The following is a 226709-nucleotide window of genomic DNA, read 5'->3' on the forward strand; positions in this document are numbered from 1 at the left end:
GACTCTATCAGATCTTTTCTCGATCCGATTTCCTCGGTGCTTTCCAGGTTCCCGCTTTCGCGTTTCCCTTTCCGGCGCCTCCGACTTTATCAGATCTTCCGGGCCGGTCAGACCGGCCGTTCATTTCCGATTTCATCGGGAGGAGTGCTTCGTCGAAATCGCCGTTTCATCGACGTTTCTTCGAAGCGGATAGGTTCTCAAGGTTACCGACCGGATGACGTCCAGTCCAGGCAACTGTTCGAATCTACCTCCCCGCGCGCTCCGTGTCAACGGCTCTTGCGGGGCGAAGAGGAGACTAGCAGCTCACAGGACGTGGATGCACATCACGCGGCCGTCGGCGCGGTCGCGCTGCGCTCGTCCGCCCCAACGTCGCCGGTCTCGCCCGCGCGGGCCGCACGTCCGCCGAGGACGTAGACGTAGGTGAGAAAGACCAGTTCAGCGACGATTCCGATGGTGATGCGGGCCCATGTCGGCAGGCCCGACGGGGTGACGAAGCCTTCGATGGCGCCGGCGACGAAGAGGACCAGTGCAAGGCCGATCGCCATGCCGATGGCGGCTCGTCCCTCCTCGGCGAGGGCCGTGCGGCGGGTGCGGGGGCCCGGGTCGATGAGGGTCCAGCCGAGGCGGAGACCGGTTCCGGCCGCGACGAAGACCGCGGTGAGTTCCAGCAAGCCGTGCGGGAGGACGAGGCCGAGGAAGGTGTCGAGGCGGCCGGCCGCGGACATCAGGCCGAAGCCGATGCCGAGGTTGAGCATGTTGAGGAGCAGGATCCAGATGACCGGGAGGCCGAGGAAGACGCCCATGACCAGGCATACGGCGGCGGCCTGGGCGTTGTTCGTCCAGACCTGGGCGGCGAAGGAGGCCGCGGGGTGGCTGGAGTAGTAGGACTCGTACTCGCCGCCGGGGCGGGTCAGCTCGCGCAGCTCGGTGGGGGCGGCGATGGAGGCCTGGACCTCGGGGTGCGTGCCGATCCACCAGCCGAGGAGGGCCGCGATCAGCGTGGAGAGCAGAGCGGTGGGCACCCACCAGTGCCGTGATCGGTAGACGGCGGCGGGGAATCCGTAGGTGAGGAAGCGGGTGACGTCGCGCCAGGAGGCTCGGCGGGTTCCCGTCACCGCTCCACGCGCGCGTGCCACCAGCTGGCTGAGCCGCCCGGTCAGCTGGGGATCGGGGGCGCTCGACTGGATGAGGGAGAGGTGGGTGGCGGTGCGCTGGTAGAGCGAGACGAGCTCGTCGACCTCGGGGCCGGTGAGGCGACGCTGGCGTTGCAGCAGGGCGTCCAGGCGGTCCCACTCCGCGCGGTGGGCGGAGACGAAGACGTCGAGGTCCATCGGTGTGCCTGCTCCCTCGGCTGTTTCGTCGGGGACTCGTCGTGGATCAGCTTGTCGTACTGCGGCGCGATGTGCCCTCAGCTTGGCAGACTGGCCGTTCCGGGGGCAGGTCAGGGAAGGACAGCGGGGCGTGAGTGAGCTGGTGACGGGTGAGGCGGTGGCGCTGGAGCTGCGCCCTGCGAGGCTGCCCAGCAGGGCGCTGGCCGTGCTGCTCGATCTGGTCGTGGCCGTGCTGGCCTATTTCGGCGTGTCGATCGTGCTGATCCTGGCCACCGCTTCGCTGGACGTGGCCGCCCGGACGGCGTTGTCGGTCGCGGCGTTCGTGCTGGTGCTGGTGGGCGGGCCGATAGCGGTGGAGACGCTGAGCCACGGGCGGTCGCTCGGGAAGCTGGCTTGCGGGCTGCGGGTGGTGCGGGACGACGGCGGGCCGATCCGGTTCCGGCACGCGCTGGTACGCGGGGCGATCGGGGTCGTCGAGATTCTGATGACGTTCGGAGTCGTCGCCTGTATCGCCTCGCTGGTCTCGGAGCGGGGGCGGCGGCTGGGGGACGTGTTCGCGGGGACCCTCGTCGTGCGGGAGCGGGTGCCCGAGGCGCGGACGGCGTTCGTGCCGCCGCCTCCGCCGTGGCTGTCGGGGCGGTTCTCGGGCCTTGATCTGTCCGCGGTTCCGGACGGGCTGTGGCTGGCCGTGCGCCAGTACCTGACGCGGATGCAGCAGCTCGATCCGCAGGTGGGCTGGGCGATGGCGGAACGTCTCGCCACCGACGTCGCGGCGCGGACGGGTGCTCCGGTGCCACACGGGGTTCCTCCGGCCGCCTATCTGGCGGCCGTGGTGCAGGAGCGCCAGGCCCGGGAGGTCCGGCGGGTGTACGCCAACGGCGCGACGGCCGCCGGCGGCACCGTTCAGTCGGCGGGAGCGGGCTCCGACTCCAGCTCAAGCTCCGGTTCCGGCTTCGGCTCCGGATCCGGCTTCGACTCCGGCCCGGTGACTGGGGCGTACGCCCCGCCGACCGGCGCCGGCCCTTCCTCATCCGCGGTGGGCGAGCCGCCTGCCACCGGGTTCGTTCCCCCGGCCTGAAGGCCCACCGCCTGGCCGGAGCCTCACTCGAACACGGACGGCGGGGTTTCCAGGTCCTCCAGCTCGATGCCGGGTGCCGCGAGGACCACGTCGCCGGTGATGTGCACGGTGTGCTGCTCGCCCGTGTCCAGGGCTGTGACCTGGTATTCGTCCACGGTCAGGGGGGCGTTGTCAGTGGCGTGTGTTTCTCTGTTCACCAGGGCCCAGGACTGGTCGACGGTGAGCGGGGCGAGGACCGGGTCCGTGAAGGCGACGAGGCGTACGCGGGTGGCGGTTCCGGAGGGGGTGAGGCGGAGCAGACGGGCGGTGGCGACGAGGAACGCGGGGGATGTGCCGGTGAAGGCGTGAGCGGGGACGTTGCCTTCCGTGGCGTGAGCGCCGGTGGGGTCCGTGCGGACCCAGGTGACGCCGTCGAGGGCGGCGCCGCGCACCTGCCAGCCGCCGGCGTGGAGTTCGAGGCGGATGGGGCGGCCGAGGTCGTCGAGGGCCAGGTCGACGGAGCCCAGGTGGTCGCCGGACGGGGTCGTCAGCTGGGAGACGTAGCGCCAGCCGGAGGGGCCGGGGGCGCAGTGGAAGTGCTCTTGTGCGAGGGGGGTGTGATCGTGCGGATCGTGGAGCGAATAGCGGCCGCGGGGCATGGGGGTCCTGGGGTTGACGGGCTGGTCGGGTCACCTCGTTGAGTCGCCCGGGTTTCCGGTTGTCGAGTCGCCCGGGTTTCCGGCCGACGGACGCCGGTCGGATGGCGGACGCCGGTCCGGCCGAGTCGGCCGCCGACCGGTCCGGCCAAAGGGGCAGGCCCCCGACACGGGGGTGCGGGGGCCTGCCTCGGAGGACCTGCCGCCGGGACGGCGCGCCGGTGCACGGGCGCGCTTCCCGGCGGGCGGGGCCGCGACTCAGTAGCGGTAGTGGTCCGGCTTGAACGGGCCCTCGACCTTCACGCCGATGTACTCGGCCTGCTCGGGGCGGAGCGTGGTCAGCTTCACGCCGAGCGCGTCCAGGTGGAGGCGGGCGACCTTCTCGTCGAGGTGCTTGGGCAGCACGTAGACGTCGGTCGGGTACTCGTCGGGCTTGGTGAACAGCTCGATCTGGGCCAGCGTCTGGTCCGCGAAGGAGTTGGACATCACGAACGACGGGTGACCGGTGGCGTTGCCCAGGTTCAGCAGGCGGCCCTCGGACAGGACGATGATGACCTTGCCGTCGGGGAACGTCCAGGTGTGGACCTGCGGCTTGACCTCGTCCTTGACGATGCCGGGGACCTTGGCGAGGCCGGCCATGTCGATCTCGTTGTCGAAGTGGCCGATGTTGCCGACGATCGCCTGGTGCTTCATCTTGGCCATGTCCGAGGCCATGATGATGTCCTTGTTGCCGGTCGTGGTGACGAAGATGTCGGCCTTGTCGATGACCTCGTCGAGGGTCGTGACCTGGTAGCCGTCCATCGCGGCCTGGAGGGCGCAGATCGGGTCGATCTCGGTGACGATCACTCGGGCGCCCTGTCCGCGCAGGGACTCGGCGCAGCCCTTGCCCACGTCGCCGTAGCCGCAGACGACCGCGGTCTTGCCGCCGATCAGGGTGTCGGTGGCGCGGTTGATGCCGTCGATCAGGGAGTGGCGGCAGCCGTACTTGTTGTCGAACTTCGACTTGGTGACGGCGTCGTTGACGTTGATCGCCGGGAACAGGAGGGTGCCTTCGCGCTGCATCTCGTACAGGCGGTGGACACCGGTGGTGGTCTCCTCGGTGACGCCGCGGATCTCGGACGCCAGCTGGGTCCACTTCTGCGGGCTCTCGGCGACCGTGCGGGTGAGGAGCTCGAGGATGACGCGGTGCTCCTCGGACTCGGCGGTGTCGGGCGAGGGGACCTTGCCGTCCTTCTCGTACTCGACGCCCTTGTGGACGAGGAGGGTGGCGTCGCCACCGTCGTCCAGGATCATGTTCGGGCCGCCGGTGGGGGTGTTCGGCCAGGTCAGCGCCTGCTCCGTGCACCACCAGTACTCCTCCAGGGTCTCGCCCTTCCAGGCGAAGACCGGGATGCCCTGGGGGTTGTCGGGCGTGCCGTTCGGGCCCACGGCGATGGCGGCGGCCGCGTGGTCCTGGGTGGAGAAGATGTTGCAGGAGGCCCAGCGGACCTGTGCGCCCAGGGCGGCCAGCGTCTCGATGAGGACCGCGGTCTGCACGGTCATGTGCAGGGAGCCGGTGATGCGGGCGCCCTTGAGGGGCTGTGCCTCGGCGTATTCCTTGCGGATCGCCATCAGGCCCGGCATCTCGTGTTCGGCGAGGGTGATCTCCTTGCGGCCGAATTCGGCGAGGGAGAGGTCGGCGACCTTGAAGTCCTGTCGGTTGTCGACAGTCGTCATTACGAGCTGCTCCTCGGAGGTTGGGTCGAGGTGGGTACGGCTGATCTGCGCGGCGGCGGACACCGGGGTGCCCGAAGAGGACACAGGCATGCCCGCGTACGCGCAGCGCAGTCCGTCGGAGGCCCTCTCTCCCTCGGTCGGTCCGCGATGGGACCGCCCGACCGCCATCAGCAGCGACGTCTGGCTCCGTCCCAAGCTACACCGGTCGGCCCGCCGGTCCCCAGCCCACGGGCGAACACATCGCGCCGATCACATGGCGTCGCGGTGGTGTCTTCGCCCTCGCCGGTGGGGTCCGGGAGCGGCTGCCGGGTGCGGCCGACGACGGGGCGGCCGCTAGCCTCTGCGGCCGCGGATGTTCCTTGTGGGGAGGGAGTGGCGGGGTGGACGAGATACGCCGGGTCACGGTGGTGGCCTGGGTTGTGGGGATGCTGGGGGTGGCGTTGATGGTCACGGCCCTGGTGTCCCTGCGGGACGGGTACAAGCTGGTCACGGTGCAGGGCGAGAGCATGCGGCCCACGTACGGCGTCGGTGATCCCGTCGTCGTGGAGCGTGTCGGCGCGGACGAGGTGCGGCGGGGTGATGTGGTGCTCTACGGAGTGCCGGATCGCTACGGGGACGACTACGTCCTGCAGCGGGTGATCGGTATGGGCGGTGACCGGGTGGTGTGCTGCGTCGGGGCGACGGGGACGGCGAAGGAGCGGATCCTGCGCGACGGCGCGCCGCTGGTGGAGCCGTACGTCGACGGTGGTGTCGCGGACGGGCTGGGCCGTCCGTACGACGTGCGTGTGCCGGAGGGCCGGCTGTTCCTGCTCGGGGACCACCGGCTGAACTCGCGGGATTCGCGCGCGTTCCCCGACGACCAGGGCGGCACGGTCCCGGCGGAGGCGGTCGTCGGCCGGGTGACCGGGTCCTATACCGGGCCCGTGCTGCTGGCCCTGCTTCTGCTGTTCGGGCTGGTGCTGCTGGCCGGGGCGGTCCTGCTCGCGATCCGGGCCCGGAGCGTGCGGCGGCGGCCGGCGGAGTTGGTGCAGTTCTGGCCGGATCACTTCAGATGACCGGACAGGAAGGCCTGCGCACGTGAAGGGCCCCGTCGCTCCTGTCGAGCGGCGGGGCCCTTCGGCCGTTCCGGATCAGTGGCCGTCGGCCTGCGGCGTCGGGCCGCCCGGGGTGGCCTCCGGGTCGGGGCCCTTGGCGGCCTCGGCCTCGCTGTAGATGTCCGGCTCGAGGTAGATGACGCGGGCGGTCGGGACGGCCTCGCGGATGCGGGCCTCGGCGGCGTCGATGGCGGCGGCGATCTCGCCGGCCGTGTCGTCGTGCCGGACGGCGATCTTGGCGGCGACGAGCAGTTCCTCGGGGCCGAGGTGGAGCGTGCGCATGTGGATGATGCGGGTGACGGTCTCGCCGTCGACGGTCGCGGCCTCGATCTTCTGGACCTCTTCGAGGCCCGCGGACTCGCCGAGGAGCAGCGACTTGGTCTCGGCGGCCAGGACCAGCGCGATCAGGATGAGCAGCACGCCGATGCAGAGGGTGCCGATGCCGTCCCACACGCCGTCACCGGTGAGCAGGGCGAGGCCCACGCCGCCGAGCGCGAGGATCAGGCCGACGAGGGCGCCGAGGTCCTCCAGGAGGACGACCGGCAGCTCCGGCGCCTTGGCGTGGCGGACGAACTCCTTCCAGGACTTGCGGCCGCGCAGGACGTTGGACTCCTTGATGGCCGTGCGGAAGGAGAACGCCTCGGCGATGATCGCGAAGACCAGGACGCCGACCGGCCAGTACCAGTGCTCGATCTCGTGCGGGTGCTTGATCTTCTCGTAGCCCTCGTAGATGGCGAACATGCCACCGACCGAGAACAGGACGATCGAGACGAGGAAGGCGTAGATGTAGCGCTCGCGGCCGTAGCCGAACGGGTGCTGCGGGGTGGCCTTGCGCTGGGCCTTCTTGCCGCCGAGGAGCAGCAGGCCCTGGTTGCCGGAGTCGGCGAGGGAGTGCACGGACTCGGCGAGCATCGAGGACGAGCCGCTGAAGAGGAACGCCACAAACTTGGATGCCGCGATCGCGAGGTTGGCGGCGAGTGCCGCCACGATCGCCTTGGTGCCGCCTGACGCGCTCATGTGTTCGCGTTGTCCCTTCTTACGTACGCCACTGCTGCTGCCGGGCTTTGCCCGCCCTTGACGGTGGGCCATTGTTGCAGTCCCCGCGCGGGCGGCGTCGATGGGCGTCCTTACGCAGGCTTTACGAAGTTGTCAGGCGATGACCGTGGCCCTGAAAAGCGTTCCGGAGCCGGACACTTCGGCCTTTTCACCCGCCGGGACGAAGACGGACTGGCCGGGGCGCAGTTCGTGCTCGCCCGTCCGTACCGCGCCGGCCGTGCAGAGCAGGATCTGCGGGGTGCCGCGGGTGAGGTCGTGGTCGGCGCCGCCCTCGGGGAGGACGTACCGGGAGAGCCGGAACTCGTCGATGGGGGTCTCGTACACCTCCTCCCCGTCGGGGGTCGCCTCCGGGCGCAGCACGCCCGGGTCGCTCGCCTCGAAGCGGACGATCCGCAGGAGTTCGGGGACGTCCACGTGCTTGGGGGTCAGGCCGCAGCGCAGGACGTTGTCGGAGTTGGCCATGATCTCGACGCCGAGGCCCTTGAGGTAGGCGTGCGGGATGCCGGCGCCGAGGAACAGGGCCTCGCCGGGCTGGAGCCGGACGTGGTTCAGCAGCATCGCGGCGATGACGCCCGGGTCGCCGGGGTAGTGGTGGGCGATGTCGGCGTAGGGCGCGTAGGCGCCGCCGAGGCGGGTGCAGGCGGCGGTGGCCTCGACGACCGTGTGGGCCATCTCCTCGCGGTCCGCGGAGAGGACGGCGGTCAGGACCTCGCGCAGCGCCGCGTCCTCGGGGTGGGCGTGCAGCAGGTCGACGTACGGCTTGAGGGAGGCGACGCCCAGCCCGTCGAGGAGGCCGGCGGTCTGTACGGGGTCGCGGAAGCCGCACAGGCCGTCGAACTCGGTGAGCGCGCAGATCAGTTCGGGCTTGTGGTTGGCGTCCTTGTAGTTGCGGTGCGGCGCGTCCACCGGCACGCCGCGGCGCTCCTCGTCCTCGTAGCCCTCCTTCGCCTGGGCGAGGTCGGGGTGCACCTGGAGGGAGAGGGGGGCGCCGGCGGCGAGGATCTTGAGGAGGAACGGCAGCCGCGGGCCGAACCTGGCGACGGCGGCAGCGCCCAGCTCCTGCTCCGGGTCGGCGTCCAGGACCTCGGCCAGGGTGCCACGCGGGGTGCGCGACGGGGCTCCCGGGTGGGCGCCCATCCACATCTCCGCCTGGGGTTCGCCGGTCGGCTCGACCCCGAGCAACCGCGGGATCGCGGTGGTGGAGCCCCAGGCGTAGGGGCGGATGGTGTTGTCCAGGCGGTCCATGGGGCTCTGCGTTCCTTCTGCCGGTTTCTCGGTGCTTGCGACGCGTGCGCCGCGGCCCGGCGGGCCTACGGCGGTCAGGGCGTCCTGGGCAAGATCAGGCCCTCGATGCGAGCGCCAGGTAAACGGCGGCGAAATCCGTGATGGCGATCAGTTCGGCCAGGGTCTCCAGTTCGCCTCCGGCCTCCGGTTCCAGTTCGCTGATCGGCGTGTCGTGGCTGAGGGCCAGGTCGCGGGCCGCGGGGGCCGCGGTGAGGCCGCCGATGGGGCGGTCGCGGAGCAGCACCACGCGCGCGTGCAGGGCGGGCGGCTCCTCCACGCGGTCGCGGAAGAAGTCGTCCGGGTCGGCGCTGGCGGCGAGCGGGCCCGCGAGGAGGGCGCTGTGCGCGGCGAGCGCCTCGGGCAGTTCGGCGACCAGGGCGGGCCGGCCGGACAGCTCGGCGAGGCCGGCGGCGAAGCGGCGGCCCGCGGGGCCGGCGGAGGTGCCCTCGGTCCAGATCACCGGGAGGGCGTCGGCCACCTCGGCGGCGAGGGTCTTGGCGGGGTTGCTGTAGGTGGCGATGGCCGGGCCGCAGCGTTCGGCGATCTGGTCGAGGCGGTCGGCGACCTTCTCCAGCGCGTCGCCGGGGGCGCCAAGCAGTCCGACGCGGTCCAGCAGCGCGAGGAGGGGTGTGAGCAGCGCCCACAGCACTCCGGGGGCGGATCCGGCGAGGGGTTCGTCCTGCTCGTACGGGGCGGTGGCCAGCGGTACGAAGAGGCCGTGGGCGCCGGCGACGGCCTCGGCGATCGGGGTGCGGGGCGGGGCGACGGCGACGACCGTGCAGCCGCGGCGGTAGGCCTGCTCGGCGAGCAGGGAGAGGCCGGGTTCGGTGCCGTCGGGGGTGGCGATGAGCAGGAGGTCGACGGAGCCGGCCCAGCCGGGGAGTTCCCAGCGCAGGGCTCCGGCGGCGGGGGCGACCCCGGTGGGCGCCAGGCGGATGACCGGGCTGCCGGGGCCGGCGAGGGTGCCGAGGAGGTCGGCGGCGTGGGTGGGGGCGGCGCCGGGGCCGGCGATCAGGACCGCGCGGGGGCGGCCGTCCGGCTTGAGGTCGCCGATGCCGGCCTCGGCGGCGTGCCGGGCCGCGGTGCGGACGCGGGCGCCGGCCTCGGCGGCGCCGCGCAGCAGGCCGCGCCGGTCGGCCTCGGCCAGGGCCTCGGGGTTGTCGAGCAGCGATTCGTCCAGCATGGGCGGCAGCCTCCGAAGCCGGGTCGTCTGGTCGTCTGTGCGGGTCGCCTGTGTGCGGTGCTCCGCGGCGCGGGGCGCCGGGGTTCGCGTTACGCCGGGCGGCGGGCCTCGTCGACGAGGAGGACGGGGATGCCGTCGCGGACGGGGTACGCCAGGCCGCAGTCCTGGCCGGTGCAGATCAGCTCGGCGTCCTGCTCCTTGAGCGGGGCGTGGCAGGCCGGGCAGGCGAGGATCTCCAGGAGGCCGGCTTCGAGCGGCATGGGGGTTCCCTTCGGGGCGCGGATGTGTGTGGGTGGGGCCGTGTGGCTGGTACGGCGCCGTGTGCGGTCGTGCCTGGTCAGCGTACCGCCGTGGGGGGTGGTGTGCCGGGGTTGGGCGGATGCCGGGGAGGCGCGGGGGCGGGCGGGCGCCGAGGGGGGTTCGCCCCTGGCGCCCTGGCCGCTCGGCCGGGTACCCGCTCCCGCGTCGGCCGCTCCTGCCGGGGTGTCAGCCGCGGATGATCTCGAGGACCTCGTCGCGGACCTTGGCCATCGTCGCCTCGTCGCGGGCCTCGGCGTTGAGGCGCAGGAGGGGCTCGGTGTTGGAGGGGCGGACGTTGAACCACCAGTCGGCGGCGGTGACGGTGAGTCCGTCCAGCTCGTCGAGGGTGACGCCCTCCTGGGACTCGTACGCCGCCTTGATCGCGGCGAGGCGGGCGGCCTGGTCGTCGACGGTGGAGTTGATCTCGCCGGAGCCGGCGTAGCGGTCGTACTCGGCGACGAGGGCGGACAGGGTGCCTTCCTGGCCGCCGAGGGCCGCCAGGACGTGCAGGGCGGCGAGCATGCCCGTGTCGGCGTTCCAGAAGTCGCGGAAGTAGTAGTGCGCGGAGTGCTCGCCGCCGAAGATCGCGCCGGTCCTCGCCATCTCGGCCTTGATGAAGGAGTGGCCGACGCGGGTGCGGACCGTCGTGCCGCCGTTCTCCTTCACGACCTCCGGGACGGACCAGGAGGTGATCAGGTTGTGGATGATCGTGCCCTTGCCGCCGTGCTTGGCGAGCTCGCGGGCGGCGACGAGGGCCGTGATGGCGGACGGCGGCACGGGGTCGCCGTGCTCGTCGACGACGAAGCAGCGGTCGGCGTCGCCGTCGAAGGCGATGCCGAGGTCGGCGCCCTCCGCGCGGACCCGCTCCTGGAGGTCGACGATGTTGGCCGGGTCGAGCGGGTTGGCCTCGTGGTTGGGGAACGTGCCGTCCAGCTCGAAGTACATGGGGACGAGCTCCAGCGGCAGGCCTTCGAAGACCGTCGGCACGGTGTGGCCGCCCATGCCGTTGCCCGCGTCGACGACGACCTTCAGGGGGCGGATGGAGGTGAGGTCGACGAGGGAGCGGAGGTGGGCCGCGTAGTCCTCCAACGTGTCCCGCCGCGTGACGGTTCCCGGCGTCGCCGCCGGCTGCGGGGCGCCCGACTCGCTCCACTGCTCGACGAGTTCGCGGATCTCGGCGAGGCCGGTGTCCTGGCCGACGGGGGCGGCGCCCGCGCGGCACATCTTGATGCCGTTGTACTGGGCCGGGTTGTGCGAGGCGGTGAACATGGCGCCGGGCAGGTCCAGCGCGCCCGAGGCGTAGTACAGCTGGTCGGTGGAGCACAGACCGATCTCGGTGACGTCGACGCCGAGCGCCGCCGCCCCGCGCGCGAAGGCGCTGGACAGGCCCGGCGACGACGGCCGCATGTCGTGGCCGATCACGATCGCGTCCGCGCCGGTCACCTGTGCGAAGGCCGCACCGAAGAGCTCGGCCAGGGACTCGTCCCACTGGTCGGGGACGACTCCGCGCACGTCGTACGCCTTCACGAGCTGTGACAGATCAGCAGCCACGGCCAACCCTCCTGGAAGTCCTGTCGGTCACCACAAACTACCCGCCCGCGCCCGCATTGCGCTGTGTGGTCCGGCGACTGGATGCCGCGCCGTCGGCTCAGGTCAGGGCCTCAACTCGGGTACTGAGGCGGTCCATTTCGCACCGGCACGCGCGCAGACCGGTTCGGGAAGCCGACGGGCCTGCGGTACGGCGATCAGGGCACCCGTGCCGAGTGGGAAGGCTCGGCCATCGGCGAGTTGACGCCCGCTCAGCTGTCGGGCGACCGCAGGACGCGCAGGTGGCCGCGGCGCGCGACCTCCATCGGGTCCGCCGCGCGACCGCCGCCGCCGGCCTGGGCGGCGCGCTCCTGCGGGCGGGCCGCCTCGCGGACCGCGTTGGCAAGCGCTTCCAGGTCGTCGCCGCTCGGGCGGGCGGGGGCCGAACCGTCGAGCAGCCGGACGACCTCCCAGCCGCGCGGGGCGGTGAGGCGCTCGGAGTGCTCGGCGCACAGGTCGTAGCAGTGGGGTTCGGCGTAGGTGGCGAGCGGGCCGAGGACCGCGGTCGAGTCGGCGTAGACGTACGTCAGCGTCGCGACGGCGGGTCGACCGCAGGCGGTTCGCGAACAGCGACGTACAGGGCTCACGACGTTGGACGGTACCGCACTCTTGAGCGGGCCGCGACGACTCTCCACCAGGTCACTCCACCGTGTCGTGTTGTGAAACGTCCCACACACCCCCTCTGGCATACCCCACTGACCTGCACATACATGCATATTCGGGCGCTCGGACCGAACCGGTTCCGGTCACCACTCGGCACAAACACCGTCATTTGCCTCGCGGTCTCCGGTCCCGTAGAGATACGTAATCGAGCTCAACCTTGGCCGGAATGGTCATCCGGCGACACGCCGTGCGCGAGGACTACCCTTCACCAGTGATGGACAACCGAGTACCGCCCCGCGCCGCCGGCCCCGGTCCCCGCCGCCGTGATCGTCACGGCCGGGGTATGCGCGGCCCGATCGCGCCGCCGCAGGTCCCGCTCGCCGCGAGCCGCGCCGACGTGTTCGCGGACCTGGTCCAGGACTCCGTGGAGCGGCTGGAGCGGCGGTGGCCGCAGCTCGCCGACATCGATTTCCTCGTCCTGGAGGTGCCCCGGCTGGACGGGCCGGAGCAGGGCTGGAACGACGAGGCGGTGCCGCTCGGCGGGACGGTCCCGGCGCGCGAGGGACGGCACGCGCGGGTCGTCGTCTACCGGCGGCCGGTCGAGATCCGCACGAAGGGCCGGGACGAGCGGGCGGCGCTGGTGCACGAGGTCGTCGTGGAGCAGGTCGCCGAACTGCTGGGGCTGACACCGGAGACGGTGGACCCGCGGTACGGGGAGGACTGAGCCGGCGCGGGCCGGGCGGCTAGGGCAGTCGCCCTAGTCCTGGAGCACCGAGAGGTCCTCCTCCACCTGCGGCACCGCCACCGTCCCCCGGTCGTCCGGCAGCGTCTGGACCGTGAAGGCCGGCACGCCGTCCTGGTTCGCGGTGACGGTGCGGGCGGCGTGGACCGGGCCGCCCGAGACGGGCTCCACGGTCAGGGCGTAGGTGCCCTTCAGACCGCTCGGGACCGGCAGCTCGACGTCCTGCGTCGTGGCGGACTTGATCGTGTACGTCCTGGACACCGGCGTGCCGCCCTCGCTGCCCGCCGACGCCGTGACCTTGACCTTCGCCGTCTCGCCGGGGGCGGTCAGGGACAGGGTCGTGTCCTTGGCGCCGTTGCCGGCCACGCTGGCGCGGGTCTCCACCGCCTCGGTCGCCGGGATGAACGCCGTCTCCTGTCCGGCGCCCTTGCCGCGCAGCACGCGCACGGCGGCCACCACCGGAACCGACCGGTCCGTGGGCGTCAGGACCAGGGAGCCCGCCTCCCCGCGGGTGACCTCGCCGAGGTCGATCGCGGTCGTCATACCCGCCTTGACGTGCAGCGTCTCGCTGCCGGCGGGGGTGATCAGACCCGACGGCGAGGCGAGCCGCACCTTCAGGTCGGCGTCCGTGTCGCCCGGCGAGAACGCGACGAGCCGGACGGCCGTGGCGTCCTTGGGGATACCCGGCAGCACCAGGCTGCCCGTGGGGTCCGCGGACGCCGTCAGCCAGTCGCCGCCCAGCTTGTCGTCGAGGGCCTGGACCGCCGCGCCGACCCGCCCGCCGCGCACGATCACGTGCACGGTGAGGTTGGTCTGCTCCTCCTCGGTCAGCGTGGACAGCAGGATCGGCTCGGTGGAGCGCGGCGGGACCGTCATGCCCTCGCCCGCCGGGGACTCCAGCGCGCCGTCCTTGCCGTACAGCTCGATGTCCACGACGGCGGCCGAGTCGTCGGGGTTGGTGAGGTGGAGGTAGTCCGTGCGTCCCGCGCCCGTGCTCGCCCCCGGGAACCAGAACTCGGTGTCCGGCGCGGTGCAGTTGACGCCCTGCAGCCCGCGCCCGGTGCCGGCGGTGACCTCGGTGGTCTGCTGGACGGTCCAGCCCGGCGCGTACGCCCCCTCGGCGGTGCCGATCAGCGCGGGCGCGTCGGCTCCGGAGGCGTCGCCGGCGGCCGGCGTCCCCGGCTTCGCGGGCTTGAGCGCGGGCTTGGCGGGCTCGTCCTCCTGCTTCGCCCCGTCGTCCGTCGACTTCCGCGTGGCGGAGCCGAGTTCGGCCTTGCCGTCGCCGCCCGCGCCCTTGGTGACGGGCGTGAAGGACGTGTACGCCGTCTCCGCGAGGTCGGAGGAGCTGGGCGCCGGGCACGCCAGGCTGGTGCGCTCGACGGGCAGTTGCGCGGCCGCGCGGGCGGTGTCCGCGTCCGTGCCCGTCGCGTCGGGGGCGGTGAGCGTGGCGACCGCGGTGACGGCGGCGAGCGCGGCCGTGCCGGCGAACAGGGACAGGGTGGTGCGGTTCACTGCTGGCTCCCGTCGGAACGCTCACTGCCGTGCGGCTGCCGCGCCGGGTCGTACGGCGCCTCGTAGCCCGCCTGGTAGGCCGTCTGGTCGTACGCCGCCTGCTCGTACGTCTGCTGCTCGTAGGCCCCGGGCTGGGCCGGACCGCCGTACGCGTACGGGTCGTACTGGCCGCCCTGGTAGGCGTCCGCCGGGTACGTCTGGCCGTATCCCTGGTACTGCTCGTACTCGGTGTGCGGGTGCGCCGGGGCCGCGGTGTCCGTCCCCCAGGCCGGAACGTCCTCGGCCGGGGGCACCCCCACTCCGTAGGACGGCTGCTGCGGCACCGGCGCCGGGGTCTCCTCCTGCGGAGGGGACGGGGCCGCGTCGGGGGCGGTGCCCTCGGCCTCGGCCTGGGCGCGCAGCCGGCGGGCGCGGCGGCCCTCGCCGGCGGCGGCCTGGGCGGGGACCGGGGTCTCCTCGGGGAGGTCGTCGTCGATGTCGCGGCGGCGGCCGGGGAGGGCGAGGACGACCAGGACGACGGCGAGCGCGCCCTGGGCCCACAGCCACGCGGTGTGGGTGAACGGGTCGTCGTAGGTGACGTCCAGGCGGCCGCCGGAGGCGGGGAGTTCGAAGCCCTGGGCCCAGCCGTCGACCGTGGTGGCGGTGAGCGGCTTGCCGTCGAGGGTGGCGGTCCAGCCCTCGGCGGCGGAGTCGGCGAGGCGCAGCACGCGGCCGTCGGCGCCCGCCGGGATCGTCGTGTGGATCTCGACGGGTCCGGCGGCGACGGGCCGCGGCTCGCCGGAGCCGGAGGCCGGGACGATCGCCGCGCGGGAGACGTCGCGGATCACCCGCCACAGCGCGGTGCCGTCGTCCTGGCTGAGCCGCATCAGGCCCGGCGTGGTGTCCAGGACGCGGCTGACCTCGCGCGGGGCGCCCTTGTGGACCAGCACGTACCGCACGGCGAAGGCGCCGAGCTGGTCGGCCTGGTCGGCGCCGGAGCCGGCGACGAGGTTGGCGACGACCTTGCCGAGCCGGTCGTTCTCGCCCTGCGCGGCGGCGAGTTCGGCGTCGCCGAGGCGGGCGCCGGAGCCGCGGACCAGGGTGTAGCGGACGTGGGCGGTGGAGTCGCTCTCGAGGACGAGCGTGCGGGCCTGGTCGCGGGTGCCGCTGTCCTCGGCGACGAACGCGGGCACCTGCACCGGCTCGCGCCGCTCCAGGGGTCCGTCGGCGCCGCGGATCATCCAGCCGGCGGCGACCAGGAGCGGGCCGGCGGCGGACGCGAAGGCGATCAGCGCGGCGACGGGCTGGCGCCAGCCGAAGCTCTGTTCGGCCACCCGCGCGCGTGCCCCGTCGGCGCCGAGGACGGCGGCGGCGAGGAGGGCGAGGCCGTAGACGAGGGTGGCGGGGCCGGCCCAGGCGGAGCCGTTGGACAGCGCCGCGAAGACGAGGCCGACCAGGGCTGCCGCCCAGGCCGTCCAGATGCCGGCGCGGCGTTCGGAGCGCAGCAGGGCGGCCAGCGCGGCGAGCACGATGCCGATCAGCATCAGCCCGTCGACCGTGCCGGATCCGCCAGGGCTGGCGCCGAGCAGGTCGAGCGCGGAGGCGGCGGAGGCGCCGTACTCCAGGCCGGCTTCCCGGAAGAAGCCGAACGGCAGCAGCGACAGCGACCAGGGGGCGAGGACCAGCAGGGGGGTGCCGAGCTGGGCCAGGAAGCGCAGGCCGTAGGCGGTGATGTCGGTGCGGCGGACGGCGAGCACGCCGATGCCGAGGACGAGCGCGACCGGCCACACGATCGGGGTGAACGCGGTGGTGATCGTCAGCAGCAGGGCGTACGCCCAGGTGGCTCGCCAGCTGCCGCGGGCGCCGCTGTGGTGGGCGAGGCCGCCGGCGGCGACGCCCGCGCGGGCCAGCAGCGGCAGCAGCACGGCGAGGACGGCGGTGCCGAGGCGGCCGCCGGCGAGGGCACCGGTGGTGGCGGGCAGGAAGGCGTAGACGACGGCGGCCCAGGCGCGCAGCAGGCGGGACTCGACGAGCGGCCGGGAGGCGAAGTACGCGGTGAGTCCGGCCAGCGGCACCGAGCAGACCAGCAGCACGGTGACCGCGAGGCCGGTGGAGCCGAAGAGCACGGAGGCCAGCAGCGCGACGAACCCGAGGTAGGGCGGTGCGGCGGGGGTGCCGCCGGCGCCGACCGGGTGCCAGGCGTCGAGGTAGCGCGACCACAGCTCGCCGGAGTCGGCGGGGGCGGGCAGCAGGGCGCCGCCCGTGAGGGCGCCGCCGCCGAGCAGTGCGCGGCAGGCGGCCAGGGAGACGAGCAGCAGCACCAGGAAGAGCATCGGCGCGGGGTTGCGGGCGATGCGCTTGAGGCGGGCGAACTGCTCGATCTCCATGAAGTCGGCGTCGTCGCCGCCGGGTCCGGACTCGATCGCGCCGCCGTGCCGTCCCGCGCCGGCGGTGGTCTCGGAGTCGGAGCGGCCGACGACGTTGCTCGCGACCTGTTCGACGGTGGCCCGCACGGTCGCGCCGGGCGGCGGGAACAGTGCCCGCAGTTCGCCCTTGTCGATCTGCGGCTTGCCGCGCCGGCGGCGTCCGGCGACGATCCGCTCGGGCCGCAGCAGCACGCTCAGCAGGCCCCGGATCTCGTCGACGGCCTGTCCGGGGACCTTGCCGACGAGGTAGGCGAGGGTCCTGAGGAGGGTGCCGAGCACCAGCCGCAGCAGGACCCACGGCAGCGTGGCCGTACGGGTGTTGACGAGCAGGGTGTAGACGGCGCCGGCCTTGTCGACCTTGTGCGGGGAGGCGCTGGTGCGGCCCGCGCAGTCGACGGTGCGGCGCTCGCGGGAGGCGGCCTCGGCGTGCCGGACGACCGCGTCGGGGGCGACGAGGACGCGGTGGCCGGCCGCGTGGGCGCGCCAGCACAGGTCGACGTCGTCGCGCATGAGGGGCAGCCGCCGGTCGAAGCCGCCGAGCTGTTCGAAGACGTCGCGGCGGATCAGCATGCCGGCGGTGGAGACGGAGAGCACGGGCCGGACGTGGTCGTGCTGGCCCTGGTCCTGTTCCCGGCGGTCCAGGCCGGTCCAGCGGCGGCCGGAGTTGGCGATGGAGACGCCGACCTCCAGGAGCTGCCGTTTGTCGTACCAGCCGCGCAGCTTGGGGCCGACGACGGCCACGTCGTCGCGGCCCAGCTCCAGTTCGTTCTCCACGACGCGCAGCAGCTGGGCGAGGGCGTCGGGTTCGGGGGCGCAGTCGTCGTGCAGCAGCCACAGCCACTGGACGGGCTCGCCGTGCGGGAGTTCCGGCAGGTCGTAGGCGTCGTCGCGCCACTGGCGGGTGACGGGGTCCCAGCCGCTGGGCCGCTTCAGGTACGGCAGCTCCTCGGGGGTGAGGTGCGGGGCGGTGCGGTGGGCCTCGTCGACGGCCTGGCCGAAGCCGGTGCGCCGGGCGAGGTGCAGCACGCGATCGGGACCGAGGGCGTCGGTGACCAGCTGGGCGGAGTCGTCGGCGCTGCCGGTGTCGGCGGCCATGACGGACTGCACGGGGCGCTCCTGGCCGAGCAGCCCGGTGAGCGCGTCGGGCAGCCAGCGGGCGCCGTCGTGGGAGACGAGGACGGCTGTCACGACGTGACGCGGATACTCGGGCGGGCGGGCCGGATCAAACGCTGCGGTGGCAGAGAGGTCTTGGCCTGCTGCCGGGTGGCTGTGCACGGACATCGAGGTACGGGCCCCGGTTCGGTGGACTGCGGTGGACGCCTGTGCCCCGAGGGGGCAGCGGGGCGTCTCGGACGAGCGACCACACTATCGGCTGGGCATGACGGCGGCCCGCCGCCTGTGGACAACCCACCCGCGACGGGCCGTTCGCACCTTGTGTCCGCCCTGGCGTGCGGTGGGCCGGGTCAGACGGCCGCCTTCTTCAGCCGGCGGCGCTCACGCTCGGACAGGCCGCCCCAGATGCCGAACCGCTCGTCGTTGGCGAGCGCGTACTCGAGGCATTCGGAGCGGACCTCGCAGGCGAGACAGACCTTCTTGGCCTCGCGGGTGGAGCCGCCCTTCTCGGGAAAGAAGGACTCGGGGTCGGTCTGGGCGCACAGCGCGCGCTCCTGCCAGCCGAGTTCCTCGTCCGCGTCGTCGACCAGCAGTTGCTGCACCAGCTCGGTCATGTGCGCCCCTCGTCTGTCTTTCGCGTCCCCGTGATGTAGCCGTTACCGATCCCGGCTGAACGACACGAGTGAAATTACAAGTGTGCTGCTCCGGGCGAGTCAAGCCGAGATCTGCTATTGAGCCCCTTATTCACTCTGCGGAACCAAGGCCGTGCGGAAAGTGTTCAAATCGCCATAAACCTTGACACGCAGACAGAGCCCACGAGGGTCCACCGCCCCGCACGTACCTGTACGGAGAAGGACGCCCCGGAGTTCGATCTCGTTCCGATACGCACGCCGAAGCGAACCGGATCACAGTCGGATCACAGGATCGCAACGAGCCTTGCGCACCCGGTTGGACGCCATGTGTCCCGGTGGGCGGGTGAACAAACCTTTCATCTGGCAGATCGACCGGAAGAGGTGAAACAGGTCCCACGATCCGGGCTTCGAGTTGACAGTGGAGGTGTGAGCCGCTGTCCTAGTGGGCATGCTCGCGAACTTGGCACTCACCTCGACCCGCACCGCCGGGTCCCTCGGTGCTGCCCGCGCGCGCTGTAGCTGTCGCTGTTCCTGCTGTTGAGCCCCACGCGCTCCGGCCCTGGCCGCGTCCCTTCAGACCCGGCCGCTGTTCCCCTCCCTCCGCCCTCGCGCGGGGCAACCACTCCGTTCGCTCCTCCGCCAAGGAACCACCGCACCCATGAACAGCGACAGCGACCTGCAGATCGCCGGCGACATCCTCGAAGTACCGCACCTGCTCCAGACGCCGCGCGAGCACCCGGCCACCGTGGCGGAGTTCGTCGGCCTGGCCCGTTCCATCGCCGCCGACCGGGCCCAGTGGGAGCACCTGGTGCGCTACGACGCCGCCTCCCGCTGGTACCACCGGCTGCGCACCGGGCCCGGCTACGAGGTCTGGCTGCTGTCCTGGGTGCCCGGTCAGGGCAGCGGGCGGCACGATCACGGCCAGTCCTCCGGAGTGCTGACCGTCCTGGACGGCACGCTCACCGAGCACTCCGGGCGCCGTACCCGCGCGCTGGCCGCGGGCGCCCAGCGGGTGTTCGCGCCGGGGTACGTGCACGAGGTCGTCAACGACAGCCTCGAACCGGCCGTGAGCCTGCACGTCTACTTCCCCGGCCTGACCGAGATGCCCATGCTCCCCCAGTCTCAGCTTCGTTCGACCGGGGGGACCCCCACGGCCCCGCACTGCGAAGCGGCACGGCCGCGTTCCCTGACTGTCTGACGCGTTGTCGTACCCGCCTGCAAGACTGAACCCCATGCGCATTGTGGTTCTGGCAGGCGGTATCGGCGGTGCCCGGTTCCTGCGCGGTCTCAAGCGGGCCGTGCCGGACGCGGACATCACCGTCATCGGTAACACCGGGGACGACATCCACCTCTTCGGGCTGAAGGTCTGCCCGGACCTCGACACGGTGATGTACACGCTCGGCGGCGGTATCAACGAGGAGCAGGGCTGGGGGCGAGCCGATGAGACCTTCCATCTGAAGGAGGAGCTGGCGGCGTACGGCGTGGGACCCGAATGGTTCGGGCTGGGCGACCGGGACTTCGCCACGCACATCGTGCGGACGCAGATGATCGGCGCCGGGTATCCGCTCAGCGCGGTGACCGAGGCGCTGTGCGACCGCTGGAAGCCGGGCGTACGGCTCATCCCGATGACCGACGACCGGGTGGAGACCCATGTCGCGGTCGACCTGGACGGCGAACGCCGGGCGGTGCACTTCCAGGAGTACTGGGTACGGCTGCGGGCCTCCGTCCCCGCCCAGGCGATCGTGCCGGTCGGCGCCGAGCAGGCGAAGCCGGCACCCGGTGTCCTGGAGGCGATCGCCGAGGCGGACGTCGTCCTCTTCCCGCCCTCCAACCCCGTGGTGTCCGTCGGCACCATCCTCGCCGTGCCCGGCGTCCGTGAGGCCATCGCCGAGGCCGGGGTGCCGGTGGTGGGTCTGTCCCCCATCGTCGGGGACGCGCCGGTGCGGGGCATGGCCGACAAGGTGCTGGCCGCGGTCGGCGTCGAGGCCACGGCCGCCGCGGTGGCCGAGCACTACGGCTCCGGGCTGCTCGACGGCTGGCTGGTCGACACCGTCGACGCGGCGTCCGTCGCGCGCGTGGAGGCGGCCGGCATCCGCTGCAAGGCGGTGCCGCTGATGATGACCGACCTCGACGCGACCGCGCGGATGGCCCGCGAGGCGCTCGCACTGGCGGAGGAGGTGCGCGGCGCGTGAGCACCGAGCACAGCGCGTACGGCACCCCGGCGGACGGCGGCGCCGCGGACGTTTCCCCCGCCTACCGGGTCTGGGCCGTGCCCGGCATCCCCGAGATCGCCGCCGGGGACGACCTGGCCAAGCTGATCGCCGCCGCCGAACCGGGACTGGCCGACGGGGACGTCGTCCTGGTCACCTCGAAGATCGTCTCCAAGGCGGAGGGCCGGATCGTCGAGGCGGCGGACCGCGAGGCCGCGATCGACGCGGAGACGGTCCGCGTGGTGGCCCGGCGCGGCACCCTGCGCATCGTCGAGAACCGGCGCGGCCTGGTGATGGCGGCCGCCGGCGTCGACGCCTCCAACACGCCGGCCGGCACGGTACTGCTGCTCCCCGAGGACCCGGACGCCTCCGCGCGGGCCATCCGCGACGGGCTGCGCGACACTCTCGGTGTCGACGTCGGCGTCGTCGTCACCGACACCTTCGGGCGGCCCTGGCGGTCGGGGCTCACCGACGTCGCGATCGGCGCCGCCGGGGTGCACGTCCTGGACGATCTGCGCGGTGGCACGGACGCCCACGGCAACCCGCTCAGCGCCACCGTCGTCGCCACCGCCGACGAACTCGCCGCCGCCGGCGACCTGGTCAAGGGCAAGGCGGCCGGGCTGCCCGTCGCCGTGGTGCGCGGGCTGCCGCACGTGGTCGCGGCCGGGCAGGACGGCGACGGCGCCCGGGCGCTGGTGCGCGACGCGCGCGACGACATGTTCCGGCTGGGCACGTCCGAGGCGGTACGGGAAGCGGTCACCCAGCGCCGCACGGTCCGCTCGTTCACGGACCAGCCCGTCGACCCGGGCGCGGTACGCCGCGCGGTGGCCGCCGCCGTGACCGCGCCCGCGCCGCACCACACCACGCCCTGGCGTTTCGTCCTGCTGGAGTCGCAGGAGTCCCGCACCCGGCTGCTCGACGCGATGCGCGAGGCGTGGATCGCGGACCTGCGCCGGGACGGCAAGAGCGAGGAGTCCATCGCCAGGCGGATGCGGCGCGGTGACGTGCTGCGCAACGCGCCGTACCTGGCCGTGCCGTGCCTCGTCATGGACGGCTCGCACACCTATGGGGACGCGCGGCGGGACGGGGCCGAGCGGGAGATGTTCGTGGTCGCCACCGGCGCCGGGGTGCAGAACTTCCTCGTCGCGCTGGCCGGGGAACGGCTCGGGTCCGCGTGGGTGTCGTCCACGATGTTCTGCCGGGACGTGGTCCGGGAGGTGCTGGGGCTGCCGGAGGACTGGGATCCGATGGGCGCCGTGGCGATCGGGCATCCGGCGGAGGCGCCGAGACCGCGGGCCGAGCGGGACGCGGGGGCGTTCATCGAGGTGCGGTGACCGTACGCTCGTAGAGTCCCTTTTCCACTGCTCCCCATATTTCTGCTGATCCCCATCCCTAGGACCTCACCTCGTGGCAGGACGTTTCGCTCCCCGGCCCACCCGTACGACCGTGCGCGGTGGGCAGGTCGCCGTGCCCGGCGGGGTGCCGCGGCCGGCGAGCGGGCCGGGGCGGGTGCGGACGTACGCGCCGGACGGGCCGCTGGATCTCGGGCTGGTGCTGGGGCCGCTGCGGCGCGGCCCCGGCGACCCGACGTTCCGGGCGACGCCCGACGGGTCCGTCTGGCGGACCAGCCGGACCCCCGCCGGGCCCGGGACGCTGCGGGTCACCGCGCACGGCACCGACGTGCGCGGCGAGGCGTGGGGGCCGGGGGCGGAGTGGCTGCTCGACCGGCTGCCGGAGCTGCTGGGGGCGGCGGACGACCCGTCGGCCTTCACGCCCCGGCACCGGCTGGTGGCGATGACCCGGCATCGGCGGCCGGGGCTGCGGCTGACGCGGACGGGGCTGGTGCTGGAGTCGTTGATCCCGTCGATCCTGGAGCAGAAGGTCACGACGGACGAGGCGTATCGGGCGTGGCGGCTGCTGGTACGGAAGTTCGGCGAGCCGGCGCCGGGGCCCGTGCCCGGGGGCATGTGTGTGATGCCGGAGCCCCGGACGTGGGCGCTGATCCCCTCCTGGGAATGGCATCGGGCCGGGGTCGACAACAAGCGGGCGTCGACGGTCCTGCGAGCCGTGCGGGTCGCCGCGCGGCTGGAGGAGGCCGTGCGGATGGACCCGGTCGCGGCGCGGGCGCGGCTGGAGGTCGTGCCGGGGATCGGGCCCTGGACGTCCGCGGAGGTCGTGCAGCGCAGTCATGGGGCGGCGGACGAGGTGACCGTCGGCGACGTGCACCTGCCGGGCATCGTGGGCTGGGCGCTGGCCGGGGACCGGGACGCCGACGACGCGGAGATGCTGCGGTTGCTGGAGCCCTATGCGGGGCAGCGGCACCGGGCGGCCCGGCTGATTCTGCTGAGCGGGAAGGTGCCGGCCCGGCGGGTGCCGAAGATGCCGGTGTGGGACATCGGACGTCTGTAGGCGCTGGGCGGGGGCGGGCACGCGACCCGGTGTGGCGGGGTGCTGCCGCGCCCACCCCCTCTCCCGCCGGCCCCTACTGATCCGACGAGAAGCGCACCGCCCGCGCCGGGATGCGGGCGTCGCACCACACCCGCATGCCGTCGCGGAGTTCGTTGTCGGGGCCGACGACCGCGCCGTCGCCGATGACCGTGCCGGTGAGGACGGTGCGTTCGCCGACACGGGCGCGGGTGCCGATGAGGGAGTCGGTGACGACCGCGCCGGGTTCGATGACGGCACCGGGCAGGATCGTCGAGCCGAACACCCGCGCGCCCTCGGCCACGAACGCGCCCTCGCCGACCACCGTGCCGCCCGCCAGCTTCGCGTCCGGCGCGACCGTCGCCGTGGGCAGGACGAGCCGGTCGCCGCAGCGGCCCGGCACGGCCGGGGACGGGGCGCGGCCGAGGACCAGGTCCGCCGAGCCGCGTACGAACGCCGCCGGGGTGCCCAGGTCCAGCCAGTAGGTGGAGTCGACCATGCCCTGGAGGTGGGCGCCCGCCGAGAGCAGGTCGGGGAAGGTCTCGCGTTCCACCGACACCGGTCTGCCCGCCGGGATCGTGTCGATCACCGAGCGGCGGAAGACGTACGCCCCCGCGTTGATCTGGTCGGTGACGATCTCCTCCGGCGTCTGCGGCTTCTCCAGGAACGCCTGCACCCGTCCCGTCTCGTCCGTCGGGACCAGGCCGTACGCCCTCGGGTCCGTCACCTTGGTCAGGTGGAGGGAGACGTCCGCGCCGGTCGTCTCGTGGGTGCGGACCAGGGCCCGGATGTCCAGGCCGGTGAGGATGTCGCCGTTGAAGACGAGAATCGGGTCGTCCGGGCCCGAGTGCAGCCGGGACGCCACGTTGCGGATCGCGCCGCCCGTGCCGAGGGGTTCCTCCTCGGTGACGTACTCGATGTGCAGTCCGAGCGACGAACCGTCACCGAAGTACGGTTCGAAGACCTCCGCCAGATAGGACGTCGCGAGCACGATGTGCTCGACCCCCGCCGCCCGCGCCCGCGCCAGCTGGTGCGTGAGGAACGGCACCCCCGCCGCCCTGACCATGGGCTTGGGCGTGTGCACCGTGAGCGGGCGCAGCCGAGTGCCCTTGCCGCCGACCAGGAGGATCGCTTCTGTCACCTGTCGTCTCTGCTTCCTGCCGGGACCGGCCGAACTGTCTTTCGGCCGGCCAGTGTATGCAGACCGTCGTCCGGCAGCTTCGACGGCGTGCGACGTCGCGTCGCGTTCTCATTCCCCCGCCCCCCTGCCGCTCGCCCGTCTCAGTCACGGCCCTGGTAGTACGCCGCGTATCCGCGGACCGAGCCGAGCTTCGCGTAGAGCTGCCGTCCCGGGCACTGTGTGGCGAATCCGTCCCGGTGCCCGGAGATTACATTCAGTCGTACCTTCTTACCTTTTCGGTAGAGATTGCCACCGCCGGACTTCAGATATGTCTTGCCACGCGGATTGCCCCCGTGCAGGCCCAGCTTCCATGCCGTCAGCCGGCCGAGTGCCTTCACCGTGGCTTTCGAGGGTTTGGCCGTGTCAAAGGTGCCGAGTACGGCGATTCCCATGCTGTCGGTGTTGAAGCCGAGGGTGTGCGCGCCCATGACGGGCTTCGTCACGCCCCCTGCCCGGCCCTCGTAGATGTTTCCGCACTTGTCGACGACGAAGTTGTAGCCGATGTCCCGCCAGCCCATGCTCTTCACGTGGTAGCGGTAGATACCTCGAATGACTGAGGGCGCCTGGGAGCAGCTGTAGTTGTTGCCGGTGGCGGAGTGGTGCACGAAGGCCGCTTTCACCTTCTTGGTGTAGACGAACTTCCTCTCGCGCAGCTTCTCGTCCGCGCCCCAGCCGCTGCGGCTGACGATGCGTGGGCGCGGGGCGGTCTTCGGCTTCGTCCGTACGTCGTCCTCGAGTTCGGCGGCGGAGAGCGACGCGAAGGCCGACGAGTCCAGGCCTGGGAACGCGGTGGGGCTGTCCTCGTCGGAGGCGTCTTCGTTCTCGGAAGAGTCTTCGTTCTCGGAGGTCTCTTCGTTCTCGGAAGCGTCCTCGTCGGAGGTGTCCTCGCCGTCTCCGGGGTCGACGAGTTCCAGGCGGAGACCGGACGGCAGCGGCGACCGCGCGGCACGGTCCCCGTGCCCGTCGGACTCTTCCGTCGCCCGCACCCTGACCTCCACACCGTCCGACTCCCCCACCCACAGCGGTGCCGTGGCGCCGCGGACGTGGTCCGAGGCGCGCTCGGAGGTGCCGGGATCGGCCGCGTGCTCGCCGGTGTGGCTCTCCAGGTCCTGCCATTCGGACCAGTCGCCGGAGTCCGCCGCGCGGGTGCGGACCTGGACACGGCCGTGTAGTTCGGTGTCGGGGTCCTCCCAGACGACGCCGACCAGCGAGAAGCGCCGTACGTCACGACGGGGCAGGCCCTGTTCGGCGGCGGCGCCGGGGACGCGGTCGGTGGTGAGCGGAGCGAGGGGCAGGGACTGGGTGCTGCCCGCGGCCTCCCTTACCCCTGCCTCCCCGGCCATGCCCGGTGCCGCGGCCGCCGGTGCCGCGGGCAGGGTCAGCGGGAGGGCGAGGGCGGCCGCACAGGTCACGCCGATGGACGAAGCAAGGAATCCACGCATGCCCCCGATCCTGGACATAGTCAGACAAGTCTGTCCATCGGGGACTTGGGCGGAACTGACGGGCCGTCGGGGTGCGGTTCGTCCGAACCGGTGGTGTCGCCACTCGGATCCGGGCGGCGCGCCCGCGTACGCTTGCGCGGGTGACTGCCACCGATCGCACCCCTGCCGACCTGCTGCGTTCCGCGCTCGCCGCGGACCCCGCGCGTCCCCTCGTGACCTTCTACGACGACGCCACCGGCGAACGCGTCGAACTGTCCGTGGCCACCTTCGCCAATTGGGTGGCCAAGACCGCGAACCTCCTCCAGGACGAGCTGTCCGCCGAGCCCGGGGACCGGGTCGCGCTGCTGCTGCCCGCGCACTGGCAGACGGCGGTGTGGCTGCTGGCGTGTTCGTCGGTGGGCGTGATCGCGGACGTGGAGGGCGATCCGGCGCGGGCGGACCACGTCGTGGCCGGGCCCGGGCGGTTCGAGGCGGGGCTGGCCTGCGACGGGGACCGGTACGCGCTGTCGCTGGCGCCGCTCGGGCGGCGGTTCGTCCCGAATCCGCCGGCCGGGTACTCCGACTACGCCGTCGACGTGCCGAGTCACGGGGACCGCTTCACGCCGTACGCGCCGGTGGATCCGGAGGCGCCGGCGCTGATCGTCGCCGGGGCGGAGTTCACCGGGGCGGAGATCGTGGAGCGGGCCCGGGCGGACGCGGGGGCGCTGGGGCTCATCGGCCCGGGCACGCGGATTCTGTCGGCGTTGCCGTACGACACCTGGGAGGGGCTGAGCGCGGGGCTGTACGGGCCGCTGGCGTCCGGCGGGTCCGTGGTGCTGTGCCGGAATCTGGAGCAGCTGGACGGGGAGGCGCTGGCCAAGCGGATCGAGAGCGAGCGGGTGACGGCGGTCTCCCGGTAGGCACGCGGGGCCCAGCGGCCGGGGCTGCGGCGAACCGCTGAACCTCTGAGCCGCTGGACCGCTGGACCGCTCCCTCACCCGTTCGGCCCACCCCACCCCGCGCCCCCACCCCATCCACGCCATGGTCGTAGGAGCAAGCAGGACGACACGCTCGTACGCCATGAGGGGTGGAGTCAGTCGTGATCGGCACCGCAGGCACGCCTTCCGGGCGCACGAGCCGGGCCCTCGGGCCGGGGCTCGGGGTGTCTGCCTCCGGCGTCGGGCTGATACGCCGCCGGCGGCGGCGCTGGATACGGTGCGGCACCCTGGGCGTCACCGCCGTCGTGGTGGTGGCCGTCGGGACCACTTCCGTGATCTACGCGAAGCTCGACGGGAACATCACCCCCGACGAGGCCGCCGCCGCCGAGCTGGCGCGCTACGAGCGGGAGCGCCCCACCGCCCTGGTGCGGGACGCGCGGAACATCCTGGTCATCGGCTCGGACTCGCGCTCCGGCGACGACAACGGGCGCTACGGGCGGGACTCGGGGACCGAGCGGTCGGACACCGCCATACTGCTGCACCTCGCCGCGGGCCGCCGCAGCGCGACCGCCGTGTCCATACCCCGCGACCTGATGGTGGACGTACCGGACTGCCGCCGCCCGGACGGCAGCCGTACCGAGCCGATGTTCGCGATGTTCAACTACGCCTTCGAATCGGGCGGCTCCGCGTGCTCCGTCCGCACCCTGGAGCAGTTGACGGGCATTCGCATCGACCATCACATCGTCGTCGACTTCACCGGCTTCAAGAAAATGGTCGACGCCGTCGACGGGGTGCGTATCTGCCTCAAGGAACCAATTCATGACAAGGCCGCCAAACTTCGCCTTCCCGCCGGCACGGTGACGCTCAACGGGGAACAGGCCCTCGGTTACGTCCGCGCCCGCAAGTCGCTCGGCAACGGCAGCGACACCGACCGCATGGAGCGCCAGCAGCGCTTCCTCGCGGCCCTCGTCAACAAGGTGCGCGGCAACGACGTCCTGCTGAACCCGGTGAAGCTGTACCCCGTGCTGGACGCGGCGACCTCCGCCCTCACCACCGATCCGGGGCTGGCCAGTCTGCGCGGTTTGTACCAACTCGTCCGTGGGCTCCGCGACATCCCCACCGAACAGGTGCAGTTCCTGACGGTTCCGAGGGAGTCGTACGTCTACAACGCCAATCGCGACCAGCTCGTGGAGCCGGAGGCGGAGCGCCTCTTCGAGCAGCTGCGTGCGGACCGCCCGGTGGCGGTGACCCCGGACCCGGGCCGTGCCGAGGACTCCGGGGAACCCGGATCGGACTCCTCCCCGGCCCCCACCTTCCGCGGGAACACCGCCGCGGACGACGACTGCCGATGACGTCATCCGGCCACCGCGGGACCACCGCCGGTAAAGCGCGCACCAAAACGACGAACTCCCGTTCAAGGAAATGCGCCGGATTGCCCAGTTGTAGGGACGTGGAATTTGTCACCGCCGTCGCTTGACGCTGAACTGGGCGGATAGTGTGAGCGATCCGGTGCACCCGGCTCCCCGGCCACATGTCCGTCCAGGGGTCGCGCACTGCATGTACGAGACCCGAGCGCCTCGGAGGGGGAAGGCGCCGCGTGGCCCCGACGGAGGATTCAGGCAACCGTGGACGCGCAAGGCCGTGGGCGGGCGGAGCACATCGACCCCGCAGACCAGTGGGTACTCAATCCGAACACCGGCGAATACGAACTGCGACTGAGCCCTTCCGCAGCGCAGTCGGCCGTCCCGGGTCCGCGCAGAGCCGCCTCCCGTGGCCGCGGCGCTCCGCAGGGCCGGGAACGCCGTGAGCCCCGCCCCTCCCAGGACGAGCGGAGTGGTGCGCGCGAGGGCCGGGACAGCCGTGAGGGCCGGGGCGGCCGGGAAGGGCAGAGCGGCCGTGAGGGCCGGGGCAACCGGGAGGTTCCCGGGCCGCGCCGCGGCCGGGGCGCCGCGCCCGAGCCCGCGCCGGGGCGGCGCGGCAGACGCCCGGTGAAGAAGAAGCCGCGCGCCAAGAAGATACTGCTGTGGACCAGCGGCACGGTGGCGTTCCTGCTGGTGGCCGGGGCGGGGGCCGGGTACCTGTACATCCAGCACCTCAACGACAACATCACGTCCGTCGCCGACGACGGGGCGAGCACCGGTGGCTTCCGCAAGGACGAGGCCATCAACATCCTGCTGATCGGCACGGACAAGCGCACCGGCGCGGGCAACGAGTCCTACGGCGACAGCGGCAGCCCCGGACACGCCGACACCACGATCCTGCTGCACGTCTCCAAGGACCGCTCGAACGCGACGGCGCTGAGCATCCCGCGCGACCTGATCGTGGACATCCCGGACTGCCCGACCACGCAGGAGGACGGCAGCCAGAAGGTGATCCCCGGCACGCCGAGCGAACGCTTCAACACCAGCCTGGGCCAGAGCGGCCGGACGCCGAGCTGCACCATGCGCACGGTGACGGAGCTGACCGGGATCAAGCCGGACAACTTCATGGTCGCCGACTTCAACGCGGTCAAGACGCTGACCACGGCGGTGGACGGTGTCGAGGTGTGCCTGGCCAAGGACATCAACGACGAGGACTCCAAACTCAACCTGCCCGCGGGCACCCACAAGATCGAGGGCGAGCAGGCGCTGGCCTTCGTCCGCACCCGGCACTCGGTGGGCAACGGCGGCGACCTGAGCCGGATCAACCTCCAGCAGCAGTTCCTGAGCGCGCTGATGCGCAAGCTGAAGTCGAACGACACGCTCACCGACCCGGCCAAGATGATCAAGCTGGCGGAGACGGGCACCAAGGCGCTCACCGTCGACTCCCAGCTGGACAGCATCGGCAAGCTGAAGGACCTCGGCCTCGAACTGGGCAAGCTGAACGTCAAGAACCTGACGTTCACCACGGTGCCGGTGATCGACAACCCGGCCGAGACCGTCAAGGCCACCGTCGTGCCGCATCCGACGCAGGCGCAGGAGGTCTTCGACGCGATCGCGAACGACGTCTCCTTCACCGCCGTCAAGGAGAAGAAGGCCAAGGAGAAGGCGGCGGTCGCGGCCCGGCTGAAGGGCACGAAGGCGGACCCCTCGGAGGTCCGCGTGCAGGTCCTCAACGGCGGTGCCCCCGCCGGCAGCGCGCAGGAGACGCTCCAGTGGCTGCAGAACGACGAGGGCGTCACCAAGTCCGAGAACGCGGGCAACGCCGACGCCGCGCTGAGCAAGACCACGCTCGAGTACGCGCCCGAGCAGGCCGACCAGGCCCGCCGGCTGGCCGCCATCATGGGCCTGTCCGGGTCGGCGATGAAGCCGGGCGAGAGCGTGACCAACTCCCAGGGGCTGCCCACGATGACGCTGACCCTGGGCAAGGACTTCAAGGGCGCGGGGGTGTCCCTGACCGCTCCGTCGAAGGCGCCGGATGTGGAGAAGTCCACGGCAGACAAGGTCAAGTGCGCCAGCTAGCCGATCGGTCGGCGAAATTGGGGGGTAACCCCACGGGTCCGTCGTGCGTCTGACTTGACGCGGGGCGGACCCGTGTCAGGCGCAGGGCGGGGAGGGCAGGGGTTGTGGCGCAGAGCAGTGTGCGGGGGGACGGTCCCGCGGTGGAGGACACGATGTCCCTCGCCGCGCGGGACGAGGACCCGCAGAGCGGGGAACCGGGCGGGGAACCGGGCGGCGGACCGGCGGAAGGCCGCGGCAGACACGGCGGTGGCGGCGGTGGCCGGCGGCGCGGGGGCCGTCGCGGCGCCGGGCGCTCCCGGGGACGGCGGGTGCTGCGCTGGTCGGCGACCGTGCTGGCGGTGGTCATAGCCGGCACCGCGGGAGCGGGCTACCTCTACTACCAGCACCTGAACGGCAACATCAAGAAGGACAAGCTCAACCTCGGCGACAACAAGATCGCCGCCCCGACGCCGAACGCGGCGGGTCAGACCCCGCTGAACATCCTGCTGATCGGCTCCGACGCCCGGGACAACAAGGAGAACCAGAAGCTCGGCGGCGCCCGGGAGACCTTCGGCGGCACCCCGCTCGCGGACGTCCAGATGCTGCTGCACCTGTCGGCGGACCGCAGCAACATGTCGGTGGTCAGCATGCCGCGCGACACCCTGGTGCAGATCCCCAAGTGCACCGACCCGGACGACGGGAAGGTGTATCCGGCGAGCACCCGGCCGACGGCGACCAACGAGAGCCTGGGCCATGGCGGTCCCGGTTGCACGGTGGCCACCTGGCAGGAGCTGACCGGCATCCACATCGACCACTTCATGATGATCGACTTTGCGGGTGTGGTGTCCATGGCGGACGCCATCGGCGGGGTCCCGGTCTGTGTGGACGCCAACATCCACTCCCGTAACGCCTCGGGCGAGGGCTCCGGGCTGAAGCTGGAGAAGGGCACCACCAAGATCAAGGGCGAGACGGCCCTCAAGTGGCTGCGCACCCGGTACGGCTTCGGCGACAACACCGACCTGTACCGCGCCGAGGCGCAGCACATGTACATGAACTCGATGGTCCGCGAGCTGCGCGCCAACGCCACCCTCAGCAATCCCAACAAGCTCCGCAAGCTCGCCGAGGCGGCGACCGAGGCGATCGTCGTCGACGAGGGCCTGGGCACCATCGCGAAGATGTACGACCTGGCCAACGAGCTGAAGAAGGTGCCGACCGACCGCATCACCATGACGACCATGCCGAACCGGCTCGTCGGCAACCGGGTGGAGCCCACCGACGACGCCGAGACGGTGTTCCGGATGGTGCGCGAGGACGTCGCGCTGGACGGCAAGGACAAGAAGAAGGCCAAGAAGGAGGAGAAGGAGTCCTCCGACCCGGCGGCCGCCGACGAGGAGATCGCCGTGCAGGTGCGCAACGGCACCGGGACGGACACGCTGGCGCCGGTCGGCGGCCGGGCCGCGGCGGTGACGCAGCTGCTCACCGGTGAGGGCTTCACCCAGGCCGTGGCGGACGGCTCGGCCTATCTCGCGCAGCCGACGACGGTGGTCCGCTTCCCGAGCGCCGACCTGGAGGGCGACGCCCAGCGGGTCGCCAAGGCCCTGGGCATACCGCTGAGCGCGGTGAAGAAGTCCACCGACGTGTCCGGGGTCACCCTGATCGTGGGCGCGGACTGGCGCGAGGGGACGAAGTACGAGGCGCCGAAGAAGGAGGAGGACAAGACGCCGGAGTCGGCGAACGCCCTCAACGCCTCGGACGACTCCAAGTGCATGGAGGTGAACCCGAACTACACCTGGGAGAAAGAGAAGGAGAAGGAGTAGTCCGGGTCACCTCGGCGGTGCTCAGCCGACCGTCACGTCCGGGTTGCCGGAGCCCGGCACGGCGGCCCGACGGGACGCGATGACCTTCCTGGCCAGCGACTTCGGGCTGGTCAGGAAGCCGAAGCCCCAGGACATGTGCATGGTGGCGAGGGCGACGGGGATCTGCAGGCGGGCCTTGAGCGGCAGCCCCTTGCCCGCGGGCACCGACCCGGCGACGATCGCCGCGAGGTAGCCGCCGGGGATCACGAAGCCCCACGGGGTGAGCGCCGCGCCGACGACGATGCCGGCCGCGATCGCGCAGACGGCGGTCGGCGGGGCGAGGTAGCGCAGGTTGATCGACCCGGCGTGGTAGCGGGCGACGACGTGCCGCCAGCGGCCGTAGTCCTTGTACTGCTTGGCGAGGGCCTTCACCGACGGCCTCGGGCGGTACGACACCTTCAGCTCGGGCGAGAACCAGATGAGCCCGCCCGCCTCCCGGATCCGGAAGTTGAGCTCCCAGTCCTGGGCGCGGATGAACTCCTCGTTGTAGCCGCCCTGCTGTTCCAGCGCCTCGCGCCGGAAGACACCGAGGTAGACGGTCTCGGCCGCCTGCGCCTCGCCACCGGTGTGGAAGGCGGCGTTGCCCACGCCGATCTTCGAGGTCATCGCGGCGGCGACCGCGTGCTCCCAGTCGTTCTCGCCCTCGGCGTGCATGATGCCGCCGACGTTCTGCGCACCGGTCTCCTCCAGGAGCCGGACCGCGGTGGCGATGTAGTCGGGCGAGAGCATGCCGTGGCCGTCGACGCGGACCACGATCGGGTGCCGGGAGGCCTTGATCGCCGCGTTGAGGGCGGCGGGGGTGCGGCCGGTCGGGTTCGGCACGGTGTGCACCCGTGGGTCCTCGCGGACCAGCTCGGCGGCGATCTCGTCCGTGCGGTCCGTCGACGGACCGAGGGCGATCACGACCTCCATCTCGCCGGCGTACTCCTGGGCGAGGATCGCGTGGACGGCGCCGCGCAGATGCCGCTCCTCGTTGAGGACGGGCATGATCACAGACACGGCGGGGAGCTGCACGTCGGGCTTCGCGTTCATAGGGGGCTCACGTTACCGCGAACGGGGGACACCGGTGCGCCCCGCCGGGGACGGTGCACCGGACCGCAGATCGTATGGGCCTACGGTGCTCACGGTTCCGCGTACGGCCGTCGTCCGGAGGTGTCCCTTTGTCCGCACCGCCTCGGTCCCCGGGCCGGCCCGAGCGCCGCCCGCAGCCGTCCCGCCGCGCGTCGCGTCCGCCCGTCCGGCGGAAACGGCCGCGCTGGGCCGTGCGGGCGGTGACCACCCTGTCGGTGGTGGTGCTCGCCTCGGCGGGGATCGGGCACGCGGTGCTCACCAGCCTGGAGGCGGACATCGCCCGGGTCGACGCGTTCCGCGACATGAAGAACCGGCCCCGGGCCGGCCACGGGATGAACGTGCTGATGGTCGGCACCGACGGGCGCGAGAAGATCAGCGAGGCCGAGCGGCGCCGGTACCGGCTGGGCGGGGCGCCCTGCCGCTGCACCGACACGATCATGATCGTGCACATCTCGGAGGACCGGGAGCGGGCGAGCGTGGTGAGCCTGCCGCGGGACTCGTACGCCGAGCTGCCGCCGCACACCGACGCGACCACGGGCGAACGGCACGCCGGCCATCCGATCAAGCTGAACGCGGCGTACGCGGAGGGCGGGCCGCAGCTGACCGTGCGCACGGTCGAGCACATGACCAAGGTGAAGATCGACCACTATCTGGAGGTCGACTTCACCAGCTTCATGAAGACCGTGGACGTCCTGGGCGGGGTGAAGATCTGCACGGCCCAGCCGCTGAAGGACCGTTACAGCGGCCTGGACCTGCCGGCCGGCACCCACACCCTGCACGGCGGCGAGGCCCTCCAGTACGTCCGTGCCCGCCATGTCGACGGGGCCTCCGACCTCGGCCGGATGCGGCGCCAGCAGCGGTTCCTGGCCGCGCTGATCGACCACGCCACCTCCTCCGGGGTGCTGCTGAACCCGATGAAGTTCCGGGACGTGGCCCAGGCCGTGCTCGGCTCGGTGCGGGCGGACAAGGGCTTCGGCACGGGCCAGCTGCTGGACCTGGGGCGGGCGATGCGGAACTTCTCACCGTCGTCGTCCGAGTTCACGACCGTCCCGATCGGGCACATGGGATACGTCGTGGAGGGCGTCGGCTCGACCCTGAAGTGGGACCCGGTGAAGGCGGAGCGCCTCTTCCGGGCCCTGCGCGACGACCGGCCGCTGGCCGCCGCGCGCCCGAGGAGCACGCCGGCGCGGGTGGTGGAGGTGCCCCCGCGGCAGATCCACGTCCAGGTGGAGAACGGCACGGACACGGCCGGGCTCGGCCGGCGCGCGGACGCGGCCCTCTCGGCGACCGGCTTCCGCACCACCGGCCGGCCGGTGAACGCTGCGGAGCGGTCCGTGCGGCGCACGGTGGTGGCGTACGACCCCCGCTGGGACCGCTCCGCGAAGTCCCTCGCGGCGGCGCTGCCCGGCAGCGAGCTGCGGCCGGTGAACGGGCAGGGCCCGCTCCTGAAGGTGATCGTCGGCGCGAACTACAAGGGCGTCACCGAGGTTCGCGCGGAGACCCCGCGCCCGGCCGGGGAGTCGCCGGTGGTGCGGGGCGACGAGGTGGCCTGCACGTGACCGAGCGCACGTGACCGAGCGCACGTGACCGACCCGCATATGACCGACCCGCATGTGACCGAGCGCGCACGGCCGGTCCGTGTCGACCCCGGCCGGTCAGTCCTCGAAGCCCTCGGCCGCGCGCTTCTCGCGGAGGTCCATGATGGCCCGGCGGCGGGCCAGGCGGTGGGTGCGCCGGATCTGGGCCTCCTGGTAGCGGCGCCGGTCGCGTTCCGTCTCCGGGATGACCGGCGGGACCTGGCGGGGCTTGCCGTCGGCGTCGACCGCGGCGAAGACGAGATAGGCGGAGCCGACCTGGGTGGGCGGGGTGGACTCGTTCCAGCGCTCGGCGAGGACGCGGACGCCGACCTCCATGGAGGTGCGGCCGGTCCAGTTGACCTGCGCCTTGACGTGGACGAGGTCGCCCACGCGGACCGGCTCCAGGAAGGCCATCTCGTCCATGGACGCGGTGACGGCGGGACCGCCGCTGTGCCGGCCGGCGACGGCGCCCGCGGCGTCGTCGACCAGCTTCATGATCACTCCGCCGTGCACCGTACCCAGCAGGTTCGTGTCGTTGTGGGTCATGATGTGGCTGAGTGTGGTCCGGGAAGCGGAGGTGGGCTTGCCCGGGATGTCCGGGATGCCGGTAGTCTCCGGCTCCGCGGCGCTGGCCTGGTCTGTCATGTCCTCCACCTTATGCCGAACGGGCATCCGGCGAATTTGTGTCGTCTTCGCAACAGCATCGCCCCTGTTTTCCACAGGGCCTTGTAAAGCACACAGCCGCGACCGGCACACTGGGGCGCATGAATGACTGGCCCGAGGGATGGTCCGACGACAACCGCGGCTCGCGCTACGGACGCGGCAGCGCCGGCGCACAGCCGGAAGGTGCCCGCGTGATGCGCCAGGTGCGGCGCGGCGGCCCAGCGGTGCCGCCCGCCTCGGGCCCGGCCGCCCCGCCGTACAACGCGGGAGTGCCGCGGCAGCCGTCGTACGTCGACGGCGGCGAGGGCGACTTCGGCGGGTACGACAGCGGCTACAACACCGGGCAGGTCTACGGCACCCCCGGCGGCCAGGGGCCGTCCGGTCCCGACGGTCCCAGAGGGCGCGGGCCGCGTCCCGCGCCGAACTGGCGGCGCCGGATCAAGGTGACCGCCATCACCCTCGCCACCGTGCTGATCGTCACCACCGTCGGCACCTACTTCTGGGCCGACTCCAAGCTCAACCGCGACGTCGACCTGTCCACGGTGATCGACCGGCCCGAGAAGGGCGAGGGCACCAACTACCTCATCGTCGGCTCCGACAGCCGCGAGGGCATGACCGACGAGCAGAAGAAGGAGCTGCACACCGGGTCCGCCGAGGGCAAGCGCACGGACTCGATGATGATCCTGCACACCGGCGACAACGGCCCGACGCTGATCTCGCTGCCCCGTGACTCCAACGTCACGATCCCCGAGTTCCAGGGCTCCGAGTCCGGCAAGCGCCGGGCCGCGATGGGCGCGAACAAGCTGAACGCCGCGTACTCCATCGACGGGCCGACCCTGCTGGTGCGCACCGTCGAGTTCAACACCGGCCTGCACATCGACCACTACGTGGAGATCGGCTTCGCCGGCTTCGCGAACATCGTGGACGCGGTCGGCGGTGTCGAGATGGACATCCCGCAGGACATCAAGGACACCAAGTCCGGGGCGAACTTCGAGAAGGGCAAGCAGACCCTGAACGGCGAGGAGGCCCTCGCGTTCGTCCGCACCCGGTACGCGCTGGCCGGCTCCGACCTGGACCGCACCAAGAACCAGCAGAAGTTCCTCAACGCCCTCGCCAGCCAGGTGGCCACCCCGGGGACGATCCTCAACCCGTTCAAGCTCTACCCGACCATGGGCGCCGGCCTGGACTCCCTCGTCGTCGACAAGGACATGGGCCTGTACGACCTGGCGTCCATGTTCTGGGCGATGAAGGGCGTCAGCGGCGGCGACGGGAAGTCCATGAACATGCCGATCGCGGGCAACGCCGCCAACGGCAACCTCCAGTGGGACATGACGAAGGTCGAGACGCTGGTGAACCAGCTGAAGAACGACGAGAAGGTCACCGTCTCCGGCAACTGAGGCGACCGAGGCGACTTGGGCGACCGAGGCGGCTGCGGCGACTGAAGCGGCCGGCCGGACGCCGGGCCGCGCGCGGCGGATCAGTCACGGAGGCTGATCCGCCCGCGCTGCCGGGGCCCGTCGAACTTCGAGCGGTCCACCGCCGGTCTGGGGGCGGGCGCGGCGGCCATCAGCTTGATGGTCTCCCGCCCCGCCAGCGCGGTACGCCACTGCCCGAGGTGCGGCCTGGTCCCCCGTGGTCCCGCCGCCTGCTCCCACAGCGCCCGGACCGCGGTCTCCCGCCGCTCGTCGAGGACGCCGGGCAGCAGGTCCAGCGGCCGGCCGGGGGCGACATAGGCGTCCTGGGCGAGCACCCGCCCCACCACGAGAGCCGCCTTGTAGCGGTCGCTGTCCACCGTGACGGCGCCCGCCGGGGCGAGCGGGTCGTGCCAGTCCGGGGTGTCCGCCTGGTCCAGGACCGGCGGCCGCCCCGCCATCCGCACGCCGTCGCAGTCCAGCAGGTGCACGGCAGGTCCCGGCCGTACGGTCCACAGCACGTTCGCCTGGGACACGTCACCCACGACCAGGCCGAGGGCGTGCATCCAGCCGAGGAGCTCCACCACGGCCACGACGAGGGCGTGACGCTCGGCCGGCGACGGCTGCGGCACCGCCTGCCAGGCCGCCTTCGGCTCCCGGAGCAGGTACGACAGCTCGATCAGCCGGGTGTCCCCGCGCGTCGTGCGCCACGTCATGGAGTCCGGGGCGCGGCGCATCAGGAACCCCGTCGCCCGCCCGCCGTCCACGACCCGGCACAGCGGCCACGCCGTCTCCCGGTCCAGCCGGTCCCGTTCGGCGCCGCCGAGCTGCTGGCGCAGCGCCACCAGGTCCGCGAGCACACCGCCGTCGGCCTTGTGCGGCTCCCGGTAGCTCTTGTACAGGAGCCGTCCCGGGCCGGCGACGTCGAACACCTCGCCCTGGCCGCCGTCCCCGATACGGTCCTTCAGGTTCAGGCCGCCGAGCGGGACGTCGGCACCGTCGTCGGCGCTCATGACGGGGTCTCCGCGGTCTCCCACAGCACGACGGCGGTGCGGTCGTCGTCGTACGACTTCACCCGGTACTGGAACTGCCACAGGAAGTCCGCCGGGGCGGGCACCGGCCCGGAGCCCCAGGCGCGGGCGAGGAAGTCGCGCATGCCGGCGTCGCCGGCCAGCGGGGTGGACAGGCCGTCGGTGCACAGCACCAGCACGTCGCCGGGCTGGGCCGGGCCGATGAGCTGCACCTGCGCGCGATGGCTGTGCGGCAGCGCGGCGGTACGGGTGTCGATCACCCCGGCGCCTTCACCGTCGCCGTGCGGGTCCGGGTCCGTGATGCCCAGGTACCAGCGGCCGTCGCGCAGCAGCGCGGTGCCGCCGTCGCCCACGGCCAGGAAGCCGCGCACCCGGACCGCCGGGTCCAGCGGCACGAGCAGCATCCGGAGCGTGGTGGAGTACGCGCCCGGGTCCTCGCCCCGCTCTCGCGCCTGGTGCGCGAGCAGGGTGGCGACGTGCCGCAGCGCGGGGTCCGCCGCCCCGGCGAACCGGGCCGGGTCGGCCTCGCGCAGCGCCGCGGCCAGCTCCGCCGCGACCGTGTCGAGGTAGAGCGCGGCGAGCCGGCAGGCCTGCTGGGAGCCGACGTGGGAGCGGGCGGCGGAGCCGACGCCGTCCGCCACCGCGAGCAGCAGCAGCTCGTCGGCGCCCTGCTCGCCGATCCGGGTCACGGCGAGGGAGTCCTGGCGCGGCTCGGCGTGATACCGGTGCGAGTCGCCGCGTACGGAGGCCGCCCGCACCGTCAGCGCCTCGTGCGCGGCGCCGTCCACCACCATGTCCGGGATCAGCGCGGCACTCGGATCCACCCGCACCCTCGGCACCGCGCGCGGCTCCGCCGGGTACAGCGGCGGCTTGCTCCCGGAATGCCAGGGGTCCCCGAGCCCGGGAATCCCGGCATCGGGGGCCTCCGGCGCGTCCGGCGGGTCGGGAGGGGTGGGGGCTGCGGCGGCGGGGGGTTCGGGGGTGGGGGTGGCCTGCGGGGGTGCCGGGGGTGGGGGTACGTCGTGCGGGGGTGCGGGCGTGGGTACGTCCTGCGTCGGCGCTGGGGGCGCGGGCGGGTGCTGCACCGGTGCCGACGGGGCGAGCGGGTGCTGCCCGGCGGCCGCGCTGTAGGACTGCGGGGGCGCCTCCGGCACGGGTGCGACCTGCGGCGGCGCCGGGGGCGCGGACGGGTGCTGCACCGGTACCGGCGGTGCCGGCATGTGCTGCCCGGCCACGGCGCCGTAGGACTGCGGAGGCGCCGAGGGCGTGGATACGTCCTGCGCCGGCATGTGCTGCCCGGCCGCCGCGTCGTAGGGCTGCGGGTACGGGTCCGGTGACGGTGGGGCCGGCCGGGATTCGGTAGTGGGTGACGGGCCGGGGGTCCGGGGACCCGAGACGATCTGGTCGACGCTCTGCCAGGTCTCGGCCAGCGGGTCGTGCGCGCCCGGACGGGGTGGGGTGTCTTCGGCGTTCACGTGCACCGGGCTCCGTTCTCGTGTCGACCGCCGGCGTGGACGGCCGCGGTCACAGCTTGTCCAGGGAGACGGTGGAGAACCCCGGAACCGTGTCGTCGACGGCCAGCGTGAAGCCGCTGCCGCCGTCCGCCGAGATGCTGGCGGCGGACCGGACGATCGACCGGGTGAGGCTGGAGGCGAACTCCCGCAGCGCCTGGGCCGGGGAGACGCTGGAGTCCTGCTGCATGAAGGCCCGGAAGTTCGCGACCTGCCCGATCGTGGCCTCCTCCGCCTCGCCGATGCCGAACGCGATGATCTTCGGGCAGAACCGGGACTGGCTCAGCTCCTTGTACGCCTGCTCCCAGCCGTCGTCGGTCGGTATGCCGTCCGAGAGGAAGAACGCGACCGGGCGGTACACCTCGTGCCCCTGCGCCTTCAGCGCGGCCACGTCGGTCTCGATGCACTGCCTGAGCGTGCGGAACGCCTCGCCGTACGAGGTGAGCCCGCCGGCGGCGAGGGCCGGCACCTCCTCGATGTCGCTGAGGTCCACGAGCGGCTGCAGGACGGTGGCGGTGTCGGAGAAGCCGATGAGGCAGAAGCGCGTCTTGTCGGCGACGGACGGGTTGGTGCTGATCTCGTGGTGGAGGTCCGGCAGCGCTCCGTTGATGGCGTCGATCGGCTCGCCGATCATCGAGCCGGATTCGTCGCAGAGCAGGTAGAAGGGAAGGATCTGCAAGGTCTGGTACCTCCGGCGGTGCGGGCGGGTCAGTACGTGTAGAAGTAGATTTCGAGGTCGGCGTGGCCCGTGGCGGCCCCGCCCTTCCAGAAGTCGCGGGTGGTGGCGTCCCGGAACATGTCGGGGCGGGCCTTCTTCAGCAGGCTGTTGATCTGGTGGGCGTAGTCGCCGCCCGCTCCCGGGTCGGGGTGGCGTCCGAAGGTCAGCACGAACGCGGCCTGCCGTCCCGTGTACCGCTCGGTCGCCTTGCGCAGGCCCCGCACCATGGCGTCCCTGTCGCCGGGTGCCGCGTCGACGGCCACCTTGACGGGGGTGCGGACCACGGCCCGGGGACCCTTGTGCCGGGGCTTGCCGGGCTTCGCCGTCGCGGTGGCCGACGGGGACGGCGAGGCGGAGTCGGCGGCCCGCGCGGCCTGGGGGTCGCCCTGGTCGCCCATGGCCACCAGCGCGAGCACCAGCAGCAGGTCGGCGAAGAGCCAGCCCGCGAGGTGCAGCGGCTGGAACCCGCGGCGCTTCATCGGGTCTTGGTCAGGGACGTCGGGACGTTCCGCCGCGGTTCACCGGGATCCTCGGTCTCCGTCTCACCGGTGACCGGCGCGGCCGCACCGGCCGTCGGCACGGGCGTACCGGCCGTCGGCACGGGCGTACCGGCCGTCGGCACGGGTTCACCGGTCACCGGCGCCGACACCGGCACCGGCACCGGCGCGCGGTCGGCGGGATGTCCGGCCGGCCGGTCGTCCCGGCCCCCGCCGGCCCGGTTCGCGACCCGCATCTCGTCCGCGACCCGCATCTCGTCCGCGAGCCGTGTGAAGCTCTCCGCCGCGCCGCGCAGCGCGCCGGTCTGGGCTCCCAGCTCGCGGGCCGCGCGCTGCGACTCCTCGACGGCACGTGCCGTGCTCTCGGTGATGTCGCCGAGCCGGCCGAGCAGCTGGGCCACGACATCGGTGGTCACCTCCAGGCCCGTGGTGTACGCGCGCTGGGAGGCCGCCAGCACGGTCACCGACTCCTCCACCCGTTCCCCGACGCTCTCCACGGCGAGCCGTATCTCGCCGTGCGTGCCCTTGACGTCGCCGAGGGCGGTGCCGACCCGTGTCCCGTTCTCGCTGACCGCGGTCTCGATCCGGGCGACGGCGGCGGTCAGCGGCTGCACGGACTCGTCGACCTCGGCGAGCCTGCGTTCCGCCGCCTGGACGGCGTCGCCGACGATCCCGGCCGCCGAGCTGAGGTCCTTCTGGGCCCGGACGGCCTTGCCGCCCAGCTTGTTGAGGGTGGCGGCCGCCTGGGTGAGTTCGGCGGAGAACCGCTGCGGCGAGCTGAGCCGATGCCCGTTCAGGACCAGCTGGGCGCGGGTCAGTACGGGGACGAGCCGGGCCATGAGGTCCTCGTCGGCCCGCTCGGCCGCCTCCTCCCGCCGGGTGACGGCGGCCCGGCGCAGCCCGTGCACCAGGACGAGCGCGAACAGCACCCCGATGGCCGCCGTGGCGCTCATCGCGACGTGGCCGAACGTGAACGCGCCGGTGAGGTGTCCCTCGAAGCCGGACTGCCACAGCTGCAGGAACGGCCGGGCGGCCGCCTTCGGGTCCGCCCCGGTCAGGGCCTCGTAGGCGCTGGACGCCCGGGTCAGGCCGTACCAGGTCACCATCAGCGGCAGGAAGACGAGCGCGCCCAGTGCCGCCTCGACGTAGGTCCAGGCCTTGTGTTCCGTCTGCCGCGCGTCGCTTCGGCGCAGGCTCTCCGGCCGCGCGTAGGCGGTGAGGAGGTCCAGTTCGGTCCAGGGTTCGAGCGCGGTGGGGTCCTGGTCCGCGAGGGCGTCCGCGAGCGCGGTCAGTTCGCCCCTGCGTGGTTCGAGACCCGGCCGTTCCGCCATCTCCCTGACGCTTCGCGCGACCACCTGGCGGTCCAGCAGGACGTCAGCGGGCATTCCCACCCCCCATGACACGATGTGCACGGGGGCGCGTGACGGTGGCGGTCGCGGCTCCCCACCGTACGACCTGCCTGGCTCCCCCGACCGGTCACACGCACCCGACGTGTGACCAGGGCCACCGAGCGTACTCCAGACCCCCAGGGCTTCGCATAGACTCGAAGAACCGCATCGCGCGTCAAGTGGCGGATGAGGAGGGGGCGTTGGCCGACGACAACCGTCCGCGAGGCACCATCCGGCTGAAACCGGTGAAGCCGGCGGCCGGCCCGGACCGCCCGGAGCGCGCCCCGGCCCGCCCGGACACCCTGCTGACCAGGGCGGCACCGCAGGCGCAGGTCGCGGGGCGCGGCATCCTCCAGGTGAACCTCAACTGGTCGGTGGCGACGGAGGCGGACCTGGATCTGGGGTGCCTGGTGTCGTTCGCCGACGGGTCGGGCATCGCCGTGCAGCCGCTGGGCAACGCGTTCGGCTCGCTGACCGGGTGGCCGTACGTGCAGCTCGACCAGGACGACCGCAGCGGCGCGTCCTCGGACGGGGAGACGGTCCGGGTCGACCTGGGGCGGCGGGAGAGCTTCCGGCGGCTGCTGTTCTACGTGTACGTCTACGAGGGCGCGGTGGACTTCCGCCGGCTGGGCGCGGTCGCCACGGTCACCGCCCCTTCCGGGACCTTCCGCATCGCGCTCGACGACTCCCCGGGCGGCGCCACCGGCTGCGCGATCGCCCTGGCCACGTCCGGCCCGAAGGGGCTGACGGTCCGCAGGGAGGTGCGCTGGTTCTCCGGCACGGAGCGGCAGCCGGTGCAGGAGGCGATGGACCGCGCCTACGGTTTCGGTTTCCCCTGGGTGTGGGGCACCAAGGACTGAGACGTCCCGGGCCCGGCGCGCGGGCCCGGGACGCTTCGTTCCGCCGGGGCGGCCGCTACGGCAGGTTGCGCGCCATCACGATGCGCTGGACCTGGTTGGTGCCCTCGTAGATCTGGGTGATCTTGGCGTCGCGCATCATGCGCTCCACCGGGTAGTCACGGGTGTAGCCGTAGCCGCCGAGGAGCTGGACGGCGTCCGTGGTGACCTCCATGGCCACGTCGGAGGCGAAGCACTTGGCCGCGGCGCCGAGGTAGGTGAGGTCGGCGTCGCCGCGCTCGGAGGCGGCGGCGGCCTGGTAGGTCAGGGCGCGGGCGGCCGAGATCTTCATGGCCATGTCGGCGAGCATGAACTGGATGCCCTGGAAGTCGGCGATCGGCTTGCCGAACTGCTTGCGCTCCTGGACGTAGCCCTTGGCGTAGTCGAGGGCGCCCTGCGCGATGCCGAGGGCCTGGGCGGCGATGGTGATGCGGGTGTGGTCCAGCGTCTTCATCGCGGTGGCGAAGCCGGTGCCCTCCTCGCCGATCATGCGGTCGGCGGGGATGCGGACGTTGTCGAGATAGACCTCGCGGGTCGGGGAGCCCTTGATGCCGAGCTTCTTCTCGGGGGCGCCGAAGGAGACGCCCTCGTCGGACTTCTCGACGACGAACGCGGAGATGCCCTTCGAGCGCTTCGACGGGTCCGTCACGGCCATCACCGTGTAGTACTCCGACACGCCCGCGTTGGTGATCCAGCGCTTCACGCCGTTGAGGACCCAGTGATCGCCGTCGCGGACCGCGCGGGTCTTCATACCGGCCGCGTCGGAGCCCGCGTCGGGCTCGGAGAGGCAGTACGAGAACATGCCGTCGCCCTTGGCGAGCGGCGTCATGTACTTCTTCTTCAGCTCCTCGGAGCCGGAGAGGATCACGGGGAGCGAGCCCAGTTTGTTCACCGCGGGGATCAGCGAGGAGGACGCGCAGACGCGGGCCACCTCCTCGATCACGATGACGGTGGCCAGGGCGTCGGCGCCCGCGCCGCCGTACGACTCGGGTACGTGCACCGCGTGCAGATCGTTGGCGACCAGCGCGTCGTGCGCCTCCTGCGGGAACCGCGCCTCCTCGTCCACGGCGGCGGCGTGCGGCGAGATCTTCGCCTCGGCCAGCGAGCGGACGGCGTCGCGGAGCATGTCGTGCTCCTCGGACGGGCGGTACAGGTCGAAGTCAGCCGATCCGGCCAAGGTCACTCACGCTCCAAGGACGCTAATTACCGTTAAGTAACACAAATTTTAGGGCCCTGCCCACAGCAGGGGTACGTGAGCTTGGCGACAAGCGCCGAGACGGACGAGGCACAGAGACAGACGAATAAGACACGGGAAAGGTGCCCGGCGAGCGGCCCGACTATGCTCGGGCTCCGCATCACCGCCGTACCCCAGGAGCACGCATGGCCCTCAAGATCACCGTGATCGGCACCGGCTATCTCGGCGCCACGCACGCCGCGGCCATGGCCGAGCTGGGGTTCGAGGTGCTGGGCCTGGACGTGGTCCCCGAGAAGATCGAGATGCTGCGGCGGGGCGAGACCCCGATGTACGAGCCGGGCCTCGACGAGCTGCTGCGCAAGCACGTCGCCGGGATCGAGGGCTCGACCGGGCGGCTGCGCTTCACCACCGACTGGGCCGAGGTCGGGGCCTTCGGCGACGTGCACTTCGTCTGCGTGAACACTCCGCAGCGGCACGGCGAGTACGCCTGCGACATGTCGTACGTCGACGCCGCCTTCGCCTCCCTCGCCCCGCACCTGACCGGGCCCGCCCTGGTCGTCGGCAAGTCCACGGTGCCGGTCGGCTCCGCGGACCGGCTCGCCGCCTACCTGGCCGAGCACGCGCCGGCCGGCGGGGACGCCGAGCTGGCCTGGAACCCGGAGTTCCTGCGCGAGGGCTTCGCCGTCGAGGACACCCTGCACCCCGACCGGATCGTGGTCGGCGTGCGCAGCGACCGGGCGGAGAAGCTGCTGCGCGAGGTGTACGCCACGCCGGTCGGCGAGGGCACGCCGTTCGTCGTCACCGACTTCCCGACCGCGGAGCTGGTGAAGACGTCGGCGAACTCCTTCCTCGCCACCAAGATCTCCTTCATCAACGCGATGGCGGAGGTCTGCGAGGCCGCGGGCGGCGACGTCGCCAAGCTGGCCGAGGCGATCGGCTACGACGACCGGATCGGCCGCAAGTTCCTGCGCGCGGGCATCGGCTTCGGCGGCGGCTGTCTGCCGAAGGACATCCGCGCGTTCATGGCGCGCGCCGGCGAGCTGGGCGCCGACCAGGCGCTGACGTTCCTGCGCGAGATCGACTCGATCAACATGCGCCAGCGCGGCCAGATGGTGGAGCTGGCCCGGCAGGCGCTGGGCGGCGGCCCGTTCCTGGGCAAGCGGGTGGCGGTGCTGGGCGCGACCTTCAAGCCGGACTCGGACGACGTCCGGGACTCGCCCGCGCTGAACGTGGCCGGGCAGATCCACCTGCAGGGCGGCCAGGTCACGGTCTACGACCCGAAGGGCATGGAGAACGCCCGCAGGGTCTTCCCCACGCTCGGCTACGCCGAGTCCGCGGTGGAGGCGGCGCGCGGCGCGGACGTCGTCCTGCATCTGACCGAGTGGCGGGAGTTCCGCGAGCTGGACCCGGAGGCCCTCGGCGAGGCGGCGGCGGCCCGGGTGATCCTGGACGGCCGCAACGCCCTCGACCCGGAGCTGTGGCGGCGGGCCGGCTGGACGTACCGGGCGATGGGCCGCCCGACCGCGTAAGCGCCAAGCGCTCAGGACTCACCGGCGACGCCGGTTCGGCCGAGGCTCAGTCGGCCGAACCGGCGTCCTGTCGCATTCTGCACCAACTCTGCGTTTCTCACGCACCCTTCGCACGGTAGCGCCGCATCTTCACGCGCGCCCCGCACACCGACATCGAGCACCAGCGTCCGCGTCCGGCGGGGCTGCGGTCGTAGTACGCCCAGTGGCATTCGGGCAGTTCGCACGCTTTGAGCCGTTGCCAGGTGCCCTCGGTGAGCGCCTGCGCCACGGCCGCGGCGATCCGGGAGAGCAGCGGGCCGTCGTCGGCGGGCGCGAGCCGGGCGGAGCCGTCCAGCGGGTCGACGGCGACGTACAGCGGCGCCCGCGCCAGCAGGTCGCCGAGCGGGGTGACCGGGCGGTGCGGCGGGTGCCCGGCGTGCGCGAGACAGGTGGCGCGCAGCGACTCGCGCAGTTCCCGTACGGCGTCCAGGTCGCCCTCCGCGATCCCGAACCGCTCCCGCGCCTCGGCCGTGTCGAGGGCGTCCCGCCCCGACTCCAGGTCGATGGTGTTGACCAGGGCCTCGACCAGGGCGAGACCACCGGGCGCGGCCTGTCTCTCACTCATGCTTGCGACGTTACCCGCTATGCGGGAGCATGAGGTAACCGTTACCGGTTACCCGGCCCTATGGGTAACCGGGTGACCGAACAACCGGGTACACCACTCGTGTCTCCGACGAGGAGGAAGTCATGGCCATCGCCAAGCTGGGTGTCGTCGTCCTGGACTGTCCGGACCCGCGCAAGCTGGCCGGTTTCTACGCCGAGGTGCTGGGCGGCACCGTGGAGGTGCAGCAGGACGGCGACGAGGAGTGGGTCGACCTGACGGTGCCGGACGGGCAGAAGCTGGCCTTCCAGGCCGCCCCCGGCTACGTACCGCCGAAGTGGCCGTCCCCGGACGCCTCGCAGCAGTTCCACCTGGACCTGGACGTCGAGGACCTGGACGCGGCCGAGCAGGCCGTGCTGGCGCTGGGCGCGACCGTGCTGGACGCGGAGGACCGCTCACGGACCTGGCGGGTGTACGCCGACCCGGTGGGGCACCCGTTCTGCCTCTGCGCCGGCTGATCCCGCTGTCCGGCCGATTCCGGAGGTGCCCATGACGCCCGCCGCCCGATTCCGTTCCGTCGTCCTCGACTGTCCCGACCCGCGCGCGCTCGCCCGCTTCTACGCCGGGATCGTCGGCGGCGAACCGGAGGAGTCCGACCCGGACTGGGTGGTGCTCCAGGTCCCCGGCGGGCCGCGGCTGGCGTTCCAGACGGCGCCCGGCCTGCGGCCGCCGGAGTGGCCGCGCGCCGACCGCAATGCCCAGCAGTTCCACCTCGACCTCGACGCCGGATCCACCTGGGAGGAGGTCGACGCGGCCGAGAAGCGGGTGCTGGCCCTCGGCGGCCGGGTCCTGGACGCGGAGGACTACGAGTCGAAGGACTTCCGGGTCTACGCCGACCCGGCGGGGCACCCGTTCTGCCTCTGCCGGATCGAGCACGCCTAGGCCTCGAACACACCTAGGCCTCAAGGACTCCTAGGTCTCGAGGACACCCGGGCCGCTAGCCGTCCAGCTCCGTGATGCGTGCCGTCGCCGGCTCCCGGCGGGCCTGCTCGGTCCGTGCCGTGGAGTCCGCGGCACGCAGCACCCGCTGGACGTTCCCCCAGGTCAGCAGGGCCAGGTCGGGTTCGGTCCAGCCGCGCCGCAGCAGCTCGGCGATCAGGTGCGGGTAGCAGGAGGCGTCGCTCAGCTCCTGGGGATGGGCGCAGCCCGCGTCGTAGGTGCCGGAGAGGCCGACGCACCCGGGGCCGGCCAGGGCGCGGACGTGGTCGAGGTGGTCGGCGACGTCGCGGATCGTCGGGCCGGTCTGCTCGGCGGTCAGCGGCACCATGCACAGCCCCTTGGCGGCGCCCAGCTCGACGAGCAGGTCGTCGGGCAGGTTGGCGGGGTGGGGGCGCAGGGCGCGGGCGGCGGAGCGGGTGGCCAGCACGGGCGCGCGGGAGGTGGCGAGCACCCGGCGGATGGTGGGCTCGGAGGCGCCGGAGAGGTCGGCGAGCACCCCGAGCCGGTTCATCTCGCGGATCACCGCGTCCCCGAACCGGGTCAGCCCGGCCTCGCTCGCCCAGGAGGTGCCCGTGAGGGTGAGCACTCTGAGGCCGAGCCCGTGCAGCACGCGCAGCAGGCCGAGGGAGTCGTCCAGGGCGGCGGCGGTGGCCGGGCCGAGCAGGACGGCGGCGCGGCCGCAGTGGTGGGCGTCGACGACCTCCCCGGCGGTGCGGGCCGGCCGCAGGTGCTCGGGATGCCCGGCGACCACCGCGCGCACCAGGTCGAGCTGTTCCAGCGTCGCGGCCACCGCGCGGTTCGCGGCCAGCCCCTCGGGCAGGTGCAGGGAGCAGAACAGCGCCCCGACACGGCCCTTCCGCAGCCGGGGTACGTCGGTGTCGACGGCGCTCTCCCCCAGCTCCAGGTCGTACCAGGGCAGGTGGCGCAGGGCCCACGGCAGTCCGCTGTAGCCGTCCGCGACGGGGTGCGTCTCCAGCAGGGCGTACGCGCGTTCCAGCGGGGCGGCGTCGGGGTCCGGTTCCGGGAGCGGGGCGTACGGCTCCGGTGGGAACGGCGTGTCCAGCGGCAGGTCGCCGAGTTCGCCGGCCTCGGGGGCGGTGTGCAGGTCGTCCTGGAGTTCGGCCATGACGGGGCTCCGTACGTGCGCGGCGATGACTGTACGGCCACCGTCGCACGGGCGGGTGACCGGTGACCCGGTGGACGGGGCGTTCGGGGGTACCCCGCCCCGCGACCGCGGGCGCGCGTCATCCTGCCCGGCTCACCGCCCCTGGGCCGCCTCGATGACCTCGTCGAGGGTCTCCCGGGACCGCAGCAGGTCGGCGATCATGCGGTCGATGCGGGCGCGTTCCGCGGTGAGGTCGTCGACCAGCCGGGGTGTGGCGATGGCGGACGGCCCGCCGTCGGCGTCCCGCATGCAGGGCAGCAGCTGGGCGATCCGGCTGCTGTGCAGACCGGCCGCGAACAGTTCCTGGATCCGGATCACCCGGTCCACGGCGGCCTCCGGGTAGTCCCGGTGCCCGCCGGGTGTCCGCTCGGCCTTCAGCAGCCCCTGGGTCTCGTAGTAGCGCAGGGAGCGCTCGCTGACCCCGGTCCGCCGTGCCAGTTCGCCGATCCGCATGGCCCCTCCGTCCGTCACCGGCCTTGATTCTGACATCAGTGTCAGGTTCCAGCGTACGGTCATGACGAAGACGACGGATCTCCTCGAACCAGCCACCCTCGGCGGACCCCGCCTGCCCAACCGCCTCGTGATGGCCCCATGACCCTCCCCCAAGCTCTCGGCTTCGCTCGAGCAGGGGGACCCCCATCCGGGCCAAGGCGGACGGCACCCCGACCTCCCTCATGGCCGACCACTACACCCAGCGCGCCGACGCCGGCCTGATCGTCGCCGAGGCCGCGACGCCCAGCGCGGTCGGGCAGACCAACCCGAACATCACCGCCATCCACACCCCGGCGCACGTGGCCGGCTGGCGGCGGGTCACCGACGCGGTGCGGGACGCGGGCGGGCGGATGTTCCTCCAGCTCCAGCACGGCGGCCGGATCGGCCACCCCGCGACCAGCGGTCACCTCCCGCTCGCCCCCTCGCCGGTCCCGCTGCCCGGCACCGTCTTCACCTCGGAAGGGCACCGGCCGGCCGTCGTCCCCCGCGAGATGACCGGCGACGACATCCGCGCCACCGTCGCCGGCTTCGCGGCCGCCGCCCGGCGCGCGCTCGACGCCGGGTTCGAGGGTGTGGAGGTGCACGCCGCAGACGGCTATCTGCCGCACCAGTCCCTCGCCGGGAACACCAACCGCCGCACCGACGAGTACGGCGGCTCGGTCGCCGGGCGGATCCGGTTCGTGGTGGAGGTCGTCGAAGCGGTGGTCGCGGAGGTCGGGGCCGGCCACGTGGGCGTGCGGATCGCTCCGGGGCTCACCGTCAACGGCATCGAGGAGGGCGACACCGAGGCGCTTTACCCGGCGCTCGTGGCGGCGCTGCGGCCGCTCGGGCTCGCGTATCTGCACGTGGTGTACGCCGACCCGGACTCCCCGGTGTTCCGGCGGATCCGCGCCGACTGGCCGGGCACCCTCGTCGCCAACCCGGTCCTGGGAGAGCTGACCACCGACGCCGTACGGCGGGCGGGCGAGCGGCTGCTGGCGGCCGGCGCGGACCTGGTCGCGCTCGGGCGGCTAATCCTCGCCGACCCGGACCTCGTCGCCCGGCTGCGGCTCGGCGCGCCGCTCAACCCGGTGCGGGACCGGTATCTGATGTACGTGGGCGGCGCGATCGGCTACACCGACTACCCCACGCTCGCGGAGTCGCCGTCCAGTTCCGCGATGGTGGCGGTGGACGCGGAGCGGGTCGCTTGAAGGTCCCGCGCCACGTCCTCGGCGGCGCCCAGCACCCTCACCGCGTTCTGCCAGGTCAGCTTGGCGAGGTCGGCCTTGGACCAGCCGCGGTCGAGCAGCTCGGCGATCAGGTTGGGGTAGCCGGAGACGTCGTCGAGGCCGTCGGGGGTGAAGGCGGTGCCGTCGTAGTCGCCGCCGATGCCGAGGTGGTCGATGCCCGCGACCTCGCGCATGTGGTCGAGGTGGTCGGCGACCGTGGCGACGGTCGCGACCGGGCGCGGGTGGCTCTCCTCGAAGGCGCGGTGCACCTTCATCGCCTCGGCGGTGGTGTCGAGGTGGTGGAAGCCGTGGGCGCGCATGTTCTCGTCGGCGGCGGCCGTCCAGTCGACGGCGGCCTGGAGGACGAACTTCGGCACGAACGTCACCATGGCCATGCCGCCGTTGCCGGGGAGGCGTTCCAGCACGTCGTCCGGGACGTTGCGGGGGTGGTCGCAGACCGCGCGGGCGGAGGAGTGCGAGAAGATCACCGGCGCGGTGCTGGTGTCCAGCGTGTCCCGCATGGTGGTGGCGGCCACGTGCGAGAGGTCGACCAGCATGCCGAGGCGGTTCATCTCCCGGACCACCTCGCGGCCGAACGCCGACAGGCCGCCGACGCCGGGCGCGTCCGTCGCGGAGTCCGCCCAGGCCACGTTGTCGTTGTGGGTGAGCGTCAGGTAGCGGACGCCGAGCGCGTACAGGCCGCGCAGGGTGCCGAGCGAGTTGTCGATCGAGTGGCCGCCCTCGGCCCCCATCAGGGAGGCGATCCGGCCCTCGGCGCGCGCCGCCCGAAGGTCCTCGGCGGTCAGCGCCGCGCGCAGCGCGTCCGGGTGACGGTCGATCAGCCGCCGTACGCAGTCGATCTGTTCCAGGGTCGCGGTGACCGGGTCGGGCAGGTCGGCGCGGACGTACACCGACCAGTACTGGGCGCCCACCCCGCCGGCCCGCAGGCGCGGGATGTCGGTGTGCAGGTGGTCGCCCTGGGGGACGGCGATGTCCCGGGCCCCGAGGTCGTAGCGCACCTGCTCGCGCAGGGCCCAGGGCAGGTCGTTGTGCCCGTCGACCACCGGGAACTCGCGCAGCAGTTCCCGGGCCTCCTCCAACGAGGTCATCGCCGTCCCCCTTCTGTTCTCCGGTACTTACTTCTGTCCCGGTGCGCTACTTGCCGAAACCGAACCCGCCGCCGACGCCCTCGACCTTGGCGCGCAGCCGCTTGCCCTTCTCGGTGGCCTGGTCGTTGAGGTCCTGCTGGAACTCGCGCATCCGGCCCAGCAGCTCCTCGTCGTGCGCGGCGAGGATGCGGGCCGCGAGCAGACCGGCGTTGCGGGCACCGGCCACGGAGACGGTGGCGACCGGGACACCGGCCGGCATCTGCACGATCGACAGCAGGGAGTCCATGCCGTCGAGGTACTTCAGCGGCACCGGCACGCCGATCACCGGCAGCGGGGTGACGGAGGCGAGCATGCCGGGCAGGTGGGCGGCGCCGCCCGCACCGGCGATGATCACCTTGAGCCCCCGGTCCGCGGCCTGCTCGCCGTACGAGATCATCTCGCGCGGCATCCGGTGGGCGGAGACCACGTCGACCTCGTAGTCGATCTCGAACTCGTCGAGGGCCTTGGCCGCGGCCTCCATGACGGGCCAGTCGGAGTCCGACCCCATGACGATGCCAACAACGGGGCTCATTCGGTGATCGTGCCTCTCAGATAGCCGGCTGCGTGACGGGCGCGCTCCAGCACGTCGTCCAGGTCGTCGCCGTAGGTGTTCACGTGACCGACCTTGCGGCCGGGCTTCACGTCCTTGCCGTACATGTGGATCTTGAGCTGCGGGTCGCGGGCCATGCAGTGCAGGTACGCCGAGTACATGTCCGGGTAGTCGCCGCCCAGGACGTTGACCATCACGGTCCACTTCGCGCGCGGGCGCGGGTCGCCGAGCGGCAGGTCGAGGACCGCGCGGACGTGGTTGGCGAACTGCGAGGTGATCGCGCCGTCCATCGACCAGTGGCCCGAGTTGTGCGGGCGCATCGCCAGCTCGTTGACGAGGATGCGGCCGTCGCGGGTCTGGAACAGCTCGACGGCGAGGTGGCCGACGACGCCGAGTTCCTTGGCGATCGTCAGGGCCATCTGCTCGGCCTTCAGCGCCAGCGCCTCGTCGAGGTCGGGCGCCGGGGCGATGACCGTGTCGCACACGCCGTTCACCTGGCGGGACTCCACCACCGGGTAGGCGACGGCCTGCCCGTGCGGGGAGCGGACCACGTTGGCGGCCAGCTCGCGGACGAAGTCGACCTTCTCCTCGGCGAGCACCGGGACACCGGCGCGGAACGGCTCGGCGGCCTCCTCGGCGGAGTCCACCACCCACACGCCCTTGCCGTCGTAGCCGCCGCGGACGGTCTTGAGGACGACCGGGAAGCCGTCGCCCTCGGCGGCGAACGCCGCCACATCGCCGGGATCGCTCACGATCCGGTGCCGTGGGCACGGCACACCGATCGCGTCGAGCCTCGCCCGCATCACGCCCTTGTCCTGGGCGTGCACCAGCGCGTCGGGACCCGGGCGCACGGGAATGCCGTCCGCCTCCAGGGCCCGCAGGTGCTCGGTGGGCACATGCTCGTGGTCGAAGGTGATCACATCGCACCCGCGCGCGAACTCGCGCAGCGTGTCGAGATCGCGGTAGTCGCCGATGACGACATCGCTCACGACCTGCGCCGCGGAATCCTGAGGGGTGTCACTGAGAAGCTTGAACTTGATGCCCAGCGGGATGCCCGACTCGTGTGTCATACGAGCGAGCTGGCCCCCGCCGACCATGCCGACTACCGGGAACGTCACGCCCCCAGGGTATCCGCCGCGCCACCGCGGCCGGATTCCGCTCCTGTCCGGTGCTCCGAACGGCCCCCTCGGCGATCTCCTCGCGAACCGCCAGCCCGTCCACAGGCGATCACGGAAGGGGGGTGGTTAGCATGACTGGGTTGACGAATCCGACGGACGGGGGCCTTCACGACCATGGGACGTGATTCCTCGGGGCACCCTCCGGCGCCCCCCACCACGCTCCGGCAGCGGCTCGGCCGGCTGACGCGTGAGGTCGCCAAGTTCGGCGCGGTGGGCGGTGCGGGTCTGCTCGTCAACCTCCTCGTGTTCAACCTGGTACGGCATGTGACCGACCTCCAGGTGGTGCGGGCCAGCGTCGTCGCGACCATCGTGGCGATCGCCTTCAACTACGTCGGCTTCCGCTACTTCGCCTACCGGGACCGCGACAAGAGCGGCCGCACCCGCGAGCTGACGCTGTTCCTGCTGTTCAGCGTGGTCGGCCTGGTCATCGAGAACGGCGTGCTCTACGCCGCGACCTACGGCTTCGGCTGGGACACCCCGCTGCAGAGCAACATCTTCAAGTTCCTCGGGATCGGTGTCGCCACCCTGTTCCGCTTCTGGTCGTACCGCACCTGGGTCTTCCGGGCACTGCCCGCCCGGCAGCCCGCCCCCGACCCCGAGTCGTTCCTGGAGACCGAGCGGCCCCGGGACCGCGAGCGGGTGCGGCAGCGGGCACGCGTGTGACCGCGCCTCAGCGGACCGTGCGCTCCTCGTCCTCCGGCTTCTTCACCGCCGTACGCGACAGGAACAGGCCGAACACCGGCGGCGACGCCTGGAGCATCTCCAGCCGGCCCCCGTCGGCCTCCGCCAGGTCGCGGGCGACGGCCAGGCCGATGCCCGTGGAGTTGTGGCCGCTGATGGCCCGCTCGAAGATGCGGGCGCCCAGGTCGGCCGGGACGCCGCGCCCCTCGTCGGTGACCTCGATGACGGCCTGGTTGCCGGTGACGCGGGTGCGCAGCGCGACCGTGCCGCCCCCGTGCATCAGGGAGTTCTCGATCAGTGCCGCGAGCACCTGCGCCACGGCGCCCGGGGTGCCCACCGCCCGCAGGTGCCGCTTGCCGGAGCTGACGATGGCGCGTCCGGCGCTGCGGTAGGCGGGGCGCCACTCGGCGAGCTGCTGCTGGATGACCTCGTCGAGGTCGAAGGTGACGGCGGAGCCGGTGCGCGGGTCGCGGGAGTTGGTCAGCAGCCGTTCCACCACGTCGGTCAGGCGTTCGACCTGGGTGAGCGCGATGGTCGCCTCCTCCTTCACCGTGTCCGGGTCGTCGGTGAGGGTGATCTCCTCCAGCCGCATGGACAGCGCGGTCAGCGGGGTCCGCAGCTGGTGGGAGGCGTCGGCGGCCAGCCGGCGCTCGGCGGTCAGCATCCGCGCGATGCGCTCGGCGGAGGCGTCCAGGACGTCGGCGACCCGGTCCAGCTCCGGGACGCCGTACCGCTTGCGCTTGGGCCGCGGGTCGCCGGAGCCGAGGCGTTCGGCGGTCTCGGCGAGGTCGGTGAGCGGCGAGGCGAGCCGGTCGGCCTGGCGCAGCGCCAGCAGCACGGCGGCGATCACGGCGAGCAGTGCCACCGCGCCGATGATCAGCAGGGTGCGGCCGACCTCCCCGTACACCGCCGAGCGCGGCTCCTGGACGGTGACCGTCTCGCGTTCCTCGCCGGTGCGGGTGGCCTGGATGACGTCGCCGTCCGGCTTCTCGCCGATCTCGATCGGCGCCTGGCCGGGGATGCGGATGACGGCGTACTGGTCGCCGCCCACCTGGTCGCCGAGGAGACCGGCGGAGATCTTCTCGGCGGCGAGGATCCGGCTGTCCACGATGCTGGCCAGCCGGACCGCCTCGGACTCCACCCGCTCCTGGGCGCTGTCGCTGATGGTCCGGGTCTCGACGATGACGAGGGAGACGCCGAACACGGCGATCACGACGAGCACCACGGCGAGCGTGGACTGGATCAGTCGGCGGCGCATGTCCTACTTCCAAGGCCCGGGGGCGGGCTCAGCTCTTCTCGAAGCGGAAGCCCACGCCGCGGACCGTCGCGATGTACCGGGGGTTGGCGGCGTCGTCGCCGAGCTTCTTGCGCAGCCAGGAGATGTGCATGTCGAGGGTCTTGGTCGACGACCACCAGGTGGTGTCCCAGACCTCGCGCATCAGCTGGTCGCGGGTGACGACCCGCCCGGCGTCCCGGACCAGCACCCGCAGCAGGTCGAACTCCTTGGCGGTGAGCTGGAGCTCCTCGTCGCCCATCCAGGCCCGGTGGGACTCGACGTCGATGCGCACGCCGTGGGTGGCGGGCGGCTGCTGGGGTTCGGCGGACCCGCGCCGCAGCAGGGCCCGGACGCGGGCCAGCAGCTCGGCGAGGCGGAAGGGCTTGGTGACGTAGTCGTCGGCGCCCGCGTCCAGGCCGACGACGGTGTCCACCTCGTCGGCCCGCGCGGTGAGGATCAGGATGGGCACGGTGTGGCCTTCGGCACGCAGCCGGCGGGCCACCTCCAGGCCGTCCATGCCGGGCAGGCCCAGGTCCAGCACGACCAGGTCGACACCGCCCTGCATTCCCGCGTCCAGCGCGGTGGGTCCGTCCTCACGCACCTCGACCTCGTACCCCTCCCGGCGCAGCGCGCGCGCCAGGGGCTCCGAGATGGACGCGTCGTCCTCGGCGAGCAGTACACGGGTCATGAGCTGATGGTAGTCCGACCGTGACAAGAGCCGGGGTGTGATCGCGACCTTGCCTCTTACCGGCCTCTTGAGGGGCTCTTACCTTGGCGATCGCTGTGGTACATACCACTATCCGCGAGGTGCGATCCTGGTAATGACCTTAGAAACCGGTGCTGCGGTTCCTCCGACACCTGTGATCCATCTCTCAAGTCCTTCCATATCCGGCACTGTCCTGCCGTATGGTGATTGAACGCCTGTAGCACGCGGCGACCTTTGGCAGTCGATTTGACGCTGAAGGTCTCTTTTATGTGCGGGTTGGTCTAGACCAGCCTGAAAGGAATGACCTGTGGCCGGGCCTCACGCGCAGTGACGCGCGCGAGGCGTGGATCCCGGTGGACGCCGTCCACCGTTCCGAGACCCGGAGCGGAAACCCCCGTGGGCGTGGGGGCGGACTGTTCGATCCCGCCGGTGCCGGCCGTCCCCCACCGGGCGCGCAACGCTCCATCAGCGCGTCCCGACCAGCAAGGAACGACCATGGCGTCCAGCCTGACGAAGGACTCGGCCCGACCGGGCACCCCCGGTTCCGAGAAGACCTTCTTCGGCCACCCCCGCGGACTGGCCACCCTCTTCATGACCGAGATGTGGGAGCGCTTCTCCTACTACGGCATGAGGGCACTGCTCCCCCTCTACCTGGTCGCCCCCGCGGGGCTCGGCCTGGACGCCGGTACGGCGATCGCCATCTACTCCGTCTACGTCTCGACGGTGTACCTGCTCGCCATGCCCGGCGGCTGGTTCGGTGACCGCGTCTGGGGCCCCCGCAAGACGGTCGCGGTCGCGGGCTCGATCATCATGGCCGGCCACCTGGTCCTGGCGCTGCCCAGCTCGGGCACGTTCTACTTCGGTCTGCTGCTGGTGGCCATCGGCTCCGGCCTGCTGAAGTCCAACATCTCGACCATGGTGGGCCACCTCTACGACGGCCCGAACGACCCGCGCCGCGACGGCGGCTTCACGGTCTTCTACATGGGCATCAACCTCGGTGCCTTCGCCGCGCCGCTGATCATCGGCACCATCGGCCAGAAGGTGAACTGGCACCTCGGCTTCGCGCTGGCCGCCCTCGGCATGGCGCTGGGCCTGGTCCAGTTCCTGCTCGGCAGCCGTCACCTGTCGGACCGCTCCAGCCTCGTCCCGAAGCCGCTGAGCGCCGAGGAGCGCAAGTCCACGCTGCGCAAGGCCATGATCTGGCTGCTGATCGCGGCGGTCGCCTACACGACCCTCGTCGTCACCGGCCACTACACCCTGCGCTGGGTGACGGTCCCGCTGATGGTCATCGGTCTGCTCATCCCGGTCGGCGTCCTGGTACGGATCAAGGTCGACAAGGAGCTGAGCGCCACCGAGCAGTCGAAGGTCTCCGGCTACATCTGGTTCTTCGTCGCCGCGGCCGTCTTCTGGATGATCTACGACCAGGGCGGCTCGACCCTGTCGCTGTTCGCGGACGAGCACGTCGACACGCACGTCTTCGGCTGGGAGTTCCCGGTCTCCTGGTTCCAGTCGGTCAACCCGGTCCTGGTGATGGCGCTGGCCCCGGTCTTCGCCACGATCTGGCTGGCGCTCGCCCGCAGCGGCAAGGAGCCGAGCACGATCGTCAAGTTCGCGGGCGGTCTGGTCCTCGTCGGCATCTCCTTCTTCGTCTTCCTGCTGCCGCTGGCGGCGGCGGACGGCGGCAAGGTCTCGCCGTGGTGGATCGTGCTGATCTACTTCTGCCAGACGGCCGGTGAGCTGATGCTGTCCCCGGTGGGTCTGTCGGTGACCACGAAGATGGCCCCGGCCAAGTACGCCTCGCAGATGATGGGTGTCTGGTTCCTCGCGGTGACCGCGGGCGACGCCGTCACCGGTCTGCTGTCCGAGTTCGGCGTCGACCTCAACAAGACGGGCGTCGTGGCCGCCGAGGCCGGCCTGGCCGTACTCGCCGGTTTCGCGGTCTGGATGTACCGCAAGAACGTCAAGGAACTCATGGGCGACGTCCGCTGACGCAGTTCCCGCGCTCCTGGAGGGCCACCGCATCACGTGATGCGGTGGCCCTCCGGGTTTTCCGGGGCGTTCCTCAGGGTGTGCGGCGGCCCGGGAGGAACGTCAGCAGGGCCGTGCCCACCAGGGTGATCGTGCCGGCCGGCCGCCGGGCGAGGGCCTTGAGGGTGGCGTGGTCCTCGGAGCCGGTGTCTGCGAGGCCGCTGCCGCCCGCCACCGAGCCGCCGCCCGTGGAACCGCCACCGGCCGTGGAACCCCCGCCCGACGAGCCGCCCGCCGCGCCGCCCGGCCGGCCGGTGGTGTCCAGGGTCAGGGAGACCTGCGTCCTCTTTGGGGTGCAGGTGCCGCTCAGGTCGCTGATCTTGACGGGGATGTCGGCGGGGATCGCTTCCTGGTTGGCGGGGCCCGTGACGGTCATGGTGCCGCGGTCGGCGCCGCCCAGCTCGATCGTGGCGCTGGGGTTCATCGCGCCTGCGCTCTTGTCGCCGATGGGCGTCTCGCAGGCGTTCCACCTCGGCGACCTCGGTTCGGGCGGCCGGGGCGGTCACCAGGACGGCCGAGCCGGCCTGGGCCGCGGCGGACGCCGGCGCGGCGGTTCGCTTCCGGTACGAAACGGTCGACACCGCCCCCTCATTCTGACGGCACATCGGATCGGGCCGTCAAGGTACTCCGGGGCGCGAGGAAGGAAGAGTGATGGTGTGTGAGAAACGTGCGGGAGGGGGCAGGGCCGGTCACGCGGAGCCGGCGACGCCCGGGCCGGTCACGCCGGAGCGCCCAGCTCCGCCCACACCGTCTTGCCGGACACGCCCGGCGTGCGTACGACCCCCCAGTCCAGGCAGAGCCGCTGCACGATGAACATCCCGTGCCCGCCGGGCCGCCCCGCCCGGTGCGGGGTGCGCGGCGCGGGCTGGCCCGAGCCGCGGTCGGAGACCTCGATCCGGATCACCTTGTTGTCCTGGGCGATCCACATCTCGTCCGGCCCCTCGGCGTGCAGGCAGGCGTTGGTGACCAGCTCGGACACGACCAGCAGGACGTCCTCCGCCGCCGCCCGCTGATCCGCCGTCGCGGCCGGCAGCCAGCCCCACGCGTACAGGGCCTGCCGGGCGAAATCCCGAGCCATCGGCACGACCCCGGTCGCGCCGTCCAGGCTGAGCCTGCGGACCTCGCGCCCCTGCTTCGAGCCGGGCGCTCCCCCCTCGGGCCCCCCGGAAGCGCCGCTGGGCTCCGGGCCGCGGTCGCCCGGCGAGTAGGGCCGGGTGGTGCTCATCAGCGCTTCACCTCACCGATTCACCAGTTCACGATTCAAGAGTTCCTTCACGAGTGCCGGCCGTCCGGCACCCGGGCCGGCCGACGGTGACCCGGCGCCCCTGCCGTCCTCACCGTCTCAGCCGTCCGTGCCACCGACGTGTTCAGGATGTCTCCTGCCCGACCGGGCGGGCGGGACACCCCCTCTTTTCGGCACGACCCGGGCACCGTCCCGCCCCGCTCAGCCGACGCCGCCCGAGCCGCCCTCGCCACTCGCTCCGGGCTCGCCCGCCAGGGCCGCCTCGAGGGTGTCGTGGACGGTGAATACCGCGTCGGCCCCGGTGATCTCGAAGACGCGGGCCACCACCGGCTGCATCGCGGCCAGGTGCACGCCGCCGCCCGCGGCCTCGGCCTTCAGGCGGGCGCCGAGCAGGACGTTCAGCCCCGTCGAGTCGCAGAACTCCAGTCGTGAACAGTCCACGACCAGTCGACTGAAACCCTTGGCGAGGCATTCCTCGAGTGGCTCGCGCAACAGATCGGCGGTGTGGTGATCGAGCTCACCCGCCGGAGTCACGACGGCACTAGAACCCGCTTCCCGCACCTCCACCAGAAGCCGGCCCGACTGTGCGCTGCCGACCGTCCCGTGGTCCATGCCGTCTCTCTCCCGAGGTCGTGGCTGCTGACTATCGCCCTCGAACACTACGCCTTCCTTCACCACTCCAACAGCCGAACATCCGGGCAAAAACGGACATTCTAACATAGAACGCACTTGCGGTCGGCTCGGGGTAGCGGGTAGGGCTAGTAAGGACACGTACCCGACACGGCCGGCTTTGGAGGCGCCGCACACCGCAGTGCACGTACTGGCTTCGGCAGCCATATGCCGAGAACGATGGAGGACATCATGTCACCCCGGCTCGACGCCTCGCATACCCACCAGGCGACGTCGACACCCCCTCCGGAACATCTGGATCCCATCGCACAGGACGGCGTCGCGACCGACGCCCTCACGGGACTCCCGGAGATCCCCCCGTACGACGAAGTGGCCCCCGAGGACGCCCGGGCCCTGTCCAAGACCCTCTTCGAGCGGCTGGAGTCGCTGGAGGAAGGGACGTACGAGTACTCGTACGTCCGCAACACCCTCGTCGAACTCAACCTCGCCCTGGTCAAGTTCGCCGCCTCGCGGTTCCGCTCCCGCAGCGAGCCGATGGAGGACATCATCCAGGTCGGCACGATCGGCCTGATCAAGGCGATCGACCGTTTCGAACTCAGCCGCGGCGTCGAGTTCCCCACCTTCGCGATGCCAACCATCATCGGGGAGATCAAGCGCTTCTTCCGCGACACGTCGTGGTCGGTCCGCGTCCCCCGCAGGCTCCAGGAGCTCCGGCTCGACCTGGCCAAGGCCGGTGACGAGCTGGCCCAGCAGCTGGACCGCTCCCCGACCGTGGCCGAACTGGCCGAACGGCTCGGCATCCCGCACGAAGAGGTCGTCGAGGGCATGGCCGCGTCGAACGCCTACACGGCGAGCTCGCTCGACGCCCAGCCCGAGGAGGACGACAGCGAGGGCGCGCTCGCGGACCGCATCGGCTACGAGGACCACGGACTCGAAGGCATCGAGTACGTAGAGTCGTTGAAGCCGCTGATCGCCGAACTGCAGCCCCGGGACCGCAGGATCCTCTCCCTGCGCTTCGTCGCCGGCATGACGCAGTCGGAGATCGGGGAGGAGCTGGGGATCTCCCAGATGCACGTGTCCCGGCTGCTGTCACGGACGCTGGGGCGGCTACGCAAGGGGCTGACGGTCGAGGAGTGACCCCTCCCGCCCGGTGCTCCGGGTTCACGCGGGGCCGGGGGCCGCTCCCGGTTACCCGCGGAAACTCTTTCCCAGGCGGTCCCCGTCCTCCACTATGAGCCGTCATACCCGCCGGTAGGTCAGGACACCGGCGGGTGGCACGGCTGCGAGGAGGCGGGGGATGGGCCGGGGGCACGACCATGCGGGAGCGGCCGACGCACGGCTCGCGGAACTGCTCCGCGGCGACTCCGCGAGCGCGTACCCGGCCCTGCAGGAACTGCGCGCCCGGCACCAGGAGTCCGCGCTCGCCTACGCCCGGCTCTGCGCGGCGGGCCAGTCGACGGCCCGTCAACTGGCCGCGCAGGCCTTCACGGTCGCCGCGCGCGAGGCGGCCCGCGGCAATGGCCCCGCCCTGCCGTGGCGGCACCGCGTCCTGCTGCTGACCGCGCGGCTGGCCGCGGAGTGGGCCGCGGGCGAACGCTCCGCCGGGCTCGACCCCGGCCTGCTGCTGGTGCTGAACACGGCGGGCCCCGGCGGCCCGGTCCCACCGCTGCTCGACGCGTTCCGCTCGCTGCCGCCCCGCACCCGGGGCATCCTCTGGTACACGGTCGTCGAACAGGAGGACGACGAAACGACCGCGACCCTGCTCGGCGTCTCCCCCCAGGAGGTGACCTACGGCAGGGACGCGGCGCTCGACGAGATGGCGCGCGCCTGCCTGGACGTCCGTCTCGGCGCCTCCGACGACCCGAGCTGCCGGGCGTTCCGGCGGCTCATCGAGGAGTCCGCCCGGCCGCACGCGCCGCGCCGCAGCCGCGATCTGGAAGCCCACCGGGCGGTGTGTGTGCACTGCGCGACGGCCCACGAGGAACTGTCCGACCTGCGCGACTCGCCCCGTACGGCACTGGCGGAAGGCCTGCTGCCGTGGGCGGGCGCGGCCTACGCCACGCGCGGGCGGGAGCCCGGCGCCGCGGCCGCCGGGACGTCCTGGCCGCCGCGGCGCCGCCGGTACTCCCTGGTCACCGCCGCCCTCGGGGTGGCTCTGACGCCGCTGCTGGTCTTCCTGCTGACGCCGGACGAGCCGGGCACCGAGAACACGGCAGGTCCGGCGAGCCCGATATCGGTCCCGGCCGCTCCCCCGCCGGTGACGGTCACGGCGACCGCGACGAGGACGGTGTCCCCCACCCCCGCCCCCGTCACCTCGCCTCCCGCCACCTCGCGCGGTGCGACTCCGTCACGCACGCCGAAGCCTGCCCCGAAGCCCACGTCGCCGCCGGCACGGCCCCCCGGCGGCTCCTACGCCCAGGTGGTGAACGCCGCCTCCGGGCTCTGCCTGGACATCCGCGACGGCGTCATGGACAACGGCACGGACGTCATCACGGCCCCCTGCGCGGCTTCCTCCATCACCCAGGTCTGGCGGGTCGACACCGGGCGGGGCGTGCTGCAGTCGGCCGCCGATCCGGCGTACTGCCTGGACAGCAGGGGCTCGGTGGAGCGGGGCGTGGGCATCTGGACCTGCTCCTCGGTGGACGGGCGCAACGGCCGGAACCTGCGGTTCGCGGTGGACGGGCACGGCGTCATCCGCCCGGCGATCGCTCCGGGGCACGCGGTGACCCCGGTCGGCGGCGGGTGGCTGGCCCTGCTGCCGGAGGCGGGGCGGGCGGATCAGCGGTGGCGGGCCGGTTCCTGACGGTCAGACCACGCGGGTGCCGCGTCGCCAGACGCCGGTGACCAGGGGGACGCCGGGGCGGTAGGCCAGGTGGACGTGGCTCGGCGCGTCGAGGAGGGTCAGGTCGGCGAAGGCGCCCGGGGAGAGGCGCCCGACGTCCTCGCGGCGCAGCGCCCGCGCCCCGCCGGCGGTGGCCGACCACACCGCCTCGTCCGGCGTCATGCCCATGTCCCGTACGGCGAGGGCGATGCAGAAGGGCACGGACGAGGTGAAGGACGAGCCCGGGTTGCAGTCGGTGGACAGGGCGACGGTGACACCGGCGTCCAGCAGCCGGCGGGCGTCGGGCCACTCGGCGCGGGTGGAGAACTCCGCGCCGGGCAGGAGCGTCGCGACCGTACGGCTGTTGGCGAGGGCGTCGACGTCCGCGTCGGTGAGGTGGGTGCAGTGGTCGGCGCTGGCGGCGTCCAGCTCGACGGCGAGCCGCACACCGGGCCCGTACGACAGCTGGTTGGCGTGGACGCGCGGGTGCAGGCCCTTCGCCTTGCCCGCGGTGAGGACGGCGCGGGCCTGGTCGCCGTCGAAGGCGCCCTTCTCGCAGAAGACGTCGACCCAGCGGGCGTAGGGGGCGCAGGCGTCCAGCATCTCGCCGGTGACCAGGGCGACGTAGGCGGCCGGGTCGTCGGCGTAGTCCGGGGAGACGACGTGCGCGCCGAGGTAGGTGACCTCGTCGGTGTGGGCGGCGGCGATGCGCAGGGCGCGGGCCTCGTCCGCGACGGTCAGGCCGTAGCCGGACTTGGTCTCGAAGGTCGTGGTGCCCTGGCGCAGGGCCTCCGCGAGGTAGCGGGTGAGGTTCGCCTCCAGCTCCGCGTCGGTGGCGGCGCGGGTGGCGGCGACGGTGGTGCGGATGCCGCCCGCGCTGTACGGCCGCCCCGACATCCGGGCGTTGAACTCCTGTGTGCGGTCGCCCGCGAAGACCAGGTGGGAATGGGAGTCGACGAAGCCCGGGACGACCGCCCGGCCGCCGGCGTCGACCCGATTGTCAGTGGCGGGTGCTTTGCTTTGATCACCGGTCCACGCGACGCGGTCGCCTTCGATGACGACGGCCGCGTCCTGGATCAGTCCGAGGGGGGAACCGTCACCGAGGGAGGGGTCGTTGGTGACCAGGGTCGCGATGTTGGTGATGAGCGTGCTTGCGGTGCTCGCGGAGTGGGCGGGGCTGACGGTCGTCGCGTTGCTCATGGCGTCCTTGGTTGCCTGGTCGGCGGTGGGGTCGGGTTCGGGGGCGGAGGCGGGCCGCCCGGGTGGGCGGCCCGGTCTCATCCGCGCAGGGCTGCGACGGCGTCCGCGAGGGCTCCCGGCACGTCCGGCACGAGGGAGTGCACCCCGTCCCGTACGACGTGCCGGCCTGCCACGACCGTGTGCGACACGTCCGCTGCCGACGCGGCGAATACGGCCGTCTCGGCACCGAGCCGCGGAAGCGGCCCTGCCGTCCTGACCGAGTCGAGCGCGATCGTCGTGAAGTCGGCGAGCGCGCCGGGCTCCAGGACGCCCGCGTCGTGCCAGCCGAGGGCGGCGTGCCCGTCGGCGGTGGCGGCCCGCAGCAGGGCGGCGGCCGTCCAGTGGCCGCGGGTGCGGGTGCGCAGCCGCTCGTTCAGCTCCATCGCCCGCGCCTCCTCCAGCAGGTCGACGACGGCGTGACTGTCGGAGCCGAGGGAGAGCGGGGAGCCCTCGTTCTGCAGGGCGACGGCGGGTCCGATGCCGTCGGCGAGGTCCCGCTCGGTCGTCGGGCACATACAGGTGCCGGTGCCGCTGCCGCCGATGAGGGAGATGTCCTCGGCGGTCAGGTGGGTGTTGTGGACGCCGGTGGTGCGCGGGCCGAGGACGCCGTGCAGGGCGAGCAGCTGCGTCGGGGTGCACCCGTGGACTTCCCGGCAGGCGTCGTTCTCGGCGGTCTGCTCGGACAGGTGCACGTGGAGCGGGGCCCCGCGCTCCTCCGCCCAGCGTGCCACGGTCGCCAACTGGTCGGCGGGCACGGCCCGTACGGAGTGGATCGCCGCCCCGATCCGGGCGTGCTCGCGCTCCTTGAGCCCCGAACAGCGTTCGGCCCAGGCCTCGGCGGTCCCGTCGGAGAAGCGCAGCTGGTGGGCGGTGGGGGGCTGTCCGAAGCCGGAGGAGAGGTAGGCGGTGTCGAGGAGGGTGACGCGGATGCCGGCTTCGGCTGCGGCGGCGAGGAGGGCCTCGCCCATCGCGTTGGGGTCGGCGTACGGGGTGCCGCCCGGTGCGTGGTGCACGTAGTGGAACTCCCCGACCGCGGTGATCCCCGCCAGCGCCATCTCGGCGTACACGGCGCGGGCGAGGGCGTGGTAGGTGTCCGGGGTCAGCCGGTCGGCGACGGAGTACATGACCTCGCGCCAGGTCCAGAAGGTTCCGGAGCCGACCTGGACGGTGCCGCGCAGGGCGCGGTGGAAGGCGTGGCTGTGCGCGTTGGCGAGGCCGGGCAGGGTCAGCCCGCGCAGGATCTCCGCGCCCGGCGGCGGGCTGTCGGTGCCGGTGCGGACGGCGGTGATCCGTCCCTCGTTCGTCTCCAGGAGCACGCCCGGCTCGACGTGGGTGCCGAGCCAGGCGTGTTCCGACCAGTAGGTCGCCTTGGTCACCTGCTAGCCAGTCCTTCCAGTACGTCGGCGAGGGCGAGCACCCCGGCCACGCAGTCGTCCTCGGCCGCGAACTCGGCCGGGGAGTGCGAGACGCCGGTGGGGTTGCGTACGAACAGCATGGCGGTCGGGACGGTCCCGGAGAGGATCCCGGCGTCGTGTCCGGCGCCGGTGCCGAGGACGGGGACCTTCAGGTCGCTCTCGGCGCCCAGGATGCGGGCGAGTTCGTCGCGCAGCGCGTGGTCGAACTCGACGACGGGCGTGAAGGACTCGCGGACCACGTCGAGGTCGACGCCGTGGGCCTCGGCGTACTCGCGGGCCGCCTTCTCGATGCCGCCGACCACCGTGTCGAGGGTGTCCTGCCCGGGCGCGCGGGAGTCGAGCCAGCCGCGCACCAGGGAGGGGATCGCGTTGACGCCGTTCGGCTCCACGGCGATCTTCCCGAAGGTGGCGACGGCCCCGGCGAGCCGTGCCTCCCGGCGGGCGGCGAGCACCGTCTCGGCGTACGGCAGCATGGGGTCGCGCCGGTCGGCGAGCCGGGTCGTGCCCGCGTGGTTGGCCTCGCCGCGGAAGTCGAACCGCCAGCGGCCGTGCGGCCAGATGGCGCTGGCGATGCCGACCCGGTCCCCGGACAGGTCGAGGGCACGGCCCTGTTCGACGTGCAGTTCGACGAAGGCGCCGATGCGGGCCAGCCGCTCCGGGTCGGCGCCGATGGCGTCGGGGTCGTGTCCGGCGGCTTCCATGGCCCGCGGAAGGGTGATCCCGTCGCCGTCGGTGAGCCGGTGCGCGTGCTCGACGGTGAGCTGTCCGGCGGCGAGCCGGGAGCCGACGCAGGCGAGACCGAAGCGGGCGCCTTCCTCGTCGCCGAAGTTGACGATGCCGAGCGGCTTGGTGAGCCGTGCGCCGCGGCCGCGCAGTTCGTCGAGCGCGGCGAAGGCGGACACGACACCGAGGGGCCCGTCGAAGGCGCCGCCGTCGGGCACCGAGTCGAGATGCGACCCGGTGACGACGGCGTCCCCGGCGGCGGGGTCGCCGAGCCAGGCCCACTGGTTGCCGTTGCGGTCCACCTCGTAGGCCAGCCCGCGTGCCCGGGCCTGCACCTCGAACCAGTCCCGGCACTCGGCGTCCCGGTCCGTCCACGCGAACCGCCGGTAGCCGCCGGAGCCGGGGTGCCGGCCGATGGGGAGCAGTTCGCGCCACATCTCGTGGAAGGAGGGAGCCGTGGACGGTGACGATGGGCCCGCCCCGGCCGGACGGTCGCCGCTCACGCCTGTTCACCCTCACGCATCGGCACCCGCACGCCCCGCTCGTCCGCCACCGACTCGGCGATGTCGTACCCGGCGTCCACGTGCCGGATGACGCCCATGCCCGGGTCGTTGGTCAGCACCCGGCGGATCTTCTCCCCGGCGAGCGCGGTGCCGTCGGCCACGGTCACCTGGCCCGCGTGGATGGACCGCCCCATGCCCACGCCGCCGCCGTGGTGCAGGGACACCCAGGACGCGCCCGACGCCACGTTGACCATCGCGTTCAGCAGCGGCCAGTCGGCGATCGCGTCGGAGCCGTCCAGCATCGCCTCGGTCTCGCGGTACGGCGAGGCGACGGAGCCGCAGTCGAGGTGGTCGCGGCCGATGACGACCGGGGCGGACAGCTCGCCGCTCGCCACCATGTCGTTGAACCGCTCACCGGCCTTGTCCCGCTCGCCGTAGCCGAGCCAGCAGATACGGGCGGGCAGGCCCTGGAAGTGGACGCGTTCCCCGGCCATCTTGATCCAGCGGGCGAGGGACTCGTTCTCCGGGAAGAGCTCCAGGACGGCCTTGTCGGTCCTGGCGATGTCCGCCGGGTCGCCGGAGAGCGCGGCCCACCGGAAGGGGCCCTTGCCCTCGCAGAACAGCGGGCGGATGTAGGCGGGGACGAAGCCGGGGAAGGCGAACGCCCGGTCGTATCCGGCGAGCTGGGCCTCGCCGCGGATGGAGTTGCCGTAGTCGAACACCTCGGCGCCGGCGTCCATGAAGCCGACCATGGCCTCGACGTGCCGGGCCATGGACTCGCGGGCCCGGGTGGTGAACCCGGCGGGGTCCTTGGCTGCGGCGTCGGCCATGTCCTCGAAGGCGATGCCGGCCGGCAGGTAGGACAGCGGGTCGTGGGCGGAGGTCTGGTCGGTGACGATGTCGATCGGGGCGCCCATGGCGAGCAGCTGCGGCACCAGTTCGGCGGCGTTGCCGAGGACGCCGATGGAGAGCGGCCGGCGCGCGTCCCGCGCCTCGACGGCCAGCTGGAGGGCGTGGTCGAGGGAGTCGGCCCTGACGTCCAGGTACCGGTGTTCGATGCGCCGGTCGATCGCCCGCGGGTCGCAGTCGACGCAGATCGCGACGCCGTCGTTCATGGTGACGGCGAGCGGCTGGGCGCCGCCCATGCCGCCGAGGCCGGCGGTGAGGGTGATGGTCCCGGCGAGGGTGCCGCCGAACTTCTTCGCGGCGACGGCGGCGAAGGTCTCGTAGGTGCCCTGGAGGATGCCCTGGGTGCCGATGTAGATCCAGGAGCCGGCGGTCATCTGGCCGTACATGGTCAGGCCGAGCTGCTCCAGGCGGCGGAACTCCTCCCAGTTGGCCCAGTCGCCGACGAGGTTGGAGTTGGCGATGAGCACGCGCGGCGCCCATTCGTGGGTCTGCATGACGCCGACGGGGCGGCCGGACTGGACGAGCATCGTCTCGTCCTGCTTGAGGCCGCGCAGGGTGCGGACCATCGCGTCGAAGGACCGCCAGTCGCGGGCGGCCTTGCCGGTGCCGCCGTACACGACGAGCTTGTCGGGGTGCTCGGCGACCTCGGGGTCGAGGTTGTTCTGGAGCATCCGGAGGGCGGCTTCCTGCTGCCATCCCAGGGCGCTCAGTTCCGTTCCGCGCGGCGCTCGGACGGGGCGGGGTCCTGACATGGCGTGCCTCCTGGCGGACGGGTTCTGCGATGGCTGTGACGGCTGCGCTTGTTACGTCGCTCGCCACGTCGCTTGTTACGCGGCTATTCACATCCTGTCTTCATGAATAGAGCTAGTCAATACGTCGGTGTGGGCGCGCGGGCGCGCCGCGGGTGTTTGGCTGGATGCGGGGCCCGGCGCGGGGCCGGGCGACGACATGACGGGGGACGTTGTGGTCAACGCGAGTGACGGCAGGGGCGAGCGGGACGGCGCCGAGCGGGCGGCCCGCCGCGACGAGGCGGTCCGCGCGGCCGTGGAGCAGGGGCTGCTCGGTCCCGCCACGCCCATCGTCGGGCTGCTCGACGTCACCGGCATCCGGGAGTCGGCGGCCGAGCTGCGGGCCGCCTTCGACGCGGTGACGGCGCCGGGCACGCCGGTGCTGCACGCCTTCGCGGTGAAGGCGACCCCGCTGGTGCCGGTGCTGCGGCTGCTGCGCGAGGCGGGGATCGGTGCGGAGGTGGCGAGCCCCGGCGAGCTGGCCCTGGCGCGGGCGGCCGGCCTGCCGCCGGAGCGGACGGTGCTGGACTCGCCCGCGAAGACGCCGGCGGAGCTGCGGGAGGCGCTGGCGCTGGGCATCGCCGTCAACGCGGACAACCCGCAGGAGCTGGCCCGCATCGACGCCCTGATGGCGTCCGCCCCCAGCCGCTCCCCCCTGGGCCTGCGAGTGAATCCGCAGGTGGGAGGCGGTTCCATCGAGGCTCTCTCCACGGCGACGGCCACCTCCAAGTTCGGGGTGGCGCTGCGCGACGAGGGAGCGCGGGAATGGGTCGTCCAGGCGTACGCCGACCGCCCCTGGCTCACCCGGCTGCACGCCCACACCGGCTCGCAGGGCATCCCCCTGTCGCTGATGGCCCGGGGCGTCGCCGAGACCCACGCGCTCGCCGAGGAGATCAACCGGCGGATCGGCCGCCGGCAGATCGACACGATCGACATCGGCGGCGGCCTGCCGGTGAACTTCGCGTCGGAGGCCGCGGCACCGACCTACGCGCAGTACGCCCGGCTGCTGCGCGAGGCGGCGCCGGCGCTCTTCGACGGCCGCTACGGCCTGGTCACCGAGTTCGGCCGTTCCCTGCTGGCCAAGCACGGCACGGTGGTGGCGCGGGTCGAGTACACCAAGGCGGCGGGCGGGCGCCCGGTGGCGGTCACCCACGCCGGCGTGCAGGTGGCCACCCGTACGGTCTACGCACCCACCGCCTGGCCGCTGCGCATCGCCGCCTACGACGCGAAGGGCCGCCCGAAGGAGGGCCCCGAGACGGTCCAGGACATCGCCGGTCCCGCCTGCTTCGCCGGTGACCTGCTGGCCGAGGCCCGCGCCCTGCCCCTGCTCGAACCCGGGGACTACGCGGCGGCCCTGGACACCGGCGCGTACTACTTCGCGCACCACTACGCCTACAACTCGCTGGCCCGCCCCGGCATCCACGGGTTCGTGCCCGACGGGGCCGGGGGCGTGGCCTTCGCGACCGTCCGCGAACAGCAGACGCCGGCGGAGATCGTGGCCGAGTCCGGAGGGGCGCACGCCGACGCGCTCACCACCCTGCGCCCGCCCGAGCGCCGTTGACACACCCGGGCCGAGCTGATGTTCAACTGATCTGAACATCAGGCCAGTTGACCCACATTAGTGGGTCCGACGCATGTTCCAATGGAAAATGCCAGATCCCTCACCCGTCGTCCACACAGTGCGTAGTTTCGGCGTCACTCGACCGAACGCCAGGCGGGGAGGGGAGCCACGGTGCCCGGAATCGACGAGTGCCTGCTGGAAGCTATGCGATTGCCCGGTGCCAGGGGTGCCGCACTGGTCGACTGGACCAGCGGACTGGCGCTCGGCGTCGTCGGGGAGTTCCCGGCCGGCGACGCCGAGACGGCCGCCGCCGAGGCCGCGGAACTGGCCCGGCTGGCGGCGGAGCACAAGACGTTCGCCCCGCACGACGGCGGACCGGGCGAGGCGGATCCGCCGGTCGAGGACCTGCTGATCAGCAACCGGGACTCGTACCACGTACTGCGGTTCGTGCCCACGTCGTTCGACAGCACGGTCTTCCTGCACGTGTGGCTGGGCCGCGCGGACGGCAACCTCGCCCTGGCCCGGATCCGCCTGGGCGAGCTGGCCGGACGGCTGGTCCTGGCATGACACCCGTCGGCACCACTCCGCCGCCCCCGCTGCCCGTCCGGGACAGAGCGGGTGCCAGGCCCCACACGGTGACCGGGCTGTCGCCGATGCTGTCCCGGCTCGCCGCCGAGCGCGCCACCGGCATCCTGGTCCGCGAGCGCGGCACGATCCACCTCGCCGAGGGCCGCGTCGTGCACGCCGAGAGCCCGGCCGCACCCGGTCTCGACGTCCTCCTGACGGCGCACGGCACGCTGGACGCCGCCGCCTGGCGGGAGGCCGTGGACCGGGCGGGGCCGGGGCCGGACGCCGGCCGGCTGCTGGTCGACGGCGGGCGGCTCACGGCGGGCGCGCTGGAGCTGTGCCACCTCGGCGCGCTGTACGACGCGGCGTACTTCGCGCTCGCCCCGAGCAGCACTCCGGGCCGGTTCCGCTACGGCGACCCCCGCCCGCCGGGCCCGCTGCACCCGGTGCCGGTGGCCGAGGTGGAGCGCGCGACCCTGCGCCGGCGCGAGCTGCTGCACCGCGTCTGGCCAGACCAGCGCGCCGACAGCGCCCCGCTGACCCGGCCCGGCCCCGGTGCCGTCCCGGCGCTCCCGCCCCGGCGGCGGGCGGTGCTGGACCTGGTCGACGGCGTCCGCACCGCGACGGACATCGCCCGCGAGCTGGGCCGGCCCGGCTTCCACACCCTGGTGGACATACGCCGCCTGGCAGCGGCCGGCCTGGTGGCACCCCGCCCCCAGCCCGAGCACCGACCCGAGCCCCAGCCACAGCCCCAGCCCGAGCCCCGGCTCGGGCCCGACCCGGCCCGGCCACCGGTGCCGTACCCCCACACCCCCGCCCCCACGGTCACGCCCGCGCCCCCGCCCCCCGCCGGGTACGCCCCACCGCCGCCCCCACACGGCGCCCCGCTCATCGCCGACGGCTTCCTGCCCGAGGTCACCGATCCCGACATCACCCTGCTGAAGAGGCTCAGGGATGCGCTGGAGGCCCTTTGAACGGCACCGATCGCACGCCGAGAGCGCCGAGAGGAGAGAACCGATGGCGGCCGAGCCCGACATCCTCGACGAACTGCACCGGCTGAGGGCCCGCGTGCCCCAGCTGACCGGTGCCCTCGCCGCCAGCGTGGACGGACTCGTCCTCGCGCACGACACCCCCGGCGTCGAGCCGGAGGGCCTGGCCGCGCTCACCGCCGCCTCGCTCGGCGTCGCCGTGCGGCTGGCGGACGCCACCGGCCGCGGCGGGCTGCGCGAGCTGCTCGTCCGCGGCGGCCAGGGCTACGTCGCGACCTACGCGGCGGGCCGCACCGCCGTGCTGACCCTGCTCGCGCAGGACCGCGTCAACGTCGGCCGCCTCCATCTGGAGGGCCGCCGGGCCGGGGCCCGCATCGGGGAGCTGGTGGACGCCGCGGTGGCCGCCCGCGCCGAATCCGTGGGCGAGGCCTCCGCGCCGGCACCGGCACCGACCGCCGCACTGCCCACCAGACCGACCGTCACAACCCCGCGCACACCGAGCACCACCGCCAACGTGCGCACCACCGAGAACTGAGAGGACACGCCACCATGGCCAACACCGAGACCGCCCTGAAGGAAGCACTCGCCTCCATCGAGGGAGCCACCGGCGTCGCGCTCGTCGACTACACCAGCGGCATGGCGCTGGGCACGCTGGGCGGCGGCAAGAGCTTCGACCTCAACGTCGCCGCCGCGGGCAACACGGACGTGGTGCGCGCCAAGATGCGCACCATGGAGCACCTCGGTCTGAAGAGCGAGATCGAGGACATCCTGATCACCCTGTCCGACCAGTACCACCTGATCCGGCTGCTCAAGGGCCGCGGCGGCAACGGGCTCTTCCTCTACCTGGCCCTCGACGCCAAGCGGGCCAACCTGGCGATGGCCCGCCACCAGCTGAAGAAGATCGAGGAGGACCTGGAGGTCTGATTCCCCGGACCGGCCCCGGACCCGGGGCCGGTCAGACCAGCGCCGCGGGGCGGCGGCGCGCCCCGCCCGGGGCCGCGTCGCCCGCCGCGATGCCGGTGCTGCGGTAGCCCTTGACCACCTTTCCGGCCGGGCGTCCGCCGTTCCCGGCGAGCCAGTCCACCCGCACCCACAGCAGGCCTTCCTCCGCCCGCTCCCGGCGCCCGAGCCACGCGGCCTTCAGCCACAGTCCCGCCCCGCACCCGGCGAGCAGCAGCCCGCCGGCCACCGGTACGGCGAAGTTCGCGCCCAGCGCGGCGAGGAACGCGAGCAGCAGCCACCCGCGGTGCCCGCGCCGCCAGTTGCGGACCGTCACGGCGCGGTCCTGGAGGACGTCGTACTTCCCGGCCCGGGCGGCGCCGCGGGTGAGCGCCGTGTAGCGCCTGCGGCGGGCGCCGGCCACCGCCGCCGCGGCGGCGACGAACAGCGCCGCCCCGGCGTACACCCCGATCCTGCGGCCCGTCAGACCCGGGATCAGCAGGCCGATCCCGGCCGTGCAGACGCCCAGCCACCACAGCGGTGCGGCGCCCGCCCGTACGACGACGGCCACCCGAGCCAGTCCCTGACCTCCGCGTGCCACGTTCCGCCTCCTCGTCGTCCTGGCACATTGCTGTCGGCCGGGCAGGTTAGCGGCGGAACCTGAGACGAATCTGAGAACCCGGGCCGTGCCGGGCGCTACTCCACGAAGAGGCCCCGGGCCGCCGCCCGCGTGTCGAACTCCTCCAGCCGGGCCTGGGCCTCCGGCAGGTCGTCGCACATCGCCTCCAGCAGCACCCGGCCGAGCAGCATCGGCGCGCAGGCGGTGTCGAAGGCGAGGCCGGTGCCGACGGCGGCCGGCAGCAGCAGATCGGAGACCTTGGCGACGGGCGCGAAGGCGGAGTCGGCGACGGTCACCACGGTCAGGCCCGCGTCCTTGGCGTAGCCGAGGGTGTCGACGACCTCGCGGGGATGCCGGGGCAGCGCGAAGCAGAGCAGCGCGCTCGCCCCGGCGCGTACGGCGCCGTCGATCCGGTCCTGGATCATCGTGCCGCCCTCGTTGAGCAGCCGTACGTCGGGGTGGACCTTGGCGGCGAAGTAGGCGAAGCCGTGCGCCTGGGCGGCTGCCGCGCGCAGGCCGAGGACGGGCAGGGGGCGGCTGGCGGCGAGGATCCGGCCCGCGCGCTGCACCGGCCGCGGGTCGGCCAGCGCCTCGGCGAGGTGTCTGAGGTTCTCGATCTCGGCCTCGACGGCCTGCTGGTACTCGTTGAACGCGCCGCCCTCCGCGGGCGGTTCGGCGGGCGCGACCTCGCGCAGGTGGCGGCGCAGCGCCGGGTAGCCGTCGAAGCCGAGGGCGACGGCGAAGCGGGTCACGGACGGCTGGCTGACGCCGGCCAGCTCGGCGAGTTCCACGCTGGACAGGAACGGCACGTCGGCGGCGCGGCGCACCATGCTGTGGGCGATCCGGCGCTGGGTCGGCGTGAGCCGGTGCCCCTCGAAGAGCGCCTGCAGGCGTGCGGCAGGGCTGTCGGTCGGGCTCATGCCGTGCTCCCCCTCGTCTGAAAGATCCGTTGCCCTATTCAGGTAACGAGAACTCTGCATGCTCCTATGCAGCCGGGCAACAGGGGGGCTGTCCCCAGTGCGCCCGGCACGGCCCGCTTCCTACGGTGAGAGGCATGACAGGCATCGACGACGGGCGGGACACCGACCTGAAGAGGGAACTCGACGCCACCCTGCGGGCGCGCCGGGATCTGGGCGAGGAGTACGAGTCCGCGCTGGTCGACTCCTTCCTGGAGAAGGTCGACCAGCGCATCGACGGCGCGATCGAGCGCCGGGTGCGGCGGCGGCTGGCCGAGGAGCGGCTGGCGGAGGCCCGGGACACCCGGGCGCCCGGCGACGCGGACTCCTGGGGCGAGCGCTATGGCTTCGGCATCGTCTCGCTGGTCCTGGCGATCCCGCTGTCCGCCATCGGCGGCGGCATCGGGGGTCTGCCCGGTCTGATCGCCGCGTGGGCGGGCGTCGTCGGCGTGAACGTCGTCCAGGCGGCCCGCACCAACCCGGGCCTGTTCCGCCGGGGCGGCAGGGAGGACGGCAACCCCGGCCCGGAGGACTGAGACCGCCTCGGGCGCCCGGGAAGACTTGCGCGGGGACCGCCGCACCCCCGTTGCCGGGGGGCGGGACGACGGCGGTCCCCGCGAGGGACGCGGTTCGGGTCAGGCCCGTGGCGCGTCCGGGGCGTCCATGGAGGTCCGGGAGCCGCTCCGGAGGTCCTTGACGCCGCTGGTCGCCGGCCCGGGCGGGGAGCCGCTCCCGCCCTGCCGACAACCCCACTCTCTCCGACCCGTGTTAAGCGGGTGCTGCGCGAACGTGACACCCTCGTACCACTTCCGCGCGGCCGAACCCCCCTCACGTCACCGCGAGTTCGCCGCCGACACCCGCGGTTCACCGGGCGTTGGCCGCTACTTGGCGCTCTTGGCGAGGAAGGCGAGCAGGTCCTGCCGGCTGACCACACCGGTCGGCTTGCCCTCGACCAGCACGATGGCGGCGTCCGCCGTGCCGAGCACGGACATCAGGTCGCCGACCGGCTCACCGGAGCCGACCTGCGGCAGCGGGGCCGACATGTGCTTCTCCAGCGGGTCCTCCAGCGAGGCCCGCTTGGCGAACAGCGCGTCCAGCAGTTCGCGTTCGACGATGGAGCCGACGACCTCGGCGGCCATCACGTCCGGGTGACCGGCGCCCGGCTTCACCACCGGCATCTGCGAGACGCCGTACTCGCGCAGCACCTCGATGGCCTGCCCCACCGTCTCGTCCGGGTGCATGTGGACGAGGGACGGGATGGAGCCGCCCTCCTTGTCGTTCAGCACGTCCGCGACACGGGCGCTCGGGCCGGCGTCCTCCAGGAAGCCGTAGTCGGCCATCCACTCGTCGTTGAAGATCTTGCTGAGGTAGCCGCGGCCGCTGTCCGGCAGCAGTACGACGACCACGTCGTCCTCGGTCAGCCGCTCGGCGACGCGCAGCGCGGCCACGACCGCCATGCCGCAGGAGCCGCCGACCAGCAGGCCCTCCTCCTTGGCGAGGCGGCGGGTCATCTGGAAGGAGTCCTTGTCGGAGACGGCGACGATCTCGTCGGCGATCTCACGGTCGTAGGCGGAGGGCCAGAAGTCCTCACCGACGCCCTCGACGAGGTACGGCCGCCCGGAGCCGCCGGAGTACACGGACCCCTCGGGGTCGGCGCCGACGACCCGCACCCGGCCCTCGCTGGCCTCCTTCAGGTAGCGGCCGGTGCCGGAGATGGTGCCGCCGGTGCCGACGCCCGCCACGAAGTGGGTGATCCGGCCCTCGGTCTGCTCCCACAGCTCGGGGCCGGTGGAGTGGTAGTGGGAGAGCGGGTTGTTCGGGTTGGAGTACTGGTCCGGCTTCCACGCGCCCGGCGTCTCACGGACCAGCCGGTCGGAGACGTTGTAGTAGGAGTCCGGGTGCTCGGGGGCGACCGCGGTCGGGCACACGACCACCTCGGCGCCGTAGGCGCGCAGCACGTTGATCTTGTCGGTGCTCACCTTGTCGGGGCAGACGAAGATGCACTTGTAGCCCTTCTGCTGGGCCACGATCGCCAGCCCCACGCCGGTGTTGCCGCTGGTGGGCTCCACGATCGTGCCGCCGGGCTTGAGCTCGCCGCTCTGCTCCGCCGCCTCGATCATGCGCAGGGCGATGCGGTCCTTCACGGACCCGCCCGGGTTGAAGTACTCCACCTTGGCCAGGACGGTCGCCCTGATGCCCTTGGTCACGCTGTTGAGCCGCACCAGCGGGGTGTTGCCGACGAGGCTGATCATCGAGTCGTGGAACTGCACCGTTGTCTCCGGTTGCTGCAAAAGATGTGGTCGTGGTGCCGCCAGCCTACGGCCCGGGGGCGTCGTTCACTCACTGTTGCGATTGGCGGACGGCCGGTACGGGGCAAGGAGTGGATGTACGGCTACGCGGAGGTGGCGGCGACGCATGACCAGCATGTCGAGGGCGAGGGTGGCGCGGCGCATCGCGGCCGGCGCGGCGTACGGCGGCGGCGGCATCGGCCTGGCCGGGGCGGCGGTCGTCGGGCTGCTGCTGGCGGAGGCGCAGATGGCGAGGCGCCAGGTGCTGGCCAACGGTTCCTCCCCGTACGTGCCGAGGGCGGACGGACTGTACGGCGGCGGCTACGCCACGCCCGGCGAGGAACCGGTCCGGCTGACCCTGCTGGGCGACTCCACCGCCGCCGGGCAGGGCGTCCACCGGGCCGGGCAGACCCCCGGCGCGCTGCTGGCCTCCGGCCTCGCCGCGGTCGCGGAGCGGCCGGTGCTGCTGCGCAACGTGGCCGTGCCGGGCGCCATGTCGGACGACCTCGACCGGCAGGTGGCGCTGGTCCTCTCCGGCCCGGCGCCGGCTCCCGACGTGTGCGTGATCATGGTCGGGGCGAACGACGTCACCAACCGGATGCCGCCGACCCGCTCGGTACGGCATCTGGCGGGGGCGGTCCGGCGGCTGCGCACGGCCGGCGCGGAGGTGGTCGTCGGCACCTGCCCGGACCTCGGCACCATCGAGCCGGTGCAGCAGCCGCTGCGCTGGCTGGCCCGCCGGGTCTCGCGCCAGCTGGCGGCCGCGCAGACCATCGGCGTGGTCGAGCAGGGCGGCCGTACGGTCTCGCTGGGCGATCTGCTGGGCCCCGAGTTCGCCGCGAACCCGCGCGAGCTGTTCGGCCCGGACAGCTACCACCCGTCGGCGGAGGGGTACGCGACCGCGGCGATGGCGGTGCTGCCGACGGTGTGCGCCGCGCTCGGCCTGTGGCCGGCCGAGGAGGAGCGCCCGGACGTCTCCCGCCGCGAGGGCTTCCTGCCGGTGGCCCGCGCCGCCGCGGAGGCGGCCTCCGAGGCGGGCACCGAGGTCACGGCCGCGATGCCGACCGGCCCGCGCGGCCCCTGGGCGCTGCTGAAGCGGCGGCGCAGGCGGCGGGTGCCGGAGGCGGAGCTGGACCCGCACTCCCCGGAGGCGCAGAGCCGCGCCTGAGGCCCGGCGCCAGCTGCCAAGCAAGCGCTTAGAAAGTTGCGGCCCATGTCACACCGCCGACAGCGTGACCTCGCCCATACGTACGGGTAACTTCCCAACCAGCCCTTCTCAACCAGCCCTGCCAATTCCCGTACGCCAATGGAGCCGTGATGCCCGAAGCCGTGATCGTCTCTGCCGCCCGCTCCCCCATCGGCCGCGCCTTCAAGGGCTCCCTCAAGGACCTGCGCCCGGACGACCTCACCGCCACGATCATCCAGGCCGCCCTCGCCAAGGTCCCCGAGCTGGACCCGAAGGACATCGACGACCTGATGCTCGGCTGCGGTCTGCCCGGCGGCGAGCAGGGCCACAACCTCGGCCGGATCGTCGCCGTACAGATGGGCATGGACCACCTGCCGGGCTGCACCGTCACCCGCTACTGCTCCTCCTCCCTGCAGACCTCACGGATGGCCCTGCACGCCATCAAGGCCGGCGAGGGCGACGTCTTCATCTCCGCGGGCGTGGAGACGGTGAGCCGCAGCGTCAAGGGCACCTCCGACGGCATGCCGGACACCCAGAACCCGCTCTTCGCCGACGCCGTGGCCCGCACCGCCGCCGTCGCCGAGTCCGAGGGCGCGACCTGGCACGACCCGCGCGAGGACGGCCTGCTGCCCGACCCGTACATCGCCATGGGCCAGACCGCCGAGAACCTGGCCCGCCACTGGGGCGTCAGCCGCCAGGAGATGGACGAGTTCGGCGTCCGCTCGCAGAACCTCGCCGAGGAAGCCATCAAGAACGGCTTCTGGGAGCGCGAGATCACCCCGGTCACGCTGCCCGACGGCACGGTCGTCTCCAAGGACGACGGCCCGCGCGCCGGCGTCACCGTGGAGGCCGTCTCCGGCCTGAAGCCGGTCTTCCGCCCCGACGGCCTGGTCACCGCCGGCAACTGCTGCCCGCTGAACGACGGCGCCGCGGCCCTGGTCATCATGTCGGACACCAAGGCCCGCGAGCTGGGCCTGACCCCGCTGGCCCGGATCGTCTCCACCGGCGTCTCCGGCCTCTCCCCCGAGATCATGGGCTACGGCCCGGTGGAGGCCAGCAAGCAGGCACTGCGGCGCGCCGGTCTGACGATCGACGACATCGACCTGGTCGAGATCAACGAGGCGTTCGCCGCGCAGGTGATCCCCTCCTACCGCGACCTGAACATCCCGCTGGAGAAGCTGAACGTCAACGGCGGCGCCATCGCCGTCGGCCACCCCTTCGGCATGACCGGCGCCCGCATCACCGGCACGCTCATCAACTCCCTCCAGTGGCACGACAAGCAGTTCGGCCTGGAGACCATGTGCGTCGGCGGCGGCCAGGGCATGGCGATGGTCATCGAGCGCCTGAGCTGACCCACCCCTGGGTGACCGCCGGGGCACCCAACGTCACCTGACGGCCCAGAACCCGAGAACCACCAGGGTTCTGGGCCGTTTTGTGATCCAATTTCCCTCAGGATGTGACCTATCTCCCTCGGCGCAGCAACTCCGCAGGTCAGAGGCGCACCACCGGGCTCACCAGACGCAAAGCCCTGTCCGTTTCGTGACGTTACGCACTGACAGCTGGTTAGTTCACCCATCAAGCTGATGTAGGAAGTCGGGGGCCGACCTTGAACCGGGAGTACGTCAGTGAGCGCCATGCCGATCGCCCTGCTGGTCACCACGGCCGCCACCGGCGCCGTGGGCGTCGCCGTCCTGCGCACCCTCATGCAGCTGCGCCGCCAGGTCGCGGCCCTGCACACCGAGCTGACCGAGGCCCGCGCCGCCCGCGTCCACGTCCCGGCCGCGCGGACCAACGCCGACACGGACGAGATACGCGCCGCCGTCGCCGAGGCGCTGGCCGAGGAGCGTGAGCGGGAGCTGGCCGAGGCCCGCGCCTTCTGGGCCGCCCAGGAGGCCCGCGACGCCTCCGACGCACCGTCCCTGCTCTCCCTGAACGACAGCGACCTGTTCCTGCCGCGCCAGGCCGACTTCGTGGGCCTGGAGCCGGCCACCGAGTCCGACGAGTACGCCGGGGAGTCCCCGGAGCTGGCCGCCGCCCGCCGCCGTCACCCCTCCCACCCGGACTTCGTCCCCGTCGCGTCACCCGTCGTGAACGACCACGAGCGCACGGTCGCGACCCTGGAGGAGCTGGCCGCCTCCCGCACCGAACTCACCGACGTCCGCCCGGGCCCGCTGGGCACCCTCGACGTCTATGTCTTCGCCGACGGCACCACCCTCTGCATGACCCCCGGCCACCGCGAGACCGCCGAACGCCTCGCCGCCGCCCTCACCGCCGGCGAGACCCCGGTCCTCCTGGGCGGCTCCGGCATCTCGGGCGCGTACACCCTGACGTTCGAGTGCGGCGAGGAGAACGTCTACATCCTGGCGGACAGGGTCATCGCGAGCCTGTAGCTCCGACGCGCCGCGGAGTGCGGATCAACCACAGACGCACCCGCACCCGCCGCCGACGCTCAGATCCCCGCCCGCTTCTGCGCGTCCTCGACCAACCGCACGGCATCAGCGACCTCGGCGTCACTCCGCAGCACGACCGCCAGGTCATGCGCGGCGACGATCACTTGGTCGGCCGCCGCGAACATCCCCGCGTCCGGCATCACCCGAGGCTCGACCCCCGGCGTCTCCAGTTCCTGCGCCCACCGGGCAAGCTTCCTGGCCAACTCCAAAGCCGCAGCGGCAGCGCTCCGCTGCAGGCGACTCTGCGGCGCGGCCCTCAGACGATCGGCGAAGTGATCCACCGCAAGGGTCAAAGGCGTCGTATCAACCACGCCGCGACCCTACGCCCCGTACCCGGACTGTTGCCAACGGGCGAACGCTCAGGCACGGTGACTTGAAGGACCGGCTTACATCCCCTTGCGTATGGAGGCGCCGATGTCCCAAGTCTTCTCCGAGGAGACCCACCGCAATCTGCTCGCCCGCATCCCCCATTGCACCGGTCGTGAAGTCGCCGACTGGCTGCGCACCGTCGAGGACGGTCCCGCGCTCCGCTTCGAGGAGAAGGTCAGCTGGCTGCGCCATGAGTACGACCTGGCGTACGGCCACGCCAAAGCCCTCATCCACGAGTACGACCTGAGGAGGGCGGCGCGCAGGTTGTGAGTGCGCCGCGCACAGCGAAGGGCCCCGGGACGAACCCGGGGCCCTTCGTCGTGTCACTGCCTCACGGCCTGGGCCGGTCAGTCGTCACCCGAGAAGATGGCGACCAGCCGCAGCATCTCGATGTAGATCCACACCAGGGTCATGGTCAGGCCGAACGCGGCCAGCCAGGACTCCTCGCGCGGCGCGCCGTACGCGATGCCGTCCTCGATCTGCTTGAAGTCGAGGGTCAGGAAGAACGCGCCGAGCACGATCGCGAGGATGCCGACAATCGCTCCGAGCGGGCCCATGCTGCGCAGTCCGCCGTCCTCGGCGACACCGAAGACGACCAGCAGCAGGTTGACCGCCATGACCAGGACGAACGCCAGGGCGATCGTCATGCCGATGCGGGCGTAGCGCGCGGTGACGCGGACCCACCCGGCCTTGTAGACCAGCAGCGTGGCGCCGGAGACGGCCATGGTGCCGAGGACCGCCTGGAAGGGCGCTCCGGACCACTGGCTGTTGAACATCTCGCTGATCACGCCGAGGAAGACGCCCTCGAAGGCGGCGTACGACAGGATCAGCGCGGGGGACGCCTTGCGCTTGAACGACTGGACCATCGCCAGGACGAAGGCGATCAGCGCGGCGCCGATGGCCAGGCCGTAGCTGGTCGACGACACCGGCAGCAGGGCCCAGGCGAGGACCGCGCCGACGACGACGGTGCCGAGCGTCATGGCCGAGCGCATGACGACGTCGTCCATCGTCATCCGGTTGCCGGTGGCGACCGGGGCCTGCGGGGCGCCGTGCTGGACGTCCTGGCCGTACGGGTTCTGGGCGTAAGGGTTCTGCGCGTACGGGTTGCCGCCGGCGCCGGGCTGCGCGTAGGGGTTGCCCGTGGCGTACGGGTTGCCCTGCGTGCCTACCGCTGCGCCCCCGGCCTGCGGCGCGGTGTTGAAGCCCGCGTAGCCGTTGTCGCGGCTGAACCCCCGTCGCGAGAAGACCGGGTTGCTGCTCCTCATTTCACTCCTCCATGGCCACCCTGCGTAGCCTTGGCTCAAGAGTAATAGACAGGCAAAGGAATGACCCTAGTGCTTGGGGAGGATCTTTCCCCCCACGTGCTGGGCAACACGCTACGCGGCCGGGTGATTCCCGGCACGTGAGGGACCGAACCGTGGCCCCACGGTGACGATCTCGTCACCGTGGGGCCGGTGCGGTGAAGACTTCAATGCATGCTGCACGCAGTGTGAAGGCGTCGGAGTGCCCGGAACCGGACTCGAACCGGTACGCCCGCGAGGGGCAGCGAGGTTTAAGCTCGCCGTGTCTGCATTCCACCATCCGGGCAGGCCATGGGCTCCGCATCGAGATCCCGAGCCTATCGGGGCAGGTCCCCCGAACAGCGGAACGACGGACCGATGTTGTCTTATTTTATTGACGTCTGAGGGTGCATCAGCACTCGGAACACGCCATCCGCACTTGCCAATAGCCTTACGTGCGCCGCCCCGCCGTGTACGCGGAATGACGGAATTTCACCGCCCGAAGGAGGGCACACCACCTGTTCTCGGCCCGCTCGCCCCTCGTGCGCGGCCGTCGCGCCGGTCCGTCGGCGGGCTCAGGGTCGGCCGTCATCCCCAGGTATGACACGGGCCCGCCCGGTCCGACCGAAGTCGCCCCCCGGAACCGGAACAGCGGCTGACTACACGGCGCCCCGCGACCGGAACGATGGATCACGTCCTCGATCCCCGTCCCGACAGGAGCGCCTTCCCGTGACCACGACTCCCCTCGCCGCCCGGACCACCGCGGTGGCCGCCCGCGCCACGGAGCTGTCGAAGATCTACGGACACGGCGAGACCCAGGTGGTCGCCCTGGACCGGGTCTCCGTCGAGTTCCGGCAGGCCGAGTTCACCGCGATCATGGGCCCCTCCGGTTCCGGCAAGTCCACCCTGATGCACTGCGTGGCCGGCCTGGACACCTTCTCCTCCGGTTCCGTGCGCATCGGCGACACCGAGCTGGGCTCGCTGAAGGACAAGCAGCTCACCAAGCTGCGCCGGGACAAGATCGGCTTCATCTTCCAGGCCTTCAACCTGCTGCCGACGCTGACCGCGCTGGAGAACATCACCCTCCCGATGGACATCGCGGGGCGCAAGCCGGACAAGCAGTGGGTGGACAGCGTGATCCGGATGGTCGGCCTGTCCGACCGGCTCAGCCACCGCCCCGCCCAGCTCTCCGGCGGCCAGCAGCAGCGCGTCGCGGTCGCCCGCGCCCTCGCCTCCAAGCCGGAGATCATCTTCGGCGACGAGCCGACCGGAAACCTCGACTCCCGCTCGGGTGCCGAGGTGCTGGGCTTCCTGCGCAACTCGGTGCGCGAACTGCAGCAGACCGTGGTGATGGTGACCCACGACCCGGTGGCGGCGGCGTACGCGGACCGCGTGGTGTTCCTCGCGGACGGCCGGATCGTGGACGAGGTGTACGGGCCGACTGCGGAGTCGGTGCTTGACCGCATGAAGCAATTCGACGGCAAGGGCCGCACCAGCTGACGCGCCGGCGTCGATCCCCGCCACCCACCCTGGACTGAGAAGAAACCATGTTCCGTACCGCCTTGCGCAACGTACTCGCGCACAAGGCCCGGCTCCTGATGACCGTGCTCGCCGTGATGCTCGGCGTGGCCTTCGTGTCGGGGACCCTGGTCTTCACCAACACCATCTCCGACGCCTACCAGAAGAGCTCCGCCAAGGGCTTCGACCAGATCGACGTCGCCGTACAGCCGAAGTACCAGGACGCCGAGGGCGACAAGGTCGGCAAGTCGGCCGAGCTGAACCAGGCGGTGCTCGACGAGAGCGCCTCGGTGCCGGGCGCCGCCCGCGCCATCGGCGTCGTCCGCGGCTTCGCCGCGATCGCCGACAAGGACGGCAAGCTGGTCGGCGGCGGCTTCCAGTCGCAGGGCGGCAACTACTGGGGCACCGAGGACCCGCGCTACCCGCTCGTCGAGGGCCACGCCCCCAAGGGCCGCGGCGAGATCCTCATCGACTCCGAGACCGCCGAGCGCACCGGCTACCGGGTCGGCGACACCCTGCGCCTGTCGGTGGACGGCCCGGTGCTGACTCCGAGGATCTCCGGCGTCTTCACCACCGACGACGGCAACGTCGCCGCCGGCGGCAGCCTCGCGCTCTTCGACACGCAGACCGCGCAGCGGCTGTTCGGCAAGACGGGCACCTACGACGAGATCGCCGTCACGGCGAAGGCCGGTGTCACCCAGGCCGCGCTCAAGGCGGAGCTGGACGAGGCGCTGCCGAAGGACGTCGCCGAGACCACCACCGCCAAGCGGCTCGCCGACGACCAGGCGGAGGCGATCGCCTCCTCGATGAGCGGCATGAAGCAGGGGCTGCTGGTCTTCGCCGGGATCGCGCTGTTCGTCGGCACGTTCATCATCGCCAACACCTTCACCATGCTGGTCGCCCAGCGCACCAAGGAACTGGCGCTGCTGCGCGCCGTCGGCGCCTCCCGCCGCCAGGTCACCCGGTCGGTGCTGATCGAGGCCTTCGTGGTGGGTGTGGTCGCCGCCGTGACCGGCCTCGTCGCGGGCATCGGCATCGGCGCCGGACTGCGCTCCCTGATGGGCTCGCTCGGTGAGACGGTGCCCGACGGGCCGCTGGTGATCACCCCCGGCACGGTCCTCACCGCCCTCGCGGTCGGCGTCCTGATCACCATGCTCGCCGCCTGGCTGCCCGGCCGGCGCGCCGCGAAGATCCCGCCGGTGGCGGCGATGAGCAGCGTGCACGCCCAGGCGACGGTGAAGTCGCTGGTGCTGCGCAACACGATCGGCGCGCTGTTCGCGGCCGCGGGTGTCACCGTCGTCCTCGCGGCGACCACCATGGGCGGCTCGGACGGCCAGGCCCCGATGGGCCTCGGTGCCTGCCTGCTGATCATCGGCGTGTTCGTGCTGACCCCGCTGCTGTCCCGGCCGCTGATCGCCGCCGCGGCGCCGGTGCTGCGGATCTTCGGGGTGTCGGGCAAGCTGGCCCGCCAGAACTCGGTGCGCAACCCGCGCCGTACGGCCGCCACCGCCTCCGCCCTGATGATCGGCCTGACCCTGATCACCGGCATGACGGTGATGGCGGGCAGCCTGCAGAAGTCGATCGACAAGATGGCCTCGGACGCGATCCGCGCGGACTACGTCGTCTCCATGGCCAACTACAACTCCCTCTCCCCGGACGTCGACAAGAAGCTCAAGGAGACCGAGGGCGTCACCGCCACGAGCCCGCTGCGCAACGCGCCGGCCCGGATCGACGGCGACACCGAGTACCTGACCGGTGTCACCGGCGCCACCATCGGCGACCTGACCGAGCTGCCCGTCGACGACGGCGCGTTCGAGGTCGGCGGCGACCGGGTGGTCGTGGACGACGACACCGCCAAGACGCACGGCTGGAAGGCGGGCTCGGTCTTCACCGCCTCGTTCGAGGACGGCGAGAAGGAGAAGCTGACCGTCGCCGGTGTCTACCAGGCCAACGAGATGATGCGCGGCATCATGCTCGACCTCTCCGTCCTCACCCCGCACCAGAGCGACCCGGTCGACATGCAGGTCATGGTGAAGACCGACGACGGCGCGTCCGAGGCGACGAAGGACCGCCTGGAGAAGGCCCTCGGCAGCAACCCGGCGATCAAGGTCCAGGACAAGAAGGACATCTCCAACGAGATCGCGAGCATGTTCACCCTGATGCTGAACATGCTGTACGGCCTGCTGGCCATGGCGGTGATCGTCGCCGTCCTCGGCGTCATCAACACCCTGGCGATGTCGGTCTTCGAACGGTCCCAGGAGATCGGCATGCTCCGCGCGATCGGCCTGGACCGCAAGGGCATCAAGCGGATGGTCCGCCTGGAGTCCCTGGTCATCTCCCTCTTCGGCGGCGTGCTCGGCATCGGCCTCGGCGTGTTCTTCGGCTGGGCGGCCGGTGAGCTGCTGGCGAGCAGGATGGCGACGTACGAACTGGTCCTGCCCTGGGCGCGGATGGCGGTGTTCCTGCTGCTGGCGGCCACCGTGGGCGTCCTGGCCGCCCTGTGGCCGGCCCGGCGCGCGGCACGCCTGAACATGCTGGCGGCGATCAAGTCGGAGTAGCGGCGGCAGCCGTCACCACGACACTCAGGGCCCCGCTCCGGAAGGGAGCGGGGCCCTGAAGCGACTCCTCCTCGCTCAGGCGACGTTCCAGGTGCGCGCCCGCAGCGGCATCCCGGAAGCCCCCGGCTCCGGGGTGCGCACGGCGAGCACCTGGTTGACGCCGATGCGGTTGCGCTCGAACGACAGCGCCGAGGCGGCCATGTACAGCCGCCAGACCCGGGCCCGGCCGGGGCTCGTCAGCCGCACGGCCCGCTCCCAGCCCTCCTCCAGACGTCTGACCCAGCTGCGCAGGGTGAGGGCGTAGTGCTCGCGGATCGACTCCACGTCCCGCACCTCGAACCCGGCGCGCTCCAGCTGGGTCACGGTGGTGCCGACGGGCGCCAGCTCCCCGTCGGGGAAGACGTAGGCGTCGATGAACTCGTCGACGTTGTACGCCGACTCGTCGCGCTGCGGCCGCCGCGCGATCTGGTGGTTGAGCAGCCGCCCGCCCGGCTTGAGCAGGGCGTACAGATGCTCGGCGTACTCCAGGTACCGCTCGGCCCCGACGTGCTCGGCCATCCCGATCGACGAGATCGCGTCGTACGGCCCGTCGGCGACGTCCCGGTAGTCCTGCACCCTGATCTCCACCCGGTCGGTCAGCCCCTCGTCGGCGACGCGCTTGCGGGCGTAGATGGCCTGCTCCTGCGAGAGCGTGATGCCGACGACGCTCACCCCGTGCTCGCGGGCGGCGTGGATGGCCATGGAACCCCAGCCGCAGCCGACGTCGAGCAGCCGCTGACCGGGCTTCAGGGCCAGCTTGCGGGCGACCAGTTCGAGCTTGTCCCGCTGGGCGTCCTCCAGCGTGCCGCCCTCCGCCTCGGGGGCCTCCCAGTAGGCGCACGAGTACACCATGGACGGCCCGAGAACGAGCTCGTAGAAGTCGTTGCCCACGTCGTAGTGATGGCTGATGGCCCGCTTGTCGCTGCGCCGGGTGTGCAGGTGGCCCCGCCGCCGGACCTCCTCGCGGGGCGGGGCGGGCGGCAGCGCGGGCCCCGCCATCCGCAGCAGCCCGCGCACGGCGGCCCGCACCTCGGGGTCCCGCAGCGCCTGCGCGACCGTCCGGGCGTCCTCCCCCCGCTCCCAGAGGAACCCCGCCATCAGACCGAGCGCGGTGTAGAGGTCCCCCTCGACCTCCAGGTCCCCCGCGACCCAGGCCCGGGCCAGCCCCAGCTCCCCCGGCTTCCACAACAGCCTGCGCAGCGCCCGCCGGTTGCGCACCACCAGCGCCGGAGCGCCCGGCGGCCCTGCCTGCGATCCGTCCCAGGCGCGGATACGCACAGGCAGCGGCGTCCCCAACATCTGCTCGACGAGCCCCTTCAGCCGCGGCGCGGCGTCCGACATGGTGCACACCTCCGTGACAGCGATCCCGGAAAGTCCGACACCACGTAAACACCTACGGGGTCCCATCGCAGTCCCCCACGCGCGTCACGTCTGAGCAAAACCCCCGGATTGCCCGCCCGGTGAGCCCTCGGCGTGATCCGGTCGCCTCAGAGCACGGCGGCGCTCTCCAGCACCGCGTCCGCCGTCTCGTCCTCGGGGGCTGTCGCGGGCTGCACGACGGTGAGGAGGAACGCGGTGCGGGTGTCGTCGATGCCGATGACCGTCAGGCGGAGGTGGCCTGTTGAGCCCTCTTCGTCCGCCACCCGCAGGGCGACCGTGTGCGCGGGCCGGCCGTCGGTGGTCGTGGGCTCGGACCGGGTCACGGCCGAACTGCCGTCGGGGTAGAAGAACTCGGCGTTGGAGCGGGCCCATCGTTCGGTGTACGTCTTCAGGCCGTCGTCCGGGACCCCGCCGCCCCGGCCGGCGAGGACGACGCTGCCGCCTTCTCCGCCGGTGTGCTCGTGGGTGATCGAGGACGTGAAGCTGTCGATCAGGTCGCCGTCGCCGCGCTTCCAGCCCTCGGGGAGGGCGTACGACAGGCCGGCCGCCGTGTCCTTCACGCGGGGCCGTCCGGCCAGCGGGCCGTCCTCGCCGTCGTGGGCCGCCCGCCAGAGGGCGAGACCGCCGGCGGCCAGGGCCAGGACCAGCGCCGGCACCACGGTGATCGCGAGCTTCCGGCGGCGCTTCGGGCCGGTGGGCGGCTGCTGGAGGACGGGGGTCATGGTCATGCCGTCAGCTTCGCCGAGCCGGCCGGGGCGGGCCTGAGCGGTCGTACTCATGCGCGTACTCAGCTTCGCCGCGGTCCTCGCGGCAACGCCGAAGGGGCCGCCCGCACCACGGATGGCGGGCGGCCCCTTCAGGGCGTGGACAGAGGTGACCGCGAGGTCAGGAGGCCTTGGCCTTCTCCTCCGACTTCGGCGCGGCGGCCGCGGGGGCCGGAGCCGGGGCCGGCTTGGCGGCCTCGTAGAACTCCTCGCGCGGGGACTCCAGGGCGCCGAGGGCGACGACCTCGCGCTTGAGGAACATGCCGAGCGTCCAGTCCGCGAAGACGCGGATCTTGCGGTTCCAGGTCGGCATGGCCAGACCGTGGTAGCCGCGGTGCATGTACCAGGCGAGACGGCCCTTGAGCTTGATCTTCATCTTGCCCATGACGATCATCGCGACGCCCTTGTGCAGGCCGAGGCCCGCGACCGCGCCCTTGTTGGCGTGGCTGTACTCCTTCTGCGGGAAGCCCCGCATGCCGGAGACCACGTTGTCGCCGAGGACCTTGGCCTGGCGCAGCGCGTGCTGGGCGTTCGGCGGGCACCAGGCGTTCTCGTTGCCCGCCTTGCGGCCGACGAGGTCCGGGACCTGGGCGTTGTCGCCGGCGGCCCAGATGTAGTCGGTGCCCTGCACCTGGAGGGTGGCGGCGGTGTCGACGTGACCGCGGGGGCCCAGCGGGAGGCCGTAGCGGGCGAGGACCGGGTTCGGCTTGACGCCGGCGGTCCAGACGATGGTGTTGGAGTCGACCTCGAGGCCGTTCTTCAGCACGACGTGGCCGTCGACGCAGGAGTCCATCGAGGTGGAGAGGTAGATCTCCACACCGCGGCTCTCCAGGTGCTCCTTGCCGTACTGGCCGAGCTTGGGGCCGACCTCGGGAAGGATCTTGTCCGCCGCGTCGACGAGGATGAAGCGCATGTCCTCGCGGGACACGTTCTTGTAGTACTTGGCCGCGTCGCGGGCCATGTCCTCGACCTCGCCGATGGTCTCGGCGCCGGCGAAGCCACCGCCGATGAAGACGAAGGTGAGCGCCTTGCGGCGGATCTCCTCGTCCGTGGTGGAGTCGGCCTTGTCGAGCTGCTCCAGCACGTGGTTGCGCAGGCCGATGGCCTCCTCGATGCCCTTCATGCCGATGCCCTGCTCGGCGAGGCCGGGGATCGGGAAGGTGCGGGAGACGGCGCCGAGCGCGATGACCAGGTAGTCGAAGGGCAGCTCGTACGCCTCGCCGACCAGCGGGGCGATCGTGGCGACCTTGCGGTCCTGGTCGATGGTGGTGACCCGGCCGGTGAGGACCTCCGCCTTGGGGAGCACGCGTCGCAGCGGGACGACGACGTGACGCGGGGAGATGTTGCCGGCGGCGGTTTCGGGGAGGAAGGGCTGGTAGGTCATGTACGACCGGGGGTCGACGACCGTGACGGTCGCCTCTCCGTAGCGCATCTTCTTGAGGATGCGCCGAGCTGCGTACAGGCCTACGTACCCACCGCCTACTACGAGGATCCTGGGACGCTCCGTGGTGCTCATGCCATCGAGTATCCACCCGTCTGGAGGGGGTGGCTCGTGCGCCCCTTCACAAGCTCCGACAGGGCTCGTGTTACACTCCCCGGCTCGCGTGACTTAGATCATGTCCAAGTACGGGAACCGTCACGCGGGCGTACCCGTTGTCAATGCCGCGTGAGCTGCCTCTCTGAGCAGTCGCTCGGAGTGTGAGCGACCGGAAACACCCGCTCGGGCACGCGATCCGAAGGTACCCCGGGCGCCCCTTCTGAACATGTTCAAAGGCCGTTCAGGCCCCCGAAAGGGCCAACCGACCCCTTCCGATACCCCGGGAGGACCGAATTCCTTGTGAAGAACTTCACGAACTTTCCCGACGGTACGTCAACGAGGGGCCCACGGAGGGCCCCTCGAGGTCGCTCATACGCTATCCGGGCTGCTCAACCGGCGGCTACCGGCAAGTAACAAAAGAGAGCTACGCCACCGACCAGGCGATGCCGTCCAGGATGTCGTGCTCGCTCACCACGACCTCCTCGGCGCCGATCCGCTCCATGATCGACAGAAGGACGAGGGCTCCCGCGGCGATCACGTCCACCCGCCCCGGATGCATCGACGGCACGGCCGCGCGCTCGGCGTGCGTGGAGTGCAGCAGCCACTCTGTGATCTCCCGGACCTTGTCGTGGGAGATCCGGGAGTGGTGGATGGCCTGCGAGTCGTACTCCGGCAGCTCCTGCGCGATCGCCGACACCGTCGTCACCGAGCCGGCCAGGCCGACCAGGGTGTGCGCCTCGCGCAGCGGGACCGTCTCCTCGGCCAGGTCGAGCGCGGCCTCGATGTCGGCCCGCATCGCCGCGATCTGCTCCTCGGTGGGCGGGTCGGTGACCGCGCCCTCGTGCACCAGGTGCCGCTCGGTCATCCGGACGCAGCCGACGTCCACCGAGCGCGCGGCCCGCACCCGGCCGTCGCCGACGACGAACTCGGTGGAGCCGCCGCCGATGTCCACGACGAGGTAGGGCGTGGTGAGGTCGGTGCGGCCGCCCAGCTCCTTCGTGGCTCCCGTGAAGGAGAACTCCGCCTCCTGGTCGCCGCTGATCACCTCGGGCTCGACCCCCAGGATGTCCAGCACCCCGCGGACGAAGTCGTCCCGGTTCTCGGCGTCCCGGGAGGCCGAGGTGGCCACGAAACGCAGCCGCTCGGCGCCGTACTCCTTGATGACCTCGGCGTACTCGCGGCAGGCCGCGAAGGTCCGCTCCAGCGCCTCGGGCGCCAGCCGTCCGGTGCGGTCGACGCCCTGGCCGAGCCGCACGATCGTCATACGGCGGTCCAGTTCGACGAGTTCGCCCGTGTCCGGGTCGCAGTCGGCGACCAGCAGGCGGATGGAGTTCGTACCGCAGTCGATGGCGGCGACCCGGGTCACTGCGCGGCCTCCTCACCTGTGAGCGTCACGCAGGAGCCCTTGCGCCACCACTCCGGCAGCATGGCCAGAGCCTCGTCGCCGAGCGGGTTGACGCCCGGCCCGGCGGCCAGCGAGTGGGCGACCAGGACGTGCAGGCACTTGACCCGGTCCGGCATGCCGCCGGCGCTGGGGAAGCCCTTCAGCTCCTCGATCTCGTCCCGGCGCCGGATGTAGTCCTCGTGCGCGGCGCGGTAGGCGGCGGCCAGCTCCGGGTCGCTCTCCAGGCGGGCCGTCATCTCCTTCATCACGCCGTTCGCCTCCAGCGTGCCGATGGCCGAGTTGGCCTTCGGACACGTCAGGTAGTACAGCGTCGGGAAGGGGGTGCCGTCGGGCAGCCGCGGGGCCGTCTCCACGACGTCCGGCTGCCCGCAGGGGCAGCGGTGCGCGATCGCGCGCAGCCCGCGCGGCGGACGGCCGAGCTGCTGCTTGAAGGCCTCGACGTCCGCGTCGGTGGGCTCGGTGCGCGGGGTGGGCGGCGGGGGCGTTTCCATGCCTGTCTTTCTGTGTCCGTGTCAACTGTCCGGGGCGTCGGCGGCGTCGGCCTTGTCGACGCCGTCCCAGACGTTCGAGTACCAGGGGCGGTCGGCCGCACCCGTGTCGGCGCGCGACTGCTTGACCGCGTCCGGGTCGATCACCACGTAGCCGGTCTCCCCGGGCATCACATAGTGCAGCCGCTGCCGGATCTGCTGCTCGGCGTACGCGTCGTCCTGCCACCGCGCCTTCTGGTCGCGCAGCTGTTCGACGCGCTCCCGGGCCTGCTGCTGTTCCCGCTGCAGATCGGCGATCTCGGCGCGCTGGGCGACGTACTGCCTTATCGGGTAGGCCAGCGCCACGACCAGCGAGCAGACCACCAGCGCGAGCAGGGCGGCCCGGCCGGTCAGCCGGGAGCGGCGGGCCTGGCGCCGGGTCTGCGAGCGGTAGACCCGGGCGGCGGTCTGCTCGCCCAGAAGTCTGATCCTGGTCGCGGTGGAGAACCGGTCCCGGTCCTTCACGGCCATCGTCCCGCCTCCCCGTTCGCTTGCGCGTGTTCACCGGCGCGTGTACGTGCGTACGTCCCCGCACACGGTACGGGACCGAGTACGGGGACGTACGTACGACTGGCTGAGCTTTAGCCCTGCCGGAATCAGCCCTTGAAGCGCGGGAACGCCGAGCGGCCGGCGTACACCGCGGCGTCGTCGAGGATCTCCTCGATGCGCAGCAGCTGGTTGTACTTGGCGACGCGCTCGGAGCGGGCCGGGGCGCCGGTCTTGATCTGGCCGCAGTTGGTGGCGACGGCCAGGTCGGCGATGGTGACGTCCTCGGTCTCGCCGGAGCGGTGGGACATCATGCACTTGAAGCCGTTGCGCTGGGCCAGCTCGACGGCGTCCAGGGTCTCGGTGAGCGAGCCGATCTGGTTCACCTTCACCAGCAGGGCGTTGGCCGCGCCCTCCTCGATGCCGCGGGCCAGGCGCTCCGGGTTGGTGACGAACAGGTCGTCGCCGACGAGCTGGACCTTGTCACCGAGCTTGGCGGTGATGGTCTTCCAGCCCTCCCAGTCGTCCTCGAACAGCGGGTCCTCGATGGAGACCAGCGGGTACGCGTCGACCAGCTCCGCGTAGTACTCGGTCATCTCGGCCGCCGAGCGCTCCTTGCCCTCGAAGGTGTAGACGCCGTCCTTGTAGAACTCGGACGAGGCCACGTCGAGGGCGAGGGCGATCTGCTCGCCGGGGGTGTAGCCGGCCTCCTTGATGGCCTCGAGGATGAGGTCGAGGGCCTCGCGGTTGGAGCCGAGGTTCGGGGCGAAGCCGCCCTCGTCGCCGAGGCTGGTGGCCAGGCCCTTGCCCTTCAGGACCTTCTTCAGGGTGTGGTAGACCTCGGCACCCCAGCGCAGCGCCTCGGAGAAGGACTCCGCGCCGATCGGGGCGATCATGAACTCCTGGATGTCCACGTTGGAGTCGGCGTGCGAGCCGCCGTTCAGGATGTTCATCATCGGCACCGGCAGCAGGTGCGCGTTCGGGCCGCCCAGGTAGCGGAAGAGCGGGAGGTCGCTGGCCTCGGAGGCGGCGTGGGCGACGGCGAGCGAGACGCCGAGGATGGCGTTGGCGCCGAGGGAGCCCTTGTTGTCGGTGGCGTCCAGGTCGAACATGGCCTGGTCGATCAGGCGCTGCTCGGTGGCGTCGTAGCCGACGAGCTCCGGGCCGATCTGCTCGATGACGGCCAGGACGGCCTTCTCGACACCCTTGCCGAGGTAGCGGTTCGAGTCGCCGTCGCGGAGCTCGATGGCCTCGAAGGCGCCGGTGGAGGCGCCGGACGGGACGGCGGCACGACCCGTGCTGCCGTCGTCGAGGCCGACCTCGACCTCGACCGTGGGGTTGCCTCGGGAGTCGAGGATTTCCCGGGCTACGACGACGTCGATGGACGGCACGAGCATCTCCTTCATGGATGTGACGCGGTTGGCAGGCCGCGGGTGTGGCTCTGCGAGACGAGCCTAACCGGCTCGGGGCGATCGGCCAGCCGACCGCCCACCCCGTGGACGGAACCGAGAGTAAATTGTTTCCGAACGGAACAAAGACCGTTTCGAAAAACCCGCCATGAAAAAGAACCCCGCCCCGGTGCGTACGGGGGAACACGCACCGGGGCGGGGAGTCTGAAGGGCCCCTCTTACTTGAGGTGCAGCTGCTGGCCCGGGTAGATGACGTCGGCGTCGTCGACGATGTCCTTGTTCAGCTCGAACAGCTTCTGCCAGCCGCCCTCGACGCCGTGCTCCTCGGCGATCGTGCTGAGGGTGTCGCCCTTGACGACCTTGTACTCGCCGTCACCCTTCTCGACCTTCTTGCCGGTCGGGGTGGTGACGGTCTTCTCGGCCTTCTCGGTCTGCTGCGAGGCGGCCGGGCGCTCGGCGGAGCGGGAGGCGCTCTGCTCCTCGGTCTCGCGGGCGGCGGTGCCGCTGCCGCTGTCGTTCGAGGCGGCGGCGCCACCGCCGTACGGGGTGCTGGACAGGTTGACGCCGCAGTGCGGCCAGGCGCCCTTGCCCTGACCCGCGAGGACCTTCTCGGCGATGGCGATCTGCTGGTCCTTGCTGGCCTGGTCGGCGGTGGCGGCGTACTGGGTGCCGCCGTACGCGGCCCAGGTGGATGCGGAGAACTGCAGACCGCCGTAGTAGCCGTTGCCGGTGTTGATGGACCAGTTGCCACCGGACTCGCACTGGGCGACGGCGTCCCACTCGGACGCGGTGGCGGCGGAGGCGGAGCCGGCCGCCATCAGCGGTGCGGCGACGGCGACGCCGGCCATACCGGCGACGGCGATGGCGCGGGTGGCCTTGGACGGACGACGGTGCTTGCCCTTGCCGGAAAACAGCATGGATCGATCCCCTCACCGACGCCTGCGAGGTGAGCTGTCGGGTTCGGGCCGGTTGAGTTGCCCGGCCGCGGCTCTCGCGAGCTGCGGCTCCACCCCTAGCCGGTTCCGGCGTCGAGTCTCCTCAACTGCCGGACCCGGCACTTACCTTGGGTCCCCCGCTCCTGCCTGCGGCGCTTGACGCGACGACTGTTCCCGTACGGCCGCTGGCAGGATTCGGCGTTGCGGCAGCCGGGGCTCGCGATGGCGAGCGGTCCCGACCGTAGGCAGGCGATCCGCCGGATTTCAAAGAGGATCAGGGCTTCTGAGACCTATCTCTCACCGCGTTTATAACGGACATTAACCCCGAAGTGTGACGCGAACTTCGGCTACTTTTCGCCCGGTTCGACCCCCACCTCAAGGGTCTGACCGGGGATGATGAGGTTGGGGTCGGCGCCGACGGTCGTCTTGTTCTCGGCGTAGAGCGCGGTCCATCCGCCTTGCAGCTCAAGGGAGTCCGCGATGCCCGAGAGGCTGTCGCCGGAGCGGACGGTATAGGAGCCGTCGGCCGCGTCACGCGCCGCCGCGGCGTCACGGGAGGCGTGACGGCCGGAGGGCTCGGACGTACGGGCGTCGGCGGCGTCCTCGTCGGCGCTCTCACCGCGGTGGCGGCCGGTGCCGGTGGAGAACTCCGAAGAGGAGTCGGCCTGTCCGGAGTTGTCCGAGTCGTCCCTCTTGGTGTCGGCCGCGGAGGAGTCGCCGGCACCCTCGCCGTCCTTCTCGGCGGAGCCGTCCGCCGGGGTCGACGAAGCGTCAGAAGACGGGCCAGTGGTGACGGATCCGGAAGACTCAGAGCTTTCGGAGCTTTCGGACCCCTTGCCCTTTCCGTCCTTTCCACCCTTTTCGCTGGAATCCGCCGAAGTGGACGATTCCGTAGATTCCGAGGATTCCGACGAGTCGGACAAGCCGGACTCGCGGCCGTCCGAGGAGTCCTCGTCGTCCGGGGTGGCCGTCGCGCCCGACGCCGCGTCGGCGGCCAGGCCCGTGTCCACGCCCGGCGTGCCGGAGTCGCCGTCCAGGCCGGCGAGCAGTCCGCAGGTGGGCCAGGCGCCGAGCCCCTGGTCGGCGAGGATTCTCTCGGCCACGGCTATCTGCTGCGAACGGCTCGCCATGTCGGGGCTCTCCGCGTAGTCCGAGCCGCCGTACTTCAGCCAGTCGTCCTGGGAGATCTGAAGACCGCCGTAGTAGCCGTTGCCGTTGTTCGCGCTCCAGGAGCCACCGCTCTCGCACTCCGCGACCCTGTCCCACGTCGTACCGCTGGCGGCGCTCGCGCCGGTGGCGCCGAGCAGCGGAATGGCGATCGCGGACCCGGTCACTCCGGCCGCGACGATGAGAGCCGGAGCCTGGCGGGGGCGACGGTGACGACCGTTCCCGGAGAGCATGCGGGGACCTTTCCCGAGACAGCAGTGACGGCACGACGGGCGGTACTCGGCGCCGTGCTGATGGGTGAACGTATAGGCAGACGATCACTTGTCACAAGTTAATGCCGCGTAGATCACGTGTAGATCACGGACGTGAAGGAGTGTCATCTTTGTGACGGGCACGCGGAGTAGTCGTGACATGACGTGCACGGAGTTGCCGTCCGGCCGTCACAAGTCGGGCGGGACCGGCCAAACGGGGTCGGCTGTCAGGCCTCCGGCGTGAACTCCACCGGCAGCGTGCGCAGTCCGCGCATGATGAGGCCGCCGCGCCAGCGCAGGTCCGCGGGGTCCGCGGCGAGGCGGAGGTCCGGGAGGCGGGTGAGGAGGGTGGCGAGCGCGGTCTGGCCCTCCAGCCGGGCGAGCGGGGCGCCCAGGCAGTAGTGGATGCCGTGGCCGTACCCGAGGTGCTGGTTGTCGCGGCGGGCGAGGTCGAGCGTGTCGGGGTCGGTGAACCGGGCCGGGTCGCGGTCGGCGGCGGCGAGGACGACGAGGACCGGGTCGCCGGGGGCGATGTCCTGTCCGCCGATGGTGAGCGGCCGGGTCGCGAAGCGCCAGGTGGCCAGCTCCACGGGGCCGTCGTAGCGCAGGAGTTCCTCCACGCCGGTCTCCAGCAGGGCGTGGTCGCCCGCCGCGAGGGACTGCTGGAGGCGGGAGCGCTGCTCGGGGTGGGTGAGCAGGGCGTAGGTGCCGTTGCCGATCAGGTTGACCGTGGTCTCGAAACCGGCGAACAGCAGGATGAACGCCATCGCCGCGGCCTCGTTCTCGGTCAGGTGCTCGCCGTGGTCGGAGGCCCGGATGAGAGCGGAGATCAGGTCCTCGCCGGGCGCGGGCTCGGCGGGCAGCGCCGCCCGCTTGCGGTGGATGAGGTCGGCGAGATAGCCGCGCATCTTCTTCACCGAACGCGCGACCCCGCCGCGCGGGCCGCCACCGTGGCGGATCATCATGCCCGCCCAGTCCCGGAAGTCGTCCTGGTCCTCGCGCGGCACGCCCAGCATGTCGCAGATGGCGTAGATGGGCAGCGGGAAGGCGAACTCGTGGATGAGGTCGGCGGAGCCCTCGCGGGCGAAGCCGTCGATGAGACGGTCGGTCAGCTCCCGCACGCGCGGCGCGAACTCGGCCACACGCCGGGGTGTGAACGCCTTGGAGACGAGCCGGCGCAGCCGGGTGTGGTCCGGCGGGTCGATGTTGAGCAGATGCGTCATCAGCTCTGCCTTGCGCTCCCCCGGGATGCCCGTCTTGCCCTTGGCGTGCGCGGGTTCGTCGTGATGCGCGGGGTTCTTCGACAGCCGCTGGTCGGCCAGCGCCTGCTTGGCGTCGGCGTACCGGGTGACCAGCCAGGCCTCCACCCCGCTGGGCAGCCGGGTCCGGTGCACGGGGGCGTGCTCGCGGAGCCAGGCGTAGGCGGGGTAGGGGTCGGTGGCGAACTCCCAGGTGAAGAGTTCCGGCGCGGGAGGGGACGCCGGAGGGAGCGCCGGAGCGGGCGTCGCGGGGTGGGGCCGGCCGGTCACGTCGTCGGCTCCCCTGCCTCGTAGGCCCTGATCGCGTCCCGGTAGGCGCGGGCCGCCGCGCGCAGGGCCGCCTCCGGGTCGGTGCCCTCGGCCTCGGCTCGCGCCGCCAGGGCGAGGAGTTCATAGCCGATGCCCTCGGTGGCGGGCAGGGGGACGTCCAGTCCCGCCGTCCGGGCGCGGGACGCCAGCTTCGCGGCGAGGGCGAGGCCGGGCTGGTGCAGGGGGATGCCCTCGGTCACGGAGGCCCGCTGCTTCTCCTGGGCCTTGGTGCGCAGCCAGTGCTCCTTGACCTCCTCCGGCGTGGCGGCCTGCGCGTCCCCGAAGACGTGCGGGTGCCGGTGGATCAGTTTGGCGACGATGCCGCCGGCCACGTCGTCGATGGAGAAGGGCTCCTCGATGTCCTCCTCGGCGATCCGGGCGTGGAAGACGACCTGGAGGAGGACGTCGCCCAGTTCCTCGCGGAGCTCGTCGCGGTCGCCGTCCTCGATGGCCTCGACGAGTTCGTACGCCTCCTCGATGCCGTACTTGGCCAGCCCCTTGTGGGTCTGCCGGGACGACCACGGGCACTCGGCGCGGATGCGGTCCATGACCTGCACGAGGTCGAGGAGCCGGGCGCCCGGCAGGTCGTAGGAGGCGGGCAGCAGCTCCAGCTCGGGCATCCGCACCCGGCCGGAGCCGGCGAGCCGCGCAAGCCCGTCCGTCAGGGCCGGCTCGCCCTCGCCGGTGGCGACGACGACCACGGTGTGGCCGCCGACGCAGGCGTCGACCAGTTCCTCGGCGGTCGGCGCGGCCTCGTCGACCGCTATGCCCGCCTCCCGCAGATAGGGCAGCTGCGGGTGCGCCCCGTCCGCGCACAGCACGCGGTCGGCGGTGCGCAGGGCCTGCCAGGCGGGCCAGGAGAGCAGGCCGGGGGCGACGCGGTGGCTGGTGGTGAGCAGGACGACGCGGCCGGGGTGGGGGCCGGCCGGGTCCTGGGCGCCTTCGAAGCTGGTTCCGTTCACGATCCGAACGTAACCCACGGCGCCGACATGCCTCCGCGGTTGTCCACAGGCACGGTGCGATCATCAGACCGGTGTCGGTCTGGGCGCTCAGGCCGCCGCGGACCGCGTCACGCCGGCTGCTGCGGCTGGGCCGTGACCTCCCGCACCCACGGCGTCCTGGCGTCGACGCGGCTGCTCTTCTCCACGTCCCAGCTGCCGTAGCGCGGGTTGACGGAGACGCCCAGGTCGGCGGAGGCCTTGGACAGGGCCTCCCAGAAGGCCGGCTGGCTGGTGTCGGTGCCCAGCTTCGCGGCGAGCTTCTGGGCCTCCAGCTGCAGGCGCAGGTTTTCGTCCAGGCGCTCCGGCGCCACGCTGTACTGCTGGAGCCACGCCGTCTGCAGCGCCCTCGACCCGCCGACCTGCTGCTCCAGGCCGGACCGCATCTCCTGGATCTCCTTGCGGGTCACGGTGATGCCGGCGTCCTGGGCGGCACGGTGCAGCACCCGGTCGAGGACCATGCCGTGCAGGGTGTCGCGGGTGAGGCTGCCGGACTTGGCGATGGCCTGCGCGTACCGCGCGTCGTCGGTGACCGCGGCCCGCTGGGCCGAGCGGACCTCGTCGACCCGGTTCTCCAGCTGCGCGACGGTGATCCGCTGATCGCCGACCACGGCCGCCGCGCCGGGACGCGCATCGTTTCCGCAGGCGGTGAGGAGGGGCGCCGCAGCGATCGCGGCGGACAGCAGGAGCGCGGTGCGACGACGACGGCGGTGCAAGGAAACCTCCCGAGGAGATTGTGCGACGGTGCACAAAGTCTTGCGGTGATCGATGGTAGGCAGTGGCTCGGCTCTGGCCAACCCATTCGACCAACGATTCACCGCCACTTCGGGCACCGCCGCGCCCGCGCGGCGCTCAGGGGGTCAGCGCACCTGCCCCAGCCACTGGAGGGTCCGCCGTACCTCCGCCGCGAGCGGATGGCCGGGGCCGCCGGTCCGTTCCACGTCGTGCAGCAGCCGTACGAGGGTGTCGTGGGCGGCGGTGCGGTCGCCGAGGGCGAGCAGGAGGTGGCCGATGCGGCGGCGGACGTCGTGAGCGAGCTCGGGGTCGCCGGAGACGTACTGGTTCTCGTAGTACGGCAGCAGTGCCCGGTACTCGGCGAGCGCCGCCGCCGGTTCGCCGAGTTGCTCCAGGCACTGCGCGGCGTCGTAGCGGAAGCGGAGCGACTGCGGGTCGGCCTGGCCGGCCTCGGCGGCGCGTTCGTCGGCGAGGCGGCGCAGTTCGGGCAGCGCGCGCCGGTACTGGCCGTCGTCCATGAGCGTCGCGGCGTACTGCTTGCGCAGGGTGCGCACGACCGGGGAGTGCTCGCCGTGCTGTTCGGCGGCGGCGGGCAGGATCGCCCCGAGGATGTCGACGGCCTGGGTGATGCGGCCCTCGCCGAGCAGCCGCTTGACCTCGTCGACGGCGCCCGCGACATCGGGCTTCTCGGCGACGCTGGGGACCGGTGCGACGGGGGCGGGCTGGGGCGCGGGCGTCCGCGGGCGGTCCGGCCACGGGGCGTGGGGGCGCACGAAGGGGCGCGTGGGGTCGAGGGGCGCCCCGGTGGGCGTGCCCCGCGCGGGCAGCAGCAGCGCCAGCTCCTCGTACACCTCCTGCGCGGACGCCGGCCGGTGCTGCGGGTCCTTGGCGAGCAGCCGCAGGACCAGGGTCTCCAGCGCCTCGGGCACCTCGGGCCGGATGCGGCGCACGGGCAGCGGCGGCTCGTACAGGTGCCGGTGCAGCACGCCGAGCGCCGTCGAGCCCACGAAGGGCACGTCTCCGCTGAGCAGTTCGTGCAACAGGACGCCGAGCGCGTACAGGTCGGTGTACGGGCCGACCGCGCCGCCCATGGCCTGCTCGGGCGCCATGTAGGCGGGCGAGCCGATCGGGGAGCCGGTGTGCGTCAGCCGCGTGGTGTCGGTGTCCATGACGGACGCGACACCGAGGTCGAGGACGGTGACCGTGCCGTCCTGCTTGACCATCACGTTGCGCGGCTTGAGGTCGCGGTGCACGATCGGCACGGCGTGCACGGCGCTCAGCACGGCGCACAGCTGCGCGGCGACCGCAACCGCCCACTGCCACGGGTACGGGTCGTGCTCGGCGAGGTGGTCGGAGAGGTCGGCGCCGTCGACGTACTGCATGACGAGGAACAGCTCCTCGCCCTCGCTCCCCGCGTCGTGCACGGTCACCAGGCCGGGGTGGTCGACCTGCGCGGTCACCCGGCACTCGCGCACGAAGCGGCGGCGCAGCTCGTCGGCCTCCTGGCCGGCCACCTTGTCGGGGCGCAGCAGCTTCACCGCCACGCGCCGGTCCAGCCGCCGGTCGTAGGCCGTCCAGACCTGGCCCATGCCGCCCTGCCCGATGAGGGTGGCCAGTTCGTACCGGCCGGCGACGACGCGTCCTGTCGCCACGGTCACCGTCCGCCCTCGTGATCGCCGTCCTGCCTGCGCAGGTAGTCGCTGAGTTCGTCGAGTTCGGCACGCACCTGGTCGATGCGGGCCGGCGCGGGGCGCTGCGGCGGCGGGGTGTGCGCCGGGGGCACGGGCACGCCGGTGCCGGGCGCCGGGGGCGGGGTGTGGGCCTGCGGGACGCCGGGGGCGTGCTGCGGCTGCGGCGCGACCGGCGCGGCGGGCGCTGCCGGGATCTGCGGCATGCGCGCCACCGGCGGCGTCTGCGGGAGGGTGGTGGCCGTGCCCGTGGCGTACGGCGCCGGGGGCTGCGGGTAGCCGTACGCGGGCTGCGGGCCGTACGCGCCGTAGCGGAGCTGGTGGAAGTGGCGTACGTCCGCGGCGAGGTAGTACGCGATGACGATCACGAGCGTGCCCAGCAGCAGCCCGAGTCCGGTCCAGCCGCCCGCGGTGTGGATCTCCTCGCCGGGCTCGGTCCCCAGCAGCACCATGGCGAGGATGTCGACGGCCAGGACGGCCACGAACAGTCCCCAGTCCAGCGACCTGCGCGTGACGATCGCCAGGCGCAGCAGCATCGTCCAGGTCAGGAAGCCGAGGCTGAGGACGGAGATCACCACGAAGAGCACACGCAGGACGACCAGCCACGCCGTGGGAGGCGGCTGCTTCACCGGCTGCGCGTAGCCGTGGCCATGCATGACTGCTCCTGATACCTGAGGTGGGACGTACGGCGCCCGCCGGCGCCGGAACGCCGGTCGCGCGATGGTCGCTTCGAGCGTATAGGCCGACACGGACAACCGGTCCTGGGTTGTACCGAACCGTTGTCGTGCTGATCACTTCCGTCGCGGTCCGCGTTCGCGGGCCCGCGTCCTCAGTCCGGTGTGACCGTGCCGTCCGTCAGGCCGTCGTACATGCCGCGCACGAGTTGCTCCCCGAGCCGGCTCGCGTGGCGCAGCGCCCGCTCGAACTCGTCGAGTGCGCGGAAGCGCGCGCCGTAGCGCCGCTGTTCGTCGAGCGGGAGCCGGGGCAGTTGCAGCCGGCGCACGTCGAGGCGGGTGGCGGTGGAGGCGTAGCTGCTGGCCTGGCGGTTGTTGGCGGTGCCGCGCAGGAAGCCGGCGAGGAACCAGGGGTCCAGTGCCGTGGGGTCGGGGCGCAGCAGTACGAGGTTGCGCCCCAGGGCGGCGCCCCCCGTCGCGTCGTCGATGACGCGCGCCACCGCACCGCCGCCGAGCACCGGCACGACGACGTCACCGGGCTCCGTCAGCACCGCCTCGTCCTCGCTCTCGGGCAGGCTCCCGGAGGGTGCCGTTCCGGCGAGGACGTCGTGGTCGGTGAGAACGGGCACGCGCGTGTGCCCGCCGTTTCCGCCGGTCCGCATCACCAGGGCGCCGCCGCGCGCGAGTTCACCGACGGTGGTGAGCGGCCAGCGCGCGGGCTCGGCGGAACGCGCCGGGGGCGGGGTGAGCTCGGTGGTCAGCCGCAGGGTCTCGCCGAGGCGCGTACGCACGTCCGTGAGCTGTTCGGCGCCGTCGGCCGCCGCGGGCGGCGGGAGGTGGCGGGCCGGGGAGAAGTCCACGTCGTCGTCGAGGAGTTCGATGACCGGCACGGAACGCGCCAGACCCGGCCGTTCCGCCAGGGTGCCCGCGCGGTCGAAGGCGCGCCAGGCGTCGAGGACGGCGTCCCGCACGGCCTGCCAGTCGGGCCCGCCCCGCCCCTCCGTGGCGAACTGCCCGGCGTCCGCGAGCAGCACCTCCGGCTGCGCGGGCGCCTTGTCGGGACGGCGGAGCACCCACACGTGCAGGGGGATGTTGTACGGCGGTGCCGCGCCGACCGGCAGCGCGACGACGGCCCGCAGCGCGCCGCGGCGCAGCAGGTCGGCGCGGATACGGCGGCCGGAACGGCGGGAGGCGGCGGCGGGCGGCATCAGCAGCACGGCCGTGCCGCCGTCCCGCAGCCGGGCCAGCGCGTGCTGCACCCAGGCCAGCTCGGACTCGGTGCGGGCCGGGAAGCCGTACTCCCAGCGCGGGTCGTAGGCCAGTTCGTCGTGACCCCAGTTGCGCTCGTTGAACGGCGGATGGCACAGGACGACGTCGGCGCGCAGCGCGGGGTGGGCGTCCGCGCGCAGGCTGTCGCCGTCGGCCGCGCGCACGGCGGCCGGGGTGTGCAGGGCGAGCCGGAAGGCGGTGAGCGCGGCGAGGTCGGCCGCGCTGTCCTGGGCGTACAGCTCCTGGTCGGGCCGGGCGGGGACGGCGCGCAGCAGGGCGCCGGTGCCGCAGGCCGGGTCGAGGACGGTGCGGGCGGGGCCGGCGAGGTCGGCCATGAGGCGGGCCAGTTCGGCGGGGGTGAGCGTGTACTGGCGCGGGTTGGCGTCGAGGTGCCGCCCGAGCAGGAACTCGAACGTCTGCCGGGCGCCCATCTCGGCGGCCAGCTCGGCGGCGCCGCGCAGCAGGGGGGCGGAGGGGAGGAGTTCGGGGCCGCTGGGCACGTGAACGGCGAGTGCGCTCTTCACAGTCTTCGTCGGGTCACCGGGCCGGTCATTGGTGGACGGCGTGTGAACCGAAGGCGGCGTGTGAACCGAAAGCGGCCTGTGAACAGAGGATGGCGTGTGAACTGAGGGCGGAGTGGTCACAGACGCTCCGGCATTCACCTGTCCGGGCCGTCGCCCTCGGGCCGCTTCACCGAACCGCGGTGTGATCACCTGCTCCAGCGCCGCGGGCAGCATCGCCGCGAGCCGTTCGTCGGACCCGGCGCTCACCTCCAGCCACACCGTCGGCCGGTCGTGGATGAGCAGCAGGACGGACCCGGCGTGCGTGAGCGCGGTGACGGGTCCCTCCGGGTGCCCGGCGAGTTGCTGCCAGACGCGCTCCCGGAGCGGGACTTCGGCGAGTTTTCCCTGGTGGCGGAGCCAGGCCTCGACCTCGGCGAGGGCGAAGGAGGGGCTGGTCTCCGTGCCGCCGACCGGCTTGGGGAAGTCGGCGTGCCGTCGGCGCCAGTTGCTCACGGCGGCCCGGCCGACGCCGGCGAGCCGGGCGATTCCGGCGGCGGTCACCTCTGTCGCGTTGTCCTGCACCCGCCCGCTCCCCTCGCCGCGTTTGTGGCTGCGCCGTCGGCGCGCCGTCTGGCGTTCCCGTGTGTGGCGCCTTGCTGTGTGTCGTCGAGCATACCGACGCACGCAAGATCCCTCGATTCACGACCGTGTACGGGGACCATTCTGTGAACCGTGTTGACTCGGTTCACACGCCGTGCTCTTATTGACCCAGCGAACGAACGACTGCCGGACCGAGGCAGTCGACACGTCGGGGAGGGAACAGTCATGGGCATGAAGACCAAGGTCGCGCTGGGTGCCGTCGTGGGTGTCGTGGTCATCGGCGCCGTGTCGGCGAACGGCGGCGGCGACGACGGCGGCGCCAAGGGCGGCGACAAGGGCTCTTCGGCGTCCGCCGGCCAGAAGCCGGGCACCGTCAAGGACTCCGGTGCCGAGGCCGCCGAGGAGAAGAAGGTCGCCTTCGAGGGGGACGGCGACTTCCAGGTCGGCTCCGACATCAAGCCCGGCACCTACCGCACCACCGGCAACACCGACGACATGTGCTACTGGGAGCGTGCCAAGGACGCCTCGGGCGAGATGGAGTCCCTGCTGGCCAACGACAACGTCAGCGGCACCAGCTACGTCACCATCAAGGACACCGACAAGCTCTTCACGTCGAGCGGCTGCAACGACTGGGAGGCCGTCGACACCAAGGCCAAGGGCGGCTCCCCCGCCGACAAGATGGCCGGCAGCGGCGGCATGTACAGAGTCGGCGTGGACATCGCCCCGGGCACCTACAAGTCGACCGGCAACACGGACGACATGTGCTACTGGGAGCGGACCAAGGACTCCGAGCACTCGCTCGACTCGATCATCGCGAACAACAACGTGTCCGGCTCGGCGGTCGTCACGATCAGCGCCTCGGACGCCTACTTCAAGACGTCCGGCTGCCAGGACTGGAAGAAGACCGGCTGAGCCGACGGCTCACCGGGCGGTCGGCCACCCGGGCCGGCCGCCGCGCGGGGCACGGCCGGCACACCTGCCCCTCCCGCGCGGCCACCTCATGCGGCATCACCCGCATCGCATCAACCCCATCGCGTCAGCCGGACGCATCGTCGGCATCCGCATCCGCATCCGCTCCACCGCAACGCACCGAACAACCCCCACAGCTCACCCCCGAGGAACTCCCATGCGCCGTACCGCTCTTGCCGCTCTCTGCCTCGCCGCCGCGACCACCGTCGGCCTCACCGGCTGTCTGCCGGGCGAGGACAAGGCGGACGACAAGCCGAAGGGGCCGTTCGCCGGACTGACCGGCGGAGAGATCGCCGACCGGGCCGTGAAGGCCACGACCGAGGCCTCGTCGCTGCGCCTGACGGGTGACATCCCCGCGGACGAGTCGGGCAGCGCGATGACCTTCGACATGGCCCTGAACAAGAAGGGCGAGTGCGCCGGAACGCTCGGCACCGGCGGGGGCAAGGCCGATCTGATCCGGACCGGCGACACCATCTACGTGCGCTACGACGAGGCGTTCCTGCGCGCCGACAGCGAGGGTCAGCCCAAGGAGGAGACCGACGCGGCGGTGGACCTGCTGGCCGGGAAGTGGACCAAGATGGCCGCGGAGGGCGCGGACGCCGAGGACATCGCGAGCTTCTGCGATCTGGACGAGGTGCTCGGCGGCGCCGAGGACGTGAACTCGGACGCGGCCCGCGGCAAGACCACCACCGTCGACGGCACCCCGGCGATCGTCCTGCACGAGAAGGACGGCAAGGACCGCTACAAGCTGTACGTGGCCACCGAGGGCAAGCCGTACCTGCTGCGCGTGGACGACACCAACGCCGGCGACCGCACCACGCTGACCCTCAGCGACTTCGGGAAGCCGGTCCCGGCGAAGAAGCCCAGCGGCGAGATCCTGGACCTGGACGAGCTCGCCGGCTGAGCCGCCACCTCCCTGTAGGGGCCTCACGCACAGGCCCGTACAGGGGGTGCCGCATCCACACGTTGGGCTCGACGTACACGGCGTACCCCCGCTCCGGCTCGCACCGCACCGGCACCAGCGCGCCGGGCACCTCCACGTCGCCCGCGGTGTCGAACGGCAGCCCGGTCCACTCCCGCCACTGCTCCAGCGACCCGGAGACGGTCATCGAGGCCGGTGCCACGGAGTGGACGACGGCGCCGGCCCGGGCGTGGACGCGCATCCAGGGGTCGTTCGGAAGCCCGTCGGGGCGTACCCGGCGGGCGTACTCGTCCATCGGCGTACGGGGTTCCAGGTGCTTGGCGTTGGGGCGTACGGGGGCGACGACCTCGCGGAAGCCGAGGGCGCGGGCGTTGTCCCGCATGGCGGTGAGCATCCGTCCGGACAGGCCGAGGCCCTGGGCGTGCGGGGCGACGGAGACGGAGATCGCGCTGACGGTGTCGGCACGGACCCCGCGCCGCAGGTCGGAGAAGGCCCACAGGAGGACCGCGTCCCAGCCGCGCGCGGGGAGTTCGCCGCGACCGGCGGCGTCGAGGGCGAACGGCACGCTGTACGCGTTCGCGACGACCTCGCCCCGCTCGTCCTCGGCGAACAGCACGTACTGCGGCAGTTCGGCGGCTATCCGCGGGAAGTGGGCCCAGCCCACCGGGTCCTGAAGCACGAACTCCGGCCAGCTGTCCGCCATTCCGTAGACCCGCTCCAGCATGTCGGGACGCTCGGCCAGGCTCGATATCTTCCAGTCGGTGGGGGCCATGGGGTCACCGTAGGCGGCGCGGCGGACACCGGAAACCGGATTTCCGCACAGCCCGACGCGCAGCCCGGCGCCCGGCCCGACGCGCAGCGCGGCGCTCAGTCCGCGTGGAACCTCGGCGGTGCCTTCGTCGGGTTGCCGCCCGAGGGCAGTTCCTGGTCCGGGCAGCGGGAGAGCACGCGTCGCATCGCGGCCCGCTCCGCGGAGGTCACCCACAGCCCGTACTTCTTCTTCACGGCGACCTGCGCGGCGACATACGGGCACCGGTAGGCCTTGTTCGGCGGCAGCCAGGTCGCCGTGTCGCCGTCTCCCTTGGCACGGTTGGTGCCCGCGTGCACGGCGAGAAGGTTGAGCGGGTCGTTGGCGAAGGCGATGCGCTTGCTGGGGTCCCATGCACCGGCGCCCTTCTGCCAGGCGTCGGACAGGGCGACGACATGGTCTATGTCGACCTGGCTGCGGCCCCGGACGAAGGTGACGTCCTTGCCGGTGTAGGGGTCGGGGTCCAGCGTGCCGGAGGCCACCTCGCAGTGTCCTTCGCGGAACCGGACGTCGGCGAGGTCCCGCTGGAGGATGTCGTCCCGGGTGTCACAGTCGTTGGAGTCGGTGTCCGCCCAGGGGCTGCCGAAGCGGTCCCGGTCGTAGCCGGTCCTCGGTGCGCGGCCCTTGACGGGCAGGGATTCGACGGCCGCGAGGGCCGGTCCGCCAGCGGCCGTCTCCTGCGGGCCGCCGGCTCCCGGGGGCGACCCGGTGCAGCCGGTCAGGGTTCCCAGCAGTACGCCCACGGCGACCGCCGCCGTGCCACCCCCAAGACGCCTCACCGCGCGCCCCTTCCGTCGAGCCTGGTGTCACGGTAGCCGCACACAGGTTCAGACCACACCGGGGCCCGACTCGGCATACGCGACATGCCGGGCGTATCGTCGGTTTTGAGTCATAGCCGGAAGGAGTAGCTCTGTATGGGCATCTTCGACAGGTTCAAGAGCCATCAGGCATCGCGGGACAAGGCCAAGCAGGCGTCCGACGCGGCCGAGCGCAAGGTCAACGAGAGGACGGGCGACAAGTACGAAGGTCAGGTCGACCAGGCCCAGCAGCGCATCGAGGGCCAGCTCGGCATGGACCGCGACAGGCCCGATCAGCAGCAGTAGACCATCGGACCGTCGGAGGACACCGGCCGGCTGCGGGGCGACCACCCGGCGGCAGCCCGCTGGAACACCACCTGGACCAGAACCGCCCGCGAAGGCCCGCCCTCGCGGGCGGTTTCCGTGAAACCGGGCCCTGCGCCCCCGTCACACCTTGCCTATCCCCAGGGTGTTCTCCGACGGCAGCAGGCCGGAGGCCAGGACGCCGACCCAGTAGTCGCCGAGCAGTCCGGAGAGGCGCTCGACGCCCGTTTCGCCCAAGGACCGCCAGGGGGCGGTGGCCAGTTGGTCGGTGTGGCGTTCCACGCGGTCGCGCAGTTCGCGGCCCGCGTCGCTGGCCGTCCCCTTCTCGTCGACCAGGCCACGGGCGGCCAGGCGGTCACGCGCGGACGACCACTCCTGCTCGCTCCAGCCCCGGCCGGCGAAGCGCTCGACGGGCGCGGCACCGATCGCGGCGAAGGACACCAGGGCCTCGACGGGGTCGAGCCCGGCCACCAGGAGGGCCGCGACATGGCCGTCGCCGCGGTGCTCACGCAGGATCGTCGCCGCGTGCCAGAGCTGGAGGTGGGGCTCCTCGGGCCAGGCCAGCGCGGCGTTGGCCGCGGCCAGCGGGCGGCCCGCGGTGTTCGCCGCCTCGGCCGCGCGCCGGGCGAGAGCGGCGGCCTCCGCCAGGTCCGGGCCGTCGAGGCGGTCACCGAACAGCGCGCGGTACGTGCGGTCGACCGCGCGCCACCTCGCCGCCAGCACGTCCGCCGGGCTCGCGACCCGCCACGCGGGGTCGATGTGCTCGGCGACCGTGGCGGGCGCGAAGCTGTAGAAGGCGGAGGCCACCGCCCGGCTGCCGACCGGCCCCAAGGGCGCGGCACGGAAGGGGAAGTAGCTCGGCCAGCGCTCCCGCGTGTCGAAGCCGAGCGCCGCCGCCTCCTCGAAGGCCTCCGGCGCGTAGTAGAGCACCGCGTGCAGCGGCTCCAGCAGATGCCAGAGCTGACGCGCTCGCGCCGGCTCGATCACCTCGGCGCCACCGACACCCTCGGCGCCCACTTCATCCACGTACTGCGACATGACACGACCCCCGTCACACCCTCGCGTAACTTGACACTGTCTAGATTGCCGGGCCGCCCGCAACTTGTCAATGCCTAGATCGGAGTACGCTGCATCCCATGAGCCCCGCACAGCAGCCCGCCGCAGGCCACGAGAGCACGGACGGCGCACCGGCCTCCCGAGCCCCCCGGGCCTCCTCCCGCCGCCCCTACCATCACGGCGACCTGCGCCGCGCCATCCTCACCGCCGCGCTGGACGTCATCGCCGCCGACGGCCCCTCCGCGCTGAGCCTGCGTGATCTCGCCCGCCGGGCCGGTGTCTCGCACGCCGCGCCGGCCCACCACTTCAAGGACCGCACAGGGCTGCTCACGGCCATCGCTGCCGAGGGGTTCGGCCTGCTCGCGACGGCGATCCGGGAGGCGGGCGACCTCAAGGACGCGGGTGTGCGCTATGTGCGCTTCGCCCGCGAGCACCCCGCCCACTTCCAGGTGATGTTCGCGCCGGACCTGCTGCGCGCCGAGGACCTGGAGCTGACCACCGCGCGCACGCTGGCCGGGGACGCCCTGCGCGAGGCCGTCTCCGGCGTACGGCCCGAGCACCGCGGCGACGACGCCCGGCTCGCCGGCGTCGCCGCCTGGTCCCTGGCGCACGGATTCGCCACGCTGCTCCTCGGCCACAACCTGGACGGCCCGGTGGGCGACCGGGACCCCGAGGAGGTGTTCCGCACGCTGGCGGCGATGCTGTTCCGCGCCCCCTGACGAGACGGCCTCACCGATGTGCCGCGGGCGCGGCCCGGGACAGGACGAGACATGACTTCGCGTCACGCCGCCCCGTCCCGGCCACTGCGAGAAGCCGCTACGACCCCAGCACCGACGTCAGGAACTCCCCGACCCAGGCCAGCAGCTCCCGTCCGACCAGCGGCTTCCCGCCGACCTTCGCGGTCTTCGGCCGCGGCACCAGCACCTGGTGCGCCGCGGGCTTGATGACCGTGCCCGGATACAGCCGCTTGAGCCGCAGCTCCTGCGACTCCCGCAACTCGACCGGCGCGAAGCGGATGTTGGTGCCCTGCAGGACGATCTCGCCGACACCGCACGCGCGCGCGAGCATCCGCAGCCCGGCCACCAGCAGCAGGTTCTCCACCGGCTCCGGCAGCTTGCCGTAGCGGTCGACGAGTTCCTCCCGTACGGCCTTGATGTCCTCCTCCGTGTTGGCGGAGGCGATGGCGCGGTACGCCTGGAGGCGCAGCCGCTCGCCCGGCGCGTAGTCGTGCGGGACGTGGGCGTCGACGGGCAGCTCGATCTTGACCTCGAGCGGTGCCTCCTCCTCGATCTCCCCGGTCTCCAGCTGCCGCCGGTAGTCGGCCACGGCCTCGCCGACCATGCGCACGTACAGGTCGAAGCCGACGCCGGCGATGTGACCGGACTGCTCGCCGCCGAGCAGGTTGCCCGCGCCGCGGATCTCCAGGTCCTTCATCGCCACGTACATGCCCGCGCCCATCTCGGTGTGCTGGGCGATGGTCGCCAGCCGCTCGTGCGCGGTCTCCGTCAGCGGCTTCTCCGGCGGGTACAGGAAGTACGCGTAGCCGCGCTCGCGGCCACGGCCGACCCGGCCGCGCAGCTGGTGCAGCTGGGAGAGACCGAAGGTGTCGCCGCGCTCCACGATCAGGGTGTTGGCGTTGGAGATGTCGATGCCGGACTCGACGATCGTCGTCGACACCAGCACGTCGAACTTCTTCTCCCAGAAGTCGACGACGACCTGCTCGAGCGCCGACTCCGACATCTGGCCGTGCGCGGTGGCGATGCGCGCCTCGGGCACGATGTCCCGCAGCCGGGCCGCCGCGCGGTCGATCGACTCGACCCGGTTGTGGATGTAGAAGACCTGGCCCTCGCGCAGCAGTTCGCGGCGGATGGCCGCGCCGATCTGCTTCTCCTCGTACGGGCCGACGAAGGTGAGCACGGGGTGCCGCTCCTCCGGCGGGGTCGTGATCGTCGACATCTCGCGGATGCCGGTCACGGCCATCTCCAGGGTGCGCGGGATCGGCGTCGCCGACATCGTCAGCACGTCCACGTTGGCGCGCAGCTTCTTCAGCTGCTCCTTGTGCTCGACGCCGAAGCGCTGCTCCTCGTCGACGATGACCAGGCCGAGGTCCTTGAACTTGGTCTCGGAGGAGAACAGCCGGTGGGTGCCGATGACGACGTCCACCGAACCCTCGCGCAGGCCCTCCAGGACGGCCTTCGCCTCGGTGTCCGTCTGGAAGCGGGACAGCGCCTTCACGTTCACGGGGAACTGCGCGTACCGCTCGCTGAACGTGCCGAAGTGCTGTTGCACCAGCAGCGTCGTCGGCACGAGCACCGCGACCTGCTTGCCGTCCTGGACGGCCTTGAAGGCGGCGCGGACGGCGATCTCCGTCTTGCCGTAGCCGACGTCGCCGCAGATCAGGCGGTCCATGGGGACCGACTTCTCCATGTCCTCCTTGACCTCGGCGATGGTGGTGAGCTGGTCGGGGGTCTCCGCGTAGGGGAAGGCGTCCTCCAGCTCGCGCTGCCACGGCGTGTCCGGCGCGAAGGTGTGGCCGGGGGCGGCCATGCGGGCGCTGTAGAGCTTGATCAGGTCGGCGGCGATCTCCTTGACCGCCTTCTTGGCGCGCGCCTTGGTCTTGGTCCAGTCGGCGCCGCCCAGCCGGTGCAGGGTGGGGGCCTCGCCGCCGACGTACTTGGTGATCTGCTCCAGCTGGTCGGTCGGGATGTACAGCCGGTCGCCGGGCTGGCCGCGCTTGGCGGGGGCGTACTCCACCACCAGGTACTCGCGGGTGGCGCCCTGGACGGTGCGCTGCACCATCTCGATGTACCGGCCGACGCCGTGCTGTTCGTGGACGATGTAGTCGCCCGGCTCCAGGGTGAGCGGGTCGATCGTCTTGCGGCGCCGCGCGGGCATGCGGGCGCCGTCCCGGCCGGCCGCCTTCTGCCCGGACAGGTCGGTCTCGGTGAGGACGGCCAGCTTGAGCGCCGGGTCGACGAAGCCGTTGTCGATCGAGCCGCACGCCACGTGCACGACCGACGGGGAGATCTCGCCGAGGTCGGCCTCCAGGCGGGCCGCGATGCCCTCGCCGCCCAGCACCTCGGCGGTCCGCGCGGCGGGGCCGTGGCCCTCGGTGACGTAGACGGTGCGCCAGCCGTCGGCGAGCCAGCCCTTGGTGTCGGCGAGCGCCCTGGCGGTGTCCCCGCGGTAGGTCTCCGGGGCGTGCATGCCGAGCTTGAGGGTGTCGGCGTCCTCCAGGGCGTCGTCCGCGGCGAACGGCGACACCGACCACCACATCATGTCCAGCTCGCGCGCCCGGTCGCGGACGTCGGCGATGGACCACAGGGAGGCCGCGCCGACGTCGATGGGGGCCTCGCCGCCGCCGGCGGTGGCCGCCCAGGAGGCCTGGAGGAATTCCTGGGAGGTGGCGACGAGGTCCGACGCGCGCGTGCGGACCCGCTCCGGGTCGCAGACGACGGCCATGGCGCCCTCGGGCAGCACGTCGATCAGCAGCTCCATGTCGTCGACGAGGACCGGGGCCAGCGACTCCATGCCCTCGACGGCGATGCCCTCGGCGATCTTGCCGAGGAGTTCGCCCAGTTCGGGGTGCTGCTCGGCGAGGGCGGCGGCCCGCTCCCGCACCTGGTCCGTCAGCAGCAGTTCGCGGCAGGGCGGCGCCCACAGTCCGTGCTCGGCGACCTCCAGGGAGCGCTGGTCGGCGACCTTGAAGTAGCGGATCTCCTCGACGTCGTCACCCCAGAACTCGATGCGCAGGGGGTGTTCCTCGGTGGGCGGGAACACGTCGAGGATGCCGCCGCGCACGGCGAACTCGCCGCGCTTCTCGACCAGCTCCACGCGAGCGTACGCGGCGGCGGCGAGGGCTTCCACGACGTCGTTCAGGTCGGCCGTCTGCCCCGTCCTCAGCGCCACCGGCTCCAGGTCGCCGAGGCCCTTGACCTGCGGCTGGAGCACGGACCGGACGGGCGCCACGACGACGGAGACCGGGCCGGTCTCCGGGTCGTCGGGGCTGGGGTGGGCCAGGCGGCGCAGCACCGCGAGGCGGCGGCCGACGGTGTCGCTGCGCGGGGAGAGCCGCTCGTGCGGCAGGGTCTCCCAGGAGGGGTACTCCGCCACGCCGTCGGGCGGCAGCAGCGTGCGCAGGGCCGCGGCCAGGTCCTCGGCCTCGCGGCCGGTGGCCGTGACCGCGAGCACGGGGCGGCCGGACTCGCGGGCCAGGGCGGCGATCGCGAAGGGGCGGGCCGCCGGGGGGCCGACCAGGTCGACGTGCATCCGGTTGCCGTCCGCGGCAGCCTTGATCGCTTCGGCTAGGGCGGCGTCCTTGACGACGGCGTCGAGCAGACCGTGCAGGCTCATGGAAAGGCTTTCCGTCCGGTGATGGGCAACGCGAATGGCCCGACGCGTGATACGGCCGGGGGGTCTCCAGCGTACGACGGTGCGGCGACCGCCGCGGGGCCTGTGGACAACGCGCTCCCCTGTGGACGGCGCCGCCGCCCGAACGAGGCCCGCCGCACGCGCGCCCTCCCCGTGCCACCCCGGCTCCCTGGAACATCCGCACGACGAAACACCCGGTGCCGGAGAGCGACCGCTCCCCGGCACCGGGCTCCGCCCCGCGACCCCCGTACGCGAGGGCTAGGGAGTGTCCGCACGCCCTAGTCGGTGGCGATGGCGTTCAGGACGTTCATCCGGCCCGCGCGGAACGCCGGGACCAGCGCGGCGAACAGGCCCACGAAGGCCGAGCCGAGGAACACCCCGCCGATCGTCGGCCACGGGATGTCGAGGACCTTCAGGCCCTCCAGGGCGAGCAGCTGCTGGGCGGTGGCGCCCCAGCCCATTCCCAGCCCGAGGCCGAGCAGCGCGCCGAACAGGGCGATCACGACCGACTCCAGGCGGATCATCCGGCGCAGCTGGCGGCGGGAGAGGCCGATGGCCCGCATCAGGCCGATCTCCCGGGTCCGTTCGACCACCGACAGCGCCAGGGTGTTCACCACGCCCAGGATCGCGACGATGATCGCGAGGCCCAGCAGGCCGTAGATCATGTTCAGGAGCTGCCCGATCTGGTCCTGCAGCGCTTCCTTGTAGTCGGTCTGGTCGCGGACGGTGTACTGCGGGTAGTCGTCCAGCGCGGTCTTCAGGGCCGCGTAGGCGGCGTCCTCCTGTCCGTCCTTCGCCGAGGCGAAGACGAGCGAGTCGAGCGGCATCCGGTCGGCCGGGATGTGCTTGGCGGCCGTGGCGATCGACGCGTACATCGCGCCCTTGTCGATCACCACGTCGTCACTGGTGATCGCGCGGACCGTGAGGGCCGCCGTGCCGCCGTCCTCGAAGTCGACCTCGACCTTGGAGCCGACCTTGAGCCCGTGCTCCTTCGCGAAGCCCTCGAAGACGGACATCGAGTCGGTCCGGTAGGCGTCGGCGAGGCTGCCGGCGACCGTCTCGGTGCGCAGGTCCTCTGCGTACGAGGCGTCGGCCGCGTTGATCGTCTCGCCCTTGGACGTCTTCCCGTCGGGCGTGGTCAGTGTGACGTCGAGCAGCTTGTACTCGGTGACCCGCTCCAGCCCCCGGGTGTCCTTCACCGCCTGCACGGCCTGCGGCGTGATCAGCTGCCCCTGGTCGTTCTGCACGATGAAGTCGGTGCCGACGGTCTTGTCGAGCTGGTCGGTGGCGGAGGCCACCATGGAGGAGCCGACCACCGACAGGCACGCGACCAGCGCGAGCCCGATCATCAGCGCGGCGCCCGTGGCGCCGGTCCGGCGCGGGTTGCGCAGGGCGTTGCGTTCGGCCATGCGCCCGACCGGGCCGAAGGCCCGCAGCAGGACGACGCTCAGCACCCGCACGACACCGCCGGCGAGCAGCGGTCCGACGATCACGAACCCGATCAGCGAGGCCACCACGCCGACGCCGAGCCACAGTGAGCCGTCGCTCGCCTTGTCGGCGGAGCCCGCCAGGTAGAGGGCGTAGCCGCCCGCGCCGGTGAGCAGCAGGCCGATCACGGCCCGTACGGCACCGGCCCTGGCGTCGGCCGGGGCGCCCGCGTCGTGCAGCGCGGCCATCGGGGAGACCTTGCCCGCGCGGCGGGCCGGGAGGTAGGCGGCGAGGATGGTGACGACGACGCCGAGGACCAGGCCGAGCGCCGGGGTCGTCCAGGCGATCGTCAGGTCGTCGGTGGACAGTTCCATGCCCATCTGGCCCATGAGCTTCATGAGCCCGATCGCCAGTCCCACGCCGGCGGCGACGCCGAGCACCGAGCCGACGATGCCGAGCAGCAGTGCCTCGACCAGCACGGACCGGTTGACCTGCTTGCGGCTGGAGCCGATGGCCCGCATCAGGCCGATCTCGCGGGTGCGCTGGGCGACCAGCATGGAGAAGGTGTTGATGATCAGGAAGATGCCGACGAGGAAGGCGATCCCGGCGAAGCCGAGCATCGCGTACTTCATGACGCCCATGAAGTCGCCGACCTGCTCGGCGTTGGCGTCGGCGACCTCCTTGGCCGTCTGCACCTTGTAGCCGCCGTCGAGCGCGGCCGTGACGTTCTTCTTCAGCTGGGCGTCGGTGACACCGCTCGCGGCGGTGACGTTGACGTTGGTGTAGACGCCGCTCTCGCCGACGAGGGTCCGCTGGGCGGTCTTGGTGTCCAGGTAGAACAGCGCGGCACCGGGGTTGGTGACGCTGAAGTCGGCGATGCCGGAGATCTTCGCGTGGTGCGTGCCGACGGCCGTGATGACGCCGATCTCGTCACCGAGCCTCAGGCCGTGCCGGTCGGCGGTGTCCGCGTCGACCATGATCTGGTCGGCGCCCTTGGGGGCCGCGCCGGAGGTGATCTCCATGGTGCGGGCGTCGTTGGTGTTCCAGTTGCCGACGATGGTCGGCGCCCCGCTGGACGGCGAGAGGCTGTCCTTGTCGCCGTCGACGACGGTCACCGAGGTCGAGAAGACGGTCCCCTCCGCCGACTTCACGCCCTGCGCGCGCCGTACGTCGTCGAGGACGGAGGCGGGCATCACGGGCGGCTTGCCGGTCTGGGAGGTGGTCTCGCCGGTGTCCGAGGAGCTCTTGGCGCTGACGGTGACGTCGGAGGCGGTGGCGGCGAACAGCTTGTCGAACGTGGTGCTCATGGTGTCCGTGAACACCAGCGTGCCGCACACGAACGCCACCGACAGCAGCACCGCCACGGCCGACAGCGCCATCCGGCCCTTGTGCGCGAAGAAGTTGCGCATCGAGGTCTTCAGCACGGTCATGACGTACGCCCCCGGGCGTCGAAGTCCTTCATGCGGTCCAGGACCTGCTCGGCGGTGGGGTTGTACATCTCGTCGACGATCCGGCCGTCGGCGAGGTAGAGCACGCGGTCGGCGTACGAGGCGGCCACCGGGTCGTGCGTGACCATCACGATGGTCTGGCGCAGGTCGTCCACCGAGCGGCGCAGGAAGCCGAGGACTTCGGCGCCCGCGCGGGAGTCGAGGTTTCCGGTCGGCTCGTCACCGAAGATGATCTCGGGCCGCGCGGCCAGCGCCCGGGCCACGGCCACGCGCTGCTGCTGACCGCCGGACAGCTGGGTCGGCCGGTGCTTGAGCCGCCCGGCGAGGCCGACGGTGTCCACCACCCGCGCGAGCCACTCCTTGTCGGGCTTGCGGCCGGCGATGTCCATGGGGAGCGTGATGTTCTCGATCGCGTTCAGCGTCGGCAGCAGATTGAACGCCTGGAAGATGAACCCGATCCGGTCCCGCCGCAACTGGGTGAGCTTCTTGTCCTTCAGACCGGTGATCTCGGTCTCGTCCAGGTAGATCTGACCGGCCGTCACGGTGTCGAGCCCGGCGAGGCAGTGCATCAGGGTGGACTTGCCGGACCCCGAGGGGCCCATGATCGCGGTGAACTGGCCCCGGGCGATGTCCACGTCGACATGGTCGAGGGCGACGACGCGGGTCTCCCCGGACCCATAGGCCTTGACGACCTGCCGCGCCCGCGCGGCAACGGCCGTACGCCCTCCAGTGCCCCCGTGCCTGGGAATGGTCACAGCCGATGTCACGGTATGTCTCCTATGTCGGTCAACTGATGGTTCGCACCGAGCCGGTGGGGCTCGTACGAAGTGGTTACGCGGATGAGTCTCACGGCAGGAGGGGGTGCCGATCGATGGTGCTCAGCCCCGTCCTCTACGGGGGAAAACCCCACCCCCGAAGCTGCGGTACGCCGGTGTCGGCGGCGCCCTCAGCGGCGTAAAGCCAGGTTAAGGACGGTCCCGCCCCTCCTCGTCCTCCGCCGGGACGAAGCTTCCCCGAGCAGTTCTGTGGAGGAACCCCTAGGGGCTCTCCCCCGGCAGACGGACTCCGCCTCGGGGTCGTCGTCCATCCTTCGGACCACCCACCCTCCGCTCTCCCGCTACGTCAGGCGCAAGTGCCAAGCTGTCCTCCGGCAGATAGGTGCAAGGGGAAGGAATCCCGTGGGCCAGGGGAACACCGAGCCGGTGAGCCAGGGCGGCACCGGCACACGCGAGGCCGCCGCCGGCCGGCCGCGGGGCACACGCGGGCGCGGCGCGGTCGTCGCCGCGCTGATGCTCTCCATGGCGCTCGCCGCGCTGGACTCCACCGTCGTCTCCACCGCCGTCCCGCAGATCGTCGGCGACCTCGGCGGCTTCTCCGTCTTCTCCTGGCTGTTCTCCGGCTATCTGCTCGCCGTCACCGTCACCCTGCCGGTCTACGGCAAGCTGTCCGACACCTTCGGCCGCAAGCCCGTGCTGATCGTCGGCGCGTCCGTCTTCCTGCTGGGCTCCCTGCTGTGCGCGCTCGCCTGGAACATGGCCGCGCTCATCGCCTTCCGCGTCGTGCAGGGCCTGGGCGGCGGCGCCCTCCAGGGCACGGTGCAGACCCTCGCCGCCGACCTGTACCCGCTGGAGGAACGCCCGAAGATCCAGTCCAAGCTGTCCACCGTGTGGGCGGTGTCCGCGGTCGCGGGCCCCGGCGTGGGCGGACTGCTCGCCACGTACGCCGACTGGCGGTGGATCTTCCTCGTCAACCTGCCCGTCGGCGGACTCGCGCTCTGGCTGATCGTCCGCCACCTGCACGAGCCCGCGCGGGAGAACGGGGCTCCACGCGCGCGTGTCGACTGGGCGGGCGCCCTCGCGGTGTTCGCCTGCGGCGGGGTGCTGCTCACCGCGCTGGTGCAGGGCGGGGTGGCCTGGCCGTGGCTGTCGGCGCCGTCGCTGGCGCTGCTGGGCACCGGCCTGGCGCTGCTGGTGGTCGTGGTGCTGGTGGAGCGCCGGGCGGCCGAGCCGATCATCCCCGGGTGGGTGTGGCGGCGCCGTACGATCGCCGCCGTCAACCTGGCTCTGGGCGCTCTGGGCCTGCTGATGGTGGCCCCCACGGTGTTCCTGCCGATGTACGCCCAGTCGGTGCTCGGCCTCGCCCCCGTCGCCGCCGGCTTCGTGCTCTCCGTGTGGACGCTCAGCTGGCCGGTGTCGGCGGCGTTCAGCCAGCACGTGTACCGCCGGATCGGCTTCCGCAACACGGCCATGCTGGGCATCGGCACGGCCGCGCTGTTCCTGTTCGCGTTCCCGTTCCTGCCGTACCCGGGCGAGGCCTGGCAGCCCACGCTGCTGATGCTGCTCCTGGGCGGCGCCCTGGGCCTGTTCCAGCTGCCGCTGATCGTCGGCGTCCAGTCGACGGTCGGCTGGGCGGAACGCGGCACGACCACCGCGTCGGTGCTGTTCTGCCGCCAGACCGGCCAGACGATCGGCGCCGCCGTCTTCGGCGCGATCGCCAACGGGGTGCTCGCCGCGCGGCTGGGCGGCGTCGGCGACCTCGACTCCGTCGCCCGCGGGCTGGGCACCGGCGCCGCGTCCGAGACGACCAGGCGGGCGATCGCGGACGCGGTGCACGCCGTGTACCTGGGCGCGGCGGGCGCGGCGGCGCTCGCGTTCCTGGTGCTGCTGGTGCTGGCACCGCGCCGGTTCCCCGTCCTCACGGAGAACTGAGGAGGACCGAGGCACCACGAAAAGCGAAGGCCCCGGGGTGACGGGCGGTCATACTCTGGGCGGATGGTGACCTTGGAGCGGCTGCGGGCCGACCACGCGGACGCGCTGCTGGCCTTCGAGCGCGAGAACCGGCGGTACTTCGCCCGCACGATTCCCGACCGCGGGGACGCCTACTTCGCCGAGTTCCCCGACCGGCTCCGCGCGCTGCTCGCCGAACAGGACGCCGGGGTGTGCCACTTCCACGTCGTGCTGGACGAGGACGGACACCTGGCCGGCCGGATCAACCTCGTCGACGTCGAGGACGGCTCGGCCGAACTCGGCTACCGCGTGGGGGAACGCGCCGCGGGCCGGGGCGTCGCCACGGCGGCGGTCCGGCTGGTGTGCCGGACGGCCGCGACGACGTACGGGCTGCGCGCGCTCACGGCGGTCACCACGCTGGACAACGCCGCCTCCAGGACCGTACTCGAACGCAACGGCTTCACCGTGGTGGGGAATCCGAGCGTCGACGGCCGCCCCGGAATCCGCTACCGACGCGAACACCTGCTCTAGGATCCGCCGCCGCGGGGTGGCAGATCACAGGCCCGAACGGACACAGCAAGCGCATACCGACCACTCAGTTTGCAGAAACCGTCGCGCACTCCCGGTGCGCCGAGTAGCGTGCGTCCCCCGCACCACGCACCCGCTCACCCCCACTCCCTGCGGTCCGTCCCGCACCCAAGTCACGCAAGGAGCACCGGGATGTCCTCCGACCCATTCCCACCGCCGTACCAGAACCGAGGGCGGTACCCCTCGGGCGGCGCCTCGCCCGCGTACCCCACGTACCCCTGGCAGCCGGTCGCTCCGCAGCCCGAGCCCGCCGGCCCGCGCCGGCAGTTGCGCGCCCCGCTCGGCCACCACAGCGACCTGCGCGTCCTGCGCAGCGCCTACCGCTGGCAGCGGCGCGTGGCCACCCTCACGGCGCTCGGGTACTTCACCCTGTTCCTGATCCTGTCGGCGTACGCACCGTCGTTCATGACCTCCGACGTCACCGCCGGACTGCCCGTCGGACTGCTCCTGGCACTCGTCCAACTGCCCGTCACCTGGCTGGCGATCGCCCTGTACGAGCACACCGCGCGGCGCCACGTCGACCCGCTCGCCGACCGCATCCGCAAGCAGTCCGAGCTGGACGCCAGACGGCGGGGCGCGCGATGACCGGCCTCAGCGGATCCGCGCAGACCATGACCCTGGTGGCGTTCACCGCCATCGCCACCATCACCCTGCTGCTGTGCGTGATGACCGGCCCGGACCGGGACGACCTCGACGAGTTCTACACCGGCTACGGCTCCCTGTCGCCGATGCGCAACGGCCTGGCCATCGCGGGCGACTACATCTCCGCCGCGACCGTGCTGGGCACCTGCGGAGTCATCGCGCTGTACGGCCACGACGGCATCGTCCTGGCGTTGAGCACGGCGCTGTCGCTGATGCTGCTGATGTTCCTGCTCGCCGAACCCCTGCGCAACGCGGGCCGGTTCACGATGGGCGACGCCTTCGCCCGCCGTATGCCCGGCCGGGCCGTGCGCGTCACCGCGTGCCTGGTGACGCTCGCCGCGCTGCTGCCGATGATGCTGGTGCAGCTCGCGGGCACCGGGCAGCTGCTGGCGTTCATCCTGGGCTTCTCCGGCGACGAGGTGAAGACGGCCTGTGTCATCGGCGTGGGCGTCCTGATGATCTCCTACGCGGCGATCGGCGGCATGAAGGGCACCGCCCTCATCCAGATCCTGAAGATCGTGATCCTGCTCGGCTCGGGCGGCGCGGTCGCCGTGCTCGTCCTGAACAGGTTCGACTGGGACCCGACCGCCCTGTTCGACGCGGCGGCGGCACGCAGCGGAGTCGGCCCCGCGTTCCTCGACTCGGGGCTGGAGTTCGCCGGCGGCCCTCACCCGCGCCTCGACATGATCAGCGCCCAGCTGTGCGTGGTCCTCGGCGGGGCGTGCCTGCCACACGTCACCATGCGCATGTACACCGCCTCCAGCGCCCCCCAGGTACGGCGGTCGATGTCCTGGGCGGTGTCGATCGTGGCCGTGTTCGTGCTGGTCATCACGGTCGTCGGAATGGGCGCGACGGCCCTGATCGGACGCGAGGCGATCGCGCTGGCCGACCCGCAGGGCAACTCCGCCTACCTGCTGGGCTCCCGGGCGGCGCTCGGACCCGAGGTGACCACCGCGGAGACGCTGCTGTTCACGACCGTCGCGACGGCCGTGTTCCTGACGGTCCTCGCCTCCGTCGCCGGCATGATCCTCGCCTGCGCGAACTCCCTGGCCCACGACGTGTTCGCGGCCCGCGTGCAGGAGATGTCGGCGCGCCGCGAGATGACGCTCGCCCGGCTGTCCGCGCTGGCGGTCGGCGTCCCGGCGATCCTGCTCGCGACGCTGGTCCAGCACCGCAGCCTGCAACCGCTGGTGACGCTCTCCTTCAGCCTCGGCGCCTCCGCCATCGCCCCGGCCCTCGTCTACAGCCTCTTCTGGCGCCGCTACACCCGCACCGGCCTGCTCGCCACCCTCATCGGCGGCGCCCTCGCGGTCCTCGCCCTCACCCCCGGCACCAACCTGGTCTCCGGCTCCCCCGTCGCCGCCTTCCCCGAGGCCGACTTCACCTACTTCCCCTTCACCACGACCGGCCTGGTCTCCGTCCCCCTCGGCTTCGCCTTCGGCTGGCTGGGCACGGTGCTCTCCGGCCGGCGCAAGGCGGAGGAACAGCGACGTCAGTACGAGGCGGTGGAGGGGTGGATCCTGGCGGGCGCCGTGCGAAGGAACGAATGAGGACGCGGACGCGGACGGGGACGCGAGCGGATTTCACTCGGCCGGAGCGCGCCCGCCCGTGAGCGCCGCCAGGCTGCTGCGCACCTGGTCGATGTGCGCCTGTACGTCGTCCCAGCGCTCCCCGTGCTCCCGCAGCACCCGCTCGGTCTCCCGCGCGATGCGCTCCTCCCGCAGGCGCGCGTCGGCGACGATCTCGGCGGCACGCGCGTGTGCCTCCTCCTGCCGGCTCCGCACGGACCGCTCGGCGTCGGCGAAGGCCTCCTTGGCCTCGCTCAGCGCGGCCTCCGCGCGTGCGACCAGTTCGGCGTGGCAGGCGTCCACCGCGGCGGCGCTCTGCGCGGCCTCACGCTCGGCGGCCGCCCACCGGTCGGCGAACTCCTTCTCCTGGTCCGCGAGGAGCGCGGCGGTCCGCCGGCGCATCTCACGCAGGGCGGCGACCGCCTCCGTACGGCTCTCCTTGACCTCGCGCCGGGCCGCGACACGGATCTCGTCGGCCTCGGCGCGCGCCGCGAGCAGCCGGTGCCGGGCACGGTCCTCGGCTTCCGCGCGGAGCGCCTCGGCGTCGTCCTGCGCCTTCTGACGCAGGTTCAGGGCGTCCTCCTCCGCCCGCGCGACCCGCTCGTGCGCCTCGCGCCGCGCCCGCTCACGCACGGCCGCCGCCTCCTCCACCCCGAGGTGGAACAGCCGCCTCGCCCGCTCCCCCAGCGCCTCGTACGTCTGCGGCGCCAGCTGGGCGACGGTCTCCCGCATCAGGTCCGCCTCCGCCTGCATCTCCTTGGCGAGCACGGTGAGCCGGGCGGCCCGCTCCCAGGCGGCGTCACGGTCCAGGCAGAGCGCCGTGGCGAACGCGTCGACCTGCTCGGGGCGGTAACCGCGCCCCCGGACGGGCACGAACCCATGTGGTGACACCGATGCGCTGCTCATCCCGGGACCCCTCTCCACCGACCACACGAAACGACGTACGAACGAACGATTTCCATTTACGATTCGCGCACATCTTGATGGATCGGCAGGAAGTGCACATAACGCGACACTCCGCGCGCACCGTACCCACAAAAGGGCCTGGCCCGGTCGTCCACGACCGGGCCAGGCCCTTTCCCCGTATTCCGTCAGACGGATGTCACAACGGATGTCACAGCAGCCCGTCCCACATCTGCTCCAGCAGCACCGACCACCAGCTCTCCGGCGAGCCGAGCGCCGCCGGGTCGAGAGCGGCCAGCTGAGCCTGGAAATCGACCGTCCAGCGCCCCGCCTGCTCCTGGTTCAGCCCGAACCGCAGCCGCCACATCCGGCCCAGCAGCGCCAGGCAGCGCACGAACTCCGGCAGACCGGTGTTCACGAACTGCGGCGGCACCGGCACACCGCCCGGCCCGGCCTCCACCGGAACGGCGACGATGTTCGCCGTCCCGTACTGCACACAGATCGCCCTGCCGAAGTCGCTGCCCATCACCAGGTACGAACCCGCGTCCGGGGCGGGCTGCACACCACGCTCCTGCGCCAGCTCCGCCAGCGTCGGCACCGGGCGCCCCGGCTGGGCCTGCGCCCAGAAGAACGGCCCCATGTCGAGCGGCAGACCGGCCACCACCAGGGTGTGCGCCACGATCGGCGGCACCCCCTGCCGGGACACCGCGGCCTGCTCGAACCGGAAGATCCCCGGCCCGAACGCCCCCGCCAGCTCCTGCGCCACACCCTCCGGCGGAATCGGCGGCACCGGCTGCACCGGCGGCAGCGGCGCGCGCACCGGCGCCGGGCGCGCGGGACCGTCCGCGACCTGGTGCAGCTCGCCCTGGTGGGCCAGCAGCTGCTGCATGCCCTGCTGCCGGCTCGCGTGATCCGTGCCGTACGGCGCGATGCTCGTGATCCGCGCCTGCGGCCACTGCTCCCGGATCATCCGCGCGCAGTAGGCACCCGGCAGCTCGCACGACTCCAGCTCGGTGTGCAGCTCCAGCACCTGGTCCGGCGGCACGTTCATCGCCCGCAGCTCGTGGAAGATCTGCCACTCCGGGTGCGGGGTGCCCGGCGCGGAACGCCGGATCAGCTGCTGCTCCGAACCGTCCTGGGCGCGGTAGCGCAACACGGCCTGGTAGCCCGGCCCGACCGTCGGCTGCCCCTGCGGCGGGTAGCCGTACGCCGGGGGCTGCGCACCGGGGACGGGCTGTCCCGGCGCGGGCGGCATCGGCTGAGGGGCGCCCGGGACACCGGGAGCGCCCGGGACACCGGGAGCCGGCGGCGGAGGCGCACCGGGGCCGCCCACCGGGGGCGCGGCCAGCATGGTCTCGGCGTGGTGCACGGCACCCTGCGCGCCGGGCGTGCCCGGGGCGCCCGGAGGCTGCGGCGCGCCGGGGGACGCGGGAGTGCGCGGGGCGCCCGGAGCACCCGGAGCGCCGGGCGGCTGGGGTGCGCCCGGGACACCCGGAGGACCCGGAGGCTGCGGCGCGCCAGGCCCCATCTGGGACGGGTCGGCCAGCATCGTGGCGGCATGGTGGACACCGCCCGGAGGCGTGCCGGGGGCACCTGGCGGGTTCGGCGCGGCAGGAGGCTGCGGCGCGCCCGGGCCCTCAGGGCCGTCGGGGCCGAGGGCCGACACCAGCTGGGTGGGCACGTAGGCACCGCCCGCCGGCGCACCCGGCGCACCAGGAGCACCGGGCGGCGGGGGCGTGCCGCCCGGACGTACGCCGGGCACACCCGGCGCACCCGGCGGAGGCGGCGGCGTCGCACCCCCGGCCCCGCCACGACGCGGCGGCGGGGCCGCCTTGCTGGTGGCGGCGTCGGCGATGTCACCTGCGTTCGGCGCGTGCGGCTGGGCGCCGCCGGCCTGGGGGTAGCCGTAGGAGGGCGCGGGGGGCGGGGTGCTGCCCGGCGGGGCGGGGGGCGGCGTACTCCCGTGCGGCGGTGTGCTCCCGTGCGGCGCGGGGGGCGGCGTGCTGCCCGGCGGCACCGGAGGCGGAGTGCTTCCGTGCGGGGCCGGAGGCGGAGTGTTCCCGTGCGGCGGAGTGCCTCCATGCGGCGCGGGCGGCACGGACGGAGGCGGCGGCGTGCCCTGCATGCCCGGCGCACCCTGCATCCCCGCAGCACCCGGCGCACCGGGCACGCCAGGAGCGCCCGGCGCGCCCGGCGCACCAGGCGCACCATGCGCCCCAGGTCCGCCCAGCGGCCCCTGCGCATGCGGATCCAGCGCCGGCGCGATCGCCGTGGGCGGAAGCTGGCTGCCCCCCGACATCAGCGCCGTCTTCGCGTCCGGCACCACCACCGGCGGCGGCGTCTCGTCGTCGGCCCCGCTCAGCGGCGGTGCGAACACCGTCTCCGGCAGCGGCACCGAACGGTCCTCACCGGCGTCCGCGTTGGTGTCGGTCCCGGCCCAGGGAGTCGCCCCCGCGGGCGCACCCGGCACCACACCCGGCACGCCCGGCGCACCCGGCGCCGACGCACCGGCCGGAATCCCGGCCTGCGTCTCCGGCAGCGCCGCCCCGGCGGCCGGAGCCACCGGACCGGGCGCCACATCCGCGGGCCGGGCGTCCACAGGCACGGCGTCCGCAGGCACAGCATCCGCAGGCCCGGCGGACACGGCGTCCACAGGCCCGGGAGCCGCAGGCACCGCATCCGCAGGCGCCGCATCCTCCGACGCCCCGTCACGACCAGCCCGCCGATCCGGAATGCCCAACTTGTCCGCCGCGTCCTGCAACCACTCCGGCGGAGTCAGCAAGAACGACGTCTGATTCAGATCGACCCGAGCCGCAGGCGCCGGCACCGGCTCGTCGGCCGCCTCCTCACGCCCGTACTCCTCCTCGTAACGGCGGATCACCTCACCCACCGGCAGCGACGGCCACAGCGTGGCCTCCCCGCTGTCCCGGGCGATCACCAGCCGCTGCGCGCCGCCGTCCGACCGCGGCCCGTCGGCGCGGTCCTCGGCCCACACCACGAACCCCAGCTCGAACTCCCGCACCCGCACCTCACGATGCTGGTACGACGGCACGTCACCGTTGACCCACTCCTCCGCGCGCTCCTGCGCCTGCGCGAACGTCACCATCGGTCAGCTCACTCCCCCGACACCGGCACGGACCGCGCGAACCCGCCGTCCACCATCAGATTCGCCACCGTCTCCAGCTCCGGCGGACTGCCCGCGAGCCGGGACAGGAACACGTCGAAGTCGTCCCCGCAGGGCAGCAGCAGCCGCTCCACCCGCTCGGCGGGCGGCATCGCCGGATCCACGTCCCGCGCGTCGTCGTACGCGCAGAACCACACCGACCCGATCCGCTCGCCCTTCACCTTCACCGCGAGCAGACCGCCCTGCACGAACCCGACACCCAGATAGTCCTTGGTCAGATGGTCCCGCAGACACTTGTTGACGTACACGAGGTCGTTGACCGCCGCCTCGTCCCGCACCGTGAAGAACGGCTGGTCGATCAGCAGCCCCAGCTCCGCGTCCAGCGCGGTACCCACCGGCGCGCAGCCACCCGCGGCCTTCAGGAAGGAACGGTAGGCGCCCGGCAGCCGGTACCCCAGGTCCTCCTCGACCCCCAGCACCTGCGCCTCACTCACCGCCACACCCGACTTCGGCAGCCCGAAATGCGCCGGACGCGTCTCCTGCAACGGCCGCGTGCCCCGCTTGCCCTGGTCCACCGCCGCCGTCGCGATACCGCCGTGATGCCGCAGCAACGCCTTCACCTCGACCGGCACCAGCTCCAGCCGCCGCGTCCCCGCCACGTGATGCCACGTCCAGCCGTGCGGCGTCGCCACCGCCGGCACCGTGTCCCACAACTCGTGCCCCGTCGCCGAGAGCGCCGCGTTCGCCGACACGTAGTCCGTCAGCCGCAACTCGTCGACACCGAAACCCTCCGGCGGATCCGCGATCTCCGCGGCCGCCCGCGCATAGGGCGAGAAGTCGGGGTAGCCGTGCTCGTCCACCCGCACCCCTCTCGGGTGACGGGCCGCCCGGACCGGATCCGGGAAATGCACGACCTGCCCGGCGTAGGCCGCGTTCGGCGGCGCGGCTTGCTGCCCGAGCCGACCTGTCGTCATGGCGGTTGCCCCCTGCGGCACTCTGTACGACCCGTAACGACCGACTCCGGCCACTACGCCCCGTATCGACTTCTCTGCTCCGGCGCACCCGTCGCTCCGGCACACCGAACCGCGCGCGGCGCGGTGCCGACAGCCTATGCGGTACGGCGAAACCGGTCACCGGCGCCGGTCACGGCACCCCACACCACCGGACGGACGCCTTCCACACCCCACCGCACCACCACCACACCCGCGACCACACCCACACGCCCCCGCCACCCGAGCCCTGACACACCGTCACCATCACGTCACCACCACGTGACAACCCACCCCCGACCGTGCGTGTCGCGCCGCCCCAGCTTCCACACCAGCCAGGGCATTTGGCACTCTGTGTCCGCCGGGGGACGCCTGGGAGGGGAAACACGACCATGAACGCGACGCAAACAGGACCGCACACCAGCGCCTCCGGCGACCCCCGCGTCGGCTGGAGCGCCACCGACGACCGCCAGGCCCCCACCCTGCGTCACCGCCGCGACGGCATACTCCCCACCGTGGCCGCCGCCCTCTCCGTACGCGGCGCCACCCTCACCGGCACCGCCGCCCGCGCCGACCAGCCCCCCGCCCTCCACCCCCTCGTCCAGGACTTCCTCGACACCCTCACCAGCGCCCAACGCGACCGCTTCACCGGCCGCTGCGCCGAAACCATCCTCATCTCACGCCACCTCGCCACCGCCGACGCCGCCCGCAGCAAACGCGCCGCACGCAAACCCATGACCAACGGCGAAGCCCGCAAAGCACTCAAACAGGCGAAACTCACCGCCCGCCGCATCCGCGAGGCCGGCGACCCCCTGCACGGCAGCTTCGCCGCCCCCTGCCGCGCCTGCACCGCCCTCAGCGCCCACTTCGGCGTCCGCGTCGTCGACCCCACGGCAACCGACGGCTGACCCGGCGACGACCCCCGGAACCACACCGCACCACGAACGAGGGCAGATGCACGCCGACCGCACCTCCACCACCCGCTTCTCCGTCCCCGTCGACGCCGCCCTGCGCGCCGCCGGCTGGCAACCCGGACGCTGGGACATCAAACAAGCCGAGATCTGGGCCGACGCCCTCCGCGAGCACACCTCACCCAACGGCCACCGGCACGTCGTCTTCCCCGCCGCCGTCGAAGCCTGGGCCGAATTCGGCGGCCTCCACATCAACCCCACCGGCCCCGGCCGCCAGCTCGCCCCCGCCGCCCTCCACCTGGACCCCCTGCACGGCCTGCACATGGCCCGCACCCTCGGCGACCTCGGCCGCGCCCTCGACACCGAGATCAGCCCCCTCGGCGCCGAAACCGACACCCAGGCGCTCCTCGCGATCGACACCGAAGGCCGCGTCTACGCCATCGACCACACCGGCGACTGGTACCTCGGCCCCGACATCGACCACGCCCTCACCACGCTGGTCGCAGGCCTGGAACCCGTACGCCTCACCGCCGGCTGACACCCCAGCCCCCACCGGGACGCCCTACGACGCCGGTATCACCGCCGACACCCGAAAACCCCCCGCGTCCGTCGGCCCCGACACGAACACCCCGCCCAGACCCACGACCCGCTCCTTCATCCCCACCAGGCCATTGCCCCCCGACGGCAACCGCGCCGACGACGCCGACCCCACCTCCGGCGGCGGCTCGTTCTCCACCTGCATCGCGATCTCCGACACCCGATGCGCCAACCGCACATACGTCTTCGCCCCGGCCGCGTGCTTGTGGACGTTCGTCAACGCCTCCTGCACCACCCGGTACGCCGTCTGCTCCACCTCCGGCGCATACCCCCGGGCCTCCCCCTCCACCGACAGATCCACGACCATCCCCGCCGCCGCCGACTGCCCCACCAGTTCGTCCAGCTCCGACAGACAGGGCCCCTCCCCCGTCTCGACAGCGGCCCGCGACGCCGCCGCGGCCGCCGCCGCACCCACCGCCGCCAACGGCACCGACGCCCGCTCACCGCGCCCCGCGCCGTCACCGGTGCGCAGCACGCCCAGCATCTCCCGCAGCTCCGTCAGCGCCTGCCGCCCCATGTCCCCCACCAGCGCGGCGTTCTTCACCGCCTTCTCCGGGTCCTTCCGCGCCACCGCCTGCAACGCCGCCGCATGCACCACCATCAGACTCACCCGGTGCGCGACGACGTCATGCATCTCCCGCGCGATCCGCGTCCGCTCCTCGTTACGCGCCCACTCGGCCCGCTCCTCGGCCCGCTCCGCGAGCAGCTGAAGCTCCCGCTCCAGACTGTCCGCCCGCTCCCGCAGACTCTCCATGAGCCGCCGCCGCGCACCCACGTACAACCCCAGCAGCAACGGCGGCGCCGTCACCCCCAGCGACGCCGTGATCGAGATGAACGGGACGAACCAGTCCCCGAAACTCAGCCCGATCTCCCCGTGCGTCATGTCCTGCCGCGCCCGCACGAACGTCACCACCAGCGTCCCCACCAGCGACATGCCCGCCAGCGCGGCGATGATCCGACGCGGCAGCTCCGACGCGGCCATCGTGTACAGGCCCACCACCGTCAGCAGCAGACCCATCTGCGCCGGCGAGATCGCGATCGACACCAGCACCACCGCGACCGGCCACATACGACGCACCAGCAGCGTCGAACCGGCCACCACCCCGAAGACGACCCCCGCCGCCGTCGGAATCCCCGCGTCCTGCGCGAAGGGATACCCCTCCACCCCGCACTCCAGCGCGGACACCAGCGCGAGGCTCCAGTCGAGCACCGCGCCACGCCGCCTCTCCCACCACCACGGCCCCGAACGGGCCTCCGTGTGGTCATCCCCCGTCGTGGTCATGTCTCCAGCCTACGGGCGGCGGGCTGCGCTTTTCCGGCGAGTTTCCACGACTGGCCTACACCACACTCCGTAATCGAATAACAGCGAAACCACCCGGAATCCCTCGAACTGCTGAACCCACCGCGTTCGACCCCGGAACCAACCATTCCGGCCGGACGGTATGCGTGTGGCACATTCCGACGGCACATACGCCGACCTCGACACCCTGCGCGAACAGGCAGTCGCCCTCCGACGCCGGGGCTACAGCCTCCGGCAGATCCGCGACGAACTGAAGATCTACAACAACGACGTCCTCAACCGCCTGGTCAAGGGCGAGCCGGCCCCCGAGTGGACGAAGCGCCCGCGAGCGAAGGACGAGCTGCGCACCAAGGCCCGCGAACTGCGCCTCCGAGGCTGGACGTACAACCCGATCCAGGCCGAGCTGGGCTGCTCGAAGAGTTCGGTCTCACTGTGGGTTCGCGACCTGCCGCACCCGGCGCCAAAGTGCACCCCGGAAGAGCAACGCGCACGCATGAACGCGGGACTGGCGAAGCTGCACGCCGCCCGGGACGTCGAGCGTCAGGCGACCAAGCAAGCGGCGGCAGCAGAAATCGGAGAGCTCTCCGATCGAGAGTTGTTCATCACCGGCGTCGCTCTCTACTGGGCCGAGGGAACCAAAGACAAGCCGCACACTCGTCGCGAATCCGTGGAGTTCGTCAACAGCGACCCCGGAATGATCGCCGTTTTCCTGGCCTGGCTGGACCTGCTCGGAGTCAAGCGCGATCGCCTGCACTGCCGAGTCATGATCCACGAGTCGGCAGACGCGGCAGCCGCCGAGCAGTACTGGGCCGACAGGGTCGGCATCGACAGGCCACTCCTCGGCAAGACCCTCCTGAAGAAGCACAACCCGGCAACGGTGCGCAAGAACACGGGAGACGACTATCGGGGTTGCCTCGGCATCAAAGTGAGGCAGGGAGCAGACCTGTACCGTCGCATCGAAGGCTGGTGGTACGGCATAGTAGGGGCTGCCACCGCACCCGATCTACAGAATCGGACATAGCGGCCATCCCGGGTCGTCTAAGGGCAAGACGTCAGATTTTGGTTCTGATCATGGGGGTTCGAGTCCTCCCCCGGGAGCACGCGCTCAAGTTCGGGTCCTGACCGGCACAGCCCGGTCAGGACCCGCTCACATGTCCCCCCAGAACCCCCCCGGTATCCTGCGGTTGTCCACACCCCCTCCCCAGCCGAAGGGCATCCCGTGAGCGCCATTCGCCCGGCAGCCGTCGTCGTTCTCGCAGCGGGTGAGGGCACCCGTATGAAGTCGGCCACACCGAAGGTCCTGCACGAGATCTGCGGCCGCAGTCTCGTCGGCCATGTGCTGGCCGCCGCCGGTGTGTTGGAGCCGGAGAACCTGGTCGTCGTGGTGGGGCACGCGCGGGAGCAGGTCACCGAGCACCTGGGCGCCGTCGCGCCCGGCGTCCGCACCGCCGTGCAGGACCGGCAGAAGGGGACCGGGCACGCCGTGCGGATGGCTCTGGAGGAGCTGGGCGGCGGCCCCGACGGGACCGTGGTCGTGGTCTGCGGCGACACCCCGCTGCTGACCGCCGACACGCTGAAGCAGCTCACGGCCACCCACGGCGCCGACGGCAACGCCGTCACCGTGCTCACCGCGGAGGTGCCGGACGCGACCGGCTACGGCCGGATCATCCGGGACGAGGCCACCGGCGCCGTCACCGCGATCGTCGAGCACAAGGACGCGACGGAGACGCAGCGCGTCATCCGGGAGATCAACTCCGGTGTGTTCGCCTTCGACGGGCGGCTGCTCGCGCAGGCGCTGGGGAAGGTCCGTACGAACAACAGCCAGGGCGAGGAGTATCTGACCGACGTCCTCGGGATCCTGCGCGAGGCGGGGCACCGGGTCGGCGCGTCGGTGGCCGCGGATCACCGGGAGATCGCCGGGATCAACAACCGTGTGCAGCTCGCCGAGGCCCGTCGGATCCTCAACGAGCGGCTGCTGAACGACGCGATGCTCGCCGGGGTGACCGTGGTGGACCCGGCGACGACGTGGGTCGACGTCACCGTCACCTTCGAGCAGGACGTGATCGTCCACCCGGGCACCCAGCTGCAGGGCACCACTCGTCTGGCCGCGGGCTGCGAGGTCGGTCCGAACAGCCGGCTGAAGGACACCAGGGTGGGTGCCGGGGCGCGGGTGGACAACACCGTGGCCGAGGGAGCGACCGTCGGCGCGGAGGCGACGGTGGGGCCGTTCGCGTATCTGCGTCCGGGGACGCGTCTCGGGCGGAAGGGCAAGATCGGGACGTACGTCGAGACGAAGAACGCGTCGATCGGTGAGGGGACGAAGGTGCCTCACCTGTCGTATGTCGGTGACGCGACGATCGGCGAGTACAGCAACATCGGCGCGGCGAGTGTGTTCGTGAACTACGACGGTCAGGAGAAGCACCACACGACCGTGGGCTCGCACTGCCGTACCGGTTCGGACAACATGTTTGTGGCGCCTGTCACGATCGGGGACGGTGCCTACACGGCTGCCGGCTCCGTGATCACCAAGGATGTGCCGCCCGGCTCGCTGGCCGTGGCCCGTGGTCAGCAGCGGAATATCGAGGGCTGGGTGGCTCGTAAGCGTCCGGGGAGCGCGGCGGCGAAGGCGGCCGAGGCGGCGTCCCGGAAGCCGGATGGCGAAGGCTGACCGGAAACAGGTGCGTCTGGGACGGCGTACCGTGATAAGTGCACATCCGCACCCCACCAGCTGAGACGACGCTCTCGCCCGGCTGCCGAGACGTCGTGTCGACACCCAGCTGAGACACCTCTGAGGAGAAAGTGCTGTGACCGGGATCAAGACGACCGGCGAGAAGAAGATGATGTTCTTCTCCGGCCGCGCCCACCCCGAGCTTGCCGAGGAGGTCGCCCACCAGCTGGGTGTCGGGGTTGTCCCGACGAAGGCCTTCGACTTCGCCAATGGCGAGATCTACGTGCGTTATCAGGAGTCGGCGCGCGGCGCGGACTGCTTCCTGATCCAGAGCCACACGGCTCCGATCAACAAGTGGATCATGGAGCAGCTGATCATGATCGACGCGCTGAAGCGCGCGTCGGCCCGCTCCATCACGGTGATCGTGCCGTTCTACGGTTACGCGCGGCAGGACAAGAAGCACCGGGGTCGTGAACCGATCTCGGCGCGTCTGATCGCGGACCTGATGAAGACGGCGGGTGCGGATCGCATCCTGACGGTGGATCTGCACACGGACCAGATCCAGGGCTTCTTCGACGGTCCGGTGGACCACCTGTTCGCGCTGCCGCTGCTGGCGGACTACGTGGGCAAGAAGGTGGACCGGGAGAAGCTGACGGTGGTCTCGCCGGACGCGGGCCGGGTTCGGGTCGCGGACCGCTGGTGTGACCGGCTGGGCGCGCCGCTGGCGATCGTGCACAAGCGGCGTGACAAGGACGTGGCGAACCAGGTGACCGTCCACGAGGTCGTGGGTGAGGTCAAGGGCCGGGTGTGCGTGCTGGTCGACGACATGATCGACACGGGTGGCACGATCTGTGCCGCGGCGGACGCGCTGTTCGCGCACGGTGCGGAGGACGTCATCGTGACGGCGACGCACGGTGTGCTGTCGGGTCCGGCGGCGGACCGGCTGAAGAACTCCCGGGTGAGCGAGTTCGTGTTCACGAACACGCTGCCGACGCCGGGTGAGCTGAGCCAGGACCTGGACAAGCTGACGGTGCTGTCGATCGCGCCGACGATCGCCCGTGCGGTGCGTGAGGTGTTCGAGGACGGTTCGGTGACGAGCCTGTTCGACGAGCAGTAGGCCTTTCGGGCTTTCCGCTTCTGCTTGATCGATTTTTCTGTGGCCTTCCTCGCCGAGTATTCTGTTGCAGTTGCTCGGCGAGGGAGGCCGCACCCGTGTGTGCGGTGGTCCGTTATCGACGCGCTCTTCGTAGCAGGCCGTTCGTGGCCGGGTGACCCCGTCCGTTCCGCTTTCTACGAGGAGTGATCATCATGTCCGAGGTGAAGCTCACCGCCGAGACCCGTACCGAGTTCGGCAAGGGCGCCGCCCGCCGTATCCGCCGTGACCACAAGGTCCCGGGTGTGCTGTACGGCCACGGCTCCGACCCGCTGCACCTGACCTTCCCGGGTCACGACCTGCTGCTGGCGCTGCGTACGCCGAACGTCCTGATCTCGCTGGACATCGACGGCAAGTCCCAGGAGCTGGCGATCCCGAAGGCCGTGCAGCGTGACCCGCTGAAGGGCTTCCTGGAGCACGTCGACCTGCTGCTGGTCAAGCGTGGCGAGAAGGTCACGGTCGAGATCCCGGTCGTCGCCGAGGGCGAGCTGGCCGCCGGTGGCAACCTGCTGGAGCACGTGCTGAACGCGCTTCCGGTCGAGGCCGAGGCCACGCACATCCCGGAGCAGGTGACCGTGTCCGTGGAGGGTCTGGAGGCCGGTGCCTCGATCCACGCCAAGGACATCGCGCTGCCGAACGGCGTGACTCTGGCCGTCGAGGAGGACGCTGTCGTCCTGCAGGTCCTGGCCGCGCAGGCCGAGGAGGCCGCGGGCGAGGAGGCCGCCGAGGGTGGCGAAGAGGCCGCCGAGGCCTGATCCTCAGCGTCGTCGTTTTCGTCAGCCGCTGTTCCCCGGGGGGTTCTCCGTGGGGGCAGCGGCTGGCGCGTATCTAAGGAGACATGGACGTGACGACGGATGCGGGTGCGCCCTGGCTGGTCGTGGGGCTGGGGAATCCTGGGCCGGAGTACGCGATGAACCGGCACAACGTCGGTTTCATGGTGGCCGATCTGCTGGCGGAGCGGATCGGGGGCAGATTCAAGCGGGCGGGCAAGGCGCAGGCGCAGGTGGTGGAGGGCCGGATCGGTCCGCCGGGGCCGGCGAACCGGCGGGTGATTCTGGCGAAGCCGATGTCGTACATGAATCTGTCGGGTGGTCCGGTGAACGCGCTGCGGGACTTCTACAAGGTTCCGGTGGCGAACATCGTGGCGGTGCACGACGAGCTGGACATCGACTACGGGACGCTGCGGCTGAAGCTGGGTGGTGGTGACAACGGGCACAACGGGCTGAAGTCGATGACGAAGGCGATGGGTTCGGACTATCACCGGGTGCGGTTCGGGATCGGGCGGCCGCCGGGGCGGATGCAGGTGGCGGATTTCGTGCTGAAGGACTTCGCGTCGGCGGAGCGCAAGGAGCTGGACTACTTCGTGGACCGAGCGGCGGACGCGGTGGAGTGTCTGGTGATCGAGGGGTTGGAGCGGGCGCAGAGCACGTACAACTCGTAGGGGCGGGTGCGGCTACTGATCGCGGCCGGGGAGATACGGCGTGAGGTAGGTCCGGATGTCGTCGGTGGCGTCGGGGTGGAGGGTGAGCCAGCGGGCGGCGTGGGCTTCGATCTCGTCGCGGTGGGGGGCGGCGGGCGGGTGGTCGGCGAGGGCGCGCAGCAGGTGTTTGGCCGCGGCCCGGTGCCCGTTGCGCCGGAGCCATTCGAGGGCGATGGGGACCACGTCGGGGTGCGGGGGCGGGGTGTCCTGGAGGGCTGTGATCAGGTTCTCCAGGATCAGGGCTCCGGGCTGGCGGAGGCCGTGGTCCGATCCGAGCCAGTTCATGGCGTGCCGGATGATCGCCGTCCGGGTGTCGGCGGGCAGGTGGTCCTGCCTGAGCAGGACCGTGAGCAGCTGGTTGTCCGACTTGGTGGGGCCGTGCGCGGTCATCCAGTCAAGGATCGCCCGTATCAGTTCGGGGCCCAGGTCTCCTGTCATCGTTTCTTCGTGGAGGAGCGCGCGGAGCACCATGTCGTCGGTGGGGGCCGGGTTGTCCAGGTCGAGTCTGTCTCTGGCGTGCCGGGCGGCCTCGGCGCGTACGGCGGTGCCCGGGGTGAGGCCGGTCAGCAGGGCGCTGAGCACGAGGTTTTCCCCTGCGCTGGTCTCCGGGGTCCGGTGCTGGGCGGCGAGCCACGCGCGGGTGGCGTCGAGGGCTTGTCGTGGGCCGTCGTCGCCGAACTCTTCGGGGTCGCCGACCGCGTGGGCGAGCAATCGGGCGCTGGTTCCGGATGCGGGAAAGGCCTGGACCCAGCGCAGGACGTGGCCCCGGATGAGGCGTGCGACGGTCGAGGGGTCGTGTTCGTCGGTGGCGGTGTGCCGGACGGCGTGGAGTTTGTGGATCACGTAGGACGCTTCCGGGGTTTCGCCGTGGGTCTCCAGCCAGCGGAGTGCGTGGGTGACGCCGGTTTTCAGGGCGTCGTCGTTGCGGGTGAGGCGTGCCTGGAGCAGGTACGGGGCGAGGACGAAGGACGCCAGGGGGTGGTCGGCGTGGGTCTGGAGCCAGGCCTGCGCCCGTTGCAGGGCTTCTTCGATGAGGGCGTCGGGCAGGCCGTTGATCGGGAGCAGCCGGCGGAAGACGTAGCTGTCGCGTAGCTCTGTGAAGGGCACCTTCCGCATGCGTTCGAGTGCCTGCTCCACGGCTTGGTGCCGTTGCTCGGGGGTCATTTCCCGCCGGCGGGCGAGGAGGGCCTGGAGGAGGTGGCGCTCCCAGGGGGTCTCGTGTGAGGAGAGCCAGGCCAGGGCCTTGGTGATGGCGGTGTTCGTGACGTCGGCGCGGTCGGGGTCGGTGACGGCGTGGTCCTGGTATCTCAGCAGATCGATGAGGACGAAGCTGGCCTCGGGCAGATCGGGGTGTTCCTCGAGCCAGGCGAGGGCGGCGGCCGCGCTGGCGGCGCCGGCGTCGGGGGCGGCTTCGACGTTGGTCTTGTAGAGCAGGGGTGCCAGGACGAATGAGGCCGTGACGGCCGACGCGTTCCTCTCCTCGGCGAGCCAGGTGTGGGCGGCTGCCACGGCTCTGCGGGCGAGGTGGGGGGAGAGGGCGGGGGACTTGAGCAGGGTGTGCAGGACGAAGCTGGCGATGGGTTTGGCGCCGTGGTGGTGGAGCCATTCGAGGGCGAAGGTGGCGATGGGGGTGGTGTCGGCGAGCTGTGGGCTGTCGAGGGCTGCTCTCAGCAGGTAGTTGGCCTGTTCGTAGGCGGCGTATCTGACGAGCCAGTCGTGGGTGGCTTCGGCGAGCCGGAAGCGGTGGTCGGCGGGGATGGAGGGGGCGCGCAGGAGGGTGCTGAGGAGGCGTTCGTCGGCGAGTTCCCGGCGGAACTGGTGGGCGACTTCGACGGCGGTGTGCACGGCGAGGGTGACGATGTCGGGTCGGTGGCCGGTGTGGCGCAGCAGGGTGTGGATGCGGATGCGGCCCTGGCGGGTGAGGCCGTGGTGGTGGAGCCAGTCGCGGGTGGGGCCGGCGACGTACTGCTCGTAGTGGTCGGGGCGGCCTGTGGTGGCGTGGGCCAGGGCGTTGATGAGGTGGACGGCGTCGGGGTCGTCGGGGATGTGCTGGGTGAGCCAGTCGTGGGCGGCCCGCAGGAGTGCGGCGGGGGCGGCTGCGGAGTTGAGGGCGGCGTCGGTGAGGAAGGCGCGGATGTGGGCGTGTTCGGCCCCGGCGAGCCAGGGGGTGACGAGGGTGTCCCAGTGGTCGACGACGGCTCGGCGCCAGGGGAGGGCGGAGATCATCGTGATGAGGGTGCGTGCGCCTTCGTCGGGGTTGGTGCGCAGCAGCGCGAGGATGTCGGCCTGGCGGGTGCCGAGCCAGGTCGAGCAGGCTCGGGCGAGTTCGTCGGCGGCGTCGCCTTCGAGGTCGGTGCCCCAGCGGTTGAGGTGGCCGACGGCTCTGCGCAGGGTGCGCAGGTCTGGGTGGAGGGCGTCGAGGAGTTCGCCGGGCCGGTCGGGGTCGAGGGTGTAGCCGTCCAGGAGGCAGGTCTCGCCGAGGAAGAGGTCGGTGACGATGTCATGGATGGTGTCGAGGAGGTCGGCGTCGGGGTCGTCGGGGTCCTCGGCGGTGAGGAGCCAGCCGTGTGACTTGAGGCGGGCGACGACTTTGGCGCCGTTGACGGCGGTGCGCGCGGGGGTGCCGGTGGTGCCGTCGGCTGTGGTGGCGAGGCGGCCGCGCAGGACGGCGTCGGCGGATTTCTCGACGGCCTCGCGGGTGTGGACGCAGGTGAGGGCGGCCGCGGTGGCGGCGAGGCGTTCGGCGACGTCGTCGGCGGGGCCGAGGTCCTCTCGGGTGCGGCGGTCGAACCAGTCGATGAGGGCGCCGGGGCGGGGCACGTCGGGGTTGGCGGGGTCGAGGGTGCCGTCCGCGGCGAGTCGTTCCAGTTCGAGGGAGAGGAGCAGGGCGAGGACGGGGTGGGTGGTGCACAGGTCGGCCATGGTGTCGCCGAGAGCGGTCCAGGCTTTGGGGGCGACGGTCTTGAAGATGTGCCGGGCGAGGGTCTGCCGGCGGGTCTCGTCGGTGCGGAGGTCGACGACGGCGAAGAGGGTGCGTGAACCGCGGCTCTCCAGGTCTCTGCGGGCGCCGGGGCGGACGGCGGCTACGCAGGCGATGTGCAGGCCTTCCTCGGCTTCGGCGTGCAGGAGGGTGGCGAGGTCGCGCAGGTCGAGGCTGTGGTAGCGGTCGAGGTAGTCGAGGACGAGGAGGACGCGGCTGCCGCGCCGGTGTGCGACGGCTTCCCGGACGCTGTCGAGGAGTTGTTCGGCGCGCAGTCCCTCGTCCTGCCGGGGGTGGAACACCTGCCAGCCGCGGTCGAGGGCGTGCCGGGCGACTTCGAGGCAGGTGCGGGTCTTGCCGGTTCCGGCGGGTCCGGTGAGCAGGATGCCGCGCAGGGCGTCCTGGTAGCCGGTGGAGTCGGCGGGGTTGGTGAGCCGGGCGAGGATGCGGGCCGGGGAGGTCTCGTGGTGGGCGTCGGGCGGGAGGTAGGGCAGGCGGGTGTCGGTGAGGAACTTGCCTTTGGCGCCGAGCCGGGTGAGGGCCTCGGTGTGGGTGGGCAGTGAGTCGGGCCGGTGGACGGGCGGGGTGGGGCGGAAGGGGGCGCCGCTCCAGTGGTCGGTGTCGGCGGTGAGGCGTTGGCCCTGGAGTTCGTCGCGGAGTGAGTGGGCGATGGCGGCCGGGTCGGGCGGCCACCCTGGTGCGGCGTTCAGTTTCGCGAGGAAGGCGCGGGTGAACAGGCCGCCGCCGTCGGGGTGGCTGTAGGCGGCGCTGCCGGACTGGGTGGCGTGCAGGCTGAGCAGTTCGGTGCGCCGTCTGGGTTTGTGGGCGGTGCCGGGGAACGTGACCCAGCCGTAGGTGTGCGGGCGGGGGTCGGTGACGCGGCAGGCGTCGTAGAGGAGGACCTTGCGGGCGATGTGGTCGTAGGCCTGGTTGTGCAGGAGGTAGTCGCGCAGGCTGTCGGTGGACATGGCCATCAGGCCGTCGGCGAACGGGAGGAGTTCGCCTTTCTGGTCGGGTGGCAGCAGGCCGTGGCCGCTCCAGGTGAGCCAGAGCAGGTCGGCCTGCGGCACGGCCGGCAGGTGCTGTGCGAGGACTTCCCGGATGTCCCGTTCGGTGGCGGCGCGGTGGTGGACGATGCCGAGCCGGTCGGCCGCTCGGCGGACGTGGTCGCGGTTGGTGTCCAGGGGGGAGACGCACAGCCGGATGTGGTCGGGGGGCACGTCGTTGTCGATCAGCCACTCGGCGTGGCCGAGGGCGTCGGCGGCGGCTCCGGGCAGTGGTCTCAGGCCGGTGTCGTACTGCTCGATCCCGACGAGCAGGGCATACGTCCGCTCGGGCGTGACGTCGGACAGGATCTCGGTCACGCGCTGCCGTCCCGGGCGATGCGGGCGAGGAGGCCGAGGACTTGGGGGTTGCGGAAGTAGGCGCTGTGGGAGGCCTTGAACGGCTGGCCGGAGGTGAGGTCGACGTCCTGGACGCGCTGCGGGAAGACGGGTTCGGCGAGGAAGGCGAGCAGGTCGCGCCGGTCGTAGACGTTGGTCCACCGCGGGAAGTGCCCGGGCAGGGGGGCGTCGGGGTCGAGGGCGGGCAGTGCGCCGAGTTCGTGGAGGTGGGCGGCCTGGGAACCGATGGTGACGAGGTGGCGTACGGCGGGCAGTTCCCGCTCGGCGAGGAGGTCGACGGCGGCTGTGCCGCCCAGGCTGTGTGCGAGCAGGACGACCGGGCCGTGCTCCGCGGCGACTTCGGTGACGCGCTGTCTGATGTGGTCGCGCAGGGCGGCGCCGCGGGCCAGGTATTTGAGGATGTCGCCGGCCCGGGGGTGGGTGCGGTCCATGAGGGCGGCGCGTTTCCACATGAGGTAGCGCATGCCGCCGAGGGGGGCGAGCACCTTCCAGGCGCCGTCGAGGACGCCGCGGGCGTCGCCGTCGCCCAGGTCCCGGGCGATGAGGCGGACGGCTTCGTCGCGCCGGGCGGGTGACCAGCGCAGGACTCCTCCCCGGTGGTCGACGGCCACGAGGAGATGGGCGACGACGGCGGTCGCGATGGCGTTGGGCAGCTGCCCCGGCGGCATTCCGTGTTCGAGGACGTCGCGGCCGGCGGGGCTGTCGAGGACGGCGGTGACGGCCTCGGGGAAGTCCTGGAGGACGCCGGCTTCGTCGAGGAGTGCGGCCAGTGCGGCGGGGGGTGTGGCGGCGAGGGCGCGGGCGGTGGGTTCGAGGGCGGGGTCGGGGGGTTCGTCGTAGGGTGCGTCGGTTTCCGTGGTGGTGCGGCGCAGGGGTGCCAGGGGGTCTTCGTAGAGCAGTTCCCAGGCGAGGGCTTCCGCGTCCGCGTCGGACGGCTCGCTCCCGAAGGGGTCGGCCGGCTCGGGCGGGTTCGGTTCCGCCGGTGCGCCGGGCAGTGTGGCGGTTCCGGTGCCCGCCGGGACGCCGAAGACGTCGCCCCAGTAGCAGTCGTGCACGCGCAGGGCCGGGTCGATGTCCGCGAGGCCCTTGCGCAGTTCGTCGGCGGTCTCGTCGTACGCGGCGCGTCTCACGCCCGTCCCGTGAACGAACAGCAGCCCGGCCATGCCGCCCCCTCGCGTGCTTCGCGTCCTCGTCTCCCGTTCACCTTAAGAACGCCGGGCTCCCCCGTCCCCGGTTCCCGAGCGAGCGAAGTTGACTTTCGGCAAACCGATGGCCAAGGATCGCGGCCATGCCTTCTGCGGTCGTCTCCAGTCAGGGTGCGGACGCCGTGCTGCGGTTCGGTCGTTCCGCGGCGACGGGTGTGCTCACGGTGCTGATCCTGATCGCCGGTGTGTGGGCCTCATGGGGTTCCGCCCAGTACACGATGCTCACCAAGGGCCGTGAGAGCGGGACGATCGTGGTGAACCGGTGTGACGACGGCACCTGCGCCGGGCCGTTCACGCCGTTGTCGCAGGGCGCGCGGCCGCGCGAGCGGGTGGTCATCGAGGAGTCGGCCGCCGTGCGGGAGGGGCAGACGTACACGGTCGTCCTGAAGCCCGACGGTGACGAGGTGGTGCGGTCGGGGCCCGCCGGGGTCCTCCATTCCTGGGTGCCGCTCGGCGGTGCGCTGCTGCTCGCCTCGGTCGTGGTGGCGGGCGGGCTGCGCCGGACGCGGGTGGCGTGGGTGATGGGCGGATCGGGGCTGGCGCTGATCACGGCGGCGTTCCTGGTCGTCTGAGCCGGTCCGGGCCGGGGGTCGCGCGCGACGATTTTCGCATCAGCCGACACTCCGACCCGATATCGCCGTTCTCCACACTGTGGAGAGTTCGAGCGTTGCCGGTTCGTGCTTGTTCCGTCATCGCACGACGCCGGAAGCTGAGCCGCCCCCTCCACATCTTCCCCGTTCGTCACTCGAAGATGGACTGCTTCATGCGAACCCTTACTCGCGCCGGCGCCGTGTCCGCCGTCGCCGCGGCAGCGCTGCTCCTGTCCCCCGCCGCCCACGCCACCCCGCCGGCCGGCGACAACGGCACCGTCAAGATCCACGACGCGGCCACCGGCGAGGAGCTGCGCAAGAACGAGCCGCACGTCTGCACGTTCTACCTGGACGCCTTCGGCTTCGACGCCGGCCAGCAGGTCGACTGGCACATCGAGGCCTGGGCGCCGACGGCCGGCGTCAAGGGCGAGACGGTGAAGTCCGGCTCGCTCGCCCTGGACGCCGAGGGCCACGGCCGTACGGACGACCTGTCGCTCCCCGACGGTCACTACAAGCTGTTCTGGAACTTCGACGGCGAGAAGGGCTCCGCGAAGCACAAGGTGTTCTGGACGGACTGCGAGGAGGAGGACGCCGGCGAGCAGCCCGGTACGACGCCGTCCGCCACGCCGTCCGCGTCGTCGGACGCCTCCGCGGCCCCCAGCGCCTCCCCGGGCACGTCCGAGGGCGGCGAGACCGCCCCTGCCGCCTCCTCCTCCCCGTCCGCGCAGGGCGGTGGCGGCGGGGGTGACCTCGCCGAGACCGGCAGCAGCGCCCCGGTCGGTCTGCTGGCCGGTACCGCCGCCGCGCTGGTCGCCGCGGGCGGCTGGCTGGTGCTGCGGCGGCGGACGGGCCGGCAGGGCTGACCCGGTCCCCTGACGCGGAACGGCGGCGCCCCCGCCTCGTACATCGCGAGCGAGTACGGGGACGGGGGCGCCGCCGTGTGCCGGGCGGGGCCGGGGTCAGCCGGTGTTGCGCAGGCCGGCCGCGACGCCGTTGACGGTGAGCAGCAGGGCCCGGGACAGCAGCGGGTCGGGCTGTTCGCCGGCGGCGGCCGCGTCGCGCTGGCGCTTGAGGAGCGCGACCTGGAGGTAGGAGATCGGGTCCAGGTAGGCGTCGCGGATGGCGAAGGTCTGCCGCAGGACCGGCTGGGCGTCCAGCAGCTCCTGTTCGCCGGTGACCCGCAGGACCTCGCGGACGGTCAGCTCGTGCTCGGCCTTGATGGTGTCGAAGACGTGCTTCAGCTCGTCGGGGACGAGGGTGTCGACGTAGTGGCGGGCGATCCGCAGATCGGTCTTGGCGAGCGTCATCTCGACGTTGGAGATGAAGTTCCGGAAGAAGTGCCACTGCCCGTACATCTCGTCGAGCACGGTGTCCAGGCCCGCCTCACGCAGCGCCTTCAGGCCGGAGCCGACGCCGAACCAGCCGGGGACGATCTGCCGGGACTGGGTCCAGCCGAACACCCACGGGATGGCGCGCAGGCCGTCGAGCGAGACGCCGGAGCCGGGGCGGCGGGAGGGCCGCGAGCCCAGGTGCAGGTCGGCGAGCTGGTCCACGGGCGTCGAGGCGAGGAAGTACGTCGGCAGGTCGGGGTCCTCGACCAGGTGCCGGTAGGCCGCGTGGGCCGCGTCGCTGACGACGTCCATGGCGGCGTCCCAGCGGGCCAGCGCCTCGTCGGACTGGCGGGGCGCGGTGTGCAGGGCGGAGGCCTGGAGGGTGGCGGCGACCGTCAGCTCCAGGTTCTCCCTGGCCAGGGACGGGATGAGGTACTTGTCGGAGATGACCTCGCCCTGCTCGGTGACCTTGATCTCGCCTTCCAGGGTGCCCCAGGGCTGGGCGAGGATCGCGTCGTGGGTGGGGCCGCCGCCGCGGCCGACGGTGCCGCCGCGGCCGTGGAAGAGGCGCAGCCGGACGCCGTAGCGGTGGGCGACGTCGCGCAGCCGGCGCTGGGCGCGGTGGATCTCCCACTGGCTGGTGGTGATGCCGCCGAACTTGGAGGAGTCGGAGTAGCCGAGCATGACCTCCTGGACGTCGCCGCGCAGGGCCACGAGCCTGCGGTACGACGGGTCGGAGAGCATGTCCTCCAGGATGGTGTCGGCGGCCTTGAGCTCGTCGGTGGTCTCCAGCAGCGGCACGATGCCGATCTTCGCCCAGCCGGCGTGCAGGTCGATCAGGCCGGCCTCGCGGGCGAGGACGGCGGCGGCGAAGACGTCGTCGGCGCCCTGGCACATGGAGATGATGTACGACTCGATGACCTCGGGTCCGAAGACCTCCAGGGCCCGCTTGACGGTCTGGAAGACGCCGAGGGTCTTCTCGCCGGCCGCGTCGACGGGTGCCGGGGTGGGGGCGAGGGGCCGCCGGGAGCGGAGTTCCTTGGCGAGCAGCTTGGCGCGGTAGTCGCGCGGCATGTCCGCGTACCGCCAGGACTCCTCACCCAGCCGGTCGAACAGCTGGCCGAGGGCGTGGTGGTGGGCGTCGGCGTGCTCGCGGACGTCCATGGTGGCGAGCTGGAGGCCGAAGGCGGCCAGGGTGCGGATGGTGCGGTTCATCCGGCCCTCGGCGAACAGGGCGCCGCGGTGCTCGCGCAGGGAGCTCTGGATCAGGGTGAGGTCGCCGAGGAGCTGGGCGGTGCCGAGGTAGTCGCGGCCGGGCTCGTGCGGGGTGCCCTTGGCGAGGCGCTGCTTGGTGTTCTCCAGCTTCTGCCGGATGCAGGTGGCCTTGAGCCGGTAGGGCTCCTCGGCGTTGAGGCGCTTGTAGCGGGGGCTGATCTCGGGGAGGTTGTCGAGGTCGGCCTGGAGGGATTCCAGGAGCTCGGGCGTCGCGCCGGTGTAGCGGATGGAGTTGGAGAGGAAGCCGCGCAGCTCGTCGATCATCTCCAGCGCGTCGTTGATGCCGTGCTCGTGCTGGAGGATGAGGACGTCCCAGGTGACCTGGGGGGTGACGTTGGGGTTGCCGTCGCGGTCGCCGCCGATCCAGGTGCCGAAGGTGAGGGGGCGGGTGTCCTCGGGGAGGGTGACGCCGACGCGCTCCAGTTCGGCGGTGAGGTCCTCCAGGACGTCGCCGACGGCGCCCGCGTGCAGCTCGTCGAGGTAGTAGATCGCGTTGCGGGCCTCGTCGGCGGGTTCGGGGCGCACGACGCGCAGCTCGTCGGTCTGCCAGACGAGGTCGATGTTCTCGGCGAGGCGGGTGTCGTGGCGGCGCCGGTCGGAGTCGAGGACGGGGGTTTCCAGGAGGGCGGCGATGCGGCGCAGCTTGTTGAGGACCGAGCGGCGGGCGGCCTCGGTGGGGTGGGCGGTGAAGACGGGGCGGACGTTGAGGTTCCGCACGGTCTCGCGCAGGTGCTCGGGGTCGGCGTCCTTCAGCCGGTCGGCGGTGCGCGAGAGCAGTCCGCCCTCGGCGGCGCGCTTGGCGCGCAGCTCGCGGCCGCGGTGCACCTGCTCGGTGACGTTGGCCAGGTGGAAGTAGGTGGAGAAGGCGCGGACCAGCTTGGCCGCGGTCTCCAGTTCCGTGCCGCGCAGCAGCTCGGCGGCGGCCTCGCCGTCCTCTCGGGTGAGGCGGCGTACCTTCTCCACGAGCTCGAGCAGCTCGGGGCCCTCCTGCCGCACCAGGGTCTCACCGAGGAGATCACCCAGCCGGCGGATGTCGGCGCGCAGCGCGCTGCTGTTCGTCGTGGTCTGGTCGTCGGCACTGCTCACAGGTGCGGCTCCTTGCAGTGTTGAAGCTCGTCTGGGAGGGGAACCCGGACGGCGTCTCGCGCGGCGGCTGCCGCATACGGGCCGGACATCCGGGAAGTAAACAGAGCGGACCGCGCTGTCCGACCGACTCCAAGGATAGGTGTCGACGCGGACGCGCAGACTCTCGGGCTCTTGCCGCCGGGCGAGGCGCTGCCATACTTACGACGCCGTAGGTTACGGAACCGTAGGGAGCCCGCGGTTCCCTGACCCGGCACCCTGCCCCAACCATCGACCCCACAGGGGACGCCCATGACCACAAGCTCGGACGTGATCGACGACGCTCCGAAGTCGGCATCCGAGGCCGCCGCGCCGCTGCCGTCCGCCACTCTGGGCGGCGAGCGGAAGCGGTCCGTCGAGCAGATCACTCTGCTGCTCTTCATCACCGTCCCGTTCCTCGCGCTGATCGCGGCCGTGCCGCTGGCGTGGGGATGGGGGGTGAGCTGGCTGGACCTCGGCCTGCTGGTCTTCTTCTACTACCTCGGCTGTCACGGCATCACGATCGGTTTCCACCGGCACTTCACCCACGGTTCCTTCAAGGCCAAGCGCCCGCTGAAGATCGCGTTGGCGATCGCCGGGTCGATGGCGGTGGAGGGCCCGCTCGTGCGCTGGGTCGCCGACCACCGCAAGCACCACAAGTTCTCCGACGCGGAGGGCGACCCGCACTCCCCGTGGAAGTACGGCGAGACGGTGCCCGCGCTGATCAAGGGCCTGTGGTGGGCGCACATCGGGTGGATGTTCGACGAGGAGCAGACGCCGCAGGACAAGTACGCGCCGGACCTGATCAAGGACAGGACGCTGCGGGCGATCTCCCGGCAGTTCATCCTGTGGACGGTCGTGTCGCTGGCGCTGCCGGCGGTGATCGGCGGTCTGGTGACGATGTCCTGGTGGGGCGCGTTCACCGGGTTCTTCTGGGGTTCGCTCGTCCGGGTGGCGCTGCTGCACCACGTGACGTGGTCGATCAACTCGATCTGCCACGCGGTGGGCAAGCGGCCGTTCAAGTCGCGGGACCGTTCGGGGAACGTGTGGTGGCTGGCGGTGCTGTCCTGCGGTGAGTCCTGGCACAACCTGCACCACGCCGACCCGACGTCCGCGCGGCACGGGGTGGAGCGCGGCCAGCTGGACTCGTCGGCCCGGCTGATCCGCTGGTTCGAACAGCTGGGCTGGGCGTACGACGTGCGCTGGCCGTCACGCTCGCGTATCGATTCGCGTCGCAACAGCGGTGAAGACGGCTCCCGGCACCGGAAGGAGACCGCCGAGGCGGCATGATGGAGGCCGTGCCGACCGACTCCAGCAGTACCTCGAACAGTGACAAGCCGCGGCGTACCCGCCGTACCCGTATGACCGGTGCGGAGCGCCGCCAGCAGTTGCTGGAGATCGGTCGCACCCTCTTCGCCGCGAAGGGCTTCGAGGGCACGTCGGTGGAGGAGATCGCCGCGAAGGCGGGGGTTTCCAAGCCGGTGGTGTACGAGCACTTCGGCGGCAAGGAAGGCCTGTACGCGGTGGTGGTGGACCGCGAGATGCGGCGCCTGCTGGACATGGTGACGGGGTCGCTGACCGCCGGGCACCCGCGGGAGCTGCTCGAACAGGCCGCGTTCGCCCTGCTGGACTACATCGAGGAGTACACGGACGGCTTCCGGATCCTCGTCCGCGACTCCCCCATCCCCCAGTCGACGGGGTCCTTCGCGTCCCTCATCTCGGACATCGCCACCCAGGTGGAGGACATCCTCGGCAAGGAGTTCAAGAGCCGCGGCTTCGACCCGAAGCTCGCTCCCCTGTACGCCCAGGCCCTGGTCGGCATGGTCGCGCTGACCGGCCAGTGGTGGCTGGAGGTGCGCCGCCCGAAGAAGGCTGAGGTGGCGGCGCATCTGGTGAACCTGGCGTGGCACGGGCTGGACGGCCTGGAGCAGAAGCCGCGGCTGATAGGGCACCGCAAGAGCTAGGGGGCGTCTCGCCGATCATGCCGGGCCCGGCCGCCGGACGGTCAGGCCTCTTTGTGCGCCACCGCGAACACCCTGCGGAACGGGAACGGCGTGCCGTGGCCGGTCGCCGGGTACGCCTCGCGCAGGGCTTCGCGGTAGGCGTGGACGAATTCCTCCCGGGCCCGCGGATCGTCGGCGAGAGCGGTGAGGACGGGCCGCAGGGCGGTTCCCTTGACCCAGTCGAGGACGGGGTCCTCTCCGGTGAGCAGATGGACGTACGTCGTCTCCCAGACGTCGGCGGTGCAGCCGAGGGCCGTGAGGCGGCGCAGGTACTCGGTGGGTGTGTGGACGGCGTCCTCGTGGCGCAGGGCCGCGGCGAGGCGGTCGCGCCAGGGCGGGGAGCCGGCGAGGTCCCGCAGCAGGCGGTGGCTGGGGGCGTCGAAGTTGCCGGGGACCTGGAAGGCGAGGGTGCCGCCGGGGGCGAGGGCGGCGATCCAGTCGGGGAAGCGGTCGGCGTGGCCGGGGACCCACTGGAGGGTGGCGTTGCTGACGATCAGGTCGTGCGGCTCGGCGGGCGTCCAGGTGCGGACGTCGGCGTGGGCGAAGTCGAGGCGGCCGCCGCCGGCGGTGGGCCCCGGCCGCGCCTGCGCCAGCATCTCGGGCGAGTTGTCGTAGCCGGTGATGTGCGCGCCGGGCCAGCGGTCGGCGAGGAGCGCCGTGACGTTGCCCGGGCCGCAGCCCAGGTCGGCGATGCGGGGCCGGTCGCCGGGGAGGCCGGGGACGCGGGCGAGGAGGTCGGTGAAGGGGCGGGCTCGGTGGCCGGCGTGGCGCAGGTACTGGGCCGGGTCCCAGACGGGGGTGGGCATGAGAGGCCTCCTGTCTCTGGCAGTGTCCAGCCTGCCCCCAGCGGTATCTTGACGTCAAGAGACTTCATGTCGACACAACCACTACACTGATCGTCATGGAGGACGAGGTCGATCGGCTGGTCGCAGCGTGGCGCCGGGAGCGCCCGGACCTCGACGTGGAACCGCTCGAAGTGCTCAGCCGGGTGAGCAGGCTCGCCCGGCATCTGGACCGCGCACGTCGGCTGGCCTTCTCCGAGCACAGTCTGGAGCCCTGGGAGTTCGACGTGCTCACCGCGCTGCGGCGCGCGGGCACGCCCTACCAGCTCTCCCCGGGGCAGCTGCTGACCCAGACCCTGGTGACGTCCGGCACCATGACCAACCGCATCGACCGGCTGGCCAAGAAGGGCCTGGTCGAGCGGCTGCCCGACCCCAGCGACCGGCGCGGCGTGCTGGTCCGGCTCACCGACGAGGGCCGTGACCGTGCCGACCAGGCCCTCGCCGGACTGCTGGACCAGGAGCGCGCCATCCTCGCCGAGCTGTCCCGCGCCCAGCGTGGGGAACTGGCGGCGCTGCTACGCCAGTTGACCGCCCCGTTCGACAACATCCCCGGCTAGGTCGACCGGCCCCACCCCGGCCCGCCGGGCCAGCGCGACCGCGGCGAGGGTGGAGTGCACGCCCAGTTTGCCGAGCACGTTCTGCATGTGCGTGCGGACGGTGTGCGGGCTGAGGAACAGCCGCTCGGCGACCGCCTTGCGGCCCAGTCCCGCCACCATGCAGCGCAGCACCTCCCGCTCGCGCGGGGTCAGCGACTCCACCAGCCGTTCGCTCTCGGTGCGGTGCTTGCGCGCGGCCGTCAGCTCCCGCAGCACCCCGGTGAGCAGCGCGGGTGGCAGATGGGTCTCGTCCCGCAGCACCCCGCGCACCACGGTGAGCAGCCGGGACAGCGAGCAGTCCTTGGCGACCCAGCCGGAGGCGCCCGCCTGCAGCGCCAGCGCGGCGCGCCGCGGATCGTCCTTCTCCGCCAGCACCACGACCCGCACCCCGGGCTGCGCCGAGCGCACGCCGGCGACCAGGGAGATCCCGTCGACGACGCCCTCCTCGCCGCTCTCCCGCTGCGCCGGTACGGCGGCCACCGCGGGCCGTATCCCGGGCGCGGTGCCGCCCAGGTCGGCGTCGACGAGCAGCACGTCGAAGCGCCGGCCCTCGGCCGCCGCCCGCTCCATGCTGCGCAGCGCGGCCGGGCCGCTGCCCGCGGCGGACACCTCGACGTCGGGCTCGGCCGCCAGGGCCGCCGCGAGCGACTCGGCGAAGATGCGGTGGTCGTCGACGACCAGGACACGGATGCGAACCACTGAAAACCCCCACTGGTCCGGAAAGACCCGGAGAAGGAGACACCGGCGCGGGTACGACGCCCTAGGGTTGCGGCAACCACAACCGCACGGCCGCCGCCGTGCCATGACTGCTACCCCCGCTCGGGGCGCCGTACCCGACCTTGTCTCGCCCCCTGAACAGCACCGGCCCCCACCGGCGCTGTTCATCAGGGTACGGGTGGGGGCCTGCGGCGGAAGGTTATTTGCAGAACTGGCAGTCCGACGCGTTTATGGTGAGCCGCATGTTTCGTCTTGAGACAGAAGTCGACAAGACCCGGCGCGATCTTCTCCGTTCGCGGCTGCGCGCCACCAACACCGCCGCCTCACCGGTCCTGGCCGCGTTGCGCGGCACGCCGGCGGAGCGCGAAGTCCCGCTGCACGTCTGGGTGTCGGACGCGGCGGGCGGGCTGGCGGGCGGACTGGTCGGCCACACCTGGGCGACCTGGCTGCACGTGACGTATCTCTGGGTGGACGAACGCCACCGGGGTGCCGGGCTGGGCGGGCGGCTGCTGGCCGAGGCGGAGCGCGTGGCCCGCGTGGAGCGCGGCTGCGGGGCCGCGCGGCTGGAGACGTGGGACTTCCAGGCCCCGGAGTTCTACCGGAAACGGGGCTACGAGGTGGTGTGCGTGATCCCCGACTATCCGCCGGGGATCACGGAGTACACCCTGACCAAGAAGCTCTAGTCCCCTAGGCTCTGTCGTTTGGATCAACCCGGCTGTGAGGGACGGTGCGTCCTGGCCGAGTCGAGCGGGGTCTGGTGCGTGCAGCTGCAAGGCGGAGGAGGGAGTCGACGCGGCGCGTCGGCGACTGACGACAACGCGGCAGATGTGCGTGCCAGACCCCGCGACGCCGGGATGATCCAAACGACAGGGCCTAGGCGATCCGCCGGGCCCCCGGCGACGGCACCGCCTCGAACACGCGTGGGGCCGTGAAGCCGGCCGCGGCGAAGGCCTCCTCGACGGCCTTGGTGATGGTGTCGACGTCGGTGGCCTCCGCCAGGACGATCGCCGAGCCGCCGAAACCGCCGCCGGTCATCCGGGCGCCGAGCGCGCCGGTGGCCATTGCGGTCTCGACGACCAGGTCGAGCTCGGGACAGGAGACGCGGAAGTCGTCCCGCAGCGAGGCGTGACCCTCCGCGAGCACCGGGCCGATGGCCCGGGTGTCGCCGGACTCCAGCAGGGCGACGACCCGCTCGACACGCGCGTCCTCGGTCACCACGTGCCGGACCAGGCGGCGGACCTCCTCCTCGTCCCCGAGGCGCTCGAGGGCCGCGTCCAGCTCCCCGTACGGGATGTCCCGCAGGGCGTCCACGCCGAGCAGCGCGGCGCCCTTCTCGCAGCCCGCGCGGCGCTTGCCGTACTCGCCGGTGCTGTGCTCGTGCTTGACCTGGGTGTCGACGACCAGCAGCCGCATGCCCTCGGCCGCGAGGTCGAAGGGGATCTGCTTCTGGGAGAGGTCCCGGGTGTCGAGGAACAGCGCGTGGCCGTCGGTGCAGCACGCGGAGGCCGTCTGGTCCATGATGCCGACCGGGGCGCCGACGTAGACGTTCTCGGCGCGCTGGCACAGGCGGGCCAGCTGCCAGCCCTTCAGGCCCAGCTCGTACAGGTCGTTCAGGGCGAGGGCGACCACGACCTCCAGGGCCGCCGACGAGGACAGGCCCGCGCCCGCCGGGACGGTGGCGGCGAGGTGGACGTCCGCGCCGGTCACCGCGTGGCCGGCCTCGCGCAGCGCCCAGACCACGCCCGCCGGGTAGGCCGTCCAGCCCTTGTCGGACTCGGGGACCAGGTCCTCGGTCCGCAGCTCCACGACACCGCCCTCGACGTCGGCGGAGTGCAGCCGCAGCACGCCGTCCGTGCGCCGCGAGACCGCCGCGAGCGCGGTGTGCGGCAGCGCGAAGGGCATCACGAAGCCGTCGTTGTAGTCGGTGTGCTCACCGATGAGGTTGACGCGCCCGGGCGCCGCCCAGACGCCCTCGGGCTCGGCCCCGTACAGCTCGGCGAAGCCCTCCCGCACCTGCTGTGCGCCCACTCTCAGCTCTCCCTTGCGATGCTTGCGCGGTTCTGTGCGAACTCCCACGCGTCCGCCACGATGCCCGCGAGGTCCGCGCGGGACGGGTTCCAGCCCAGTTTCTCGCGGGCCGTGTCGGCGGAGGCCACCAGGACCGCGGGGTCGCCGCCCCGGCGCGGGGCCGTGACCTCGGGGACGGGGTGGCCGGTGACCTGGCGGACCGTCTCGATGACCTCGCGGACGGAGAAGCCGTTGCCGTTGCCGAGGTTGCAGATCAGGTGCTCGCCGCGGCGGGCGGCCGTCAGCGCCAGCAGGTGGGCCTCGGCGAGGTCGGCGACGTGGATGTAGTCGCGGACGCAGGTGCCGTCCGGGGTCGGGTAGTCGTCGCCGTAGACGGAGATGGCGTCGCGGCGGCCCTGGGCGACCTGGAGGACCAGCGGGATGAGGTGCGACTCGGGGTCGTGGCGCTCGCCGTACGCGCCGTAGGCGCCGGCCACGTTGAAGTAGCGCAGCGAGACCGCGCCGAGGCCGTGGGCCTTCGCCTCGCCGGTGATCATGTGGTCGACGGCGAGCTTGGACGCGCCGTACGGGGAGGTCGGGGCGGTGGGGTCGGTCTCGGTGATCGGCGTGCCGGCGGGCTCGCCGTAGGTCGCCGCGGTGGAGGAGAACACCAGCTTGCGCACGCCCGCCTCGCGCATCGCGGCGAGCAGGGCCATGGTGCCGCCGACGTTGTTGTCCCAGTACTTCTCCGGCTTCACCACCGACTCGCCGACCTGGGAGAAGGCGGCGAAGTGCAGCACGGCGTCGTAGGAGGAGTCGAGCCACTTGGCGGCGTCGCGGATGTCGCCCTCGACGAAGGCGGCTCCGGCGGGGACGCCCTCGCGGAAGCCGGTGGAGAGGTTGTCGAGGACGGTGACCTCGTGCCCCGCCTCCAGCAGGTGCTGGGCGACGACACTGCCGACGTATCCGGCGCCGCCCGTGACCAGGTACTTACCGCTCATCAACTCGCTACCTCTCGCAGTCGCTCGGCCGCGCGCTCCGGCGGCACGTCGTTGATGAACACGCTCATGCCGGACTCGGAACCCGCGAGAAACTTCAGCTTGCCGGAAGTCCTTCGGACGGTGAAAAGCTCCAGGTGGAGCGCGAAGTCGTCACGGGTGACGCCCTCGAACTCCTCCAGTTGGCCGAACGGGGCCTGGTGCCAGGCCGCGATGTACGGCGTCGGCGGCTCCCCCTCGCCGAAGATCCGGTCGAAGCGCCTCAAGAGTTCCAGATAAACCTTGGGGAACTCTGAGCGCGCGCCCTCGTCGAGCGCGAGCAGATCGGGCACCCGGCGCTTCGGGTACAGGTGGACCTCGTACGGCCAGTGCGCGGCGTACGGCACGAAGGCCACCCAGTGTTCACCCTCAAGGACGACCCGCTCGCCGGCCAGCTCGCGCTCCAGGACCGCGTCGAACAGGTTCTCCCCGCCGGTCGCGTCCTTGTGGGCGGCGAGCGAACGCAGCATCAGGGCGGTGCGCGGAGTGGTGAACGGGTAGGCGTAGATCTGGCCGTGCGGGTGCTGGAGGGTGACCCCGATCTCGGCCCCGCGATTCTCGAAGCAGAACACCTGTTCCACGGAGGGCAGATGGGACAGCTCGGACGTCCGGTCGGTCCACGCGTCCAGCACCAGCCGCGCCTGCTCCTCGCCGAGGCCGGCGAAGGACGAGGTGTGGTCCGAGGTGAAGCAGACGACCTCGCAGCGGCCGGAGTCGCCGGCGAGCGAGGGGAAACGATTCTCGAAGACGACGACGTCGTACGACGAGTCGGGGATCTCGCTCAGCCGCTCGCCCTCGGAGGGGCACAGCGGGCACTCGTCGGCCGGCGGGTGGTAGGTGCGCCCCTGCCGGTGCGAGGCGATGGCGACCGAGTCGCCGAGGAGCGGATCCCGGCGTACCTCCGAAGCGGTGACCGTGGGCTCCAGCGGGCGGCGGTCCACCGCGTCGCGCACGGCGTCGTCCCGCAGGTCGTAGTAGATGAGCTCACGACCGTCGGCCAAGCGGGTCGAGGTCTTCTTCACCGCCACTCTCCATCCGTACACCCAGCAAAGCTTTAAACAGAACCGAACACATCAAAGCACAAATCCCCACGCCGGTCACCATCACAACCGAACAAAGAACCCCAAGCAAGGTGAGGCCCGGATGCAGATCCCCCCACAGAACGTCCACCTCGCGGCCGAGCTGCGGCTCCCCACGAACTGGCTCGACTACACGATCCTGGCGATCTACTTCGTCGTCGTGCTGGGCATCGGCTTCGCCGCCCGCCGGTCGGTGAAGACCAGCCTCGACTTCTTCCTCTCCGGCCGTTCCCTGCCCGCCTGGGTCACCGGTCTCGCCTTCATCGCCGCCAACCTCGGCGCCACCGAGATCCTGGGCATGGCCGCCAACAGCGCGCAGTACGGCGTCTACACCACGCACTGGTACTGGATCGGCGCCATCCCGGCCATGGTCTTCCTCGGCCTGGTGATGATGCCCTTCTACTACGGCTCCAAGGTCCGCTCGGTCCCCGAGTTCCTGCTGCTGCGCTTCGACCGGGGCGCGCACCTGCTCAGCGCGATCCTGTTCGCCTTCGCCGCCATCCTGATCGCCGGCGTCAACCTGTACGCCCTCGCCATCGTCGTCGAGGCGCTGCTGGGCTGGCCCGAATGGGTGGCGATCGTGGTCGCCGGGTTCTTCGTGCTGGCGTACATCACCCTGGGCGGCCTGTCCTCGGCGATCTACAACGAGGTGCTGCAGTTCTTCGTGATCCTCGCCGCGCTGATCCCGATCACGGTACTCGGCCTGAGGAGCGTCGGCGGCTGGGACGGGCTGTCGGACAAGCTCACCGAGCAGCACGGCGCCGACTTCATGACCGCCTGGGGCGGCACCGGCATCGGCAGCGAGAACCCGCTCGGCGCCAACTGGCTGACCATCGTCCTCGGCCTCGGCTTCGTGCTGTCCTTCGGCTACTGGACGACGAACTTCGCCGAGGTGCAGCGCGCGCTGTCCGCGAAGAACCTCTCGGCCGCCCAGCGCACCCCGCTGATCGCCGCGTTCCCGAAGATCTTCATCGTCTTCCTGGTGATGATCCCCGGCCTGGTCGCCGCCGTGCTGGTCCCGCAGATCGGCACGCCCGACTCCGACCTCCAGTACAACGACGCCATCCCCTACCTCATGCAGTCGCTGCTGCCCAACGGCGTGCTCGGCATCGCCGTGACCGGGCTGCTGGCCGCGTTCATGGCGGGCATGGCGGCCAACGTCTCGTCCTTCAACACCGTCTTCACCACCGACATCTGGGCGAAGTACGTGGTGCGGGACCGCGAGGACGCGTACTACGTGCGGTTCGGGCGGCTGATCACCGCGATCGGTGTGTTCGCCTCGATCGGCACGGCGTTCCTGGCGAGGTCGTTCTCGAACATCATGGCCTACCTCCAGGCGCTGTTCTCCTTCTTCAACGTGCCGATGTTCGTGGTCTTCATCATCGGCATGTTCTGGAAGCGGGCGTCGATGAAGTCCGGCTTCTGGGGCCTGCTCGCGGGCACCGCCGCCGCGATGGTCAACTACTTCGTCATCTACAAGCAGGGCATCATCGACATCCCCTCCGACCAGGGCGCCAACTTCGTCTCCGCGATCGCGGGCTTCGTCGCGGGCGCGGTCGTCATGGTGGCCGTCTCCCTGTTCACCAGGCCGAAGCCCATGGAGGAGCTGCAGGGCCTGGTCTACGGCACCACGTCCCCCGGCATGGCCGAGCCGCCGGCGCCCGGCGACGAGGCCTGGTACCGCAAGCCGGCGCTGCTGGGCTGGGGAGCGATCGTCCTGGCCGCCGTCTGCTACATCCCGTTCTCGTTCTGACGCGGGAGGATTGAGAGAGCATGTCTGAGCACCCCGAACACGGCTTCAGCGAACAGGACGTCCAGCGCGAGGTCACCGAGCTGGAGGGCAAGTCGGCGACGGCCGCCCGGCTCTTCGACATCCGCCGCATCATCGGCGGCCTGTTCGTGATCTACGGCGTCATCGTCACGATCACCGGCCTGACCGACGACGACGCCGCGATCGACAAGGCCCAGGGCGTCAACATCAACCTGTGGACCGGCGTGGGCATGCTGCTCCTCGGCCTGTTCTTCCTCGCGTGGCTGAAGCTCCGCCCCGCGGCTCCCCCGCCCCCGCGTCCCGTCCCGGAGGCGGAGGACCGGCCCACCCCCGAGTGACACCCGGGTGATCCCCCACGGGGCCGGAGCCGGCTACGGTTCCGACCCCGACCCCGTCGCCGTCTCGGGGGCGGGGCCGTGCGTCCGCAGCGGCCCCGCGCGGTCCAGCAGACCCGTACGGGCCGCGAGGGCCGCCGCCTCCAGGCGGGAGCCGACGCCCAGTTTCATCAGGACCCGCTGGACATGGGTGCGGGCGGTGGAGGGGGCGATGCCCATCCCGGCGGCGATGAGACGGGTGTCCTCGCCGTCGGCGACCCGGACCAGGACCTCGACCTCGCGCGGGGTGAGCATCTGCAGCAGACGCTGGCCCTCGTCGTCGGGCTGGGCCGCGGGGTTGAGGAGTTCACCGAAGGCGCCCTGGAGCAGTTGCGGGGCGACGGCCGCCTCGCCCGCCCGTGCCTTCATGATGGCCCGCTCCACGCCCTCGATGCGCTCGTCGTGCCGTACGTAGCCGGAGGCCCCGGCCGCGAAGGCGGCCGCGATGCCGCGCGGGGACGGCACGGGCCCCAGCACCAGGACCGCCACCTGCGGCCGCTCCCTCTTGATCCGCACCACCGGGTCGAAGGTCCCCGGCTCCGCCGGTGCCGCCGTCCCCAGCAGGCACACCTCGGGTGCCCGTGCGATCACCAGCTCCGCGGCACCCGCCGCGGGCGCGGCGGCGGCCAGCACCCGGTGCCCGCGCAGCTTCAGCGCGGAGGCCAGCGCCTCCGCGAGCAGACGGTGGTCGTCGACCACCATGAGCCGCACTCCCATCGAGCAACCCCCCAAGTCCCCCCAGTGGACGCCCCTATGGATGCCCACGGGATCACACGGACAGACCCCGGACCGCGGCGGCTCTTCGGTCCCGCTCCGCCCCGGCCACGCCCCCGGCGCGGGGCCCCCCGGCACCCACGCCCTTTCATGCCCCCGGAAGCTACACGCTTGTTCGACGTTGCGCTGCCCTCTCCTGGTGAGAACTGCCCCGGATCGCCGAAATTCCGCTCTTTCGAGGGTGTTGACGGGGTTGAGCGGTACGCGCGCGGCCCCGTCCCTGAGCTGGGACGGGGCCGCGTGCGCTCCGGCGCGTGCGCCGGGTGGGGGAATCAGCCGGTGGCGCCGAACGCGATCGCCAGGTACTCCCGGCCGCCGTACGAGGACCCGCTGGCGTACACGTCGGCCATGTACAGCTGCCCCTGCGAGTACAGCAGTTCCGCGGAGCTGGGCTGCATGCTGGTCTCCGCGTCGCGGACCGTCTCGTCGGACGGGTTCTCCAGCAGCTTGGTCTCCTCGAAGGTGCCGCCGTCGATGCTGACGACCTGGCCGCCCTTGTCGTAGGGCGGCGACTTGTACGCGATCACGTTGCCGCCGTCCATGCGCAGCGGGGTGATCGTGTAGTCGTCGCCGGCGTCGGCGCGCTGGCCGGTCTGCTTGCCGGTGGCCAGGTCGAAGACGACGATCTCGTTGGTCTGGCCGTAGTCGCTGCCGGCGCTGTCGTGCTCCTCGGTCGGGATGTACAGCCGGTCGTTGCCGACCGCGAGGCCGGCGCAGTCCTCGATCCGGGAGATGCCGTCGCACTTGGCGGCGTAGGCGTCGCCCGGCGCGGAGATGCGGGTGCGCAGCTTGCCGGTCTTGTTGTCGACCGAGAAGAAGTCCGAGATGCCGGAGCCGTCGCCCGCGGCGTCGCCGACGTCGGCGGCGACCACCAGCGGCTCGGTCGACACCACGCTGGCGTACTCGATGCCCCTGGTCATCTTGTACTCGGAGATCACCTTCCCGGACTTCGGGTCGATGGTCTGGATGTGCAGCTCGCGCTCGCCGTACTGGCCGCACTTGCGCACCGCGACCAGCTTGGGGCCGCCGCCGTAGCCCGCGTCGTAGCAGGTGTCGGTCGGCTTCGGGCTCCACAGCGACTTGCCGGTCGTCACGTCGAACGCGGCGCCGCCGCTGGTGCCGCCGACGGCGACGGTGTTCCCGCTGACGGTGACGTTGTCGAAGCTGATCAGCCGGTCACCGGTTTTGGCGCTCTTCGTCCACAGCGTCTTGCCCGCCGCGAGGTCGATCGCCGCGACCTGGCTGCAGCCCTCGTGGGAGTCCTTCGCCGGCATCTTCGGCTGGAAGACGACCGCGGCCTTGTCGTCGTCGGTGATGTGCTTGCTGGCGGAGCAGACCGGACCGGGCAGCTTGACGGTCCAGGTCTTGGTGCCCTTCGCGCGGTCGTAGCCGACGATCTGGGCGACGCCGCTCTTGGCGTACACCTCGTCGGTGAGCCAGGAGCCCTCGACGACGACGGTCTCGTCCTCCGCCACCTTCGGCATCGGGACCTGGAACAGCACCTTGGACGCGGTGTTGCCGGGGACCTTCTCCGAGCCCTTGGTGGAGGTGCCGCCGGAGCCGCCCTTGTCGTCACCGCCGCCGGTGCCGCCGCTGGAACTCGCGGTGTCCTTCTTGCCGTCGTCGTCGCCGGAGGAGGCGTACCAGACACCGCCGCCGACGATCAGCGCGATCGCCACGACCGCGGCGACGATGATCGCCAGCTGCGCGTTGATCTTCCGCCCGCCGCCGGCCGGCGGGGCCGCCTGCGCCTGCATCGGCATCGCCGGCTGCTGATAGCCGTAGCCGGGCTGCTGGCCGTACGCGCCCGGCTGCTGGCCGGAGTACGGGCCGGGCGCCGGGGTCGCCGGGGCGCCGTACGGGCCGGGCTGCTGGCCCGGGTAGCCGTAGCCGCCGGGCGGGGTCTGCGGCGGGCCCTGCGGCGCCTGGGGCTGCTGGGGCTGCTGGGGCGCCTGGGGGTAGCCGTAGCCCGGCTGCGGGGCGGGCGGCGTCTGCGGGGCGCCGAAGCCACCCGACGGCGGCTGGTCCTGGGGCTGGCCTTGGGGCGCGCCGAACCCTCCCCCCTGCGGGGGCTGGTTGGGCGGCGGAGGGGGCGGCTGGGTCATGGCGTGGACACCTCGGGGACGGATCGGCTCAGGGACCGATTCGGGGAGAACGGGAGAAGAAAGTGAGAGCGCGTCACTTGCCGAAGGCCAGCATCAGCTTCTCCTTGGTTTCGTCGTTGCCGGTCAGCCGCGTGGTGGAGATGTACAGCCGCCCGTCCGCCCAGTCGATGTCCCGGGAGAAGAAGCTGCCCTCGACGTCCGCGGCGCCCTGCGGGTTCTGCAGCAGCTTGGCCGGCTTGTGGCTGCTGCCGGTGGCCGCGATGGACACGACCTGGCCGCCCGCGTCGTACGACGGCTCGACGTAGGCGATCAGCTTGCCGCCCTCGGCCCGCAGCGGCAGCATCGGCTCGTCGGCCGGGGACTTCACCCGCCACTTCTCCTTGCCGTTGGCCAGGGAGATCGCGATGACGTCGTTGGCGCCGGCGTCGCCGTCCGTGGGCAGGAAGAGGGTGTCCGCGGTGGCCACGACTCCCGTGCAGCCCGTCAGTTCACGCTGGAGGATGCCGATGCCGCACTCGGGGGCGATGCCGTCCTTGATGTCGACCTGGGAGCGGATCTTGCCGCTGCCGGTGAACGTGGCGACGTTCCACTTGTCGGTGTCCTCGTTGGTGCTGTAGACGACCAGCGGGTCCACGGAGAAGGTCCGGGTGATCCGCCAGCCCTTCTCGTACGCGAACGTCCACTTGACCTTGCCGGTCTTCGGGTCCAGCTCCGAGATCTCTTCGTGCTCCTTGTCCGTGGCGGCCCCGCAGGAGGCGACCTGGATCAGCCGGGAGCCGCCCGCGAACGCGGCGGGGAAGCAGGCGTCGCCGTACTTCTTCTTGTCGTAGAGCTTCTTGCCGGTGTTGACGTCGTACGCCGTGCCGGACTGCGAGCGGCCCACCATCAGGGTGTCGCCGGCCAGGGAGAGTTCGACGGTGATCGTGCTGTCGAACAGGTCGCCGTCGCCGATCTCGCCGCTCCAGCCCTTCTTGCCGGTGGCGAGGTCGATCTGCTGGAGCTGGTTGCACTCGGCGCGGTCGCTGGAGCCGTTCATGTACGCCACGACGATCTTGTCGTCGGCCGACTTCTGCGGGGTGGCCGCGCAGATCTCCTGCGGGAAGGTGATCGCGTCCCAGGTCGGCTTGCCGTCGCCCACGTTGTACGCGAAGACCTGCTCGTACACCGCCTTCACGGCCGTCTTGTCGGTGATCCACATGCCGGGGGCGTCGGCACCGGAACCGGGCGCGTCGGGCGCCTCCTTGTACCAGAGCACCTTCGACTCGCCCGCCTTGCGGCCCTCGTTGAGGTTGTCCGGGTCGGCGCCGCCGTCGCCGCTGCCGTCGCCCGGGTTGACCGGGGCGTCGGTGGCGGTGGGCTTGGCGTCGTCGCTCTTGCCCGCGACCGGCTCCTTCTTGCCGCCCTCGTCACCACCGGCGACCGCGTACACGGTGCCGCCTATCACCAGCAGTGCCGCGACCGCCGCGCCGACCGCCAGCGCGGGCTTGCCCTTGAAGGGGTTGCGGGAGCCGGACCCGGCGGGCGGCGGGGTGCCGGGGCCGCCCGGGAACTGGGTCTGCGGGTAGCCGTAACCGGGCTGCTGGCCGGGCTGGGCCGGCTGGCCGTACGGCCCCGGCTGCTGGGGCTGGCCGTAGGGGCCGGGCTGCTGGCCGTAAGGGCCGGGCCGGCCGTACGGCCCCGGCTGCTGAGGGGTGCCGTACGGGCCGGGCTGCTGCGGGTAGCCGTAGCCCGGCTGCGGGGCGCCCTGCGGGGGCGGCGGGGTCTGCGGGGGCTGCGCCGGGGGCGGGGGCGTGCCCTGCCGGGGGTCCTGCGGAGCTCCGAAACCGCCCTGCGGCGGCTGGCTCTGCGGCGCGCCGAAGCCGCCCGGCTGCTGCGGTGGCTGGTTGGGCGGCTGGGTCATCTGCGGTTCCCCCTCGTGACCGATGTGGCGCCGCGCCCCTGTGGCGCTGCGTTTCCGCCACACCCGTGTTTCTCAGACGTATTCAGACGGTTCTCAGACGGCCCTTTCTATCACCCGCCGCCGACAGCACAGCGGGCCGGAGCCTCCCCTGTTCCCAAGGGAGGACCGGCCCGTGATGCCGTCGTTACGCGCCTTCACGCGCCCTTCACTACGCCTGGGCCTCCTCGGCGAGTTCGAGCCAGCGCAGCTCCAGCTCCTCCCGCTGCCCCGCCAGATCCCGCAGTTCGGCGTCGAGTTCGGCCACCTTCGCGAAGTCCGTGGCGTTCTCGGCGATCCGCGCGTGCAGCTTGGTCTCCTTCTCGGAGATCTTGTCCAGCTGCCGCTCGATCTTCTGCAGTTCCTTCTTCGCGGCGCGCTGGTCGGCGGCGCTCTTCTCCGCAGTCGCGGGCTTCTGCGCCACGGGCGAGGCGGCCGCGGCCGCCTCCTCCATGCGCTGCCGCCGCTCCAGGTACTCGTCGATGCCGCGCGGCAGCATCCGCAGGGTGCCGTCGCCGAGCAGGGCGAACACCCGGTCGGTGGTGCGCTCGACGAAGAACCGGTCGTGGGAGATGACGATCATCGAGCCGGGCCAGCCGTCGAGGACGTCCTCCAGCTGGGTCAGGGTCTCGATGTCGAGGTCGTTGGTGGGCTCGTCGAGGAAGAGGACGTTGGGCTCGTCCATGAGGAGGCGCAGCAGCTGGAGCCGGCGCCGCTCACCGCCGGACAGGTCGCCGACGGGCGTCCACTGCTTCTCCTTGCTGAACCCGAACGTCTCGCACAGCTGACCCGCGGTCATCTCGCGGCCCTTGCCGAGGTCGACGCGCTCGCGCACCCGCTGTACGGCCTCCAGGACCCGCCAGGTCGGGTCGAGTTCGGCGACCTCCTGCGAGAGGTAGGCCAGCTTGACCGTCTTGCCCACGTTGATCCGGCCGGCGGCGGGCTGGGCCTCGCCCTCGGTCCGCGCGGCCTGGGCCATCGCCCGCAGCAGGGAGGTCTTGCCGGCGCCGTTGACACCGACCAGGCCGATGCGGTCGCCGGGGCCGAGCTGCCAGGTCACGTGCTTCATCAGCACCTTGGGGCCGGCCTGGACGGTGATGTCCTCCAGGTCGAACACGGTCTTCCCGAGCCGTGAGGAGGCGAACTTCATCAGCTCGCTGCTGTCCCGGGGCGGCGGCACGTCCTTGATCAGCTCGTTGGCGGCCTCCACGCGGAAGCGCGGCTTGGACGTGCGGGCGGGGGCGCCGCGGCGCAGCCAGGCCAGCTCCTTGCGGATCAGGTTCTGCCGCTTGGCCTCCTCCGTGGCGGCGATGCGCTCCCGCTCCGCGCGGGCGAAGACGTAGTCGGAGTAGCCGCCCTCGTACTCGTAGACGTCGCCGCGCTGCACGTCCCACATGCGGGTGCAGACCTGGTCGAGGAACCAGCGGTCGTGGGTGACGCAGACCAGCGCGGAGCGGCGCTCGCGCAGATGCCTCGCCAGCCAGGCGATGCCCTCGACGTCCAGGTGGTTGGTCGGCTCGTCGAGGACGATGAGGTCCTGCTCCTCGATGAGCAGCTTGGCCAGCGCGATACGGCGGCGCTCACCGCCGGAGAGCGGCCCGATCACCGTGTCCAGACCCTGCGGGAACCCCGGCAGGTCCAGCCCGCCGAACAGGCCGGTCAGCACGTCCCGGATCTTGGCGTTGCCCGCCCACTCGTGGTCGGCGAGGTCACGGATGACCTCGTGCCGGACGGTCGCCTCGGGATCCAGGGAGTCGTGCTGCGTGAGCACGCCCAGACGCAGCCCGCCGGAGTGCGTGACCCGCCCGGAGTCCGCCTCCTCCAGCTTGGCGAGCATCCGGATCAGCGTCGTCTTGCCGTCGCCGTTGCGACCCACGACACCGATGCGGTCCCCTTCCGAGACGCCGAGGGAGATGCCGTCGAGCAGGGCACGGGTGCCGTACACCTTGCTGACGTTCTCGACATTGACCAGGTTGACGGCCATTTCTCTCCTGCGTACGGGGGACCGGTCAGCCTTCAAGCCTAGGGCCTCGGAGGTGCGGGGCGGCGCGCGAGGGGGTGGTCACTCGTTGTGATGACCTGATCGGGACGGGGCGGCTACCGTGGAGGGCAGGCGCCATGATGCCGTCCATGGGAGGAACCATGACTGCCGAGCCCGTCGAGCACCGCGTCCAGTGGCCGGTGCCGCCACAGGACGGTTACACCGTGGACGACCTGTTCACCCTGCCGGATCTCCCGCCGCACACCGAGCTGATCGACGGGAGCCTGGTCTTCGTGACTCCGCAGCGCCGTTTCCACGCCAATGCACTCGACCTGCTCGTCTGGGGCCTGCGCCGCACTCTGCCCGCCGAGCTGGCGGTCAGCCGGGAGATGACGGTGGTCCTGGACGAACGCAACGGTCCGGAGCCCGACATCAGTGTGATCCGCCGTGACGCGATCACCGGCCCGGACCAGACGAGCTACCGGGCGAGCCACGTGCTCCTCGCCGTCGAAGTCGTATCCCCCGACTCCGAGTCCCGCGACCGCACGACCAAACCGCAGAAGTACGCCGCCGCCGGGATCGAGAACTACTGGCGCGTGGAGAAGAACGGCACGGACGGCAGGCCGGTGATCCACGTGTACGAGCTGGACCCGCTGACCAAGGCCTACGTGCACACCGGCATGTACCGCGACCGCGTCAAGGTCGACCGGCCCTACCCCGTCGACATCGACCTGACGGAGATCGACACCCTCTGAGCGCGGCTCAGAGCACCGTCGCCCCCGGCACCGGACCCGCCGTCACCCGTACGGAGCGGCAGGTGCCGGACGCGCTCAGTGTCTCGGCGGTCTTCTCCGCCGCCGCGGCCGACTCGCACAGGAACGCCGTCGTCGGGCCCGAGCCCGAGACCAGCGCGGCCAGGGCTCCCGCGGCGGTTCCCGCGGCGAGGGTGTCGGCCAGGGACGGGCGAAGGGAGAGGGCGGCGGGCTGGAGGTCGTTGACGAGGGTCGCGGCGAGGGCGTGGGCGTCGCCCTTGGCGAGGGCCGTCAGGAGCTCGGGGGAGGCGACCGGCTCGGGGACGTCGGTGCCCTCCGTCAGGCGGTCGAACTCCCGGAACACCGCCGGCGTCGACAGCCCGCCGTCAGCGAGCGCGAACACCCAGTGGAAGGTGCCCCCGACCTCCAGTTCCGTCAGCATCTCGCCGCGGCCCGTGCCCAGCGCCGCCCCGCCGACCATGCTGAACGGCACGTCGCTGCCCAGTTCGGCGCAGATCTCCAGCAGCTCCGGGCGGGAGGCGCCGGTCTGCCACAGCGCGTCGCACGCCAGCAGGGCCGCCGCGCCGTCCGCGCTGCCGCCCGCCATGCCGCCCGCGACGGGGATGTCCTTGGCGATGTGCAGGTGGACGTCGGGCGTACGGCCGTACCGCGCGGCCAGCGCCTCCGCCGCGCGAGCGGCCAGGTTCGTACGGTCGAGCGGGACCTGGTCGGCGTCGGGACCGGAGCAGGTGACGCGCGGTCCGCCGGGCGACGGCGTGGCGGTGACCTCGTCGTACAGGCCGACCGCCAGGAAGACGTTCGCCAGGTCGTGGAACCCGTCGGGGCGGGCGGCGCCGACCGCGAGCTGGACGTTGACCTTGGCCGGGACGCGGACGGTGACGCTCACTGCTGCACGGGCTCCTCGGTCTGGGCGGATGCCTTGTTCTCGGCGATGCGGGCGAACTCCTCGACGGTCAGCGACTCGCCGCGCGCCTGAGGGGAGACGCCCGCGGCGACCAGGGCGGCCTCCGCGGCGGCCGCGGAGCCGGCCCAGCCGGCGAGCGCGGCCCGCAGGGTCTTGCGCCGCTGGGCGAACGCCGCGTCGACGACGGCGAACACCTCCCGCTTGGAGGCGGCGGTCTTGATCGGCTCGGTGCGGCGGGTGAGCGCGACCAGGCCGCTGTCCACGTTCGGCGCCGGCCAGAAGACGTTGCGGCCGATGGCACCGGCCCGCTTGACCTCGGCGTACCAGTTCGCCTTCACCGAGGGCACCCCGTACACCTTCGAGCCGGGCGCCGCGGCCAGCCGGTCGGCGACCTCCGCCTGCACCATGACCAGGGTGCGCTCGATGCTCGGGAACGTGTCGAGCATGTGCAGCAGCACGGGCACGGCGACGTTGTACGGCAGGTTCGCGACCAGCGCGGTCGGCGCGGGACCCGGCAGCTCGCCGACGTGCATCGCGTCGGAGTGCACCAGCTCGAACCGGTCGGCGCGCTCCGGCATCCGCGCGGCGATCGTGGCGGGCAGCGCGGCGGCCAGCACGTCGTCGATCTCGACTGCGGTGACCCGGTCGGCCACCTCCAGCAGGGCCAGCGTGAGCGAGCCGAGCCCCGGGCCGACTTCGACGACCACGTCGTCGGGCCGCACCTCGGCGGTGCGGACGATACGGCGGACCGTGTTCGCGTCGATCACGAAGTTCTGGCCACGCTGCTTCGTGGGGCGTACGCCGAGGGCTGCCGCCAGTTCACGGACGTCGGCGGGGCCCAGCAGGGCGTCAGGGGTGGGGCTGCTCACGGCACAAGGGTACGGGGGCGCGGGGACGGCTCGGTCCGTGGCGGCCCCGCTCAGCCGTTCAGCCGTGCCCCGCAGTGCGGCCAGGGGCTGGCCCCGTGCCGCAGGTACAGCTTCTTCGCCCGGAACGTCTGCTCCTCCGCCGGGGCGTCCTGCGGGCGGCCGGAGCCGCCGAGGTCGTGCCAGGTGGTGGTGTCGAACTGGTACAGGCCGCCGTACGTCCCGGAGGGGTCGACCGCGTCGGGCCGCCCGCCCGACTCGCATTCCGCGAGTCCCCGCCAGTTCAGGTGGTCGGCGCCCCGCACGGACGTCGGCAGCGGCCGCGTGCCGACCTTCACCACCTGTGCCCGCGGTTCGCGCACCAGCTCGCTGCGCAGCCGGCGCGGCTTCTGCCGGACCCCGTTGACGGTGCGCAGGGAGTAGGTGACCCGGCGCAACCCGGGCAGCCCGGCCTGCTCGACGACCTCCGTGCCCCGGAACACGGTGGGGTCCTGGACGCGCCGCACCTGGAAGGGGATCTGCTCCTCGCGGACCTCCTTGCCGCCGGTGATCCGCAGGACGGTGACGGTCTGCCCGTCGCGCGGGAAGCTGCCGGGCGGGACGGAGGTGGTGTCCTCGCCGCGCAGGGTGATGCCGGCCTGTTCGACGGCCTCGCGGACGGTCGCCGCGTTGGTGCGGACGGTGCGGGCGCGGCCGTCGGCCATGATCGTGACGGAGCGCTCGGTGCGGACGTCCAGGGTGAGGCCGGCCCGGCCGATGCGCCGGGAGCGCGCGGTGGAGAGGTACGCGCCCTCCGCGCGCACCCCCCATTGCCTGAGCGCCCCTTCCACCGTGCGCGCCGTCGTCCACACCTCGCGCCGGTGTCCGTCGAGGGTGAGCCGTACGGGGCGTCCGTAGCTCACCGTCACCTCGTCGCCGCTGGTGAGGGGGGTGCCGGGGGCGGGCTCGACCATGTCGTGCGCGCCCAGTTCGACGCCCTGGTCCGCGAGGAGTTCGGTGACGTCGTCGGCGAAGGTGTGCAGGGCGCGCGGTCTGCCGTCGACGCTCAGATCGACCGCCTTGTCCTTGGCGACGAAGGCGGTGGTGCCGCCGGCGAGGAAGGCGACGACCAGCGCCTGCGGGAGCAGCCGGCGCACGGAGCCGTCCGGCCGCTCGGCGTAGCGCGGCTTGCGCCGGCGCGCGGCCCGCCGGTTCACCGTGGTGCGCGTGCCGGGCGCCGGCGCGGGAGACACCACCCCGTACGTCAGGGTCTCCGCGGTGTGCGGATCGACGCGCGTGTCCGTGTCGTGCGCCCCGTGATCGGGGCCGTACCCGTACCGCGCGTACTGCGAACTGCTCACGCCGACACACTCCAGGAGGCCAGAGGGTCCGAAGAGGGGGCCCGGGGTCCGATCGGGCCCCCAGAACCTAGCGGAGCGTTCGTCACTCTCCAAAGCGACGCGACTACGGAATGTGGCGATGTGACGATCAGTAACCGAAGGCGCGTGCCGTGTTCGCCGCGACGGCCGTCGCCATCGCGTCCTCGTCGATGCCGCGCACGGCGGCCATCGCGCGCACGGTGATCGGGATGAGGTAGGGCGCGTTGGGCCGTCCGCGGTACGGCGCCGGCGTCAGGAAGGGCGCGTCGGTCTCCACCAGCAGCAGCTCCGGCGGGGCCACCGCCACCGCGTCGCGGAGGTTCTGGGCGTTCTTGAAGGTGACGTTGCCGGCGAAGGACATGAAGTAGCCGGCGCGGGCGCAGATCTCGGCCATCTCGGCGTCCCCGGAGTAGCAGTGGAACACCGTGCGCTCCGGCGCGCCCTCCTCCTTCAGGATGCGCAGGACGTCCGCGTGGGCCTCGCGGTCGTGGATGACCAGCGCCTTGCCGTGCCGCTTGGCGATCTCTATGTGGGCGCGGAAGGACGTCTCCTGCGCCTCCTTGCCCTCGGGCCCGGTGCGGAAGTAGTCGAGGCCGGTCTCCCCGACGCCCTTCACCTGGGGCAGCGCGGCCAGCCGGTCGATCTCGGCCAGGGCCGCGTCGAGCCCCGCCTGCCCGCCGGGCTCGCGCGCGCCCTGCCGGGACCAGCCGTCGGGGTCGCCGTGCACGATCCGCGGGGCCTCGTTGGGGTGCAGGGCGACGGCGGCGTGGACGTTCTGGTACGCGGCGGCGGTCTCGGCCGCCCACTGCGAGCCGCGCACGTCACAGCCGACCTGCACCAGGGTCGTGACGCCCACGGACTCGGCCGTCAGCAGTGCCTCGGCGACCGTGCCGGACTGCATGTCGAGGTGGGTGTGGGAGTCGGCGACCGGCACCCGGAGGGGCTCGGGCAGCGGCGGGGCTTCGTCGTGGGAGGACATGCCCCGATCCTACGAAAGGCGCGGACCTCAGCCGGCCCGGCGCTGGAGGGGCGGGTGCAGCGCGCTCAGTGCCGACGACACCTGGCCGGCCCGCATGATCCGGACGACGTGCCCCTCACAGTTGCGGCACTCGGGCCGCCGCAACGGCGACGGCACGACCCGCCCGTCCGCCACGTACAGGACGAACTCCCGGCCCTCGGCGTCGACGTGGTGCTCTATCTCGTACGACTGCTCCCACGCGTGCCCGCAGCGCATGCAGGCGAAGGAGTACGACTCGTGAACGACGGCGGTCGGCTCGCTCATGCCAGCTCCCGGTGTCCGCTGGAGTGGGGACAGCTCCTGCCCCGCCTCCAGTGGACTCCCGTACAGTGCCGAAAGCACGCCAACTGTCCACTGTTGAACGGGTTTTGACGCCCTCTTGCAGAAACGCCCGGACTGCTTTACCGGCGGATGAGAAACAGACTCAGGGGCGCGAGGCGCTGTCCGATATGCGGCGCCACCGCACGGGCGGGAGCCCGTCAGCCCGCGGACGACCGCTTGTCGGCGACCACCGCGTCGAAGACCACCCGCTTCGGCACACCCGCCTCCACGGCCACCGCCGCGATCGCCTCCTTGCGCCGCTCCCCCGCCTCCTCACGCACCCGCACCCGGCGCACGAGCTCCGCCGCGTCCAGCTCCTGCGGCGCGGCCTGCGGCGCGCCCTCGACGACGACGGTGATCTCCCCGCGGACGCCCTCCGCCGCCCACGCCGCCAGCTCGGCCAGCGGGCCGCGCCGGACCTCCTCGTAGGTCTTGGTCAGTTCGCGGCAGACGGCGGCCCGCCGCTCGCCGCCGAACACCTCGGCCATCGCGGCGAGGGTGTCGTCGAGCCGGTGCGGGGCCTCGAAGTAGACAAGGGTGCGCCGCTCCTCGGCGACCTCGCGCAGCCGGCCCAGCCGCTCGCCGGCCTTGCGCGGCAGGAACCCCTCGAAGCAGAAGCGGTCCACCGGCAGCCCGGACAGCGCGAGCGCGGTGAGCACCGCGGACGGCCCCGGCACGGCGGTCACCCGGATGTCCTGCTCGACGGCCGCCGCGACCAGCCGGTACCCGGGGTCGGACACCGACGGCATGCCCGCGTCCGTGACGAGCAGCACGCGCGCGCCGCCGAGCAGGGCCTCGACGAGTTCGGGCGTACGGGCGGACTCGTTGCCCTCGAAGTACGACACGACACGCCCCTTGGGGGTCACGCCGAGCGCCTGGGTGAGGCGGCGCAGCCGGCGGGTGTCCTCCGCGGCGACCACGTCGGCCCCGGCCAGCTCCTCGGCGAGCCGGGGCGGGGCGTCGGAGATGTCGCCGATGGGAGTGCCGGCGAGGACCAGGGTTCCGGGAGTGTCTGTCACGGTTCCATCCTCGCAGGGGCCATGCACGGGACTCACACAGCACGGTTCCCTACGATGGCGCGGTGACCAGTACCGCGTCCTCCACGGACACCCGGCAGGACCAGGCAGCCCTCGACGCGCAGCCGTCGTGGCAGCGGCGGCTGCGCCGTTTCGGCTACCGCGCGGGAACCCGCGGTGACGTCCGCGACCGGCTGGTGCCGCCGTACGCCGAGCCGAGCCCGCGGCTGTGGGCGGCGCTCGGGGTGCCGCACGGGCTCGCCCGGTGGCTGGTGCGCTGGTCCGGCTGGCTCGGGCCGCTGCTGGTGACGCTGTTCGCGGGTGTGCTGCGGTTCTGGAACCTGGGCAGCCCGAAGGCGGTGATATTCGACGAGACGTACTACGCCAAGGACGCGTGGGCGCTCGTCCACCGCGGTTTCGAGGTCAACTGGGACAAGAACGTCAACGATCTGGTCCTGTCGACGGGCGGCCATGTCCCCATCCCGTCCGACGCGGCCTATGTGGTGCATCCGCCGGTCGGCAAGTACGTCATCGGGCTCGGCGAGCTGATCTTCGGGTTCGACCCGTTCGGCTGGCGGTTCATGACGGCGCTGCTCGGCACCCTGTCGGTGCTGCTGCTGTGCCGGATCGGCCGCCGGCTGTTCCGCTCCACCTTCCTCGGCTGCCTGGCGGGCGCGCTGCTGGCGGTGGACGGACTGCACTTCGTGATGAGCCGTACCGCGCTGCTCGACGGCGTGCTGATGTTCTTCGTGCTGGCCGCGTTCGGCTGCCTGGTGGTGGACCGTGACAAGGCGCGCGGGAAGCTGGCCGCCGCGCTCCCGGCGGACGCCGACGGCCGGGTCCGGCCGGACGCGTACACGGCGGAGCACACCCGCCTGGGTTGGCGGCCGTGGCGGCTGCTGGCCGGTCTGATGCTGGGGCTGGCGTTCGGCGTCAAGTGGAACGGCCTGTACATCCTGGCCGCGTTCGGCCTGATGACGGTCCTGTGGGACGTGGCGTCCCGCCGGGTGGCGGGCGCGCGGCAGCCGTACCAGGCGGTGATCCGGCGGGATCTGGGCTGGGCGTTCCTGTCGACGGTGCCGGTCGCGCTCGTCACGTACGTCGCGAGCTGGACCGGCTGGATCCTCTCCCCGAGCGACGGCAGCGGCGGCTACTACCGCGACTGGGCCGCGACCGACGGCAAGGACAGCAGCTGGTCGTGGCTGTTCCCGGACTGGTGGCGCAGCCTGTGGCACTACGAGACCCAGGTGTACGAGTTCCACGTCGGCCTGTCGTCGCCGCACACGTACCAGTCGAACCCGTGGAGCTGGATCGTCGACGGCCGCCCGGTGTCGTACTTCTACGAGTCCCCGGCACCCGGCACGGACGGCTGTCCCGCGGACGCGGGCGAGAAGTGCGCCCGCGAGGTGCTGGCGCTGGGCACGCCGATGCTGTGGTGGGTGGCCTGTTTCGCGCTGCTGTACGTGCTGTGGCGCTGGTTCTTCCGCCGCGACTGGCGCGCGGGCGCGATCGCCTGCGCCGTCGTCGCCGGCTACCTGCCCTGGTTCCTGTACCAGGAGCGGACGATCTTCTTCTTCTACGCCGTCGTGTTCGTGCCGTTCCTGTGCCTGGCGGTGGCGATGCTGGTCGGCGCACTGGTCGGCCCACCCGGCGCGCACGACACCCGCCGGGTGGCGGGGGCGACGGGCGCGGGCGTGCTGGTGCTGCTGATCGCGTGGAACTTCATCTACTTCTGGCCGATCTACACGGGCCAGGCGATTCCGATCGACGACTGGCGTTCACGGATGTGGCTGGATACCTGGGTGTAGCGGCAGCTAACGATCGGAAAAACATCCATCCCTGTTGTCACACCTCGCACTTACAGTGCGGGGGACCACAACGGGGAGGGGAACGCGCGATGCGCAAGGGGGTCAAGGGCGCCATCGTCGGCACGGTGTTCGCCGCGATGGTCGGGGGCGCCGGGTACGGGGCGTTCAACATCGTGTCCGCGCTGAACGGTGACGGCGGCGGGGGCGGTGGGACCGACACCGTGAAGAGCGGTCCGCCGAGCGGCGACGAGGTCGAGGAGACCACGCGGAAGTTCTTCGCCGCGTGGGAGAAGGGCCGGGGCCCGACCGCGGCGTCGTACACCAACGACGCCGAGGCGGCCGGGCCGCTGCTGACGGCCTTCGGTGAGGACGCGCACATCACCGACGTGCGGATCACTCCGGGCGCCGCCCAGGGCACCACGGTGCCGTTCTCGGTGAAGGCGACGGTGTCGTACGAGGGGAAGAAGAAGCCGCTGGCGTACGACAGCCGGCTCAGCGTCGTCCGCGGTGTCACCACGGGCCGGGCGCTGGTCGACTGGGAGCCGTCCGTCGTCCATCCCCGGCTGAAGGACGGCGACACGCTCGTCACGGAGGAGTCGGCGAGCCCGCCCATCGAGGCGGTCGACCGCGACGGCGCGGTACTGACCCCGGAGAAGTACCCCTCCCTCGGCCCCATCCTCGACGAGCTGCGCAAGCGGTACGGCGACAAGGCCGGCGGCACCCCGGGCGTCGAGCTGGTGGTCCGGCACGCCGAGGGGTCCGGCGCCGCCGACACCTCGCTGCTGACCCTCGCCGAGGGCAAGGCGGGCAAGCTGCCGACGACGCTGAGCGCGAGCGCGCAGGCCGCCGCCGAGCGGGCGGTGGAGCAGTACGCGGAGTCGTCCGTGGTCGCCGTGAAGCCGAGCACCGGGGAGGTGCTGGCGGTCGCCAACAACCGCGCGGACGGCTGGAACGCGGCGTTCCTGGGCCAGGTGGCACCCGGTTCCACGATGAAGATAGTCAGCGCGGCCATGCTGATCGACAGCGGGCTGACCAGCATGAACGGTCCGGCACCCTGCCCTGATTCGGCGGTCTCGGAGAGCCAGACCTTCGGCAACCTGCCGGGCCTCGCCCCCGACGAGAACGCCACCCTCTCCGACAGCTTCGCCGTCTCCTGCAACACGGCCTTCATCAAGTTCGCCGACGAGGTGCGGGTCGACTCCCTGACCCGGGAGGCCGAGGACCGCTTCGGCATCGGCCGCACCTGGCAGGTCGGCGTGCCCTCCTTCGACGGCTCGGTCCCGGCCGCCGGCGGCCCGGACACCGCGGCCGGCCTGATCGGCCAGGGCCAGGTCCAGATGAGCCCGCTGAACATGGCGTCGGTGACGGCCACCGTGAAGTCCGGGGTGTTCCGCCAGCCGGTGATCGTGCCGCAGAGCCTCGACGACCGGGAACTGGCCACCGCGCGGGGACTGCCGTCCGGCACGGCCGAGCAGCTGCGGGCGATGATGAACCGCACCGCCACCAGCGGCACCGCGGCCCCCGTGATGTCGAAGCTGGGCGGCGCCATCGGCGCGAAGACGGGGTCCGCCGAGGTGGACAACCAGGACAAGGCCAACAGCTGGTTCACCGGCTACCGCGACGACATCGCGGCGGCGGCGATGGCCCAGCAGGGCGGCCGCGGCGGCGAGACGGCGGGGCCGATCGTGGCGGCGGTACTCCTCGCGGGCGGCTGACGGCGCCCGGGGACGGGCGGGTGGCTGATCTCACGCCCACCGGAGGGGACTCTAGTGTGGTGCCGTCGTTGCAGACGGTGAAGGCTGTGGGGCCGTAGAGGCCACGAGGGTGCCGGCGGTCCGGAGGATCCGGGACGCCGCGGAGGATCGGAAGAGCAGTGGGCAACAGAAGGCACGTCGCCGAGCGACGCAAGACGAGACCCGCCGTCATCGGCGGGGTGATCGCCGCGGTCGTCGGCGGCGCCGGGATCGGCGCCTACGCGTTGCTGGGCGGCGGCGCCGCGGCCGAGAACGGTACGGCGGCCTCGTCCTCGGGCCCGAAGACGAAGTCCGTGCGGACCGGCCCGCTGTCCGCGACCGAGGTCACCACCGCGGCCCAGCGCTTCCTCACCGCCTGGCAGCAGGGGCAGGTCCGGGAGGCCGCCGCCGCCACGGACGACAGCGCGGCCGCCACCGCCCTGCTCACCGGCTACACCAAGACCGCCCACGTCGAGGACGTCACCCTCACCCCCGGCACCCGCGCCGGCGACAAGGTGCCGTTCACCGTGAAGGGCACGGTGACCCACAAGGGCGTCAGCAAGCCGCTGACGTACGGCAGCACGCTGACCGTGGTGCGCCGCGCCTCGGACGGTGAGCCCCTGGTCGACTGGACGCCCGCCGTCGTCCACCCCGACCTGCGCGAGGGCGACAAGCTCGTCACCGGTGAGGCCGGCACCCCGCCGGTGAAGGCCCTCGACCGGGACGGCGGCGAGCTGACCACTAAGAAGTACCCCTCGCTGCGGCCGGTCCTCGACGGACTGCGCGAGAAGTACGGCAAGACGGCGGGCGGCACGGCGGGCGTCGAGCTGCGGGTGGTCCGCGGCAAGGCGTCCGAGGCGAAGAAGCTGTCCGACAAGACGCTGGTCGAGCTGAGCGAGGGCACGCCCGGCACGGTGAGAACGACGCTCAGCCCGCGGTTCCAGGCGGCCGCGGAGAAGCAGGTCGCCGCCAGGTCGCGCGCCTCGGTGGTCGTCCTGAAGCCGTCGACCGGCGAGATCCTGGCCGTGGCGAACTCCTCGCCGAACTTCAACACCGCCTTCCAGGGCTCGCTGGCGCCCGGCTCCACGATGAAGGTCATCACCTCCTCGATGCTGATCGAGAAGGGGCTGGCCTCCGCCGACAAGGCGCATCCGTGCCCGAAGTACTTCACCTACGGCGGCTGGAAGTTCCAGAACGACGACAAGTTCGAGATCAAGGGCGGCACGTTCAAGGCGAGCTTCGCGCGGTCCTGCAACACGGCGTTCATCAGCCAGGCCCCGGAGCTCGCGGACGACGATCTGACCAAGCAGGCCCAGCAGGTGTTCGGTCTGTCGCTGAACAACTGGGCGGTCGGCGTGCCCACCTTCGACGGCTCGGTGCCGGTGCAGTCGAAGGCGCAGATGGGGGCGGCGCTGATCGGTCAGGCCGGGGTGCGGATGAACCCGCTGAACATGGCGTCGGTGTCGGCCACGGTGAAGTCGGGCGTGTTCCGTCAGCCGTATCTGGTGGCCCCGTCGGTGGACGGGCGGGCCCTCGCCAAGGCCTCGCGCACGATGTCCGGCTCGACGCTGGCGCAGCTGAGGGACCTGATGTCGTACACGGCGGCGTACGGCACGGCGGCCGAGGCGATGGCCGGGGTCGGCGGTGACGCCGGGGCGAAGACCGGTTCGGCCGAGGTCGACGGCCAGAAGAAGCCCAACGGCTGGTTCACGGCGTACCGGAACGATCTGGCGGCCGCGGGTGTCGTCCAGGCCGCCGGGCACGGCGGGGAGACGGCGGGGCCGATCGTGGCGGCGCTGCTGAAGCTCGGCGGCTGATCAGCGGGCCGAGGGGGCGGTGCGGGCGGTCTCCATGGAGGCCGCCAGATAGGTGCGGCGCAGGAAGCGGATCAGCGCCTTGGAGTCGAACTGCACGACGGAGACGCTGCCCTGCGGGTCGTGGAACTCCACCACGGCCTGCACCCGGCCGCACGGCCACACCCGGACGCTGCCGGACCCGGCCGGCGCGCGCAGTCCCTGTTCGAGGAGCGCGCGGGAGAAGGTCCACTCGTGGGTGCCGGGCAGGCCGACGCGGACCGCGCGGGGGTCGCTGTCGGGGTCGTACCGGAGGATGACCGGAACCGCTTCCCGGTCGTCGGTCGTCCGGACGTCCGCGTCCGTGACGATGTGGGCTCGCGCGTACTGTTCGACTACGGACATCGGGACGGCCCCTAACAGTGAGTGACCTAGGCGGAAACTGTGGATCCGCTTCCACTCCAATGTCCCATATTTTCCGCCTTACACCTCATGGCGAAATCCGCTCGCTCTTGCAAACCGTTCGCATCAAGCCACATCATCGGACGGTGCATGTACCCGACGGATTCATCAACGCTCCCATCTCCGTGGCCACCGGAGTCGTCGCCGCAGGCGCCGTCGCCGTGAGCCTGCGCGGCGCGCGCCGCGAGCTCGACGAACGCACCGCGCCGCTCGCGGGCCTCGTGGCGGCGTTCGTCTTCGCCGTCCAGATGCTGAACTTCCCGGTCGCCGCGGGAACCAGCGGACACCTCCTCGGCGGGGCGCTCGCCGCGATACTCGTGGGCCCCTACACCGGCGTGCTGTGCATATCCGTCGTGCTGCTCATGCAGGGCATCCTCTTCGCCGACGGCGGCCTCACCGCGCTCGGCGTGAACATCACCGACATGGCGGTGGTCACCGTCGTCGTCGCCTACGCCGTCTTCCGCGGCCTGGTGAAGGTGCTGCCCCGCACCCGCCGCTCCGTCACGGCCGCCTCCTTCGCCGCGTCGCTGCTCTCCGTGCCCGCCGCGGCGCTGGCCTTCACCCTCCTGTACTGGATCGGCGGCACCACGGACGTCTCCATCGGCAAGGTCGCCACGGCCATGGTCGGCGTGCACGTCCTGATCGGCATCGGCGAGGCCGCGATCACCGCGCTGACCGTCGGCGCCGTGATCGCCGTACGCCCCGACCTCGTGTACGGCGCCCGGGACCTGCGCAATCCGCTGAAGCTGCGGGTCGGCGGCGAGCTGGTCGACGCGCCCGCGCCGGAGGCCGCCGCCCCGGTCCGCGCCTCGCACCGCAAGGTGTGGCTCGGCGGCCTCGCCGCGTCCCTGGTGCTCGCCGGGTTCGTCAGCTTCTACGCCTCCGCCGACCCCGACGGCCTGGAGAAGGTCGCCGCCGACCACGGCATCGACGAGAAGGCGAAGGAGCACGCCGCCGCCGGCTCCCCGCTGGCCGACTACGGCGTCGAGGACGTCGACGACGCCCGGCTCTCCGGCGGCCTCGCGGGTGTGATCGGCGTGGGCGTGACCGTCGTCGCGGGCAGCGCGGTGTTCTGGGCGGTGCGCCGACGCCGTGACGCCGGGACGTCGCCGTCGTCCACCACGGTCGAGAACGTCTGACGTCATGGGCGCAGGGCACGCGCACCGGCTCTACCGGCACGGGCACTCCCCCGTGCACGGGCTGCCGCCGCACACCAAACTCGCCGCCGTCTTCGCGTTCGTGCTGGTGGTGGTCTCCACCCCGCGCGAGGCGATGTGGGCGTTCGCGGTGTACGCGACGCTGCTGGCCGTCGTCGCGTACACCGCGCGCGTGCCCGCCGGTTTCCTGCTCAAGCGGCTGCTGATCGAGGTCCCGTTCGTCGCGTTCGCGGTCCTGATGCCGTTCGTGGCGGAGGGCGAGCGGGTCGAGGTGCTCGGCCTGTCGCTGAGCGTCAGCGGTCTGTGGGGCGCCTGGAACGTGCTCGCCAAGGGCACCCTCGGCGTCGCCGCGTCCGTCCTGCTGGCCGCCACCACCGAACTGCGCGAACTGCTGCTCGGGCTCCAGCGGCTGAAGCTGCCGCCGCTGCTCGTGCAGATCGCCTCCTTCATGATCCGCTACGGCGATGTCATCGCCGACGAGATGCGGCGCATGCGCATCGCGCGCGAGTCACGCGGCTTCGAGGCGCGCGGTCTCAGGCACTGGGGGGTGCTCGCCAAGTCCGCGGGCGCCCTGTTCATCCGCTCCTACGAGCGCGGGGAACGCGTGCACCTGGCCATGGTGAGCCGGGGGTACGCGGGCGCCATGCCCGTCATCGACGAGGTGACCGCCTCCCGCGCGCAGTGGTCGTACGCCCTCACCCTGCCGTGTGCCGCGCTCGTCGTCTGTCTGCTGGGATGGATGCTGTGACAGCTTCTCTGGAGGTCTCCGGCCTCGCCTTCGCCTACCCCGACGGGCACCAGGCCCTGTTCGGCGTCGACTTCTCCATCGAGCGGGGCCAGCGGGTCGCGCTGCTCGGTCCGAACGGCGCCGGCAAGACGACCCTCGTCCTGCACCTCAACGGCATCCTGACCGGCGGGGCGGGCACCGTGACGGTCGCCGGGCTGCCGGTGGGCAAGCGGCACATGGCGGAGATCCGGCGCAAGGTCGGCATCGTCTTCCAGGACCCCGACGACCAGCTGTTCATGCCGACGGTCCGCGAGGACGTGGCGTTCGGGCCGGCGGCGGCCGGGCTGAAGGGGGCGGAGCTGGAGGCGCGGGTGGACCGCGCGCTGGAGCAGGTCGGCATGGCCGCGTTCAAGGACCGCCCGCCGCACCACCTGTCGTTCGGGCAGCGGCGCCGGGTGGCCGTCGCGACCGTGCTGGCGATGGAGCCGGAGATCCTCGTCCTGGACGAGCCGTCGTCCAACCTGGACCCCGCGTCCCGCCGGGAGCTCGCCGACATCCTGCGCTCCCTGGACGTGACCGTGCTGATGGTCACCCACGATCTGCCGTACGCGCTGGAGCTGTGCCCGCGCTCCCTGATCCTCAGCGAGGGCGTCATCGCGGCGGACGGCCCGACCGGCGAACTGCTGTCCGACGACGCCCTGATGCGCGCCCACCGGCTGGAGCTGCCGTTCGGCTTCGACCCGCGGTCCGTGACAATGGGCGCGTGACGGGTCAAGACGACGAAGGGGTTGCCGGGCCGCCGCTCCTCGACCAGCAGCTGTGCTTCGCGCTGTACGCCGCCCAGCGCGCGGTGACTGCCGCGTACCGCCCGCTCCTCGACGAGCTGGGTCTCACCTACCCCCAGTACCTGGTGCTGCTGGTCCTGTGGGAGCGCGGCGAGACGACGGTGAAGGAGCTGGCGGGCGCGCTGCGGCTGGACTACGGCACGGTGTCGCCGTTGCTGAAGCGGCTGGAGGGCGCCGGTCTCGTACGCCGGGAGCGCGCCCCGCACGACGAGCGCTCGGTGCTCGTGGCGTGCACGGGGCGCGCGGAGGAACTGCGGGAGCGCGCGGAGCGCGTGCCCGGCGCCCTCCTCACGGCGACGGGGCTCGGCCCGGCGGACGTCGCCCGCCTGCGCGAGGAGCTGTGGCGGATCGCGCTGCGCGCGGAGGAGGCGGCGGACCGCGCCCGCTGAGCGGGTCAGCCGTCGGCCCGTCGGCCCGCCGACGCCATCCCCAGCCAGGTGTGCGGGTTGCCCTCCCAGCACCAGCCCAGCTTGGGCGTCTGCTGACTGATCCAGATCGCCGGGACCCGGCGGTCGCCGGAGCGGGAGCCGCCGAGCGAGAAGCACTTGTTCTTCACGAGGACCTGGGGGAAGTGCGTGATCAGGGCGATCCCCTCCTCGATGGTGAGCAGCGTCCGTCCGCGCCCGGCGATGACCTCCATGGCGTCCTTCGGCACGGCCCCGCAGAACTCCTCGCCGCGCTCCACGTCGAACACCAGGTGGACGCGGTGCCCGGGCAGCGCGACCGAGGGGACGGCGACGAACCGCTCCAGCGCGCCCGGCTCGAAGCTGCGGTCGACGAACCCGGGCTTCTTCCTGCCGTGCAGCGTGGTGAGCGGCATGGTCCGCTCGATCGGCGCGGCCTCCCGGTCGACCACCAGCAGGAACGGCACCCGCCCGGTCTCCGCCGGGTCGGACAGGGTCCCGGACGCCGCCGCGCGCAGCGGGGCGCACATCTCCTCGAAACGCGCCGGGTCGAGTCCGGACAGGGACGGATAGCCGAGGTCGATCAGATTGCGTACCTGCCGGTCGAACTCGGCACCGGCGTCGAAGGAGGTGTCCGCGGTCATGGGTTCCTTTCGTCGTGAACGAGCACAAACTTATGTCCGACCTAGAATTGTGTCAAGTATATTTTTATGCTGGACCTAGATAGAGTGGACGCATGACCGAACCGACGACAACTGAAACGACCGGCCTCAGGGCCCTGAAGAAGCGCCGGACCAGGGAGAAGATCTCGCACGAGGCCACCCGGCTCTTCCTGGAGCGGGGCTTCGACAAGGTGACGATCGCGGACGTGGCCGCCGCCGCCCAGGTGGCGAAGATGACCGTCACCAACTACTTCCCGCGCAAGGAGGACCTGGCCCTCGACATGGCCGACGTCTTCGTCGGGATGCCGGCCGCCACCGTCCGGGACCGCGCCCCCGGCGAGTCCGCGCTGGCCGCGCTCCGCCGTGCCTTCCTCGCCGCCGCGGCCGAGCACAACCCGGTGATCGGCTTCTCCGGCCTGCCCTTCGCCCGGATGATCACCGACAGCCCCGCCCTGGTCGCCCGGCTGCGCGAGTTCCACGACGCCCGCGAGAAGGCTCTCGCCCGCGCCCTCGCCGAGGAGACCGGTGTGCCCCCGGACGACATCCGGCCCCGCGTGGCCGCGACACTGCTGGGCGGTGTCCACCGACTGCTGTTCGAAGAGACGCTGCGGCTGACGCTGGACGGGCGCGACAACGACGAGATCGCCCGTACCGTCACCGACCAGGCCCGCACGGCCTTCGCCATCCTGGAGCCGTCCCTCGCCGACTACGCGGTACGCCCGGCCGCGTGACCGCCCCCGACCGGCCCGCTGACCAGCCACAAGTGTTACCCGCGGTTGCCACCCCCTGACCCGGACCAGAAACCTACTCATCGGTACCTTGTGCACGATGCAACCGCACGGGTCGCTTCCGTGCCGCCCTGGGGGAGGTCCCGCCGTGTTCGAAGACACCACCGTCGACACCCGCCCGACGAAGATCATGTATGTCGCCGAGGCCACCGCGCACGGCGGCCGGGACGGCTATGTGACCAGCCAGGACGGCCACATCGACCTCAGGGTCGCGATGCCGCCCGAGCTGGGCGGCGACGGCAACGGCACCAACCCGGAGCAGCTGTTCGCGGCCGGCTACAGCTCCTGCTTCCACAGCGCGCTGGTCCTCGTCGGCCGGCGGGAGGGCTACGACCTGAGCGGCTCCACGGTCGCCGCGAAGGTCGGCATCGGCCCCAACCGGCAGCGCGGCTACGGCCTCGCCGTCGCCCTCAGCGTCTCCCTGCCGGTCCTCGACGCGGACATCGCGTCGAAACTGGTGGACGCGGCGCACGAGGTCTGCCCGTACTCGAACGCCACCCGGGGCAACATCGACGTCACGATTCTGCTCGGCTAGCCGAAAGGCGCCGACGGCAAGGAATCGCAGGCCGCGCGTTCGCGTTGCACCCACTGTCGCAGGTGAGTCACCGGAACGGAGTACGGACGTGACGGACGTGGATGTGAACGGCACGGTAGCGGAGGGGTTCGAGCCGGTCAGGGACGCGTTCGTACGGAACTTCGAGACGCTGGGCGACCGGGGCGCCGCCGTCACCGTCTACCGGGACGGGCACAAGGTCGTCGACCTGTGGGGCGGCACCCGGGACGTCGACGGCACCGAGCCGTGGCGGCCCGGCACCGCGCAGATCGTCCGCTCCGCCACCAAGGGCGTCGCCGCCGCCGTACTCCTGCTGCTGCACCAGCGCGGCGAGCTGGACCTGGACGCGCCGGTCGGCGAGTGGTGGCCGGAGTACAAGGCGGCGGGCAAGGAGCACACCCTCGTACGGCATCTGCTCGCGCACCGCGCGGGCGTGCCGGTGCTGGACCGGCCGCTGACGGTCGCGGAGGCCGCCGACCCGGTGCTCGGCGCGGAGGCGGTCGCGGCGCAGGCGCCGGTGTGGGAGCCGGGCACGGACCACGGCTACCACGCGCAGACGTACAGCTGGCTCACCGCCGAGCTGGTGCGCCGGGTCACCGGCCGGCCGATCGGCGCGTGGATCGCGGACGAGATCACCGGCCCGGTCGGCGCGGACTTCTGGCTGGGGCTGCCGCGGGCCGAGGCCGCGCGGGTGGGGCGGGTCGGCCAGGTGGCGGTCTCGGAGACGGCGGGCGCCCTGCGGACCCGTCCGAAGCGCGCGGTCTCCGAGGCGTACGCCGACCCGGACTCGCTGACCCGCCGCGCGTTCGCGGCGATCACCCCGCTGCCCGACGAGAACGACCCGGTCTACCGCGCGGCCGCCCTGCCCGCCTCGAACGGGATCGCCACCGCCGACGGCCTGGCCCGCTTCTACGCGTCCCTGATCGGCGACGTGGACGGCGGCATCCGGCTGTTCGAGCCGGAGACGGTGGAGCTGGCGCGCGGCGAGCGGTCCGCCGGGCCGGACCGGGTCCTGGTCGTCGGCACGCGCTTCGGTCTCGGTTACATGCTGCACGGCAGCGCGTCGCCGCTGCTGTCCCCGGGCTCCTTCGGCCACCCGGGCCGCGGCGGCTCGCTCGGTTTCGCCGACCCTGAGTCGGGGATCGCCTTCGGCTATGTGACGAACGGTTTCCGCAAGAGCGTCACGGCGGATCCGCGGGCCCAGTCACTGGTGAGGGCGGTCCGCACCGCCCTCACCGGCCCATGACATGTCACGGATTCATACGTGGATGGCGTGCGAGGTCCGCCCCGACGCCGAGTCGATCTCGTCGTGCGCCTTGGTCAGCAGCTGCATGGCGAGTTCGTTGAGCGCCCGGGCCCCGGCAATCTCCTCGCCGACCCTGGGCTGATTCGCGTCGGTGTGGTGCCTGCTGGCGTGGCCATGGGACCGCACCTCGGTACCGTCCGGCAGACGCACCAGTGCGGCGGCCTCCGTGTGCTGGGTGTCCTCCTTGAATTCGAGTTCGACGTGCCATCCCACTGCGGTGTGCATCATGACGATCACCTCCGGAAGACCTGATTCCAGGGTGCGCCAGATGGCGTACGGACGCATCCATTAGGGGCCCCCGATCAGCCGGGAGCCGCGGTCCCGGCTCAGCCCGCGCGCAGCATCAGGGAGATCCCGGCCACCAGCAGCCCGGCCGCCATGATCCGCGGCGCGCCGAACCGCTCCTTGAAGAACACCGCCCCGATCGCCGCGCCCACGATGATCGACGACTCCCGCAGGGCGGCGATGGGCGCCAGTTCCGCACGGGTCTGCGCCCACAGGACGAGCGCGTACGCGGCGACGGACATCAGCGCGCCGAGCAGCCCGAGCCCGGCGAAGGGGCGCACGGTAGCGAGAAACGCGCCCCGCCAGCGGTACAGGGCGTACGCCGGGATGACCGCCCCCTGCACCAGCATCAGCCAGGCGACGTACCCGAGCGAGGAGCCGGAGGCGCGCACGCCGAGCCCGTCGACCAGCGTGTACGCGGCGATGGTCAGGCCGGTCGCCAGCGCGGCCCCGATCGCGGCCCAGTCCGGGCGCCGCCCGCGCAGCCCCCACAGGGCGACGCCGGTCAGTCCGGCGCAGGACAGCGCGACGCCCGCGGCGGCCCAGCCGTCCGGCACCTCGTCGGCGAAGACGGCGGCCAGCACGGTGACGACGAGCGGCGCGGTGCCGCGGGCGATGGGGTAGGCCTGCCCGAAGTCGCCGAGCCGGAAGGACCGCATGAGCAGGGCGTAGTACACGATGTGGATGGCGGCGGAGCCGAGCAGGTACGGCCAGGCGGCGGCCGCGGGCACCGCCGTGAACGGCACCAGGAGCAGGCCGATCAGGGCCCCGCCGCCGGATATCAGGGCGAACCCGACCAGCTTGTCCGTGATGCGGTGGGCGATGGCGTTCCAGCCGGCGTGGGTGACCGCGGCCGCCAGGACGGCCGCGGTGACCAGCGGGGTCACGCCTGCTGCTCGCGGACGTCCACCAGGGTGCCGCCGGCGTGCGCGACGAGCGACTTGGGCTCCATCGGGAAGACGGTGTGCGGGTCACCGGCGGCGGCCCACACCACCTCGTGGTCGAGCAGGCTCCGGTCGGCGAGGACCCGCGTCTTCGTGCGGTGCCCGAACGGCGGCACGCCTCCGATGGCGTACCCCGTGGTCTCCCGTACGACGTCGGCCTTGGCCCGGGTGACCTCGGTGGCGCCGAGCGCCTGCCGGACCAGTTCGACGTCGACCCGTGAGGCGCCGTCCATCAGCACCAGCACCGGCACCCCGTCGGCGGCGAAGATCAGCGACTTGCAGATCTGGCTCAGCTCGCAGCCGATCGCGGCGGCTGCCTCGGCGGCGGTACGGATCTTGTCCGGGAACCTCCGGACGCCTCCCAGCACCTCCGCCAGCCCCATCTCCGTCAGGGCCTCGGCGAATCGGGGGTGGGCTGCGGGTTCTCCGGCGTCAGTGGCGGCTGTCGTCATGCACGGCACGCTACGACATGCCCCGACCAGCGCTCATAGGGTTTTCCACATCCTGAAGGTGATCATCCGACCGCCACCATGATTTCCTGTCAGGTGACACGCAGAACGGGGGAACATTCATGAGCGACGGCAAGGACACAGGGGACGACAGGCTTCCGGAGCCGGACGGCGCGAAGCTTCCGCTCACCCCGGACGAGATCGAGCGGCACAAGGTGATGCCGGGCTGGGAGGGCCACTACACCGCGCCGCCCGCCGACAGCACGGCCGACCCGCTGGACCGGCCGCAGCTGAGCCCGAATCCGCCCGGGCTCCTCCAGCCACCGGGACGCTCCGGCGGGCGGTCGGTGGACCTGAACATCGCACCGGGTGTGCTCAAGAAGGCCGCCGGGCAGCTGGACGACATCCGCGAACGCTTCTACAAGCCGGCGGCGTCGCTGGAGGAGCCCGCGACGAAGGCGGTGGGCGCGCTGGAGGGGCTGGAGTCGGCACGGGCGATCCGGCTCGCCCACCGGCAGTGGGAGCGGCAGGCCGGCACGGTCACGGGGTGGCTCGCCCACATATCCGAGAGCCTGCGTTCGAGCGACGGCACCTACACCAAGGCCGACGTCGCCGTGGGCCAGACGACGGGCCAGGTACGCCTCCGCTCGGTGCTGGAGGACTTCTGATGGCGGAGACGTTCTACCTCTCGCTGCTGGCCGTGGACCTGTCCACCCTGGACGGCCTGGCGGACCGCTGGGAGACCATCCACCGTGAGATCAAGGGTCTCGCCAAGCGCGTGCACGACGAGGTGCTCAGCCCCTTGCGCGACAAGGGCTACTGGGAAGGGGCGGCGGCCCCGTACGCCTGGAAGATGATCGACGACATCGAACGCCAGCTGGAGAGCGCCACGAAGGTGGCGGACGCGGCCCGGCGCGTCGTCGAGGACGGGGTGGGCGACCTGAAGTCCGCTCAGAAGGACCTGAAGGACGCCGTCCGGCGGGCCGGGGAAAAAGGCCTCCACATCAGAAAGGACGGCACGCTGTCCCCCGACATCATCGGCAACGTCTGCAAGGTCGATCTCACCGACGAGGAGAGGAAGACCATCAAGGCGGCGGATCTGGAGATCGGGCAGATCCTCAAGCGAGGCGTCACGGCCGATCGCAACCTCGCCTACAGCCTGATGGCGGACATCGGCCTGGGCCAGTGGTTCAACAGCGACCCGCTGCTCACCGACATCGACTCCACGAAGAAGATCGGCGAGGCCGAGTACAACGCGCTGAACCTCGCCTTCCAGAACAAGGACCCTTATCCGGGGCTCAGTTCGGACGATCCGTACTCGCTGGGCTGGGACTGGGTGACCGGTGACGGCTCCCGGCACCGCGAGTACTACTACGGCGACGAGATGACCGAGCTGATCCGGTCCAGCGAGAGCATGGAGCAGCTGCGCCTGGACACGCTGGAGCAGTGGCGGGCCACCGGGCAGCCCGAGGGCAGCGTGGCGTACTCGATCTCGGAGAGCGGCAAGCTGGGGGCGTTCAAGAAGCTGATCACCACGGACCTGCCGGCGATCGTCACCGGGGACGAGGACCACCTGGGCGAGGCGTTCACCGGCTCGTACAACCTGAACTACACGGTCAAGGGCCAGGACCCCGACGGCTCCGTCGTCGTCGAGTACACCCTGAAGAACAACACCAGCAACGAATCGTTCCTGCACTATGTCGGCTACTACGACTGGCTGGAGAAGTTCAACCGTGACGAGGGCGTCTTCTCGTCCGTGGACCAGAAGATCGTCTGGACCGAACGCATTCCGGCGAAGGGGAAGTGAACCAGTGTCCCGAGTACGTCCGCCGGCGGCCGCCGCCGTGCTGGGTCTGCTGACCTGCCTGGCCGGCTGCTCGTCCGCGTCCACCGCGGTCGAGGGCTGCATGGGGGAGCAGGCGGTCGGCGCCACCTCCGGCGAACTCGCCGGCACCTACGTGGGCGAAGGCGACGCCGAGGGCACGACGATCACCCTCGAGGTGCCGGGGAGCGGGTCCGGCGGCAAGGTCACCGTCCGCGGCTGGCCGACCGGTGACTGGCACAAAAGCGAACTCGGCGACTCCTTCGACGGGTCCGGCACCTGGTCCGTGGTGCCGGGCGGCACCTCGGCCACCGAGTTCGCGCACGTGACCCTCTCCCTGACCGCACCGGAGCGCTTCCTGCCGGGCGACACCCTCGACAGCCTGTCGATCGCCGAGGACGACGGGCGCACGTACCTCTACGAGGACGGCGACCCGGACGTCTGCCCCGCCTTCCGCCTGCGCCTCCAGGGCGGCTGAGCCCGCCGCGGCAGCAAGAAGCCGGTGAGGGCGCCCCGTCCCCACGGAGCCCTCACCGGCTGGTCCCACCCGGTGCGCGGTCAGGCGCGGACCAGTTCGCGGTCCTCGTCCGGGTCCTTGCGGCCGTCGGACCCGGTGCGCAGGCCCTCACCCTCGACGTCGACGTTGGGCAGCGCGCGGTCCAGCCACTTCGGCAGCCACCAGGCCTTGCCGCCGAGCAGCGCGAGCACCGCCGGGACGATCGCCATGCGGACGACGAACGCGTCGAAGAAGACGGCGATCGCGAGGCCGAAGCCGATCATCTTGACCATGGACTCGCTGGAGCCGATGAAGCCCGCGAACACGGCCATCATGATCACCGCGGCGGCGGTGACGACCCGCGCCCCGTGCCGGAAGCCGGTCACGACCGCCTGGCTGGGCTTCTCGCCGTGGACGTACGCCTCCCGCATCCGGGTCACGAGGAACACCTCGTAGTCCATCGCGAGACCGAAGACCACACCGACCATGAAGATCGGCATCATCGACATGACCGGGCCGGTCTCCTCGACGCCCATCAGACCGGACAGCCAGCCCCACTGGAAGACCGCGACCACCGCGCCGAGCGCCGCCAGCACGCTGAGCAGGAAGCCGAGGGCCGCCTTCAGCGGGACGAGGATCGAGCGGAAGACCACGATCAGGAGCAGGAAGGCGAGGCCGACGACCAGGGCGAGGTAGGGCAGCAGCGCGTCGTTCAGCTTCTCGGAGACGTCGATGTTCATCGCCGTGGCGCCGGTGACGAGGACCTGTCCGTCCGTGCCGGCGGTCACGTCGGCGCCGGTGTCGCGGATCGCGTGGACCAGGTCCTCGGTGGTGGCCGAGGACGGCTTGGCGTCCGGGATGACGGTGATCGTCGCGGTGTCGCCGGCCTTGTTCGGGGCCGGCGGGGTCACCGTCACCACGTTGTCCAGGCCCTTGACCTCGTCGGCCACGTCACCGAACAGCGCCTGCGGGTCCTCGGCGCCCTTGCCGTCGACGACGACCATCAGCGGCCCGTTGAAGCCGGGCCCGAAGCCCTCGGACAGCAGGTCGTAGGCGCGGCGCTGGGTGGTGGACGTCGGCTGGGAGCCGTCGTCGGGCAGACCCAGTTCGAGCGAGGACGCCGGTACGGCGGCGGCACCGAGGCCGAGGACACCGAGCAGCAGGACGGCCACCGGACGGCGTACGACGAAGCTGGCCCAGCGGGTGCCCATGTTCGGGCGGTCCGGGTTCTTCGCGGCGCGGCCACCGCCGAGCAGCTTGCTCTTCTCGCCGGCCGGGCGGACCTTGCGGCCCGCGTAGCCGAGCAGCGCGGGGATCATCGTGAGGGCGATCAGGACGGCGATGACGACCGTGCCGGCCGCGGCGACGCCCATCTTGGTCAGCATCGGGATGTTGACGACCGACAGGCCGACCAGGGCGATCACGACGGTGAGACCGGCGAAGACCACCGCGGAGCCCGCGGTGCCGGCGGCCCGTCCGGCGGCCTCCTCGCGGTCGCGGCCCTCGGCGAGTTCCGCGCGGTAGCGGGAGACGATGAACAGGGCGTAGTCGATGCCGACCGCGAGGCCGATCATCGTGGCGAGGGTGGAGGTGGTGGAGCCCAGGTCGAGGGGGCTGGCCAGCGCGGAGATCGTCGCCACGCCGATGCCGACGCCGATGATGGCGGTGAGCAGCGGCAGTCCGGCCGCGAGCAGCGAGCCGAAGGTGATGACGAGGACGACCGCGGCGACCGCGATACCGATGATCTCGGAGCTGCCGGTGTGCGGCACGGCCTGCAGGGCGTCACCGCCGACCTCGACGGTCAGCCCGGCGCCCCGCGCGTCCTCGGCGGCGTCCTCCAGGGCGTCCTTGCTGGCGTCCTCCAGCTCCATGCCGGAGACCTTGTAGCTGATCTGCGCGTAGGCGATCCTGCCGTCCTGGCTGACGGACTTCGCCTGGTAGGGGTCGACGGCGGAGGCGACCTCGGAGCCGTCGGCCAGCTCCCGCACGGTCTTCTGGACGGTCGCCTTGTTCTCGGCGTCGGTCATCTTCTCGCCGTCGGGTGCCTTGAAGACGACCCGCGCGGTGGCGCCGTCGGCACTCATGCCGGGGAAGCGCTCCTCCAGCAGGTCGAAGGCCTTCTGGGCCTCGGTGCCGGGGATCGAGAAGGAGGTGGAGCCCGGAGTGGGGGCGCTGGCGGCGCCGACGCCCGCGAGCGTCAGCAGCGCCACCCATATCAGGGCGACGAAGTGCCTTCGCCGGAACGAGAACCGGCCGAGTCGGTACAGGAACGTGGCCACGAGGGCGTTCTCCCGGTCAGTCGTGGGGTTGTCAGGGCAGGGGTCTTGAGCCCGACGACGTGAGCGGTCGCGTCAGGTGGTCCGAGCCAGGTCGCTCAGGTGGTGGTGGGGACGCCGAGGGCGGGGAGGACCACGGCGTCGATGTACGAGGTGAGGAAGGCCTGCGTCGGTGGCAGATCGTCGATCAGCGCCCGGGTGACGAAGGCGCCCAGCAGCATGTGCAGCACGAACCCCGTCGCCGGGTTGTCCTCGCGGACCTCGCCCCGGTCGACGGCGCGTTGCAGCACCCGCCCGAACTCCTCCAGCTCCGGTTCGATGATGAGTTCCTTGAACGCCCGCAGGAGGTCGGGGTTCGTGTGGACCGCCATGGCCAGACCCCGCATCAGGGCGGTGTTCTGTTCCATCGCGCAGTCGTCCTCGCGGGTCACGAGGGCGTGGAGGTCGCTCTGCAGCGACCCGGTGTCCACGTCGGCGACACTGCCCGGTTTCATGTACCGCATCGCCGTCGCCACCAGCTCGGCCTTGCCGCCCCACTGGCGGTAGAGGGTGGCCTTGCTGGAGTGGGTGCGCGTGGCCACGGCGTCCATGGTCAGGGCGTCGTAGCCGACTTCGCGGAGCAGGTCGAGCACGGCCGTGTACAGCTCGGCCTCCCGTTCGGGCGTGAGGCGGCTGCGGCGCGCGGTGGCGGCCTCTGCCATGGTCCTCACCTCTCTCACGGGTTTCCGGCTGTGTCTCACGGGTTCCGAACGACACCGTTCGTAAACGACGGCCCGCGACCGGACCCTGGTGAACGACACCGTTTCGTACAGGACCACTGTAGCGCGGCCGACTTGCGAAACGAAACCGTTTCGTACGTGCGCTGGGTCACGTCTGTCAATGCCGCATAAGTTGCCCGGCTACCGGCCCGGGAAAAGCATGAAGAGATGACCTATTTGCGCCTGCCCCACCTCCATGGCGACCTGCTGTGCTTCGTGGCCGAGGACGACCTCTGGCTCGCCCCCCTCGACGCCCCCGGCCGGGCCTGGCGGCTCACCGCCGACCGCACCAAGACCGGCCACCCCCGCTTCTCCCCCGACGGCCGCCACATCGCGTACACGAGCTGGCGCAGCCTCGTCCCCGAGATCCATCTGATCCCGGTGGAGGGCGGCCAGGCGCGGCAGCTCACCTACTGGGGCAGCCCCGACACCCAGGTCCGCGGCTGGACGCCCCCCGAACAGGACGGCGCCGCCGACATCCTCGCCGTCGCCTCCCACGGCGAGCCCTTCTCGTACTTCACCTGGGCCTACAAGGTCTCCCCCGACGGCGACCCCGGCCGCAAACTGCCCTGGGGCCCGGTCTCCGACATCCAGGTCGCCGACCTCACCGACGGCCACCGGACCCTCCTGCTCACCGGCACCCCACCGCACGAACCCGCCTCCTGGAAGCGGTACCGCGGCGGCGCCATGGGCCGCCTCTGGCTGCACGGACAGCGGCTTCTCGCCGACCTGGAGGGCCATCTGCACTCCCCCATGTTCGTCGGCGAACGCATCGCCTTCCTCTCCGACCACGAAGGCGTCGGCAACCTCTACTCCTGCGCCCACGACGGCTCCGACCTGCGCCGGCACACCGACCACGACGCCTTCTACGCCCGGCACGCCGCGAGCGACGGCACCCGCGTGGTGTACCAGTGCGCCGGCGACCTGTGGCTCGTCGACGACCTCGCGCCCGACTCCGTCCCGCGCCGCCTCGACATCCGGCTCAGCGGGCCGCGCACCGGACGGCGCCCCTACCAGGTCCCCGCCGCGCAGCACGTGAACGGCCTCTCCGTCGACGACACCGGCCGGGCCAGCGCCGTCGTCGTCCGCGGCAGCCTCTACTGGCTCACCCACCGCGACGGCCCCGCCCGCACCATCGCCGACACCCCCGGCGTCCGCGTCCGGCTCCCCGAGATGCTCGGCCCCGGCGGCCGGGTCGCCTACGTCACGGACGCGGAGGGCGCCGACGCCGTCGAGATCGCCTACCTGCCCCGCGCCACCGGCGACGTCGCACCCCGGCGGCTCGCCTCCGGCGAACTCGGCCGGGTCCACGAAATGGTCTCCGACCCACAGGGCGAACGCCTCGCCATCGCCTCCCACGACGGCCGGCTGCTGCTGCTCGACACGACGGAGGACGCCGAGGGCGAGGTCACCGAACTGATCCGCTCCGTCAACGGCCCCGTCCGCGACCTCGCCTTCTCCCCCGACGGCGCCTGGCTGACCTGGTCCCACCCCGGCATCGGCCGCAGCCTCCGGCAGATCAAGATGGCCCGGATCAAGGACCGGTTCGTCGTCGACGTCACCAACGGCCGCTTCGAGGACGAGAATCCCGTCTTCACCCGCGACGGCCGCTACCTCGCCTTCCTCTCCTGGCGCGGCTTCGACCCGGTCTACGACGTCCACACCGGCGACCTCTCCTTCCCCCTCGGCTGCCGCCCCTACCTCGTCCCGCTCTCCTCCGCGACCCCCTCCCCCTTCGCACTCGACCCCGACGGCCGCACCGCCGCCGGCGGCCTCGGCCAGACCGCCGACGAGGAGGGCGGCGAGGGCACCGCGGTCACCGTGGAGGCCGAGGGCCTGGAGAGCAGGGTCACCCCGTTCCCCGTCGCCGCCTCCAAGTACTCGGCGCTGTTCCCCGTCGCGGGCGGCGGACTGGTCTGGCTGCGCTGGCCGATCTCCGGCGCGCTCGGCGAGACCTTCGTCAACCCGGACGACACCAGCGGGCGCCCCACCCTGGAGTACTTCAACATCAACAAAGCAAAGCGGTCCGAACTCGTCGGACACCTCGACTGGTTCGCCGTCAGCGGCGACGGCAGCCGGCTGGTCGTCGTCGACGAGGGCGACCTGCGCGCCGTCCCCGCCACCGAGCCGGGCGACAGCGACAGCACGACCTGGATCGACCTGCGCCGCATCCTCCACCAGGCCGACCCCGCCGCCGAATGGCGCCAGTCCTACGAAGAGGCCGGCCGGCTGATCCGCGCCTACTTCTGGGACCCCGGCATGTCCGGCATCGACTGGGACGCCGTGCTCGCCCAGTACCGCCCGCTCGTCGACCGGGTCGCCTCACCTGACGAGTTCGCCGACCTCCTGCGCGAAGTCCTCGGCGAACTCGGCACCTCCCACGCCTACGTCACCGCCGCCCGCCGCAACGAGGGCCCGCCCCAGTACCACCGCTGGCAGGGCCTGCTCGGCGCCAACCTGGTCCGCCGCGACGGCGGCTGGACGGTCCGCCGCATCCTCCCCGGCGACTCCTCCGACTCCAAGGCCCGCTCCCCGCTGGCCGGTTCCGGCATCCGCGAGGGCGCGATCCTCACCCACGTCGACGGCCGCCCCGTGGCCCCCGACACGGGCCCCTACCCGCTGCTCGCCGGAGCGGGCGGTACGACCGTGGAACTGACCTTCACCCCCGCCGAGGGCGAGGGCCGCTCCCGGCGCGTCGCCGTCGTCCCCCTCATCGACGAACGGCCCCTGCGCTACCAGGACTGGGTCGCCAAACGCCGCGCCGTGGTCCGCGAGTTGAGCGGCGGCCACTGCGGCTATCTGCACATCCCGGACATGGGCGGCTCCGGCTGGGCCCAGTTCAACCGCGACCTGCGCATGGAGGTCTCCCGGCCCGCCCTCATCGTCGACGTACGCGGCAACGCCGGCGGCCACATCAGCGAACTCGTCATCGAGAAACTGATCCGCCCCATCCTCGGCTGGGACCTCACCCGCGACGCCCAGCCGGTGTCCTACACCTCCAACGCCCCGCGCGGACCCGTGGTGGCACTCGCCGACGAGGCGACCTCGTCCGACGGCGACATGATCACCGCCGCGTTCAAACTCCTGAGGCTGGGCCCGGTCGTCGGCCAGCGCACCTGGGGCGGAGTCGTCGGCATGACCGGCCGCCACCGCCTCGGCGACGGCACCGTGATCACCGTGCCGATGAACGCGGCCTGGTTCGACGCGTACGGCTGGTCCATCGAGAACAAGGGCGTCACCCCCGACGTGGAAGCCCTGCGCACCCCCCTCGACTGGGCGGAAGGCCGCCACGCCCAACTCGACGACGCCATCCACCTGGCCCTCGACCTCCTGAAGACCAACCCCCCGGCAGACCCCCCGGACTACACGAACGTCCCGGACAGGAGCCGCCCGAAACTCCCGCCGAGGACGGCGATCTAGAGGACGGCGCTTCAGGGGCGCGGGGAACTGCGCGAGAACCCCCCACCCACCCGCACCCGGAAACGCTCCCCAAACGCACAGGGTGCCCCCGGCGAAGAGGGCACCCTGCATCCAGTCAAGCCGAGCGCAGCGGCTACGCGTCGTAGTCGTCGTCGAGGCGCTCCTGCTCACGCTCCCGCTCACGCGGCGGCGTCGGCTCGTCCTCACGACGCTGGCCGCGGCGGTTCTGGCCCGGCTCCTTGGCCTGGCCCATCTTGTCGCGAGCCTGCTGCTGCCACTGCTCGGCCTGGTCCTGGAACTTGTCCTTCATGCCCATGTGATTCACTCCCTGTGATGGGTGGGGGATGGGGCTCCCTCAGATTCACACGGGCCAACACGCTCTGCATGTCGATCAGTCACGCTGTGTAGCCCGCACCATCCGGGCCTCCTCGTCGGCCGCGCCGCCCGCGCCCACCAGCCCGGTCCGCATGCCCTCCAGCCGGTCCGCGAACCGCCGCATCTCCCGCTGCCCGACCGTCCCGATCACCGCCGGCAGATACCCGCGCACGCCCTGCATCCCGCGCAGCCACCACTGCCCGTACACATGGGCGGAGCGCCGCTCGATGCCGGCCACGATCCGGTCCACGGCCGGCCCCAGCGGGTACGTCTTGTTGGACGGCCACGGCAGCCGCTGCCTCAACTCCCGCATCACGTCCTCCTGATCGGCCCCGCGCACCATGTCCGTGTCGGTCCACGACAGATAGCCGACGCCGACCTTCACACCCCGGTACCCGACCTCCGCGCGCAGGCTGTGCGCGTACGCCTCCACACCCGACTTGGACGCGCAGTACGCGGTCATCATCGGCGCCGGTGTGATGGCGGCGAGGGAGGCGATCTGGAGCAGGTAGCCGCGGCTCTCCATCAGCACCGGGAGGAACGCCCGCGCGGTCACCGCCGAACCGATCAGGTTGACCTCGATCACCCGCCGCCAGGCCTCCGGATCGGAGTCGGCGAACGGACCGCCGGTCGCCACACCCGCGTTGGCGACCACGATGTCGACCTTCCCGAACCGCTCCTTGACCTCCCGCGCCACCCGGGCCATCGCCTCGTGGTCGGTGACGTCGGCGTGCCAGTGGTCGCTGTCGCTGTGCAGCCGCGCGGAGACGTCCTTGAGCGCGTCCGGTTCCAGCCCGACCAGCGCGACCTTCACCCCGCGCGCGGACAGCTTGCGCGCCAGCAGTTCACCGACGCCGCGCGCGGCCCCCGTGACGACGGCGACCTGCCCTTCGAGGCTCACCCTGCTCATGCGCCTTCCCTCACCTTCGCGTACGTCGTGACGAGTTCCCGTATCTTCCCGGTGACCAGCTCGGGCGCCTCCACGGGTGTCATGTGGCCGAGCCCGGGCAGCTCGGTGAGGCCGACCGCCCGCGGGAGCGCGGCGACGAGCGCCCGCGCCTGCGCGGGTGGCGTGAGCCGGTCGTGCGAGCCGACGACGACCGCCGTGGGCGCGCTCAATTCCCGTACGCCGTGGTCGAGGTCGAGCACGTCGAGGACGCGCGCCCAGCTGTGGCGCACGGCGCGCGGGCAGGCGTGCACGACCCGTGCGCACGCCTCCACCATGTGCGGGGCGGAACCGGCGCCCATCGTCCCGTACTTGAGGACGCGCTTCGCCAGCGGCGTGACCGGCCCGAGAGGGGCGCGCGAGGCGAGGACGCGCCGCGTCAGCCAGGTGCGCAGCCGTCCCGGTCGCAGCGGTACGACAGTGGCGGCGGCGACCAGCTGCGAACTTCCCGTGCTGCACAGCAGGACGGCCGCCGTGTGCTCCCGCACCCGGGCGCGGCCGGCCGCCGCCATCACCGTCATGCCGCCCATGGAGTGGCCTGCGAGCACCGCCTTCTCACCGGGCGCGAGGGTCGCGGCGAGCACGGCTTCCAGGTCGTCGGCGAGGGTGTGGGTGCTGCACGCCGGGTTCGCGGGGCTGCGGCCGTGGCCGCGCTGGTCGTAGGCGATGACCCGGTGGTCGGTGGCCAGGGCGCGGATCTGCGCGGCCCAGAACGCGGTCGAGCAGGCCCAGCCGTGGATGAGGACGACGGCAGGCGCGTTCTCCGGCCCGTGCACCTCGACGTGCAGCCGCGCGCCGTCGGCGGAGACGACGGTCAGCTCGTGGGCGGGCGCGGGCGGGGCGTAGGGACCGGAGACGACGTGGAGGAGGCGGCTCATATGGCGGCCTCGGCGGAGGCGGCGGGGGCGGCGCTGTCGGCGTCCTCGGAGGCGGCACCCTTGGCGGGCGCCCGCAGCACCTCGTACTCCATGAGGTCCACCCGCCGCGTCGCCCGCCGGAACTCCGACGTCGTGCCCGGCCAGATGGTGGTGTTGCGCCCGTTCGCGTCGAGGTACCAGCTGGTGCAGCCGCCGGTGTTCCACACCGTGCGCTTCATCCGCTCCTGCACCCGCCGGTTCCAGGCGTTCACGGCGCTGGGACGCGCGTCGAGCGCGGCGCGCCCGCCGAGCACGTCCAGCTGCCGTACGAAGTCGGCCATGTAGTTCAGCTGGGACTCGATCATCAGGATCATCGAGGAGTTCCCCAGGCCGGTGTTGGGCCCGATGATCGTCATCCAGTTGGGGAACCCGGCCGCGGAGGCGCCGCGCAGGGCCTCCATGCCGCCCTTCCAGACCTCGGCGAGGGTCTTGCCCTCCGCGCCGACGACCCGGTCCGCGATCGGCATGTCGGTGACGTGGAACCCGGTGCCGAAGATGATCGCGTCGACCTCGGCCTCGCTGCCGTCCGCGGCGACGAGCGTCGAACCGCGCACCTCCTCGAGCCCGCTCGCGAAGACGTCGACGTTCGGCCGGGCGAGCGCCGGATAGTACTCGCTGGACAGCAGGATCCGCTTGCAGCCGATGCGGTAGTCGGGGGTGAGCTTGGCGCGCAGCGCCGGGTCCTTGATCGCGCGGGCCATGTTCCGCTTCGCCAGCTGCTCGACGAAGCCCAGCTCGCCCGGGTGCTTGGTGAACGCCTGGACCTGCAACTCCCGGATGCCCCACAGCAGTCCGCGCCGGGCCTGCGTGGTGAACGGCAGCTGCCGGTGCAGCCACCGCTCGGCGCCGCTGATCGCGCGGTCCATGCGGGGCATCACCCACGGGGGCGTGCGCTGGAAGAGGGTCAGCCGGCCGACCCGCGGCTGGATGGCGGGCACGATCTGGATCGCCGAGGCGCCGGTGCCGACCATCGCGACCCGCTTGCCGCGCAGGTCGTAGTCGTGGTCCCAGCGGGCGGAGTGGAACACCTTGCCGGGGAAGGAGTCCAGGCCCGGGATCTCGGGGATCTTCGGGTCGGACAGCGGCCCGGTCGCGGAGACGACGATGTCGGCCGAGAGCCGCCCGGAGCTGGTCTCGATCTCCCAGCGGAGCTTCTGGGCGTCCCAGGTCATCATCTTCACCTCGGCGTTGAAGCGGAGGTGCGGCCGCAGCCGGAAGACGTCCGCGACATGCTCCAGGTAGGCGCGGATGTGCTGCTGCCCGGAGAAGGTGCGCGGCCAGTCGGGGTTGGGCGCGAAGGAGAACGAGTACAGGTGGGACGGCACGTCGCAGGCGCACCCCGGATAGCTGTTGTCCCGCCAGGTGCCGCCGACGCTGCCGGCGCGCTCCAGCACCACGAAGTCGGTGATGCCCTCCCGCCGCAGCCGCACGGCGGCTCCCAGCCCGCCGAACCCGGACCCGACCACCGCCACCCGCACATGCTCGTACTCGTGCTCGGCCATCCCGAAGCCTCCACGCATCGCTCGTGACCATGCCAGTGAACACTGGCGCAATGGGGAGACTAGAGGAGAGCCGTACTCACCGGTAGGGGTCGGAACGAGGAAAGTTACCGACGGTACGACTTAGGGTTCGAACGTGGCAGACAAGGCAGAGAAGCAGGCGGCGAAGCGCGAGTACCGCATGGAGGAACTGGCCCGCCTCGCCGGCATCACCGTGCGCACCCTGCGCTTCTACCGCGAACGCAAGCTGATCCCGCCACCCCGCCGCGAGGGCCGCATCGCCTGGTACGACGACCACCACCTGGCCCGCCTGCGCACCATCAGCGCCCTGCTGGAACGCGGCCACACCCTGAACGGCATCGCCGAACTCGCCGAGGCCTTCGACCACGGCCGCGACGTCGGCGACCTCCTCGGCCTCGGCGCCCCCACCGAGGAGACCCCGGTCCGCCTGACCCCCGAGGAACTCGCCGACCACTTCGCCGGCCAGGCCACCCCCGAGAACCTCGCCGCCGCCCTGGAACTCGGCTACCTCGGCACCGACGGCGACGAGATCGTCCACATCAGCCGCCGCCTGCTCGACGTCTCCTCCGCCCTCGTCCACGAGGGCATCCCCCTGGCCGAGGTCCTCGCCGCCGGCAAACACGTCCGCGAACACGCCGACGCCCTGGCCGACCTCTTCGCCGACCTGATCCTCCGCCACGCCGAGGAAACCGACATCGACCGCCTCCGCCCACTGGCCCGCAGCGTGGTGGAGGCGGAACTGTCACTGGCACTGGACCGGCGACTGCGGAAACAGAACTAGAGCAGGACTAGAGGTCGTAGACGACGGTGACCGGCGCATGGTCCGACCAGCGCTCGGCGTGCGTGGCAGCGCGCTCGACGTACCCCTTGACCGCCTTGGCCGCGAGGCCGGGGCTGGACACGTGGTAGTCGATCCGCCATCCGGTGTCGTTGTCGAAGGCCCGCCCCCGGTACGACCACCAGGTGTACGGCCCCTCGGTCTCCGGGTGCAGTGCCCGTACGACGTCGACGTAGCCGCCGGCCTCCGGGGTGAGGACCTGGGTGAGCCAGTCGCGTTCCTCCGGCAGGAAGCCGGAGTTCTTGGTGTTGCCGCGCCAGTTCTTGAGGTCGGCCCGCTGGTGGGCGATGTTCCAGTCGCCGCAGACCAGGACCTCGCGGCCGTCGGCGGCGGAGCGTTCGCGCAGTTCCTTGAGGTAGGCCAGGAACTCGCCCATGAAGCGCAGCTTCTCGTCCTGCCGCTCGGTGCCGACCTCACCGGAGGGGAGATAGAGGGAGGCGACGGTCACACCGGGCAGGTCGGCCTCAACGTAGCGCCCGCTGCCGTCGAACTCGGCCGACCCGAACCCCACCCGCACGCGGTCGGGTTCACGCCGGGTGTACAGGGAGACGCCCGCGCGCCCCTTCGCGGCGGCCGGGGCGTGCACCACGTGCCAGCCGTCCGGCGTCCGCACGTGTTCGGGCAGCTGCTGCGGCACGGCGCGTACCTCCTGAAGGCACAGCACATCGGCGTCGGTACCGGCCAGCCACTCCACGAAGCCCTTCTTCGCGGCGGCGCGCAGCCCGTTCACGTTCACGGAGGTCACAGTGAGCACCCCGGCACGATACCGGCACACTGGACTGAGTCCAGATTCCCGCTCTGCATAGAAGTACGATGCTTCACATGAATATACGCCGCGTCTCCTTCGATCACCCCGACGCCGTCAAGCTCAACGACGAGGTCCAGGCCGAGTACCACGAGCGCTACGGCGACGGCGGCGACGCCACCCCGCTCGACCCCGCCGACTTCGATCCCCCGAACGGCGTGTACTTCATCGCGTACGACGCGCTGGACCGGCCCGTGGCCACCGGCGGCTGGCGGCGCCAGGACCAGAACGGCGAGGGCAACGAGGACGGCGACGCCGAGCTGAAGCGGATGTACGTGATCAGGGAGATGCGCGGTCTCGGCCTCGCCCGCCGTATGCTCGCCGCCTTGGAGGACGACGCCCGCGCGGCCGGCCGTACCCGCATGGTCCTGGAGACCGGCACCCAGCAGCCGGAGGCGATCGCCCTGTACACCTCCAGCGGCTATGAGCCGTGCGCCAAGTTCGGCTACTACCGCTTCCACGAGGCGAGCCGCTGCTACGCGAAGGCGCTGTGACGCGGACCACTTGAGGGCCAGTCACCTGGCCCTCGCCCGCCGCACAACACGATAGAGCCCCGCTGGAATCCCAGCGGGGCTCTATGCTGCGTGGACCTGAGGGGATTTGAACCCCTGGCCCCCTCGATGCGAACGAGGTGCGCTACCGGACTGCGCCACAGGCCCTTGCAACGAGTGAAACTTTAGCACCTCGATCGCCCTGCTCGGAAATCCGCTCCAGGTCGGGCGGGCTACTCGTTGGCCGCGCGGGGCCGATCGCCGTCCTCGTACTGGTCGAACAGCGGCGTACGCCCCCGCTCCCGGGCCCGGCGCGCGGACGCGGCCCGCCGGGCGTCGCTGCGGCCGCCGCTCTCCGGCCGGTCCCCCTCGTGGTCCGCCGCCCCGTCCCCGGGGTCCTCCTGGGGCGCCTCGGCGGTCGCCCGGGTCTCCTCCTCGCGGGCGACGGCACTCGACCGCGCCGAGCTCCAGGCGTCCGCCGCCCCGAGGTCGACATCGGCGGTGGCCCGGGGCGCGACCGGCGCGGTCACATAGGTCGGCAGCGGCACGGGTACCGGCTCCCAGCTGTCGCCGTGTCCCGGCCGCCGCTGCCGCTCCCGCTGCTGGTCGACCCACTCGGCGTGGTCGGTCTGCTCGACGAGGGCCCGCCGGTCGGCGGCGAGCGCGGACAGGCCGGCGTCGGCCTCCGGCTCGGGTCCCTCGTCGGGTGCGTCGGTGCCGGCGGGGGCGGCGGCGGGCTGGCGGCGCGACTGGCGCACCCGCTCCCGCAGCCGCTGGGCGGCGACCTCCGCGCGGCGGCGGTCCATCTGGTAGGCGAACCGGCGGCGTTCCTGGGCGCGCAGGTACGCGATGTACGCGCTGAGCAGCACCGCGGGCACGCCGGGCGCCCACAGGAACGTGAGTCCTCCGACGGCGGCGACGACGGAGCCGAGCGTGAAGGCGAGGAAGAGCATCACGGTGGTGCGCCGGCGGCGCGCGAGGACCTTCGAGCGCCGGGCGCGTGCCGCTGCCGCCTCCGCGCCGGGCGCGCGCCGGGCGGCGGGCACCTGCTTGCCCGCCTCGGGTGCGGGTGTCGATCCGCGGGACGACGGCGCGTCCACGGCCGCGTTCCCGGCCATGTCCGCGGCCGCGTCCGCGGCCGGGTCCGCCGGTGCGGACGTCCGCGCGTGTGCCGGTTCCGCGCGTTCCGCGCCGCGTGCCGGCGCGGGCACCTGGGTCTGGGGGCGGGTCGGGGGCATGGCGAAGGCCCGGACGTCCACCGAGTCGGTGACGGCGTCCGGGTCGCTCAGGACGGGCTCCTCCTCGTCGGCGGAGCGCGCCCGCAGGTCCTTGGCGTATCGGCGCTCCATCCCGGCCCGTCCGGACAGCAACCGGATGGCTGTGCTGAAGCGTTCCGTCGGACGGGCCTCATTCAGCTCGTCCTGCCTACGGAGCCACATCGGCACCAAGTAGGCGGCCCAGGCCCCGACGATGACTGCGTAGATGAGGCCGCTGCTGCTCACGCCTCACACGGTAGAGGGGTTTGCGTGAGGCCATCCGCCAATTGAGCCGGTGTGTCGCACGATCTGGCTGATATTTCGAGCTTTTTTTGTGATCGATGCGATCAACGGGGCCCCGCGAACGTCAATTCGGCGTTCCGGAGCCGTCACCCATCGATCGAATTCGAACATTTATTCAATTTCAAGCCCGATTTCCCTGACCGCCCTGCACACGGGTGCGCCGCCACCGGTTCACCAGGCCGTCGGGCACTTCCTCCGCGGTGAGCGCGAAGACCAGATGGTCCCGCCAGGCGCCGTCGATGTGGAGATAACGGGGCCGCAGCCCCTCCTCCCGGAATCCGAGTTTCTCCACGACGCGGCGGCTGGGCCCGTTCTCCGGGCGAATGCAGACCTCGACCCGGTGCAGGCCGACGGTCCGGAAACAGTGGTCCACGACGAGCGCCACGGCGGTGGGCATCACGCCGCGGCCGGCCACCGCCTCGTCCACCCAATAACCGACGTGCCCGGAGCACATCGAGCCCCAGGTGATCCCGGCGACGGTCAACTGCCCGACCAGCCGCCCCTGGTACTCGATGACGAAGGGCAGCATCCGGCCCGCGTTCGCCTCGTTGCGCAGATGGCGGACCATCTGGCGGTAGGTCGGCCGGTGCGTGACCGGCCCGCCGGGCGCGGGCGGCGGAATGGTCGCCTCCCAGGGGCGCAGCCAGTCACGGTTGCGCCGGTTGACCTCGCGCCAGGCCCGCTGGTCGCGCAGCTTTATCGGCCGGAGGACGACATCGCCCTCCGCGAGCTCGACGGGCCAGGATGCGCTGTTCAGCTCGCACCCCCATGGCCGGGTCTGGGGTGGTCACCGCCGCGGATCTGGTCGACGGCGTGGATCAGCAGGGGTTCGAGGACGGCCAGTCCGTCGCGCACGCCGCCGGTCGAGCCGGGCAGGTTCACGATCAGTGTGCCGCCCGCCACTCCGGCCAGGCCCCGGGAGAGCACCGCGGTCGGCACCTTGTCCCTGCCGTACGCGCGGATCGCCTCGGCGATGCCCGGCACCTCCCGGTCGAGCACCGCGCGGGTGGCCTCCGGGGTGCGGTCGGTGGGCGAGATGCCGGTGCCGCCGGAGGTGACGATCACGTCGTACCCGGCGTCCACGCCCGCCCGCAGCGCGGCCTGCACGGGATCGCCGTCGGGGACGACCTGGGGGCCGTCGACGGCGAACCCGAAGGCCTTGAGGCCGTCGGCGATCAGCGGTCCGCCCTTGTCCTCGTAGACGCCCGCGGCGGCGCGGTTGGAGGCCGTGACGACCAGCGCCCGGTACGGCGGGGCGTCGGTGCTCATGCCCGGCTCCAGTCGCCCGACTTGCCGCCCGTCTTCTCCTCCACCCGTACGTCCGTGATGACCGCTCCCTTGTCGACCGCCTTGACCATGTCGATCACGGTGAGCGCGGCGACGGAGACCGCGGTGAGGGCCTCCATCTCGACGCCCGTGCGGTCCGTCGTCTTCACCGTGGCGGTGATCTCCACGGCGTCGTCCGCGACCGACAGGTCCAGTGTCACACCGGACACCGACAACGGGTGGCACAGCGGGATCAGGTCGGGGGTGCGCTTGGCGCCCATGATTCCCGCGATCCGCGCGGTGGCGAGGGCGTCGCCCTTGGGGACCCCTTCGCCGCGCAGCAGCTCGACCACGCGCGGGGAGACGAGGACGCGTCCGCCGGCGCGCGCGGTCCGCGCGGTCACGTCCTTGCCGGACACGTCGACCATGCGGGCGGCGCCCGCGTCGTCGATGTGCGTCAGGCGGTCCTGCTCAGGGGCTCGTCCGGGGGTCTCCCCCCGGGAAGGCACAGTCATGGTGTGGCGCTCCCGGTCCGGGCCCGTCGCGGTGCGGCGCACGGGCCTGTTGTGCGCGACACGGTACCTCCAACGCCGGGCGCTCAGCCGAGCAGGACCACCTCGACGTCGGTGCCGGGCTCCACGGACTCCAGGTCCTCGGGGACGACGATCAGCGCGTCCGCGTGGGCGAGGGCCGCGACCAGGTGGGATCCGGTGCCGCCGACCGGGGTCACCGTGCCGTCGGCGTACCTGGCCCGCAGGAACTGTCTGCGGCCCTTCGGCGAGGTCAGCGGCTTGTCCGCGGTGAGGGTGGCGCGGGTCCGCGGCCGGTGCACGTCATCGAGGCCCATGAGGGTGCGGATCGCGGGGCGGACGAACAGTTCGAAGGAGACGTACGACGACACCGGGTTGCCGGGCAGGGCCAGCAGCGGGGTGTGGTCGGGGCCGATGGAGCCGAAGCCCTGGGGCTTGCCGGGCTGCATGGCGAGCTTGCGGAACTCGATGCCGCTGCCGGGCTCGTCCTCGTCGCCGACGTGCGACAGCGCCTCCTTGACGACGTCGTACGCCCCGACGCTGACGCCGCCCGTGGTCACCATCAGGTCCGCGCGGACGAGCTGGTCCTCGACGGCGGTGCGCAGCGTCTCCGCGTCGTCGGCGACGGCGCCCACGCGGTAGGCGATCGCGCCGGCGTCGCGCGCGGCGGCGGTGAGGGCGAAGCTGTTGGAGTCGTAGATCTGGCCGCTCGCCAGTTCCTCGTCGGGCTGGACGAGTTCGCTGCCGGTGGACATCACGACCACGCGCGGGCGCGGGCGCACGCGTACGGTGCCGCGGCCGATGGCGGCGAGCAGTGCGATCTGCGGCGGGCCGAGGACGGTGCCGGCCTCGAGGGCGCGGTCGCCTGCCTTCACGTCGCTGCCCGTCGCGCGGACGTGCGCGCGCGCCTCGCACGGCCGGTACACGCGCACCTGCCCGGTGGCGCCCTCCGGGGCGAGGCTGCGGGCGCGCATCCCGGTGACCGGGCCATCGCCGAGGCCGCCGTCGGTCCACTCCACGGGGATCACCGCCTCGGCGCCGGGCGGGAGCGGAGCGCCGGTCATGATCCGGGCGGCCTGGCCGGGGCCCACGTGGAGCAGGCCGGCCTGGCCCGCCGCGACGTCCCCCACGACGTCCAGCGCGGCGGGGAACTCCTCGCTCGCGCCCGCGACATCCGCGACCCGTACCGCGTAGCCGTCCATGGAGCTGTTGTCGAACGGCGGCAGGGAGACCGGCACCGTGACGTCGTCGACCAGGACGCAGCCCTGGGCGTCGAGCAGGTTCAGCTCGATGGGTTCGAGGGGGCGGACGGTCGCGAGGATGTCCTCCAGATGTTCGTCCACCGACCAGAGGTGGTCCTGACCGGTGGCGTGGGGCGCGGCGGTGCTCAAGGTGGCTACATCTCCTCGGTGACGTAACTGCGAAGCCAGGTCCGGAAGTCCGGTCCCAGGTCTTCACGTTCGCACGCGAGTCTGACAATGGCACGCAGGTAGTCGCCACGATCGCCGGTGTCATAGCGGCGGCCCTTGAAGACGACGCCGTGCACCGGGCCGCCGACCTTCTCGTCCTGGGCGAGCTGCTGGAGCGCGTCGGTCAGCTGGATCTCGCCGCCGCGGCCCGGCTCGGTCTTGCGCAGTATGTCGAAGATGTGCGCGTCGAGGACGTAGCGGCCGATGACGGCGTAGTTCGACGGGGCGTCGGCCACGTCGGGCTTCTCGACCAGCCCGGTCACCTTGACGACGTCGCCTTCCGTGGTGGCCTCGACGGCGGCGCAGCCGTAGAGGTGGACCTGCTCGGGGGCGACCTCCATGAGCGCGATGACGCTGCCGCCGTGCTGCTCCCGGATGTCGATCATCCGCTTGAGCAGCGGGTCGCGGGGGTCGATCAGGTCGTCGCCGAGGAGGACGGCGAAGGGTTCGTCGCCGACGTGCGGGGCGGCGCACAGGACGGCGTGGCCGAGGCCCTTGGGGTCGCCCTGGCGGACGTAGTGCATCGTCGCGAGGTCGCTCGACTGCTGCACCTTGGCGAGCCGTTCGGCGTCGCCCTTCTTCTCGAGCGCGGACTCCAGTTCGTAGTTGCGGTCGAAGTGGTCCTCAAGGGGACGCTTGTTGCGACCCGTGATCATGAGGACGTCGTCGAGGCCCGCCGACACGGCCTCCTCGACCACGTACTGGATCGCCGGCTTGTCCACAACCGGCAGCATCTCCTTGGGAGTGGCCTTGGTCGCCGGCAGGAACCGGGTACCGAGACCGGCTGCGGGAATGACAGCCTTGCTGATCCTGGGGTGCGACTGAGTCATGCCCGCCACCATATCCGGTGCCTTGGTAGGGAATCTGGGACTCCGGCTAATTGGCGCTCATATGAGCACATTGGAACAGGATGGGGTGACAGATGAGCCACATGGGACCTGCCGCGGAGCCTGACAAGCGATCGTTGCGACGAGGGTTCATCGCCGTGAGGAACAGGTTGACGGCGGATGACGTGCGGGAATCCGCGGTGGCGTTGGCCGGCCGGGCGCTGGAGCTGCCCGAGCTGGCGCATGCGCGCACGGTGGCGGCGTACGTGTCCGTGGGGAGCGAACCGGGCACGCGCGCGCTGCTGGACGCGCTGCGCGCGCGGGGCGTGCGCGTCCTGCTGCCCGCCCTGCTGCCCGACAACGATCTGGACTGGGGCGTGTACGCCGGCGAGGACTCGCTCGCCCGGGTCCAACACGGCGGGCGGATGGCGCTCTTGGAGCCCGTCGGCGACCGCCTCGGCGTGGACGCGGTGACCGCCGCCGACGTGGTGCTGCTGCCCGGCCTCGCGGTCGACACGCGCGGCATGCGGCTGGGGCGCGGCGGGGGGTCGTACGACCGTGTCCTGGCCCGGCTGGAGCGCGCGGACGCGCGCCCGGCGCTGGTGGTGCTGCTGTACGACTCGGAGGTCGTCGAGCACGTCCCGGAGGAGGCGCACGACCGGCCGGTGCAGGCGGTGGTGACGCCGTCGGGCGTGCGCCGCTTCGGAGCAGGCATGTGAAAGGGGTCCTCCACGCGCGCGTGGAGAACCCCTTTCACGAGTGTGCCGTCAGCGGCTCACGGCTTGAGGACGAGGGTGTCGCTCGTGCTCTCGTCGACCGCCTTCTTGGAGAAGGACCACGGCAGCAGCTCGCCCTTGACCCACTTGCTCGTCTGGTCGGTGTAGTGGGCGCTGTAGGCGTGCCCGGAGGCGCCGCTGAGGTTGATCCACCGCGACTTGTCGAGGTCGCCGAGGTTGACCACCATCCGCATCGACGGCACCCAGACGACGCCGTAGCCGCCGGCGGCGTTCCAGCCGGTGGCGTTGACCGTGGCCTCGCCGCCGCTGAGCTTCCAGGGGCCGCGGTTGAGGGCGTACTGGAGGAAGCCGGGGCCCTCGGTGCCGAGGGTCTGGTTCTTCAGGAACAGGCGGTGCAGCCGGCCCCAGCTCCAGGTGTCGATGTCCTTGCCGAGCTTCGCGGTCAGCTCCCAGCGGGCGTCGATCATGGCGCGCTTGAACAGCTCGTCGCGGTTGTCGGCGTCGGGGCGCGTGCCCGCCTCGGGCGCCTTCCACCAGTCGCTGTCCTGGTCGTCCAGCAGGGTGCGGACCACCTCGAACCAGCGGTCGCCGCCGTCCGGCTGGGCCTGGTCGGCGTCGCGCTGGCCGCACTCGCGCACCCGGCGGTCGTCGTCGACGGGTCCGGTGGTGTCGACCGGCTCGACCCACAGGCACTGGCCCTTGACCCGCAGTTCCTTGGGCAGCTTGTTGCCGAAGGAGAGCTTCAGGACGTTGCGCCAGACGGCGTTGAAGTAGGCGGCGGCCGCGGAGTCGGCGTCCTGGGTGTAGTCCCAGCCCTCCAGCAGCTTCTGCGCCTCGCGGACGTCCTTGTCGCCCACGTCGATCTTCAGCAGCGTCGGCACCAGCAGCTTGGCGATCTCGCTGCTGTTGTCCATCTGCATCTGGCGCATGTCCTCGGTGGACACCTTGCCGTCGCCCTTGATCTTCGACTCGATCAGGTCGGTGATCCGCTGGCTGCGGGTGCCGTAGCCCCAGTCCGTGGTGAGCGTGTAGGGGTAGTCCTTGCCGACCACGGCCTGGTTGGCGGTGACGATGTAGCCGCGCTTCGGGTCGTACTCGTAGGGCAGCTCGTCCTGGTCGATGTAGCCGGTCCAGCGGTACTTCGCGTCCCAGCCGGGCGCCGGGATGGAGCCGTCGTGGCCCTTCGCGCGGGTGGGGATCCGGCCGGGCAGGGTGTAGCCGATGTGGTTCTCGGTGTCGGCGTAGACGAGGTTCTGCGAGGGCACCTCGAACAGGGCGGCCGCCGCGCGGAAGTCGTTCCAGTCGGCCGCCTTGTCCATCTCGAACACGGCGTCCATGGTCCGGCCCGCGTCGAGCGCGGTCCAGCGCAGCGCGATGCCGTAGCCGTCGCCGCGGTCGGGGGCGGCGGTGTCGACGGTGGCCTTCTTGCCGGCCTTCACCAGGTCGTCGTCGCGGTCGGACAGCAGCGGTCCGTTGTTGGTCTCCCGGACGATGATGTCCTTGGACTTCCCGCCGGCGACCTTGATGGTCTCCACGCGGCTCTCGAAGGGCACCACCTTGCCGTCGTACAGGTAGCCGTCGCCGGTGAGCTTCTCCAGGTAGAGGTCGGTGACGTCGACGCCGGAGTTGGTCAGGCCCCAGGCGATGTCCTGGTTGTGGCCGATTATGACGCCCGGCATGCCCGCGAAGGTGTAGCCCGAGACGTCGAACTGGCAGGTGCGGGAGACGGTCCGGCAGTGCAGGCCCATCTGGTACCAGACGGACGGCAGCGACGGCGAGAGGTGCGGGTCGTTGGCCAGCAGCGGCTGACCGGTGATCGTGTGCGCGCCGCCGACGACCCAGGAGTTGGAGCCGATGCCGTTGCCGTTCACGCCGACGGCCGCGGGGAGGTCGTCCAGGACCTCGTAGACGCCGGACAGCTGGGTCTGGAGCGCGTCGGAGGCCGCGTTCGGGTCGGTGCCCGCGGCCGTACCGGTGCCCGTGCCCGTCCCGGTGCCCGCGGTGCCTCCGGTGGAGGTGCCGGCGCCGGTACCGGTTCCGGTGCCGGTGCCGGTGCCGTCGGTGGACGTGCCCGCGCCGGCGCCCTGCTCGAACGTCTGGGTCAGCTCGTCGTACTGGCCCTCCTGGACGATCGCCCGGTTGCGGCTGTACGGGTACTGCGGGTACAGGTCGGCGATCTGCTTCGGGCCGAGACGGCTGGTCATCAGGGCGCGGTCGATCTCGTCCTGCATGTTGCCGCGCAGGTCCCAGGCCATCGCCTTCAGCCAGGAGACCGAGTCGACCGGGGTCCACTCCTGCGGCTTGTAGTCGTTGCTGAAGCCGAGGGCGGCGTACTCCAGCGAGATCTCCTTGCCTTCCTTGCCCTTGAGGTAGGCGTTGACTCCCTTGGCGTAGGCCTGGAGGTACTTCTTGGTGGAGTCCGACAGCTTGGTGTCGTACTCCTCCTTCGCGATCCGCTCCCAGCCCAGGGTGCGCAGGAACTCGTCGTTGTCGACCTGGCTCTTGCCGAACATCTCGGACAGGCGCCCGGCGGTCATGTGCCGGCGCACGTCCATCTCGTAGAACCGGTCCTGCGCCTGGACGTAGCCCTGCGCCATGAACAGGTCCTCGTCGGAGGAGGCGTAGATCTGCGGGATTCCGTAGCCGTCACGCTTCACGTCGACGGGCCCGGACAGGCCGTCGAGCGTGAGTGAACCCTTGGTCTGCGGGAAAGAGGCACGAACGGTGCTGACGGTCCAGTACGACCCGTAGGCGACGCCGCCGATGAGTGCCAGCACCAGCACGAGCACGATCAGACGGGCTTTGCGCCCCTTTTTCCTGCCGGACTTGCCGGGCTTCTGACCCGTTGAGGCGGTGGTGTTGGGGGGCATCGCTGTCCTTGCTGTCCTAACGCGAGCGGCAGGCGGTCCTGGAGTGCTGGAGCAACCATAGGCGCAGGGCCCCCTCCGCCTTGACGCGGAGTCGGGAACCAGCGCGCACGGACGTTCGATCTTGCCTGGGTGAACGTCAAGAAATCGTCAAGAGTTAGGTAAGGTAACGAAGTAGTTGGTGCGGAGTGGGCTCGACTCCGTGTCGGATATGTACAAGAGCGTGCACGCGCGCGTGGAGCGCGTGGACCAGGGAAGGGAACGGCCGCTGACTGTCCACCACCTCAACCAGCTCCTGCTCGTCTGCTCGCTCGTCCTGCTCATCGCCGTCGCAGCGGTCCGGATCTCCTCGCGCAGCGGGCTCCCAAGCCTGCTCGTGTACCTGGGCATCGGCGTCCTCATGGGCCAGGACGGGATCGGCGACATCCACTTCGACAACGCCGAACTGACCCAGGTCATCGGATACGCGGCCCTCGTCGTGATCCTGGCCGAAGGCGGTCTGGGCACGAAGTGGAAGGAGATCAAGCCGGCCCTGCCGGCCGCCTCCGCGCTGGCGCTGGTCGGGGTCGCGGTGAGCGTGGGGGTCACCGCGGCGGCGGCCCATCTGCTGACCGGCCTGGAATGGCGCCAGGCACTCATCATCGGGGCGGTCGTCTCCTCGACCGACGCGGCGGCCGTCTTCTCCGTCCTGCGGAAAATCCCCCTCCCCGCGCGCGTGACGGGCACTTTGGAGGCCGAGTCCGGCTTCAACGACGCCCCGGTCGTCATCCTGGTCGTCGCGTTCTCCACGGCCGGCCCGGTCGAGCACTGGTCCGTCCTGATCACGCAGATAGCCGGAGAGCTGGCCATCGGTGCGGCCATCGGGCTCGCGGTGGGCTGGCTGGGCGCCTGGGGCCTGCGGCACGTGGCGCTGCCCGCCTCCGGCCTCTACCCCATCGCCGTCATGGCGATCGCCGTCGCGGCGTACGCGGCGGGCGCGCTCGCCCACGGCAGCGGCTTCCTCGCCGTCTACCTCGCCTCCATGGTGATGGGCAACGCGCGACTGCCGCACTGGCCGGCCACGCGCGGGTTCGCCGACGGCCTCGGCTGGCTCGCCCAGATCGGCATGTTCGTGCTGCTCGGTCTGCTGGTCACGCCGTCCGAGCTGGGCGACGACATCGTGCCCGCGCTGCTCATCGGCCTGGCGCTGACCATGGTGGCGCGCCCGCTGAGCGTCGTGGTCTGCCTGACCCCGTTCCGGGTGCCCTGGGCGGAGCAGACCCTGATGTCCTGGGCCGGGCTGCGCGGCGCCGTGCCCATCATCCTGGCGACCATCCCCATGGTGAACGGCGTCGAGGGCAGCCGCCGCATCTTCAACATCGTCTTCGTGCTGGTCGTCGTCTACACCCTCGTCCAGGGGCCGACGCTGCCCTGGCTCGCGCGCAAGCTGCGCCTCGGCGACGGCTCCGAGGCCGCCGACCTCGGCATCGAGTCGGCGCCCCTGGAGCGGCTGCGCGGGCATCTGCTGTCCGTCGCGATCCCCAAGGGGTCGAGGATGAACGGCGTCGAGGTCGCCGAGCTGCGGCTGCCCGCCGGGGCCGCCGTCACCCTCGTCGTGCGGGAGGGGAAGTCGTTCGTACCGCTCCCGACGACCGTGCTGCGGCGCGGTGACGAGCTGCTGGTGGTCGCCACCGATCCGGTCCGGGACGCCGCGGAGCGGCGCCTGCGCGCGGTGGGCCGGGGCGGCAAGCTGGCCGGCTGGCTGGGGACGGACGGCAACGGGACGTAGCGGTGAGATCGGCCGGCACGTCCCGCCGCTTTTCACAGGTGGCGGCTCTGAAGGTGCCCGTTTTCACAGGTGCAACGCGCGTAGATGCCTGTACCATAAAGGCGAACCAGACTTGATCGAACCAACTCTGCCTGACGCAGAGCTGGCGCGACCGTATGGCGGCCGGCAGGGCTCCTCACAGTGAGCGCCGGTATCTACCGCAGTTCCGCGCAAGAGGACAGCTCTCGGCGCCGCGCCCCCCCACGAAGGGGCCGCGCTACCAGGCGGCAGAAAGGCACGGGCCGTGGCGTCCACGGTCACCACCGAGCCGTCCAAGGACACGACGGCGTCCGCCCGTCCGGGATACGGGCAACTGCTGCGCACCCGCGGCGCCTGGACGTTCCTGCTCCCCGGCTTCGCGGCACGCCAGCCGTTCGCCATGCTCACGATCTCCATCGTGCTGCTCGTGCAGCACACCACCGGCTCGTACGGCGCGGCGGGCGCCGCCGCGGCCGTCACCGGTGTCTCCATGGCGCTGTTCGCGCCCTACAGCGGACGCCTCGCGGACCGCTTCGGGCAGCGCGCCGTACTGGTCCCCGGCGTGCTGGTGCACGCGGTCTCCGGCCTCACCCTGACGGCGCTCGCGCTGGCACACGCCCCGCTGTGGGCGCTGTTCGTGGCCGCGGTGCCCACCGGCGCCTCGGTGCCGCAGGTCGGCCCCATGGTGCGGGCCCGCTGGGGCGTGAAGCTCCAGGGCTCGCCCCTGATGACCACGGCGGCCGCCTTCGAGTCGGTCACGGACGAGCTGACCTTCGTCGTCGGCCCCCTGCTCGCGACCGCCCTGTGCACCGCGGTCGACCCGGCGGCGGGCCTGGTCACGGAGGCCGCGCTGACGCTGATCGGCGGCCTGCTGTTCGCCGCCCAGAAGAGCACGCAGCCGGCGGTCGCCGCCGACGGGCACGCGCGCGTGCAGCACGCGTCGGCGCTGCGGGTCCCCGGGGTGCGGGTGCTGATCGTGGCCTTCCTGGGCATCGGCTCCGTCTTCGGCGGCATGCAGGTCTCCCTGGCCGCGTTCACGGAGTCGATCGGCGAGCCCGGGCTGAACGGCGTCCTGTACGGGACCTTCGCCGCGGGCAACATGCTCTCGGGCATCGCCTGCGGAGCCATCGCCTGGAAGGCCGCCCCGCAGCACCGCCTGGTCGTCGGCTACACCGCGCTCGCGGTGGCCGCCGCCGGCCTGTGGGCCGCGCACTCGGTGCTCGTCCTCGCCGGCCTCGGCCTGCTGGTCGGCATGTGCATCGCGCCCGCCCTGATCACCGGCTACACCCTGGTCGAGGGCCTGGTCCCGGCCGGGGCCCGCACCGAGGCCTTCACCTGGCTGACCGGCGCGGTCGCGCTCGGGCAGGCGGCCGCCGTCACGGTCGCCGGACAGCTGGAGGACCGCTTCCAGGACGGCGCCGGATTCCTGGTGCCGCTGGGCGGCACCGTGCTGGCGCTGGCCACCGTGGTCGCGCTGCGTTCACGGCTGGTGGCGCGGCCCCACAGGCGCACCGTCGCGCGTGGCGTCGGTCACCGCTCGCCGGTCACGGTGGACTGATCGGCTGGAATACGTCACTATGGAGCGTCGTTAGCACTCATCGAGTGAGAGTGCCAGGAGGAAGACAGTGCCGACCTACCAGTACCAGTGCACCGAGTGCGGCGAGGGCCTCGAGGCGGTGCAGAAGTTCACCGACGACGCCCTGACCGAGTGCCCCAACTGCGGTGGCCGCCTCAAGAAGGTGTTCTCCGCGGTCGGCATCGTCTTCAAGGGCTCCGGCTTCTACCGGAACGACAGCCGCGGCTCCTCGTCGAGCAGCTCGCCGGCGTCGTCGAAGTCGTCGTCCTCGTCGACGTCCTCGTCGTCGGAGTCCAAGAGCTCGGACGCCAAGGCCTCCGGTTCCAGCACCTCCGCCGGAACCGCCGCGTAACACGCTTCCGAGAAGACCCCGCCGTCACCCGGCCGCGGGGTCTTCTCGCGTTCCCCGGGCGGCTCCCCGTCCGCGGATGACGGCGACTACTGTGCTGGTCATGGCGAACGCAGAGATCGGTGTCATCGGCGGGTCCGGCTTCTACTCGTTCCTCGAGAACGTGACCGAGCTGCGGGTGGACACGCCCTACGGGCAGCCCAGCGACTCCCTCTTCCTCGGCGAGATCGCCGGGCGGCGGGTCGCCTTCCTGCCCCGCCACGGCCGTGGCCACCATCTGCCGCCGCACCGCATCAACTACCGGGCCAACCTCTGGGCGCTGCGGTCGGTGGGCGTGCGCCAGGTCCTCGGCCCGTGCGCCGTGGGCGGCCTGCGGCCCGAGTACGGACCGGGCACCCTGCTCGTCCCCGACCAGCTGGTCGACCGTACGAAGTCCCGCGTCACGACTTTCTTCGACGGCCTGCCGCTGCCCGACGGCACCGTGCCGAACGTGGTGCACGTGTCCCTGGCCGACCCCTACTGCCCCGTCGGCCGGGCGGCCTCGCTGAAGGCGGCGCGCGGCCGGGACTGGGAACCGGTGGACGGCGGCACGCTGGTCGTCGTCGAGGGGCCGCGGTTCTCGACGCGCGCCGAATCGCTGTGGCACCAGGCGCAGGGCTGGTCGGTGGTCGGCATGACCGGCCACCCGGAGGCGGCCCTGGCCCGCGAACTCGAGCTCTGCTACACCTCCCTCACCCTGGTCACCGACCTGGACGCGGGCGCCGAGACCGGTGAGGGCGTCTCGCACGACGAGGTGCTGCGGGTCTTCGCGGCGAACGTGGACCGGCTGCGGGGCGTGCTGTTCGACGCGGTGGCCGCGCTGCCGGCGGCCGGGGAGCGGGACTGCCTGTGCACGCGGGCGCTGGGCGGGATGGATCCGGGGTTCGAGCTGCCGTAGCCGATCGCGGCCTGTCGTGGGCGGGGCTGGGGAGTGGCCGGGTCGGCCTGCTGTGGCCGGGGCCAGGACGTGGCCGGAGCGGCCAGGACGTGGCCGGGGCCAGGATGTGGCGTCGGCCGTGGGCGGCGGAACTCGTCGTTCGGGTGAGGCGGTTGTCCACAACCCGCCAGTAGTGCACCGGCCCCGGCGGGTGTCGGCACGAAGCCTCATCGTGGGCTCGAACCGATCGCTCGTCGCAGGTGGTGGTCCTCATGTCCTTCGCTACATCGTCCGCTCCGTCGTCCGCTCCGCCTTCCCCCCGCCCGCCCGGCACCGACGTGCCCGCCACGTGCCAGGTGCCGCACTTCCCTCCGGTCCGGGTGCGCGGCGGACGGTACGGGCTACGCCGACTCGTACGGCACCGGCAGCGGGCGCTGGCCGCCGGGCTGGCACTCACCGCCGCGGCCCTCGTGGCGGCCGGCCCGCGCGCCCCGGTGGACGCCCCTCGCGGCGACCGGGCCCGCGGGCACCCGGTGGCCGGCCGGACTCCGGAACGGCCCGTCGCGCCGCGGGTGACCGCGCCGGTGCGGATCGCCGACGCCGCCACGGTACGGCTGCTGCGGCCGGGCGACCGGGTCGACGTCATCGCCGCGGAGGAGACGGCGACCGGGGGCGAGGCCCGCGTCGTCGCGCGCGGGGCGCGGGTGACGAGGGTGCCCGAGCCGCTCGGCGACGCGGTCGACAGCGGCGCGCTGGTCGTGCTGTCGGTTCCGCGCGCCACCGCCGCTCGTCTCGTCGGCGCGAGCGCCACGGCACGGCTGGCGGTGACGCTGTGCTGAACACGATCTCTCGCGTTCCGGGCGATCCACCGTCAAGTCGCTCGTTCGAGCCGTCGAACTGGACAGGGCGGCGGCGCCGTGACGTAGGTTGCGGAGCGTTTTGTTCCACACCCTGCGCGTGCGAGGAGAGGCCCCGAGGTGAGCGAGAAGAAGGAACCGAGCGTCTGGCAGGGCTTCAAGGCCTTCCTGATGCGCGGGAACGTCGTCGATCTGGCGGTCGCGGTGGTCATCGGCGCCGCCTTCACCAACATCGTGAACTCGGTGGTGAAGGGGGTCATCAACCCGCTGGTCGGCGCGATCGGGACCAAGAATCTCGACAGCTACAGCTCGTGCCTCAAGGGCCCGTGCGAGCTGGCGGCGGACGGGTCCGTCTCCAGCGGGGTCATGATCCTGTGGGGTTCGGTCCTCGGCGCGACCCTCAGCTTCGTGATCACCGCTGCGGTCGTCTACTTCCTGATGGTCCTGCCGATGGCCAAGTACCTGGCGCGGCAGGAGGCGCGCAGGAAGGCGCGGGAGGGCACGAAGGAGATCGTGGAGGTGACCGAGCTGGAGGTGCTGAAGGAGATCCGCGACGCGCTGGTCGCGCAGCGGGGTCCGGGCCGCACGGAGTCGTAGCCGCGGTCGCGGCTCGACGGGTTCACAGGTGGTGGGGCGGCTTCTCGTCGAGGAACCGCTTCAGGTCGTCGGCGCTGTCGCCGCCCGGCCGGTCGCCCCAGCCGCGGTCCGTGTCGTCGGAGGACTGCTCGTCCAGCGGGTCGTCGAAGCTCAACGCGGCCTTCGGGTCGCGCGGCTCGGGGGAGGCGGTGCTCATGGCCCCAGGGTACGGCCTGCGGGGAAACCGGCCCGCGGTCCCTTCGAGTGCACTCCCCCCGCCTTGTGAACTCGATCACAAGATTTTTCGTCCGGTTTCTGCTCTGCTGGGGCTTATGACCTCCAGTTCGACTCCGCGGCCCGCTCACGCGGGCGGACACACCCCCGGACGGCCGCCGTTGCGCCGGCTCACCGCGCGGGGCCGGGACGAGGCGCACCGCGTCGCCTCTCCGCTGGAGCTGTTCTTCGACCTGTGTTTCGTCGTGGCGGTCGCCCAGGCCGGCCTGCAGCTGGTGCACGCCGTCGCCGAGCACCACGCGGGCGAGGGCATCCTGAACTACGCGATGGTGTTCTTCGCCATCTGGTGGGCCTGGATGAACTTCACCTGGTTCGCCTCGGCCTACGACAACGACGACGTCCTGTACCGCGTGGTCACCCTGGTCCAGATCGCCGGAGTCCTGGTCCTGGCGGCCGGGGTGTCACGGGCCTTCGACGAGCACGACTTCGTCACCGTCTGGCTCGGGTATCTGATCATGCGGCTGGCGATGGTCGCGCAGTGGCTGCGGGCCGCGAGATCCGCGACCGGCGCGGAACGGACGACGGCGGTGCGGTACGCGGTCGGCGTGCTGATCTGCCAGGTCGGCTGGCTGGGACTGGTGCTCCTGCCGGAGCCCGCCCGGCCTTGGCTGTTCCTCGTGATGGTGATCGCGGAACTGTGCGTGCCCGTCCTCGCCGAGCGGGGCTTCGAGACGACCTGGCATCCGCACCACATCGCCGAGCGGTACGGACTGTTCACGATCATCGTGCTCGGCGAGACCATCGCCGCCGCGACGGTGGCCGTGCAGTCCGGTGTGGCGGAGAACGACGCGCTGGGTGAGCTGCTGCCGATCGCGGCGGGCGGCCTGCTGATCGTGTTCTCCGCGTGGTGGATCTACTTCGTGGTGCCGATCGCCGGCCGTCTGCGCTCCAACAGACAGGCGTTCCTCTGGGGCTACGGCCACTACGTGATCTTCGCTGCCGCCGCCGCGATCGGCGCGGGGCTGGAGGTCGCGGTCGAGCAGGCGGTCGGCGCGGCGCACATCTCCACCCTGTCCGCGTCCGCCGCCGTGACGCTGCCGACGGCCCTCTACCTGCTCGCCGTGTGGGCGCTGCACTCCCGCCACTTCAAGGTGGGCATCGCCCAGCAGACGGTGCTGCCGGTGACCGCCCTGCTGGTCATCTGCTGCAGCTTCCTCGGCGACTGGGCGGTCCTCGCGGCGGGCGTGGTGACGGCGCTGGCGGTGGTGGCCGGGGAGACGCTGACGGCGCGCAGAGCCGCCCGGGGGCGCGGGGCGAAGGCATCCACGTCGGCGGTCTGAGCGCACCGCGCGGAGAGCCGGCCCTCGCGCGGGCCGGAGCACGTGAGACTTGTCCCCATGACTGTGGACGCTCTGACGGACGTGACAGGCCTGCGGGTGGGACACGCGACGCGCGTCGGTGACGGCTGGCTCACCGGCGCCACCGTCGTCCTCGCCCCGGAGGGCGGAGCCGTCGCCGCCGTGGACGTACGCGGCGGCGGCCCCGGCACCAAGGAGACCGACGCGCTCGATCCGCGCAACCTGGTGCAGAAGGTCGAGGCGATCGTGCTGACCGGCGGCAGCGCGTACGGGCTCGACGCGGCGTCCGGGGTGATGGCCTGGCTGGAGGAACAGGCGCGCGGGATCCGCGTCGGGGCGGACCCCGCGCACGTCGTGCCGGTCGTGCCCGCCGCGTGCGTCTTCGACCTGGGCCGCGGTGGCGACTTCCGGGCCAGGCCCGACGCGGCCGTGGGCCGGGAGGCGGTCGAGGCGGCCGCGGCCGGCGGGCTCGGCGCCCCGGTGCCGGAGGGGTGCGTGGGCGCCGGGACGGGAGCCGTGGTGGGGGTGCTGAAGGGCGGCGTCGGCACCGCGAGCACCGTGCTCGGCTCCGGGATCACGGTGGCGGCGCTGGTGGTGGCCAACGCGGTGGGGTCCGTACTGGATCCCGGGACGGGGGTGCTGTACGGGGAGTTGTTCCAGGGGCGGGTGGACTATCCCGAGGCGCGGGTCCACGAGGCCGCGCGGGGGCGTATCGCCGAGGCGGAGGCCCGGAACGTGCCACCTCCGCTGAACACCACGCTCGCGGTGGTCGCCACCGACGCGGAGCTGACGAAGGCGCAGGCGCAGAAGCTGGCGGGCACGGCGCACGACGGCATCGCGCGCGCTGTCCGGCCGGTGCACCAGCTCAACGACGGCGACACGGTGTTCGCGCTGGCGACGGGGTCGCGGCCACTCGACGCCGGGAGCCCGCTCGCGCTCAACGACCTGCTCGCCGCGGGCGCGGACCTGGTGACGCGGGCGATCGTGCGAGCCGTACGCGCCGCGCAGCCGGTGGACGGTCCGGGCGGTGCGTGGCCTTCGTACCGGGAGTTGTACGGGTGAGGGAGTTGTACGGGTGAGGGGAAGGGGTACCGGGAAGTGGCCGGTAAGTGGCGTCCGAATGCCGGCGGGGACTGCCAAGGGCCATCTGATCAGGGGTTTTTGACTGGCCGTCGGATCGCGAGGGAACTTTCCGGGCGGCCCGTCCGTTTTCCCGGCGTACGTTTTCTCGGTTCCCGGACACGATGTCCGGCCGAGGGGCTACGGTATGCACCCACTAGGTGACATGCAGCAACGCCGGGAGAAGCCTTGAGCGTTCCGTACGAGACCGCAGCGTACGAACCACCCGAGTCGCCCGAGTCTCCGGAGGAGCATCTCGCGCGACTGCTCGGCCGCGCCCTGAACTCGTTCGAACTGCCCGACGAGACGGTCAGGCGCCTCGACAGCGCGCTGGCACACGACAGTTCGCTGCACTCCGCGCACCACAGCGCCGGCCTGCACCGCGAGACGTACCGGCACACCTGGCTGCTCGCCGACGGCTCGGCGCTCACCCTGTGGGAGCTCGTCCACAACACCGCGCGGGGCCGCGCGGTCCAGCACGAGGTGTACGTCGACGAGGAGGAGCTGCGCGCGGCGACCACGCGGCTGCCGCTGCCGACGGAGGCCCCGGACTTCGAACTGCCGGTGCTGGTGCAGCTGCCCCCGGTGAGGGGACCGCGGCACTCGTATGCGCCGGACGACTCCGCGGACCACGCGCGCCGGCTGCTGCGCCGCGCGGAGAACCCGGACCGGCCGGGGGCGGAGACGGCGGCGCTGCTGGCCACGGCGTGCGCGCACCAGATCACGCAGGCCTTCGGGCGGCCGTGCCGTGCGGGCCGGGCCGGACTGGGCTTCTCGCTCTACGAGCACGCGTTCCTGCTGCGCGACGGCGCGGAGATCTCCCTGTGGGAGGTCGAGCACACGGCCACGCCCGACGGGCGGCACATGTGCGAGGTGTACACGTCCGAGGGCGCGGCGCGGGAGGCGATGGAGCGCCGGGCGGCGCAGCTGTCCTGAGCGGGGCGGCTCAGTGGCCGTGGCCGAGCTGCCGTACCAGTCCCGCGAAGGCGTCCTGCTCCGCCGGGGTCAGTTCGACCGACTCCAGCTCGGGGGCGCTCCGACGTTGTTCGGGGAGCGCGGCGAGGGGGCGCGTGCCGGTGCGGGCGGCGGCGGCCCGTGTGCCGGTGTCCGTGGCGGGCCGGGAGCGTACCTGGCGCAGCAGACGGGTCAGGCCGACCACCCAGGCGACGGCCGCCAGGACGAGGAAGGCTACGCCCCCCAACTGCAGGATCGAGACGTGCTCAGGCATACGGCCCAGTAGACATGAGATCACGGTCCGGGACATCGATCCCGGACCGTGATCTATGTCGCAGGTGCCGTGAACCGCTCAGCGGCACCGCAAAGGGACATCCCCTCTTCCCGCTCCTACGCGGCCACCGGCTGCTTGGTCGCGGCCGTCGCGGCGGCGGGGTCGTCGGCCGCCGGGGCGGTCCCGGCTTCGAGTGCCCGCTTGCGCAGGCCCTTCAGCAGGATCACCAGGCCGGCGGTGACCGCCGTACCGGCCGCGATGGCCAGCAGGTACAGGAACGGCTTGCCGATCAGGAAGGTGACCCAGATGCCGCCGTGCGGGGCGCGCAGCGTGGAGCCGAACGCCATGGCGAGGGAGCCGGTGACGGCGCCGCCCGCCATGGCGGCGGGGATGACCCGCAGCGGGTCGGCGGCCGCGAACGGGATGGCGCCCTCGGAGATGAAGGAGGCGCCGAGGACCCAGGCGGCCTTGCCGTTCTCGCGTTCGGCGGGGGTGAACAGCTTCTTGCGCAGGGTGGTGGCGAGCGCCATGCCCAGCGGCGGAACCATGCCCGCGGCCATCACGGCGGCCATGATCTTCATCGCGGAGTCGCTGGGGGCGGCGACGGAGATGCCGGCCGCGGCGAAGGTGTACGCGACCTTGTTGACGGGACCGCCGAGGTCGAAGCACATCATCAGGCCGAGCAGGGCGCCGAGGAGGACGGCGTTGGCACCCGACAGGCCGTTCAGCCAGTCGGTCAGGCCCTGCTGCGCCTTGGAGATCGGCTTGCCGATGACCACGAACATCAGGAAGCCGACGACCGCCGACGACACCAGCGGGATCACCACCACCGGCATGATGCCGCGCAGCGCCGCGGGGATGTTGACGCGCTGGATGGCGAGGACGACGCCACCGGCGAGCAGACCGGCCACCAGACCGCCGAGGAAGCCGGCGCCGATGCCCATGGAGATCGCGCCGCCGACGAAGCCCGGCACCAGACCTGGCCGGTCGGCCATGCCGTACGCGATGTACCCGGCGAGGACCGGGACGAGGAACTCGAAGGCGGTCGCGCCGATCTGGAAGAACAGCGCGCCCCAGCTGTCGGCCTGGCCCCAGTCGAAGTGTTCGATGACGGACTGGGCCTCGTTGATCTGGTAGCCGCCGATCGCGAAGCCGAGGGCGATGAGCAGACCGCCGGCGGCGACGAACGGGACCATGTAGCTGACGCCGGACATCAGCCACTTGCGCAGCTTGGTGCCGTAGCCCTCGCCGGGCTCACCGGCGCGCTCCACCGGCGTGCCGCCGGGCTTGGCGGCGCTCGTCACCTCGCCGCGCGCCGCCTTCTCGCGCACCTCGGCGATGAGTGCGGCGGGGCGGTTGATGCCCGCCTTCACTCCGACGTCGACGGTGGGCTTGCCGGCGAAGCGGTCCTTCTCGCGGACGGGGACGTCGTGGGCGAAGATCACGCCGTCCGCCGCTGCGACGACGGCCGGGTCGAGCCGGGTGAAGCCGGCCGAGCCCTGGGTCTCGACGAGGACTTCGACGCCCGCCTCACGGCCGGCGTTCTCCAGGGACTCGGCGGCCATGTAGGTGTGGGCGATGCCGGTGGGGCAGGAGGTGACGGCGACGATACGGAAGGGGCGCTCGCCCTCTCCGGTCGCGCGCTCTCCGGACGCGCCCTCTCCGGTCGCGCTCTCGACGCGCGCGGCGCCTTCCGCGGCCTCCGCGCGCTCCGCGCCTCCCGCCTCGGTGGTGTCCGTGGCGGCGTCGGCGGAGGCCGCCACCGGCGCCGCCACGGAGTCTTCGGTGCCGCCCTCGGCCGCCGCCTCGGGCTCCTCCCCGCGGATGAGCGCCGCCGCGGCCGACGGGTCGCCGACCCCGCGCAGAGCGTCGGTGAACTCGGAGTTCATCAGCTGCCGGGCGAGCGACGACAGGATCGACAGATGGGCGTCGTCGGCACCGGCGGGCGCGGCGATCAGGAAGATCAGGTCGGCCGGGCCGTCCGGGGCGCCGAAGTCGATGCCGCCGGCGCTGCGCCCGAACGCGAGCGTCGGCTCGGTGACGTGCGGGCTGCGGCAGTGCGGGATGCCGATGCCGCCGTCGAGGCCGGTCGGCATCTGCGCCTCGCGCGCGGCCACGTCGAAGAGGAAGCCCTCCAGGTCGGTCACCCGGCCCAGGGCGACCATGCGCTGGGCGAGGGCGCGGGCCGCCGCTTCCTTGGTGTCGGCGGACAGGTCGAGGTCGACCAGTTCCGCGGTGATCATGTCGCTCATCGCGGGCTCCTTAGCTCGCGTATCGCCCGGGGAGTGGGGTGGGCGGGGGAGGGGACGGGGGTTCGGTGGGGGGTTGCGGGGGTGGGGAGACGGAGATCCGGACGACTGGGGCGGGTGGGAAGGGCCCGCCTCAGTGCGGCTCGTGGGGAGTGAGCCGGTCCGGACAGCGAGGACGTACGCCGCGTCATGACACGGCCTCCTTCAGCACACGGTCCACCGGGACGTCCGCCGTCACCGACACCGCGGCCGGGTTCAGGTCGGACGGCGTCGGCATCACGCTGCCGGGGAGCTGGACGGCCGCCGCGCCGTGGGCGATCGCGGAGGCCAGGGCGTGGGGGCCGCTGCCGCCGGCGATGAGGAAGCCGGCGAGGGAGGAGTCACCGGCGCCGACGTTGCTGCGTACGGCGTCGACGTGGGCGCTGCCGAACCAGGTGCCCGCGTCGTCCACGAGGAGCTGCCCGTCGGCGCCCAGGCTCGCGAGCACGGCGCGCGCGCCCCGCTCACGCAATTCCTCGGCGGCCTTCAGCGCGTCGCCCACCGTGGCCAGGGGGCGTCCGACGGCTGCCGCGAGTTCCTCGGCGTTCGGCTTCACCACGTCGGGCCGCGCGCGCAGCGCCTCCAGCAGCGCGCTTCCCGAGGTGTCCAGCGCGATGCGCGCGCCGCCGGCGTGCGCCCGGGTGACGACATCGGCGTACCAGGACGGCGCGAGCCCCCGGGGCAGACTCCCGCAGCAGGCGATCCAGTCCGCGTCACGGGACTGCTCGCGCACCGTCTCCAGCAGCAGTTCCTGCTCGGCCGGCGAGAGTTGGGGACCCGGTGCGTTGATCTTCGTGAGCACCCCGTCCGACTCGGCGAGCGCGATGTTGGAGCGGGTGGCGCCGGCGATCGGCACCGGCGCGACCTCGATGCCCTGCGCGTCGAGCAGATCCGCGACGAGCGCGCCCGGCGCACCACCCAAGGGCAGCACCGCGACCGTGCGCCGCCCGGCGGCCGCGACGGCGCGCGAGACGTTCACGCCCTTGCCGCCGGGATCCACGCGCTCGGTCTCGGCACGGATGACCTCACCGCGCCGCAGGGCGTGCACCTCATAGCTGCGGTCGAGGGACGGGTTGGGGGTGACGGTGAGGATCATGCGCGCACTACTTCCGTGCCGCCGCGCTCGATGGCGGCGGCGTCTTCGTTGCTCAGCCCGCTGTCGGTGATCAGCAGGTCCACGTCGCTCAGGTCACCGAAGCGGGCGAAGTGCTCCTGGCCGTGCTTGGAGGAGTCGGCGAGCAGCACGACCCGGCGGGCCGCGGCCATCGCCGCCCGCTTCACCGCGGCCTCGGCGAGGTCGGGGGTGGTCAGGCCGTGCTCGGCGGAGAAGCCGTTGGCCGCGACGACGAGGACGTCGGCGCGGATCTCGCCGTAGGCCCGCAGCGCCCAGGCGTCGACGGCGGCGCGCGTGCGGTGCCGTACGCGCCCTCCGACGAGGTGGAGCTGGATACCGGGGTGGTCGGCGAGGCGGGCCGCGATGGGCAGGCTGTGCGTGACGACGGTGAGCGCCGTCTCCAGCGGGACGGCGGCGGCCAGGCGCGCCACCGTCGTACCGGCGTCGAGGATGAGCGTGCCCTCGGCGGGCAGTTCCGCGAGGGCGGCCTTGGCGATCCGGTCCTTCTCGTCGGTGGCCGTGGACTCGCGCTCGGCGAGGTCCGGCTCGAAGTCGAGGCGTCCGACGGGGATCGCCCCGCCGTGCACGCGGCGGACCAGGCCGGCGCGGTCGAGGGCCTTCAGGTCGCGGCGGATGGTCTCCGCCGTGACCTGGAACTCCTCGGCCAGCGACACGACGTCCACCCGGCCGCCGTCACGGGCGAGCCGGAGGATCTCCTGCTGCCGCTCCGGTGCGTACATGTCCGTTCGCCTCCGACTGATGCCCGAACGTGTGGGGTTTCACTCGGAGGCTACGCCGCGATTTCCGGAAAGTAAACGGGTTCGGGCACAAACGGGCATGGTCGGGCGCCCAGAGGAGGGCGCCGAGGACTTCAGGAGACCAGCTCCGGCTGGGCGGCCTTCTCCGCCGAGGCGCCGTCCACGCGTTCCGCCGCGGCCTCCGCCCCCTCCACATGCTGGGCCGGACGCTTCGGCAGCGCGCTCATCAGCAGGAAGATCACGCCCAGCACGGCGGCCACCCACCCGAGCGCGTGCTGGAAGGCGTTCACGTAGGCCGGCCCCGTCTCCGCCAGGCTGAGGTGTTCGTCGATCACACCGAAGAAGACCACCGAGACCAGGCCGAGCCCCAGCGCGTTGCCCATCTGCTGCACGGTGTTGATCAGGCCGGACGCCGAACCGGAGTGCTCGCGCGGCACCCCCGACAGCACCGCGTCCGTCAGCGGGGCGACGATCAGGCCCATGCCGGCGCCCATGACGACCAGGGGCAGGGCCATCTGCCAGGGCGCGATGGCGAGGCCGTAGTGGTCGGCCTCCCAGAGGTAGAGCAGCACGCCCGCCGCCATGGTCAGGGCGCCCGCCTGGAGGACCTTGCGGCCGAACCGCGGCACCAGCTTCTGCACCGACAGCCCGGCGGCCATGGAGACGGCGACGGAGAACGGGATGCCGGTCAGCCCCGCCTTCAGCGGGCCCCAGCCCAGGCCGATCTGCATGTACAGCGTCCAGACCAGGAAGAACACACCGAGCGCGATGCCGAACACGGTCTGGACGGCGATGCCGGCCGCGAAGCTCTTCACCTTGAACAGGGACAGCTCGATCAGCGGCGAGCCGTCGCGGACGGCCTTGCGCCGCTCGTACGCCACCAGCACCGCGAAGACCGCGAGGGCCCCGGCCATGGACGCGTAGCCCCACAGCGGCCAGCCCAGCTCACGGCCACGGGTCAGCGGGTAGACCAGCATCAGCAGGCCCAGCGTCACCAGCGCGACGCCGACCAGGTCCAGCTTGAGGGCGCGCGGAGCCTTGGACTCGGTGATGAAGCGGCCGCCCAGGATCAGGCCGGCGAGGCCGACCGGGAGGTTGATGAGGAAGATCGGGCGCCATTCGAGGCCGAAGAGGTTCCACTCCGTCAGCAGTGCGCCGAGCAGCGGCCCGGACACCGCGCCGAGCCCGACGACCGCGCCGAACAGCCCGAACACCTTGCCGCGTTCGTGCGCCGGGAAGGTGGCGTGCACGATCGACAGCACCTGAGGCACCATCAGCGCGGCCATGGCGCCCTGGAGTACGCGGGCGGCGACCAGCATCTCCGGGTTCGCGGCGAAACCGCACAGGGCGGAGGCGAGGGTGAAGCCGCCGATGCCGATGAGGAACACCCGCTTGCGGCCGTGGATGTCGCCGAGGCGGCCACCGGTGATCAGACCGGCGGCGAACGCGAGCGCGTAACCGGCGGTGATCCACTGGATCTGGGAGAGGGTCGCGCCGTCCGCCCGCTGCATGGACGGGAGGGCGATGTTGACGATCGTGACGTCGACGAGGTCCATGAAGGCCGCCGTCATCACGATGGCGAGCGCGAACCAGCGCCGCCGGTCGGGCACGGCATCACTCGAAGAGTCATTCGGGGTCGGTCGGGTCTCGGTGGAGATCATGACTCGAAACTAGGTCCGCATTAGGTCAGATCGTGTCCTAGATCCCGGGCATCCTCGAAGACATGACGACGGACACCCCGGCCCGGCTGCTCCAGCTCCTCTCCCTCCTCCAGACACCGCGCGAATGGCCCGGCGGCGAGCTGGCCGACCGGCTCGGCGTCTCCCGGCGCACGGTCCGGCGGGACGTCGACCGGCTGCGCGAACTCGGCTATCCCGTACAGGCGACCAAGGGCTCCGACGGCGGCTACCGGCTGGTCGCGGGCAAGGCGATGCCACCGCTCGTCCTCGACGACGAGGAGGCGGTGGCCATCGCGGTCGGCCTGCGGGCCGGCGCCGGGCACGCCGTCGAGGGCGTGGACGAGGCGTCCGTACGGGCACTGGCCAAGCTCGAGCAGGTGCTGCCGTCCCGCCTGCGCCACCGCGTCAACACCCTCCAGGCCGCGACCACCCCGCTGACCAGCGGCGACGGTGCCAGCATCGCGCCCGAGACGCTCACTGTCATGGCGTCGACGGTGGCCGGCCACGAGCGGCTGCGGTTCGCCTACCGCGCCAAGGACGGCACCGAGTCCCGCCGCCTCACCGAGCCGTACCGCCTGGTCTCGACGGGCCGCCGCTGGTACCTCGTCGCCTACGACCTGGACCGCGCCGACTGGCGCACCTTCCGCGTCGACCGGGTCAGCGAGCCCTTCGCCACGGGCGCCCGGTTCACGCCCCGCGAGCTGCCGACGGGAAGCGCGGCCGAGTATCTGCGGCAGTCGATCGGACGCCGTCAGGAGACCTACGACTTCACCGTCACCTTCGCCGCGCCCGCACAGGTCGTCGCGAGCCGCCTGCCGGCCTTCCTGGGCCCGCCGCGGCCACTCGACGACACCAGCTGCCGACTGCACGGCTCGACCGGGGATCCGGTGGAGTGGCTGGCGGTACGGCTGGCCATGCTGGGCCACGAGTTCACGGTCGAGGAACCGGCGGAACTCGTCGAGTGCGTGCGGGAGCTGGGCGGCAGGCTGACCCGCGCCGGCGGCGGGTGATCAGCGCCGGTCGCTTGTCGTCCGGCGGGTGATCAGCGTCGGCCTGCGTGTCATCCGGCCGGTGATCCGTGCCGGTCGCGTGTCATCCGTCCGGTGATCCGCGCCGCTCACCGGCGCCCCGCTCTCACCCGTCCCAGCGGAAGTCCCGCAGGGCCGCCAGATTGCGCATCGCCAGCGCTGCCGGACCCTGTGCGCCGGTCGCCGCCGCGGTGCCTTCCGCCCAGGTCTCCATGGCCACCCGTACGGCCGCGCTCGCGACGGCGGCGGCGAAGCGGAAGTCGGGCGAGGGACCGTCGTGGGGAGCCGCACCGGCGTCACCGGATGCCCGCTCCGCCAGCACCTGGGCCAGCGTCCCCTCCGCCTCCTGGCACACCTCGGCCCACACCTTCCGCAGGGCGGGGCTGGTGATGGCGAGGCGGATCAGGGTGCGGACCCATTCCCAGGAGGCCGCCGACACCCCGCCCGGCACCCCGGCGTCGGGCGACAGCGTCACGCGGACCGCGTGCTCCAGGGCCTCGGGGACGGACAGTCCGGCCGGGGCCTCCCGTACCGCGTCGGCCCAGCGCTGGGCGCCGGCGGCGTAGAGCGGGGCGACGGCCTCCTCCTTGCTCGCGAAGTAGCGGTAGAAGGTGCGCGGGGCGATCCCGGCGGCCTGGGCGATGTCCTCGGCGCGGGTGCCGCGCAGTCCGTGCCGGACGAAGAGTCCGGCCGCGGCCCGGGCGATCTCCATCCGGGTGGCCGCCTTGCGCCGCTCGGTCAGCGAGGGGGTGGTGCTGCTCACTCCGTCAGGCTATGCCCGTGTGGCACAATCTGCCATCCGGCGGGGCTCCCCGGGGTTCAGGTACGGGGTGCCCCGCCGCACCCAACCCGGACACAGAAGAGCCGGGCTCCGACGCCCGGGGGAAGGCGCCGAAGCCCGGCTGGGAACGTCCCGGCGCCGGGGGGAGTGCGTCGGGACGTGGCTCTGGGGGTGCGCGTACCGAGATCCGGTACCGGACTCGTCGGACTCGCCGGACTCGTCGAACTCGTGTACCCGGAAGTCTTGTTCCCGGGCTCTCGGCAGTTGAAGCGACGTTACATCGCCATGTTTGCGCGGGCTTTCGCCACCCGGCGTACGCGGCTCCTCCCGTCGTACGCCGTTCGGCGAACCGGCCGCCGCGGCGGCGGGCCTCACGCCGCCGCGTCGAATCCGGTGTCCCGCGCCAGCTTCTTCAGCTCCAGCAGCGCGTGCTTCTCGATCTGGCGGATGCGCTCGCGCGTCAGGCCGTGCTCCTTGCCGACCTCGGTGAGGGTGCGCTCCCGGCCGTCCTCGATGCCGTACCGCATCTTGATGATGGAGGCCGTGCGCTGGTCCAGGCGGCCGATCAGGTCGTCCAGTTCCTCGCTGCGCAGCAGCGTCAGGACCGACTGCTCGGGCGACACGGCGGACGTGTCCTCCAGCAGGTCTCCGAACTGGGTCTCCCCTTCGTCGTCCACGGACATGTTCAGCGAGACCGGGTCGCGGGACCAGTCCAGCACGTCGGTGACGCGCTCCGGGGTGGAGCCGAGCTCGGCGGCGATCTCGGCGGGCTCGGGCTCCCGGCCGTGCTCACGGTTGAACTCGCGCTGCACGCGCCGGATCCGGCCCAGTTCCTCCACCAGGTGGACGGGCAGGCGGATGGTGCGGGACTGGTCGGCTATGGACCGGGTGATCGCCTGACGGATCCACCAGGTGGCGTACGTCGAGAACTTGAAGCCCTTGCGGTAGTCGAACTTCTCCACCGCGCGGACGAGGCCGGCGTTGCCCTCCTGGATCAGGTCGAGCAGCGGCAGACCACTGCGCGGGTACCGGCGGGCGACGGCGACGACCAGACGCAGATTGGAACGGATGAAGATGTCCTTGGCCCGCTCCCCGTCGGCGACCAGGGCCTCCAGCTCCTCACGGGTGGCCTCGGCCCTCGACTCCTCGTACCCGTCGAGCACCTGCTGCGCGAACACACCCGCTTCGATGATCTGTGACAGCTCGACCTCCTTTGCGGCGTCGAGCAGCGGCGTCCGCGCGATCTCGTCCAGGTACATGCCGACCAGATCGCGGTCCGCGATCTCGCCGCCATGGGCGCGAACACTGCTTGCCGCGTCGACGGTCTCGCCGGCGGCGGACGTACGACGGGCGACGGCACGGGTTGCCATGCGTGCTCCCTTGCGATGATGAGGTCAGCGGGTGGTCCTTCGGACACTCAGCACTCAGTTGTGGACCCTTGGATCCTCTTCCGAGTGCCCTGCATCCGATGGAAACAACGACTGGAATCCGGACAGAATTCCCAAGCCGCCCCTCAATTTTTCTGATCGTGCAGTACCCTGTGCCGCCACACAGGGAGGCGAGATGGCGACAGAACGTGCGGAAGTGCAGGTCAGGCCGGGAGTCGAGGGTGACCTCACCGCTCTCACCGACCTCTACAACCACTACGTACGCGAGACGGCCATCACATTCGACACGGAGATCTTCACTCCGGAGGAGCGCCGCCCTTGGCTGCTCTCCCACCCTGAAGACGGCCCCTACCGCCTCATGGTTGCCACGGACACCGCTTCCCAGCGGATTCTGGGATACGCCACCTCCAGCCCCTTCCGCCCCAAGGCCGCCTACGGCACCTCCGTCGAGGTCACCGTCTACGTCGCCCCGGACGCCGGCCGCCGGGGCATCGGCACCCTCCTCTACAAGGCCCTCTTCGAGGCGCTGGCCGGCGAGGACCTGCACCGCGCGTACGCCGGCATCGCCCAGCCGAACGAGGCCTCGGCCCGGCTGCACGAGCGTTTCGGCTTCCGGTACGTCGGCACGTACCGCGAGGTGGGCCGCAAATTCGAGCGTTACTGGGACGTGGCCTGGTACGAGAAGGAGCTGTGAGCCGATCCGGCCCCGGTCAGCCGAACTGCACCGACCGCTTCGCCAGCCCCATCCAGAACCCGTCGATCACCGACTTCTGTTCCCCCAGCTCGCCGGCCGCGTCCGCCGCGCCCATGGTCACGAACAGCGGGGCGAAGTGCTCGGTGCGAGGATGGGCGTACCGGCCCGCCGGCGCCTTGTTCAGGAAGTCCAGCAGCGCGTCGACGTCCCGCGCAGCCAGCGCCCGCCGCCCCCAGTCGTCGAACTCGGCGGACCAGCCGGGCACTCCCCCGCCGGTGTGGCGCAGGGCGGCCAGGTTGTGGGTGAAGAACCCGGAGCCGACGATCAGCACGCCCTCGTCGCGCAGCGGCGCGAGCCTGCGGCCGATCTCCATCAGCCGTACGGGGTCGAGGGTCGGCAGGGAGACCTGGAGGACGGGGATGTCGGCGTGCGGGTACATCTCGACGAGCGGGACGTAGGCGCCGTGATCGAGGCCCCGGTCCGGGATGTCCTGCACGGGCATGCCGGGGGCGCGCAGCAGCTTCCGTACGGACTCGGCGAGCGCGGGGGCGCCGGGGGCGTCGTAGCGGACCCGGTAGTAGTGCTCGGGGAAGCCCCAGAAGTCGTAGACGAGCGGCACCGGCTCGGTGGCGGCGAGGGCGAGCGGGGCCTCCTCCCAGTGGGCGGAGACCATGAGGATCGCCTTGGGGCGCGGCAGGGCGGCCGACCAGGCGGCCAGTTCGCCGGGCCAGACGGGGTCGTCCGCGAGGGGCGGGGCGCCGTGGCTGAGGTAGAGCGCGGGCATGCGCTCCGGGGCGGTGGCGGACATGGTCGGCGGCTCCTCCACTTACCTGGACTACCTGAATTACTTGAACTCTCAATCGACCCTTCGGCACCACCGTACGCCCGATTTGTTTAAGATTCAAGGAGAGTGCCCGTACAGTGGAACCCATGAACACGGCACCCGCATCCGAACCCGCGGAGCCCCGCTGGCTCACCTCCGAGGAACAGTACGTATGGCGCTCCTACATCGAGGCCGCCACTCTCCTTGAGGACCATCTCGACCGTCAGCTCCAGCGTGACGCGGGAATGCCGCACGTGTACTACGGGCTCCTGGTCAAGCTCGCCGAGTCGCCGCGCCGCCGGCTGCGGATGACCGAACTCGCCAAGCACGCCAAGATCACCCGCTCCCGGCTCTCGCACGCCGTCGCCCGCCTGGAGAAGAGCGGCTGGGTCCGCCGGGAGAACTGCCCCTCCGACAAGCGGGGCCAGTTCGCGGTCCTCACCGAGCAGGGCATGGAGGTGCTGAAGCAGTCCGCGCCGGGCCATGTGGCCGCCGTACGCCAGGCCGTCTTCGACCGGCTCACCCCGGAACAGCAGAAGTCCCTCGGCGAGATCATGCGGATCGTCGCCGAGGGACTTCAGCCCAACGAAGCGGGAGCGGACCTGCCCTGGCTCCGATGAGCGGTGCTCATGGTGCCGCCGGGGCTCATGGGCTCATGGCGCTGGGCTCGTGGGCTCATGGGCTCGTGGGCTCATGGCGCTCATCGGGGGCTCAGGGGGCGTCTGCCGCGCGCCTGCCGCGCGCCTGCCGGATGCTCAGTGCGCGATCACCGGCACGGGCACCTCGTCCTCGGCCGCGGCGCCGGAGCCCGAGCCGGAGCCGGTGACGGTCGTCATCCTCGGCTTGCCCGCGTTGACCAGGGTCAGGGCGATCGCCGCGGCCACGACCAGGATGCCGACCGCGAACCAGATGGCGCTGGTGTAGCCCTCGACCATGCCCTCCAGCTGGACCAGCTGCTGCTGGGAGCGGGAGGTCGCCGAGCCGATGTGGTCGGCGATGTAGGACGTGGTCGCCGAGGCGGCGACGGTGTTCAGCAGGGCCGTACCGATGGCGCCGCCCACCTGCTGCGAGGTGTTGACCATCGCGGAGGCGACACCGGCGTCCCGCGCCTCGACGCCCTGCGTGGACAGGGACATCGCCGGCATGAACGCCGTACCCATGCCGAGGCCGAGCAGCAGCATCGCGGGCAGCAGCAGGGCGGCGTACGAGGAACCGACCTCCAGCTGGGTCAGCAGCAGCATGCCGAGGGCGGCGACCAGGAAGCCGGGGCCCATCAGCAGCCGCGGCGCGACCCGGGTCATCAGGCGGGTGCCGATCTGGGTGGAGCCCACGATCATGCCGGTGATCATCGGCAGGAAGGCGAAACCGGTCTTGACCGGCGAGTAGTCCTTCACGATCTGCAGGTAGTAGGTCAGGAACAGGAACAGGCCGAACATCGCGATGATCGCGAGGCCGAGCGAGAGGTAGACACCGCCGCGGTTGC

The 226709-nt window shown here is 72.0% G+C and carries 199 protein-coding genes, 3 tRNA genes, 2 pseudogenes and 1 riboswitch (1 of these 205 running past the window's edge); of the genes and pseudogenes, 88 read left to right on the forward strand and 116 right to left on the reverse strand.

Going from position 1 to position 226709, the window contains the following annotated elements; genetic code table 11:
- Positions 1-323 precede the first annotated feature (323 nt).
- A complete protein-coding gene (locus AMK31_RS16525; protein ID WP_073941302.1) occupies positions 324-1331 on the reverse strand; it encodes a stage II sporulation protein M in 1008 nt (335 codons plus the stop codon).
- A 130-nt stretch (positions 1332-1461) separates the two neighbouring features.
- On the opposite strand from AMK31_RS16525, the gene AMK31_RS16530 reads away from it, so the two are divergent.
- Positions 1462-2409: an RDD family protein gene (locus AMK31_RS16530; protein WP_107468633.1), complete on the forward strand. Its 948-nt coding sequence runs from the start codon at positions 1462-1464 to the stop codon at positions 2407-2409.
- A gap of 23 nt (positions 2410-2432) precedes the next feature.
- Here AMK31_RS16530 and AMK31_RS16535 read toward each other — a convergent pair whose 3' ends face one another.
- Positions 2433-3047 carry a hypothetical protein gene (locus AMK31_RS16535; RefSeq protein ID WP_073941303.1) on the reverse strand — a complete coding sequence of 205 codons (615 nt, stop codon included), beginning with the start codon at positions 3045-3047 and terminating at the stop codon, positions 2433-2435.
- A 255-nt stretch (positions 3048-3302) separates the two neighbouring features.
- Positions 3303-4760, reverse strand: coding sequence for an adenosylhomocysteinase (gene ahcY, locus AMK31_RS16540; protein WP_073941304.1), 1458 nt, complete (start codon positions 4758-4760; stop codon positions 3303-3305).
- 380 nt (positions 4761-5140) lie between these two features.
- Here ahcY and lepB point away from each other — a divergent pair, with 380 nt between their 5' ends.
- Positions 5141-5815, forward strand: coding sequence for a signal peptidase I (gene lepB / locus AMK31_RS16545; RefSeq protein WP_241842659.1), 675 nt, complete (start codon positions 5141-5143; stop codon positions 5813-5815).
- A gap of 75 nt (positions 5816-5890) precedes the next feature.
- On the opposite strand, the gene AMK31_RS16550 is transcribed toward lepB, so the two are convergent.
- The 6 genes from AMK31_RS16550 to AMK31_RS16575 form a co-directional block, all read right to left on the reverse strand.
- The gene (locus AMK31_RS16550) at positions 5891-6871 is read right to left on the reverse strand and encodes a cation diffusion facilitator family transporter (protein WP_073941305.1); all 981 of its coding nucleotides are present in this window, start codon (positions 6869-6871) and stop codon (positions 5891-5893) included.
- Positions 6872-7003: 132 nt separating this feature from the next.
- On the reverse strand, positions 7004-8155 hold the full coding sequence (gene manA / locus AMK31_RS16555; protein ID WP_073941306.1) for a mannose-6-phosphate isomerase, class I: 1152 nt from the start codon (positions 8153-8155) through the stop codon (positions 7004-7006).
- Between the two features lie 94 nt (positions 8156-8249).
- The gene (locus AMK31_RS16560) at positions 8250-9377 is read right to left on the reverse strand and encodes an SIS domain-containing protein (protein WP_073941307.1); all 1128 of its coding nucleotides are present in this window, start codon (positions 9375-9377) and stop codon (positions 8250-8252) included.
- 89 nt (positions 9378-9466) lie between these two features.
- Positions 9467-9637 (reverse strand): Trm112 family protein, encoded by a 171-nt coding sequence (locus tag AMK31_RS16565; RefSeq protein WP_020940431.1) that lies wholly within the window; start codon positions 9635-9637, stop codon positions 9467-9469.
- A gap of 226 nt (positions 9638-9863) precedes the next feature.
- The gene (locus AMK31_RS16570) at positions 9864-11228 is read right to left on the reverse strand and encodes a phosphomannomutase/phosphoglucomutase (RefSeq protein WP_073941308.1); all 1365 of its coding nucleotides are present in this window, start codon (positions 11226-11228) and stop codon (positions 9864-9866) included.
- 248 nt (positions 11229-11476) lie between these two features.
- Positions 11477-11899 (reverse strand): DUF3499 domain-containing protein, encoded by a 423-nt coding sequence (locus AMK31_RS16575; protein WP_073941309.1) that lies wholly within the window; start codon positions 11897-11899, stop codon positions 11477-11479.
- 242 nt (positions 11900-12141) lie between these two features.
- Between AMK31_RS16575 and AMK31_RS16580 the strand changes: the two genes are divergently transcribed.
- Positions 12142-12591: a metallopeptidase family protein gene (locus tag AMK31_RS16580; RefSeq protein ID WP_073941310.1), complete on the forward strand. Its 450-nt coding sequence runs from the start codon at positions 12142-12144 to the stop codon at positions 12589-12591.
- 33 nt (positions 12592-12624) lie between these two features.
- On the opposite strand, the gene AMK31_RS16585 is transcribed toward AMK31_RS16580, so the two are convergent.
- The 3 genes from AMK31_RS16585 to AMK31_RS16595 form a co-directional block, all read right to left on the reverse strand.
- Positions 12625-14121, reverse strand: a complete 1497-nt coding sequence (locus AMK31_RS16585; RefSeq protein ID WP_073941311.1) for a DUF5719 family protein — start codon at positions 14119-14121, stop codon at positions 12625-12627.
- Positions 14118-17807 carry a glycosyltransferase family 2 protein gene (locus tag AMK31_RS16590; RefSeq protein WP_079186850.1) on the reverse strand — a complete coding sequence of 1230 codons (3690 nt, stop codon included), beginning with the start codon at positions 17805-17807 and terminating at the stop codon, positions 14118-14120. The genes AMK31_RS16585 and AMK31_RS16590 overlap by 4 nt, the downstream gene beginning before the upstream one ends.
- Before the next feature lie 182 nt (positions 17808-17989).
- Positions 17990-18253, reverse strand: coding sequence for a WhiB family transcriptional regulator (locus tag AMK31_RS16595; protein WP_003975777.1), 264 nt, complete (start codon positions 18251-18253; stop codon positions 17990-17992).
- Positions 18254-18929: 676 nt separating this feature from the next.
- Between AMK31_RS16595 and AMK31_RS16605 the strand changes: the two genes are divergently transcribed.
- The 4 genes from AMK31_RS16605 (at position 18930) to AMK31_RS16620 (ending at position 22890) form a co-directional block, all read left to right on the forward strand.
- On the forward strand, positions 18930-19469 hold the full coding sequence (locus AMK31_RS16605; RefSeq protein WP_073941314.1) for a cysteine dioxygenase: 540 nt from the start codon (positions 18930-18932) through the stop codon (positions 19467-19469).
- Positions 19470-19503: 34 nt separating this feature from the next.
- Positions 19504-20463 carry a 2-phospho-L-lactate transferase gene (cofD, locus tag AMK31_RS16610; protein ID WP_073941315.1) on the forward strand — a complete coding sequence of 320 codons (960 nt, stop codon included), beginning with the start codon at positions 19504-19506 and terminating at the stop codon, positions 20461-20463.
- Positions 20460-21815 carry a coenzyme F420-0:L-glutamate ligase gene (locus AMK31_RS16615; protein WP_073941316.1) on the forward strand — a complete coding sequence of 452 codons (1356 nt, stop codon included), beginning with the start codon at positions 20460-20462 and terminating at the stop codon, positions 21813-21815. Before cofD ends, AMK31_RS16615 begins: the two co-directional genes overlap by 4 nt.
- Positions 21816-21888: 73 nt before the next feature.
- The gene (locus AMK31_RS16620) at positions 21889-22890 is read left to right on the forward strand and encodes a DNA-3-methyladenine glycosylase family protein (protein ID WP_073941317.1); all 1002 of its coding nucleotides are present in this window, start codon (positions 21889-21891) and stop codon (positions 22888-22890) included.
- Positions 22891-22963: 73 nt separating this feature from the next.
- Here AMK31_RS16620 and AMK31_RS16625 read toward each other — a convergent pair whose 3' ends face one another.
- Positions 22964-24046, reverse strand: coding sequence for a nucleotidyltransferase family protein (locus tag AMK31_RS16625; RefSeq protein ID WP_073941318.1), 1083 nt, complete (start codon positions 24044-24046; stop codon positions 22964-22966).
- Positions 24047-24186: 140 nt separating this feature from the next.
- Positions 24187-25527: a peptidoglycan recognition protein family protein gene (locus tag AMK31_RS16630; RefSeq protein ID WP_073941319.1), complete on the reverse strand. Its 1341-nt coding sequence runs from the start codon at positions 25525-25527 to the stop codon at positions 24187-24189.
- A 140-nt stretch (positions 25528-25667) separates the two neighbouring features.
- Here AMK31_RS16630 and AMK31_RS16635 point away from each other — a divergent pair, with 140 nt between their 5' ends.
- The 4 genes from AMK31_RS16635 to AMK31_RS16650 all read left to right on the forward strand — a co-directional run bounded on the left by AMK31_RS16635 (position 25668) and on the right by AMK31_RS16650 (position 31680).
- Positions 25668-26426 (forward strand): TIGR03089 family protein, encoded by a 759-nt coding sequence (locus AMK31_RS16635; protein ID WP_073941320.1) that lies wholly within the window; start codon positions 25668-25670, stop codon positions 26424-26426.
- A 179-nt stretch (positions 26427-26605) separates the two neighbouring features.
- Positions 26606-27796, forward strand: a complete 1191-nt coding sequence (locus tag AMK31_RS16640) for an LCP family protein (RefSeq protein ID WP_241842660.1) — start codon at positions 26606-26608, stop codon at positions 27794-27796.
- Positions 27797-28069: 273 nt separating this feature from the next.
- Entirely contained in the window at positions 28070-29884 is a 1815-nt protein-coding gene (locus AMK31_RS16645; RefSeq protein WP_073941321.1) for an LCP family protein, read from the forward strand.
- Positions 29885-30036: 152 nt separating this feature from the next.
- A complete protein-coding gene (locus AMK31_RS16650) occupies positions 30037-31680 on the forward strand; it encodes an LCP family protein (protein WP_079186867.1) in 1644 nt (547 codons plus the stop codon).
- 21 nt (positions 31681-31701) lie between these two features.
- On the opposite strand, the gene AMK31_RS16655 is transcribed toward AMK31_RS16650, so the two are convergent.
- On the reverse strand, positions 31702-32751 hold the full coding sequence (locus AMK31_RS16655) for a glycosyltransferase family 2 protein (RefSeq protein ID WP_073941322.1): 1050 nt from the start codon (positions 32749-32751) through the stop codon (positions 31702-31704).
- Between the two features lie 128 nt (positions 32752-32879).
- On the opposite strand from AMK31_RS16655, the gene AMK31_RS16660 reads away from it, so the two are divergent.
- Positions 32880-34349 carry an LCP family protein gene (locus AMK31_RS16660; protein WP_443333943.1) on the forward strand — a complete coding sequence of 490 codons (1470 nt, stop codon included), beginning with the start codon at positions 32880-32882 and terminating at the stop codon, positions 34347-34349.
- 96 nt (positions 34350-34445) lie between these two features.
- Here AMK31_RS16660 and AMK31_RS16665 read toward each other — a convergent pair whose 3' ends face one another.
- On the reverse strand, positions 34446-35012 hold the full coding sequence (locus AMK31_RS16665; RefSeq protein WP_073941324.1) for an acyl-CoA thioesterase: 567 nt from the start codon (positions 35010-35012) through the stop codon (positions 34446-34448).
- A gap of 119 nt (positions 35013-35131) precedes the next feature.
- Here AMK31_RS16665 and AMK31_RS16670 point away from each other — a divergent pair, with 119 nt between their 5' ends.
- Positions 35132-36427, forward strand: a complete 1296-nt coding sequence (locus tag AMK31_RS16670; protein WP_107468635.1) for an LCP family protein — start codon at positions 35132-35134, stop codon at positions 36425-36427.
- Positions 36428-36507: 80 nt separating this feature from the next.
- Here the strand turns inward: AMK31_RS16670 and AMK31_RS16675 are convergent, their stop codons facing one another.
- From AMK31_RS16675 to AMK31_RS16695, 5 genes are read right to left on the reverse strand one after another with little or no spacing between them, the layout of a single operon-like run.
- The gene (locus AMK31_RS16675; RefSeq protein ID WP_073941325.1) at positions 36508-37455 is read right to left on the reverse strand and encodes a hypothetical protein; all 948 of its coding nucleotides are present in this window, start codon (positions 37453-37455) and stop codon (positions 36508-36510) included.
- Positions 37452-38948, reverse strand: coding sequence for a protein phosphatase 2C domain-containing protein (locus AMK31_RS16680; protein ID WP_241842661.1), 1497 nt, complete (start codon positions 38946-38948; stop codon positions 37452-37454). The genes AMK31_RS16675 and AMK31_RS16680 overlap by 4 nt, the downstream gene beginning before the upstream one ends.
- A 49-nt stretch (positions 38949-38997) precedes the next feature.
- Positions 38998-39663: a vWA domain-containing protein gene (locus tag AMK31_RS16685; protein WP_073941327.1), complete on the reverse strand. Its 666-nt coding sequence runs from the start codon at positions 39661-39663 to the stop codon at positions 38998-39000.
- A gap of 29 nt (positions 39664-39692) precedes the next feature.
- The gene (locus AMK31_RS16690) at positions 39693-40181 is read right to left on the reverse strand and encodes a hypothetical protein (RefSeq protein WP_073941328.1); all 489 of its coding nucleotides are present in this window, start codon (positions 40179-40181) and stop codon (positions 39693-39695) included.
- Positions 40178-41584, reverse strand: coding sequence for a hypothetical protein (locus tag AMK31_RS16695; RefSeq protein ID WP_073941329.1), 1407 nt, complete (start codon positions 41582-41584; stop codon positions 40178-40180). The genes AMK31_RS16690 and AMK31_RS16695 overlap by 4 nt, the downstream gene beginning before the upstream one ends.
- 203 nt (positions 41585-41787) lie before the next feature.
- On the opposite strand from AMK31_RS16695, the gene AMK31_RS16700 reads away from it, so the two are divergent.
- On the forward strand, positions 41788-42447 hold the full coding sequence (locus AMK31_RS16700; protein WP_198948501.1) for a tellurium resistance protein: 660 nt from the start codon (positions 41788-41790) through the stop codon (positions 42445-42447).
- A 55-nt stretch (positions 42448-42502) separates the two neighbouring features.
- Here AMK31_RS16700 and AMK31_RS16705 read toward each other — a convergent pair whose 3' ends face one another.
- Positions 42503-43660, reverse strand: a complete 1158-nt coding sequence (locus AMK31_RS16705) for an acyl-CoA dehydrogenase (RefSeq protein ID WP_073941779.1) — start codon at positions 43658-43660, stop codon at positions 42503-42505.
- 203 nt (positions 43661-43863) lie between these two features.
- On the opposite strand from AMK31_RS16705, the gene AMK31_RS16710 reads away from it, so the two are divergent.
- A complete protein-coding gene (locus AMK31_RS16710; RefSeq protein ID WP_073941330.1) occupies positions 43864-45207 on the forward strand; it encodes a UDP-glucose dehydrogenase family protein in 1344 nt (447 codons plus the stop codon).
- A 97-nt stretch (positions 45208-45304) separates the two neighbouring features.
- Here the strand turns inward: AMK31_RS16710 and AMK31_RS16715 are convergent, their stop codons facing one another.
- A complete protein-coding gene (locus AMK31_RS16715; protein ID WP_073941331.1) occupies positions 45305-45811 on the reverse strand; it encodes a CGNR zinc finger domain-containing protein in 507 nt (168 codons plus the stop codon).
- 122 nt (positions 45812-45933) lie between these two features.
- Here AMK31_RS16715 and AMK31_RS16720 point away from each other — a divergent pair, with 122 nt between their 5' ends.
- Positions 45934-46305, forward strand: coding sequence for a VOC family protein (locus AMK31_RS16720; protein WP_073941332.1), 372 nt, complete (start codon positions 45934-45936; stop codon positions 46303-46305).
- Between the two features lie 31 nt (positions 46306-46336).
- Entirely contained in the window at positions 46337-46729 is a 393-nt protein-coding gene (locus AMK31_RS16725) for a VOC family protein (RefSeq protein WP_073941333.1), read from the forward strand.
- Positions 46730-46784: 55 nt separating this feature from the next.
- Here the strand turns inward: AMK31_RS16725 and AMK31_RS16730 are convergent, their stop codons facing one another.
- A complete protein-coding gene (locus tag AMK31_RS16730; RefSeq protein ID WP_073941334.1) occupies positions 46785-47912 on the reverse strand; it encodes a dipeptidase in 1128 nt (375 codons plus the stop codon).
- Between the two features lie 132 nt (positions 47913-48044).
- The gene (locus AMK31_RS16735; RefSeq protein WP_073941335.1) at positions 48045-48404 is read right to left on the reverse strand and encodes a MerR family transcriptional regulator; all 360 of its coding nucleotides are present in this window, start codon (positions 48402-48404) and stop codon (positions 48045-48047) included.
- A 61-nt stretch (positions 48405-48465) separates the two neighbouring features.
- Here AMK31_RS16735 and AMK31_RS16740 point away from each other — a divergent pair.
- Positions 48466-49633: pseudogene (locus AMK31_RS16740) on the forward strand (oxidoreductase).
- Here the strand turns inward: AMK31_RS16740 and AMK31_RS16745 are convergent.
- Genes AMK31_RS16745 through AMK31_RS16755 form a run of 3 tightly spaced genes read right to left on the reverse strand, consistent with a single transcriptional unit; the run spans position 49564 to position 52467 of the window.
- Positions 49564-50760: a dipeptidase gene (locus AMK31_RS16745; RefSeq protein ID WP_073941336.1), complete on the reverse strand. Its 1197-nt coding sequence runs from the start codon at positions 50758-50760 to the stop codon at positions 49564-49566. The pseudogene AMK31_RS16740 and the gene AMK31_RS16745 sit on opposite strands and share 70 nt — an antisense overlap.
- A gap of 46 nt (positions 50761-50806) precedes the next feature.
- Positions 50807-51331, reverse strand: coding sequence for a 5-(carboxyamino)imidazole ribonucleotide mutase (gene purE, locus AMK31_RS16750; protein WP_073941337.1), 525 nt, complete (start codon positions 51329-51331; stop codon positions 50807-50809).
- A complete protein-coding gene (locus tag AMK31_RS16755; protein WP_073941338.1) occupies positions 51328-52467 on the reverse strand; it encodes a 5-(carboxyamino)imidazole ribonucleotide synthase in 1140 nt (379 codons plus the stop codon). Before AMK31_RS16755 ends, purE begins: the two co-directional genes overlap by 4 nt.
- 174 nt (positions 52468-52641) lie before the next feature.
- On the opposite strand from AMK31_RS16755, the gene AMK31_RS16760 reads away from it, so the two are divergent.
- Positions 52642-53190 (forward strand): GtrA family protein, encoded by a 549-nt coding sequence (locus AMK31_RS16760; RefSeq protein ID WP_073941339.1) that lies wholly within the window; start codon positions 52642-52644, stop codon positions 53188-53190.
- A gap of 7 nt (positions 53191-53197) precedes the next feature.
- Here AMK31_RS16760 and AMK31_RS16765 read toward each other — a convergent pair whose 3' ends face one another.
- Complete coding sequence (locus AMK31_RS16765; RefSeq protein ID WP_073941340.1) at positions 53198-54466, reverse strand: ATP-binding protein; 1269 nt, start codon at positions 54464-54466, stop codon at positions 53198-53200.
- Positions 54467-54494: 28 nt separating this feature from the next.
- Positions 54495-55172: a response regulator transcription factor gene (locus tag AMK31_RS16770; RefSeq protein WP_037628240.1), complete on the reverse strand. Its 678-nt coding sequence runs from the start codon at positions 55170-55172 to the stop codon at positions 54495-54497.
- 513 nt (positions 55173-55685) lie between these two features.
- On the opposite strand from AMK31_RS16770, the gene AMK31_RS16775 reads away from it, so the two are divergent.
- On the forward strand, positions 55686-57179 hold the full coding sequence (locus AMK31_RS16775; protein WP_073941341.1) for an oligopeptide:H+ symporter: 1494 nt from the start codon (positions 55686-55688) through the stop codon (positions 57177-57179).
- A 73-nt stretch (positions 57180-57252) separates the two neighbouring features.
- Here the strand turns inward: AMK31_RS16775 and AMK31_RS16780 are convergent, their stop codons facing one another.
- From AMK31_RS16780 to AMK31_RS16790, 3 genes are all read right to left on the reverse strand, one after another.
- Positions 57253-57642: a hypothetical protein gene (locus tag AMK31_RS16780; RefSeq protein WP_073941342.1), complete on the reverse strand. Its 390-nt coding sequence runs from the start codon at positions 57640-57642 to the stop codon at positions 57253-57255.
- Between the two features lie 294 nt (positions 57643-57936).
- Positions 57937-58443 carry an ATP-binding protein gene (locus AMK31_RS16785; RefSeq protein ID WP_073941343.1) on the reverse strand — a complete coding sequence of 169 codons (507 nt, stop codon included), beginning with the start codon at positions 58441-58443 and terminating at the stop codon, positions 57937-57939.
- Between the two features lie 219 nt (positions 58444-58662).
- Positions 58663-59073 carry an STAS domain-containing protein gene (locus AMK31_RS16790; protein WP_073941344.1) on the reverse strand — a complete coding sequence of 137 codons (411 nt, stop codon included), beginning with the start codon at positions 59071-59073 and terminating at the stop codon, positions 58663-58665.
- A gap of 237 nt (positions 59074-59310) precedes the next feature.
- Here AMK31_RS16790 and AMK31_RS16795 point away from each other — a divergent pair, with 237 nt between their 5' ends.
- Complete coding sequence (locus AMK31_RS16795; protein ID WP_073941345.1) at positions 59311-60228, forward strand: RNA polymerase sigma factor SigF; 918 nt, start codon at positions 59311-59313, stop codon at positions 60226-60228.
- 160 nt (positions 60229-60388) lie between these two features.
- Positions 60389-61894, forward strand: coding sequence for an RICIN domain-containing protein (locus tag AMK31_RS16800; protein ID WP_073941346.1), 1506 nt, complete (start codon positions 60389-60391; stop codon positions 61892-61894).
- 3 nt (positions 61895-61897) lie between these two features.
- Here the strand turns inward: AMK31_RS16800 and hutI are convergent, their stop codons facing one another.
- The 4 genes from hutI to hutU form a co-directional block, all read right to left on the reverse strand.
- Positions 61898-63193: an imidazolonepropionase gene (gene hutI / locus AMK31_RS16805; RefSeq protein WP_073941347.1), complete on the reverse strand. Its 1296-nt coding sequence runs from the start codon at positions 63191-63193 to the stop codon at positions 61898-61900.
- Positions 63190-64527: a formimidoylglutamate deiminase gene (locus AMK31_RS16810; protein ID WP_073941348.1), complete on the reverse strand. Its 1338-nt coding sequence runs from the start codon at positions 64525-64527 to the stop codon at positions 63190-63192. Before AMK31_RS16810 ends, hutI begins: the two co-directional genes overlap by 4 nt.
- Positions 64524-65726: an allantoate amidohydrolase gene (locus AMK31_RS16815; protein ID WP_107468636.1), complete on the reverse strand. Its 1203-nt coding sequence runs from the start codon at positions 65724-65726 to the stop codon at positions 64524-64526. The genes AMK31_RS16810 and AMK31_RS16815 overlap by 4 nt, the downstream gene beginning before the upstream one ends.
- Positions 65727-65788: 62 nt before the next feature.
- The gene (gene hutU, locus AMK31_RS16820) at positions 65789-67453 is read right to left on the reverse strand and encodes a urocanate hydratase (RefSeq protein ID WP_073941350.1); all 1665 of its coding nucleotides are present in this window, start codon (positions 67451-67453) and stop codon (positions 65789-65791) included.
- A 196-nt stretch (positions 67454-67649) separates the two neighbouring features.
- On the opposite strand from hutU, the gene AMK31_RS16825 reads away from it, so the two are divergent.
- The 5 genes from AMK31_RS16825 to AMK31_RS16845 all read left to right on the forward strand — a co-directional run bounded on the left by AMK31_RS16825 (position 67650) and on the right by AMK31_RS16845 (position 71530).
- Complete coding sequence (locus tag AMK31_RS16825; RefSeq protein ID WP_073941351.1) at positions 67650-69050, forward strand: diaminopimelate decarboxylase; 1401 nt, start codon at positions 67650-67652, stop codon at positions 69048-69050.
- A 171-nt stretch (positions 69051-69221) separates the two neighbouring features.
- Complete coding sequence (locus AMK31_RS16830; protein ID WP_073941352.1) at positions 69222-69617, forward strand: hypothetical protein; 396 nt, start codon at positions 69222-69224, stop codon at positions 69615-69617.
- A complete protein-coding gene (locus tag AMK31_RS16835) occupies positions 69614-70591 on the forward strand; it encodes a hypothetical protein (protein WP_073941353.1) in 978 nt (325 codons plus the stop codon). Before AMK31_RS16830 ends, AMK31_RS16835 begins: the two co-directional genes overlap by 4 nt.
- A 43-nt stretch (positions 70592-70634) precedes the next feature.
- Entirely contained in the window at positions 70635-71141 is a 507-nt protein-coding gene (locus AMK31_RS16840) for a roadblock/LC7 domain-containing protein (protein ID WP_073941354.1), read from the forward strand.
- Positions 71142-71155: 14 nt separating this feature from the next.
- Positions 71156-71530: a hypothetical protein gene (locus AMK31_RS16845; RefSeq protein ID WP_073941355.1), complete on the forward strand. Its 375-nt coding sequence runs from the start codon at positions 71156-71158 to the stop codon at positions 71528-71530.
- 31 nt (positions 71531-71561) lie between these two features.
- Here AMK31_RS16845 and AMK31_RS16850 read toward each other — a convergent pair whose 3' ends face one another.
- Complete coding sequence (locus AMK31_RS16850; protein ID WP_107468637.1) at positions 71562-72146, reverse strand: hypothetical protein; 585 nt, start codon at positions 72144-72146, stop codon at positions 71562-71564.
- 95 nt (positions 72147-72241) lie between these two features.
- A complete protein-coding gene (locus AMK31_RS16855) occupies positions 72242-73084 on the reverse strand; it encodes a MurR/RpiR family transcriptional regulator (RefSeq protein ID WP_073941357.1) in 843 nt (280 codons plus the stop codon).
- A 134-nt stretch (positions 73085-73218) separates the two neighbouring features.
- On the opposite strand from AMK31_RS16855, the gene AMK31_RS16860 reads away from it, so the two are divergent.
- Positions 73219-73656, forward strand: a complete 438-nt coding sequence (locus tag AMK31_RS16860; RefSeq protein ID WP_073941358.1) for a hypothetical protein — start codon at positions 73219-73221, stop codon at positions 73654-73656.
- A gap of 345 nt (positions 73657-74001) precedes the next feature.
- Here the strand turns inward: AMK31_RS16860 and AMK31_RS16865 are convergent, their stop codons facing one another.
- Complete coding sequence (locus tag AMK31_RS16865; RefSeq protein WP_073941359.1) at positions 74002-75390, reverse strand: cystathionine beta-synthase; 1389 nt, start codon at positions 75388-75390, stop codon at positions 74002-74004.
- A 145-nt stretch (positions 75391-75535) separates the two neighbouring features.
- Between AMK31_RS16865 and AMK31_RS16870 the strand changes: the two genes are divergently transcribed.
- The 3 genes from AMK31_RS16870 (at position 75536) to AMK31_RS16880 (ending at position 78984) form a co-directional block, all read left to right on the forward strand.
- Complete coding sequence (locus AMK31_RS16870; protein WP_073941360.1) at positions 75536-76576, forward strand: SGNH/GDSL hydrolase family protein; 1041 nt, start codon at positions 75536-75538, stop codon at positions 76574-76576.
- A gap of 149 nt (positions 76577-76725) precedes the next feature.
- The gene (locus tag AMK31_RS16875) at positions 76726-77946 is read left to right on the forward strand and encodes an acetyl-CoA C-acetyltransferase (protein ID WP_073941361.1); all 1221 of its coding nucleotides are present in this window, start codon (positions 76726-76728) and stop codon (positions 77944-77946) included.
- A gap of 273 nt (positions 77947-78219) precedes the next feature.
- Positions 78220-78984, forward strand: coding sequence for a hypothetical protein (locus tag AMK31_RS16880; RefSeq protein ID WP_073941362.1), 765 nt, complete (start codon positions 78220-78222; stop codon positions 78982-78984).
- 59 nt (positions 78985-79043) lie between these two features.
- Here AMK31_RS16880 and AMK31_RS16885 read toward each other — a convergent pair whose 3' ends face one another.
- Positions 79044-79355 (reverse strand): hypothetical protein, encoded by a 312-nt coding sequence (locus AMK31_RS16885; RefSeq protein ID WP_079186852.1) that lies wholly within the window; start codon positions 79353-79355, stop codon positions 79044-79046.
- Between the two features lie 103 nt (positions 79356-79458).
- Here AMK31_RS16885 and AMK31_RS16890 point away from each other — a divergent pair, with 103 nt between their 5' ends.
- Complete coding sequence (locus AMK31_RS16890; protein ID WP_073941781.1) at positions 79459-79683, forward strand: DUF4287 domain-containing protein; 225 nt, start codon at positions 79459-79461, stop codon at positions 79681-79683.
- Between the two features lie 77 nt (positions 79684-79760).
- Here AMK31_RS16890 and AMK31_RS16895 read toward each other — a convergent pair whose 3' ends face one another.
- Together AMK31_RS16895 and AMK31_RS16900 are read right to left on the reverse strand one after the other, a co-directional pair.
- A complete protein-coding gene (locus AMK31_RS16895; RefSeq protein WP_073941363.1) occupies positions 79761-80678 on the reverse strand; it encodes a Bax inhibitor-1/YccA family protein in 918 nt (305 codons plus the stop codon).
- 239 nt (positions 80679-80917) lie between these two features.
- Positions 80918-81000: transfer RNA gene (locus AMK31_RS16900), tRNA-Leu, on the reverse strand.
- A gap of 422 nt (positions 81001-81422) precedes the next feature.
- Here AMK31_RS16900 and AMK31_RS16905 point away from each other — a divergent pair.
- Entirely contained in the window at positions 81423-82193 is a 771-nt protein-coding gene (locus AMK31_RS16905) for an ABC transporter ATP-binding protein (RefSeq protein ID WP_073941364.1), read from the forward strand.
- Positions 82194-82240: 47 nt separating this feature from the next.
- A complete protein-coding gene (locus tag AMK31_RS16910; RefSeq protein WP_073941365.1) occupies positions 82241-84769 on the forward strand; it encodes an ABC transporter permease in 2529 nt (842 codons plus the stop codon).
- Between the two features lie 75 nt (positions 84770-84844).
- Here the strand turns inward: AMK31_RS16910 and AMK31_RS16915 are convergent, their stop codons facing one another.
- The 15 genes from AMK31_RS16915 to AMK31_RS16985 all read right to left on the reverse strand — a co-directional run bounded on the left by AMK31_RS16915 (position 84845) and on the right by AMK31_RS16985 (position 102686).
- On the reverse strand, positions 84845-86149 hold the full coding sequence (locus AMK31_RS16915; RefSeq protein WP_073941366.1) for an SAM-dependent methyltransferase: 1305 nt from the start codon (positions 86147-86149) through the stop codon (positions 84845-84847).
- Between the two features lie 146 nt (positions 86150-86295).
- Complete coding sequence (locus AMK31_RS16920) at positions 86296-86967, reverse strand: hypothetical protein (RefSeq protein ID WP_073941367.1); 672 nt, start codon at positions 86965-86967, stop codon at positions 86296-86298.
- Between the two features lie 106 nt (positions 86968-87073).
- Positions 87074-88468 carry an NAD(P)/FAD-dependent oxidoreductase gene (locus tag AMK31_RS16925; protein WP_073941368.1) on the reverse strand — a complete coding sequence of 465 codons (1395 nt, stop codon included), beginning with the start codon at positions 88466-88468 and terminating at the stop codon, positions 87074-87076.
- 445 nt (positions 88469-88913) lie between these two features.
- On the reverse strand, positions 88914-89855 hold the full coding sequence (locus tag AMK31_RS16930; protein ID WP_073941369.1) for a Ppx/GppA phosphatase family protein: 942 nt from the start codon (positions 89853-89855) through the stop codon (positions 88914-88916).
- Positions 89852-90385 carry a DUF501 domain-containing protein gene (locus AMK31_RS16935; RefSeq protein ID WP_073941370.1) on the reverse strand — a complete coding sequence of 178 codons (534 nt, stop codon included), beginning with the start codon at positions 90383-90385 and terminating at the stop codon, positions 89852-89854. The genes AMK31_RS16930 and AMK31_RS16935 overlap by 4 nt, the downstream gene beginning before the upstream one ends.
- A gap of 21 nt (positions 90386-90406) precedes the next feature.
- Positions 90407-90892 (reverse strand): FtsB family cell division protein, encoded by a 486-nt coding sequence (locus tag AMK31_RS16940; RefSeq protein WP_073941371.1) that lies wholly within the window; start codon positions 90890-90892, stop codon positions 90407-90409.
- A 125-nt stretch (positions 90893-91017) separates the two neighbouring features.
- Positions 91018-92298: a phosphopyruvate hydratase gene (gene eno / locus AMK31_RS16945; protein WP_107468657.1), complete on the reverse strand. Its 1281-nt coding sequence runs from the start codon at positions 92296-92298 to the stop codon at positions 91018-91020.
- A 236-nt stretch (positions 92299-92534) separates the two neighbouring features.
- On the reverse strand, positions 92535-93233 hold the full coding sequence (locus AMK31_RS16950; protein WP_073941373.1) for a transglycosylase family protein: 699 nt from the start codon (positions 93231-93233) through the stop codon (positions 92535-92537).
- A 4-nt stretch (positions 93234-93237) separates the two neighbouring features.
- Positions 93238-93416: riboswitch (cyclic di-AMP (ydaO/yuaA leader) on the reverse strand.
- Between the two features lie 182 nt (positions 93417-93598).
- Positions 93599-94651, reverse strand: a complete 1053-nt coding sequence (locus AMK31_RS16955) for a LysM peptidoglycan-binding domain-containing protein (RefSeq protein ID WP_073941374.1) — start codon at positions 94649-94651, stop codon at positions 93599-93601.
- Between the two features lie 245 nt (positions 94652-94896).
- A complete protein-coding gene (locus AMK31_RS16960) occupies positions 94897-96198 on the reverse strand; it encodes a cytochrome P450 family protein (protein ID WP_073941375.1) in 1302 nt (433 codons plus the stop codon).
- Positions 96195-97199 carry a nucleoside triphosphate pyrophosphohydrolase gene (locus AMK31_RS16965; RefSeq protein ID WP_073941376.1) on the reverse strand — a complete coding sequence of 335 codons (1005 nt, stop codon included), beginning with the start codon at positions 97197-97199 and terminating at the stop codon, positions 96195-96197. The genes AMK31_RS16960 and AMK31_RS16965 overlap by 4 nt, the downstream gene beginning before the upstream one ends.
- A gap of 107 nt (positions 97200-97306) precedes the next feature.
- Entirely contained in the window at positions 97307-97951 is a 645-nt protein-coding gene (locus AMK31_RS16970; protein ID WP_073941377.1) for a SurA N-terminal domain-containing protein, read from the reverse strand.
- A 144-nt stretch (positions 97952-98095) separates the two neighbouring features.
- Positions 98096-99586 (reverse strand): serine/threonine-protein kinase, encoded by a 1491-nt coding sequence (locus AMK31_RS16975; protein WP_274535969.1) that lies wholly within the window; start codon positions 99584-99586, stop codon positions 98096-98098.
- A gap of 38 nt (positions 99587-99624) precedes the next feature.
- Positions 99625-100314 (reverse strand): hypothetical protein, encoded by a 690-nt coding sequence (locus AMK31_RS16980; protein ID WP_073941379.1) that lies wholly within the window; start codon positions 100312-100314, stop codon positions 99625-99627.
- Between the two features lie 173 nt (positions 100315-100487).
- Complete coding sequence (locus tag AMK31_RS16985) at positions 100488-102686, reverse strand: N-6 DNA methylase (protein ID WP_073941380.1); 2199 nt, start codon at positions 102684-102686, stop codon at positions 100488-100490.
- 243 nt (positions 102687-102929) lie between these two features.
- Here AMK31_RS16985 and AMK31_RS16990 point away from each other — a divergent pair, with 243 nt between their 5' ends.
- On the forward strand, positions 102930-103616 hold the full coding sequence (locus AMK31_RS16990) for a hypothetical protein (RefSeq protein WP_073941381.1): 687 nt from the start codon (positions 102930-102932) through the stop codon (positions 103614-103616).
- A 214-nt stretch (positions 103617-103830) separates the two neighbouring features.
- The gene (locus tag AMK31_RS16995; RefSeq protein ID WP_073941382.1) at positions 103831-104577 is read left to right on the forward strand and encodes a hypothetical protein; all 747 of its coding nucleotides are present in this window, start codon (positions 103831-103833) and stop codon (positions 104575-104577) included.
- Positions 104578-104617: 40 nt separating this feature from the next.
- Here AMK31_RS16995 and AMK31_RS17000 read toward each other — a convergent pair.
- Both AMK31_RS17000 and AMK31_RS17005 read right to left on the reverse strand, forming a co-directional pair.
- Positions 104618-105367 (reverse strand): annotated as a pseudogene (locus AMK31_RS17000) (hypothetical protein); the annotation flags it as partial.
- Between the two features lie 95 nt (positions 105368-105462).
- Positions 105463-106182, reverse strand: a complete 720-nt coding sequence (locus tag AMK31_RS17005) for an HNH endonuclease family protein (RefSeq protein ID WP_073941383.1) — start codon at positions 106180-106182, stop codon at positions 105463-105465.
- A 135-nt stretch (positions 106183-106317) separates the two neighbouring features.
- On the opposite strand from AMK31_RS17005, the gene AMK31_RS17010 reads away from it, so the two are divergent.
- A complete protein-coding gene (locus AMK31_RS17010) occupies positions 106318-106506 on the forward strand; it encodes an antitoxin (RefSeq protein ID WP_073941384.1) in 189 nt (62 codons plus the stop codon).
- Positions 106507-106647: 141 nt separating this feature from the next.
- Here AMK31_RS17010 and AMK31_RS17015 read toward each other — a convergent pair whose 3' ends face one another.
- Positions 106648-107562, reverse strand: coding sequence for an SCO6745 family protein (locus AMK31_RS17015; RefSeq protein WP_073941385.1), 915 nt, complete (start codon positions 107560-107562; stop codon positions 106648-106650).
- Positions 107563-107660: 98 nt separating this feature from the next.
- Here AMK31_RS17015 and AMK31_RS17020 point away from each other — a divergent pair, with 98 nt between their 5' ends.
- Positions 107661-108299: a TetR/AcrR family transcriptional regulator gene (locus AMK31_RS17020; RefSeq protein WP_079186853.1), complete on the forward strand. Its 639-nt coding sequence runs from the start codon at positions 107661-107663 to the stop codon at positions 108297-108299.
- 97 nt (positions 108300-108396) lie between these two features.
- Here the strand turns inward: AMK31_RS17020 and mfd are convergent, their stop codons facing one another.
- The 3 genes from mfd to AMK31_RS17035 all read right to left on the reverse strand — a co-directional run bounded on the left by mfd (position 108397) and on the right by AMK31_RS17035 (position 115594).
- Entirely contained in the window at positions 108397-111933 is a 3537-nt protein-coding gene (gene mfd, locus AMK31_RS17025; protein WP_073941386.1) for a transcription-repair coupling factor, read from the reverse strand.
- A 296-nt stretch (positions 111934-112229) separates the two neighbouring features.
- Positions 112230-114809: an ABC transporter permease gene (locus AMK31_RS17030; protein ID WP_073941387.1), complete on the reverse strand. Its 2580-nt coding sequence runs from the start codon at positions 114807-114809 to the stop codon at positions 112230-112232.
- Positions 114806-115594, reverse strand: coding sequence for an ABC transporter ATP-binding protein (locus AMK31_RS17035; protein WP_073941388.1), 789 nt, complete (start codon positions 115592-115594; stop codon positions 114806-114808). The genes AMK31_RS17030 and AMK31_RS17035 overlap by 4 nt, the downstream gene beginning before the upstream one ends.
- A 435-nt stretch (positions 115595-116029) precedes the next feature.
- On the opposite strand from AMK31_RS17035, the gene AMK31_RS17040 reads away from it, so the two are divergent.
- The 4 genes from AMK31_RS17040 to AMK31_RS17055 all read left to right on the forward strand — a co-directional run bounded on the left by AMK31_RS17040 (position 116030) and on the right by AMK31_RS17055 (position 120333).
- A complete protein-coding gene (locus tag AMK31_RS17040) occupies positions 116030-117535 on the forward strand; it encodes an MFS transporter (RefSeq protein ID WP_107468658.1) in 1506 nt (501 codons plus the stop codon).
- Positions 117536-117598: 63 nt separating this feature from the next.
- A complete protein-coding gene (locus tag AMK31_RS17045; RefSeq protein WP_073941390.1) occupies positions 117599-118084 on the forward strand; it encodes a GNAT family N-acetyltransferase in 486 nt (161 codons plus the stop codon).
- A 189-nt stretch (positions 118085-118273) separates the two neighbouring features.
- A complete protein-coding gene (locus tag AMK31_RS17050) occupies positions 118274-118726 on the forward strand; it encodes a DUF485 domain-containing protein (protein WP_073941391.1) in 453 nt (150 codons plus the stop codon).
- Positions 118723-120333: a sodium/solute symporter gene (locus tag AMK31_RS17055; protein ID WP_073941392.1), complete on the forward strand. Its 1611-nt coding sequence runs from the start codon at positions 118723-118725 to the stop codon at positions 120331-120333. Before AMK31_RS17050 ends, AMK31_RS17055 begins: the two co-directional genes overlap by 4 nt.
- 33 nt (positions 120334-120366) lie before the next feature.
- Here AMK31_RS17055 and AMK31_RS17060 read toward each other — a convergent pair whose 3' ends face one another.
- The 3 genes from AMK31_RS17060 to AMK31_RS17070 form a co-directional block, all read right to left on the reverse strand.
- Positions 120367-121257 carry a cellulose-binding protein gene (locus tag AMK31_RS17060; RefSeq protein ID WP_073941393.1) on the reverse strand — a complete coding sequence of 297 codons (891 nt, stop codon included), beginning with the start codon at positions 121255-121257 and terminating at the stop codon, positions 120367-120369.
- Positions 121258-121465: 208 nt separating this feature from the next.
- Entirely contained in the window at positions 121466-124360 is a 2895-nt protein-coding gene (locus tag AMK31_RS17065; RefSeq protein WP_073941394.1) for an SUKH-4 family immunity protein, read from the reverse strand.
- A gap of 8 nt (positions 124361-124368) precedes the next feature.
- The gene (locus AMK31_RS17070; protein WP_073941395.1) at positions 124369-125352 is read right to left on the reverse strand and encodes an SMI1/KNR4 family protein; all 984 of its coding nucleotides are present in this window, start codon (positions 125350-125352) and stop codon (positions 124369-124371) included.
- A gap of 407 nt (positions 125353-125759) precedes the next feature.
- On the opposite strand from AMK31_RS17070, the gene AMK31_RS17075 reads away from it, so the two are divergent.
- Together AMK31_RS17075 and AMK31_RS17080 are read left to right on the forward strand one after the other, a co-directional pair.
- Positions 125760-126275, forward strand: coding sequence for a YwqJ-related putative deaminase (locus AMK31_RS17075; RefSeq protein WP_073941396.1), 516 nt, complete (start codon positions 125760-125762; stop codon positions 126273-126275).
- Positions 126276-126321: 46 nt separating this feature from the next.
- On the forward strand, positions 126322-126816 hold the full coding sequence (locus AMK31_RS17080; protein ID WP_073941397.1) for an SUKH-3 domain-containing protein: 495 nt from the start codon (positions 126322-126324) through the stop codon (positions 126814-126816).
- A gap of 24 nt (positions 126817-126840) precedes the next feature.
- Here the strand turns inward: AMK31_RS17080 and AMK31_RS17085 are convergent, their stop codons facing one another.
- Positions 126841-128157, reverse strand: a complete 1317-nt coding sequence (locus AMK31_RS17085; protein WP_073941398.1) for a sensor histidine kinase — start codon at positions 128155-128157, stop codon at positions 126841-126843.
- 166 nt (positions 128158-128323) lie between these two features.
- Between AMK31_RS17085 and AMK31_RS17090 the strand changes: the two genes are divergently transcribed.
- The 6 genes from AMK31_RS17090 to pth all read left to right on the forward strand — a co-directional run bounded on the left by AMK31_RS17090 (position 128324) and on the right by pth (position 133437).
- Positions 128324-129196, forward strand: a complete 873-nt coding sequence (locus AMK31_RS17090) for a hypothetical protein (RefSeq protein WP_073941783.1) — start codon at positions 128324-128326, stop codon at positions 129194-129196.
- A gap of 6 nt (positions 129197-129202) precedes the next feature.
- A tRNA-Gln gene (locus AMK31_RS17095) sits at positions 129203-129273 on the forward strand.
- Between the two features lie 121 nt (positions 129274-129394).
- Positions 129395-130843, forward strand: a complete 1449-nt coding sequence (gene glmU, locus AMK31_RS17100) for a bifunctional UDP-N-acetylglucosamine diphosphorylase/glucosamine-1-phosphate N-acetyltransferase GlmU (protein WP_073941399.1) — start codon at positions 129395-129397, stop codon at positions 130841-130843.
- A 136-nt stretch (positions 130844-130979) separates the two neighbouring features.
- Entirely contained in the window at positions 130980-131960 is a 981-nt protein-coding gene (locus AMK31_RS17105; protein WP_073941400.1) for a ribose-phosphate diphosphokinase, read from the forward strand.
- Positions 131961-132151: 191 nt separating this feature from the next.
- A complete protein-coding gene (locus AMK31_RS17110; RefSeq protein WP_073941401.1) occupies positions 132152-132751 on the forward strand; it encodes a 50S ribosomal protein L25/general stress protein Ctc in 600 nt (199 codons plus the stop codon).
- An 83-nt stretch (positions 132752-132834) separates the two neighbouring features.
- Complete coding sequence (gene pth / locus AMK31_RS17115) at positions 132835-133437, forward strand: aminoacyl-tRNA hydrolase (RefSeq protein WP_073941402.1); 603 nt, start codon at positions 132835-132837, stop codon at positions 133435-133437.
- A gap of 12 nt (positions 133438-133449) precedes the next feature.
- Here the strand turns inward: pth and AMK31_RS42115 are convergent, their stop codons facing one another.
- Together AMK31_RS42115 and AMK31_RS40680 are read right to left on the reverse strand one after the other, a co-directional pair.
- Positions 133450-137820, reverse strand: coding sequence for a caspase family protein (locus AMK31_RS42115; RefSeq protein ID WP_073941403.1), 4371 nt, complete (start codon positions 137818-137820; stop codon positions 133450-133452).
- Complete coding sequence (locus AMK31_RS40680) at positions 137817-138989, reverse strand: hypothetical protein (protein ID WP_158074539.1); 1173 nt, start codon at positions 138987-138989, stop codon at positions 137817-137819. Before AMK31_RS40680 ends, AMK31_RS42115 begins: the two co-directional genes overlap by 4 nt.
- Positions 138990-139147: 158 nt before the next feature.
- Here AMK31_RS40680 and AMK31_RS17130 point away from each other — a divergent pair, with 158 nt between their 5' ends.
- Both AMK31_RS17130 and AMK31_RS17135 read left to right on the forward strand, forming a co-directional pair.
- Positions 139148-139636, forward strand: coding sequence for a hypothetical protein (locus AMK31_RS17130; protein WP_073941405.1), 489 nt, complete (start codon positions 139148-139150; stop codon positions 139634-139636).
- A gap of 191 nt (positions 139637-139827) precedes the next feature.
- A complete protein-coding gene (locus AMK31_RS17135) occupies positions 139828-140517 on the forward strand; it encodes an LPXTG cell wall anchor domain-containing protein (RefSeq protein WP_073941784.1) in 690 nt (229 codons plus the stop codon).
- A gap of 96 nt (positions 140518-140613) precedes the next feature.
- On the opposite strand, the gene ppc is transcribed toward AMK31_RS17135, so the two are convergent.
- Positions 140614-143346 carry a phosphoenolpyruvate carboxylase gene (gene ppc / locus AMK31_RS17140; protein WP_073941406.1) on the reverse strand — a complete coding sequence of 911 codons (2733 nt, stop codon included), beginning with the start codon at positions 143344-143346 and terminating at the stop codon, positions 140614-140616.
- Between the two features lie 288 nt (positions 143347-143634).
- Between ppc and AMK31_RS17145 the strand changes: the two genes are divergently transcribed.
- The gene (locus AMK31_RS17145) at positions 143635-144651 is read left to right on the forward strand and encodes an acyl-CoA desaturase (protein ID WP_073941407.1); all 1017 of its coding nucleotides are present in this window, start codon (positions 143635-143637) and stop codon (positions 144649-144651) included.
- Positions 144648-145325: a TetR/AcrR family transcriptional regulator gene (locus tag AMK31_RS17150; protein ID WP_073941408.1), complete on the forward strand. Its 678-nt coding sequence runs from the start codon at positions 144648-144650 to the stop codon at positions 145323-145325. Before AMK31_RS17145 ends, AMK31_RS17150 begins: the two co-directional genes overlap by 4 nt.
- A 41-nt stretch (positions 145326-145366) precedes the next feature.
- Here AMK31_RS17150 and AMK31_RS17155 read toward each other — a convergent pair whose 3' ends face one another.
- The gene (locus AMK31_RS17155) at positions 145367-146170 is read right to left on the reverse strand and encodes a trans-aconitate 2-methyltransferase (RefSeq protein WP_073941409.1); all 804 of its coding nucleotides are present in this window, start codon (positions 146168-146170) and stop codon (positions 145367-145369) included.
- Between the two features lie 95 nt (positions 146171-146265).
- On the opposite strand from AMK31_RS17155, the gene tamR reads away from it, so the two are divergent.
- A complete protein-coding gene (gene tamR / locus AMK31_RS17160) occupies positions 146266-146763 on the forward strand; it encodes a MarR family transcriptional regulator TamR (protein WP_019753616.1) in 498 nt (165 codons plus the stop codon).
- Here tamR and AMK31_RS17165 read toward each other — a convergent pair.
- Positions 146722-147501 carry a LuxR C-terminal-related transcriptional regulator gene (locus AMK31_RS17165; RefSeq protein WP_073941410.1) on the reverse strand — a complete coding sequence of 260 codons (780 nt, stop codon included), beginning with the start codon at positions 147499-147501 and terminating at the stop codon, positions 146722-146724. The genes tamR and AMK31_RS17165 overlap by 42 nt on opposite strands.
- A gap of 248 nt (positions 147502-147749) precedes the next feature.
- Between AMK31_RS17165 and AMK31_RS17170 the strand changes: the two genes are divergently transcribed.
- The gene (locus AMK31_RS17170; RefSeq protein ID WP_198948502.1) at positions 147750-148202 is read left to right on the forward strand and encodes a GNAT family N-acetyltransferase; all 453 of its coding nucleotides are present in this window, start codon (positions 147750-147752) and stop codon (positions 148200-148202) included.
- A gap of 190 nt (positions 148203-148392) precedes the next feature.
- On the opposite strand, the gene galK is transcribed toward AMK31_RS17170, so the two are convergent.
- Genes galK through galT form a run of 3 tightly spaced genes read right to left on the reverse strand, consistent with a single transcriptional unit; the run spans position 148393 to position 151585 of the window.
- On the reverse strand, positions 148393-149547 hold the full coding sequence (gene galK, locus AMK31_RS17175; protein WP_073941411.1) for a galactokinase: 1155 nt from the start codon (positions 149545-149547) through the stop codon (positions 148393-148395).
- 2 nt (positions 149548-149549) lie between these two features.
- Positions 149550-150527: a UDP-glucose 4-epimerase GalE gene (gene galE, locus AMK31_RS17180; protein WP_073941412.1), complete on the reverse strand. Its 978-nt coding sequence runs from the start codon at positions 150525-150527 to the stop codon at positions 149550-149552.
- Positions 150527-151585 (reverse strand): galactose-1-phosphate uridylyltransferase, encoded by a 1059-nt coding sequence (gene galT, locus AMK31_RS17185; RefSeq protein WP_073941786.1) that lies wholly within the window; start codon positions 151583-151585, stop codon positions 150527-150529. Before galT ends, galE begins: the two co-directional genes overlap by 1 nt.
- 121 nt (positions 151586-151706) lie before the next feature.
- Here galT and AMK31_RS17190 point away from each other — a divergent pair, with 121 nt between their 5' ends.
- Positions 151707-153395: a sodium:solute symporter family protein gene (locus AMK31_RS17190; protein WP_073941413.1), complete on the forward strand. Its 1689-nt coding sequence runs from the start codon at positions 151707-151709 to the stop codon at positions 153393-153395.
- A 20-nt stretch (positions 153396-153415) separates the two neighbouring features.
- The gene (locus AMK31_RS17195) at positions 153416-153751 is read left to right on the forward strand and encodes a hypothetical protein (protein ID WP_073941414.1); all 336 of its coding nucleotides are present in this window, start codon (positions 153416-153418) and stop codon (positions 153749-153751) included.
- A gap of 33 nt (positions 153752-153784) precedes the next feature.
- Here AMK31_RS17195 and AMK31_RS17200 read toward each other — a convergent pair whose 3' ends face one another.
- The 4 genes from AMK31_RS17200 to AMK31_RS17215 all read right to left on the reverse strand — a co-directional run bounded on the left by AMK31_RS17200 (position 153785) and on the right by AMK31_RS17215 (position 160586).
- Positions 153785-154504: a helix-turn-helix transcriptional regulator gene (locus tag AMK31_RS17200; protein ID WP_073941415.1), complete on the reverse strand. Its 720-nt coding sequence runs from the start codon at positions 154502-154504 to the stop codon at positions 153785-153787.
- A 329-nt stretch (positions 154505-154833) separates the two neighbouring features.
- Entirely contained in the window at positions 154834-156666 is a 1833-nt protein-coding gene (locus AMK31_RS17205) for an outer membrane protein assembly factor BamB family protein (protein ID WP_073941416.1), read from the reverse strand.
- A gap of 73 nt (positions 156667-156739) precedes the next feature.
- Positions 156740-158566, reverse strand: a complete 1827-nt coding sequence (locus AMK31_RS17210; protein ID WP_073941417.1) for an outer membrane protein assembly factor BamB family protein — start codon at positions 158564-158566, stop codon at positions 156740-156742.
- Positions 158567-158774: 208 nt separating this feature from the next.
- Positions 158775-160586, reverse strand: coding sequence for an ABC-F family ATP-binding cassette domain-containing protein (locus AMK31_RS17215; protein WP_073941418.1), 1812 nt, complete (start codon positions 160584-160586; stop codon positions 158775-158777).
- Between the two features lie 158 nt (positions 160587-160744).
- Here AMK31_RS17215 and AMK31_RS17220 point away from each other — a divergent pair, with 158 nt between their 5' ends.
- A complete protein-coding gene (locus AMK31_RS17220) occupies positions 160745-161338 on the forward strand; it encodes a Uma2 family endonuclease (RefSeq protein WP_073941419.1) in 594 nt (197 codons plus the stop codon).
- Between the two features lie 7 nt (positions 161339-161345).
- On the opposite strand, the gene AMK31_RS17225 is transcribed toward AMK31_RS17220, so the two are convergent.
- The 6 genes from AMK31_RS17225 to rsmI all read right to left on the reverse strand — a co-directional run bounded on the left by AMK31_RS17225 (position 161346) and on the right by rsmI (position 166842).
- On the reverse strand, positions 161346-162242 hold the full coding sequence (locus tag AMK31_RS17225) for a 4-(cytidine 5'-diphospho)-2-C-methyl-D-erythritol kinase (RefSeq protein ID WP_073941420.1): 897 nt from the start codon (positions 162240-162242) through the stop codon (positions 161346-161348).
- Positions 162239-163129, reverse strand: coding sequence for a 16S rRNA (adenine(1518)-N(6)/adenine(1519)-N(6))-dimethyltransferase RsmA (gene rsmA, locus AMK31_RS17230; protein ID WP_073941421.1), 891 nt, complete (start codon positions 163127-163129; stop codon positions 162239-162241). The genes AMK31_RS17225 and rsmA overlap by 4 nt, the downstream gene beginning before the upstream one ends.
- A 50-nt stretch (positions 163130-163179) precedes the next feature.
- On the reverse strand, positions 163180-164466 hold the full coding sequence (locus tag AMK31_RS17235) for a resuscitation-promoting factor (protein WP_073941422.1): 1287 nt from the start codon (positions 164464-164466) through the stop codon (positions 163180-163182).
- A 127-nt stretch (positions 164467-164593) separates the two neighbouring features.
- Entirely contained in the window at positions 164594-165463 is an 870-nt protein-coding gene (locus AMK31_RS17240; RefSeq protein ID WP_073941423.1) for a TatD family hydrolase, read from the reverse strand.
- A 27-nt stretch (positions 165464-165490) separates the two neighbouring features.
- On the reverse strand, positions 165491-165766 hold the full coding sequence (locus AMK31_RS17245) for a hypothetical protein (RefSeq protein ID WP_073941424.1): 276 nt from the start codon (positions 165764-165766) through the stop codon (positions 165491-165493).
- 215 nt (positions 165767-165981) lie between these two features.
- Positions 165982-166842 carry a 16S rRNA (cytidine(1402)-2'-O)-methyltransferase gene (rsmI, locus tag AMK31_RS17250; protein ID WP_073941425.1) on the reverse strand — a complete coding sequence of 287 codons (861 nt, stop codon included), beginning with the start codon at positions 166840-166842 and terminating at the stop codon, positions 165982-165984.
- Between the two features lie 62 nt (positions 166843-166904).
- Here rsmI and AMK31_RS17255 point away from each other — a divergent pair, with 62 nt between their 5' ends.
- The 3 genes from AMK31_RS17255 to AMK31_RS17265 all read left to right on the forward strand — a co-directional run bounded on the left by AMK31_RS17255 (position 166905) and on the right by AMK31_RS17265 (position 172197).
- Positions 166905-168647 carry a dolichyl-phosphate-mannose--protein mannosyltransferase gene (locus AMK31_RS17255; protein ID WP_073941426.1) on the forward strand — a complete coding sequence of 581 codons (1743 nt, stop codon included), beginning with the start codon at positions 166905-166907 and terminating at the stop codon, positions 168645-168647.
- An 89-nt stretch (positions 168648-168736) separates the two neighbouring features.
- Positions 168737-170362, forward strand: coding sequence for a penicillin-binding transpeptidase domain-containing protein (locus AMK31_RS17260; RefSeq protein WP_073941427.1), 1626 nt, complete (start codon positions 168737-168739; stop codon positions 170360-170362).
- A gap of 158 nt (positions 170363-170520) precedes the next feature.
- Entirely contained in the window at positions 170521-172197 is a 1677-nt protein-coding gene (locus AMK31_RS17265) for a penicillin-binding transpeptidase domain-containing protein (RefSeq protein WP_073941428.1), read from the forward strand.
- Here AMK31_RS17265 and AMK31_RS17270 read toward each other — a convergent pair whose 3' ends face one another.
- Positions 172198-172578, reverse strand: coding sequence for an SsgA family sporulation/cell division regulator (locus tag AMK31_RS17270; RefSeq protein WP_073941429.1), 381 nt, complete (start codon positions 172576-172578; stop codon positions 172198-172200).
- A gap of 143 nt (positions 172579-172721) precedes the next feature.
- Between AMK31_RS17270 and AMK31_RS17275 the strand changes: the two genes are divergently transcribed.
- From AMK31_RS17275 to AMK31_RS17290, 4 genes are read left to right on the forward strand one after another with little or no spacing between them, the layout of a single operon-like run.
- Complete coding sequence (locus tag AMK31_RS17275) at positions 172722-173774, forward strand: energy-coupling factor ABC transporter permease (protein WP_073941430.1); 1053 nt, start codon at positions 172722-172724, stop codon at positions 173772-173774.
- Between the two features lie 4 nt (positions 173775-173778).
- On the forward strand, positions 173779-174540 hold the full coding sequence (gene cbiQ / locus AMK31_RS17280; protein ID WP_073941431.1) for a cobalt ECF transporter T component CbiQ: 762 nt from the start codon (positions 173779-173781) through the stop codon (positions 174538-174540).
- Positions 174528-175286 (forward strand): energy-coupling factor ABC transporter ATP-binding protein, encoded by a 759-nt coding sequence (locus AMK31_RS17285; protein WP_073941432.1) that lies wholly within the window; start codon positions 174528-174530, stop codon positions 175284-175286. Before cbiQ ends, AMK31_RS17285 begins: the two co-directional genes overlap by 13 nt.
- Positions 175283-175753, forward strand: coding sequence for a MarR family winged helix-turn-helix transcriptional regulator (locus tag AMK31_RS17290; protein ID WP_073941433.1), 471 nt, complete (start codon positions 175283-175285; stop codon positions 175751-175753). The genes AMK31_RS17285 and AMK31_RS17290 overlap by 4 nt, the downstream gene beginning before the upstream one ends.
- Before the next feature lie 5 nt (positions 175754-175758).
- Here AMK31_RS17290 and AMK31_RS17295 read toward each other — a convergent pair whose 3' ends face one another.
- Positions 175759-176412, reverse strand: coding sequence for a DUF5701 family protein (locus tag AMK31_RS17295; RefSeq protein WP_073941434.1), 654 nt, complete (start codon positions 176410-176412; stop codon positions 175759-175761).
- Positions 176413-176504: 92 nt separating this feature from the next.
- On the opposite strand from AMK31_RS17295, the gene AMK31_RS17300 reads away from it, so the two are divergent.
- From AMK31_RS17300 to AMK31_RS17310, 3 genes are all read left to right on the forward strand, one after another.
- Entirely contained in the window at positions 176505-177161 is a 657-nt protein-coding gene (locus AMK31_RS17300; RefSeq protein WP_073941435.1) for a TetR/AcrR family transcriptional regulator, read from the forward strand.
- Positions 177162-177306: 145 nt separating this feature from the next.
- The gene (locus AMK31_RS17305; protein ID WP_073941436.1) at positions 177307-177753 is read left to right on the forward strand and encodes an organic hydroperoxide resistance protein; all 447 of its coding nucleotides are present in this window, start codon (positions 177307-177309) and stop codon (positions 177751-177753) included.
- A gap of 97 nt (positions 177754-177850) precedes the next feature.
- Positions 177851-179017, forward strand: a complete 1167-nt coding sequence (locus AMK31_RS17310; protein ID WP_073941787.1) for a serine hydrolase domain-containing protein — start codon at positions 177851-177853, stop codon at positions 179015-179017.
- Positions 179018-179029: 12 nt separating this feature from the next.
- Here AMK31_RS17310 and AMK31_RS17315 read toward each other — a convergent pair whose 3' ends face one another.
- The 3 genes from AMK31_RS17315 to AMK31_RS17325 all read right to left on the reverse strand — a co-directional run bounded on the left by AMK31_RS17315 (position 179030) and on the right by AMK31_RS17325 (position 180758).
- Complete coding sequence (locus AMK31_RS17315) at positions 179030-179305, reverse strand: DUF1876 domain-containing protein (RefSeq protein ID WP_073941788.1); 276 nt, start codon at positions 179303-179305, stop codon at positions 179030-179032.
- A gap of 98 nt (positions 179306-179403) precedes the next feature.
- Positions 179404-180249, reverse strand: coding sequence for an EamA family transporter (locus AMK31_RS17320; protein WP_073941437.1), 846 nt, complete (start codon positions 180247-180249; stop codon positions 179404-179406).
- Entirely contained in the window at positions 180246-180758 is a 513-nt protein-coding gene (locus AMK31_RS17325; protein ID WP_073941438.1) for a YbaK/EbsC family protein, read from the reverse strand. The genes AMK31_RS17320 and AMK31_RS17325 overlap by 4 nt, the downstream gene beginning before the upstream one ends.
- Before the next feature lie 119 nt (positions 180759-180877).
- Here AMK31_RS17325 and AMK31_RS17330 point away from each other — a divergent pair, with 119 nt between their 5' ends.
- Genes AMK31_RS17330 through AMK31_RS17340 form a run of 3 tightly spaced genes read left to right on the forward strand, consistent with a single transcriptional unit; the run spans position 180878 to position 183055 of the window.
- A complete protein-coding gene (locus AMK31_RS17330) occupies positions 180878-181423 on the forward strand; it encodes a hypothetical protein (protein ID WP_073941439.1) in 546 nt (181 codons plus the stop codon).
- Positions 181423-182562, forward strand: a complete 1140-nt coding sequence (locus tag AMK31_RS17335; RefSeq protein WP_073941440.1) for a hypothetical protein — start codon at positions 181423-181425, stop codon at positions 182560-182562. Before AMK31_RS17330 ends, AMK31_RS17335 begins: the two co-directional genes overlap by 1 nt.
- A 4-nt stretch (positions 182563-182566) precedes the next feature.
- Positions 182567-183055 (forward strand): hypothetical protein, encoded by a 489-nt coding sequence (locus AMK31_RS17340; RefSeq protein ID WP_073941441.1) that lies wholly within the window; start codon positions 182567-182569, stop codon positions 183053-183055.
- A gap of 80 nt (positions 183056-183135) precedes the next feature.
- Here AMK31_RS17340 and AMK31_RS17345 read toward each other — a convergent pair whose 3' ends face one another.
- Positions 183136-185352, reverse strand: coding sequence for an MMPL family transporter (locus AMK31_RS17345; protein ID WP_073941442.1), 2217 nt, complete (start codon positions 185350-185352; stop codon positions 183136-183138).
- Positions 185353-185447: 95 nt separating this feature from the next.
- Complete coding sequence (locus tag AMK31_RS17350; RefSeq protein ID WP_073941443.1) at positions 185448-186050, reverse strand: TetR/AcrR family transcriptional regulator; 603 nt, start codon at positions 186048-186050, stop codon at positions 185448-185450.
- A gap of 225 nt (positions 186051-186275) precedes the next feature.
- Between AMK31_RS17350 and AMK31_RS17355 the strand changes: the two genes are divergently transcribed.
- Positions 186276-189527 (forward strand): S41 family peptidase, encoded by a 3252-nt coding sequence (locus AMK31_RS17355; protein WP_073941444.1) that lies wholly within the window; start codon positions 186276-186278, stop codon positions 189525-189527.
- Positions 189528-189660: 133 nt separating this feature from the next.
- Here AMK31_RS17355 and AMK31_RS17360 read toward each other — a convergent pair whose 3' ends face one another.
- The 4 genes from AMK31_RS17360 to AMK31_RS17375 form a co-directional block, all read right to left on the reverse strand.
- Positions 189661-189843 carry a hypothetical protein gene (locus AMK31_RS17360; protein WP_073941445.1) on the reverse strand — a complete coding sequence of 61 codons (183 nt, stop codon included), beginning with the start codon at positions 189841-189843 and terminating at the stop codon, positions 189661-189663.
- A gap of 75 nt (positions 189844-189918) precedes the next feature.
- Positions 189919-190812, reverse strand: a complete 894-nt coding sequence (locus AMK31_RS17365) for an SDR family oxidoreductase (protein ID WP_073941446.1) — start codon at positions 190810-190812, stop codon at positions 189919-189921.
- Complete coding sequence (locus AMK31_RS17370; protein ID WP_073941447.1) at positions 190809-191726, reverse strand: alpha/beta fold hydrolase; 918 nt, start codon at positions 191724-191726, stop codon at positions 190809-190811. Before AMK31_RS17370 ends, AMK31_RS17365 begins: the two co-directional genes overlap by 4 nt.
- Positions 191723-193267, reverse strand: a complete 1545-nt coding sequence (locus AMK31_RS17375; RefSeq protein WP_073941448.1) for a flavin-containing monooxygenase — start codon at positions 193265-193267, stop codon at positions 191723-191725. Before AMK31_RS17375 ends, AMK31_RS17370 begins: the two co-directional genes overlap by 4 nt.
- Positions 193268-193445: 178 nt before the next feature.
- Between AMK31_RS17375 and AMK31_RS17380 the strand changes: the two genes are divergently transcribed.
- A complete protein-coding gene (locus AMK31_RS17380) occupies positions 193446-194066 on the forward strand; it encodes a MerR family transcriptional regulator (protein ID WP_073941789.1) in 621 nt (206 codons plus the stop codon).
- Positions 194067-194073: 7 nt separating this feature from the next.
- Here the strand turns inward: AMK31_RS17380 and AMK31_RS17385 are convergent, their stop codons facing one another.
- Positions 194074-194877: an exodeoxyribonuclease III gene (locus AMK31_RS17385; protein ID WP_073941449.1), complete on the reverse strand. Its 804-nt coding sequence runs from the start codon at positions 194875-194877 to the stop codon at positions 194074-194076.
- A 68-nt stretch (positions 194878-194945) separates the two neighbouring features.
- Between AMK31_RS17385 and AMK31_RS17390 the strand changes: the two genes are divergently transcribed.
- A complete protein-coding gene (locus tag AMK31_RS17390) occupies positions 194946-195422 on the forward strand; it encodes a GNAT family N-acetyltransferase (protein WP_107468641.1) in 477 nt (158 codons plus the stop codon).
- 91 nt (positions 195423-195513) lie between these two features.
- Here the strand turns inward: AMK31_RS17390 and AMK31_RS17395 are convergent.
- From AMK31_RS17395 to galU, 7 genes are all read right to left on the reverse strand, one after another.
- A tRNA-Ala gene (locus AMK31_RS17395) sits at positions 195514-195587 on the reverse strand.
- A gap of 65 nt (positions 195588-195652) precedes the next feature.
- Entirely contained in the window at positions 195653-196921 is a 1269-nt protein-coding gene (locus tag AMK31_RS17400; RefSeq protein WP_073941451.1) for a gephyrin-like molybdotransferase receptor GlpR, read from the reverse strand.
- 178 nt (positions 196922-197099) lie between these two features.
- The gene (locus AMK31_RS17405) at positions 197100-197735 is read right to left on the reverse strand and encodes a GNAT family N-acetyltransferase (protein WP_073941452.1); all 636 of its coding nucleotides are present in this window, start codon (positions 197733-197735) and stop codon (positions 197100-197102) included.
- On the reverse strand, positions 197732-198247 hold the full coding sequence (locus AMK31_RS17410; protein ID WP_073941453.1) for a MogA/MoaB family molybdenum cofactor biosynthesis protein: 516 nt from the start codon (positions 198245-198247) through the stop codon (positions 197732-197734). Before AMK31_RS17410 ends, AMK31_RS17405 begins: the two co-directional genes overlap by 4 nt.
- Positions 198244-198759: a cyclic pyranopterin monophosphate synthase MoaC gene (gene moaC, locus AMK31_RS17415; protein ID WP_073941790.1), complete on the reverse strand. Its 516-nt coding sequence runs from the start codon at positions 198757-198759 to the stop codon at positions 198244-198246. The genes AMK31_RS17410 and moaC overlap by 4 nt, the downstream gene beginning before the upstream one ends.
- Before the next feature lie 83 nt (positions 198760-198842).
- Complete coding sequence (glp, locus tag AMK31_RS17420) at positions 198843-200165, reverse strand: molybdotransferase-like divisome protein Glp (protein ID WP_073941454.1); 1323 nt, start codon at positions 200163-200165, stop codon at positions 198843-198845.
- Positions 200166-200170: 5 nt separating this feature from the next.
- Positions 200171-201073 (reverse strand): UTP--glucose-1-phosphate uridylyltransferase GalU, encoded by a 903-nt coding sequence (galU, locus tag AMK31_RS17425; RefSeq protein WP_073941791.1) that lies wholly within the window; start codon positions 201071-201073, stop codon positions 200171-200173.
- Between the two features lie 92 nt (positions 201074-201165).
- On the opposite strand from galU, the gene AMK31_RS17430 reads away from it, so the two are divergent.
- The gene (locus AMK31_RS17430; RefSeq protein ID WP_073941455.1) at positions 201166-201789 is read left to right on the forward strand and encodes a 5-formyltetrahydrofolate cyclo-ligase; all 624 of its coding nucleotides are present in this window, start codon (positions 201166-201168) and stop codon (positions 201787-201789) included.
- Between the two features lie 56 nt (positions 201790-201845).
- Here the strand turns inward: AMK31_RS17430 and AMK31_RS17435 are convergent, their stop codons facing one another.
- The gene (locus tag AMK31_RS17435; protein WP_073941456.1) at positions 201846-204677 is read right to left on the reverse strand and encodes a penicillin acylase family protein; all 2832 of its coding nucleotides are present in this window, start codon (positions 204675-204677) and stop codon (positions 201846-201848) included.
- Between the two features lie 208 nt (positions 204678-204885).
- On the opposite strand from AMK31_RS17435, the gene AMK31_RS17440 reads away from it, so the two are divergent.
- The 6 genes from AMK31_RS17440 (at position 204886) to mscL (ending at position 210755) form a co-directional block, all read left to right on the forward strand.
- Positions 204886-206442 carry a potassium/proton antiporter gene (locus AMK31_RS17440; protein ID WP_073941457.1) on the forward strand — a complete coding sequence of 519 codons (1557 nt, stop codon included), beginning with the start codon at positions 204886-204888 and terminating at the stop codon, positions 206440-206442.
- A gap of 283 nt (positions 206443-206725) precedes the next feature.
- On the forward strand, positions 206726-208018 hold the full coding sequence (locus AMK31_RS17445; protein ID WP_073941458.1) for an MFS transporter: 1293 nt from the start codon (positions 206726-206728) through the stop codon (positions 208016-208018).
- Positions 208019-208085: 67 nt separating this feature from the next.
- Positions 208086-208388: an FmdB family zinc ribbon protein gene (locus tag AMK31_RS17450; protein ID WP_073941459.1), complete on the forward strand. Its 303-nt coding sequence runs from the start codon at positions 208086-208088 to the stop codon at positions 208386-208388.
- A 100-nt stretch (positions 208389-208488) separates the two neighbouring features.
- Entirely contained in the window at positions 208489-209322 is an 834-nt protein-coding gene (locus AMK31_RS17455; protein ID WP_073941792.1) for an S-methyl-5'-thioadenosine phosphorylase, read from the forward strand.
- A 251-nt stretch (positions 209323-209573) separates the two neighbouring features.
- Complete coding sequence (locus AMK31_RS17460) at positions 209574-210140, forward strand: hypothetical protein (protein ID WP_073941793.1); 567 nt, start codon at positions 209574-209576, stop codon at positions 210138-210140.
- Positions 210141-210278: 138 nt separating this feature from the next.
- Positions 210279-210755 (forward strand): large conductance mechanosensitive channel protein MscL, encoded by a 477-nt coding sequence (gene mscL / locus AMK31_RS17465; protein ID WP_073941460.1) that lies wholly within the window; start codon positions 210279-210281, stop codon positions 210753-210755.
- Between the two features lie 22 nt (positions 210756-210777).
- Here mscL and AMK31_RS41015 read toward each other — a convergent pair whose 3' ends face one another.
- Positions 210778-210951, reverse strand: a complete 174-nt coding sequence (locus AMK31_RS41015; RefSeq protein ID WP_198948503.1) for a hypothetical protein — start codon at positions 210949-210951, stop codon at positions 210778-210780.
- A 115-nt stretch (positions 210952-211066) separates the two neighbouring features.
- Here AMK31_RS41015 and AMK31_RS17470 point away from each other — a divergent pair, with 115 nt between their 5' ends.
- The 3 genes from AMK31_RS17470 (at position 211067) to AMK31_RS17480 (ending at position 214381) form a co-directional block, all read left to right on the forward strand.
- On the forward strand, positions 211067-212308 hold the full coding sequence (locus AMK31_RS17470; RefSeq protein WP_073941461.1) for a low temperature requirement protein A: 1242 nt from the start codon (positions 211067-211069) through the stop codon (positions 212306-212308).
- Between the two features lie 57 nt (positions 212309-212365).
- Complete coding sequence (locus AMK31_RS17475; protein ID WP_073941462.1) at positions 212366-213388, forward strand: P1 family peptidase; 1023 nt, start codon at positions 212366-212368, stop codon at positions 213386-213388.
- Positions 213389-213634: 246 nt separating this feature from the next.
- The gene (locus AMK31_RS17480; protein WP_073941463.1) at positions 213635-214381 is read left to right on the forward strand and encodes a DUF6227 family protein; all 747 of its coding nucleotides are present in this window, start codon (positions 213635-213637) and stop codon (positions 214379-214381) included.
- A gap of 10 nt (positions 214382-214391) precedes the next feature.
- Here AMK31_RS17480 and AMK31_RS17485 read toward each other — a convergent pair whose 3' ends face one another.
- From AMK31_RS17485 to AMK31_RS17505, 5 genes are all read right to left on the reverse strand, one after another.
- Positions 214392-214673, reverse strand: coding sequence for a hypothetical protein (locus tag AMK31_RS17485; RefSeq protein ID WP_073941464.1), 282 nt, complete (start codon positions 214671-214673; stop codon positions 214392-214394).
- A gap of 116 nt (positions 214674-214789) precedes the next feature.
- The gene (locus AMK31_RS17490; protein ID WP_073941465.1) at positions 214790-216925 is read right to left on the reverse strand and encodes a PTS fructose transporter subunit IIABC; all 2136 of its coding nucleotides are present in this window, start codon (positions 216923-216925) and stop codon (positions 214790-214792) included.
- Between the two features lie 184 nt (positions 216926-217109).
- Complete coding sequence (gene pfkB, locus AMK31_RS17495; protein ID WP_073941466.1) at positions 217110-218057, reverse strand: 1-phosphofructokinase; 948 nt, start codon at positions 218055-218057, stop codon at positions 217110-217112.
- A complete protein-coding gene (locus tag AMK31_RS17500; RefSeq protein ID WP_073941467.1) occupies positions 218054-218815 on the reverse strand; it encodes a DeoR/GlpR family DNA-binding transcription regulator in 762 nt (253 codons plus the stop codon). The genes pfkB and AMK31_RS17500 overlap by 4 nt, the downstream gene beginning before the upstream one ends.
- 131 nt (positions 218816-218946) lie before the next feature.
- Positions 218947-220494: an MFS transporter gene (locus AMK31_RS17505; protein ID WP_073941468.1), complete on the reverse strand. Its 1548-nt coding sequence runs from the start codon at positions 220492-220494 to the stop codon at positions 218947-218949.
- A gap of 62 nt (positions 220495-220556) precedes the next feature.
- Here AMK31_RS17505 and AMK31_RS17510 point away from each other — a divergent pair, with 62 nt between their 5' ends.
- A complete protein-coding gene (locus tag AMK31_RS17510) occupies positions 220557-221522 on the forward strand; it encodes a helix-turn-helix transcriptional regulator (RefSeq protein WP_198948504.1) in 966 nt (321 codons plus the stop codon).
- 124 nt (positions 221523-221646) lie between these two features.
- Here AMK31_RS17510 and AMK31_RS17515 read toward each other — a convergent pair whose 3' ends face one another.
- The gene (locus AMK31_RS17515; protein WP_073941794.1) at positions 221647-222252 is read right to left on the reverse strand and encodes a TetR/AcrR family transcriptional regulator; all 606 of its coding nucleotides are present in this window, start codon (positions 222250-222252) and stop codon (positions 221647-221649) included.
- A gap of 440 nt (positions 222253-222692) precedes the next feature.
- Positions 222693-223691, reverse strand: a complete 999-nt coding sequence (locus tag AMK31_RS17520) for a sigma-70 family RNA polymerase sigma factor (protein ID WP_073941470.1) — start codon at positions 223689-223691, stop codon at positions 222693-222695.
- A gap of 193 nt (positions 223692-223884) precedes the next feature.
- Between AMK31_RS17520 and AMK31_RS17525 the strand changes: the two genes are divergently transcribed.
- Positions 223885-224403, forward strand: a complete 519-nt coding sequence (locus tag AMK31_RS17525) for a GNAT family N-acetyltransferase (RefSeq protein ID WP_073941471.1) — start codon at positions 223885-223887, stop codon at positions 224401-224403.
- A gap of 16 nt (positions 224404-224419) precedes the next feature.
- Here AMK31_RS17525 and AMK31_RS17530 read toward each other — a convergent pair whose 3' ends face one another.
- On the reverse strand, positions 224420-225211 hold the full coding sequence (locus AMK31_RS17530) for a dioxygenase family protein (protein ID WP_073941472.1): 792 nt from the start codon (positions 225209-225211) through the stop codon (positions 224420-224422).
- Between the two features lie 122 nt (positions 225212-225333).
- Between AMK31_RS17530 and AMK31_RS17535 the strand changes: the two genes are divergently transcribed.
- Positions 225334-225846, forward strand: coding sequence for a MarR family winged helix-turn-helix transcriptional regulator (locus AMK31_RS17535; RefSeq protein ID WP_073941473.1), 513 nt, complete (start codon positions 225334-225336; stop codon positions 225844-225846).
- A gap of 135 nt (positions 225847-225981) precedes the next feature.
- Here the strand turns inward: AMK31_RS17535 and AMK31_RS17540 are convergent, their stop codons facing one another.
- Positions 225982-226709, reverse strand: the 3' end of a protein-coding gene (locus tag AMK31_RS17540; protein ID WP_073941474.1) for an MFS transporter. Its footprint extends 835 nt past the window's final position; the window shows 728 of its 1563 coding nt (coding positions 836-1563); its start codon lies beyond the right edge, outside the window — the gene reads right to left on this strand; the stop codon is at positions 225982-225984.

Origin of the sequence: Streptomyces sp. TSRI0107, from assembly GCF_001905845.1 — a bacterium.
Taxonomy (GTDB): Bacteria; Actinomycetota; Actinomycetes; order Streptomycetales; family Streptomycetaceae; genus Streptomyces.

What these genes read in the sequence shown, in the direction of transcription:
- AMK31_RS16525 (WP_073941302.1), bottom strand. Translation starts at nt 1,331, where the DNA reads ATGGACCTCGACGTCTTCGTCTCCGCCCACCGCGCGGAGTGGGACCGC.
- AMK31_RS16535 (WP_073941303.1), bottom strand. Translation starts at nt 3,047, where the DNA reads ATGCCCCGCGGCCGCTATTCGCTCCACGATCCGCACGATCACACCCCC.
- ahcY (WP_073941304.1), bottom strand. Translation starts at nt 4,760, where the DNA reads ATGACGACTGTCGACAACCGACAGGACTTCAAGGTCGCCGACCTCTCC.
- AMK31_RS16550 (WP_073941305.1), bottom strand. Translation starts at nt 6,871, where the DNA reads ATGAGCGCGTCAGGCGGCACCAAGGCGATCGTGGCGGCACTCGCCGCC.
- manA (WP_073941306.1), bottom strand. Translation starts at nt 8,155, where the DNA reads ATGGACCGCCTGGACAACACCATCCGCCCCTACGCCTGGGGCTCCACC.
- AMK31_RS16560 (WP_073941307.1), bottom strand. Translation starts at nt 9,377, where the DNA reads ATGCTGGACGAATCGCTGCTCGACAACCCCGAGGCCCTGGCCGAGGCC.
- AMK31_RS16565 (WP_020940431.1), bottom strand. Translation starts at nt 9,637, where the DNA reads ATGCCGCTCGAAGCCGGCCTCCTGGAGATCCTCGCCTGCCCGGCCTGC.
- AMK31_RS16580 (WP_073941310.1), top strand. Translation starts at nt 12,142, where the DNA reads ATGGACAACCGAGTACCGCCCCGCGCCGCCGGCCCCGGTCCCCGCCGC.
- AMK31_RS16590 (WP_079186850.1), bottom strand. Translation starts at nt 17,807, where the DNA reads ATGTCCGTGCACAGCCACCCGGCAGCAGGCCAAGACCTCTCTGCCACC.
- AMK31_RS16595 (WP_003975777.1), bottom strand. Translation starts at nt 18,253, where the DNA reads ATGACCGAGCTGGTGCAGCAACTGCTGGTCGACGACGCGGACGAGGAA.
- AMK31_RS16605 (WP_073941314.1), top strand. Translation starts at nt 18,930, where the DNA reads ATGAACAGCGACAGCGACCTGCAGATCGCCGGCGACATCCTCGAAGTA.
- cofD (WP_073941315.1), top strand. Translation starts at nt 19,504, where the DNA reads ATGCGCATTGTGGTTCTGGCAGGCGGTATCGGCGGTGCCCGGTTCCTG.
- AMK31_RS16630 (WP_073941319.1), bottom strand. Translation starts at nt 25,527, where the DNA reads ATGCGTGGATTCCTTGCTTCGTCCATCGGCGTGACCTGTGCGGCCGCC.
- AMK31_RS16650 (WP_079186867.1), top strand. Translation starts at nt 30,037, where the DNA reads ATGTCCCTCGCCGCGCGGGACGAGGACCCGCAGAGCGGGGAACCGGGC.
- AMK31_RS16655 (WP_073941322.1), bottom strand. Translation starts at nt 32,751, where the DNA reads ATGAACGCGAAGCCCGACGTGCAGCTCCCCGCCGTGTCTGTGATCATG.
- AMK31_RS16665 (WP_073941324.1), bottom strand. Translation starts at nt 35,012, where the DNA reads ATGACAGACCAGGCCAGCGCCGCGGAGCCGGAGACTACCGGCATCCCG.
- AMK31_RS16670 (WP_107468635.1), top strand. Translation starts at nt 35,132, where the DNA reads ATGAATGACTGGCCCGAGGGATGGTCCGACGACAACCGCGGCTCGCGC.
- AMK31_RS16675 (WP_073941325.1), bottom strand. Translation starts at nt 37,455, where the DNA reads ATGAGCGCCGACGACGGTGCCGACGTCCCGCTCGGCGGCCTGAACCTG.
- AMK31_RS16690 (WP_073941328.1), bottom strand. Translation starts at nt 40,181, where the DNA reads ATGAAGCGCCGCGGGTTCCAGCCGCTGCACCTCGCGGGCTGGCTCTTC.
- AMK31_RS16695 (WP_073941329.1), bottom strand. Translation starts at nt 41,584, where the DNA reads ATGCCCGCTGACGTCCTGCTGGACCGCCAGGTGGTCGCGCGAAGCGTC.
- AMK31_RS16710 (WP_073941330.1), top strand. Translation starts at nt 43,864, where the DNA reads ATGGCCCTCAAGATCACCGTGATCGGCACCGGCTATCTCGGCGCCACG.
- AMK31_RS16715 (WP_073941331.1), bottom strand. Translation starts at nt 45,811, where the DNA reads ATGAGTGAGAGACAGGCCGCGCCCGGTGGTCTCGCCCTGGTCGAGGCC.
- AMK31_RS16720 (WP_073941332.1), top strand. Translation starts at nt 45,934, where the DNA reads ATGGCCATCGCCAAGCTGGGTGTCGTCGTCCTGGACTGTCCGGACCCG.
- AMK31_RS16725 (WP_073941333.1), top strand. Translation starts at nt 46,337, where the DNA reads ATGACGCCCGCCGCCCGATTCCGTTCCGTCGTCCTCGACTGTCCCGAC.
- AMK31_RS16730 (WP_073941334.1), bottom strand. Translation starts at nt 47,912, where the DNA reads ATGGCCGAACTCCAGGACGACCTGCACACCGCCCCCGAGGCCGGCGAA.
- AMK31_RS16735 (WP_073941335.1), bottom strand. Translation starts at nt 48,404, where the DNA reads ATGCGGATCGGCGAACTGGCACGGCGGACCGGGGTCAGCGAGCGCTCC.
- AMK31_RS16745 (WP_073941336.1), bottom strand. Translation starts at nt 50,760, where the DNA reads ATGACCTCGTTGGAGGAGGCCCGGGAACTGCTGCGCGAGTTCCCGGTG.
- purE (WP_073941337.1), bottom strand. Translation starts at nt 51,331, where the DNA reads ATGAGCCCCGTTGTTGGCATCGTCATGGGGTCGGACTCCGACTGGCCC.
- AMK31_RS16760 (WP_073941339.1), top strand. Translation starts at nt 52,642, where the DNA reads ATGGGACGTGATTCCTCGGGGCACCCTCCGGCGCCCCCCACCACGCTC.
- AMK31_RS16765 (WP_073941340.1), bottom strand. Translation starts at nt 54,466, where the DNA reads ATGCGCCGCCGACTGATCCAGTCCACGCTCGCCGTGGTGCTCGTCGTG.
- AMK31_RS16770 (WP_037628240.1), bottom strand. Translation starts at nt 55,172, where the DNA reads ATGACCCGTGTACTGCTCGCCGAGGACGACGCGTCCATCTCGGAGCCC.
- AMK31_RS16775 (WP_073941341.1), top strand. Translation starts at nt 55,686, where the DNA reads ATGGCGTCCAGCCTGACGAAGGACTCGGCCCGACCGGGCACCCCCGGT.
- AMK31_RS16780 (WP_073941342.1), bottom strand. Translation starts at nt 57,642, where the DNA reads ATGAACCCCAGCGCCACGATCGAGCTGGGCGGCGCCGACCGCGGCACC.
- AMK31_RS16785 (WP_073941343.1), bottom strand. Translation starts at nt 58,443, where the DNA reads ATGAGCACCACCCGGCCCTACTCGCCGGGCGACCGCGGCCCGGAGCCC.
- AMK31_RS16790 (WP_073941344.1), bottom strand. Translation starts at nt 59,073, where the DNA reads ATGGACCACGGGACGGTCGGCAGCGCACAGTCGGGCCGGCTTCTGGTG.
- AMK31_RS16795 (WP_073941345.1), top strand. Translation starts at nt 59,311, where the DNA reads ATGGAGGACATCATGTCACCCCGGCTCGACGCCTCGCATACCCACCAG.
- AMK31_RS16800 (WP_073941346.1), top strand. Translation starts at nt 60,389, where the DNA reads ATGGGCCGGGGGCACGACCATGCGGGAGCGGCCGACGCACGGCTCGCG.
- hutI (WP_073941347.1), bottom strand. Translation starts at nt 63,193, where the DNA reads ATGAGACCGGGCCGCCCACCCGGGCGGCCCGCCTCCGCCCCCGAACCC.
- AMK31_RS16815 (WP_107468636.1), bottom strand. Translation starts at nt 65,726, where the DNA reads ATGTGGCGCGAACTGCTCCCCATCGGCCGGCACCCCGGCTCCGGCGGC.
- hutU (WP_073941350.1), bottom strand. Translation starts at nt 67,453, where the DNA reads ATGTCAGGACCCCGCCCCGTCCGAGCGCCGCGCGGAACGGAACTGAGC.
- AMK31_RS16825 (WP_073941351.1), top strand. Translation starts at nt 67,650, where the DNA reads ATGACGGGGGACGTTGTGGTCAACGCGAGTGACGGCAGGGGCGAGCGG.
- AMK31_RS16835 (WP_073941353.1), top strand. Translation starts at nt 69,614, where the DNA reads ATGACACCCGTCGGCACCACTCCGCCGCCCCCGCTGCCCGTCCGGGAC.
- AMK31_RS16840 (WP_073941354.1), top strand. Translation starts at nt 70,635, where the DNA reads ATGGCGGCCGAGCCCGACATCCTCGACGAACTGCACCGGCTGAGGGCC.
- AMK31_RS16845 (WP_073941355.1), top strand. Translation starts at nt 71,156, where the DNA reads ATGGCCAACACCGAGACCGCCCTGAAGGAAGCACTCGCCTCCATCGAG.
- AMK31_RS16855 (WP_073941357.1), bottom strand. Translation starts at nt 73,084, where the DNA reads ATGAGCCCGACCGACAGCCCTGCCGCACGCCTGCAGGCGCTCTTCGAG.
- AMK31_RS16860 (WP_073941358.1), top strand. Translation starts at nt 73,219, where the DNA reads ATGACAGGCATCGACGACGGGCGGGACACCGACCTGAAGAGGGAACTC.
- AMK31_RS16870 (WP_073941360.1), top strand. Translation starts at nt 75,536, where the DNA reads ATGACCAGCATGTCGAGGGCGAGGGTGGCGCGGCGCATCGCGGCCGGC.
- AMK31_RS16875 (WP_073941361.1), top strand. Translation starts at nt 76,726, where the DNA reads ATGCCCGAAGCCGTGATCGTCTCTGCCGCCCGCTCCCCCATCGGCCGC.
- AMK31_RS16890 (WP_073941781.1), top strand. Translation starts at nt 79,459, where the DNA reads ATGTCCCAAGTCTTCTCCGAGGAGACCCACCGCAATCTGCTCGCCCGC.
- AMK31_RS16895 (WP_073941363.1), bottom strand. Translation starts at nt 80,678, where the DNA reads ATGAGGAGCAGCAACCCGGTCTTCTCGCGACGGGGGTTCAGCCGCGAC.
- AMK31_RS16910 (WP_073941365.1), top strand. Translation starts at nt 82,241, where the DNA reads ATGTTCCGTACCGCCTTGCGCAACGTACTCGCGCACAAGGCCCGGCTC.
- AMK31_RS16915 (WP_073941366.1), bottom strand. Translation starts at nt 86,149, where the DNA reads ATGTCGGACGCCGCGCCGCGGCTGAAGGGGCTCGTCGAGCAGATGTTG.
- AMK31_RS16920 (WP_073941367.1), bottom strand. Translation starts at nt 86,967, where the DNA reads ATGAGTACGACCGCTCAGGCCCGCCCCGGCCGGCTCGGCGAAGCTGAC.
- AMK31_RS16925 (WP_073941368.1), bottom strand. Translation starts at nt 88,468, where the DNA reads ATGAGCACCACGGAGCGTCCCAGGATCCTCGTAGTAGGCGGTGGGTAC.
- AMK31_RS16935 (WP_073941370.1), bottom strand. Translation starts at nt 90,385, where the DNA reads ATGGAAACGCCCCCGCCGCCCACCCCGCGCACCGAGCCCACCGACGCG.
- AMK31_RS16940 (WP_073941371.1), bottom strand. Translation starts at nt 90,892, where the DNA reads ATGGCCGTGAAGGACCGGGACCGGTTCTCCACCGCGACCAGGATCAGA.
- AMK31_RS16950 (WP_073941373.1), bottom strand. Translation starts at nt 93,233, where the DNA reads ATGCTGTTTTCCGGCAAGGGCAAGCACCGTCGTCCGTCCAAGGCCACC.
- AMK31_RS16955 (WP_073941374.1), bottom strand. Translation starts at nt 94,651, where the DNA reads ATGCTCTCCGGGAACGGTCGTCACCGTCGCCCCCGCCAGGCTCCGGCT.
- AMK31_RS16980 (WP_073941379.1), bottom strand. Translation starts at nt 100,314, where the DNA reads ATGCATGGCCACGGCTACGCGCAGCCGGTGAAGCAGCCGCCTCCCACG.
- AMK31_RS16990 (WP_073941381.1), top strand. Translation starts at nt 102,930, where the DNA reads ATGGGCATGAAGACCAAGGTCGCGCTGGGTGCCGTCGTGGGTGTCGTG.
- AMK31_RS16995 (WP_073941382.1), top strand. Translation starts at nt 103,831, where the DNA reads ATGCGCCGTACCGCTCTTGCCGCTCTCTGCCTCGCCGCCGCGACCACC.
- AMK31_RS17010 (WP_073941384.1), top strand. Translation starts at nt 106,318, where the DNA reads ATGGGCATCTTCGACAGGTTCAAGAGCCATCAGGCATCGCGGGACAAG.
- AMK31_RS17015 (WP_073941385.1), bottom strand. Translation starts at nt 107,562, where the DNA reads ATGTCGCAGTACGTGGATGAAGTGGGCGCCGAGGGTGTCGGTGGCGCC.
- AMK31_RS17020 (WP_079186853.1), top strand. Translation starts at nt 107,661, where the DNA reads ATGAGCCCCGCACAGCAGCCCGCCGCAGGCCACGAGAGCACGGACGGC.
- mfd (WP_073941386.1), bottom strand. Translation starts at nt 111,933, where the DNA reads ATGAGCCTGCACGGTCTGCTCGACGCCGTCGTCAAGGACGCCGCCCTA.
- AMK31_RS17030 (WP_073941387.1), bottom strand. Translation starts at nt 114,809, where the DNA reads ATGACCGTGCTGAAGACCTCGATGCGCAACTTCTTCGCGCACAAGGGC.
- AMK31_RS17045 (WP_073941390.1), top strand. Translation starts at nt 117,599, where the DNA reads ATGGTGACCTTGGAGCGGCTGCGGGCCGACCACGCGGACGCGCTGCTG.
- AMK31_RS17050 (WP_073941391.1), top strand. Translation starts at nt 118,274, where the DNA reads ATGTCCTCCGACCCATTCCCACCGCCGTACCAGAACCGAGGGCGGTAC.
- AMK31_RS17055 (WP_073941392.1), top strand. Translation starts at nt 118,723, where the DNA reads ATGACCGGCCTCAGCGGATCCGCGCAGACCATGACCCTGGTGGCGTTC.
- AMK31_RS17060 (WP_073941393.1), bottom strand. Translation starts at nt 121,257, where the DNA reads ATGAGCAGCGCATCGGTGTCACCACATGGGTTCGTGCCCGTCCGGGGG.
- AMK31_RS17065 (WP_073941394.1), bottom strand. Translation starts at nt 124,360, where the DNA reads ATGGTGACGTTCGCGCAGGCGCAGGAGCGCGCGGAGGAGTGGGTCAAC.
- AMK31_RS17070 (WP_073941395.1), bottom strand. Translation starts at nt 125,352, where the DNA reads ATGACGACAGGTCGGCTCGGGCAGCAAGCCGCGCCGCCGAACGCGGCC.
- AMK31_RS17075 (WP_073941396.1), top strand. Translation starts at nt 125,760, where the DNA reads ATGAACGCGACGCAAACAGGACCGCACACCAGCGCCTCCGGCGACCCC.
- AMK31_RS17080 (WP_073941397.1), top strand. Translation starts at nt 126,322, where the DNA reads ATGCACGCCGACCGCACCTCCACCACCCGCTTCTCCGTCCCCGTCGAC.
- AMK31_RS17085 (WP_073941398.1), bottom strand. Translation starts at nt 128,157, where the DNA reads ATGACCACGACGGGGGATGACCACACGGAGGCCCGTTCGGGGCCGTGG.
- AMK31_RS17110 (WP_073941401.1), top strand. Translation starts at nt 132,152, where the DNA reads ATGTCCGAGGTGAAGCTCACCGCCGAGACCCGTACCGAGTTCGGCAAG.
- pth (WP_073941402.1), top strand. Translation starts at nt 132,835, where the DNA reads ATGGACGTGACGACGGATGCGGGTGCGCCCTGGCTGGTCGTGGGGCTG.
- AMK31_RS17130 (WP_073941405.1), top strand. Translation starts at nt 139,148, where the DNA reads ATGCCTTCTGCGGTCGTCTCCAGTCAGGGTGCGGACGCCGTGCTGCGG.
- AMK31_RS17135 (WP_073941784.1), top strand. Translation starts at nt 139,828, where the DNA reads ATGCGAACCCTTACTCGCGCCGGCGCCGTGTCCGCCGTCGCCGCGGCA.
- AMK31_RS17145 (WP_073941407.1), top strand. Translation starts at nt 143,635, where the DNA reads ATGACCACAAGCTCGGACGTGATCGACGACGCTCCGAAGTCGGCATCC.
- AMK31_RS17150 (WP_073941408.1), top strand. Translation starts at nt 144,648, where the DNA reads ATGATGGAGGCCGTGCCGACCGACTCCAGCAGTACCTCGAACAGTGAC.
- AMK31_RS17155 (WP_073941409.1), bottom strand. Translation starts at nt 146,170, where the DNA reads ATGCCCACCCCCGTCTGGGACCCGGCCCAGTACCTGCGCCACGCCGGC.
- tamR (WP_019753616.1), top strand. Translation starts at nt 146,266, where the DNA reads ATGGAGGACGAGGTCGATCGGCTGGTCGCAGCGTGGCGCCGGGAGCGC.
- AMK31_RS17170 (WP_198948502.1), top strand. Translation starts at nt 147,750, where the DNA reads ATGGTGAGCCGCATGTTTCGTCTTGAGACAGAAGTCGACAAGACCCGG.
- galE (WP_073941412.1), bottom strand. Translation starts at nt 150,527, where the DNA reads ATGAGCGGTAAGTACCTGGTCACGGGCGGCGCCGGATACGTCGGCAGT.
- AMK31_RS17190 (WP_073941413.1), top strand. Translation starts at nt 151,707, where the DNA reads ATGCAGATCCCCCCACAGAACGTCCACCTCGCGGCCGAGCTGCGGCTC.
- AMK31_RS17195 (WP_073941414.1), top strand. Translation starts at nt 153,416, where the DNA reads ATGTCTGAGCACCCCGAACACGGCTTCAGCGAACAGGACGTCCAGCGC.
- AMK31_RS17200 (WP_073941415.1), bottom strand. Translation starts at nt 154,504, where the DNA reads ATGGGAGTGCGGCTCATGGTGGTCGACGACCACCGTCTGCTCGCGGAG.
- AMK31_RS17205 (WP_073941416.1), bottom strand. Translation starts at nt 156,666, where the DNA reads ATGACCCAGCCGCCCCCTCCGCCGCCCAACCAGCCCCCGCAGGGGGGA.
- AMK31_RS17210 (WP_073941417.1), bottom strand. Translation starts at nt 158,566, where the DNA reads ATGACCCAGCCGCCCAACCAGCCACCGCAGCAGCCGGGCGGCTTCGGC.
- AMK31_RS17215 (WP_073941418.1), bottom strand. Translation starts at nt 160,586, where the DNA reads ATGGCCGTCAACCTGGTCAATGTCGAGAACGTCAGCAAGGTGTACGGC.
- AMK31_RS17220 (WP_073941419.1), top strand. Translation starts at nt 160,745, where the DNA reads ATGACTGCCGAGCCCGTCGAGCACCGCGTCCAGTGGCCGGTGCCGCCA.
- AMK31_RS17240 (WP_073941423.1), bottom strand. Translation starts at nt 165,463, where the DNA reads ATGTCCTCCCACGACGAAGCCCCGCCGCTGCCCGAGCCCCTCCGGGTG.
- AMK31_RS17245 (WP_073941424.1), bottom strand. Translation starts at nt 165,766, where the DNA reads ATGAGCGAGCCGACCGCCGTCGTTCACGAGTCGTACTCCTTCGCCTGC.
- AMK31_RS17260 (WP_073941427.1), top strand. Translation starts at nt 168,737, where the DNA reads ATGCGCAAGGGGGTCAAGGGCGCCATCGTCGGCACGGTGTTCGCCGCG.
- AMK31_RS17270 (WP_073941429.1), bottom strand. Translation starts at nt 172,578, where the DNA reads ATGTCCGTAGTCGAACAGTACGCGCGAGCCCACATCGTCACGGACGCG.
- cbiQ (WP_073941431.1), top strand. Translation starts at nt 173,779, where the DNA reads ATGGGCGCAGGGCACGCGCACCGGCTCTACCGGCACGGGCACTCCCCC.
- AMK31_RS17285 (WP_073941432.1), top strand. Translation starts at nt 174,528, where the DNA reads ATGGATGCTGTGACAGCTTCTCTGGAGGTCTCCGGCCTCGCCTTCGCC.
- AMK31_RS17295 (WP_073941434.1), bottom strand. Translation starts at nt 176,412, where the DNA reads ATGACCGCGGACACCTCCTTCGACGCCGGTGCCGAGTTCGACCGGCAG.
- AMK31_RS17300 (WP_073941435.1), top strand. Translation starts at nt 176,505, where the DNA reads ATGACCGAACCGACGACAACTGAAACGACCGGCCTCAGGGCCCTGAAG.
- AMK31_RS17315 (WP_073941788.1), bottom strand. Translation starts at nt 179,305, where the DNA reads ATGATGCACACCGCAGTGGGATGGCACGTCGAACTCGAATTCAAGGAG.
- AMK31_RS17325 (WP_073941438.1), bottom strand. Translation starts at nt 180,758, where the DNA reads ATGACGACAGCCGCCACTGACGCCGGAGAACCCGCAGCCCACCCCCGA.
- AMK31_RS17330 (WP_073941439.1), top strand. Translation starts at nt 180,878, where the DNA reads ATGAGCGACGGCAAGGACACAGGGGACGACAGGCTTCCGGAGCCGGAC.
- AMK31_RS17335 (WP_073941440.1), top strand. Translation starts at nt 181,423, where the DNA reads ATGGCGGAGACGTTCTACCTCTCGCTGCTGGCCGTGGACCTGTCCACC.
- AMK31_RS17350 (WP_073941443.1), bottom strand. Translation starts at nt 186,050, where the DNA reads ATGGCAGAGGCCGCCACCGCGCGCCGCAGCCGCCTCACGCCCGAACGG.
- AMK31_RS17355 (WP_073941444.1), top strand. Translation starts at nt 186,276, where the DNA reads ATGACCTATTTGCGCCTGCCCCACCTCCATGGCGACCTGCTGTGCTTC.
- AMK31_RS17360 (WP_073941445.1), bottom strand. Translation starts at nt 189,843, where the DNA reads ATGGGCATGAAGGACAAGTTCCAGGACCAGGCCGAGCAGTGGCAGCAG.
- AMK31_RS17365 (WP_073941446.1), bottom strand. Translation starts at nt 190,812, where the DNA reads ATGAGCAGGGTGAGCCTCGAAGGGCAGGTCGCCGTCGTCACGGGGGCC.
- AMK31_RS17370 (WP_073941447.1), bottom strand. Translation starts at nt 191,726, where the DNA reads ATGAGCCGCCTCCTCCACGTCGTCTCCGGTCCCTACGCCCCGCCCGCG.
- AMK31_RS17375 (WP_073941448.1), bottom strand. Translation starts at nt 193,267, where the DNA reads ATGGCCGAGCACGAGTACGAGCATGTGCGGGTGGCGGTGGTCGGGTCC.
- AMK31_RS17380 (WP_073941789.1), top strand. Translation starts at nt 193,446, where the DNA reads ATGGAGGAACTGGCCCGCCTCGCCGGCATCACCGTGCGCACCCTGCGC.
- AMK31_RS17390 (WP_107468641.1), top strand. Translation starts at nt 194,946, where the DNA reads ATGAATATACGCCGCGTCTCCTTCGATCACCCCGACGCCGTCAAGCTC.
- AMK31_RS17410 (WP_073941453.1), bottom strand. Translation starts at nt 198,247, where the DNA reads ATGAGCACCGACGCCCCGCCGTACCGGGCGCTGGTCGTCACGGCCTCC.
- moaC (WP_073941790.1), bottom strand. Translation starts at nt 198,759, where the DNA reads ATGACTGTGCCTTCCCGGGGGGAGACCCCCGGACGAGCCCCTGAGCAG.
- galU (WP_073941791.1), bottom strand. Translation starts at nt 201,073, where the DNA reads ATGACTCAGTCGCACCCCAGGATCAGCAAGGCTGTCATTCCCGCAGCC.
- AMK31_RS17430 (WP_073941455.1), top strand. Translation starts at nt 201,166, where the DNA reads ATGAGCCACATGGGACCTGCCGCGGAGCCTGACAAGCGATCGTTGCGA.
- AMK31_RS17435 (WP_073941456.1), bottom strand. Translation starts at nt 204,677, where the DNA reads ATGCCCCCCAACACCACCGCCTCAACGGGTCAGAAGCCCGGCAAGTCC.
- AMK31_RS17440 (WP_073941457.1), top strand. Translation starts at nt 204,886, where the DNA reads ATGTACAAGAGCGTGCACGCGCGCGTGGAGCGCGTGGACCAGGGAAGG.
- AMK31_RS17455 (WP_073941792.1), top strand. Translation starts at nt 208,489, where the DNA reads ATGGCGAACGCAGAGATCGGTGTCATCGGCGGGTCCGGCTTCTACTCG.
- AMK31_RS17460 (WP_073941793.1), top strand. Translation starts at nt 209,574, where the DNA reads ATGTCCTTCGCTACATCGTCCGCTCCGTCGTCCGCTCCGCCTTCCCCC.
- AMK31_RS41015 (WP_198948503.1), bottom strand. Translation starts at nt 210,951, where the DNA reads ATGAGCACCGCCTCCCCCGAGCCGCGCGACCCGAAGGCCGCGTTGAGC.
- AMK31_RS17470 (WP_073941461.1), top strand. Translation starts at nt 211,067, where the DNA reads ATGACCTCCAGTTCGACTCCGCGGCCCGCTCACGCGGGCGGACACACC.
- AMK31_RS17475 (WP_073941462.1), top strand. Translation starts at nt 212,366, where the DNA reads ATGACTGTGGACGCTCTGACGGACGTGACAGGCCTGCGGGTGGGACAC.
- AMK31_RS17485 (WP_073941464.1), bottom strand. Translation starts at nt 214,673, where the DNA reads ATGCCTGAGCACGTCTCGATCCTGCAGTTGGGGGGCGTAGCCTTCCTC.
- AMK31_RS17490 (WP_073941465.1), bottom strand. Translation starts at nt 216,925, where the DNA reads ATGAGCGACATGATCACCGCGGAACTGGTCGACCTCGACCTGTCCGCC.
- pfkB (WP_073941466.1), bottom strand. Translation starts at nt 218,057, where the DNA reads ATGATCCTCACCGTCACCCCCAACCCGTCCCTCGACCGCAGCTATGAG.
- AMK31_RS17500 (WP_073941467.1), bottom strand. Translation starts at nt 218,815, where the DNA reads ATGTACGCACCGGAGCGGCAGCAGGAGATCCTCCGGCTCGCCCGTGAC.
- AMK31_RS17505 (WP_073941468.1), bottom strand. Translation starts at nt 220,494, where the DNA reads ATGATCTCCACCGAGACCCGACCGACCCCGAATGACTCTTCGAGTGAT.
- AMK31_RS17510 (WP_198948504.1), top strand. Translation starts at nt 220,557, where the DNA reads ATGACGACGGACACCCCGGCCCGGCTGCTCCAGCTCCTCTCCCTCCTC.
- AMK31_RS17515 (WP_073941794.1), bottom strand. Translation starts at nt 222,252, where the DNA reads ATGGAGATCGCCCGGGCCGCGGCCGGACTCTTCGTCCGGCACGGACTG.
- AMK31_RS17520 (WP_073941470.1), bottom strand. Translation starts at nt 223,691, where the DNA reads ATGGCAACCCGTGCCGTCGCCCGTCGTACGTCCGCCGCCGGCGAGACC.
- AMK31_RS17525 (WP_073941471.1), top strand. Translation starts at nt 223,885, where the DNA reads ATGGCGACAGAACGTGCGGAAGTGCAGGTCAGGCCGGGAGTCGAGGGT.
- AMK31_RS17530 (WP_073941472.1), bottom strand. Translation starts at nt 225,211, where the DNA reads ATGTCCGCCACCGCCCCGGAGCGCATGCCCGCGCTCTACCTCAGCCAC.
- AMK31_RS17535 (WP_073941473.1), top strand. Translation starts at nt 225,334, where the DNA reads ATGAACACGGCACCCGCATCCGAACCCGCGGAGCCCCGCTGGCTCACC.